At 52.0% G+C, this 230,686-nt stretch carries 225 protein-coding genes, 2 pseudogenes, 3 riboswitches and 2 other annotated features (1 of these 232 cut by a window edge); of the genes and pseudogenes, 50 read left to right on the forward strand and 177 right to left on the reverse strand.

Annotated features, from left to right (window positions below):
- Positions 1-140 precede the first annotated feature (140 nt).
- The 24 genes from cccA to EVJ26_RS02905 all read right to left on the reverse strand — a co-directional run bounded on the left by cccA (position 141) and on the right by EVJ26_RS02905 (position 21,835).
- Positions 141-479 (reverse strand): cytochrome c550, encoded by a 339-nt coding sequence (gene cccA, locus EVJ26_RS02790; protein ID WP_070327002.1) that lies wholly within the window; start codon positions 477-479, stop codon positions 141-143.
- A 132-nt stretch (positions 480-611) separates the two neighbouring features.
- The gene (rpoD, locus tag EVJ26_RS02795; RefSeq protein ID WP_016508087.1) at positions 612-1,706 is read right to left on the reverse strand and encodes an RNA polymerase sigma factor RpoD; all 1,095 of its coding nucleotides are present in this window, start codon (positions 1,704-1,706) and stop codon (positions 612-614) included.
- Positions 1,707-1,741: 35 nt separating this feature from the next.
- A complete protein-coding gene (gene dnaG, locus EVJ26_RS02800) occupies positions 1,742-3,559 on the reverse strand; it encodes a DNA primase (protein WP_236634022.1) in 1,818 nt (605 codons plus the stop codon).
- A 110-nt stretch (positions 3,560-3,669) separates the two neighbouring features.
- Positions 3,670-4,512 carry a pyruvate, water dikinase regulatory protein gene (locus tag EVJ26_RS02805; protein WP_131467930.1) on the reverse strand — a complete coding sequence of 281 codons (843 nt, stop codon included), beginning with the start codon at positions 4,510-4,512 and terminating at the stop codon, positions 3,670-3,672.
- Positions 4,499-5,128: a transcriptional regulator CcpN gene (gene ccpN, locus EVJ26_RS02810; protein ID WP_070327000.1), complete on the reverse strand. Its 630-nt coding sequence runs from the start codon at positions 5,126-5,128 to the stop codon at positions 4,499-4,501. Before ccpN ends, EVJ26_RS02805 begins: the two co-directional genes overlap by 14 nt.
- 21 nt (positions 5,129-5,149) lie before the next feature.
- Entirely contained in the window at positions 5,150-7,204 is a 2,055-nt protein-coding gene (glyS, locus tag EVJ26_RS02815; protein WP_131469706.1) for a glycine--tRNA ligase subunit beta, read from the reverse strand.
- On the reverse strand, positions 7,197-8,099 hold the full coding sequence (gene glyQ / locus EVJ26_RS02820; RefSeq protein WP_016508054.1) for a glycine--tRNA ligase subunit alpha: 903 nt from the start codon (positions 8,097-8,099) through the stop codon (positions 7,197-7,199). Before glyQ ends, glyS begins: the two co-directional genes overlap by 8 nt.
- 280 nt (positions 8,100-8,379) lie before the next feature.
- Positions 8,380-9,129 (reverse strand): DNA repair protein RecO, encoded by a 750-nt coding sequence (recO, locus tag EVJ26_RS02825; protein WP_131457993.1) that lies wholly within the window; start codon positions 9,127-9,129, stop codon positions 8,380-8,382.
- 3 nt (positions 9,130-9,132) lie between these two features.
- Positions 9,133-10,041, reverse strand: coding sequence for a GTPase Era (era, locus tag EVJ26_RS02830; protein ID WP_070326997.1), 909 nt, complete (start codon positions 10,039-10,041; stop codon positions 9,133-9,135).
- Between the two features lie 34 nt (positions 10,042-10,075).
- A complete protein-coding gene (locus tag EVJ26_RS02835; RefSeq protein WP_070326996.1) occupies positions 10,076-10,417 on the reverse strand; it encodes a diacylglycerol kinase family protein in 342 nt (113 codons plus the stop codon).
- Positions 10,414-10,890, reverse strand: a complete 477-nt coding sequence (ybeY, locus tag EVJ26_RS02840) for an rRNA maturation RNase YbeY (protein WP_131457992.1) — start codon at positions 10,888-10,890, stop codon at positions 10,414-10,416. Before ybeY ends, EVJ26_RS02835 begins: the two co-directional genes overlap by 4 nt.
- Positions 10,868-12,949, reverse strand: a complete 2,082-nt coding sequence (locus tag EVJ26_RS02845; RefSeq protein WP_236633362.1) for an HD family phosphohydrolase — start codon at positions 12,947-12,949, stop codon at positions 10,868-10,870. The genes ybeY and EVJ26_RS02845 overlap by 23 nt, the downstream gene beginning before the upstream one ends.
- 17 nt (positions 12,950-12,966) lie before the next feature.
- Entirely contained in the window at positions 12,967-13,929 is a 963-nt protein-coding gene (locus EVJ26_RS02850) for a PhoH family protein (protein WP_370276247.1), read from the reverse strand.
- 127 nt (positions 13,930-14,056) lie between these two features.
- On the reverse strand, positions 14,057-14,521 hold the full coding sequence (locus EVJ26_RS02855; RefSeq protein ID WP_131457991.1) for a hypothetical protein: 465 nt from the start codon (positions 14,519-14,521) through the stop codon (positions 14,057-14,059).
- Between the two features lie 5 nt (positions 14,522-14,526).
- On the reverse strand, positions 14,527-15,507 hold the full coding sequence (gene floA, locus EVJ26_RS02860) for a flotillin-like protein FloA (protein WP_016508066.1): 981 nt from the start codon (positions 15,505-15,507) through the stop codon (positions 14,527-14,529).
- Positions 15,504-16,016 (reverse strand): NfeD family protein, encoded by a 513-nt coding sequence (locus EVJ26_RS02865; protein ID WP_070326992.1) that lies wholly within the window; start codon positions 16,014-16,016, stop codon positions 15,504-15,506. Before EVJ26_RS02865 ends, floA begins: the two co-directional genes overlap by 4 nt.
- Positions 16,017-16,152: 136 nt before the next feature.
- The gene (locus EVJ26_RS02870; RefSeq protein ID WP_070326991.1) at positions 16,153-16,602 is read right to left on the reverse strand and encodes a GatB/YqeY domain-containing protein; all 450 of its coding nucleotides are present in this window, start codon (positions 16,600-16,602) and stop codon (positions 16,153-16,155) included.
- A gap of 33 nt (positions 16,603-16,635) precedes the next feature.
- Positions 16,636-16,830, reverse strand: a complete 195-nt coding sequence (gene rpsU, locus EVJ26_RS02875; protein ID WP_286203271.1) for a 30S ribosomal protein S21 — start codon at positions 16,828-16,830, stop codon at positions 16,636-16,638.
- Positions 16,831-16,909: 79 nt separating this feature from the next.
- On the reverse strand, positions 16,910-17,575 hold the full coding sequence (gene deoC / locus EVJ26_RS02880) for a deoxyribose-phosphate aldolase (RefSeq protein WP_070326989.1): 666 nt from the start codon (positions 17,573-17,575) through the stop codon (positions 16,910-16,912).
- Positions 17,576-17,652: 77 nt separating this feature from the next.
- Positions 17,653-18,516: an EamA family transporter RarD gene (gene rarD / locus EVJ26_RS02885; RefSeq protein ID WP_236634008.1), complete on the reverse strand. Its 864-nt coding sequence runs from the start codon at positions 18,514-18,516 to the stop codon at positions 17,653-17,655.
- Between the two features lie 147 nt (positions 18,517-18,663).
- Positions 18,664-19,821: a bifunctional cystathionine gamma-lyase/homocysteine desulfhydrase gene (locus EVJ26_RS02890; protein ID WP_070326988.1), complete on the reverse strand. Its 1,158-nt coding sequence runs from the start codon at positions 19,819-19,821 to the stop codon at positions 18,664-18,666.
- The gene (locus EVJ26_RS02895; protein ID WP_131469707.1) at positions 19,787-20,725 is read right to left on the reverse strand and encodes a PLP-dependent cysteine synthase family protein; all 939 of its coding nucleotides are present in this window, start codon (positions 20,723-20,725) and stop codon (positions 19,787-19,789) included. Before EVJ26_RS02895 ends, EVJ26_RS02890 begins: the two co-directional genes overlap by 35 nt.
- Before the next feature lies 1 nt (position 20,726).
- Positions 20,727-21,194, reverse strand: a complete 468-nt coding sequence (locus EVJ26_RS02900; protein WP_016508081.1) for an S-ribosylhomocysteine lyase — start codon at positions 21,192-21,194, stop codon at positions 20,727-20,729.
- A complete protein-coding gene (locus EVJ26_RS02905; RefSeq protein ID WP_131469708.1) occupies positions 21,191-21,835 on the reverse strand; it encodes a class I SAM-dependent methyltransferase in 645 nt (214 codons plus the stop codon). Before EVJ26_RS02905 ends, EVJ26_RS02900 begins: the two co-directional genes overlap by 4 nt.
- 338 nt (positions 21,836-22,173) lie before the next feature.
- Between EVJ26_RS02905 and EVJ26_RS02910 the strand changes: the two genes are divergently transcribed.
- Positions 22,174-25,842 carry a S8 family serine peptidase gene (locus tag EVJ26_RS02910; protein ID WP_131469709.1) on the forward strand — a complete coding sequence of 1,223 codons (3,669 nt, stop codon included), beginning with the start codon at positions 22,174-22,176 and terminating at the stop codon, positions 25,840-25,842.
- A gap of 99 nt (positions 25,843-25,941) precedes the next feature.
- Here EVJ26_RS02910 and EVJ26_RS02915 read toward each other — a convergent pair whose 3' ends face one another.
- The 6 genes from EVJ26_RS02915 to hrcA form a co-directional block, all read right to left on the reverse strand.
- Complete coding sequence (locus EVJ26_RS02915) at positions 25,942-26,688, reverse strand: 16S rRNA (uracil(1498)-N(3))-methyltransferase (RefSeq protein ID WP_131469710.1); 747 nt, start codon at positions 26,686-26,688, stop codon at positions 25,942-25,944.
- A 3-nt stretch (positions 26,689-26,691) separates the two neighbouring features.
- Positions 26,692-27,630: a 50S ribosomal protein L11 methyltransferase gene (gene prmA, locus EVJ26_RS02920; RefSeq protein WP_070326982.1), complete on the reverse strand. Its 939-nt coding sequence runs from the start codon at positions 27,628-27,630 to the stop codon at positions 26,692-26,694.
- An 18-nt stretch (positions 27,631-27,648) separates the two neighbouring features.
- Entirely contained in the window at positions 27,649-28,755 is a 1,107-nt protein-coding gene (gene dnaJ / locus EVJ26_RS02925; RefSeq protein WP_131439963.1) for a molecular chaperone DnaJ, read from the reverse strand.
- 109 nt (positions 28,756-28,864) lie between these two features.
- Positions 28,865-30,688 (reverse strand): molecular chaperone DnaK, encoded by a 1,824-nt coding sequence (gene dnaK / locus EVJ26_RS02930; protein WP_071397788.1) that lies wholly within the window; start codon positions 30,686-30,688, stop codon positions 28,865-28,867.
- Between the two features lie 29 nt (positions 30,689-30,717).
- Positions 30,718-31,293, reverse strand: coding sequence for a nucleotide exchange factor GrpE (gene grpE, locus EVJ26_RS02935; RefSeq protein ID WP_131463808.1), 576 nt, complete (start codon positions 31,291-31,293; stop codon positions 30,718-30,720).
- A gap of 17 nt (positions 31,294-31,310) precedes the next feature.
- Positions 31,311-32,333 carry a heat-inducible transcriptional repressor HrcA gene (hrcA, locus tag EVJ26_RS02940; protein ID WP_131457984.1) on the reverse strand — a complete coding sequence of 341 codons (1,023 nt, stop codon included), beginning with the start codon at positions 32,331-32,333 and terminating at the stop codon, positions 31,311-31,313.
- A 192-nt stretch (positions 32,334-32,525) separates the two neighbouring features.
- Between hrcA and EVJ26_RS02945 the strand changes: the two genes are divergently transcribed.
- Positions 32,526-33,131 carry a DUF1054 domain-containing protein gene (locus EVJ26_RS02945; RefSeq protein WP_131469711.1) on the forward strand — a complete coding sequence of 202 codons (606 nt, stop codon included), beginning with the start codon at positions 32,526-32,528 and terminating at the stop codon, positions 33,129-33,131.
- Between the two features lie 37 nt (positions 33,132-33,168).
- On the opposite strand, the gene hemW is transcribed toward EVJ26_RS02945, so the two are convergent.
- The 5 genes from hemW to lepA all read right to left on the reverse strand — a co-directional run bounded on the left by hemW (position 33,169) and on the right by lepA (position 39,735).
- Complete coding sequence (gene hemW, locus EVJ26_RS02950) at positions 33,169-34,323, reverse strand: radical SAM family heme chaperone HemW (protein WP_131469712.1); 1,155 nt, start codon at positions 34,321-34,323, stop codon at positions 33,169-33,171.
- 66 nt (positions 34,324-34,389) lie between these two features.
- The gene (locus EVJ26_RS02955; RefSeq protein ID WP_131469713.1) at positions 34,390-35,574 is read right to left on the reverse strand and encodes a DUF1015 domain-containing protein; all 1,185 of its coding nucleotides are present in this window, start codon (positions 35,572-35,574) and stop codon (positions 34,390-34,392) included.
- A gap of 12 nt (positions 35,575-35,586) precedes the next feature.
- A complete protein-coding gene (locus EVJ26_RS02960; protein WP_070326974.1) occupies positions 35,587-36,750 on the reverse strand; it encodes a phosphoglycerate dehydrogenase in 1,164 nt (387 codons plus the stop codon).
- Complete coding sequence (serC, locus tag EVJ26_RS02965; RefSeq protein ID WP_131469715.1) at positions 36,728-37,804, reverse strand: 3-phosphoserine/phosphohydroxythreonine transaminase; 1,077 nt, start codon at positions 37,802-37,804, stop codon at positions 36,728-36,730. The genes EVJ26_RS02960 and serC overlap by 23 nt, the downstream gene beginning before the upstream one ends.
- A 107-nt stretch (positions 37,805-37,911) precedes the next feature.
- The gene (lepA, locus tag EVJ26_RS02970; RefSeq protein ID WP_070326972.1) at positions 37,912-39,735 is read right to left on the reverse strand and encodes a translation elongation factor 4; all 1,824 of its coding nucleotides are present in this window, start codon (positions 39,733-39,735) and stop codon (positions 37,912-37,914) included.
- 219 nt (positions 39,736-39,954) lie between these two features.
- On the opposite strand from lepA, the gene rpsT reads away from it, so the two are divergent.
- Complete coding sequence (rpsT, locus tag EVJ26_RS02975; protein WP_034778152.1) at positions 39,955-40,215, forward strand: 30S ribosomal protein S20; 261 nt, start codon at positions 39,955-39,957, stop codon at positions 40,213-40,215.
- Positions 40,216-40,245: 30 nt separating this feature from the next.
- Here the strand turns inward: rpsT and EVJ26_RS02980 are convergent, their stop codons facing one another.
- Both EVJ26_RS02980 and holA read right to left on the reverse strand, forming a co-directional pair.
- Entirely contained in the window at positions 40,246-40,677 is a 432-nt protein-coding gene (locus EVJ26_RS02980) for a GNAT family N-acetyltransferase (RefSeq protein ID WP_131469717.1), read from the reverse strand.
- A 9-nt stretch (positions 40,678-40,686) separates the two neighbouring features.
- Positions 40,687-41,691 carry a DNA polymerase III subunit delta gene (gene holA, locus EVJ26_RS02985; protein WP_083273932.1) on the reverse strand — a complete coding sequence of 335 codons (1,005 nt, stop codon included), beginning with the start codon at positions 41,689-41,691 and terminating at the stop codon, positions 40,687-40,689.
- Positions 41,692-41,788: 97 nt separating this feature from the next.
- Here holA and EVJ26_RS02990 point away from each other — a divergent pair, with 97 nt between their 5' ends.
- Complete coding sequence (locus EVJ26_RS02990; RefSeq protein WP_070326969.1) at positions 41,789-41,953, forward strand: YqzM family protein; 165 nt, start codon at positions 41,789-41,791, stop codon at positions 41,951-41,953.
- A 53-nt stretch (positions 41,954-42,006) separates the two neighbouring features.
- On the opposite strand, the gene EVJ26_RS02995 is transcribed toward EVJ26_RS02990, so the two are convergent.
- From EVJ26_RS02995 to EVJ26_RS03025, 7 genes are all read right to left on the reverse strand, one after another.
- Positions 42,007-44,148 (reverse strand): DNA internalization-related competence protein ComEC/Rec2, encoded by a 2,142-nt coding sequence (locus EVJ26_RS02995; RefSeq protein WP_131469719.1) that lies wholly within the window; start codon positions 44,146-44,148, stop codon positions 42,007-42,009.
- Between the two features lies 1 nt (position 44,149).
- Entirely contained in the window at positions 44,150-44,701 is a 552-nt protein-coding gene (locus EVJ26_RS03000; RefSeq protein WP_131469721.1) for a helix-hairpin-helix domain-containing protein, read from the reverse strand.
- Positions 44,702-44,881: 180 nt separating this feature from the next.
- Positions 44,882-46,525 (reverse strand): methyl-accepting chemotaxis protein, encoded by a 1,644-nt coding sequence (locus EVJ26_RS03005; protein WP_131469723.1) that lies wholly within the window; start codon positions 46,523-46,525, stop codon positions 44,882-44,884.
- Positions 46,522-47,493, reverse strand: coding sequence for a BMP family lipoprotein (locus EVJ26_RS03010; protein ID WP_131469725.1), 972 nt, complete (start codon positions 47,491-47,493; stop codon positions 46,522-46,524). Before EVJ26_RS03010 ends, EVJ26_RS03005 begins: the two co-directional genes overlap by 4 nt.
- 156 nt (positions 47,494-47,649) lie before the next feature.
- Positions 47,650-49,170 carry a flotillin lipid rafts scaffold protein FloT gene (locus tag EVJ26_RS03015; protein ID WP_131469727.1) on the reverse strand — a complete coding sequence of 507 codons (1,521 nt, stop codon included), beginning with the start codon at positions 49,168-49,170 and terminating at the stop codon, positions 47,650-47,652.
- A gap of 3 nt (positions 49,171-49,173) precedes the next feature.
- Entirely contained in the window at positions 49,174-49,695 is a 522-nt protein-coding gene (locus tag EVJ26_RS03020; protein ID WP_131457976.1) for an NfeD family membrane protein, read from the reverse strand.
- Entirely contained in the window at positions 49,695-50,096 is a 402-nt protein-coding gene (locus EVJ26_RS03025; RefSeq protein WP_070326962.1) for a hypothetical protein, read from the reverse strand. Before EVJ26_RS03025 ends, EVJ26_RS03020 begins: the two co-directional genes overlap by 1 nt.
- A gap of 123 nt (positions 50,097-50,219) precedes the next feature.
- Between EVJ26_RS03025 and rnhC the strand changes: the two genes are divergently transcribed.
- The 3 genes from rnhC to EVJ26_RS03040 all read left to right on the forward strand — a co-directional run bounded on the left by rnhC (position 50,220) and on the right by EVJ26_RS03040 (position 53,382).
- The gene (gene rnhC, locus EVJ26_RS03030) at positions 50,220-51,131 is read left to right on the forward strand and encodes a ribonuclease HIII (protein WP_131457975.1); all 912 of its coding nucleotides are present in this window, start codon (positions 50,220-50,222) and stop codon (positions 51,129-51,131) included.
- A gap of 72 nt (positions 51,132-51,203) precedes the next feature.
- Positions 51,204-52,016 carry an alpha/beta fold hydrolase gene (locus EVJ26_RS03035; RefSeq protein WP_071397801.1) on the forward strand — a complete coding sequence of 271 codons (813 nt, stop codon included), beginning with the start codon at positions 51,204-51,206 and terminating at the stop codon, positions 52,014-52,016.
- Between the two features lie 343 nt (positions 52,017-52,359).
- Complete coding sequence (locus EVJ26_RS03040) at positions 52,360-53,382, forward strand: PTS sugar transporter subunit IIC (protein ID WP_131458000.1); 1,023 nt, start codon at positions 52,360-52,362, stop codon at positions 53,380-53,382.
- A gap of 47 nt (positions 53,383-53,429) precedes the next feature.
- Here EVJ26_RS03040 and pheT read toward each other — a convergent pair whose 3' ends face one another.
- The 9 genes from pheT to infC all read right to left on the reverse strand — a co-directional run bounded on the left by pheT (position 53,430) and on the right by infC (position 60,979).
- Complete coding sequence (gene pheT, locus EVJ26_RS03045; protein WP_131457974.1) at positions 53,430-55,805, reverse strand: phenylalanine--tRNA ligase subunit beta; 2,376 nt, start codon at positions 55,803-55,805, stop codon at positions 53,430-53,432.
- Between the two features lie 12 nt (positions 55,806-55,817).
- Entirely contained in the window at positions 55,818-56,840 is a 1,023-nt protein-coding gene (gene pheS, locus EVJ26_RS03050; protein ID WP_131457973.1) for a phenylalanine--tRNA ligase subunit alpha, read from the reverse strand.
- Between the two features lie 298 nt (positions 56,841-57,138).
- The gene (locus EVJ26_RS03055) at positions 57,139-57,885 is read right to left on the reverse strand and encodes a TrmH family RNA methyltransferase (RefSeq protein ID WP_131469729.1); all 747 of its coding nucleotides are present in this window, start codon (positions 57,883-57,885) and stop codon (positions 57,139-57,141) included.
- A gap of 1 nt (position 57,886) precedes the next feature.
- Complete coding sequence (locus EVJ26_RS03060) at positions 57,887-58,963, reverse strand: M42 family metallopeptidase (RefSeq protein ID WP_131457971.1); 1,077 nt, start codon at positions 58,961-58,963, stop codon at positions 57,887-57,889.
- A 25-nt stretch (positions 58,964-58,988) separates the two neighbouring features.
- The gene (locus EVJ26_RS03065; RefSeq protein WP_131457970.1) at positions 58,989-59,471 is read right to left on the reverse strand and encodes a dUTP diphosphatase; all 483 of its coding nucleotides are present in this window, start codon (positions 59,469-59,471) and stop codon (positions 58,989-58,991) included.
- A gap of 23 nt (positions 59,472-59,494) precedes the next feature.
- Positions 59,495-59,749, reverse strand: coding sequence for a hypothetical protein (locus EVJ26_RS03070; RefSeq protein ID WP_070326953.1), 255 nt, complete (start codon positions 59,747-59,749; stop codon positions 59,495-59,497).
- Between the two features lie 86 nt (positions 59,750-59,835).
- Positions 59,836-60,195, reverse strand: coding sequence for a 50S ribosomal protein L20 (rplT, locus tag EVJ26_RS03075; protein ID WP_016508086.1), 360 nt, complete (start codon positions 60,193-60,195; stop codon positions 59,836-59,838).
- A gap of 28 nt (positions 60,196-60,223) precedes the next feature.
- Positions 60,224-60,418, reverse strand: a complete 195-nt coding sequence (gene rpmI / locus EVJ26_RS03080) for a 50S ribosomal protein L35 (protein ID WP_016508031.1) — start codon at positions 60,416-60,418, stop codon at positions 60,224-60,226.
- A gap of 30 nt (positions 60,419-60,448) precedes the next feature.
- Positions 60,449-60,979 carry a translation initiation factor IF-3 gene (gene infC / locus EVJ26_RS03085; protein ID WP_131457969.1) on the reverse strand — a complete coding sequence of 177 codons (531 nt, stop codon included), beginning with the start codon at positions 60,977-60,979 and terminating at the stop codon, positions 60,449-60,451.
- A 348-nt stretch (positions 60,980-61,327) separates the two neighbouring features.
- On the opposite strand from infC, the gene EVJ26_RS03090 reads away from it, so the two are divergent.
- On the forward strand, positions 61,328-61,537 hold the full coding sequence (locus EVJ26_RS03090; protein WP_131457968.1) for a hypothetical protein: 210 nt from the start codon (positions 61,328-61,330) through the stop codon (positions 61,535-61,537).
- Between the two features lie 329 nt (positions 61,538-61,866).
- Here the strand turns inward: EVJ26_RS03090 and EVJ26_RS03095 are convergent, their stop codons facing one another.
- The 8 genes from EVJ26_RS03095 to EVJ26_RS03130 form a co-directional block, all read right to left on the reverse strand.
- Entirely contained in the window at positions 61,867-62,730 is an 864-nt protein-coding gene (locus tag EVJ26_RS03095) for a DUF1002 domain-containing protein (protein WP_131469860.1), read from the reverse strand.
- A gap of 112 nt (positions 62,731-62,842) precedes the next feature.
- Positions 62,843-64,780 carry a threonine--tRNA ligase gene (gene thrS / locus EVJ26_RS03100; protein WP_131457967.1) on the reverse strand — a complete coding sequence of 646 codons (1,938 nt, stop codon included), beginning with the start codon at positions 64,778-64,780 and terminating at the stop codon, positions 62,843-62,845.
- A 309-nt stretch (positions 64,781-65,089) separates the two neighbouring features.
- On the reverse strand, positions 65,090-66,004 hold the full coding sequence (gene dnaI, locus EVJ26_RS03105) for a primosomal protein DnaI (RefSeq protein WP_070326949.1): 915 nt from the start codon (positions 66,002-66,004) through the stop codon (positions 65,090-65,092).
- Positions 66,005-66,009: 5 nt separating this feature from the next.
- Positions 66,010-67,359, reverse strand: a complete 1,350-nt coding sequence (locus EVJ26_RS03110; protein WP_131468358.1) for a DnaD domain protein — start codon at positions 67,357-67,359, stop codon at positions 66,010-66,012.
- 42 nt (positions 67,360-67,401) lie between these two features.
- Positions 67,402-67,869: a transcriptional regulator NrdR gene (nrdR, locus tag EVJ26_RS03115; protein WP_131457965.1), complete on the reverse strand. Its 468-nt coding sequence runs from the start codon at positions 67,867-67,869 to the stop codon at positions 67,402-67,404.
- A 12-nt stretch (positions 67,870-67,881) separates the two neighbouring features.
- On the reverse strand, positions 67,882-68,253 hold the full coding sequence (locus EVJ26_RS03120; protein WP_131457964.1) for a hypothetical protein: 372 nt from the start codon (positions 68,251-68,253) through the stop codon (positions 67,882-67,884).
- Positions 68,254-68,364: 111 nt separating this feature from the next.
- Positions 68,365-68,751: an adenosylmethionine decarboxylase gene (speD, locus tag EVJ26_RS03125; RefSeq protein WP_114167243.1), complete on the reverse strand. Its 387-nt coding sequence runs from the start codon at positions 68,749-68,751 to the stop codon at positions 68,365-68,367.
- Positions 68,752-68,982: 231 nt separating this feature from the next.
- A complete protein-coding gene (locus EVJ26_RS03130; protein WP_131469731.1) occupies positions 68,983-70,014 on the reverse strand; it encodes a glyceraldehyde-3-phosphate dehydrogenase in 1,032 nt (343 codons plus the stop codon).
- 155 nt (positions 70,015-70,169) lie between these two features.
- On the opposite strand from EVJ26_RS03130, the gene EVJ26_RS03135 reads away from it, so the two are divergent.
- Positions 70,170-70,652 carry a site-2 protease family protein gene (locus EVJ26_RS03135; protein ID WP_131457961.1) on the forward strand — a complete coding sequence of 161 codons (483 nt, stop codon included), beginning with the start codon at positions 70,170-70,172 and terminating at the stop codon, positions 70,650-70,652.
- Positions 70,653-70,668: 16 nt separating this feature from the next.
- Here EVJ26_RS03135 and coaE read toward each other — a convergent pair whose 3' ends face one another.
- The 15 genes from coaE to dnaE form a co-directional block, all read right to left on the reverse strand.
- Positions 70,669-71,274 carry a dephospho-CoA kinase gene (gene coaE / locus EVJ26_RS03140; RefSeq protein WP_131457960.1) on the reverse strand — a complete coding sequence of 202 codons (606 nt, stop codon included), beginning with the start codon at positions 71,272-71,274 and terminating at the stop codon, positions 70,669-70,671.
- Positions 71,275-71,286: 12 nt separating this feature from the next.
- Positions 71,287-72,111: a DNA-formamidopyrimidine glycosylase gene (mutM, locus tag EVJ26_RS03145; protein WP_131469733.1), complete on the reverse strand. Its 825-nt coding sequence runs from the start codon at positions 72,109-72,111 to the stop codon at positions 71,287-71,289.
- A gap of 20 nt (positions 72,112-72,131) precedes the next feature.
- Complete coding sequence (gene polA / locus EVJ26_RS03150) at positions 72,132-74,729, reverse strand: DNA polymerase I (RefSeq protein WP_131469735.1); 2,598 nt, start codon at positions 74,727-74,729, stop codon at positions 72,132-72,134.
- A gap of 208 nt (positions 74,730-74,937) precedes the next feature.
- Positions 74,938-76,665 carry a two-component system histidine kinase PnpS gene (pnpS, locus tag EVJ26_RS03155; RefSeq protein WP_131469737.1) on the reverse strand — a complete coding sequence of 576 codons (1,728 nt, stop codon included), beginning with the start codon at positions 76,663-76,665 and terminating at the stop codon, positions 74,938-74,940.
- Positions 76,662-77,366, reverse strand: coding sequence for a response regulator transcription factor (locus tag EVJ26_RS03160; RefSeq protein WP_070326940.1), 705 nt, complete (start codon positions 77,364-77,366; stop codon positions 76,662-76,664). The genes pnpS and EVJ26_RS03160 overlap by 4 nt, the downstream gene beginning before the upstream one ends.
- Positions 77,367-77,562: 196 nt before the next feature.
- On the reverse strand, positions 77,563-78,498 hold the full coding sequence (gene mdh / locus EVJ26_RS03165) for a malate dehydrogenase (protein WP_070326939.1): 936 nt from the start codon (positions 78,496-78,498) through the stop codon (positions 77,563-77,565).
- Positions 78,499-78,537: 39 nt separating this feature from the next.
- Positions 78,538-79,809 carry an NADP-dependent isocitrate dehydrogenase gene (gene icd, locus EVJ26_RS03170; RefSeq protein ID WP_070326938.1) on the reverse strand — a complete coding sequence of 424 codons (1,272 nt, stop codon included), beginning with the start codon at positions 79,807-79,809 and terminating at the stop codon, positions 78,538-78,540.
- A 114-nt stretch (positions 79,810-79,923) separates the two neighbouring features.
- The gene (gene citZ / locus EVJ26_RS03175; protein WP_131469739.1) at positions 79,924-81,036 is read right to left on the reverse strand and encodes a citrate synthase; all 1,113 of its coding nucleotides are present in this window, start codon (positions 81,034-81,036) and stop codon (positions 79,924-79,926) included.
- Positions 81,037-81,220: 184 nt separating this feature from the next.
- Positions 81,221-81,685, reverse strand: coding sequence for a DUF441 domain-containing protein (locus EVJ26_RS03180; protein WP_131440022.1), 465 nt, complete (start codon positions 81,683-81,685; stop codon positions 81,221-81,223).
- 68 nt (positions 81,686-81,753) lie between these two features.
- Positions 81,754-83,496 (reverse strand): pyruvate kinase, encoded by a 1,743-nt coding sequence (gene pyk, locus EVJ26_RS03185; RefSeq protein WP_131456070.1) that lies wholly within the window; start codon positions 83,494-83,496, stop codon positions 81,754-81,756.
- Positions 83,497-83,591: 95 nt separating this feature from the next.
- The gene (pfkA, locus tag EVJ26_RS03190) at positions 83,592-84,560 is read right to left on the reverse strand and encodes a 6-phosphofructokinase (protein ID WP_131456068.1); all 969 of its coding nucleotides are present in this window, start codon (positions 84,558-84,560) and stop codon (positions 83,592-83,594) included.
- Between the two features lie 160 nt (positions 84,561-84,720).
- A complete protein-coding gene (accA, locus tag EVJ26_RS03195; protein ID WP_131456066.1) occupies positions 84,721-85,656 on the reverse strand; it encodes an acetyl-CoA carboxylase carboxyl transferase subunit alpha in 936 nt (311 codons plus the stop codon).
- Complete coding sequence (gene accD / locus EVJ26_RS03200; RefSeq protein WP_071397830.1) at positions 85,649-86,503, reverse strand: acetyl-CoA carboxylase, carboxyltransferase subunit beta; 855 nt, start codon at positions 86,501-86,503, stop codon at positions 85,649-85,651. The genes accA and accD overlap by 8 nt, the downstream gene beginning before the upstream one ends.
- Positions 86,504-86,517: 14 nt before the next feature.
- Entirely contained in the window at positions 86,518-87,072 is a 555-nt protein-coding gene (locus EVJ26_RS03205; RefSeq protein ID WP_131456064.1) for a FadR/GntR family transcriptional regulator, read from the reverse strand.
- Between the two features lie 74 nt (positions 87,073-87,146).
- Positions 87,147-90,314 carry a DNA polymerase III subunit alpha gene (gene dnaE / locus EVJ26_RS03210; RefSeq protein ID WP_131456062.1) on the reverse strand — a complete coding sequence of 1,056 codons (3,168 nt, stop codon included), beginning with the start codon at positions 90,312-90,314 and terminating at the stop codon, positions 87,147-87,149.
- Between the two features lie 103 nt (positions 90,315-90,417).
- Here dnaE and EVJ26_RS03215 point away from each other — a divergent pair, with 103 nt between their 5' ends.
- Entirely contained in the window at positions 90,418-90,609 is a 192-nt protein-coding gene (locus EVJ26_RS03215) for a YtzJ family protein (RefSeq protein WP_131456060.1), read from the forward strand.
- 16 nt (positions 90,610-90,625) lie between these two features.
- Here EVJ26_RS03215 and EVJ26_RS03220 read toward each other — a convergent pair whose 3' ends face one another.
- Complete coding sequence (locus EVJ26_RS03220; protein WP_070326931.1) at positions 90,626-91,591, reverse strand: DHH family phosphoesterase; 966 nt, start codon at positions 91,589-91,591, stop codon at positions 90,626-90,628.
- Positions 91,592-91,667: 76 nt separating this feature from the next.
- Here EVJ26_RS03220 and EVJ26_RS03225 point away from each other — a divergent pair, with 76 nt between their 5' ends.
- Positions 91,668-91,982 carry a YtpI family protein gene (locus EVJ26_RS03225; RefSeq protein ID WP_236633359.1) on the forward strand — a complete coding sequence of 105 codons (315 nt, stop codon included), beginning with the start codon at positions 91,668-91,670 and terminating at the stop codon, positions 91,980-91,982.
- A gap of 40 nt (positions 91,983-92,022) precedes the next feature.
- Here EVJ26_RS03225 and EVJ26_RS03230 read toward each other — a convergent pair whose 3' ends face one another.
- A complete protein-coding gene (locus EVJ26_RS03230) occupies positions 92,023-93,333 on the reverse strand; it encodes a DRTGG domain-containing protein (protein ID WP_131456058.1) in 1,311 nt (436 codons plus the stop codon).
- A gap of 161 nt (positions 93,334-93,494) precedes the next feature.
- On the opposite strand from EVJ26_RS03230, the gene EVJ26_RS03235 reads away from it, so the two are divergent.
- Positions 93,495-94,589: a M24 family metallopeptidase gene (locus tag EVJ26_RS03235; RefSeq protein ID WP_071397827.1), complete on the forward strand. Its 1,095-nt coding sequence runs from the start codon at positions 93,495-93,497 to the stop codon at positions 94,587-94,589.
- Positions 94,590-94,879: 290 nt separating this feature from the next.
- Here EVJ26_RS03235 and EVJ26_RS03240 read toward each other — a convergent pair whose 3' ends face one another.
- Together EVJ26_RS03240 and EVJ26_RS03245 are read right to left on the reverse strand one after the other, a co-directional pair.
- Positions 94,880-95,602 carry a metallophosphoesterase family protein gene (locus tag EVJ26_RS03240; RefSeq protein ID WP_131469741.1) on the reverse strand — a complete coding sequence of 241 codons (723 nt, stop codon included), beginning with the start codon at positions 95,600-95,602 and terminating at the stop codon, positions 94,880-94,882.
- Positions 95,603-95,614: 12 nt separating this feature from the next.
- A complete protein-coding gene (locus tag EVJ26_RS03245) occupies positions 95,615-96,340 on the reverse strand; it encodes an SDR family oxidoreductase (protein ID WP_131469742.1) in 726 nt (241 codons plus the stop codon).
- 183 nt (positions 96,341-96,523) lie between these two features.
- Here EVJ26_RS03245 and EVJ26_RS03250 point away from each other — a divergent pair, with 183 nt between their 5' ends.
- Positions 96,524-96,961, forward strand: a complete 438-nt coding sequence (locus EVJ26_RS03250; protein WP_016508455.1) for a universal stress protein — start codon at positions 96,524-96,526, stop codon at positions 96,959-96,961.
- Positions 96,962-97,010: 49 nt separating this feature from the next.
- Here EVJ26_RS03250 and EVJ26_RS03255 read toward each other — a convergent pair whose 3' ends face one another.
- The 4 genes from EVJ26_RS03255 to tpx all read right to left on the reverse strand — a co-directional run bounded on the left by EVJ26_RS03255 (position 97,011) and on the right by tpx (position 100,866).
- Positions 97,011-97,601, reverse strand: coding sequence for a 3D domain-containing protein (locus tag EVJ26_RS03255; protein ID WP_131456055.1), 591 nt, complete (start codon positions 97,599-97,601; stop codon positions 97,011-97,013).
- Between the two features lie 450 nt (positions 97,602-98,051).
- Positions 98,052-99,263 (reverse strand): acetate kinase, encoded by a 1,212-nt coding sequence (locus tag EVJ26_RS03260; protein ID WP_070329492.1) that lies wholly within the window; start codon positions 99,261-99,263, stop codon positions 98,052-98,054.
- Between the two features lie 126 nt (positions 99,264-99,389).
- The gene (locus EVJ26_RS03265) at positions 99,390-100,277 is read right to left on the reverse strand and encodes a class I SAM-dependent methyltransferase (protein WP_070329491.1); all 888 of its coding nucleotides are present in this window, start codon (positions 100,275-100,277) and stop codon (positions 99,390-99,392) included.
- A 100-nt stretch (positions 100,278-100,377) separates the two neighbouring features.
- Complete coding sequence (gene tpx, locus EVJ26_RS03270) at positions 100,378-100,866, reverse strand: thiol peroxidase (protein WP_071397833.1); 489 nt, start codon at positions 100,864-100,866, stop codon at positions 100,378-100,380.
- A gap of 163 nt (positions 100,867-101,029) precedes the next feature.
- Here tpx and EVJ26_RS03275 point away from each other — a divergent pair, with 163 nt between their 5' ends.
- Positions 101,030-101,839: an NAD kinase gene (locus EVJ26_RS03275; protein WP_070329489.1), complete on the forward strand. Its 810-nt coding sequence runs from the start codon at positions 101,030-101,032 to the stop codon at positions 101,837-101,839.
- Positions 101,840-101,882: 43 nt separating this feature from the next.
- On the opposite strand, the gene EVJ26_RS03280 is transcribed toward EVJ26_RS03275, so the two are convergent.
- Positions 101,883-103,454: an amidohydrolase gene (locus EVJ26_RS03280; RefSeq protein ID WP_131469744.1), complete on the reverse strand. Its 1,572-nt coding sequence runs from the start codon at positions 103,452-103,454 to the stop codon at positions 101,883-101,885.
- A 75-nt stretch (positions 103,455-103,529) separates the two neighbouring features.
- Positions 103,530-105,260: a septation ring formation regulator EzrA gene (gene ezrA, locus EVJ26_RS03285; RefSeq protein WP_131469746.1), complete on the reverse strand. Its 1,731-nt coding sequence runs from the start codon at positions 105,258-105,260 to the stop codon at positions 103,530-103,532.
- A 237-nt stretch (positions 105,261-105,497) separates the two neighbouring features.
- Here ezrA and EVJ26_RS03290 point away from each other — a divergent pair, with 237 nt between their 5' ends.
- Positions 105,498-105,980, forward strand: coding sequence for a GAF domain-containing protein (locus EVJ26_RS03290; protein ID WP_070329486.1), 483 nt, complete (start codon positions 105,498-105,500; stop codon positions 105,978-105,980).
- 222 nt (positions 105,981-106,202) lie between these two features.
- Positions 106,203-106,802, forward strand: a complete 600-nt coding sequence (rpsD, locus tag EVJ26_RS03295) for a 30S ribosomal protein S4 (protein ID WP_016508465.1) — start codon at positions 106,203-106,205, stop codon at positions 106,800-106,802.
- Positions 106,803-106,837: 35 nt separating this feature from the next.
- Here the strand turns inward: rpsD and EVJ26_RS03300 are convergent, their stop codons facing one another.
- A complete protein-coding gene (locus EVJ26_RS03300) occupies positions 106,838-107,461 on the reverse strand; it encodes a GTP pyrophosphokinase (RefSeq protein WP_070329485.1) in 624 nt (207 codons plus the stop codon).
- 107 nt (positions 107,462-107,568) lie between these two features.
- On the reverse strand, positions 107,569-108,816 hold the full coding sequence (gene tyrS, locus EVJ26_RS03305; RefSeq protein WP_131469748.1) for a tyrosine--tRNA ligase: 1,248 nt from the start codon (positions 108,814-108,816) through the stop codon (positions 107,569-107,571).
- 47 nt (positions 108,817-108,863) lie between these two features.
- Positions 108,864-109,058, reverse strand: a binding site (T-box leader).
- A 167-nt stretch (positions 109,059-109,225) separates the two neighbouring features.
- On the opposite strand from tyrS, the gene EVJ26_RS03310 reads away from it, so the two are divergent.
- The gene (locus tag EVJ26_RS03310) at positions 109,226-111,709 is read left to right on the forward strand and encodes a transglycosylase domain-containing protein (RefSeq protein ID WP_131469750.1); all 2,484 of its coding nucleotides are present in this window, start codon (positions 109,226-109,228) and stop codon (positions 111,707-111,709) included.
- Positions 111,710-111,758: 49 nt separating this feature from the next.
- Here the strand turns inward: EVJ26_RS03310 and acsA are convergent, their stop codons facing one another.
- Positions 111,759-113,465, reverse strand: coding sequence for an acetate--CoA ligase (gene acsA, locus EVJ26_RS03315; protein WP_131469862.1), 1,707 nt, complete (start codon positions 113,463-113,465; stop codon positions 111,759-111,761).
- A gap of 156 nt (positions 113,466-113,621) precedes the next feature.
- Between acsA and EVJ26_RS03320 the strand changes: the two genes are divergently transcribed.
- Genes EVJ26_RS03320 through EVJ26_RS03330 form a run of 3 tightly spaced genes read left to right on the forward strand, consistent with a single transcriptional unit; the run spans position 113,622 to position 116,061 of the window.
- On the forward strand, positions 113,622-114,251 hold the full coding sequence (locus EVJ26_RS03320) for a GNAT family N-acetyltransferase (RefSeq protein ID WP_071397839.1): 630 nt from the start codon (positions 113,622-113,624) through the stop codon (positions 114,249-114,251).
- Between the two features lie 11 nt (positions 114,252-114,262).
- Positions 114,263-114,895: an acetoin utilization AcuB family protein gene (locus EVJ26_RS03325; protein WP_016508472.1), complete on the forward strand. Its 633-nt coding sequence runs from the start codon at positions 114,263-114,265 to the stop codon at positions 114,893-114,895.
- Entirely contained in the window at positions 114,892-116,061 is a 1,170-nt protein-coding gene (locus EVJ26_RS03330; RefSeq protein WP_131456043.1) for an acetoin utilization protein AcuC, read from the forward strand. Before EVJ26_RS03325 ends, EVJ26_RS03330 begins: the two co-directional genes overlap by 4 nt.
- Before the next feature lie 49 nt (positions 116,062-116,110).
- Here the strand turns inward: EVJ26_RS03330 and ccpA are convergent, their stop codons facing one another.
- From ccpA to EVJ26_RS03350, 4 genes are all read right to left on the reverse strand, one after another.
- Positions 116,111-117,124: a catabolite control protein A gene (gene ccpA, locus EVJ26_RS03335; protein WP_131456040.1), complete on the reverse strand. Its 1,014-nt coding sequence runs from the start codon at positions 117,122-117,124 to the stop codon at positions 116,111-116,113.
- A gap of 126 nt (positions 117,125-117,250) precedes the next feature.
- On the reverse strand, positions 117,251-118,342 hold the full coding sequence (locus EVJ26_RS03340; protein ID WP_131456038.1) for a bifunctional 3-deoxy-7-phosphoheptulonate synthase/chorismate mutase: 1,092 nt from the start codon (positions 118,340-118,342) through the stop codon (positions 117,251-117,253).
- Between the two features lie 135 nt (positions 118,343-118,477).
- Positions 118,478-119,161, reverse strand: a complete 684-nt coding sequence (locus EVJ26_RS03345) for a YtxH domain-containing protein (RefSeq protein WP_131469752.1) — start codon at positions 119,159-119,161, stop codon at positions 118,478-118,480.
- Positions 119,162-119,182: 21 nt separating this feature from the next.
- The gene (locus EVJ26_RS03350) at positions 119,183-119,701 is read right to left on the reverse strand and encodes a DUF948 domain-containing protein (protein WP_070329435.1); all 519 of its coding nucleotides are present in this window, start codon (positions 119,699-119,701) and stop codon (positions 119,183-119,185) included.
- 172 nt (positions 119,702-119,873) lie between these two features.
- Between EVJ26_RS03350 and EVJ26_RS03355 the strand changes: the two genes are divergently transcribed.
- The gene (locus EVJ26_RS03355; protein ID WP_071397843.1) at positions 119,874-120,986 is read left to right on the forward strand and encodes an aminopeptidase; all 1,113 of its coding nucleotides are present in this window, start codon (positions 119,874-119,876) and stop codon (positions 120,984-120,986) included.
- A gap of 40 nt (positions 120,987-121,026) precedes the next feature.
- Here EVJ26_RS03355 and EVJ26_RS03360 read toward each other — a convergent pair whose 3' ends face one another.
- The 6 genes from EVJ26_RS03360 to EVJ26_RS03385 all read right to left on the reverse strand — a co-directional run bounded on the left by EVJ26_RS03360 (position 121,027) and on the right by EVJ26_RS03385 (position 125,695).
- Complete coding sequence (locus tag EVJ26_RS03360; protein ID WP_070329433.1) at positions 121,027-121,479, reverse strand: Dps family protein; 453 nt, start codon at positions 121,477-121,479, stop codon at positions 121,027-121,029.
- Between the two features lie 102 nt (positions 121,480-121,581).
- Positions 121,582-122,889, reverse strand: a complete 1,308-nt coding sequence (gene murC / locus EVJ26_RS03365; RefSeq protein ID WP_131468337.1) for a UDP-N-acetylmuramate--L-alanine ligase — start codon at positions 122,887-122,889, stop codon at positions 121,582-121,584.
- An 86-nt stretch (positions 122,890-122,975) separates the two neighbouring features.
- A complete protein-coding gene (locus EVJ26_RS03370; protein ID WP_131468335.1) occupies positions 122,976-123,860 on the reverse strand; it encodes a hypothetical protein in 885 nt (294 codons plus the stop codon).
- Positions 123,861-123,914: 54 nt separating this feature from the next.
- On the reverse strand, positions 123,915-124,535 hold the full coding sequence (ytpR, locus tag EVJ26_RS03375) for a YtpR family tRNA-binding protein (RefSeq protein ID WP_131469753.1): 621 nt from the start codon (positions 124,533-124,535) through the stop codon (positions 123,915-123,917).
- Positions 124,536-124,583: 48 nt separating this feature from the next.
- Positions 124,584-125,378: a DUF1444 family protein gene (locus EVJ26_RS03380; RefSeq protein WP_131456028.1), complete on the reverse strand. Its 795-nt coding sequence runs from the start codon at positions 125,376-125,378 to the stop codon at positions 124,584-124,586.
- A 5-nt stretch (positions 125,379-125,383) separates the two neighbouring features.
- Positions 125,384-125,695 (reverse strand): thioredoxin family protein, encoded by a 312-nt coding sequence (locus EVJ26_RS03385; protein WP_131456026.1) that lies wholly within the window; start codon positions 125,693-125,695, stop codon positions 125,384-125,386.
- 114 nt (positions 125,696-125,809) lie between these two features.
- Between EVJ26_RS03385 and EVJ26_RS03390 the strand changes: the two genes are divergently transcribed.
- Complete coding sequence (locus EVJ26_RS03390) at positions 125,810-126,142, forward strand: MLKL N-termimal domain-containing protein (RefSeq protein WP_016508496.1); 333 nt, start codon at positions 125,810-125,812, stop codon at positions 126,140-126,142.
- Between the two features lie 66 nt (positions 126,143-126,208).
- Here EVJ26_RS03390 and EVJ26_RS03395 read toward each other — a convergent pair whose 3' ends face one another.
- Both EVJ26_RS03395 and EVJ26_RS03400 read right to left on the reverse strand, forming a co-directional pair.
- Complete coding sequence (locus EVJ26_RS03395) at positions 126,209-127,225, reverse strand: PTS sugar transporter subunit IIC (protein ID WP_131456024.1); 1,017 nt, start codon at positions 127,223-127,225, stop codon at positions 126,209-126,211.
- Positions 127,226-127,353: 128 nt separating this feature from the next.
- Positions 127,354-128,427, reverse strand: coding sequence for a M42 family metallopeptidase (locus EVJ26_RS03400; protein ID WP_131456022.1), 1,074 nt, complete (start codon positions 128,425-128,427; stop codon positions 127,354-127,356).
- Positions 128,428-128,563: 136 nt separating this feature from the next.
- Between EVJ26_RS03400 and EVJ26_RS03405 the strand changes: the two genes are divergently transcribed.
- The 4 genes from EVJ26_RS03405 (at position 128,564) to dhaM (ending at position 130,919) form a co-directional block, all read left to right on the forward strand.
- Entirely contained in the window at positions 128,564-128,866 is a 303-nt protein-coding gene (locus EVJ26_RS03405) for a PepSY domain-containing protein (protein WP_131456020.1), read from the forward strand.
- Positions 128,867-128,970: 104 nt separating this feature from the next.
- Positions 128,971-129,948 carry a dihydroxyacetone kinase subunit DhaK gene (dhaK, locus tag EVJ26_RS03410; RefSeq protein WP_131456018.1) on the forward strand — a complete coding sequence of 326 codons (978 nt, stop codon included), beginning with the start codon at positions 128,971-128,973 and terminating at the stop codon, positions 129,946-129,948.
- Between the two features lie 19 nt (positions 129,949-129,967).
- Positions 129,968-130,558: a dihydroxyacetone kinase subunit DhaL gene (gene dhaL / locus EVJ26_RS03415; protein ID WP_131456017.1), complete on the forward strand. Its 591-nt coding sequence runs from the start codon at positions 129,968-129,970 to the stop codon at positions 130,556-130,558.
- A gap of 16 nt (positions 130,559-130,574) precedes the next feature.
- Positions 130,575-130,919: a dihydroxyacetone kinase phosphoryl donor subunit DhaM gene (gene dhaM / locus EVJ26_RS03420; protein ID WP_330849175.1), complete on the forward strand. Its 345-nt coding sequence runs from the start codon at positions 130,575-130,577 to the stop codon at positions 130,917-130,919.
- A gap of 143 nt (positions 130,920-131,062) precedes the next feature.
- Here dhaM and EVJ26_RS14375 read toward each other — a convergent pair whose 3' ends face one another.
- The 3 genes from EVJ26_RS14375 to trmB all read right to left on the reverse strand — a co-directional run bounded on the left by EVJ26_RS14375 (position 131,063) and on the right by trmB (position 132,772).
- Positions 131,063-131,485 carry a hypothetical protein gene (locus EVJ26_RS14375; RefSeq protein ID WP_161567599.1) on the reverse strand — a complete coding sequence of 141 codons (423 nt, stop codon included), beginning with the start codon at positions 131,483-131,485 and terminating at the stop codon, positions 131,063-131,065.
- A 24-nt stretch (positions 131,486-131,509) separates the two neighbouring features.
- The gene (locus tag EVJ26_RS03430) at positions 131,510-132,019 is read right to left on the reverse strand and encodes a hypothetical protein (RefSeq protein WP_236633357.1); all 510 of its coding nucleotides are present in this window, start codon (positions 132,017-132,019) and stop codon (positions 131,510-131,512) included.
- 105 nt (positions 132,020-132,124) lie between these two features.
- Positions 132,125-132,772: a tRNA (guanosine(46)-N7)-methyltransferase TrmB gene (gene trmB / locus EVJ26_RS03435; RefSeq protein ID WP_131456011.1), complete on the reverse strand. Its 648-nt coding sequence runs from the start codon at positions 132,770-132,772 to the stop codon at positions 132,125-132,127.
- 136 nt (positions 132,773-132,908) lie between these two features.
- Here trmB and cydS point away from each other — a divergent pair, with 136 nt between their 5' ends.
- Entirely contained in the window at positions 132,909-133,019 is a 111-nt protein-coding gene (gene cydS / locus EVJ26_RS14585; RefSeq protein WP_438802343.1) for a cytochrome bd oxidase small subunit CydS family protein, read from the forward strand.
- Between the two features lie 45 nt (positions 133,020-133,064).
- On the opposite strand, the gene EVJ26_RS03440 is transcribed toward cydS, so the two are convergent.
- The 6 genes from EVJ26_RS03440 to pepV are packed head-to-tail and all read right to left on the reverse strand — an operon-like array spanning position 133,065 to position 140,080.
- A complete protein-coding gene (locus EVJ26_RS03440) occupies positions 133,065-133,859 on the reverse strand; it encodes a phosphotransferase family protein (RefSeq protein WP_070329440.1) in 795 nt (264 codons plus the stop codon).
- Positions 133,860-133,909: 50 nt separating this feature from the next.
- Positions 133,910-136,075 (reverse strand): type I pullulanase, encoded by a 2,166-nt coding sequence (gene pulA, locus EVJ26_RS03445; protein WP_201738324.1) that lies wholly within the window; start codon positions 136,073-136,075, stop codon positions 133,910-133,912.
- Positions 136,076-136,092: 17 nt separating this feature from the next.
- Positions 136,093-136,932 (reverse strand): NERD domain-containing protein, encoded by an 840-nt coding sequence (locus EVJ26_RS03450; RefSeq protein WP_131456008.1) that lies wholly within the window; start codon positions 136,930-136,932, stop codon positions 136,093-136,095.
- Positions 136,902-137,477, reverse strand: coding sequence for an RNA 2',3'-cyclic phosphodiesterase (gene thpR / locus EVJ26_RS03455; RefSeq protein ID WP_131456006.1), 576 nt, complete (start codon positions 137,475-137,477; stop codon positions 136,902-136,904). Before thpR ends, EVJ26_RS03450 begins: the two co-directional genes overlap by 31 nt.
- A 6-nt stretch (positions 137,478-137,483) precedes the next feature.
- On the reverse strand, positions 137,484-138,635 hold the full coding sequence (locus EVJ26_RS03460; protein WP_236635488.1) for an MFS transporter: 1,152 nt from the start codon (positions 138,633-138,635) through the stop codon (positions 137,484-137,486).
- Between the two features lie 59 nt (positions 138,636-138,694).
- Complete coding sequence (gene pepV / locus EVJ26_RS03465) at positions 138,695-140,080, reverse strand: dipeptidase PepV (protein ID WP_131456004.1); 1,386 nt, start codon at positions 140,078-140,080, stop codon at positions 138,695-138,697.
- A 306-nt stretch (positions 140,081-140,386) separates the two neighbouring features.
- Here pepV and EVJ26_RS03470 point away from each other — a divergent pair, with 306 nt between their 5' ends.
- A complete protein-coding gene (locus tag EVJ26_RS03470; RefSeq protein ID WP_083274163.1) occupies positions 140,387-140,608 on the forward strand; it encodes a DeoR family transcriptional regulator in 222 nt (73 codons plus the stop codon).
- 100 nt (positions 140,609-140,708) lie between these two features.
- On the opposite strand, the gene EVJ26_RS03475 is transcribed toward EVJ26_RS03470, so the two are convergent.
- Positions 140,709-141,419, reverse strand: a complete 711-nt coding sequence (locus EVJ26_RS03475) for a pseudouridine synthase (RefSeq protein WP_070329415.1) — start codon at positions 141,417-141,419, stop codon at positions 140,709-140,711.
- Complete coding sequence (locus tag EVJ26_RS03480; protein WP_131456002.1) at positions 141,409-143,115, reverse strand: putative polysaccharide biosynthesis protein; 1,707 nt, start codon at positions 143,113-143,115, stop codon at positions 141,409-141,411. Before EVJ26_RS03480 ends, EVJ26_RS03475 begins: the two co-directional genes overlap by 11 nt.
- 140 nt (positions 143,116-143,255) lie before the next feature.
- On the opposite strand from EVJ26_RS03480, the gene EVJ26_RS03485 reads away from it, so the two are divergent.
- Positions 143,256-144,533: a BaiN/RdsA family NAD(P)/FAD-dependent oxidoreductase gene (locus EVJ26_RS03485; RefSeq protein WP_131456000.1), complete on the forward strand. Its 1,278-nt coding sequence runs from the start codon at positions 143,256-143,258 to the stop codon at positions 144,531-144,533.
- 316 nt (positions 144,534-144,849) lie between these two features.
- Here EVJ26_RS03485 and EVJ26_RS03490 read toward each other — a convergent pair whose 3' ends face one another.
- The 5 genes from EVJ26_RS03490 to EVJ26_RS03510 all read right to left on the reverse strand — a co-directional run bounded on the left by EVJ26_RS03490 (position 144,850) and on the right by EVJ26_RS03510 (position 151,357).
- Entirely contained in the window at positions 144,850-145,359 is a 510-nt protein-coding gene (locus EVJ26_RS03490; protein ID WP_131441468.1) for a pyrophosphohydrolase domain-containing protein, read from the reverse strand.
- Positions 145,360-145,373: 14 nt separating this feature from the next.
- Positions 145,374-146,441 (reverse strand): hypothetical protein, encoded by a 1,068-nt coding sequence (locus EVJ26_RS03495; RefSeq protein WP_131455998.1) that lies wholly within the window; start codon positions 146,439-146,441, stop codon positions 145,374-145,376.
- A 117-nt stretch (positions 146,442-146,558) separates the two neighbouring features.
- The gene (gene leuS, locus EVJ26_RS03500) at positions 146,559-148,961 is read right to left on the reverse strand and encodes a leucine--tRNA ligase (RefSeq protein ID WP_131469756.1); all 2,403 of its coding nucleotides are present in this window, start codon (positions 148,959-148,961) and stop codon (positions 146,559-146,561) included.
- 42 nt (positions 148,962-149,003) lie between these two features.
- Positions 149,004-149,221, reverse strand: a binding site (T-box leader).
- Positions 149,222-149,278: 57 nt separating this feature from the next.
- The gene (locus EVJ26_RS03505; protein ID WP_131469758.1) at positions 149,279-150,025 is read right to left on the reverse strand and encodes a bacteriorhodopsin-like; all 747 of its coding nucleotides are present in this window, start codon (positions 150,023-150,025) and stop codon (positions 149,279-149,281) included.
- Positions 150,026-150,175: 150 nt separating this feature from the next.
- Positions 150,176-151,357: an MDR family MFS transporter gene (locus EVJ26_RS03510; protein ID WP_131468316.1), complete on the reverse strand. Its 1,182-nt coding sequence runs from the start codon at positions 151,355-151,357 to the stop codon at positions 150,176-150,178.
- Positions 151,358-151,533: 176 nt separating this feature from the next.
- On the opposite strand from EVJ26_RS03510, the gene mnmL reads away from it, so the two are divergent.
- Positions 151,534-152,511 carry a tRNA modification radical SAM protein MnmL/YtqA gene (gene mnmL, locus EVJ26_RS03515; RefSeq protein WP_131455989.1) on the forward strand — a complete coding sequence of 326 codons (978 nt, stop codon included), beginning with the start codon at positions 151,534-151,536 and terminating at the stop codon, positions 152,509-152,511.
- A complete protein-coding gene (mnmM, locus tag EVJ26_RS03520; RefSeq protein ID WP_131455987.1) occupies positions 152,465-153,034 on the forward strand; it encodes a tRNA 5-(aminomethyl)-2-thiouridylate-methyltransferase MnmM in 570 nt (189 codons plus the stop codon). Before mnmL ends, mnmM begins: the two co-directional genes overlap by 47 nt.
- 31 nt (positions 153,035-153,065) lie before the next feature.
- Here mnmM and EVJ26_RS03525 read toward each other — a convergent pair whose 3' ends face one another.
- The gene (locus tag EVJ26_RS03525) at positions 153,066-153,782 is read right to left on the reverse strand and encodes an alpha/beta fold hydrolase (RefSeq protein WP_131469759.1); all 717 of its coding nucleotides are present in this window, start codon (positions 153,780-153,782) and stop codon (positions 153,066-153,068) included.
- An 89-nt stretch (positions 153,783-153,871) separates the two neighbouring features.
- Positions 153,872-154,342, reverse strand: coding sequence for a GNAT family N-acetyltransferase (locus EVJ26_RS03530; protein ID WP_071397869.1), 471 nt, complete (start codon positions 154,340-154,342; stop codon positions 153,872-153,874).
- Between the two features lie 164 nt (positions 154,343-154,506).
- Here EVJ26_RS03530 and EVJ26_RS03535 point away from each other — a divergent pair, with 164 nt between their 5' ends.
- Entirely contained in the window at positions 154,507-155,004 is a 498-nt protein-coding gene (locus EVJ26_RS03535) for a YtxH domain-containing protein (RefSeq protein WP_131455983.1), read from the forward strand.
- Positions 155,005-155,045: 41 nt separating this feature from the next.
- Here EVJ26_RS03535 and metK read toward each other — a convergent pair whose 3' ends face one another.
- A complete protein-coding gene (metK, locus tag EVJ26_RS03540; protein ID WP_131455981.1) occupies positions 155,046-156,254 on the reverse strand; it encodes a methionine adenosyltransferase in 1,209 nt (402 codons plus the stop codon).
- Positions 156,255-156,385: 131 nt separating this feature from the next.
- Positions 156,386-156,505: riboswitch (SAM riboswitch) on the reverse strand.
- A gap of 317 nt (positions 156,506-156,822) precedes the next feature.
- On the opposite strand from metK, the gene pckA reads away from it, so the two are divergent.
- Complete coding sequence (pckA, locus tag EVJ26_RS03545) at positions 156,823-158,394, forward strand: phosphoenolpyruvate carboxykinase (ATP) (RefSeq protein WP_131455979.1); 1,572 nt, start codon at positions 156,823-156,825, stop codon at positions 158,392-158,394.
- Positions 158,395-158,423: 29 nt separating this feature from the next.
- Here pckA and EVJ26_RS03550 read toward each other — a convergent pair whose 3' ends face one another.
- From EVJ26_RS03550 to EVJ26_RS03600, 12 genes are all read right to left on the reverse strand, one after another.
- Positions 158,424-159,185 carry an alpha/beta hydrolase family protein gene (locus EVJ26_RS03550; protein ID WP_131455977.1) on the reverse strand — a complete coding sequence of 254 codons (762 nt, stop codon included), beginning with the start codon at positions 159,183-159,185 and terminating at the stop codon, positions 158,424-158,426.
- Positions 159,166-159,639 (reverse strand): RNA deprotection pyrophosphohydrolase, encoded by a 474-nt coding sequence (gene ytkD, locus EVJ26_RS03555; protein ID WP_070328784.1) that lies wholly within the window; start codon positions 159,637-159,639, stop codon positions 159,166-159,168. The genes EVJ26_RS03550 and ytkD overlap by 20 nt, the downstream gene beginning before the upstream one ends.
- A 98-nt stretch (positions 159,640-159,737) precedes the next feature.
- On the reverse strand, positions 159,738-161,090 hold the full coding sequence (locus EVJ26_RS03560; protein ID WP_071397875.1) for a glucose-6-phosphate isomerase: 1,353 nt from the start codon (positions 161,088-161,090) through the stop codon (positions 159,738-159,740).
- Between the two features lie 106 nt (positions 161,091-161,196).
- On the reverse strand, positions 161,197-162,360 hold the full coding sequence (locus tag EVJ26_RS03565) for an iron-containing alcohol dehydrogenase (protein ID WP_131455975.1): 1,164 nt from the start codon (positions 162,358-162,360) through the stop codon (positions 161,197-161,199).
- Positions 162,361-162,428: 68 nt separating this feature from the next.
- Positions 162,429-163,427, reverse strand: coding sequence for a Gfo/Idh/MocA family protein (locus EVJ26_RS03570; protein WP_201738326.1), 999 nt, complete (start codon positions 163,425-163,427; stop codon positions 162,429-162,431).
- 97 nt (positions 163,428-163,524) lie between these two features.
- On the reverse strand, positions 163,525-163,917 hold the full coding sequence (gene yugI, locus EVJ26_RS03575) for a S1 domain-containing post-transcriptional regulator GSP13 (protein ID WP_016509788.1): 393 nt from the start codon (positions 163,915-163,917) through the stop codon (positions 163,525-163,527).
- Between the two features lie 219 nt (positions 163,918-164,136).
- Complete coding sequence (locus tag EVJ26_RS14545; protein WP_255417545.1) at positions 164,137-164,259, reverse strand: hypothetical protein; 123 nt, start codon at positions 164,257-164,259, stop codon at positions 164,137-164,139.
- A 178-nt stretch (positions 164,260-164,437) separates the two neighbouring features.
- A complete protein-coding gene (locus EVJ26_RS03580; RefSeq protein ID WP_131469761.1) occupies positions 164,438-165,625 on the reverse strand; it encodes an aminotransferase in 1,188 nt (395 codons plus the stop codon).
- Entirely contained in the window at positions 165,622-166,116 is a 495-nt protein-coding gene (locus EVJ26_RS03585; protein ID WP_131455968.1) for an Lrp/AsnC family transcriptional regulator, read from the reverse strand. The genes EVJ26_RS03580 and EVJ26_RS03585 overlap by 4 nt, the downstream gene beginning before the upstream one ends.
- A 1-nt stretch (position 166,117) precedes the next feature.
- Positions 166,118-166,921, reverse strand: coding sequence for a glycosyltransferase family 2 protein (locus EVJ26_RS03590; RefSeq protein WP_131455966.1), 804 nt, complete (start codon positions 166,919-166,921; stop codon positions 166,118-166,120).
- Positions 166,918-167,166 (reverse strand): NifU N-terminal domain-containing protein, encoded by a 249-nt coding sequence (locus EVJ26_RS03595; protein WP_070328777.1) that lies wholly within the window; start codon positions 167,164-167,166, stop codon positions 166,918-166,920. The genes EVJ26_RS03590 and EVJ26_RS03595 overlap by 4 nt, the downstream gene beginning before the upstream one ends.
- A gap of 12 nt (positions 167,167-167,178) precedes the next feature.
- Positions 167,179-167,412 carry a DUF1871 family protein gene (locus EVJ26_RS03600; RefSeq protein WP_131469763.1) on the reverse strand — a complete coding sequence of 78 codons (234 nt, stop codon included), beginning with the start codon at positions 167,410-167,412 and terminating at the stop codon, positions 167,179-167,181.
- Positions 167,413-167,921: 509 nt separating this feature from the next.
- Between EVJ26_RS03600 and EVJ26_RS03605 the strand changes: the two genes are divergently transcribed.
- The 3 genes from EVJ26_RS03605 to EVJ26_RS03615 are packed head-to-tail and all read left to right on the forward strand — an operon-like array spanning position 167,922 to position 171,723.
- A complete protein-coding gene (locus tag EVJ26_RS03605; RefSeq protein WP_255417720.1) occupies positions 167,922-170,189 on the forward strand; it encodes a ribonucleoside-diphosphate reductase subunit alpha in 2,268 nt (755 codons plus the stop codon).
- Between the two features lie 30 nt (positions 170,190-170,219).
- Positions 170,220-170,726 (forward strand): flavodoxin domain-containing protein, encoded by a 507-nt coding sequence (locus EVJ26_RS03610; protein WP_131468308.1) that lies wholly within the window; start codon positions 170,220-170,222, stop codon positions 170,724-170,726.
- Positions 170,683-171,723, forward strand: coding sequence for a ribonucleotide-diphosphate reductase subunit beta (locus EVJ26_RS03615; RefSeq protein ID WP_070328775.1), 1,041 nt, complete (start codon positions 170,683-170,685; stop codon positions 171,721-171,723). Before EVJ26_RS03610 ends, EVJ26_RS03615 begins: the two co-directional genes overlap by 44 nt.
- A 108-nt stretch (positions 171,724-171,831) precedes the next feature.
- On the opposite strand, the gene EVJ26_RS03620 is transcribed toward EVJ26_RS03615, so the two are convergent.
- Together EVJ26_RS03620 and EVJ26_RS03625 are read right to left on the reverse strand one after the other, a co-directional pair.
- On the reverse strand, positions 171,832-173,745 hold the full coding sequence (locus EVJ26_RS03620) for an N-acetylmuramoyl-L-alanine amidase (RefSeq protein WP_131468304.1): 1,914 nt from the start codon (positions 173,743-173,745) through the stop codon (positions 171,832-171,834).
- 128 nt (positions 173,746-173,873) lie between these two features.
- Positions 173,874-174,662 carry a MazG nucleotide pyrophosphohydrolase domain-containing protein gene (locus EVJ26_RS03625; protein ID WP_131469765.1) on the reverse strand — a complete coding sequence of 263 codons (789 nt, stop codon included), beginning with the start codon at positions 174,660-174,662 and terminating at the stop codon, positions 173,874-173,876.
- 85 nt (positions 174,663-174,747) lie between these two features.
- On the opposite strand from EVJ26_RS03625, the gene ytvI reads away from it, so the two are divergent.
- On the forward strand, positions 174,748-175,878 hold the full coding sequence (gene ytvI / locus EVJ26_RS03630; RefSeq protein WP_131469767.1) for a sporulation integral membrane protein YtvI: 1,131 nt from the start codon (positions 174,748-174,750) through the stop codon (positions 175,876-175,878).
- A gap of 5 nt (positions 175,879-175,883) precedes the next feature.
- Here ytvI and EVJ26_RS03635 read toward each other — a convergent pair whose 3' ends face one another.
- Genes EVJ26_RS03635 through EVJ26_RS03640 form a run of 3 tightly spaced genes read right to left on the reverse strand, consistent with a single transcriptional unit; the run spans position 175,884 to position 178,121 of the window.
- On the reverse strand, positions 175,884-176,543 hold the full coding sequence (locus EVJ26_RS03635; RefSeq protein ID WP_131455954.1) for a DUF429 domain-containing protein: 660 nt from the start codon (positions 176,541-176,543) through the stop codon (positions 175,884-175,886).
- Positions 176,524-176,682 carry a hypothetical protein gene (locus tag EVJ26_RS14380; RefSeq protein WP_161567373.1) on the reverse strand — a complete coding sequence of 53 codons (159 nt, stop codon included), beginning with the start codon at positions 176,680-176,682 and terminating at the stop codon, positions 176,524-176,526. Before EVJ26_RS14380 ends, EVJ26_RS03635 begins: the two co-directional genes overlap by 20 nt.
- A complete protein-coding gene (locus EVJ26_RS03640) occupies positions 176,679-178,121 on the reverse strand; it encodes a leucyl aminopeptidase (protein WP_131468298.1) in 1,443 nt (480 codons plus the stop codon). Before EVJ26_RS03640 ends, EVJ26_RS14380 begins: the two co-directional genes overlap by 4 nt.
- Before the next feature lie 332 nt (positions 178,122-178,453).
- Here EVJ26_RS03640 and ptsP point away from each other — a divergent pair, with 332 nt between their 5' ends.
- A complete protein-coding gene (gene ptsP / locus EVJ26_RS03645) occupies positions 178,454-180,172 on the forward strand; it encodes a phosphoenolpyruvate--protein phosphotransferase (RefSeq protein WP_131469769.1) in 1,719 nt (572 codons plus the stop codon).
- Between the two features lie 139 nt (positions 180,173-180,311).
- Here the strand turns inward: ptsP and ptsG (EVJ26_RS03650) are convergent.
- The 5 genes and pseudogenes from ptsG (EVJ26_RS03650) to EVJ26_RS03670 form a co-directional block, all read right to left on the reverse strand.
- A pseudogene (ptsG, locus tag EVJ26_RS03650) lies at positions 180,312-182,249 on the reverse strand (glucose-specific PTS transporter subunit IIBC); the annotation flags it as partial.
- Positions 182,250-182,382: 133 nt separating this feature from the next.
- Positions 182,383-183,882 (reverse strand): annotated as a pseudogene (gene ptsG, locus EVJ26_RS03655) (glucose-specific PTS transporter subunit IIBC); the annotation flags it as partial.
- Between the two features lie 216 nt (positions 183,883-184,098).
- Positions 184,099-184,947 carry a glucose PTS transporter transcription antiterminator GlcT gene (glcT, locus tag EVJ26_RS03660; RefSeq protein ID WP_070328766.1) on the reverse strand — a complete coding sequence of 283 codons (849 nt, stop codon included), beginning with the start codon at positions 184,945-184,947 and terminating at the stop codon, positions 184,099-184,101.
- Between the two features lie 107 nt (positions 184,948-185,054).
- Positions 185,055-185,372, reverse strand: coding sequence for a YuiB family protein (locus EVJ26_RS03665; RefSeq protein WP_070328765.1), 318 nt, complete (start codon positions 185,370-185,372; stop codon positions 185,055-185,057).
- Between the two features lie 129 nt (positions 185,373-185,501).
- Positions 185,502-186,713, reverse strand: coding sequence for an NAD(P)/FAD-dependent oxidoreductase (locus EVJ26_RS03670; protein WP_131455946.1), 1,212 nt, complete (start codon positions 186,711-186,713; stop codon positions 185,502-185,504).
- 268 nt (positions 186,714-186,981) lie between these two features.
- On the opposite strand from EVJ26_RS03670, the gene EVJ26_RS03675 reads away from it, so the two are divergent.
- On the forward strand, positions 186,982-187,959 hold the full coding sequence (locus EVJ26_RS03675; protein WP_131455945.1) for an NAD(P)/FAD-dependent oxidoreductase: 978 nt from the start codon (positions 186,982-186,984) through the stop codon (positions 187,957-187,959).
- 40 nt (positions 187,960-187,999) lie between these two features.
- On the opposite strand, the gene EVJ26_RS03680 is transcribed toward EVJ26_RS03675, so the two are convergent.
- Positions 188,000-188,854 (reverse strand): Rossmann-fold NAD(P)-binding domain-containing protein, encoded by an 855-nt coding sequence (locus EVJ26_RS03680; protein WP_236634015.1) that lies wholly within the window; start codon positions 188,852-188,854, stop codon positions 188,000-188,002.
- Positions 188,855-188,963: 109 nt separating this feature from the next.
- Positions 188,964-189,320: a HesB/IscA family protein gene (locus tag EVJ26_RS03685; protein ID WP_070328761.1), complete on the reverse strand. Its 357-nt coding sequence runs from the start codon at positions 189,318-189,320 to the stop codon at positions 188,964-188,966.
- Positions 189,321-189,417: 97 nt separating this feature from the next.
- Positions 189,418-189,559, forward strand: a riboswitch (FMN riboswitch).
- A 158-nt stretch (positions 189,560-189,717) separates the two neighbouring features.
- Here EVJ26_RS03685 and EVJ26_RS03690 point away from each other — a divergent pair.
- The gene (locus EVJ26_RS03690) at positions 189,718-190,305 is read left to right on the forward strand and encodes an ECF transporter S component (RefSeq protein ID WP_131455941.1); all 588 of its coding nucleotides are present in this window, start codon (positions 189,718-189,720) and stop codon (positions 190,303-190,305) included.
- A 110-nt stretch (positions 190,306-190,415) separates the two neighbouring features.
- On the opposite strand, the gene EVJ26_RS03695 is transcribed toward EVJ26_RS03690, so the two are convergent.
- Both EVJ26_RS03695 and EVJ26_RS03700 read right to left on the reverse strand, forming a co-directional pair.
- Positions 190,416-191,627 carry a NupC/NupG family nucleoside CNT transporter gene (locus tag EVJ26_RS03695; RefSeq protein ID WP_131455939.1) on the reverse strand — a complete coding sequence of 404 codons (1,212 nt, stop codon included), beginning with the start codon at positions 191,625-191,627 and terminating at the stop codon, positions 190,416-190,418.
- A 199-nt stretch (positions 191,628-191,826) separates the two neighbouring features.
- On the reverse strand, positions 191,827-192,063 hold the full coding sequence (locus EVJ26_RS03700; RefSeq protein WP_035386187.1) for a YuzB family protein: 237 nt from the start codon (positions 192,061-192,063) through the stop codon (positions 191,827-191,829).
- Positions 192,064-192,159: 96 nt separating this feature from the next.
- Here EVJ26_RS03700 and EVJ26_RS03705 point away from each other — a divergent pair, with 96 nt between their 5' ends.
- Positions 192,160-193,215, forward strand: a complete 1,056-nt coding sequence (locus EVJ26_RS03705) for an NAD(P)/FAD-dependent oxidoreductase (RefSeq protein WP_131455937.1) — start codon at positions 192,160-192,162, stop codon at positions 193,213-193,215.
- 249 nt (positions 193,216-193,464) lie between these two features.
- Positions 193,465-194,895 (forward strand): S8 family peptidase, encoded by a 1,431-nt coding sequence (locus EVJ26_RS03710; RefSeq protein WP_131455935.1) that lies wholly within the window; start codon positions 193,465-193,467, stop codon positions 194,893-194,895.
- 56 nt (positions 194,896-194,951) lie between these two features.
- On the opposite strand, the gene EVJ26_RS03715 is transcribed toward EVJ26_RS03710, so the two are convergent.
- Positions 194,952-195,239, reverse strand: coding sequence for a DUF1462 family protein (locus EVJ26_RS03715; RefSeq protein ID WP_131455933.1), 288 nt, complete (start codon positions 195,237-195,239; stop codon positions 194,952-194,954).
- 127 nt (positions 195,240-195,366) lie between these two features.
- Here EVJ26_RS03715 and EVJ26_RS03720 point away from each other — a divergent pair, with 127 nt between their 5' ends.
- Complete coding sequence (locus tag EVJ26_RS03720) at positions 195,367-195,594, forward strand: NifU family protein (RefSeq protein WP_012726833.1); 228 nt, start codon at positions 195,367-195,369, stop codon at positions 195,592-195,594.
- 33 nt (positions 195,595-195,627) lie between these two features.
- On the opposite strand, the gene EVJ26_RS03725 is transcribed toward EVJ26_RS03720, so the two are convergent.
- Positions 195,628-196,398, reverse strand: coding sequence for a TIGR01457 family HAD-type hydrolase (locus tag EVJ26_RS03725; RefSeq protein WP_070328756.1), 771 nt, complete (start codon positions 196,396-196,398; stop codon positions 195,628-195,630).
- Positions 196,399-196,402: 4 nt separating this feature from the next.
- The gene (locus EVJ26_RS03730; protein ID WP_070328796.1) at positions 196,403-196,846 is read right to left on the reverse strand and encodes a DUF86 domain-containing protein; all 444 of its coding nucleotides are present in this window, start codon (positions 196,844-196,846) and stop codon (positions 196,403-196,405) included.
- Between the two features lie 158 nt (positions 196,847-197,004).
- On the opposite strand from EVJ26_RS03730, the gene glpX reads away from it, so the two are divergent.
- Positions 197,005-197,985, forward strand: coding sequence for a class II fructose-bisphosphatase (glpX, locus tag EVJ26_RS03735; RefSeq protein WP_131455931.1), 981 nt, complete (start codon positions 197,005-197,007; stop codon positions 197,983-197,985).
- Positions 197,986-198,021: 36 nt separating this feature from the next.
- Here glpX and EVJ26_RS03740 read toward each other — a convergent pair whose 3' ends face one another.
- From EVJ26_RS03740 to EVJ26_RS03775, 8 genes are all read right to left on the reverse strand, one after another.
- A complete protein-coding gene (locus tag EVJ26_RS03740; RefSeq protein WP_131455929.1) occupies positions 198,022-198,699 on the reverse strand; it encodes a DUF975 family protein in 678 nt (225 codons plus the stop codon).
- Between the two features lie 101 nt (positions 198,700-198,800).
- Positions 198,801-199,106 (reverse strand): hypothetical protein, encoded by a 306-nt coding sequence (locus tag EVJ26_RS03745; protein WP_131455927.1) that lies wholly within the window; start codon positions 199,104-199,106, stop codon positions 198,801-198,803.
- A 156-nt stretch (positions 199,107-199,262) separates the two neighbouring features.
- Positions 199,263-199,643, reverse strand: a complete 381-nt coding sequence (locus tag EVJ26_RS03750) for a YutD family protein (RefSeq protein WP_035386184.1) — start codon at positions 199,641-199,643, stop codon at positions 199,263-199,265.
- Between the two features lie 47 nt (positions 199,644-199,690).
- On the reverse strand, positions 199,691-201,037 hold the full coding sequence (locus EVJ26_RS03755; protein WP_131468288.1) for a bifunctional metallophosphatase/5'-nucleotidase: 1,347 nt from the start codon (positions 201,035-201,037) through the stop codon (positions 199,691-199,693).
- 9 nt (positions 201,038-201,046) lie between these two features.
- The gene (locus tag EVJ26_RS03760) at positions 201,047-201,892 is read right to left on the reverse strand and encodes a DUF72 domain-containing protein (RefSeq protein ID WP_131469773.1); all 846 of its coding nucleotides are present in this window, start codon (positions 201,890-201,892) and stop codon (positions 201,047-201,049) included.
- A gap of 17 nt (positions 201,893-201,909) precedes the next feature.
- Positions 201,910-203,091 (reverse strand): MFS transporter, encoded by a 1,182-nt coding sequence (locus tag EVJ26_RS03765; protein ID WP_131455921.1) that lies wholly within the window; start codon positions 203,089-203,091, stop codon positions 201,910-201,912.
- Between the two features lie 110 nt (positions 203,092-203,201).
- The gene (gene brnQ / locus EVJ26_RS03770) at positions 203,202-204,521 is read right to left on the reverse strand and encodes a branched-chain amino acid transport system II carrier protein (RefSeq protein WP_131455919.1); all 1,320 of its coding nucleotides are present in this window, start codon (positions 204,519-204,521) and stop codon (positions 203,202-203,204) included.
- A gap of 246 nt (positions 204,522-204,767) precedes the next feature.
- Entirely contained in the window at positions 204,768-205,040 is a 273-nt protein-coding gene (locus tag EVJ26_RS03775) for an acylphosphatase (RefSeq protein WP_070328749.1), read from the reverse strand.
- 94 nt (positions 205,041-205,134) lie between these two features.
- Between EVJ26_RS03775 and EVJ26_RS03780 the strand changes: the two genes are divergently transcribed.
- The gene (locus tag EVJ26_RS03780) at positions 205,135-206,517 is read left to right on the forward strand and encodes an alanine/glycine:cation symporter family protein (protein WP_131469775.1); all 1,383 of its coding nucleotides are present in this window, start codon (positions 205,135-205,137) and stop codon (positions 206,515-206,517) included.
- Between the two features lie 35 nt (positions 206,518-206,552).
- Here the strand turns inward: EVJ26_RS03780 and EVJ26_RS03785 are convergent, their stop codons facing one another.
- The 14 genes from EVJ26_RS03785 to EVJ26_RS03845 form a co-directional block, all read right to left on the reverse strand.
- The gene (locus EVJ26_RS03785; protein ID WP_131468286.1) at positions 206,553-207,518 is read right to left on the reverse strand and encodes an L-lactate dehydrogenase; all 966 of its coding nucleotides are present in this window, start codon (positions 207,516-207,518) and stop codon (positions 206,553-206,555) included.
- A 108-nt stretch (positions 207,519-207,626) separates the two neighbouring features.
- The gene (locus EVJ26_RS03790; RefSeq protein ID WP_131469777.1) at positions 207,627-208,052 is read right to left on the reverse strand and encodes a DUF6678 family protein; all 426 of its coding nucleotides are present in this window, start codon (positions 208,050-208,052) and stop codon (positions 207,627-207,629) included.
- Positions 208,053-208,058: 6 nt separating this feature from the next.
- On the reverse strand, positions 208,059-208,211 hold the full coding sequence (locus tag EVJ26_RS14385) for a hypothetical protein (protein ID WP_161566946.1): 153 nt from the start codon (positions 208,209-208,211) through the stop codon (positions 208,059-208,061).
- A gap of 434 nt (positions 208,212-208,645) precedes the next feature.
- Positions 208,646-208,966 carry a YciI family protein gene (locus tag EVJ26_RS03795; protein ID WP_201738327.1) on the reverse strand — a complete coding sequence of 107 codons (321 nt, stop codon included), beginning with the start codon at positions 208,964-208,966 and terminating at the stop codon, positions 208,646-208,648.
- Between the two features lie 149 nt (positions 208,967-209,115).
- Positions 209,116-210,513 (reverse strand): Fe-S cluster assembly protein SufB, encoded by a 1,398-nt coding sequence (sufB, locus tag EVJ26_RS03800; protein WP_070328746.1) that lies wholly within the window; start codon positions 210,511-210,513, stop codon positions 209,116-209,118.
- Between the two features lie 19 nt (positions 210,514-210,532).
- On the reverse strand, positions 210,533-210,967 hold the full coding sequence (gene sufU, locus EVJ26_RS03805) for a Fe-S cluster assembly sulfur transfer protein SufU (RefSeq protein ID WP_070328745.1): 435 nt from the start codon (positions 210,965-210,967) through the stop codon (positions 210,533-210,535).
- Entirely contained in the window at positions 210,957-212,177 is a 1,221-nt protein-coding gene (locus EVJ26_RS03810; protein ID WP_070328744.1) for a cysteine desulfurase, read from the reverse strand. The genes sufU and EVJ26_RS03810 overlap by 11 nt, the downstream gene beginning before the upstream one ends.
- Before the next feature lies 1 nt (position 212,178).
- A complete protein-coding gene (gene sufD / locus EVJ26_RS03815; protein ID WP_131468281.1) occupies positions 212,179-213,447 on the reverse strand; it encodes a Fe-S cluster assembly protein SufD in 1,269 nt (422 codons plus the stop codon).
- A 12-nt stretch (positions 213,448-213,459) separates the two neighbouring features.
- Positions 213,460-214,221, reverse strand: a complete 762-nt coding sequence (gene sufC, locus EVJ26_RS03820) for a Fe-S cluster assembly ATPase SufC (RefSeq protein WP_131443294.1) — start codon at positions 214,219-214,221, stop codon at positions 213,460-213,462.
- A gap of 172 nt (positions 214,222-214,393) precedes the next feature.
- Positions 214,394-215,608, reverse strand: coding sequence for an MDR family MFS transporter (locus tag EVJ26_RS03825; RefSeq protein WP_131469779.1), 1,215 nt, complete (start codon positions 215,606-215,608; stop codon positions 214,394-214,396).
- A gap of 104 nt (positions 215,609-215,712) precedes the next feature.
- The gene (locus EVJ26_RS03830; protein WP_131469781.1) at positions 215,713-216,543 is read right to left on the reverse strand and encodes a MetQ/NlpA family ABC transporter substrate-binding protein; all 831 of its coding nucleotides are present in this window, start codon (positions 216,541-216,543) and stop codon (positions 215,713-215,715) included.
- A gap of 28 nt (positions 216,544-216,571) precedes the next feature.
- On the reverse strand, positions 216,572-217,234 hold the full coding sequence (locus EVJ26_RS03835; protein WP_131468275.1) for a methionine ABC transporter permease: 663 nt from the start codon (positions 217,232-217,234) through the stop codon (positions 216,572-216,574).
- A complete protein-coding gene (locus EVJ26_RS03840) occupies positions 217,224-218,252 on the reverse strand; it encodes a methionine ABC transporter ATP-binding protein (protein ID WP_131469783.1) in 1,029 nt (342 codons plus the stop codon). The genes EVJ26_RS03835 and EVJ26_RS03840 overlap by 11 nt, the downstream gene beginning before the upstream one ends.
- A 78-nt stretch (positions 218,253-218,330) precedes the next feature.
- A riboswitch (SAM riboswitch) is annotated at positions 218,331-218,436 on the reverse strand.
- Positions 218,437-218,888: 452 nt separating this feature from the next.
- Positions 218,889-219,146, reverse strand: a complete 258-nt coding sequence (locus EVJ26_RS03845) for a thioredoxin family protein (RefSeq protein WP_131468271.1) — start codon at positions 219,144-219,146, stop codon at positions 218,889-218,891.
- Positions 219,147-219,335: 189 nt separating this feature from the next.
- On the opposite strand from EVJ26_RS03845, the gene EVJ26_RS03850 reads away from it, so the two are divergent.
- A complete protein-coding gene (locus tag EVJ26_RS03850) occupies positions 219,336-220,391 on the forward strand; it encodes a PTS sugar transporter subunit IIC (protein WP_131469785.1) in 1,056 nt (351 codons plus the stop codon).
- Positions 220,392-220,435: 44 nt separating this feature from the next.
- Here the strand turns inward: EVJ26_RS03850 and gcvH are convergent, their stop codons facing one another.
- From gcvH to EVJ26_RS03865, 3 genes are read right to left on the reverse strand one after another with little or no spacing between them, the layout of a single operon-like run.
- Positions 220,436-220,819: a glycine cleavage system protein GcvH gene (gene gcvH, locus EVJ26_RS03855; protein WP_070328736.1), complete on the reverse strand. Its 384-nt coding sequence runs from the start codon at positions 220,817-220,819 to the stop codon at positions 220,436-220,438.
- 48 nt (positions 220,820-220,867) lie between these two features.
- A complete protein-coding gene (locus EVJ26_RS03860) occupies positions 220,868-221,221 on the reverse strand; it encodes an arsenate reductase family protein (protein WP_131469787.1) in 354 nt (117 codons plus the stop codon).
- 45 nt (positions 221,222-221,266) lie between these two features.
- On the reverse strand, positions 221,267-221,995 hold the full coding sequence (locus EVJ26_RS03865) for a hypothetical protein (RefSeq protein WP_236635489.1): 729 nt from the start codon (positions 221,993-221,995) through the stop codon (positions 221,267-221,269).
- Positions 221,996-222,248: 253 nt separating this feature from the next.
- On the opposite strand from EVJ26_RS03865, the gene tnpA reads away from it, so the two are divergent.
- Both tnpA and EVJ26_RS03875 read left to right on the forward strand, forming a co-directional pair.
- Positions 222,249-222,647 carry an IS200/IS605 family transposase gene (gene tnpA, locus EVJ26_RS03870; RefSeq protein WP_083274102.1) on the forward strand — a complete coding sequence of 133 codons (399 nt, stop codon included), beginning with the start codon at positions 222,249-222,251 and terminating at the stop codon, positions 222,645-222,647.
- A 4-nt stretch (positions 222,648-222,651) separates the two neighbouring features.
- Positions 222,652-223,728: an RNA-guided endonuclease InsQ/TnpB family protein gene (locus EVJ26_RS03875; RefSeq protein WP_131469791.1), complete on the forward strand. Its 1,077-nt coding sequence runs from the start codon at positions 222,652-222,654 to the stop codon at positions 223,726-223,728.
- Positions 223,729-223,874: 146 nt separating this feature from the next.
- Here the strand turns inward: EVJ26_RS03875 and EVJ26_RS03880 are convergent, their stop codons facing one another.
- The 3 genes from EVJ26_RS03880 to EVJ26_RS03890 are packed head-to-tail and all read right to left on the reverse strand — an operon-like array spanning position 223,875 to position 229,276.
- Positions 223,875-225,659 (reverse strand): acyl-CoA dehydrogenase family protein, encoded by a 1,785-nt coding sequence (locus EVJ26_RS03880; protein ID WP_071397928.1) that lies wholly within the window; start codon positions 225,657-225,659, stop codon positions 223,875-223,877.
- Positions 225,660-225,672: 13 nt separating this feature from the next.
- Positions 225,673-226,845 (reverse strand): acetyl-CoA C-acetyltransferase, encoded by a 1,173-nt coding sequence (locus tag EVJ26_RS03885; protein WP_016510281.1) that lies wholly within the window; start codon positions 226,843-226,845, stop codon positions 225,673-225,675.
- 19 nt (positions 226,846-226,864) lie between these two features.
- Positions 226,865-229,276, reverse strand: a complete 2,412-nt coding sequence (locus tag EVJ26_RS03890) for a 3-hydroxyacyl-CoA dehydrogenase/enoyl-CoA hydratase family protein (RefSeq protein WP_131469793.1) — start codon at positions 229,274-229,276, stop codon at positions 226,865-226,867.
- Between the two features lie 213 nt (positions 229,277-229,489).
- On the opposite strand from EVJ26_RS03890, the gene EVJ26_RS03895 reads away from it, so the two are divergent.
- Both EVJ26_RS03895 and EVJ26_RS03900 read left to right on the forward strand, forming a co-directional pair.
- Positions 229,490-230,392 (forward strand): SDR family oxidoreductase, encoded by a 903-nt coding sequence (locus tag EVJ26_RS03895; protein ID WP_131469795.1) that lies wholly within the window; start codon positions 229,490-229,492, stop codon positions 230,390-230,392.
- A gap of 225 nt (positions 230,393-230,617) precedes the next feature.
- On the forward strand, positions 230,618-230,686 hold the 5' end (the start) of the coding sequence (locus tag EVJ26_RS03900) for a hypothetical protein (RefSeq protein WP_131468261.1). Its footprint extends 252 nt past the window's final position; 69 of the gene's 321 nt are visible here — the first part of the coding sequence; it begins with the start codon at positions 230,618-230,620; its stop codon lies beyond the right edge, outside the window.

Here is a 230,686-nt window from a genome sequence, read left to right on the forward strand (position 1 = left end):
TACAATAGTGAACGCAAGCAATGGAACCTAAAAAAAATGACTCCGGAGCAATACCGGAGCCATCTGATCGCCGCATAAAAGACGACGCACTTTTTATTAAACTGTCCGAAAAACAGGGCTCAGTTCAGTACGCCTCACCCTTATTGTTCGATCAACCATGTCGCGAGCACGTCGGCTTCTTCGGCAGACGCGAGACCGGCCGGCATTGTACCTTGACCGTTGACGATGATGTTCGCGATTTCTTCAGCAGACAAACGTTCTCCGACTCCAGTCAACGCCGGACCGACGCCACCTTCAAGATTTCCGCCGTGGCAACCTGTGCAGCCTTTAGCAGCGTACAAGTCTTCCGGGTTCATCTCGGTGACGGCTGGACCTTCAGCGGCTTGTTGCGCTTGGTTTACGCCAAAATACGATAATGAGACCATAGCGATGATTGCGACGATCGCAATCGCTGCAAACGGTAACAATGGATTACGCATTGTATTTCCCCCTCATGTTCTTTCCAAATTTCTACCCATCACTATTTTACTCAAAAAACAATAAAGAAGGAAGGAAAATCACTCATTTTCCTTCCTTTCTTCTAAAACTTCACATTTTATTCAAAAACACGATTAATCGAGGAAGTCTTTCAAGCGTTTCGAGCGACTCGGGTGACGGAGCTTCCGTAATGCCTTCGCTTCGATTTGACGGATCCGCTCACGCGTGACCCCGAACACTTTACCGACTTCTTCGAGCGTGCGCGTCCGACCGTCATCAAGCCCGAAGCGGAGACGGAGTACGTTCTCTTCCCGGTCTGTCAACGTATCGAGCACGTCTTCGAGTTGTTCTTTGAGCAGCTCGTAGGCTGCTGCATCCTGAGGTGCCATCGCATCTTGATCTTCAATGAAGTCACCGAGGTGCGAATCGTCCTCTTCACCAATCGGTGTTTCAAGCGACACCGGTTCTTGCGCGATTTTTAAAATCTCACGAACTTTCTCAGGCGTCAATTCCATTTCCTTGGCAATCTCTTCAGGAGCCGGCTCACGCCCGAGGTCTTGCAACAATTGACGTTGAACACGGATCAATTTGTTGATCGTTTCGACCATATGGACCGGAATCCGGATCGTTCGGGCTTGGTCGGCGATGGCACGTGTGATCGCTTGACGAATCCACCACGTCGCATACGTCGAGAACTTGAACCCTTTCATGTAGTCGAACTTCTCGACTGCCTTGATCAGACCCATGTTTCCTTCTTGGATCAAGTCAAGGAACAACATACCGCGACCGACATAGCGTTTCGCGATCGAGACGACGAGACGAAGGTTGGCTTCAGCGAGACGTTTTTTCGCCTCGTCATCGCCTTGCTCGATTCGCTTCGCGAGTTCGGTCTCGTCTTTGGCACTCAACAAATCGACACGGCCGATTTCTTTCAAGTACATCCGGACCGGGTCGTTGATTTTAATTCCTGGCGGGACAGCCAGATCATTCAAGTCGACCTCTTCGTCTTCTTTTTTCGTAGGAGTCTCCTCGGCATCGGCCGCATCTTCTGTGACGCGGATGTCTTTGCCTTCTAAATCTTCAATGAAGTTATCGATAAAATCTGAATCGACCTCAAAATGGCTGAGGCGATCCTGGATCGCTTGCATCGATACGACACCCTTCTTTTTCCCCAACTTTTCAAGTTCGTCTATGGCGTTAAATAAATCCTCTTTTTTCTTCTCTGCCATCTAGCAGTTCAACTCCTTCCAAACTTCCTTCACGTTCATCGTTCACGTAAGCGGCGACTCCGGGTAATCAATTCTTGTAGCTTCGATGCCTGGTCTACTATACTTTCGGCATCCTGCCCGATTTCCCTTTTTGCTCGCTCGATTTGACGCTGTTCCTCATAACTGTTTATCACCTTAATGTATTCATCTAAAACCTCTTCAGTCAGATCATCAGGCGCTGACATGAGCCGAATCTCTGCATAGCGGTTGGCATAGTCAGGACGTTGGTCGCAGTGACGCTCCATAAAAGGCGGCATGACCTGCTCAAACTCTTCAAGCGTCATATCTTCTGAAACGATCTCATAAAACGCCGTCGCCAACATGCGATGAATCTCATCTTGGTAAGCTAGGCCGAGTCGGTCGCGGACGAAGCGAACCCGTTCCGGTCCGCTGAGCATCGCCCGTAACAGTAATTTTTCGGCCTTCACAAAACGTGGTTCATTCGCCTTACTCGATCGTTTACGGATTGGTTCTGGTTCACGAAGCGCTGGCGATGCCTGCACTTGGCTCGACACCGGTCGCGGCATTCGATTCGCTAGCGTTTCGACAGGAATGTCAAACTCGTTCGCCAATTTTTTTAAATATAAATCGCGGCGAATCGAGTTGTCCGTCTTGCTGATTTCCCCAAGCATCGCTTCAATAAACCGAATCCGTTCTCCTTCTCGATTCATATTTTTCCCGCGCCGAAGCGTCCGGTTCATGAAATCGAGGACGGATAAGCGTTCCGATTCGACAAAACGTTGCCATTGCTCCCGACCGTTCGTCCGAATATAATCATCCGGGTCCGTCTTCTCCGGTAGCATGAGCACTTGGACGTCGAGCGGATACGCCTCGAGCATGCGAACGACTTTGAGCGTCGCCTCTTGTCCGGCATGGTCTCCGTCGTAACAAATCACGACTTCATCGACCATCCGTGACAACGCCCGGGCATGCTGCGATGAAAATGCCGTCCCGAGTGAAGCGACGACCTCGGCCGTCCCGGCTTGGGCGACTTGGAGGACATCGACGTTCCCTTCGACGAGGAGCACCCGTTTTTGTTTCCGCATCGATGCACGTGCTTGTGAAAATCCAAATAACAGCTCACTCTTGTTAAAGAGTGGTGTCTCCGCCGTATTTACATACTTGGGCTGTCTGTCGTCAATCGCACGGCCGCTAAATCCGACGATTGTGCCGTCTCGATCCGCAATCGGAAAGACGACTCTTCCTTCGAACCGGTCAAAATATTCACCGGATCTAGATTTAGAAATAAGTCCTGCTTCGACCATGACTTCTAGGTCGAACCCTCTTCGCTCGAGTGAATCGACGGTGAAGCGGCGTTGATCAGGGGCGTATCCGATTTTGTACTGCCCGATCGTCGTCTCGGCCAAACCGCGTTCACGTAAATACGTCAAGCCGACTTCTCCGGCCTCGGTTTTCATCAATACCTCGTGATACAGGTCGGCGATGATCCGATGAGCATCACGCATTTGTTTACGAACGACTTGATCGCGTGTCAGCTCTTCGTCACCGGCCACCCCTTCTACAGCGATGTTTGCCCGTGTCGCTAAGCGCTCAATCGTTTCCGGGAAGGACAACCCTTCCGTTTCCATGACGAACGTAAAGACGTTCCCGCCAGCACCGCAACCGAAACAATGATACATGCCTTTTTCAGGCGATACGGAAAAAGAAGGACTATTTTCCGAGTGGAACGGACAAAGTCCGACAAGACGGTGGCCTTGTTTCTTCAATTCAACGCGTTCACTGATCAAGTCCACGATATCCGTGGCTTGTTTCACTTCCGCAATGACTTCATCCGGTATCCGTGGCAACTCCACCACTCCCTATCCAATCTCGCAACGAAACGGAACGCTCACCACGTTCCGTTTCACTATCGTGTCAATACTCTATTATACCGTTAACACGCGTCGATTACTAATGCGAGCGCTCAGTCATCTTTCGACTGTTCAAGCTGACGTAAAATGATCCCTGCCGTCTCTTCGACCGCCTTATTCGTCACATCGATGACCTCGCAGCCGATTCGTTCGTATATCCCTCGCGCGTACTCGAGTTCCCGATTGATTCGCTCGAGTTGAGCGTAATCCGCTTCCGGTTTTAAACCGAGCGATTTCAAACGCTCCATTCGAATCGAAATCAACTTGTCCGGCGAAATGATCAAACCGACACACTTATCCGGTGACAGCTCAAACAGTTCTTCGGGCGGACGCGACTCCGGCACGAGCGGGACGTTAGCGACTTTATAACGTTTTAGCGCCAAATATTGTGACAGCGGCGTCTTCGATGTGCGAGACACACCGACGAGGACGATATCAGCCTTTTTCAAGCCACGCGGATCGCGTCCGTCGTCATACTTGACGGCAAACTCCATCGCCTCGATTTTACGGAAGTAATCCTCGTCTAGACGATAGATCAGACCCGGTTTCTCACGCGGACTCTCCCCCAGTTTTCCCGATAAGATGTCGAGGAGATCACCGAGCAGGTCGATCGTTTTGACGTCATACGCTTTACCGAGTGACACGAGCAATGAGCGATGTTCTTCGTTAACGAGCGTGAAGGCGATCACCGCTCCTTGGGCTCTAGCCTGCGTGACGACATCATGAATCGTCTGTTCGTCTTCGACGAAAGGAATCCGGAGTGTCTCGATCGCATTCTCATGGAATTGGATGCTTGCCGCCCGGACGACGAGCTCACACGTTTCTCCGACAGAGTCACTCACGACAAATACGAGTTGTTTGTTTATCAAACCAATTTCCTCCTCAGAACGATTCATCGTTGGCAAGTGCAATCAACACCTTGGTCATGTTCGTCTTCGTCATTCGGCCGAGCACGATGAGCGAACCATCCTTCTCTTCGACGACAGGCATGGCGTCAATCTGTTTCTCAATCAACTTCATCCCGGCCCGAATGAGCGTCTCACCTTTTTCACAAACGGTAATATTCGGCATCCGTGTCATAATGACGTTGACAGGCAATTGGTCGAGGTCCTGATTGCCGATGGCCGCCCGCAGTAAATCTTTGCGGGACAACACCCCGACAAGTTCATTGTCTTTTCCGACGACGAACAACGACCCGACATCTTCTAAGAACAACGTGACGACCGCATCATACACGGTCATTTCATTGCTGACGACTTTCGCGGACGACATGAAATCACCAACGGTCAGCGAATCAAGTTTTTCGCGGAGCAGCGATGAATTTCGTTTGCCGACGAACGTGTAGCCGACGCGTGGTCTTGCTTCTAATATTCCAGTCATCGTCAAAATGGCAAGATCAGGGCGGAGCGTGGCACGGGTGAGCGATAACTCTTGAGCAATCTGCTCTCCCGTGATCGGTCCGTTCACTCTCACAATCTCAACAATCTTCTGTTGGCGTTCATTCAGCTGCATAGCCAACCCCCTCTAGTTTGATCAGAGTACGAGCGCGCTGAAGTCAGCAACACGCTCGATCGTCGTAGCGAGTCGCTTCATCTCACTGAGACGATTATGGCGAATCGTTTCTACGTCGCTCATGACCATCGTATTTTCAAAATAAGCACTTATCGGTTGTTCAAGCGCTCGAAGTGATGTGATGGCACGCATGTAGTCGCCCACTTCGACCGCTTCATGTGTCTCGGGCAACGTTGATTCGACCGCGGCGTGAAGGGCTTTCTCTTCAGCATTCTCAAACAGGGCCGGATCCACTAGTCCTGGTTCGCCTTTTTTAGCGATATTGACGACGCGCGTCAACTGCTCGATCAACTGTTTCGCCTCGTCTGACAGCATGTTTTGAACCGCCTCCGCGCGAGCGTCGAGCTGTTCGACAGTCAGACCAGTCGTGAGAACGGCGTCAATCACGTCGTATCGTACTTGTCTCTCTTGCAGACGATACTTCAAGCGGAGCATAAAGAAGTCATTAAGTTGCGCCTTGACTTGTTCTTTATCGGCATCATAAAGTCCTGCTTCCACCTGAGATTCGACAACTTGTGAAAGTAATTTGTCGACTGGTAGATCGACGTGCCAATCTCCAAGAATTTGAACGACTCCTTGCGCTTGGCGGCGAAGGGCGAACGGATCTTGTGAACCGCTTGGAATCATGCCGACCCCGAAGAACGCAGCAATCGAATCGAGTTTATCCGCGAGTGCGAGCGCGGCCCCCGTCGGCGTGGCCGGTGAAGCGTCTCCGGCGAAGCGTGGCATATAGTGCTCACGGATCGCGGCCGCAACTTCTTTGTCCTCACCTTGCTGGAGTGCATACTTTTCTCCCATCACGCCTTGAAGCTCGGTAAATTCGTAAACCATCTGGCTAACGAGGTCGAATTTATGGATTTCCCCAGCGCGTTCGACTTTCTGAGCATCGGCATTGAACAGTGGAGCGAGCGTGAGCGCGAGTTGTTGGACGCGGCGAACTTTCGCGCCTGTCGTCCCGAGCTTCTCATGAAAGACGATGCGATCGAGACGGTCGAGCTGGTCGTCGATTTTCGTCTTTTTATCTTCTTCATAGAAGAAGACGGCATCGGCGAGTCGTGCCCGGATGACTTTCTCGTTCCCTTTGGCAACGTTTTGCAGATGGTCTGCGTTACCGTTACGAACCGTCACAAAATAGTGTTGGAGCGTGTCACCGATATAGACTGGGAAATAGCGCTGATGCTCTTTCATCGTCGTGATCAACACTTCTTCAGGAAGGTCGAGGTAGCTCGCGTCAAACTCACCGAACAGAGCTGTCGGCCATTCGACGAGGTTCGTCACTTCTTCAAGCAACGACGCGTCAAGTGGCACCGTCCATCCTTGTTCATTCGCCAACTGTTCGATTTGACGTTCGATGCGTTCGCGACGGTCGTCGTAAGATGCGACGACAAACTCTTGTTCGAGCGTGGCCACATAGCGGTCAGGTGATGAGATTGTCACGTCGCCTTTACTTAAGAAGCGATGTCCGCGTGTCACGTTACCTGTTTGGACGCCCTCGATCTCGAAATCGATCTGTTCTGTCCCAAACATGGCGACTAACCAGCGGATCGGACGCATGTAGCGGAGGCTGCTCGTACCCCATTTCATATTTTTCGGGAACGTCATGCCGCGGACGACGTCTTCAAGGCCGCCAAGTAATGAAGCCGTCGGCTGACCTGACTCGTGACGATCTGCGAAGACGTATTCGACCCCTTTTTCTTCCGCGAAGTAAAGGTCGTCGACTGACAGTCCGCGTCCACGCGCAAATCCCGCTGCCGCTTTCGACCAGTTTCCGTCTGCATCTTGCGCAATCTTTTTAGCCGGTCCCCGGAGCGTCTCCGTCAAATCTTGTTGACTCTCCTCGACGTCACGAACGAGTACAGCGAGACGACGTGGTGTCGAATAGACCGTGACAGCTCCGAAGTCGACGCGGGCGTCCGACAAGAACGCCGCCACGCGCTCTCCTAACTGTTTCTCCGAGCGGAGCACGTATTGGGCTGGTAGTTCTTCAAGTCCAATTTCTAGTAAAAGGTCACGCATCCAAGGCACCTGCTTTCTCTTGATTAAGGAGTGGGAAGCCGAGGCGTTCCCGTTCTTCGATAAATTTGGCCGCACATGCCCGCGACATGTTGCGGACACGTTGGATGAAACCGGTCCGTTCCGTCACCGAGATCGCGCCTTTCGCGTCGAGCAGGTTGAACGTGTGCGAGCATTTTAAGATGTAATCGTACGCCGGGAAGACGAGGTTTTCCTCGAGCGCCCGCTTCGCTTCTTTCTCATACGTATCGAACAACGTGAACAACATATCGACGTCTGACAGCTCAAACGTGTACTTCGAGTGTTCAAACTCTGGCTGATAGAAAATATCGCCATACTTGAAACCGTCTGTCCAGACGAGGTCGAACACACTCTCAACTTCTTGAATATATGACGCGAGACGTTCGAGACCGTACGTGATCTCGACGGCGATCGGGTCGCACTCGATCCCGCCGACTTGTTGGAAGTATGTGAACTGGGTGATTTCCATCCCGTTCAACCATACTTCCCAACCGAGTCCGGCCGCACCGAACGTCGGGTTTTCCCAGTTGTCCTCGACGAAGCGAATGTCGTGTTCGAGCGGGTTGATACCGATCAACTCCAAACTCTCCAAATAGAGTTCTTGAATGTTGTTTGGGGACGGCTTCATGATGACTTGGAATTGGTGATGTTGATACAGACGGTTCGGGTTTTCCCCGTATCGACCGTCAGCCGGACGGCGTGACGGCTCCGTATAACAAACGTTCCACGGCTCTGGTCCGAGACTCCGTAAAAACGTCATCGGGTTCATCGTTCCGGCCCCTTTTTCTACGTCATACGCTTGCATCGTCAGGCAGTTTTTCGACGCCCAAAAATTTTGCAACGTGAGAATGATTTCTTGCACCGTTTTGTGCTTCATATGTGACACCTCCAAAAGTATTGAAACGACAAAAAACGCCCCTATGTGCCATGCACATAGGGACGGGATTACCCGCGGTTCCACCCTACTTGCCTCGGTATCGAGGCCACTCTTTGGATTGGGGCGCTCCGGAATCGCCATTCGCTCTCTTCATGGCGTTCGGCTCTCACCTTCCCGAACTCGCTTTACCCATGATTTAAGAACTACTCATTTTCCTTCACAGCGCACGCTATTTCATTTGTCTAATCGTAGATTATGGTATCGAACCTTGCATGAATTGTCAATCATCGTTCAAGTAAAGTCGCTGCATCTGATCGAGGACCCGTTTCGTCTTGAGGTTCAGTCCGCTGTAAGAGTCCATATAGGCGTCAAACAGTTGCCGTAACAGGAGACGTGTCTCCTTCGTCAACGGGACGTTACTAAACTCTGACAACTCATGCCGGCTCAACAAGTAAAGTAACTTTGCCAGCCGCTCACTCATCTGAATCGACCCTGCCTCTTGGTGGCGCGAACAGAGAAACCCGCCCGACGTCACGGAAAAGAACATCGGGTCGGTCACATCATTGCACCGCACACAACCGGTCAAGACCGGGGCGACGCCGAGCAGATACATAATTCTGAGTTCGAAATGATGGGTGATGATCTCAGGGTCCATTCCGGCGTTCAGCGCTTGGAGCGCGTCATTCAAAATTCGGTATAATGGCCGATTCGGGACTCGATCTTCGACAGTTTTATCGACGAGTTCGAGCAAGTACACGGCATACGCCATCCGCTCGACATCTTTACGGATTTCCGGGTATGACGTGATCACGTCAGACGACTTGAGTTGACCGAGACCGCGGCTCGCCGGGAAGATATAGACGGCTTCGACGAACGGTTGGCTCGCTGCGTGCAGCCGGCTCCCCGGCTTTTTCGCACCGCGTGCCATGACGGCGACTTTCCCGAGCTCTTCTGTGAAGAGGGTCACGACTTTGTTGGATTCACCGTAATTGACGGTCCGAATGACGATGCCCGTGACTTTTTGTAACATGGCTCAATACTCGTCGTCGCGGAACCCGAGGTCACGGAGTTGGCCCATCTTATTGCGCCAATCTTTTTGGACTTTCACCCATAAGTTTAAATACACTTTCGTACCGAGCAAGAGCTCGATGTCATGACGCGCTTCCGTCCCGACCTGACGGAGCATCGCACCTTTCTTGCCGATGACGATTCCTTTTTGCGAGTCACGCTCGACCATGATGACGGCTTCGACGTCGACCATGTCCGAGTTGTCTCGTTTCTTGATCGATTCGATGTTGACCGCGATCGAATGCGGAATCTCATCGCGCGTGTTATGGAGCACTTTCTCGCGAATCAGTTCCGAGATGATGAAGCGCTCCGGGTGATCCGTCACTTGATCAGCCGGATAGTACATCGGCCCTTCTGGTAGCAGCTTCTTGATCTCACCGATGAGCGGTTCGACGTTATTGCCTTGCAAGGCTGAAATCGGAACGTACGCCGCGAAATCAAGTTGATTCGTATACTGTTCGATGACAGCAGGGATCTCGTCCGGATGAATCAAATCGATTTTGTTCATCACAAGGATGATCGGTGTGTCGAGTCCTTTCAACTTCTCGATGATGAACTCGTCACCGGCACCACGCGGCTCTGTTACGTTGACCATGAACAAAATCGCGTCGACTTCGCGCAACGCGTTCGTCGCCACTTTCATCATGAAGTCGCCGAGACGGTGCTTCGGTTTATGGATCCCTGGCGTGTCGATGAAGATGATTTGCGTGTCGTCTGTCGTATAGACACCTTGGACCTTGTTACGTGTCGTCTGGGGTTTGTCTGACATGATGGCGATCTTTTGACCGATGACCCGGTTCAAGAACGTCGATTTCCCGACGTTCGGACGTCCGATAATTGAAACAAAACCTGATTTAAAACCTTCTTGATACATAGTGCACCTGCTTTCTAAATTTCCAATACATTGATTATAAAGCGAATAAATACGGTCCGAAAATGACGAGCGCTGTTACGGCTGCTCCGCCCGAAGCGACGAGGACCGAGCCCGCCGCGACGTCTTTCGCTTGTTTGGCGAGCGGCTCGATGTCTTTCGTCACGAGATCGACCGTCCGTTCGACGGCCGTGTTCATCAATTCGAGAGCGATGACAAGCACGACCCAACCGAACAAGATGAGGTTTTCAAGCGTTGTCGTCGGGAGCCACCAACAAAACAATCCGACGAGCAAGCTTGCAATGAGGTGAATCAGCATGTTCCGTTCGGTTCGCACTGCGTGCACGATCCCGTGCACCGCAAACCAGAACGGATTCACACCTCGCCTCGCTTCAACTCAAAGTGAGCGAGCACTTGCTCCTGACGCGCCGTCATCTCGGCTTCTTCTTCTGGCGTCATATGGTCGTAGCCGAGCAAATGGAGAAAGCCATGGATCGCCAAGAAGCCGAGTTCGCGTTCAAACGAATGACCGTAGTCCGCCGCTTGCTCGCGGCACCGCTCCACCGAGATGACGATGTCGCCCAATAGACGAGGTTCATCCTCATCGAGCATGAAGTCCATCTCTTCTTCTCCCATCTCGTCAAACGCAAAACTGATGACGTCCGTCGGCGCGTCTTTGCCGCGCCATTCCTGGTTGATGACTTGAATCTCGTCATTCGTTAAAAACGTGACTGACAGTTCACTCGGTTCTTCGACTTGTTCCGCCGAGGCCGCGTGAACTAAAATCGATTCGACTAACTCGAGCTGAGACTCGGTCAACAGCCCTTGTTCATCGTTCGAGATGATTTGCATGTAATTCGCCTTCTTTCTTTAGTTCTGGGTATTCGATCCGTTCATGGAACAAGCCGGTCAACGTCTCGCACGCACTCTCGCCGACACGCCACACTTCCTTCGTCGTCAAGTCACACTCTTCGAACTGACCGTCTTGGAGCTTGTCGCGAATGATCGAGCTGACGAGCTGGCGTATCCGCTCCGGTGTCGGCTGTTTTTGCGACCGGACCGCTGCTTCGATCGAATCGACGATCATGACGACCGCCGCCTCACGCGACTGCGGTTTCGGTCCCGGGTAACGGAAGCGTGACTCCGACACGTCTCGTGACTCTTTCGCTTTCACATAAAAGAACTTGAGCAGCGACGTCCCGTGATGTTGCTCGGCGATGTCGATAATCTCTTTCGGCAGTTTATAGCGCCGCAACAAATCAGAGCCGTCGTAAGGATGCGCCATAATGATGTCGGCCGACTCTTCCGGTGTGAGCCGGTCGTGCGGGTTCACGCCGTTTTGTTGATTCTCGATAAAGTGGAGCGGCCGTTCCGTCTTGCCGAGGTCGTGATAATAGCTCGCGACCCGGGCGAGCAGACCGTCGGCCCCGATCGCCTCACACGCCGACTCGGCGAGATTGGCGACCATCATGCTATGGTGATACGTACCCGGAGCCTCCATCAACAGTTTTCGCAGCAGCGGGTGCGTCGGGCTCATCAATTCGACTAAGCGTCCGGACGACAACACGCCGAACCAAGGCTCTAGAAACGGCAGGAAGCCGAACGTGAGAACGATCGACAACAAGGCGCTCGTGATCGCGAAACCGGATAAATAGGCGACCATCTCCCACGTCACTTGCGTGTTCCGCAAGAACAGGAGCGCGAGCACCATGATGATGTTGATGATTCCGAGCAAGACGCCTGAAAGGAACAAGCGTTTCCGTTGAATCTTCGGTTCGACCAAAAAGACAGCCAGGAAACTCCCGGTCGCAAAGTAAACGACCGTCATAAAGCTCGTATTTTGGCCAAAGCTCGCAACAATTGAACCAGCGATCATCGTGATGAGCGCCGAAGCCAACGCGACCCGTTCATCGACTAAGATACGGAGCAATAAGACGACGAACGCCGTCGGGGCGATGACGTACGCATACGTCGTGAACTCGATCCCGATATAACCGACGCCGAAGAAAATACCTAGTTGCAGCAATAGTAGGCCATAGACAGTAATCAAAATTTTAGGTCGGAGCAAAAGTTCTTGAATTTTTGAACGGATCAGCATGAATAAAAATCCGACCGTCAAGAGTCCGCTGAGCAAATAGGCACCGAACAAAGGCGCGAACGAACGGTTCGGGTCAATCGCACCGGTCAATTCGAGCTTCCGATAGATTTCACGGGTCACGACTTCCCCTTGGTTGACGAGGAGCTGTCCTTCTTGAATGATGACCGGTTCAACGGCGTCGATCGCTTCTTGTTCTTTCTGACGAGTCGCTTCCGAATCGAAAACATAGTTCGGGACGATCAGTTGGTCACTTAAACTCGTCGCGACCGCTCGGAATTCTAACGACAACGGTGATTGGTCGATGACCGTCGACGCCCGGTCTCTCGCCTCGGCAATCGACTCGGAACTCGTTTCGATCCGATTCGCCATGACTTCTTGAAGCGCCGTCACGGCGACGTCTTCGACGGTACGACGCGTGTTCACGGTCGCCTCCAGGAGTGAGTTCAACTCATCGTCTGCAAGGAGCCCGTTCACTTCTGTAGAGTTCAATCGATTTTTGATATCAGACAGTTCAGTGTCCTCATCCGTGTCTTCGAACGCCGCAAACAATTGCTCGATTTTGGCAATCTGTTGATCGGCGAATTCACGGCGTAATGAGAACTGACTCCCGACGGCGTTCGTCGCGTCTTGTCTCAGACGGTCCGACGCGACCCTGTCCTCGATCGTGATCGGGGAGCGGATATCTTGTGCGGCGATGCCAAGCGGCTCTACGCTGATGATTGATGGGCGCACCGTAAAGTAGAGGATCGCGCCAAGGATGAGAAAAAAGAGGACGGAGATTGTGGCGACCGTCCAATGACGTGCTTGCTGCATCAGTGCCCCCCCTTTCGTCATGTAATATCTGTACTGTAGGCGTTGATGATTTTTTTGACGAGTGGATGCCGCACGACGTCTGAGGCGCTAAAGTGTTCGAAGTGAATCCCGTCGACTCCTTCGAGGAGATGGAGCGCTTCTTGAAGCCCCGACGCTTTCCCTCTCGGTAAGTCGACTTGCGTCAAATCACCGGTGACGACCATCTTCGACCCGAACCCGAGCCGTGTCAAAAACATTTTCATCTGTTCTTTCGTCGTATTCTGCGCCTCATCCAAAATGACGAACGCATCTTCAAGCGTCCGTCCGCGCATGTAAGCGAGCGGGGCGACTTCGATCGTCCCTCGCTCGAGCAGACGGTTCGTGTGTTCGACACCATAGACGTCAAACAAGGCGTCATAGAGCGGTCGTAAGTAAGGGTCGACTTTCTCTTTTAAGTCACCCGGCAAGAAACCGAGGTTCTCACCCGCCTCGACGGCAGGACGCGTCAAAATGATCCGTTTCACTTGACCTTCCTTCAGCGCCCGCGCAGCCAGGACGACCGCCAAATACGTCTTCCCGGTCCCGGCCGGCCCGATCCCGAACACGAGGTCGCGTTTCTCGATGGCCCGGACGTAACGGCTCTGTCCGACCGTCTTCGCCCGGATCGGTTTTCCTTTGTTCGTCGTGAAGACGACGCGGCCATAATGTTCGAGCAGTTCTTCCCCTTTGCCGATCTTAATATGTTGGATGACACTGATCGCATCGCCCTCGTTCAACCGTGCACCTTGTTTAACGAGTTGTTGCAACGTCTTGATCACACTTTTCGTCAATTCGAGCGTCTCCGCGCTGTCGGCTTGGATGATCAGCTCTTCGCCACGAGGCGTAAGTGCGACGGCAAGCTCGGCCTCGATCGCACGGAACACCTCGTCTTTCGGTCCGAGGAGTGCCTGCGCTTCGCTCGCATGTTCCATGACGAACGGTATCTTATCTGTCGTAATCAATGGATGTTTCTCCCCCTCATCTATAGATTGTTCCTTCTTTACTTTAGCACTATCATGCCGTTCGTGAAAGAAAGACCGTTAGCTCGAGCCACAAAAAAAGCAGCGACATCGAGTCACTGCTAAAAAATTACCGACGGCGGCGTTTCGAGACCGGCGGCTGAAGAATCTCACTCCAGACGATGGCTTGACGCGCTTGCTTCATCGTAATGCGCGGTTGCGCTGTCTGTCGTGAATCGGTCGCTTCCGTTATCGGAGGGATTTTGACTGCCTGTTCGAACGCAGCGCTCACTTTCGGGAGCGACTCACGCGACTTTGGTGCGTGCCGATTCGGATCAAACTCGTGCCGGTCTGAATTTTCGACCGGAATCGCGACACGACGACGAACTTTTTGCGGTACTTTATTCTGTCGTTCGTCTCGCGGATCGTTGAGTGGTCCATCGACTTCTTTCATCATGTCGCCGACCGTATCCAAATACCGTTTCAGATCCGTGCTCGGTGGCTTTTCTCCTGTAGATGACGACTTCTCAAGTCGCTTCATGACCGCGGAAGCGACCCCGAAGGCGACTAATAGTAAGATCCATAATCCATCCATATCGATTACTCTCTATCAGATTCGACTGGGTGCCCGATCGCATTACGCATTTGCGTATCCGCTTGGACGTTCAAGTAGTTGACGTAATCCATGACCCCAAGCTTGCCGTTACGGAGCGCATCTGCCATCGCGAGCGGAACTTCCGCCTCGGCCGCGACTACTTTGGCGCGCATTTCTTCGACCGATGACTTCATCTCTTGCTCGCGGGCGATCGCCATCGCGCGACGTTCCTCAGCTTTCGCCTGCGCAATTTTCTTATCTGCCTCGGCTTGGTCGGTTTGGAGCACCGCGCCGATGTTTTTACCGATATCAATGTCGGCGATATCGATCGACAAGATTTCAAACGCCGTCCCTGAATCGAGACCTTTCGTCAATACGGTACGTGAAATCATGTCCGGGTTCTCAAGCACGTGTTTATGGTTATGTTGCGAACCGATCGTCGAGACGACCCCTTCACCGACACGGGCGATGATCGTTTCTTCACCGGCACCCCCGACGAGGCGGTCGATGTTGGCCCGGACCGTGATCCGCGCTTTCGCTTTCACTTCGATCCCATCCATCGCCACACCGGCGATGAACGGTGTCTCGATGACTTTCGGGTTAACCGACATCTGAACGGCTTCTAACACGTTCCGGCCAGCAAGGTCGATGGCGGCGGCACGTTCGAACGATAATTCGATATCGGCACGGTGCGCCGCGATCAAAGCGTTGACGACACGGTCGACGTTACCGCCGGCTAAAAAGTGACTCTCGAGCTGGTTCGTGTTCAAGCCGATGCCTGCTTTGACGGCTTTGATGAGCGGGTTGATGATTTTAGACGGGACGACGCGACGAAGTCGCATCCCGATCAATGTGAAGATGGAGACGTGGACGCCTGAAGCAAACGAGCTGATCCACAGGCCGACCGGTACAAACGTGAAGAACACGGCGAGCGCGATCAATCCCCCACCTGTGATGAGTAACGTGCTTAATAGTTCTGGTGTCATTCTGTTACATCCTCCTTCGGTTCTACAAAGCGTCGGACGACAACGCGTCCCGAGTCGACTTTATACACCTCAATTTTTGTTTGTTCATCGAGATAGCTACCTTCTGCCACGACGTCGATTCGTTCGCCTTCAATCTCAGCAGTACCTGCTGGACGAAGCGGCGTCAATGTGACGCCGACTTTCCCAAGCAACCTCTTACGGTCGTCATGAGACAAATACCCCTTATCAGTCGACGTCGAATCGGTCAAAATCAAGCCTTTGTACATGAGTGAGCGATTCGACTGCAGTCGACGGTACGCCCAAAAACCGAGTCCCGCAACAAGCGCCGTCGCTAAACCAAGTGACAGCCAAAGCTGCCCGATCGTGGCACCTGCCATAATCAAACTCGCCACGACGGCGCCTATCCCGAGGACCCCGAACAATCCAAAACCGGCAACGAACACTTCAATTCCAAGAAGGACAATCCCGACGAAAAACACCGTCAGAATCACTCCGAGACCAAATGTCATCGTATTGCTACCCCCTTCCAAATCCAAAGCTACCTCTTATCTCTAGTGTATACGAAACAAGATTGAATGTGGTTTCATAATACGCAAAAAAAGGCAGAAACTTTTGGATTTCTCCAAAGATCCCTGCCTTTTATCATTAATTCGTCAATTGTTGTTTGACAATTCGGTTCACAAGACCACCGTCAGCCTTGCCTTTAACTTGTGGCATGACGACGCCCATCACCTTACCCATATCGGACGGACCCGCAGCGTTCGTCTCGGCAATTGCTGCCTTGACGATTGCTGTGACTTCGTCTTCAGAGAGTTGCTTAGGCATGTAGACCTCTAGTACGACAATTTCATCAGCTACTTTAGAAGCAAGGTCTTCACGACCAGCGCTTTCGAATTCTCGGAGGGAGTCTCTGCGCTGTTTCATCTCTCGGTTGAGCACCGTGAGCTCCTCTTCCTCAGTAAGATCTTGTCGACCAAGTTTGATGGCCTCGTTCTGGAGCGACGCTTTGACCATCCGGATCGTCGTGAGACGATCTTTCTGTTTAGCGCGCATGGCTTGCTTCATGTCGTCCGTCAAGCGTTCTTGCAGACTCATGAGCCAACACCCTCTCTACAAAAGAAACTTCAATCAGAATTTCTTGTTCTTGCGAGCAGCTTCTGATTTCAATTTACGTTTTACGCTTGGCTTTTCGTAGTGACGACGTTTGCGAACTTCGGCAAGAGTGCCATCTTTCGCAACACCGCGTTTGAAACGACGAAGAGCGTCTTCAAGCGATTCGTTTTTACGGACACGAGTTTCCACTAGTTTTCCCTCCCTCCGAATTACACGACTAAGGAAACGTGTTTCACACGTCATACCACATTATAGTGAAATTAAGTCGTGTGGTCAACTACTACTTCAATTAATAATCGCTGTCCGAACGCCCGCCTGTGACGATGGCAATTCCAGCAGAAGCGCCAATGCGCGTTGCACCAGCATCGATCATCGCTTGTGCGCCTGCGAAATCACGGACGCCGCCTGATGCTTTGACGCCAAGATCCGGTCCGACCGTCTCACGCATGAGTCGGATGTCTTCGACGGTAGCGCCGCCAGTTGAGAATCCAGTCGACGTTTTCACGAAGTCTGCACCCGCTTTGACTGACAGCTCAGCCGCTTTTTTGATTTCTTCTTTAGTAAGCAGGCACGTTTCAAAGATGACTTTGACGAGCGTACCGTTTGCTGCTTCGACGACGGCACGGATGTCGCGTTCGACGAGGTCGAAATCGCCGTCTTTCATCGCACTGATGTTGATGACCATGTCGACTTCGTCTGCGCCGTTGGCAATCGCATCTTTCGTTTCGAACGCTTTCACTTCAGGTGTGTTCGCACCGAGCGGGAATCCGATGACCGTACAAACTTTGACGTCCTCATCTAATTTAAGTTGCTCGGCAGCGTAAGCGACCCATGTCGGGTTGACACAAACGCTCGCGAATTTGTACTCAAGTGCCTCTGCACATAGTTTTGTGACTTGATCTTTCGTTGTTTCTGCCTTCAAGGCCGTGTGGTCGATATAACGTGCTAATTCCATAATAAATTCCTCCTCTGACATATAGGTCTGACATCTAACATATTATCATGTTTTTGAGAAATGTAACAGCTTTCACTTCATGCAAGTTGACGGCGTTTTCGCGTTTGGACCCAGCTGTTCCAACTGAAGAAAAAGATGGCGATCCAGATGCATGTGAACGCGAAGATATGATACGTCGTGAACGGTTCATCGTACAAGATGACACCGATCGCCAGACTGAGCGTCGGGGCGATGAACTGTAAAAAACCGACGAGCGTGAACGGGATATGTTGCGCCCCGTAACCGAACAACAGGAGCGGCAACGCCGTCATGACGCCCGTGCCTAAGAGCGCGGCCCAAACAATCGGTTCGCCCGTCATCGTGAGCCCGCCGCGCGACGTTTCGAAGGCGAGGAAGATGACCGCGACCGGAACGACCGCGAGCGTCTCGATGCCTAGACTGACCGTCGACGCAAGCGGCCGCCGTTTTTTGACCATCCCGTAAAACCCGAACGTACTCGCCAATACGAAAGCAATCCACGGGAACGACCCATAACCGAACGTCAAGACGAGCACCCCGACCGTCGCGACACCGACCGCGAGCCATTGGACTCGGTTTAATGATTCCCGAAAAACGAGGACACCTAACACCATGCTGACGAGCGGATTGATGTAATATCCGAGCGATGCCTCGATGATATAGCCGTGATTGACCGCCCATATGTAGACAAACCAGTTCGCACTGACGATAAAGCCGTTCAACATAAAGGCGTTCCGCGTCGCCCGATGTCTGAGCGCATAATTGAATTCAGTCCACTGTTTCGTCCATTTCAAGACGAGTAAAATGAATAGAAACGACCAGACGATACGGTGGGCGAGGATTTGACTGCTCGGTATTTCCTGTAGAAACTTCCAATAGATCGGCAGGATGCCCCACATGACGTACGCACCGATTGTGGGCATGACTCCTTTATTCAATCCGTTCACCCGCTCTCCTAATCAATTATCGTCAGTTTAGTCGATGCGTTTCGGACATTCAAGCGATTTCTTCCACCCTTCCCACGACAAAAGAGGCGCGCTCTGAGAGCGCACCTCTTGTCACACGTTCGTTCAGCTCGTGATTGTCGTCAAGGCCGCAAGTGCTTGCTCCAAGTCTTCAATCAAATCGTTCACATCTTCAAGTCCGACAGAGATACGGACGAGCCCGTCCGTGATGCCGAGTTCTGCCCGACGTTCGGCCGGAATCGAGGCATGTGTCATCCGTGCCGGCACGCTGATCAGGCTCTCGACCGCACCGAGACTTTCAGCGAGCGTGAAGTAGTTCGTTTTCGCAACGACCGTCTCTGCCGCTTCGGCCGATCCGACGTCAAAAGCGATCATGCCGCCAAAGCCTCGGGCTTGTGACAGATGGACTTGTTTCGCCGTCTCGCCGGCAATGCTCGGGTGCAGCACCCGGCTGATCGCCTCGTGAGACGTCAAGAACTCGACGAGTGCGAGCGCGTTCGTCTCGATTTCTTCCATCCGGACCGCGAGCGTCTTGATGCCGCGCACGACGAGGAAGCTGTCTTGCGGCCCGAGCACGGCTCCGACCGAGTTTTGTAGGAACGCCAAACGTTCCCCAAGTTCTTCGGTCCGGGCGACGACGAGTCCGGCGACGACGTCACTATGCCCGCCTAAATATTTCGTGGCACTGTGCAAGACGTAGTCCGCACCGAACTCAATCGGATTTTGGAAATACGGTGTCATGAACGTATTGTCGACGACGAACAAGACGTCGGCCTCGGTCGCAATGTCACGCACACTTCGCATGTCCGTGACGTTCAAGAGCGGATTCGTCGGTGTCTCGACATAAATCATTTTCGTGTTCGGTTGGACGGCTTCGCGGACTGCCGCCGCGTCAGACGTATCGACAAAAGATGCTTCCAAGCCAAGTGATTGAAATACTCGATTGAATACACGGTACGTTCCCCCATATACGTCAGAACCGACGATGACGTGGTCCCCTGATTTCATTAACATGAGAATCGTTGAGATGGCGGCCATCCCTGAAGCGAACGCAAAACCACGCGCCCCGCCTTCGATGTCGGCGATCAGCGTCTCAAGCGCCGTCCGCGTCGGGTTAGCCGTCCGCGAATATTCATACCCGTCCCGCAAATTGCCGATTCCGTCTTGTTTATAAGTACTCGTTTGATAGATGGCTGGTGTCACGGCACCCGTCAACGGGTCCGTCGTCTTACCGCCGTGAATAAGCGCTGTTTTTGTACGCATGTTCTGCCTCCTTGACTATTCCTTGACTTAAATATCGTTCGACACTGTCCGGTAAAATCGTGACGATGACACCTTTGGTCATCCGGTTTGCTTCTTGCACACAAGCGGCGATGGCCGCACCGGACGAACTTCCGACGAGCAGTCCTTCTTGCTTCGCCAAATGGGCGACGTAATAAAACGCGTCATCATCAGAAATCGTATAGATCCCATCGACGAGTTCACGATCTAAAAATGGAGGCCACTTCTCGACACCGATTCCTTCTGTTTTATGGGGCCCTGGTTGCCCACCGTTTAGGATTGATCCTTCGGGCTCGACGACGACGTTGCGGGTGCCGTGATTTTTTAGAACCGCGGCCACCCCAGTGAACGTGCCACCCGAGCCCGCGCCGGCGATGAAGACGTCGATATTCGGTATATCTTGCAATAGCTCTTCGGCGAGTGAATCGACGTACGTATCCGGGTTATCCGGATTCGAGAACTGTTCAGGTAAATAGGCGTTATGTTCAAGCGCCAACTCTTTGGCCCGCTCGATCGCACCCTTCATCCCGAGCTCGGTTTCCGTGTTAATGACAGTCGCGCCGAGCAATGACATGAGCGCTTGCTTCTCTTGACTAAACTTTTCAGGCGTGACCGTCATCAAGTTCACCCCGTACCGCTGACAGGCGAGGGCGAGTCCGATACCAGTATTTCCGGCCGTCGGCTCAACGACCGTGCCACCTCGTTCGAGTTGGCCGCGTTCAAGCGCTTGTTCGATCAAATGAAGCCCGAGCCGGTCTTTCACACTCCCGCCTGGATTCATCATCTCGAGCTTGCCGTATATTTTAACGCCTTTCGGAACAGGCAACGTCCGTAACTCGAGCAGCGGCGTGTCCCCGATCAGTTCATAGACGTTGTTGACGAGCATATTACGCTTCGTCCTTAAAGATGATGTGCCACTCGTCACGTTTCGCGAGCATGTCGGCCGCTAATTTTTTTGCGCCCTCAAAGTCGTGGTGGTTGGCACTTCCGCATTGGATCGGGTTTTGCGCCGGCAACTCTTCCGCAGCGACCGCATCACGCAACGTCGCTTCGACGAGGCTGAGCATCGCTTCGTAGTCTCCATCGTTCAACATCGTCCAGTAAAAACCAGTCTGGCAACCCATCGGCGAGACGTCGACGATTTGCTCCGAGTGACTGCGGCTATTTTCAGCGATCAAGTGTTCGAGCGAGTGGACGGCCCGCATCGGCATGAGTCCCTCGTTCGGTTGGATGAAACGAATGTCGTATTTATAGATCGTATCGGCCGTCCCTTTTTTCACACCCGCTAAACGGACGTAAGGCGCTTGTACTTTAGTATGGTCCAAATTAAAACTTTCGACTTTATAACTTTTCATGATTGAGTTCCTCCAGATTGTTTCGTGGCCACGACGAGCCAGACGAATTTATTTTTTTGTGTCAGCGAGACCGTATAGCCGTTCGCTTCGAGCATTGCTTGGATCGTTTGCGTGTACGGATAAAACTCACGGTTCAAGTCTTCGATTAAATCGTCGTAACCGTTCCCGCTCGCCCAGTCGAGAATGTCTCGCTTCGCCTTTTGCGAGGCGAACATCGTGTCGAGTAAGACGAATCGCGGTGAATCGAGCTGCTCGACGTAACCTTGAATCGCTGTCCGTTTCTCTTCATCCGTCAGATGGTGAAATGCGTATGACGACACGATCGTATCTATCTGCTCTGTCGTCGGATAGTTTAAAAAGTCACCGTCGATAATATCAATCTCAAGTTTTTCGGCGGCGACAGCCCGCATCTCCGGTGACGGTTCGACCGCAACCAGCTCGTGACGTTCTAAAATCTTCATACTTAAGTTCCCGGTCCCGACTCCGAACTCCATGACCTTCCCTTCGAGATGATCCACGACCTCGCTCAACATCTCCTCATAACCTGCGAACACTTCTTTATATTGCTCGTCATGTCCGGCCACGGTCGTGTCGTATTGCGTTGCCCATTCCTTAAAAATGTCCATGAACTGTAATCCCATTGCTCCACCCCACCGCTTTATTCCGACTATGTCGATAAGTTTTATATGTTTTATCTATTCAGACCATACCAATTTTCAAAAAAAATCTCAAGCGAATTGTTCGGATCATTTTATTCGAGGGCATATCACGCCCCAATTTTGAAACTTGAGTTGAACGCGTGAATTTAGACCTAGCTGTTTTAGTAAAAGATAGGCCGAAAGTAATTGTCAGAATTTTTAAACTTGTTCAAATTCATTACCCTTTATTTCGGAAAAACCAAGGATTATCAGTTCGAATTAGGCTATCATTTTCCATAAATACATATACTTCTCAATTAAACGATTGGAGGATTTTCAAATTGCCAAAACTTAAATTTTATGTAAACGTCTCCCTGGCGACATGCCTGGCGTTGACACCTGGGCTGCTCGGACTCGGAACAGATCCGGTACTTGCCAAACGATCCGTTACGCCGAACGCTGAGATTGCCGACAAGCAAGAAAAATTGCGTGTCGTCGTCGAACTCGTCGGTGCACCTGCCATCGAACAAGCAAAAAAGAAAGGGAAAAAATTTAATGAATTGACGAAGGCCGAGAAAGACAATGCTCACGGGCTCGTCAAAGCCGAACAGAAAAAAGCGAAAGCCGCCATCTCAAAAAAAGGTGTGAAAGCAGAAACGATTGAAGAGTTCACGACCGTCTTCAACGGATTCAGTACGTTGCTCTCGTCTACAGACGTCCAGAAAGTTGAAGCGTTACCTGAAGTCGCTCACGTCCATATCGTCAATGAATACGAGCGTCCCGAGGTCAAACCGGATATGGTAACGAGTAACGGCATGGTCCAATCGCAACAGACATGGGGCGACTATGGGTATACCGGCGAAGGAACGATCGTCGCCGTCATCGATACGGGTGTCGATGCAGACCATCGCGACTTCCGCTTAACCGACGATACAAAAGCAGAGCTCACGCAAGGCGAGGTCGAGTCGGCAGTCAGTGAGTTCGGTTTGCCGGGAGCCTACATAAACGAGAAAGTTCCTTACGCTTATAACTATTACGACGAGAACGATGATATTCGCGATGATTCCCCTGGCGCCTCGATGCACGGGATGCACGTATCGGGTACGGTCGCGGCCAACGGGGATGAGGCGACTGGAGGTTTGAAAGGTGTCGCTCCAGAATCGCAAGTACTCGGTCTCAAAGTATTCAGCAACGACCCGAACTACGCCTCGACGTACGGCGATATCTATATTAAAGCGATCGACGATGCCATCAAACTCGGCGCCGACGTCATCAATATGAGTCTCGGATCGACGGCCGGTTTCGTCGATGCCGACTCACCCGAGCAACAAGCGGTACAGCGTGCTGTCGATAACGGTGTCTTCATGTCGATCTCAGCTGGTAACTCGGCGTACTTCGGAAACGGATACGACCTTCCTTATGCGAACAATCCGGATACCGGCGTCGTCGGCGCTCCGAGCGTGAGCTCGGCCTCGACTTCAGTCGCCTCACTCGAGAACGACCAAATCCAATTGGACGCTTTCTCGATTCAATCCGGTGACAAGACAGATAAAATCGGATGGAAGAAACAAGATGGCCCAGCTTTCACGAACGGGGACTATGAACTCGTCCATGTCGGTGACGGACAGCCTGGTCAATACGTCGGGAAAGACGTGAAAGGGAAGATCGTCTTCGCGGTGCGTGACGGCGCCTATTTCTACTCGAACATTCAAAAGACAGCCGAAGCGAACGGGGCTGCCGGTGTCATCGTCCGCGGTGCCGTCGGTCATGGTGATTACGTCAGTATGGCGCTAGCGAACCCACAAATCCCGATGGCGTCACTCAGCATTAAAGACGGAAATGAGCTTCAACAGCGACTCGTTGCCGGTGAACAAATGAACATTAAATTCGCAGGTGACCGCATTAGCGTCGCTAACCGTGCAGCCGGTTCACTGTCTAACTTTACTTCGTGGGGCGTGACGCCAAACCTCGATTTCAAACCTGAAATCTCGGCGCCAGGCGGACAAATCTTCTCGACGTTGAATGACGATCAATACGGATTGATGAGCGGAACGTCGATGGCTGCACCACACGTCGCAGGAGGCGCCGCCCTCGTGCTCGAACGTGTCGATCGCGAGTTCGCTTTAAGCGGTACGGCTCGGGTAACGATGGCGAAGAATTTGTTGATCAACACATCGAAAGCCGTGACTGATATCGGTCCATACAACCAACAGTTGAATCAGAACCTCCCATACACGCCGCGTCGGGGAGGAGCCGGTTTGATGCAATTGCACGCGGCCGTCTCAACGCCAGCCGTCGCCTATGAAAAGACAACAAAAGAAGCAAAAGTTGCCTTAAAAGAACTCAACCGAAGCAAGGCGACGTTCACGCTTGTTGTCGAGAACTTATCCGACAAAGTCGTGTCATACGATGTTTCGTCTTCACTTCAGACCGACCTCGCCATCGAACGGACGGCCGGGACGATTCAAAATGCGATGGAGGCCCAACCACTCCAAAACGCCAGCGTGACGATCAACGGGAAGAAAGCAAATACGGTCAAACTGAAAGCGAAGCAAACAGTCGAACTCAAAATCGCGCTCGACGTCTCGAAAGCGCAGGTTCTCAATCCAAAGACGCTGAGCGGTCTCGTCTCGGCCAAAGACGTATTTGAAAACGGCTATTTCGTCGACGGTTTCGTGCGCTTGACCGATGTGAACGGGGCAGAAGGCAATCCAGGACTTGTCGTACCGTTCGTCGGTTTCGAAGGCGACTGGGGCAAAGCACCAATCTTCGACGCTTCCATCTATGAATCAGGATCGTTCTATCAGACGGCTGGAATGGTCGATCAGACAGGGAATTATTTGGGCATGAACCTAGATGAGTCGTTCACGTCCGACGCAATCGCGTTCTCTCCTGACGGGGACAACGTAAAAGATGTGGCGACACCGGTCTTCTCGCTCCTTCGTAACGCCAAAGACGTCAAATATCGCATCGTCGACGAGTCAGGCGATGTCGTCCGCACGCTCCGGCAAGATGACGAGTTGCGTAAAAACTACTTCGATGGCGGACGCAATACACCTTACTACTTCTCAGCCGACTACAAATGGGACGGACAATTGAACGGTAACCCGGCCCCGGCCGGCAAGTACTTCTATGAGATCGAAGCGAGCATCGATTACATGAAAAAAGAGGCACAGACGCTCCGCTTCCCGGTTAAAGTCGACTATACAGATCCGACGTTCTCGGCGAAGTGGCAAGATGACAGTTTGTCCGTAAAAGCGAACGACGACTTCTCTGGTATCCATTCTGTCGAATACTTCTTGAACGGTAAGTCTGTCGCCAAACTTGCAAACGGGTCGGCCAGTCATGCCTTCACGTCGCCACTTAGTGAGACCGATGAAGTCAGCGTCCGCGTCACCGACCATGCCGGAAATAGCACGACCAAAACAGTCGCCTATTCGACGGATTCAGAAAAACCTGGCGTCTTCTTGGACGCGCCGCTCGCTTTGTCACCTTACGCGACGTCAATCGTCCCCATCAAAGGATCGATTCAAGACGCATCAAACATCAACTCATTCCAAGTCGATGGGATTGATGTCCCGCTCACATGGAATGAAACAACGAAACGGTATGACTTCAGTACGAATCGGACATTTATAGATGGCGTGCACAAACTCCGCTTCGTCGCTGAGGATGCGGCTGGAAACGTCGCCAACTTCCAACGGACGATTTTCGTCGATGCGACACCAGCCGTCATCGAGATTGGGAAACTACCGAAACAAATCGGGAAAAAACAAACTGCGGTCAACGTCAACGTGACTGTCAAAGATAATTTTGATGAAGTGAAGCTCCTCGTGAACGGTGATTTGAAATTCAGCCAGGCACTAAAAGCACCTTACGAGATGCGCGCTTTCTCAAGAACTGAAAAAGTCACGCTTCCTGTGACGTCAGGAGAGAATACGTTCACGTTCGAAGCGGTCGACCTCGCCGGTAACGTGACGACGAAGACGATCACGTTGTTCAAAAAATAATCGGTCATGAAGAAGAGCCCTCGCCTAGATGAGGGCTCTTGTCATGTGGTCATTAAACATAAAATCAGCTCCCGCAAACTGCGGGAGCTGATTTCGTGTTCAATTCAATTCAAGCGCATACGACAACGCCGCTAACGCGTAGAGCGGCGCCGTCTCGGTGCGCAAAATCCGGGGGCCGAACGCACACGGGCGCGCGCCTTGATTCGTCCAGGCGTCAATCTCCTGATCGTCAAATCCGCCTTCAGGACCGACGATCAGCAGGAGACGCTGTCCGCGTTCAAGCGCTTTGAAGACAGCCGCGAGTGCCGCTTGTTCCCCTTGCTTCGCCGACTCTTCATAAGCGATGACGACCGCATCGTAATTAGAAAAGTCGTCTATCAGGTCACGCGACGAGACGTACGCGCACGTCGGGACGACGGCCCGGTACGATTGTTCGGCCGCTTCTTGCATGATCTTCTGCAAGCGGTCGACTTTCTTCGGGGCTTTTTTAGCGTCCCATTTCGCGACCGATCGTTTCGACTCGAACAACTTCAAATGATGCAACCCGAGCTCGGTCGCTTTTTGAGCGACGAGCTCGACTTTATCACCTTTCGGCAGTGCGTAGGCGAGCGTCACATCAACGGGCAGTTCAGTCGTCGCCTGCCGCGCTTCGAGTACTTTTGCCGTCCCCGATTTTTTTTCGAGCGCAATCACCTCACAGACGTACTCGACACATGTACCGTCTAACAACACCATCTGATAACCCGGTCCCGCCCGCAACACCGTCCCGATATGATGGACGACGTCTTGCGGCAATGCGACCGTGTCTGTTTTAAACGCATCACGTTGTAAGAAATAGCGTTGCATGGCTTACCCCTTCTTCGCGATGATGGCGACCCAGTCTTCCATGACTCGCGTCTCTTCGATCGAGAATCCAGCCGCCTTGAGCGCTGCCGTCACTTCATCTCGTTTTTGGCCGATGATGCCCGACGTGATGAAATAGCCGCCTGGTTTGACGCGCACGTAAGCATCGTCAACGAACAGCATGATGACGTCAGCTAAAATGTTGGCGACGATCAAGTCATACTCACCGCTCATCCCTTTCAACAAATCACCCGTCTTGACGTCGACGACGTCCAGAACGCCGTTCGTCTCGACGTTTTGGCGGGCCGATTCGACCGCGACCGCATCCAAATCGAGCGCCTCGACTCGTTCCGCGCCAAGCTTCGCCGCCGCGATGGCAAGTACGCCTGAGCCCGTCCCGACATCGATCAAGCGGTCACCCGGTTGGATATAGTTCTCGATCGCTTGAATGCACAGCATCGTCGTCGGGTGCGTCCCGGTCCCGAACGCCATACCCGGGTCGAGCAAGATCACGTTCTCTTCCGGTTGTGGCACGTATTCTTCCCACAGCGGCACGATCGTGAGATGTTGCGAGATCTTGACCGGTTTATAGTACTGCTTCCACGAGTGGGCCCAGTCCTCCTCATCCATCTCGAGCGCCGTCACGGTACCAGCGCCGACTTCAAAGATATTGCGCAGCCGTTCAATTTCTTTTTTCAGTGTCGAGAGCGTGTCCGGTAGGTCGCCTGAGACAGGAACGTACGCTTTCACGTGGACACCCGACGTTGGATAAGTATCGCGGCCGGATTCGTCCCAAATCTCTCCGAAATGATCTTCTGCCATCATCCGGTCGTAGTCTTCGACGTCCTCGATGACGACACCTTGTGCCCCCACTTCATGTAGTAAATTTGATACGGCTTCGACTGCCTGCTGTGTCGTGTGGACACAAATTTCAGACCATTTCATCGCTTGTACACGCTCCTTTTACTGGCTAAAAAACTTTTTCATCTTTTGGAAGAGGCCGTGCTGTTCTTCCACGCCCGCTTCTCCGCTGATCTCTTCAAACTCGCGGAGCAATTCTTTTTGACGATCTGTCATGTTCGTCGGTGTCATGATGACGATATTGACGTACTGGTCGCCGTTGCCGCCGCCGCGAACGCTCGGCATCCCTTTTCCACGCAAACGGAATTTCGATCCGGTCTGTGTTCCGGCTGGCACTTTCAAGCTGACCTTGCCGTGCACGGTCGGAACTTCGAGTTCGGCGCCGAGTGCTGCTTGCGCGAACGTGACCGGCATCTCCATCGAGATGTGCTGGTCGACACGCTCGAAGATTTCGTGCGCCCGAACGCGGACGACGATGTAAAGATCGCCGGCCGGGCCACCGTTAGCGCCAGGACCACCTTTGCCGGACATGCGGATCTGTTGGCCGTTATCGATACCGGCAGGAATTTTGACTTCGACTTGCTGTGTCTTCTTGACGTGACCAGAGCCATGGCACGTCGTACATTTCTCTTTGATCGTCTTGCCTGTTCCATGACATTGGCTACACGTCCGCTGATTGACCATGCGACCGAGCACCGTGTTCTGTTCGACCGTTTCGACACCGCTACCGCCACAACGGCCGCACGTCTCTGGTTTCGTCCCCGGCTTGGCACCGCTACCCATACACGTGTCACATTCGACTTCGATCTCAAGGTCGATCGTTTCCGTCTTACCGGTCACGCTCTCCATGAAGTCGAGGTCGACGACGTATTGATAATCTTCTCCGCGTCGCGGTGCGTTCGGGTCTTGACGACGTCCGCCGCCGCCGAAGAACATGTCGAAGATGTCGCCGAATCCGCCTTGGAAGTCACCGCCGCCTCCGAACTGGCTCGCTCCTTCAAATCCGAAGCGGTCATATTGAGCCCGTTTCTGCTCGTCTGACAGCACTTCATACGCCTCACCGAGCTCTTTAAATTTATCGGCCGCATCCGGCTCTTGGTTGATGTCTGGATGATATTCCCGTGCCAATTTGCGATAGGCCCGTTTGATGTCTTGCGCCGAGGCCGATTTGTCTAGGCCAAGCACTTCATAATAATCTCGTTTCGCCACGTTACTCTCTCCTCTTTACTGTTTCAAGTTCGATTTTACCGATTCTACCTTAACATGGAAAGAGCCAAAGCAGAAACCTGCTTTGGCGCCATCCAATCTATCGGTTGCCTTATTTACGATCGTCGAGATCTTCAAACTCCGCGTCGACGACGTTATCGTCTTTCGCTTCTGTTTGTGTCTCAGCGCCTTCAGCACCTTGCTGTTCAGCCATGTTCGCATATACTTTTTGCGTCAATTCTTGTACGACTTCAGATAGCTCATCTTTCGCCGTACGGATTGCTTCGAGGTCTGTACCTTCAAGTGCTGATTTTGCTTTTTCTTTCGCTGCTTCGGCTTTGTCTTTATCTGTTGCGTCGACTTTATCTCCAAGGTCTTTGATCGCCTTGTCCGTCGCGAAGACGAGTTGGTCCGTTTCGTTACGGAGCTCTGCTTCTTCTTTACGCTGTTTGTCTGCTTCCGCGTTCGCTTCCGCTTCTTTCACCATGCGCTCGATTTCAGCCTCGTCGATACCTGAAGACGATTGGATCGTGATCGACTGCTCTTTGTTCGTACCGAGGTCTTTCGCCGATACGTGAACGATTCCGTTCGCATCGATGTCGAACTTGACTTCGACTTGTGGGACACCGCGTGGTGCCGGCGGGATGTCCGTCAATTGGAAACGACCGAGCGTCTTGTTGTCAGGCGCCATCGGGCGTTCCCCTTGCAAGACGTGGATGTCAACGGCTGGCTGGTTGTCTGCTGCTGTCGAGAAGACTTGTGATTTCGATGTCGGAATCGTCGTGTTGCGATCGATCAACTTCGTCATCACGCCACCCATCGTCTCGATACCGAGCGAAAGCGGAGTCACGTCGAGAAGGACGACGTCTTTCACGTCACCGGCAAGGACACCGCCTTGGATCGCTGCACCGAGGGCAACGACTTCGTCCGGGTTAACGCCTTTGAACGGCTCTTTCTTCGTGAAATCGTGAATCGCTTTTTGGACCGCAGGGATACGTGTCGAACCACCGACGAGAATGATCTTGTCGAGATCAGACGGCGTGAGGCCTGAGTCTTTCAACGCGCGGCGAGTCGGTTCCATCGTGCGCTCGACGAGGTCTGCTGTCAATTCATCGAATTTCGCACGTGTGAGTGTTGTTTCAAGGTGAAGCGGGCCAGCTGCTCCTGCTGTGATAAACGGGAGGCTGATGTGCGCGCTTGTCACGCCTGAAAGGTCTTTCTTCGCTTTCTCGGCCGCATCTTTCAAGCGTTGGAGCGCCATCTTGTCTTGCGCGAGGTCGATACCGTTCTCTTTTTTGAATTCAGACACGAGGTAATCGATGACTTTTTGGTCAAAGTCGTCTCCACCGAGTCGGTTGTCCCCTGCTGTCGCGACAACTTCAAACACGCCGTCTCCGAGCTCGAGAATCGAGACGTCGAACGTACCGCCACCGAGGTCATAGATCAAGATCGTGTGATCTTCACCTTTGTCGAGGCCGTAAGCGAGCGCCGCTGCTGTCGGCTCGTTGATGATCCGTTTGACATCGAGACCGGCAATTTTCCCGGCGTCTTTCGTCGCTTGACGCTCAGCGTCGTTAAAGTAGGCAGGAACTGTGATGACCGCTTCAGTTACGGACTCACCAAGGTAGTCTTCTGCATCTTTTTTAAGTTTTTGCAAAATGATGGCCGAAATTTCTTGTGGCGTGAATTTCTTACCGTCGACTTCGACCGTATGTGACGTTCCCATATGACGCTTGATCGATTGGATCGTGTTCGGGTTCGTGATCGCTTGACGCTTCGCGACTTCACCGACTTGACGCTCTTCCCCTTTGAATGCGACGACAGACGGTGTCGTACGGTTCCCTTCTGCGTTTGAGATGACGACCGCTTCGCCACCTTCCATAACTGCTACACAAGAGTTCGTTGTTCCTAAGTCAATTCCGATAATTTTAGCCATTGTCTATTCCTCCATCTAGTTAAGTAATTTTATTCCGAAACTTTTACCATGCTTGGACGAATGACGCGTCCGTGCAACGTGTACCCTTTTTGAAGCTCCATCGTTACAATCCCAGACTCGAACTCATCACTCGGTTCTTGCATGACCGCTTGATGATAATTCGGGTCGAACGGCTGACCGACTGCTTCGATCACTTCAACGTTCTCGGCGTTTAACACGTCGAGCAATTGACGGTGGATCATGTCGACACCCGCTTGAATCTGTTTAGCGTCATCCGATGACGCTTCGACTTGAAGCGCACGCTCAAAGTTATCGATGAGCGGAATCAGTTTCTCGATGACGGCTTGCGAAGCGAACTTGACGCGTTTCGCGTTCTCTTCGTTCGTTCGGCGACGGAAGTTGTCAAAATCAGCACGAATCCGAAGCTCGCTCGCTTTGAGCGCTTCGATTTCTTGTTGCAAATCTGGTCCCTCAGAACTTTCTTCCACTATTTCAGCATTTGAAACCTCGTCAGCGTCCGCAGTCTCTGACTGCAACGCGTCGAAATCTTTCTCTTCGAGCACTTCTTCTTCTTGGTCTGGCCCGTTTTGATTTTCAGTAGTCATATTGAGGCTCCTTTCGTTCACTCTTCTAGTTTCGTTCGCCTTAACGCTTCAATGATTTGTCCCATCATCCGCACCCCGTGCCGATAATCCATCCGGGTCGGACCGATCATCGCGATCGTCCCGAACGTCTTGCCGTCGAGCGTATAGTCCGAGGTGATGACGCTACAATTTTGAAGCGCAAGGATCCCATTCTCGCTCCCAATGCTCACATAAATCTCGCGATTTGGCAACGATTCGAGCCAGTCGGTCAACCGTTCTTGCTCGTCGATCCACTCTAGGAACGGACGTAACGTATCGAGCGTTTGAAACTCGGGTTGGTTGAAGATGTTTTTCTTCCCACCAAGATACAGCGAGGTCGGATGATGTACCCCGACGGTCGCTTGAATGAGTTGCATCATCGACTCATATTGTTGTTGATGAGCGAGGCGAAGGTTTGACACTTCTTCTCCGATACGGAACTTCAGTTGACCGAGCGGAGTTCCTTTTAGACGATCGTTTAAAAATCGGATTGTTTGTTCGACCAGATCCGGCGCCATCGGCGATTCGAACACGACCGTTCGATGTTCGACGTGCCCTTGATCCGTTACGATCAAGACGACACCGCGCCGTTCATCGAGCGGCATCAAATCGATCCGTGCCAGCCGGTTCATCTGACTGCTCGGGCCGAGCGCTACCGTCGTATAATTGGTCAAATCAGAGAGTAGGTCAGCGGCTTGACGAATGAGGACTTCTGACTCTTGGGCGGACGCTCGCAAGCGTTCCCCGAGCCGATATGTTTCCCGCTCGTCGATGAGTTTCGTCTCGACAAGGTGATCGACGTAATAACGATACCCGACTTCAGACGGGATTCGTCCTGCTGAAGTGTGCGGTTTTTCGATCAAGCCCATGTCTTCTAAATCCGCCATGTCGTTTCGAATCGTCGCCGAACTGAACGACAAGTCATCCCGTTTCGAAAGCGTCCGTGAACCGACGGGCTGGGCTGTCTGAATGTAATCATCAATGATTGCTCGTAAAATGAGCAATTGTCTCTCTGTCAGCACAACATCACTCCTCTCTGAAGGATTGGCCTCACTTTTATTAGCACTCATATTTACTGAGTGCTAATCACACTTCAAATATTATCATGTTCTCCTTATTTGTCAATTCAAATGCATCATTTTTTCCATCGATTGAAAGTCATTCGAAATGCATCTTCCGCGCACTTTCGGTATGATACGAATTGAGGTGATCATATGTTTACAACTAAACAATTTAACGTGTTTACGCAAGACGGGCTCGACGCCCGCATGTCAGGTATTCGCGCGGACATTCAACCGCTGTTCCATCGCATCTATGACGAGGTCGGTCCGCAGCTTGAAGCCGACGTCGGCATCCCGCTCTATCTCCACGTCGCCAAGCACGCCCGCCGGACGGTCAATCCGCCGAAAGATACGTGGATGGCGATCTGTCACGATAAACGTGGCTATAAGAAACATCCGCATTTCCAAGTCGGTCTGTTCGACGACCGTGTCTTCGTCTGGCTTGCCTTCATCTATGAGATGCCGAACAAAGAAGCAATCGGCAAACGACTCATGACAATCGACTTTAAACATAAATTTCCCGACTTCCATCTTGCCGGCGATCATATGAAAAAAGAGGCGTTCTTGATCGAAGAGACGTCCTCTGCGTCAATCGATGCTATCGTCGAGCGCTTCGCGACCGTCAAAAAAGCCGACTTCTTGATCGGTCGTCAACTTTCGGCCGATGCCTCGATCCTCCAAAACGAAGCGGCGTTCCTCGCCCTTGTCGAGGACACGTTCGGACGGCTCATGCCGATCTACCGCGAGCTCGTTCTCTAACTAAAACAGGCGAATCCGACATCGGATTCGCCTGTTTTTACGTTGTCACATCATTTAATCGTGCCTCACCGATGAATGCCGCGAACGCCTCGTTGGCGAGCGGGAGTCCCGACTCGGTCAACCGGACGTGCGTGTCCGTCGTTTCAATCAACTGTTTCGCTTTCAGTTCGGACAAGACGTGCCCGAACACCGACTCCATCGAGACACCGTACTTCGTTTCGAACGTCTCAAACGACACACCGCTGCGCATCCGGAGTCCGAGAAACAACTCTTCTTCCATCCGCTCGAACGTCTCGAGTGTCGTCGTACTTCGAACCGGTAAACCTTCCGCCTTGATATAGTGCGGGATCGGCGCGACGTTCGCCCGGCGCTCGCCGTTCAAGTAACTGTGAGCCCCGGCTCCGAAGCCGTAATACTCCTCGTTCCGCCAATACACTTGGTTGTGACGGCTCTCCCGTCCCTCGACACTGTAGTTCGAGATCTCGTACTGCTTGAGCCCACGGCGTTCGAGCGTCTCCATGACTTTCAAGTACATGGCGACTTCGATGTCCTCACCCGGCAGACGAAGCTTGCCTTTGCGGTCTTGGATCGCGAAGACGGTGTGCGGTTCGAGGATCAAGGAATAGGACGAGACGTGTTGGATCGGCAGTTTGAACGCCAAGTCGAGGTCCCGTTCGATCTGTTCGAGCGTCTGCTCCGGTAGTCCGAACATGAGGTCGATCGAGATGTTGTCGAACCGTTTCGCCGCCTCCGTCACCGTCGCGAACACGTCATCCGCCCGATGCGTCCGCCCGATCCGTTCAAGCCCGCCGTCGTCGAACGTCTGGACGCCGAAACTGACGCGGTTGACACCGCCTCGTTTCATCGTATCGAGCTTTTCGGCGCTCACAAAGTTCGGATTCGCCTCGACCGAGTATTCTATATTCTTTGTAGCGAGCGGGAGCAAGTGCCGCTCGACCATGCCCATGAGACGTTTCATCTGCACCTCATCGAGCGCGGTCGGCGTTCCTCCGCCGATAAAGATCGTCTCGATCTCATCTGTCGGATATTGTTCAAGCGATAGGACGATCTCTCGTTCTAACGCATCTAAATAGTCATCAACTGGTTGGTTCTTTAAGAACACCTTGTTGAAATCGCAGTAATAACAAATATGTTCACAAAATGGAATGTGAAGATATACGGCTTTAGCCATGGCGGCCACCCCTTTCTTCTCCTTCCATTTATAACGCTTTTTACGTCTTCACGCCACTGTCTGCATTCAATCGAAACGATGGATGAACAATCCGCTCTTCAGTTTCGGATCGAACCAGGTCGATTTCGGTGGCATCTGTCCGGATTCATCGGCGACCTGCATCAACTCTCCCATCGCCGTGGCGTGACATGTCAACACGACGACATCCGGTCGTTCGGCCAACCGTTCTAGTTGTTCGACGGCGTCTGAGCCGCCGACGAAGTCAATCCGTTTATCGGTCCGGACATCGTCCACCCGGAAGTACGGTTCGAGAATATCCCGTTGTAGCGTGGCGACGTCGAGAGCCGCGGTCGACTGTCGTTTCGTCAACTCATACTGTTTGCCGCGGTAAGACAATCCGAACGAACCGCGCGCTTGCGGAACGACGAGGCCGTCAGTCGACACCACTTCGTACGAGAACGAAATCCCGTCCAATAAAGCCGCGACTTCTTCAGGCGTAACATCGGTCAACAGGCGATGGTACGGCAAGATCGTCAACTCGTCGCTCGGGAAGAGCACACCTAAAAAGTGATCGCGCTCTAGTTTCGATTCACCTTCAGGCAGTTCTCGCGCCGCGACGACAGCCGCCGCTTTGGCCCGATGATGTCCGTCGGCGATATAGATGGACGGGATCGTCGCCCCGATCATAATGACACGCGCCTGGTCTTTCGACGGCACCGCATAGCCTTCGTGCAAGACACCTTGATTGTCCGTGAAGGAAAATAGAGGTCGTTCGTTCGTGGCGGCTTCAAGGATACGCCGTAACGCCTCGTCCGGCTCATGGCTCAGTAAAATCGGTCCGGTGTGCGCTTTCGTCGCCGCCACATGTTCGACGCGTTCCCGCTCTTTCACTTCTCGTGTATGTTCATGGATCTTGATTCGGCCCGCCTCATAATCCGCGACCGAAAACGTCGCTACGAGACCGGTTTGACGCCGCCCTTGATTCGTCAGCCGATACACGTAAAAGCCGTTTGCCTGTTCCGTCAGTTCAGTCGCGTACAACCGTTCCAACTCGGCCCTCGCACGTCGTCCCCACGCTTCGAGCGACAGGTCAGCGGCAAACAGTTCCGGCTTATCGACCGAGAGAAATGAGTTCGGACGTCGCTCGACGTCTCCTCGTGCCTGTTCGACGTTCACGACGTCGTACGGGTCAGCCGCCACAGCTTCAGGATAGGTCGGCATATACGGTTTAAACGGTTTAAATATGACCATATTGATCCCTCCTTAAAATTCACGGACGCGCATGACGCCCTCGATGTCGTACAAAGCATGCACGGACAGTTCTTCTTGTTTATGGTTATCGATGTCGATCATCGTATAGGCCACATCGTTCCGGCTACGATTCACCATGTTATCGATGTTGATCCCGTTCTCGGCGAGCCGGCTCGCAATTTGACCGACCATGTTCGGGACGTTCAAGTGCAGCACCGCCAAGCGTCGCTTGCCGACATAAGGAAGTTCAGTGTCCGGGAAGTTAGCGGAATTCCGGATGTTTCCGGTCTCTAAATACAGTTTCAGCGTATCGACGGCTTGAATCGCGCAATTCACTTCGGATTCTCGTGTCGAAGCCCCAAGATGCGGAAAAGCGACGACTTGAGGATGGCCGAGTAACGCCTGTTGCGGGAAGTCTGTAATGTACGTCGCCACTTTATCTTGTAACGCCTCGATCAAATCAGCGTCGTTCACGAGCTCGCCACGGGCGAAGTTCAATAACGTCACTCCTGGCTTCATCCGTTTGAACCAACTAGCGTCGATCAAGTTGCGTGTGTCGTCCGTCAGCGGCATATGAATCGAGAGCAAATCGACGTCTCTAAGCAAGTCGTCCAAGTGCTTGGCTCGTTTTACTTGCTTCGATACGTTCCACGCCCCATCGACCGATAAATGCGGGTCGTACCCGACGACGTCGACACCGAGCTGGAGCAGGTCGTTCGCGAGCGACGCCCCGATCGCACCGAGGCCGACGATGCCGACCTTCTTCCCTCGTAATTCAGAGCCGACGAAACGGCGCTTCTCGTCTTCCATCGCTCGCTCAAGTAACGCTTGGCTTGGGAACGTTTGCTCGTTGACCCAACGCGCGCCTTCAAGGATCGGCCGGACCGATAAAAGCATGCTCGCGAGTACGAGTTCTTTGACCGCGTTCGCGTTTGCCCCTGGTGTATGGAACACGACGACCCCTTGACGCGCCAAGCGCTCAAGCGGGATGTTGTTCACCCCAGCCCCGGCCCGGGCGATCGCGAGCAAGTACGGGGGAATCTCGGCGTCGTGTACGTCATGGCTCCGAATGACCCAGGCATCGGCCTGCTCCACTGCGTTGACGGCGTATTCTCTCGGCTCAAAACGCTCTAGCCCGGCTGATGCGATTTGATTATATGTTTTGATGTGGAACATCGTATCCCTCCTGTTCAAATGCTTGCATCACTTCGACTAGACGTACGACCCCTTCGAGCGGCATCGCATTGTAAAGACTGGCCCGCAGCCCTCCGACCGAGCGGTGGCCACCAAGTTCGATCAATCCACGTTCCTCGGCAAACTGTTGAAACGCTTGATCCGTCTCGTCCCGTCCCGTCGTGAACGGAATATTCGTCAATGAACGGATATCTCCTGTGACGAGCGACCGGAACAACGTTGAGCCGTCTAAATAAGCATACAATCGCGCGCTCTTCTCACGGTTGCGCCGTTCCATCTCGGCGACGCCACCCGTCCGTTCAACCCAGGCGAGAACCCGTTCGGCGACATACATGCTAAACGTCGCCGGTGTGTTCAAAACGGTGTCGGTGTGACGGGCGTAGTTCAAATAACTTGGCAAATCACGGTCGACAATCAAGTCGCGACGAATGATGACGACGCTTAACCCGGCCGGTCCGATATTTTTTTGGGCGCCTGCGTACAGCAGACCATAGCGGCTCACGTCGATCGATTCTGCCAAAATATTGGAGGACACGTCCGCGACGAGCGGGATGCCTGTATCCGGAAGCATCGTATAACGTGTCCCTTCGATTGTATTGTTCAGCGTCAAATGGAGATAATCGGCGGTCTCGCCATCCCCTTTATAGTCAGGCAGTTCCCGATAATTCGAACTCGCCGAACTGCCGACGACTGAGACGTCCCCATAGTGGCGGGCATCAGCGATCGCTTTTTTCGACCACGTGCCACTGTCGAGATAAGCGAAACGCCCTGTCGTACGCAAGTTCATCGGAATCATCGAGAACTGGAGCGTCGCCCCGCCTTGCAGCCAAAGGACGGCGTAATCGTCTGAGATGTCCATCAACCTCCGCAGCCTCGCTTCGAGCGCCTCGGTAATCGCAATGAAGCGCTCCGAACGGTGGCTCATCTCGACGATTGAGACACCCGTTTTTTGATAAGACAGAAACTCGTCTTGCACTTCTTGTAGTACCGATTTTGGCAAAACGCTCGGCCCTGCCGAAAAATTATAGACGGTCACCGCTACTCCTCCTCTATTTTTCTGTAAGTGGGTACTATTCCGTACCGGACGTCACGAATCCTGCCAAATGAAAAAAATCGCCCTTATCAACGGATAAGGGCGACTACTCATTCTTCGTCCATCGATAAGACGGACATGAACGCTTCTTGCGGCACTTCGACGGATCCAACCATCTTCATGCGCTTTTTACCTTCTTTTTGTTTCTCGAGAAGTTTACGTTTCCGCGAGATGTCGCCGCCGTAACATTTGGCAAGGACGTTTTTACGCAACGCCTTGATCGTCGACCGGGCGACAATTTTCGTACTGACCGCTGCTTGGATCGGCACTTCGAACTGCATCCGTGGGATGAGCGCCTTTAACTTTTCAACGATGACTTTCCCACGTTCGTAGGCAAAGTCGCGGTGAACGATAAAGCTGAGCGCATCGACGAGCTCGTTGTTGAGGAGAATATCCATCTTGACGAGGCGTGACGGACGATACCCGATCAAATCATAGTCAAGTGAGGCATAGCCTTTCGTACTTGATTTCAATTGATCAAAGAAGTCGTAGACGATTTCACTGAGCGGAATATCGTACGTGATTTTAACACGGGTCGTATCAATATATTCCATATCAATAAAACTGCCGCGTTTCTTCTGACAAAGTTCCATGATCGAGCCGACGTAATCGTTCGGTGTCATGATCGCCGCTTTGACGTATGGCTCTTCGATCAATTCAACTTTTTGTTGCTCAGGCATCTTCGACGGGTTATCGACGTGGATGACGTCTCCTGACGTCGTCGTGACGTGATAGATAACCGACGGTGCCGTCGTGATCAAGTCGATTCCAAACTCGCGCTCGATCCGCTCTTGAATGATTTCCATATGAAGCATACCGAGGAATCCGCTACGGAAACCAAATCCGAGCGCTTGTGACGTCTCGGGCTCGAACTCGAGTGCCGCATCAGACAACTGGAGCCGCTCAAGCGCTTCACGCAAATCATTATACTTGGCCGCATCAATCGGATAAAGACCGCAGTATACCATCGGGTTCATCTTACGGTAACCAGGAAGTTGCTCGGTCGATGGGTTTTTAGCGAGCGTAATCGTATCACCGACACGAACGTCGCCAACCGTTTTAATCGATGCCGAGAGCGTACCAACGTCTCCGACATTCAACTCTTTCACAGATAACGGTTTAGGTGTCGAGACACCGAGATCCGTCACTTCGAACGATTTACCGGTCGACATCATTTGGACTTTATCCCCGACTTTGACCGAACCGTTGACGACTCGTATCGAGGCGACGACGCCACGATACGCATCGTAGTACGAGTCGAAGATCAAAGCCTGAAGCGGTGCTGACGGATCTCCCGTCGGCGGCGGCACAAGCTCTACGATCTGTTCAAGAATTTCTTCAATCCCGATTCCTGCCTTGGCAGAAGCTGGCACCGCATCACTGGCGTCCAGTCCGATCACGTCCTCAATCTCTTGACGGACGCGTTCGACGTCAGCCGACGGTAAGTCGATCTTGTTGATGACCGGGATGATCTCGAGGTCGTTGTCGAGTGCGAGGTAGACGTTTGCGAGCGTCTGCGCCTCGATCCCTTGGGCGGCATCAACGACGAGGACCGCACCTTCACACGCCGCGAGTGAGCGCGAGACTTCATACGTGAAGTCGACGTGTCCAGGCGTGTCGATCAAATGAAGGATGTACTCAACTCCATCTTTTGCGGTATAGTTCAATTTAACAGCGTTCAATTTGATTGTGATGCCACGTTCCCGTTCGAGATCCATCGCGTCAAGCGTCTGTTCTTTCATTTCACGCGCCGTAAGCGCACCAGTTCTCTCGAGAATCCGATCAGCTAGCGTCGACTTACCATGATCGATGTGGGCGATGATGGAAAAGTTGCGAATCTTCTTCTGACGGTTCTCTAATTCTTGTTTATTCATATATGGGTTCACCTATCCTTCTCATGCATACCGTGTCATTATATCAAAATCCTAAGTTAATGTGTACGACCTACTACAACAATACCACATATAGTTTTCAGAATAATCATCAAGTGGTTGCTTTTCGAATAACCGTTTGCTACAATTGTGCTTGTTCTGTTGAATGATTACTTGAAGTAATGAGAACATACACTTTCTTGTTTCAGGAGGTGAAATAACATGGCAAATATCAAATCAGCAATCAAACGTGCAAAAACTTCTGAAAAACGTCGCGTCGCTAACTCGCAAGAGAAAGCAGCAATGCGTACAGCAGTAAAACGTGTCGATACTCTCGTCGTCGAAGGAAACAAAGAAGCAGCTCAAGAAGCTTTCGTCCTCGCTACGAAGAAAATCGACAAAGCTGCAGCAAAAGGTCTCATCCACCAAAACAAAGCAGGTCGTGACAAATCACGTCTCGCAGCTCGTATCGCAGCTCTCTAATTAGAGAACAAACGAAACAGCCGCCTCCGTTCAGGAGCCGGCTGTTTTTTTGTATAGCATGACGTAATGTGTCCCGATGCCTTCGATTTCGAACGGATCCCCGATGATGACGAGGCCGTTGCGTTCGTAAAACCGGACCGCGACTTCGCGAGCGTTACACCACCAAGAAGCGTTCAGTTCACGATGGACCGCCTGTAAGAAACGAGATCCGACGCCCGTCCCGGCGACGTCCGGATCGGTGGCCATGCCGCGCAGTTGAAACGAAACTCGTTCGCCAGACAGCTCACGGTCTTGTCGTATCACCGTCGCAATCGATAAGATATGCCCGTTTTCAGCCCAGGCGTAGTGACGGGTCGTCTCAGCGTCATCCCCGTCAAAATAACACGTCTCGACCGGGAGACCCGGCCTTAATACGAGGTGTCTGAGCGGGATCACTTCTTCAAGCAACACTTGCTGCAACATACAACCACCTCACAGTAATGTTAATTGACAGACGAGCGTGTCAAACACGATCTGTTTGTCGCCCCGTCCTGTCTTCATCGCTTCGTCCGCATCGGCGATGAGCGTGAGCGCCTTGGCGAGCTGCGCCTCTGAAAAGTTACGGCTCGCTTGCGTCGCCAGTTTCACCGTATAAGGGTGGGCGCCAATTTTTGAGGCGATTTGCTTCTCGCCGTACCCTTTCTCGGTCAACTGCTTGGCGAGGTACATATTTCGATATTGACGAGCGAGCAGTGCCAAGAGACCGATCAGTTCTTGGCCTTGTTTTTCTAAATCACGGACGAGGCGCAGCGCCAAATCGGCCCGTCGGCCCACCAAATACTCGGACAGTTGGAACACGTTGTCCTCTAGCGTCCGAGGCACGAGATCGTTGACGATTTCAAGCGGGATGTTGGCTCCGTCGCCAGCATAGAGCTGGAGCTTCTCCAGTTCCCGGACGAGCTTGCCCCAGTCGTCTTGACAAAGGAATAGCAAGCGTTCGACCGTCGTACGCTCCATCGACTGCCTGCGCCGGTTCAGCTCGTCATTGACGTAGCGCATGAGCTCGCTTTGGCTCGGCTTCTTCGCCTCGAGGACGATGGCTCGCTCTTTCAAGCGCTTGACGACTTTCTTCCGTTCATCGAGTTTTTCCGCTTCAACGATGAAGACGAGCACCGAGTAAGGCGCCGGCTGCAACACGTACTCGGTCAACCGCTCGAGATTTTGCTTTTGCTTTTCTTTGGCGCCGGTTAAAAATTGGGCCTGTTTGACGATGACGGTGCGGTAGTCACTAAAGAACGGTACCGTTTCAGCTTCGTCTAACGCCGTATCAAGTGACGTTTCATGTAAATCGAGCTGCATGACGTCAAATTTGTCGCCGGACGGACTGGCCGCCTTGACGATTTCTCGTTCCCACGTCTCGAGTAAGTACTTCTCTGTCCCATACAGGACGTATACGTTCGACAACTTGCCGTTGTGCAACCACGGTTCATTCAACACACACACCACTTTCACAATTTATTCTTATCTAAAACATAGATTATCCTTCGTTGATTCGCTATACTTAGGAAGGAAACATTTTAAGGAGGGACTCACTATGCATATTAACTCGGTTCGCCCGCAAAGCGAAAACCCGTTTGAGAACGACGTGCAGTGCAAACGTAACGATGCCATCGATTCAGCAATCGGCTTCATCGTCCCGTTCGGCTTTTTCGTCACAATTTTCGCAATCGGTGTTCTCATCAAATTCTTAAGTCTTTAAGTCGTAAAGCGATTGCCCCGGGGGAGCAATCGCTTTTTAGTTTATCATAGTTTTCATGGCCTGACTGCCCTTCTCACGCTCCCGAAACACCCTCCCCGCTCACAGACGACCATCCCGTCCTCATCCGTCCGCAGCAACCGCCTTCCCTGAATACGGGCGAGCGTGTCTGGGTGCGGATGACCGTATCGGTTGTTGGCGCCGACGCTGACGACCACAAATTCTGGATCCACTCGAGCGATCAAGTCAGCACCGGAAGACGTTTCGGCCCCGTGATGGCCTAGTTTGAACACATCGACGTCGACAGTCGGGATCAACCGCTCGTTCGCCTCCGGTAAGTCACCCGTCAATAAATAGGACAAGTTTCCGACTTTCATAAAAACCGACACTGAATTCGCATTCTCGTCCTCACCCGCATCAACCGGTGTGACGACCCACATCCATGGATAAGGCCGCTCTCCTGCTTCTAACAACCGCACGTTCACGTCATACGGTTCGAGCTCGTCAACTAACGCCCGCCGCTTCGTTTCATCGGCCACTTCCGCCGCAATCCACACTTCCTCGACCGGAATCAGATCAAGCACGCCCGTCAGCCCACCGATATGGTCATGGTCGGCATGCGTCAGCAAAATGAAATCAAGTCGGGTCTCGCCTCGTTTCCATATGTAAGGGACGACGACATCGGCACCCGGGTCGAACGTCGACCGTTTCTGCTCGTCCGGATGTTGAAACACGCCGCCGACATCGATGACACCGGTGATACCGGCTTGCTCAACGACGATGGCGTCCCCTTGCCCGACGTCTAAAAACGTTACCCGTGGCTCCTCCGACCATTCTAACCAGACGTGCAGCGCAAGCAGCGAAACTGCCGCAAAAATCCATCCGACCGAACGTCTCTTATCTAACAGAATCAATCCGATCCCGAGCAAAACGAACAAATAGACCGCATGCCAAAATGTGATGTCGTGCAACGGGACCCACGGACGATACGTATGATGCATCTGAAACATCCCGTTCAACCCGTCGAGAACCGGATAGAGCGACGGTTCGAACGACGGCATCACATAAGCGACGAGCGCGAGCGGAAGAATCGCCCAGGAAATCAACAATCCGGCAATCACGTTGTACACCGGAGCAAAGATTGAGATGACCGGCTGGACTTGCCATAAAAAAATCAAGCCGAACCATTGGGCGTAAAGCGCTACGCTGAACAGATTAGTCCACATCGACCGCGTCAAAAGCAAAAACAAGGTCATGCCGACGGTCAACTGAAATCCGAGATTCCATAGCAAGTACGGTTGAACGGCTAACAGGACGGCTGCACACCAACTGAGCATACGAACCGGGTCGCGAATCGTCTGACCGCATAGCGACAAGACGAGCACGACATCAGCGACAAGCACGGCTCGTGCCACCGGCGGCGAAAACCCGGTCAGCCAACCGAACGCGGTCACGCAGACGATCACGAGGCCAAGTTTCGTCTCCCGATGAAGCGGCAACGGACGAAACACCCATCTGAGCGCAAACACGAGCAAGGCGATGTGGGACCCGGAAATGACGAGCAAATGAAGCAGACCCGTCACGCGATAGGAGAACGATGTCTCCTCGTCGAGCAATCGGCTCTCACCAAACAGTAACGCCTCCATGTAAAGCGCCACGTCCGGACGGTGCGACGCTTCGATCCGTTCGAGCTGACGTTCTTTCCAGCGCAGCATGCGCCCATTTAATCCGTCACTCGGTCGACACCGCTCGACATGGACATCCTTCCCTTTAAAAGACAATCCAGCCCCGTGCGCCCATTTCGCCTCGTCAAAACCTCCCGTATTTCGAAGCGGTGAAAAAGGGACTGGTTCGAACGTGACGAGACACGTCTCACCCGGACGCCCGAGCTCGACGTCGCGCCCGATCAAGACCCCAGACATCCCGTTCGATTCACCATAGAGTCGAACCGAGTGACCGTTGTCGCGTCGGCTCTCGATGGCGAAGACTGAGTCCCCGGCTTCATGTACCTCTTGTACCGACGGAGTAGAACTTTGTAACAGGACTAGGAAAACGAGTGAGATCGCACCGACATGTGTGTAGATCGCTTGCCGACGCCACGTCAGGAACAAGGCTAGCCCGAACAAGAGCACGACACCAAAAGCCCCGGACTTCCAAGCAATGAATAGACCAATCGGGATCAATGGATAGATCGGCATATCACGGGACCAACAAATAGCCTTCCATGCTCTCGAGCGTTTTCTCACCGAACCCTTTGACGTTCCCGAGCTCGTCGTACGATTTAAATGGACCGTTTTCTTTCAAATAGTTCAAAATAGCGTCCGCTTTGGCCGGACCGATCCCGGGGACGGTCATCAACTCTTCTTTCGTCGCACTGTTGACGTGAATGCCGTTCGTCGTATCGGTTTCCGGGACTGCAACGGCCTCTCCTTGTTTCGGTACCGTGATTTTCGTGCCGTCTACGAGCAATTGGGCTAAATTCAGCTGTTCAGGGTCAGCTTCGTCCGTCAACACGGCGAGAGACAAGACGTCCCCGACTCTAGCCCCTTGCGGCATCGTATACGTGTCGGGCGCTTTGACCGCTCCCGTGACGTAGACGACAACTTCTGTCACCGGGACAGCCTCTGCTTTTTCCACCGTCGTAAACTCCTCGACCATCGTCGTTTCCGGCTCTTTCGAATAGAACATATAGCCGACACTGACAAACAAGATGACGAGCAACGCGACGACATACCGTTTCCACTTCTCCATATCGTTCCCCCCACATAAACGAATGTCTCTTCATTAGTATGCGAGAAATAGCCGGCTCACGCTCAAGTCCTAGTTGCTAGATGCGGTCGCAATGATTGAGCGGTCACCCACGGATCGATGACGTATCGGAACGCAAAAAAGAGACAAGCCGAAACTTGTCTCTTTGCTCTTCAACTTGTCTCATTGCTCTTCAAAATGTTGGACTTGGCTCGCCAGTGAGGCGGCTTGTCCTTCTAGCTCTTGCATCAGGGCAAAGATTTGATCAAAGCTTGCCTGTTGCTCTTTCATCGAGGCAGCGACTTCTTCGTTACCGGCTGCTAATTCTTCGGTCACACCACTCACTTCTTCGACGCGTTTCAACACGTTCGTGACTTCACGGCTCGAAGCGACCATTTCTTGTTCGATCGTGCCTACGAACGAGGCCACGTGATCGGTCCGATCATGGATGCGTGTGAACGCTTGCTTCGTCAGTCCGAATGCTTGAAGTTGCGCCGTTTGCTCGTGGCTCGACTCTTCGACCATCTCTGTCAAATTACCGACCTCGTCTCGAATCGTTTGGACGACCCCGAAGATCGAACGCGTCGCCACATTACTCTCCTCAGCCAATTTCTTCACTTCACTCGCGACGACAGCAAAACCTCGCCCGGCCTCACCGGCTCGTGCGGCTTCAATCGCGGCGTTCAAGGCAAGTAAATTCGTCTGGGCGGCAACGTCTTCCACGAGTTTTGCCATCTTCTCGATTTCTTCTGTTTTTCTCGCGAACTGGTCCATCCGTTCGACGAGCGATTGGTTGCGCTCGCCCGACCGACGTAAAATATGTTCTTGATCCGTCAACGTCTCGATTCCGGCCGCCACTTCACGCGTCATCTCGGTCGTCTCTTCAGTCGTTTGTTTCGTCTGGTTCAAGCTCGTCTCGAACGATGTCGCCATGATCCCGACCGACTCGAGCGTCTCTTGAAGTTCAGTCGCGATCGATTGGGCCCCGTTCGCCATCTCATCGACCGCGTTCGTGATGTTCGACGTCGTACTCACGACCGCTTCATTTTCAGCGGCGGCCGTCTCTGTCATCTCATTCACTTTGACCGACGTGACCCGAATCGAGCCAATCACGGTTTGAAGCGACGCCGTCATATCTCGCATGGCGCGTTCTAGTCGGCCGATCTCATCGCGTCGCGTTGAATCCGGCAACATGATCAAGTGCCCGGCCGCGATCGCCTCGGCTGCTTTTACGTTCCGTTCGAGCGGAAGTGTGATCGAGCGGGCGAAGAAGAAGTTGTACAGGCTTAACACCGTGACGACGAACACCGTCAACAAGATTGAGACGAGGAACAGGCGCTTCGTCTCGTCGGCAGCTTCTTTTTGCAACGCCTCGTAAAACGTTCCGTTTTTTAACAACAACGTGTTCACGTCGTTCAAAACCCCTTCTAGTTTCGCCGCTTGAATCCGGGCAGCAATGCCGCCTGCTTGAGCCGTTTCAATATTCGCTCCAATGCGCTCATATTTGGCTGTGGCTCGGTCAAGGTGCGTTGAAAACTCATCGATCAAATAGGTTTGATTCATCTCTTGGAACGTCTCCGTGTTCGTGGCACGAATCCGCTCGAGCTGTGTCAGCGTCGATTGACTCATCTGTTCACCGAGCGACGTCCAAAGGGATTGTTCTTGTAAAAGTGACGTCTCGAGTTGAGATAACTCGATCATCTGGGTGCCGTATTGCTCATTGTACGTCTGCAACCGGTTCAACGTCGTCAATACATAACTCATCATCAAGACGATGAGTAAGACCGTGAATACGGTCGAGAAGATAAAGCGTTTGCGTAAACTCATTGTAACGCCCCCTCCAGCAACCGTTTCTGAACTGCTTCAAACTGCTCTGTCTCTTCATCGGTCCATTGCACACGGCGCAGCGCTGCTAGCCCGATACCGCCCTCGTCGATCCCGAGTTCGATATGGTCGTTGATCGCTTCTGTTTCAAGGCTGTCCGCAATCTTGACGATGGCCAAGTCGACTTGCTTTAACATCGACGTGATGACCGCATCAGGTGCGATCATCGATTGATCGCTGTCGACGCCGATTGCCTTGATCCCGTTTCGTTCAGCCGTCTCGAGTACACCGACACCGGTCAGACCGGCCGCTGCGTAGAGTACGTCGGCCCCTGCGGCAATCTGTTTTTCCGCCAATTTCCGTCCGATCTCAGGCGAGGCGAAATCGTTCGCGTAGTCGACGATCATTTCGACGTCCTCGTTCACGCTTTTCGCCCCTAATTCGAACCCGGTTTCAAATTTCTGAATCAGCTCGTTGTCGATTCCTCCGATGAATCCGATTTTATCGGACTCCGTTTCAAGTCCCGCGACCGCACCGGCCAACGCGCTGCCTTCTGTCTCTTCGAACGTGACCGAGATGACGTTTGGTAACGTCGATACCGCGTCGACTAAGGCAAATTGTTGATTTGGGTGCTTCGAAGCCACCGTTTCTAGATCAGTTTGACTCGCGAAACCAAGACCGACGATCACATCATGTCCGTCTTCGACCAATTGCTCAAATCCTGCTTTGTATGTTTCAGTCTCGTCCAATTCTCGATAATCGACGAACCAATCTCCCGCCTCTCGCAACTGTCCCATGCCACGCATCGCAGCGTCACTGAACGATTGGTCCCCGAGACCAACGTCAGACAGGACGACACCCATCGATTGGCGGGGTTCGACCGTCTGTTCCGGTTGATCGATGACAGACTGACACCCGGATAGCCAAACGATACAAGTCGTCAGTGCGCCGATCATGATTGTTTTGTTCATAACATGTACTTCCTCTCTCTAATGGTCTGACATCTCATGTATCGTCTGATTTACGCCGGATTTGAAGTCAAACCTTTTAAAACTTAGGGTAATAATTTGAACGACGTCACGACAAACAAGGCTGCAGACGATTGCCTGCAGCCTTGTTGATTCAACTTATTCTTCCGACGCCGCGACGGTCGTTTCCGTCAACTTCCGTTCAGGTGTCGGTGAGGTCGGTACGTTTCCTTTCCCGGCAAAATTATCAAGTAAGTCTTTCATATCGATGCCAGACGACGCTTTGAGCGTCTGCTGCAGTGAAGCCATCAAATCAGTCGCGTAACCCGTGACTTTCCCGGCTCCCCCGTCTTTACCGCTCCCCGTATCGACGACCGTGATTTTGTCGATGTTACCGAGCGGTGCCGCAATTTGCTTCGCGTAGTCAGGAAGCATCTTGACGACCATGTCGAGAATGGCGGCTTGACCGTACTGTTCGAACGCCTCGGCAATCTTTTGTTTCGCTTCGGCTTCGGCGAGACCAGTAAGACGAATAATATCGGCCTCTGCTTCCCCTTTCGCCCGTTCAGCATCGGCTTCGGCGACACCAGCGAGACGGACGCGTTCAGCATCGGCTTTCGCCTCAGCCTCGATGCGGTACTTCCCGGCATCTGCTGCGGCGATTTGACGCGCTTTATCAGCTTCCGCAGCCTGTTCGATCGCATAGCGGTCGGCGTCGGCTTTTTTCTTCACTTCTGAATCATATTGCTTTTCACGACGCATGATTTCTTTCTCTTCGAGCTCGATTTGCTTTTGACGCTCGATGATCTGAACTTGCATCTGTTGCTCTGTGACTTCTTGTTTGGCCTTGGCTTCTTCAAGCTCGTACGATTGGTCAGCCCGTGCTTTAGCGACATCTTGCTCGCGGCGGTAGTCGGCGATGCGGAGTTGGTTCTCTTTTTCCGCTTCCGCGATTTCAGAGTTTCGTTCAAGCTCCGCTTTCCTCGCGTCCTTCATCGCTTCCGCTTGTTTGATGCGCGTTTCTTTATCCGCTTCGGCCGTGGCGATGTCGGCGTCACGTTTTACTTGGGCGATCCGTGGCTTCCCGAGCGACTCGAGGTATCCGTTCTTATCCCGCACGTCTTTAATCGTGAACGAGACGATGACGAGGCCCATCTTCGCTAAATCTTGCGAGGCGACACGTTGCACTTCTTGCGAGAACTTGTCGCGGTTTTTATAAATCTCTTCGACCGTCATCGAACCAAGGATCGAACGAAGGTGACCTTCGAGCACTTCTTTCGCCTCGTTCTCACGCTCGATTTTCGGTTTGCCGAGGAATTGTTCGGCCGCTGTCGCGATCTCACTGATCGAGCCACCGATTTTAATAATGGCCGTCCCGTCAGCCATGACCGGGACTCCTTGCTCGGTATACACTTCAGGCGTCGTTACTTCGAGCTTGCTCGAGAGCAAGCTGAGCGGTTCCGCTTGTTGGAATACTGGCAAGACGAACGCCCCGCCGCCGCGAATGATTTTGACGCGGTTACCGGAAGCGTCACTGTGGACGTTCTTTTTACCTAAGTAGCTCCCGGTGACGATGAGCGCCTCATCCGGTCCGACTGTACGATATTTCAAGACAAACACGAAGATCAAGGCGAGCAAAATCACCCCGACGATAATACTGACTAAAATGGTTGTGTCCATACATTATTGCTCCTTTCGAATAGTGGGTTCGTCATATTCCATGACGACCGCGATATTTCGTTGTACTTCGATGATGACGACTCGACGATCACTAGGAATCGCTTTCCCGTCAATACTTTGTGCCGTCTTCAAAATCGAACCGACGACCGACTCGACGAGCACTTCACCGTAACCGCCTTCAGGGACGGGGACGGTCAATCGCCCGACCAATCCGACGAGCGACTCATCAGTCATACCAATCGACTCTTCCGCATTTGACAGCGGTAGGAGGACGAACAAGTATAGTAACGTCGTGAGCGCGAATGAGCCGGCGAGCGCCACCGCGAGACCGATCATCGGCGACACATGGGCGAGCGCGTTCAAGATTAACCCGATACCTGCCCCGAGCGCCAGGAAAGAGAGGATGACGGCCGGATTGAACCAGCCTTCGAAGAAATCGAACGCGTCCGAGAACAGCATGTATAAAAATGTGCCGAGACCGGCAATGATGAGTACCCACCAGTACAGTTGTTCTAACGATTCCATTACCATCCCTCCTCGGTGCGGCGCTGTTGTTCATATGCGAGCACACGTCGCAAATGTTCGACTTCAAGCGCGAGCGCCTGTTCAATCGTATCCCATTCCGATAACGGCCGGGTCGGATACTGTACCGCCTTCCGCACGCGACCAAGCGTTCGTTCAAGGTTTAAACGATCATACCGGTCAACCTCTTCGAGCCGTTCCTGACGCAGTAGTTTTAAATAGTGATCGACTTCGCCCTGTAACGTAATAATCTGCTCTGTCGCCGCCTCCGACGACTCTTGCATCAGCAGGCGACGCACCCTGACTTGATGGGCAACCAGTTTGGCAATCCTGGCCTCGAGCTCGAGAATATGTTTATAGAGGAACTCTGCCTCATCTTGGTCCGTGTCATCGCGCCACCACATCTCCGTCTCACCTCACTTCTTTTCTACTCACTCATTCATACGTATCAATTGAATCATTGGTTTCAAAATGCGCGAAAAAAATGTAAGATAAATTTGCGAACGTTAAGAAAGGAAGTGCTCACTTTGGGCAATCAAGTCATCAAATTATCAACCGCGGCTCAAGAACAATTAATCCAGAGCTATCGCGCTCACGCGGTCAATCCGCCACCACACGCTCGCTTCAGTGCCAAGACGCCCCACTGTGTGGTCACCGTGTACAATTCGGGAAAAGTCATGTTTCAAGGTCGGGCTGCGGATGAAGAGGCGGCCAAATGGGGAGATTCCATCAAAAAGGAAACGTCCGTTCCAAAACATACGTTACCGGCCGGTTTTTCCGATTGGTCCGTCATCGGGAGCGATGAAGTCGGGAAAGGTGATTATTTCGGTCCGCTCGTCGTTGTTGCCGCCTACGTCCCGAAGGAAAAGATTGCCCTCGTCAAAGAACTCGGTGTCAAAGATTCTAAATTACTTACCGATAAAGATATTTTACGCATCGCTAAAGACTTGCACGTCACGATTCCCTACCAAAAAGCGACACTGCACAACCCGACGTACAATAAAATGCAACGGACGATGACGCAAGGGAAGATGACCGCAATCGCCCATAACGCGGCGTTATCGGCGCTCTTGAAAAAGTTAGACGAGACGCCAGAAGCGATTCTAATCGACCAGTTCGCCGAAAAAGCCGTCTACTACAAACATTTGAGTTCTGAGACCGATATCGTCAAAGACGATGTCTACTTCTCGACGAAAGCGGAAGGTCTCCACGTCGCCGTCGCCGCCGCCTCGATCCTCGCCCGCGCTTTTTTCTTGAAAGAGATGGACAAATTGAGCGCGACACTCGGTGTCACGTTACCGAAAGGGGCCGGAGCGAAAGTCGATCAAGTGGCCGCGACCTTGATCCTTCGCTACGGTCAAGAACGTTTGAACGATATCGCTAAAGTTCACTTCGCGAACACGAAAAAAGCGATGCGTTTGTGCGAGCAGAAACGATAGTTCTCACTTCAAAGATATGTTATATTTATTTTATGGTTCAATGAACTTAAAAACTTTTGGGGGATAGCGTTCATGTTGCATTATAAAACGTACACATTAAGCGACGACCATCCTTGGGTCATCTTCATACATGGCGCAGGCGGGAGTCTATCTCACTGGTATCGTCAAATTCGTCCATTTCGAAAGAAATATAACGTCTTGCTGCTCGACCTCCGCGGTCATGGCGGCTCATATAACGAAGAACAATCTTTGAATCAACCACTCAACGCCTACACACTCGATGTCGTCGTCGAAGACGTCGTCGAAGTGATGAACCATTTAAATATTGAAAAAGGCCATATGGTCGGGCTATCGCTCGGGACGATCGTCATCCAAGCGATGTTCGAGCATCACCCCGACCGCATCGCCTCTGTCGTCTTAGGTGGTGCGATCGTCAAGTTCAACGTCCGCTCGACATTGCTCATCCGGCTCGGCAGCCTCATGCAAAGCTTCGTGCCTTACATGTGGCTGTATCAACTATTCGCTTGGATCTTGTTGCCGAAGAAACGGCATAAAAAATCGCGGATGATGTTCGTGCGCGACGCGGCGAATTTGTGCCAACGCGAGTTCATCCGTTGGTTCAAGATGACGGAAAACATGAATCCGTTGCTGCGTCACTTCACTTCAATCCAAACATCCGTCCCCATCCTCTACATTATGGGCGACGAGGATTACATGTTCCTTGAGGCCGTCGAACGAACGGCGAAGCATCAACCGACGGCACACGTCCAAGTCGTCCACGATTCGGGGCATGTCGTCAACGTCGATCAACCCGATACGTTCAATTCCATTTCAATGGACTTCATCGATCAACAAGTCGGTTTACTGGCAGCCAGTACGTCTTAAGTCTATACCTTTCAACAGAGACTCACTTCCTTAACCGGAAGCGGGTCTCTGTTTTTGTCTGTGGAAAAAATATTTTCCGGAAAGTTTTCAGAAAATATTGATTATTGAAAAATATCGTGTTACTCTTAGACAAATCTTGAACAGAGGAGCTGGCGACGATGCGTACACCATTACATAACGGCCTACTGATTATTATTCGACTGAGGGACTGAAAAATCGACTCGCTGACCGAGACGAATTTTTGGGCCCTTGTTTCGATGGTTTCGGACGAGGCGCTCATGGTATGACCGACGCGCCTATCCAATCAGGATAGGTTTTTTTATTGGATCGATACACAGAGGAGATGATGGAAGTGAAACAGTACGCAATGGATCGGATGATTAAAATATCAGCAGGGATGGCTAGCGCCGTCTTGGTCACACTCGGGGTCGGACTCTTGATTGAAACGATCGGTAAGATGGCCGGAATCGAGACGCTCGTCTTGATCGGACAAGTCGCGAAGTCACTACTCGCCCCGGCGCTCGGTGCCGGAGTCGCCTATCAGCTCGGCGGCAACACCCTCATCTTATTCAGTTCGATGATTGCGGCGACCGTCGGGGGTGCGGCTCTTCAAGCGACGGAGAGCGGGCTTGTCCTCGTCCCCGGTCAACCGATCAGTGCCTTGATTGCCGCAGCGGCGGCCGTCTGGTTAGGCAAACGCGTCCTCGGTAAGACGAAGTTCGATATGATGGTCGTCCCGGTCACGGCCGTGCTCGGCGGAGGCATCGTCGGTGTCGGTGCCGCTGCCGTCACGACACCGCTCATCAACTCGATCAGCGCGAGCATCACTTCGTCGGTCAACACATCACCGATCGCAACGTCACTCGTCATCGCTCTCGTCTTCAGTGTCATGCTCATGTCACCTGCCTCATCAGCCGCGCTTGCGATCGCGCTTCAGCTCGACCCGGTCGCGAGTGCCGCCGCCTTGATCGGCTGTACCGCTCAATTCGTCGGCTTCACGCTCATGGCTTATCGCCAAACCGACCCAGGTGGCTTAGTCGCATCGTTTTTCGTCACACCGAAAGTCCAGTTCCCGAACGTCGTCAAAAATCCACGGGTCGTCATGCCACCGTTCATCGCCGCGATGATCAGCGCTCCGATCGCGACGCTTTGGTTCTCACTCGAGGTACCATATGAGATTGCCGGGCTCGGCTTGAACTCAATGATCGCCCCGCTCAATATCCTTGCCGCACAGGGCATGGAAGCGTTTCTCATCTTCGTCGGCACCGGCGTCATCCTACCGGCTGTCATCACATTCCTTCTTTATAAAGTGACTTGCCTCGTCGGTTGGACGAAGTTCGGTGACTTGGCGCTTGAAGTTCAATGAATTCTAAAAACAGCGATTCCCACAATAAAGGGAATCGCTGTTGTCTGTTAAGCGCGTACTTCTGCGCCATATTCGATTTTGACTGCTTCGATGATTGCATCATACGACGCTGTCACTTCCTCATCAAGAAGTGTACGCGTCGGATCTTGATATTTGAGCGAGAAGGCAATCGACTTCTCCGTTTCACCGACGTTATCGCCCGTGTAGACGTCGAACAGAGCGAGCTCGATCAAGAGCGGACCAGCCGCCTGTCTGATCGTCGCCTCGACTTGACCGGCCGGAATGTCACGCTTCAACACGAGCGCAAGATCTCGCGAAATCGATGGGGAACGTGGTACGTCTTGATAGACGAGCATCGCTTCAGACTTCAATGCGCCAAGGTCGAGCTCGAAGACGTACACTTCTTTCAAGCCGTATGCGTCTTTCGACACGGCCGGATGGACTTGTCCGACGTATCCGACGACGTTCCCTGCGATGAGAACGTTCGCCGTGCGGCCAGGGTGCATGTCTGAAATGACGGCCGCTTCATATGTCACGTCGATGCGTTGCGAGCGCATGAGTGTATCGACGATGCCTTTCGCGACGAAGTAGTCGACCGGGACGCGTGTTCCTTGCGAGCGGTGATCGTACCAAAGTCCTGTCACTACGCCCGCGACGCGTTCCGTTTCGCGTGGTAACGTCTCTCCGTGCTCTACGTACACACGTCCTGTCTCAAATAGACGGACGTTCGCTTGTTGACGCGCCGTGTTATAACGGGCCGCTTCAAGCAATCCCGGAACGAGTGACGTCCGTAGCACCGAACGCTCCTCGCTCATCGGCATGGCGAGTCGGACAGTCGTCGCTCCCTCGCCGTCGAACCGTGACGCATGAAGCTCGCTCGTGAGCGAGTAAGTGATCGCTTGTGACAAGCCCGTTCCTTGAAGGACGCGGCGCACTTGACGACGAAGTACGTTGTCTTTTGGCAGGTAGCCTTTCGACTGCGATGCTGGGAGCGTCGACGGAAGGCTGTCGTATCCGTATAGTCGCGCCACTTCTTCCGTAATATCAGCCGGCACTTCTAGGTCCGGTCGCCGCGACGGGACGTGAACCGTCAACGCTTCGTCTCCTGTCACGTCTAACCCGAGCCGCTTTAGAATCTGTTTGATCGTCGTCTGGTCGAGATCCATCCCGAGTCGATGGTTAATATAATCGATTGACACGTCAATCGTGCGGGCGTCGGACGCTTTGCTTCCAGCGATGACGGGTTCACTGATTGTCCCGCCGCTCACGTTGACGATCAGCGCAGCGGCACGGTCAAGCGCGAGGAGTAAACGTTCCGGATCGACTCCTTTTTCGAAACGGGCGCTTGAATCGGAACGAAGACCAAGCGTTCGGCTCGTCTTCCGGACCGAGGCCGGCGTGAAATAAGCCGACTCCAGGATGATGCTCGTCGTCGTCGCGTCGACTTCGGTATTCGCTCCGCCCATCACTCCAGCGATCGCGACCGGATGTTGTCCATCGGTAATGACCATCATCGATGAGTCGAGTGTGCGCGTCGCATCGTCAAGTGTGACGATTTCTTCTCCGTCCTGGGCTTGGCGAACCAAAATGGTACGGCCGAGCTTAGACGTGTCAAACGCATGGAGCGGTTGACCGAGTTCGAGCATGACGTAGTTCGTCACATCGACCACGTTATTGATCGGGCGCACACCTTCCGCGATCAAGACGTTTTTTAACCACTGTGGCGACTCGCCAATCGTTACCCCGTCGACGCGTCGCGTCGCGTAGTATGTGCAGTTGTCTGTCTCGAGTCGAACAGACACGTCGTTCGGTGTATCCGTTTCGACATCGGCTGCTGGCAACGTATACGGGCGTTCTAAAATCGCCGCGACTTCATGAATGATGCCGTATAGGCTAAGGCAGTCCGAACGGTTCGGCGTCAATCCGAGTTCAATCACTTCGTCATCGAGATCGAGCAAGCTGATGACGTCCGCTCCGACTTCAACTTCTTCCCGGAACGTATGGATGCCGTCCTGTTCGTCTTCGCGAATCTGTTTTTTCTCGAAACCGAGTTCTTCGAGCGAACAGATCATGCCTTGCGACTCGACGCCACGAAGTTTTGCTTTTTTGATTTTAAGGCCAGGTAGTCTTGCGCCGACTTTTGCGACGATGACATGTTGTCCGGCCGCGACGTTCGGTGCACCACAGACGATTTGGACAGGGCTGTCGTCACCGACGTCGACCGTCGTCACGCTCAACTTGTCCGCCTCTGGATGTTTCGCGCATGAGAGGACGTGTCCGACGACAAGACCTTTCAATCCTTCAGAGCGGTCTGTCACACTCTCGACTTCAATCCCGTTTTTCGTGATCAAATCGCCTAACGCTTGCCCGCTCAAGTCTGAGACGTCGATATATTGGTTCAACCATTTTTTCGATAATAACATGTATGATCCTCCTTAGAATTGCTCGATGAAACGTAAGTCGTTTGTATAGAAGTGACGAATATCATCGACACCGTGTTTGAGCATCGCCATCCGTTCGACACCGATCCCGAAAGCAAAGCCAGACATTTTCGTCGCGTCGTAGCCCGCCATCTCGAGGACGCGCGGATGGACCATCCCGCCTCCAAGAATTTCAATCCACCCTGTCCCTTTACAGACGTTACAGCCTTTGCCGCCACACTTGAAGCATGAGATATCGACTTCAACGGACGGCTCTGTGAACGGGAAGAAACTTGGACGAAGCCGGATTTCTCGTGTCTCACCGAACAGTTGCTTGACGAACACTTCAAGCGTGCCTTTCAAGTCGGCCATCGAGATATGCTCATCGACGACAAGTCCCTCGATTTGCATGAACTGGTGTGAATGGGTCGCATCATCTTCGTCGCGACGGTACACTTTGCCCGGACAAATGATGCGAATCGGTTTCCCGTCCGCATCGAGCATCGTCCGTGCTTGCACCGGCGACGTATGCGTCCGCAGCAGCGTCTCGTCCGTGATGTAGAACGAGTCCTGCATGTCACGTGCCGGATGATCTTTCGGCAAGTTCAGCATTTCAAAGTTGTACAGATCGGTTTCGACTTCCGGGCCTTCGGCAATCGTATACCCGAGACCGACGAACAAGTCTTCCATCTCGTCGACGATTTGTTGCAGCAAGTGGCTATGTCCCGGAAGTGCCGTTCGACCAGGGAGCGTGACGTCGATCGTCTCGGCTGCGAGTTTCGCTTCGAGCTCGACCGCCTTCACGTCCTCGATCCGTGCCTCTAACACCTCTTGAATCGTCGTTCGCACCGTGTTGGCGAGTTCACCGACGACCGGGCGCTCTTCGGCGGACAACTTGCCCATCCCGCGCAATACTTCGGTCATCGGGCCTTTTTTACCTAAATACTTAATCCGGACGTCATTCAACGTTTTTTGTGATGACGCCGTTTCAATTTCTTGAAGTGCCTCACGTTGTAATTGTTCTAACTGTTCTTTCATCAATGTTTCCTCCTCTACAAAAAAAGTCCCTTCAGTCGATGACTGAAGGGACGAATAAACGCGGTACCACCCTACTTGGCCGATCAGGCCCACTTGAGAGCATCGGTATCGGGATGCCAGTTCGGTGTTGTCTCCAACACGACTCCAGAGTGAATTCAGCGCCGACCTCGGCATCGGCTCTCAATCTAGGCCGATGCTCCCTGTGCTCGTTCGGGGGTTCGCGTACTATGCTCTTTCAACGTCTTACCTATATTGTTCGATGTTTCTAAATTATCACGATTCTCAAGCGGTGACAAGGTTATTGTAGCGCGATGCGATACATGAGAATGCCGGCGGCGACTGCCGCGTTCAATGACTCGGCTTCTCCGATTACAGGAATGTGGACACGTGTGTCACAAAGGGCGAGCACGTCGTCATGGACGCCTTGTGCTTCATTCCCGATGACAAGCGCGATTTGATCGTTGAACGCGACTTGGTCGTATGACTTCGCATTCGAGAGTGCCGTCCCATAGACGTGAAACCCTAAACTTTTCAGTTCCGGCAACGTGTCGAGCAAGTCGACCGATTGAATGTTCACATGGAACAACGATCCTTGCGTCGCCCGTACGACTTTGGCATTGAACGGGTCGACCGTACCTTTGCCGAGAAACACGGTATCAAATCCGGCTGCGTCTGCTGTCCGAATCATCGTCCCGAGGTTACCCGGATCTTGAATGCGGTCAAGGACGAGCACATGCTTCATCTTGCGTTCGACCGGCGTCATCTTGACGACAGCGAACACCCCTTGCGTCTTCTCTGTTTCTGATAACAGATCGGCGACATGGTCGGACAGTTCGAGCACCGGCATCTCATCTAGACGCCATGAACTTTTCGGACGATAGGATTCGCCCATAATCAATTGGACGAGTCGTCCGGCCCGGATCGCTTCGTCGACCAAGTGTTCACCTTCAACTAAAAATTGCCCAGACTCTTGTCTGCCTTTTTTCGTCATCAAGCGCTTCAAACGCTTAATCGTCTCGCTTTTCGTAGACGTGATTTTCGTCATATTATCCCTCTTTCAACCATTGAACCGTTTCGTTATCCAACCGCTTGGTGAGCGCCACGACTAAATCGATGGCCGCTTCATAATCGGCTTTATGGATGATTGACACGTTCGTATGCAAATAACGGACTGGAACCGTGAGCGCGACAGCCGGCATCCCGACTCCTGATAAATGGAACCGTCCGGCGTCGGTGCCGCCGCCCGGTGTCAAATCTAACTGATACTTAATGTCTTCTGCTTTCGCGACTTCGACGATCAAGTCGATGAGGCGCGGGTTCGTGACAGTCGTCGCATCAAAGAAGATGACTTGAACGCCTTCACCAAGTTTTGACAAACCTTCTGCCGGTGTCATACCTGGCGTATCACCTGGGATACCCGTATCCACGGCAATCGCGACGTCCGGTTTAATCAAGTTTGCCGCTGTGACGGCTCCACGCAATCCGACTTCCTCTTGAACCGTGGCCCCCGAGAAGACGGTTCCGGGCGCATCATTTTTCAGACGTTTGGCCGCTTCAATCGCGATCGCACATCCGATTCGGTTATCCCATGCCTTCGCCATCAAGAAGTCTTCATTTTTCATGACCGTGAACTCGCAATGCGGCACGACCGTGTCACCTGGACGGATTCCCCACTCGGCGACTTGTTCTTTTGACGTCGCTCCGATATCTAAGAACATGTCTTTGATCTCGACCGGTTTTTTACGAGCTTCGGCTGGAAGGACATGCGGTGGCTTCGCACCGATCACGCCTGGGATTTTCTCTCCAGAGCGTGTGACGACGTCCATGCGTTGAGCGAGCAATACTTGGTTCCACCAGCCACCGAGTGCTTGGAAGCGCAGGAAACCACTATCTTCGATGCGTGTGACCATAAAGCCGACTTCGTCCATATGACCGGCAATCATGACACGCGGTCCCTCACCGTTCCCTGTCACACGGCCGAACAGACTACCGAGACCATCCTGTTCGAACGCCTCGACGTGGGGCTCGAGATACTCGCGCATGAGTGAACGGACTTCCCCTTCGTTTCCCGGAACGCCAGTCGCATCCGTCAGTCGTTTTAGCATATGTAAAGTTTCATTCATCTCGTATCGCTCCCTTTCGACTCCATTAGTAGCCTTGATTTTGTCGCTCATGGTTGACTTCATTCTTCGATACATACGCCGTCAGAATCAATTTCTCGTTGAAACCTAGCGTATAGCCTAGTTCGAGATATGCCGCCATCAGCGTCTCGTACATCGCTTCTGTCTTCGACAAACCAAAATTCGTCACTTTTCGAAAGATATCTAAAAAAGCATCAGTCGCGTCAAGATACGAGCTTCCTGCCGGGAACGACTCCCGTTCGTATCCGAGGGCGAGTCCGAGTGACAGTAAGAAATGGATACCGTCAACGTACTCTTCTAAGATCACGTCTTGAGGCGACGGGCCTTTCGTTGACCAAAATTTAAAACTTCGGGTCTCATTGGCGAGTTCACCGAGTTCGACGAGTAAAGCGAGTAGCCGTTCATCGAATTGGTTGCCGGATAGTTGATGTTCTTGTTTGATCCGCTCATCTAATTCACGTTGCCGATCAAATAATGTTGTCCAGTTCACCGGTTGCTCCTCCTATTCTCCACTTAAAGCAGTACTAAAATCATTAAAGACCAGCCCACTGCTAAAATCAATACTTGTATTTGCATGCTTTTTGGGGCATGAACCGTCTTTTGGCGTGTCAAATGAAGTCCAAACAACGCTCCAATGGCTCCTCCGGCATAGGCGTATAGCACGTTGAACTTCCCTTCACCGTGCGTATACTGCTTCGCCTGAAAATACGTATAGACGTTTAAAGCGATGAGCGCCAACGCGACGATGGCCAAGATAGATTGATCCATAGCGTGTCCTCCTTATCTTCATCTTAAGAAATTTACGAGAAAAAAGAAAGCGCCGAGATAGAGTCTCGGCGCTTTCGATTGAACGATTACGCGTTCAATTTTGATTTAGCTGTGTTAGCGAGTGAAGCGAACGCTTGTGCATCCGATACTGCAAGCTCAGCAAGCATCTTACGGTTGATGTCGATCCCTGCAAGCTTGAGTCCGTGCATCATACGGCTGTATGAAAGACCGTTGATACGTGCTGCCGCGTTGATACGTGTGATCCAAATACGACGGAAATCACGTTTCTTTTGACGACGGTCACGGTATGCGTACATGAGTGACTTCATGACCTGTTGTTTTGCTACTTTAAATAGAATATGTTTCGAGCCATAATAACCTTTGGCAAGTTTGATTTGCTTTTTACGACGTTGACGAGTCGTATAACCGCCTTTTACGCGTGGCATATAGTTTCCCTCCTAAATTCCTTCTGTATTACTTCGCAATCATGTTGCGAATACGTTTGTAGTCTCCAGCTGATACGATAGCACCTTTACGGAGCTTACGTTTCGCTTTCGTCGATTTGTTACCGAACAAGTGACTTGTGAAAGCGTGTGAACGTTTGAGTTTACCTGATCCTGTACGTTTAAAACGTTTAGAAGCACCGCGGTGCGATTTCATTTTCGGCATGAGTATTTCCTCCCCACTATGACTCGATGATTAATCTTCTTTCTTCGGAGCCAGCACTAAGAACATGCTGCGTCCTTCCATCTTCGGCTTTTGTTCAACTATTGCCAAGTCGGCACATTCCGCCGCCAATTTTTCCATAACACGTCTGCCGATTTCCGAGTGTGTGATGGCACGTCCGCGGAAACGGATCGACGCCTTCACTTTGTTTCCATTTTCAAGGAACTTGCGAGCGTTACGCAATTTGGTTTGGAAATCGTTGTCCTCGATTGTAGGACTGAGACGTACTTCTTTCAATTGGATGACTTTTTGGTTTTTACGCGCTTCTTTCTCTTTTTTCTGGAGTTCGAAACGGTATTTACCGTAGTCCATAATTTTAGCGACCGGTGGGTTTGCTTTGTCAGCGACCAAGACGAGGTCAAGTTCAGCTTCTTCCGCCAAGCGTAATGCTTCACTACGCGATTGTACACCGAGTTGTGCACCGTCCGCTCCAATAAGACGAAGTTCACGGGCACGAATGTTTTCGTTGATAAAGAGCTCTTTGCTAATGGTTAGCACCTCCATCGTGCGATTGCACGAGTTTTAGATTTTTAAATAAGACAACATAGTAATAGTAACAAAAAAAGCGTCGGCAGTTTCCCGCCCACACATCATTGCGTACTCAGAACGGCAAGACACCGAAACTGAATTACGTACATGATGGACCTGACCGAACCGATTCGGACGAGGTGAGAAGCGGGCGCTTCTGCTTTGTTGTATTTACTCACTAAGTCATCTTAACACTAGCAGAAAAAGATGTCAAGAATTCGCGCATGAATAATTGATAGCTCGCACTTTTATGATAATAACAGTCATTCCGTCGTTTCGCAATACCTTTTCAAAGGGAATAAAATAAAAAAGGAGGCGATGAGGATGAACTGGAGAAAAGACGTGAAACAAGATCACGATTATCATGATCAAATCAAACATATCGTCCAAGAAACGATGCGTCACCATGAAGTGAACGACGCCAAACTTGAAGCTGTATTGACCGATCTGCTTGAAGAGATGAACCGCATCACGTTGAAGATCGTCGATGACCATGAGTCTGCTCGGGACTATATCCATAAACGTTGGTATTAAAAAGCAGAGCCTTCGCTCTCAGCTTGTTGACTAACATGATTGATATCGCTCGTCCTTCCGGCGCCCACGCTTTCCGCAGGCAATCCCGGAGCCGCATCGCGACTCACGTCGCTGCTGGGTCTCCGTCGGATTGCTTTCCTGCGGGAGTCGGGGCGTCGTCGGACGAGCAACGCAAACGGTCGCCATCTGGCGGCCGTTTACATAGCATTTCTTCAATTTTATGTCGGGCAGAGCGCCTCGAGGTCTTCGCACATAAAAAAAGACGAACCAGATTGCTTTTAGCGACCTGGTTCGTCAACAGCCTGAGAGCCTTCGCTCTGCTTTTTCGTTTAGTTCGTCAACGACTTGAAGAACTTACTGAGCGACTCAAACAGCCGCGCAAAGAAACCTTGCACTTCTTTCGTCTCTAGAAACGCCTGCACGTCTTGGCCCGTTCCTTTTAACCCATCACTGATCGCTGTCCAATCCAAGTTGGCTTGCTGCATGTTCTCGAACAACGTCGTCAGCTGGTTCAATTGCGTATCTGACAATTGAACGTTGTTTTGATTCAACACTTGAATGACGATATCACGAATTTCAATATTCGTCTCGGGCATTTGATTCGCGATTTCCGCTTTGATCTCATTCATCAGCCCGGCCACATCTTCTTGACCGACCGTCTTCCCGATTTCTGACGTGACCGCAAGTTCTTCTTGCGCGAGATTTTTACGTTCCTCGGTCAGTTGAATCCCGGTCTCGTCAGCCGTCTGGTCGTACGCCTTCATAATACCTGTCAACGCAGACGTCCCGGTCACACGGATCGGGGACGTGATGTAAATATCAGCGTCAGTGACCCCGGCCGTGACGAGCGCGTTCGCATACATATCTTCCGTCACCCACGTGACGTTCTCGGTTTGAATATCAAGACCTGTCCCCTCAGTCAGCTTGATGCGGGCCGATGAGTACATGCCGCCGCCACGTTGTGCCTGGGGTACGGCGTCACCTAAATACTTCTCTTCGTCAGCTGCAGTCGTGATAATCGGTTCGATTCCTGCCGGCGCTTCGACACGCTCGAGCACCCAGTCTCGCTGCTCTGCTGATAATGTCTCCCCGAGGGTGACGATTGTATCGTCGACGATCGCTTCGGCGTTTACTTTAGGAATCATGCTAGTCGAGACGACCGTCCCGATCGTCAGCGCGATAATTGGTTTCATATAATTCAAACTGAATCACTCCTTTCTTCTACCATACGTGTTCTTTCATACATTGCGCATCCGTCTCTGGACCGAAAAGAAGACCACCCTTCCGTTGAAGGATGGCCTGCCTTTACCGTGAACGATTCGCGATTTCTTCAGTGAGGGACGTCAAGAACTCATCAAGCGTTGCCGACACTTGTTCTTGTTGACCGTAGCGACGGATGTTGACCGAACGCTCATCACGTTCTTTATCACCGAGTACGAGCGTCATCGGAATCTTCTTCATCTGTGCTTCACGAATCTTATAGCCTAACTTCTCATCCCGAAGGTCTGTCTCGACACGGACACCACGTGATAACAGTTTTGCTTTCACTTCAGCCACATAAGCATCATGGACGTGAGACACCGGGATCAATTTGACTTGGACTGGCGCGAGCCATGTCGGGAAGGCACCTTTGTACTCTTCGATCAAGTAGGCGACGAACCGTTCCATCGTCGACACGACACCGCGGTGGAGGACGATTGGACGATGATCTTTGCCGTCAGGACCTGTATACGTCAAATCGAAACGCTCTGGAAGCAAGAAGTCGAGTTGGACTGTCGACAGCGTCTCTTCTTTCCCGAGCGCTGTCCGGACTTGGACATCGAGTTTCGGTCCGTAAAACGCCGCTTCGCCATCCGCTTCGAAGTATGGAAGGCCGAGTTCGTCCATCGTTTCTTTCAATTGACGCTGTGCCGATTCCCAGATCGCATCGTTGTCGAAGTATTTCTCTTTATCGGCCGGGTCGCGATAAGACAGGCGGAACCGATAATCTTTAATCCCGAAGTCGGCATACACTTCTTGGATCAAGTGAACGATATCTTTAAACTCTTGCTTCATCTGCTCCGGTGTCACGAACGTGTGTCCATCGTTCAATACCATGTAACGGACACGTTGTAGACCTGTCAAAGCACCTGACATCTCATAGCGGTGCATGCCGCCAAGTTCGGCGATACGGAGCGGCAACTCACGGTATGAGCGCGGCTCATGCTTATAGATCGTCATATGGTGCGGACAGTTCATCGGGCGCAAGACGAGCTCTTCGTTATCCATCTCCATTTTCGGGAACATGTCGTCTTGATAGTGATCCCAGTGACCTGACGTCTTGTACAAATCGACCGAACCGAGCACCGGCGTATAGACATGCTGATAGCCGAGTTCGAGCTCTTTGTCGACGATGTAACGCTCGACCGTGCGACGAATCGAGGCACCTTTCGGGAGCCACATCGGCAAGCCTTGGCCGACTTCTTGCGAGACGAAGAACAAATCAAGTTCTTTCCCGAGTTTACGATGGTCGCGTTCTTTCGCTTCTTCAAGCAGACGCAAATGCTCGGCGAGCTGTTCTTTCGTCGCCCACGCCGTACCGTAAATCCGTTGCAACATCTTGTTGTCAGAATCTCCGCGCCAGTAAGCACCGGCGACGCTCATCAATTTAAAGACTTTCAATTTCGACGTCGACGGGACGTGCGGTCCCCGGCAAAGGTCAAAAAAGTCACCTTGATGGTAAATTGTAAGTGTCTCACTTGCCGGGATATCTTCGATCAACTCGACTTTGAGCGGGTCGCCGAGCTGTTTGTAACGCTCGAGCGCTTCGTCGCGCGTGACGACTTCACGTGTGATGTCGAGGTTTTCGTCGACGATCCGTTTCATCATCTTCTCGATTTCCGGCAAATCTTCTTCATTGATACGACGGTCCATCTCGATATCGTAATAGAACCCGTTCTCAATCGTCGGTCCGATGCCGAAATGAATCGTCCCCTCTTCGCCGTACAACCGCTTGATCGCTTGAGCCATCAAGTGAGCAGATGAATGGCGCATCAAGTCGAGGCCTGCCTCCGAGTCCGGCATGACGAGCTCGATTTGACCGTCGCGCTCGATCGGACGACGATAATCGATCAGTTCGCCATCGATTTTTGCGGCGATGGCTTTCTTACGAAGTCCCGGGCTAATCGAACCGGCTACTTCTTCTGCTGTGATACCAGCTTCAAACGCTTTGACTGCCCCATCTGGAAATGTCAATTGAATCATGTGTCTACTTCCCCTCTCTATTTGAAAAAAAATAAAAAAAGCCCATCCCTATGAAAGGGACGAGCTTTGATTCTCGTGGTACCACCCTCGTTCCCAAGCTGTAAGCTTGGCTCGAACACACGATAACGAGTGTGAATCGCCGCACGATTGACCCGTGCGGTGCTCCGAGGGAGTAAGTCGATCGGCGTGTTTAGGAAGCTCTCACCATTCTTCCCTCGCTTTGAAACCCGTGACGATGTCTCGTATCCTCTTCTATGCATCAGTTATATGGTTATTAGTATAGTCAACTCGTTCGAGAAATACAATCCTTTACCGGCGACGATTTTCGCCTTTCAGTTCGATCTGTGTCGTTGTCGTCGAGATCCGTTGCATGAGCCGCTGCGCTTTCATCTTGTTTTGCGGCGAGCCGTCAATCGAGAAGTGCGTCTCGAGCTCTTCGCTACTGAAGTTTGAGCTGTAGAGCGTCGGCAGACGATGCATCATGCGGTACTGTAAAATGATCCCGAACAGTTCGTCTCGTACCCACGGGCTGATCGCCTCGGCGCCGATATCATCAATCAACAAAATCGGCACGTGCTGAAACGAGGTCAAAAATGAATCGAACGAATCGGTACGAATTTTACGTTTCGCTTCCGAGACGAATCCTGGAGCGTGGACTAAAATCGTCTCGATGTCGGCGACTTTGAGTTCGTTGGCGATTGCGGCGAGCAAGTACGTCTTCCCGACCCCGAAACTGCCGTACAAGTAAAGACCGTTCACTTTTTGACGCGTCTTCATCCCCGAGACGAATCGCATCGCCTCACGGAGTGCGATTTTTCGGGCATCGTCCGAATAATCAAACGATTGAAAGCTCGCTTCCCGCACTTCTTCCGGTAAAAATAAGCTCTTGAACTTTCGATCCATCTCTTTTTGACGTCTCGCCTGGCGGTGAGCGACCGTCTCTTCATAGCGGATCGCAATTTGACCGAGATCGACATAAAGGACCGGCTGATGCCCGGGGATGACGGCTTGTTCATCGACAAGTTTCTTCCCGTCCATCTGCTCGGCATATTCGCTCAGTTTCGTAAATCCGACTTCAATCGCCGTCTCGTCGAGTTCTGGATGCGCCTTTAAAAATGTAATGACACCAGGGTGCTCGAGAGTTCGTCTGCGAATCGACTCGTACGCTTCCCGCACTTCTTTACGATTCATCATCTGGGCGAGCGTCTGATTGATCCGTTCCATGTCGCTCATCCTTTCTCTTTCAGTTCATTCAACAATTTGACGAGTTCCGCGTCATCTGGCACTGATGATTCGAGCGCCTCTTTTCGCTTCTGATCGTAAGACCGTTGCTCTTTCGCATCGTCTTCGAGCCATTTCGGTAATTCAGTCTTGTCTTTCCGACGCGAGCCGACCGTCGTACGCTGGACGTTCTCACGTTTTTGTTGCTTCTTCTCAATCAACGCGTCTTGCGTCGCTTCACGTTCTAATGCGTCACTCGCGTGCAAATAGCCCGCCGTCTTCCAACTCGTGGCGATGCGCATCACGTAATTCTCGCTGAGCCGCGTCTGTTTCTTCACTTCGATACAATAATAGAACAGAGCGTTGATCACACCTGGTGCGAGACCGAGTGTATCGACCATCTCGATGATGAGCTGTTCGTCACTTTTCGAGAGTTGTGGCGTCTTCCGAAGCGTCGATACGTACTGATGCGGGTGCGCTTCCTCCATGACCGTTGTGTCATGCAAATCGCCGACCTCCGCCTGCTCCGTCTCGTCCGACTTCACTTTTCGATGTCGCGTCTGTTTTTTCTTCAATTGTAATACCATCTGCCGGCAACCATCACGCTTCTCTTGTTCGCTGAGCGGTAAGTATGCTTCGTGAACGAAATACTCTTTTAGCATCTCGGCCATCGTCTCTTCATCAATTTGCGACACGTACGCGAGTTTTGTGATCGTCTCGTCTAACTTCTTCGTGAAGAAGCCGATTGGGAAGTTTGCCAGTTTTTTGACGATATCCATATCGAACGTATAGTTGATCTCAATCTTGGCGCGGTCCGGCTTCTCATAATTTTTTTGCGTGAACGCCATATGGTTGACCCCTTTGACGTCGAACACTTCGTTAAAGTCTTTCGTCACTTCGACGATGCCTGCCGGTAACGGATCGATGGTGAACCGTCCTTGCAACTGCTTGAATCGGACCTCTCCTACTTTATAGAAGAGAAAACTCGATAACAGCCCATCGTTTAGGAACGTGTGGGGCGCAAGCGGGACTCTCAGTTGATAGACGTATTGGGTGAGTCGCGCGTCTTTCGTCTTGTACGTCCGAACGAGGCCGATTGCCTCGAGCCGGAATAGACTGTCCGACAGTTCGTTAATCGAATAATCGAGCATTTCACACAAGGCGCTATGTGACATGTAGTTCGACTTCATTTTGCCCGGCTTCAATTCACTCCAAAGCGTTTGATACAAGGCGAGCGCCTTCACGCCGATGACGGGTTGATATAAATGATAAAGTGACTGATAAGACTCGCGATCAATGAGCCCAGTGCTCATGATCAATAGCTCATCAGTCCCGTAAAGAATCCGTTCTTTTTCCATAACGTTTCTCCCCTGAAAAAAGACGACCAGAAGGCCGCCCCTTTAGTTGGTCGATTTTTCTTGCTTCATTAATTCCTCTAACTCTTTAAAGAACACAGAGATGTCTTTAAACTGTCGATAGACTGATGCGAAGCGGACGTACGCCACTTCGTCGACGCGGGCCAGTTCGTTCATGACGAGTTCGCCGACTTGTTCACTCGGGATCTCGGACTGGCCGAGCGCCCGTAACTGTTGTTCGACTTTCGTGACCACACCTTCGAGTTGCTCGAGTGTGACCGGTCGTTTCTCACAGGCGCGAATGATCCCGCGCAGAACTTTCTCTCGACTGAACTCTTCGCGGTTCCCGTCTTTTTTGACGATGATGAGCGGCGTTTGTTCAACCGTTTCAAACGTCGTGAAGCGATAGCCGCACTTTTCACATTCGCGACGGCGTCGAATCGAATAATAATCTTGGACTGGTCGGGAGTCGAGCACCCTCGTTCCGTTATGATCACATTTAGGACAACGCATGCTCAGCCCTCCTTATCGTTCGACAGATTGATTCCCGATGGCACGGAGTGGGAACTTATTTTGTAAAGCATCATAATACGAAGCGACAACTTGTTTCAGGTCAGGACCGAGCATTTGTTCACGATTCATCGTGAAATCGACGGCGGTCCGCCCTCCGTCCACTTGAACGACTGTGGCCAACGCGTCCCAACCGTCACCGTAAAAGGCGAGCTCGCCTCGCTCGGCGTCGATTCGGCGCACCGTCTGCCCTTCCGTTTTAATTCGTTCATCTAACCATGTCAGGACTGCGTTCGGCGACGTCGCGAAATAGCGCGTGCGCAACGCCTCATTTTTATGCGTATCATCCGTTTGGATATGTGTTTGAAACTTGTCTAGTAATCCCATTGTCCACCTCGGCACCTAATTTATATACGTTAAGCATATCAAAATTAACGACTTAACAAAACAATTAAAAAGGCTGACCGAAAATCGGCCAGCCCCAAAAGGTCAATCGGATTATTTGTTGATCGCCACTTGTGCTTCTGGAACACGAATCGGTCCCATACCGCGGTCAAGTTTGACGTCTTCGCGAACTTTCGCTTCCAAGCCTTCAGCAATGTATTGTGAAGCTGTCGCTGGATCGATCCGGTCCCCACATGTGAACACATCGACTGATGCGTAACCATGCTCTGGGAAACTGTGAATCGTTAAATGTGATTCTGAAATGATAACGACCCCACTCACACCATGCGGCGCGAATTTGTGGAAAGCGACTTCGCGGACTTCAGCGCCCGAGCGAAGTGCTGCATCGACGAACAAACGCTCGATGTAGTCGATATCGTTCAATTTGTCGGGATTGCACTCCCAAAGTTCTGTAATAATGTGACGTCCCATAGTATCCATATTAGTGGATCCCCCTTTACATCAATGGTCTCAAAGTAGTTGATGATCACTCACTTTGTGCCTGAATCGCCCACAACCACGGGGGCAAGTTAGTCCAAAGAGGTCCTAACCCTTTAAGTTGCGTTTGTCAGACCAATTGAAGTTCACGAGATTGAGTGTATCCTGTTTGGGACGTCGATACAAGCTATTTGTTTGAATTCGTTAAAATATTTTTGACGGAATATATTTTTCTCAAGCGTGCGTTTCTTGTTGGCCAATTTGCAGGTAGCTCGCCACCATATCCAAAAGATCGACGACGCGGCACGAATAGCCCCATTCGTTGTCATACCAAGCGAGCACTTTGACGTGGTTGCCGCCGAGCACCATCGTCGAATCCGCATCGATAATCGAGGAGCGTTCGTCTCCATTAAAGTCGATTGAGACGAGCGGTTCGTTCGAGACACCGAGAATCCCGGTCATTTCTCCGTAAGCGGCCCGTTCGAACGCTTCGTTCACTTCGGCGGCCGTGACATCACGACGTAGCTCGACGACGAGATCGACGAGCGAGACGTTTGGCGTCGGGACACGAAGCGCCATTCCGTTCAACTTGCCTTGCAGCTCGGGAAGCACAAGGCCGATCGCCTTGGCTGCCCCGGTCGACGTCGGTATAATCGAGCCACCACAAGCCCGGGCCCGGCGTAAATCTTTATGCGGATTGTCGATATTGTTCTGGTCGTTCGTGTAGGCGTGTACGGTCGTGACAAGTCCTGTCTCGATGCCGAACGTCGAATCGAGCACTTTGACGACAGGTCCGAGGCAGTTCGTCGTACAAGAGGCGTTTGAGATGATATGGTCTTGCTCCGGCATATACTCGCGATCATTGACCCCCATCACAATCGTCCGTAAGTCGCCTTTTCCCGGCGCCGTCAAAATGACTTTCTGCGCCCCGGCCGTCAAATGCTTGCGCGCCCCGACGTCCGAATTGAATTTCCCCGTCGCCTCAACGACGATCTCGACATCTAGTTCTTTCCATGGTAATCGTTCCGGATCACGCTCTGCGATTAACCGAATCTGTTTCCCGTCGACAACGAGCATATCCCCATGCGCCCGAACAGTGAGCTCAAACGGCCCATGGACCGTATCGTGCTTGATTAAGTGAGCAAGCGTCTCCGCCGGATAACTCGCATTGATCGCCACGACGTCGTGACGCCCTTCAATCATCAATTTACGAAACACCATTCTCCCGATTCGTCCAAACCCGTTGATTGCAACTTTCGTCCCCATTCCAGTTCCCCCTTTTTTCTGCGTTACGACACCATTATAACGGAAAAATGGAAGCGTTTTCACTATGTATCGTCACATTTTTATCACTTTTTTACAGTTTCGTTTTTGAAAAAGAGGGAAATTTGGTGTAGAGCTTTGGAAAGGAGCTACGTTATATGTTTGATTGGACAGACTTAGACCAATTTGTCATCTCGTTTTTTATCATCTTACCGATTGTGACAATTATCCATCAATTCGGTCATTTCTTTTTTGCGAAATTATTCGGGGGATCACTAGATATGGAGATCGGGACCGGGAAGAAACTATTCAAGGTCGGGCGCATGCAGTTTAACCGCGTCTACTTCTATGACGCCTGGTGCCAATTCTCAGACTTGAAATACAGTAATCGCTTGACGAGGAGTATCGTCTACGCGGGCGGATCGATCTTCAATCTATCGAGTATCTTGATTGTGAACGGGTTTATCCTGACACGGGAGATTGAACCGACCCTCTACACGTATCAGTTCGCCTATTTCTCGTTTTACTATGTGTTCTTCTCGCTCTATCCGATCTATTACTCGAACGGACATCCAAGCGACGGGCGCGCCATTTTCGACACATGGAAAAAAGGGGGACCGGACTCAGACCCGCTCAACTGAACAAAAAAAGAAGGCGTCAGTCGCCTTCTTTTTTCATGTCTTGAAATTGTTCGACGAGACGCGTCACTTGGGGCAACAAGTCCCCGAGCGCCCCGTTGTTGTTGATTAAAAAGTCAGCGTGATGCTTCTTTTCTTCAATCGGCATTTGCGAGTGGATCCTTGCGAGCGCTTCTTCTTTCGTCAAGCCGTTACGCTCCATGAGACGCATCAACTGCATCTCTTCCCGGCAATAGACGACGACCGTATAATCGACGAGGTCACGCATCGTCCCTTCGAACAAGAGCGGGATGTCAAAGATGACGACAGCTTCCCCTGCTGCCGCAAAGATCTGCATCTGCTCCTGCATCTCTTCCCGGATCGCCGGATGCATGAGCTGATTCAACAATTTCCGCTTCGCTTCATCATGGAAGATCTCTCGCCCGAGCGCCGGCCGGTTCAACTGCTCACCTTCAAAACAGCGCGGAAACGCTTCTCGGACAGCAGAGTAAGCTTTACCTTCAGGGTCGACGACGGTACGGGCAATCTTGTCGGCATCGATAATCGGGATCCCTTGTTGTCGGAATAGGCGGGACACCGTCGACTTCCCTGTCGCGATGCCGCCTGTCAAACCAATTTTCAACATTGTGTCCACCTCTTACTGTTGGCAGTGCGGACAGTAATGCGTCCCCCGTCCACCTAGTTTCATCTTTTCAATCGGCCGGCCGCAATTGTTACACGGTTCACCGGTCTGTCCGTAGACGTAGAGCGTCTCTTGAAACGTTCCGGCCGCCCCGTCCGGATTCGTATAGCTGCGGATCGTACTTCCGCCCCGCTCGATCGCTTCTAATAACACGGCGACCGCTTCTTGACGGACGGTCTCAACTTCAGTGAGTGAAAGCGAGGCTGCTGGCCGGGTCGGATGAATCCGTGCCCGGAACAACGTCTCGTCGACATAAATATTGCCGAGACCGACAAAAATCGATTGATCGAGCAACGCCGTCTTGATTGCTCTCACGTTCATGCGTTTCAGACGGGCGTGCAACGTTTCGGCCGTCACTTCAGGGTCGAACGGCTCGAGCGCGAGCAGCGACAGCGGCGGCGTCACGAACAACTCGTCGTTCGTCCGAAGTTCCATCGTGCCGAACTTCCTGACGTCGTTATAGTGCAGGCTCGTACCGTCGGTGAACGTGAAGACGACGTGCGTATGCTTGACCGGATCGACGACTTCGCTGTGCGGAAAGAATTTCCCTTCCATCCGTAAATGGGAGACGAGGTAGCCGTTCGTCAATTTAAATAAAATGAACTTGCCGCGCCGCTCGACGTCGACCATCGTCTCGCCGATCAACTGTTGTACCCACACGTCGGCCTCATGTCCACGAATGATTTTCGCGTCGCGTACATCGACGTCTTGAATCGTCTTTCCGGAGACGAACGGTCGCAGTCGGCGACAGACCGTCTCTACTTCTGGTAATTCTGGCATATCGATTTCCTTCCTTTACTTTATTTCGTGTCGAACCACGTCTCACCGAACGAGCCGTCCGCCCGAAGCGGGACGTCGAGTGTGATCGTATGTTCCATCGCCTGCTTCACAAGTTTTTCAAGCGCGGACGTCTCAGCAAGCGGTCCTTCAAAGATGAGTTCATCGTGAACTTGAAGCAATAGTTTCGATTGCAGGCCCGATGCTCGAAGGGCCGTATCGACGTCGATCATCGCTTTTTTAATGATGTCCGCCGCCGTCCCTTGAATCGGCGTGTTGATAGCCGTCCGTTCGGCAAAGCCGCGCAAGTTGAAGTTGCGGGAATGGATGTCCGGGATGTTACGGCGACGTTTGAGCATCGTCTCGACGTACCCATGTTCCCGCGCCCGCTCGATGGCGGCATCCATGAAGCGCTTCACGCCAGGGAACTGCTCGAAGTACGTGTCGATGAACGTCTGCGCTTCTTTCCGGCTGATCCCGAGGTTTTGCGACAATCCATAATCACTGATGCCATAGATGATCCCGAAGTTGACCGCCTTCGCTTGACGCCGCATGAGCGACGTCACTTCTTCTTTGGCGACACGGAACACGTTCGCCGCCGTCGACGTATGAATATCTTCGTCATTCAAAAATGCCTCGAGCATCTTCGCGTCTTGCGACATATGCGCCATGATCCGGAGCTCGATCTGCGAGTAGTCGACCGCATACAGCACCCAGCCCGGCTGACTTGCCGTAAACGCCTTACGGATTCGGCGTCCTTCCTCGAGTCGAATCGGGATGTTTTGCAAGTTCGGATTGACCGATGACAGTCGCCCTGTCTGTGTGAGCGTCTGCGTGTAGCGTGTATGAATCTTCCCGTCCGCTTTGATGACTTTTTGCAAGCCCTCGACGTACGTCGACTGCAGTTTTCCGAGCTCACGGTAATGCATGATATGTTCGACGATCGGATGGAGCGGCGCTAGCTTCTCTAACACGTCGGCTGCCGTCGAGTATCCGGTTTTCGTCTTCTTCACGGGTGGGAGTGCCAACTTCTCAAACAAGATGACGCCAAGCTGTTTCGGCGAATTGATATTGAACGACTCGCCGGCCAACGCGTGAATTTCTGTCTCGAGCTGATCGAGCCGGTCCCTGAGGTCGGTTTCCATCGCTTGAAGCGTCGCCACGTCGACGTGAATCCCGGCCCACTCCATTTCCGCGAGCACCGAGGCGAGCGGACGTTCTAAATCTTGATAAAGCGACGTCTGCTCGTTTTGGTCGATCTCCGGAATGACTTTCGCGAACAACGTGAAGATGGCCATCGCCTTCTCGCCGAGATGTTGGTCGAGCACCGCTTGTTCCGGCACGTGCAGTTTCGCCCCTTTCCCGTAGACGGCCTCGTCTTCAGGCAACGCGTAATCGAAGTGCGCGGCGATCGAATCGAGCGTCGTTCCGCCCGACAAGTTGAGCAAATAACCGGCGACGAGCAAGTCTTCGTAGCCGCGAAGTGTCAATTCGTTCCGTTTCAATTGAATGATCGTCTGTTTGGCATCCAAACAGATCGTTTTCCGGGTCTCGTCCGCCAGCCAAGCCTTCACGTCCGGTACGTCTAACAACGACATATCCCCGACGGTCACACCGACTTTCGATGCGATCGCCACACCGATGATGTCGTCTTCGAAATAGTCGTCCCGCAGCTGTTCGATAAACAGGACGGCTTCTGTCAAATCTTGCTGTTCGATGCCGACGTGCGTCACGTCTCGCGCTTCTGCCGCCTCTTCCGTCGTCGCATCGGTGTTCAGCTTGCCGACCAGTGATTTGAACTGAAGGCTCATGAACAACGGTTTGACTTTTGCCGCGTCATACGGATGGAACTGTAAGTCATCCACACTGACGTCGATCGGGACGTCCGTATGGATCGTCGCGAGTTGTTTTGACATCCGGGCTTCCTGCTCGTTCGCCTCGACTTTTTCTTTTTGCTTCCCTTTTAATTCATGTGTATGTTCATACAGCCCTTCGACCGAGCCGTAATTTGACAGCAACTTGAGCGCCGTCTTCTCGCCGACACCCGGAATTCCCGGTATGTTATCGGATTTATCGCCCATCAGCCCCTTGAGATCGATCATTTGGCGAGGTGCCAAGCCCTCGTAACGTTCGTGGAACGCCACCTCGTCCATCGTCTCGACGTCAGTGATGCCACGTTTCGTTAAGTAGACGGTGACCCGCTGATCGATCAGTTGAAGTAAATCTTTATCACCCGTGACGACCGTGACTTGTTCGAACGCCTCGTTTTTCGAAAGTGTCCCGATTATGTCATCAGCCTCATATTGATCGAGTTCGAGCACTTTGATCCCGAACGCCTCACACAGTTCACGAACGATCGGGAACTGTTCGCGGAGCTCACCCGGTGTTTTCTGCCGCCCACCTTTATAGTCCGCATATGTATCGTGGCGGAACGTCTTCTTCGACGCATCAAACGCGACCGCGAAATGCGTCGGTTGCTCGTCTTCCATCAACTTTAAAAGCATCATCGTGAATCCATACACCGCGTTCGTGTTTCGTCCCGATGCATCCGTCATCGGAGGCAACGCGAAAAACGCACGATACGTCAGTGAGTTTCCATCGAGGAGCAGTAATTTATTCATCGTCCAACCTCCATTCTCTTCTGTATCCATCATATCATACGGGCACATGCGTTCGAAAAAAAAGACCCTTTTCTAATTACTAGAAAAGGGTCAATCTTCTCGACCGAGTGGAGATGAGCACCGGCCGGGATACGAGATGATGAAGAGGTCTCATCAATAGAGTAACATCTGTTTGTAAAGGTCGTGTGAACGCGACATAAATTCCTTGTTAAGCGAGCGGGAATTCGATTGTGAACGTCGTCCCTTCATCTTCGACGCTGTCGACATGGATCGTCGCATGATGAAGATCGACGATGTGCTTGACGATGGCGAGGCCAAGGCCGGTCCCTCCAGAATTCCGGCTCCGGGCCTTGTCGACCCGGTAAAACCGTTCGAATATGCGGCTCACTTCTTTTGGAGCGATACCGATCCCGTCGTCTTTGACGCTCAAGCGCGCTGTCGTCTCCCGCTTCTCGACCGTAATCTCGACCCGGCTACCTTCAGGCGAATAGTTGATCGCGTTCGCAACGAGGTTCAAGATGACTTGCTTGATCCGGTTCAAGTCCGCTTGCAGGACGACGCTACCTTCGTGACGCGCTTCAAGATGGATTGATTTTTGCTCCGCCTTCTGGCTTAAGACGAGACACACTTCTTCGACGAGCTGATTGAGTTGGACAGGTGTGAACTCCAAATGGAAATTTTCCTGTTCGAGCCGCGACAGTTCGAGTAAGTCCTCGACGAGCATTTGCATGCGTGTCGCTTCTTTTTGGATGATATCCAAAAATTGATCGCGCAACTCGGGCACTTCTTTCGCCCCGTCGAGTAACGTCTCACTGAAGCCTCTGATCGAAGTGAGCGGCGTCTTCAATTCATGGCTCACGTTCGCGACGAAATCTTTCCGCATTTTCTCAAGCCGTTTCAGTTCGGAGATGTCGTTAAACAATAGCGTCGTCCCGCGCAGCATGCCGGTATCGCTAAAGATCGGGGCAGCTGACACCATATACGTCTTTTGGTTGAACCCGATTCGAATTGATAGCTGGCGACGGTGCGGCTCTTCTGTCAAATAGACGTCCTCGATCAACGTCTCGACGTCCGGACTCGGTAAAATGCCATGGTAAAACTGGCCGATCATCAAATCGTCGTATTGGAACATATCCCGGTACGACCGGTTGACGAGCGTGACGATACCGCGTTCATCGACGAGCAACAGACCGGCTCCCATATACTCGATCAGTGACTCGAGCCTTGCCCGCTGCACCGACTCCCCGAGCGAGATCGTCTCTAAGTTACGGGCGAGGACGTTGATCGACCCGGCCAGACTTCCCGTCTCTTCATCGTTGCGCAGTTCATACACACGGGCCCGGTAATTCCCGTCGGCGAGTTCGCGTAACACGATCGTCGCCTCATCGATTGGCCGGATGAACTGGTTCGTCAAATTGTGGAGGACGAATAGAATCAGGAAAAATGAGAAGAACAATGCGAGCGCGACCGTCAGCCAAATCCGGTTGTAGACACCCTCTAAGTCAGAAATATAACGGATAAAGCTAAGGTAGACCGTTTCACCAGTCGACAGTTCGATCGGTTTCGTAAACTGGATCAAATCGTCGCGTGTCGCGTTGCCGAACGCACCGTTAGCCGGAATCGCGTTGGCGTCAATCCGGTATTCGAACGCTCCGACGCGGAACGGCGTGCCGGCAATCACTTCCATCCGGCGGTTCAACAGCAAGATGTCGAAACTGCTCTCATCGTCGATTTGTCGAACGTAGTCACGAATCTGCTCAAGTTCACCCCCGTCCAAATACAAGGCGGCGAGTTGAGCGTCTTCTTTCAACCGGTCGCGCTCCGAGTCCAAATAGAAATCTTTGAACAGTTGACCGAGCACGATCCCGAGTGTCAGCAACACGCCCGTCACGAGCAGGATGAGTGTCGGCAAGAAACGCGAGCGATACGTCTTCATTCGGGCATCGGTTCTTCCATCTTATAACCGAGACCTCGGATCGTCTTGATGTACGTCGGTTTCTTCGTTACCGGCTCAATTTTCTCACGCAAATGACTAATATGGACGTCGACGATGCGCGTATCACCGACAAAATCATAGTTCCAAATGGCTGACAGCAGTTGATCACGCGTCAACACACGGCCTTTGTTTTTGGCGAGATAAGCCAGCAGTTCAAACTCTTTCGGCGTCAATTCGAGCCGTTCGCCTTTTTTGAAAACCTCATAGTTCGAAGCGATGATTTTGACGTCTCCGATCTCGATGACGTCGGCGTCGACCGTCGTCGTTTCCTGTGGACCTGACCGGCGCAAAATCGCTTTGACCCGGGCCACGACTTCGCGCGGGCTGAACGGTTTCGTTAAATAGTCGTCAGCACCAAGTTCGAGACCGAGCACTTTATCGAACTCGTCGTCTTTCGCCGTCAACATTAAGATCGGCGTGTTCACTTTTTGTTGGCGCAGCCGTTTACATACTTCAAGTCCGTCCATCTCCGGCAACATCAAGTCGAGGATGATCAACACCGCGTCTTGTTTCTCGGCTAATTCAAGCCCCGCTTTTCCATCATGGGCCGTCTCGACCTCAAATCCGGCTTGTTCTAAATTAAATTTTAATAACGTCGCAATCGATACTTCGTCATCGACAACAATTACTTTATCGGCCACACTAGTTCCTCCTCGAATCTATCGGTTCAGTCGTTTACACTACCTATTTTACAAATCAATCCCACTCGCGACCAACTTCAAAGCAATTCTTTACAAAAACAAAACAAATCCACTGTCTATCTCCAGTTTAGCACGCTTGAAAGAAAAACGAATCCAACAAAAAAAGTCTAGCCTGCGACGCAGACTAGACTTTCTTTCAAGTTAGGACGTTCAAGACGGAGCGGACCGAGTCAGCCGAGCGCTTGAGCGCGGCTTGTTCTTCATCCGTCAGGTCAAGTTCGAGCACACGCTCGATCCCGTTCGCACCGAGAACCGTCGGCACGCCAAGATAGAGGTCACGGAAGCCATACTCTCCATCAAGATACGTGATGGCCGGTAGAATGCGGCGTTGATCTTTTAAAATCGCTTCCACCATCTCGACGATGGCCGCGGCCGGCGCGTAGTATGCCGAACCGTTGCCAAGGAGTTGGACGATCTCACCGCCGCCTTTACGCGTTCTCGCGACGATCGCGTCGATGCGTTCACTCGGCAACAACTTCTCGAGCGGGATGCCTCCTGCGTACGAATAGCGGATGAGCGGCACCATGTCGTCGCCGTGACCGCCGAGGACGAACCCGGACACGTCTTTCACGGAGACGTTCAACTCCGAAGCGACGAACGTCCGGAACCGCGCCGTGTCGAGCACGCCGGACTGGCCGATGACGCGCTCTTTCGGGAAGCCCGACTCTTTGAACACCGTATACGTCATCGCATCGACCGGGTTCGTTAAGACGATCAAGATCGCGTCAGGTGAATACTTGACAATCTCTTTCGTGACCGACCGCATGACGCTAGCGTTCGTCGTGACGAGGTCGTCCCGGCTCATGCCCGGCTTGCGGGCGATACCGGCCGTGATGACGACGATGTCCGAATCAGCCGTGTCGGCGTAATCCGACGTCCCGGTGATCAACGAATCAAATCCTTGAATCGGCGCCGTTTCTTGCATATCGAGCGCTTTTCCTTTCGTCGGGTTCTCAAACTCTGGCATGTCGAGAAGGACGACGTCTCCTAACTCTTTTTGAGCCAAGTATAGTGCCGTCGTGGCCCCTGTGAATCCGCTACCGATAACAGAAATCTTGTTGCGACGAATCATTGTGCTCTCCCCCTTGGTTTAGTCCAAACTGAGTGCTACTTACATGTTTTTGATCAGTTCATCCGCAAACTCTGAACATTTCACTTCTGTCGCGCCATCCATGAGACGGGCAAAGTCGTATGTGACGACTTTCGATGCGATCGTATTCTCCATCGAACGAACGATGAGGTCAGCCGCTTCGTTCCAGTTCATGTGACGGAGCATCATCTCACCTGACAAGATGACAGATGACGGGTTGACTTTGTCAAGACCAGCATACTTCGGTGCCGTACCGTGTGTCGCTTCGAAGATGGCGTGTCCTGTCACGTAGTTGATGTTCGCCCCTGGTGCGATCCCGATTCCGCCGACTTGGGCAGCGAGCGCGTCCGAGATGTAGTCACCGTTCAAGTTCATCGTCGCGACGACGTCGAACTCACGCGGACGAGTCAAGATTTGTTGGAGGAAGATATCAGCGATTGAATCTTTCACGATGATCTTGCCTTCCGCTTCCGCTTTCGATTGCGCTTCGTTCGCAGCAGCTTCGCCTGACTCTTCTTTGATGCGGTCGTACTGGGCCCATGTGAACACTTTGTCGCCGTACTCTTCTTCTGCGAGTTCATACCCCCAGTTTTTGAAGGCGCCTTCTGTGAACTTCATGATGTTTCCTTTATGGACGAGCGTGAGCGATTTACGGTTGTTCGCAATCGCGTATTCGAGCGATGCCCGAACGAGACGTTTCGTTCCTTCTGACGAGATCGGCTTGATGCCGATACCCGATGTTTCTGGGAAACGGATCTTGTTGACGTTCATCTCTTCTTTCAAGAACGTGATCAACTTCTTCACTTCGTCGCTGCCTGAAGCGTATTCGATCCCTGCATAAATATCTTCTGTGTTCTCACGGAAAATGACCATGTCTGTGTCTTCAGGACGTTTGACCGGTGACGGGACGCCAGTGAAGTAACGGACAGGACGCAAGCACGTGTACAAGTCGAGTTCTTGACGGAGCGCCACGTTGAGTGAACGGATTCCACCGCCGACCGGTGTCGTGAGCGGTCCTTTGATGGCAATCAAATATTCACGGATTTCGTCGAGCGTCTCGTTAGGAAGCCACTCACCCGTTTGGTTGAACGCCTTCTCGCCAGCGAACACTTCTTTCCATTCGATCTTCTTCTCGCCGCCGTATGCTTTCTCGACAGCTGCATCAAAGACGCGAACTGCAGCGTTCCAGATGTCTGGGCCTGTTCCATCTCCGATGATGAATGGAATCGTTGGTACGTTTGGTACGTTGAGTGCACCGTTTTCTACTGTAATCTTTTGACCTTGTGTTGACATATGAATCCCCCTAAGTACATTTATGTAGGCCGACGCGAGCGCCGACCTACGTTATCTGTTAGTTTACCAAAGTTTATGTCTAAATTGTGACGTAATCTTCGAACGATGCGTCAATTAACGCTCGTTTACCGGTACGTATGAACGGTTCGTTTCGCCTACGTACTCGGCACGCGGACGAATGAGACGGTTGTCGGCGTATTGCTCGAGGATGTGTGCGATCCAGCCTGACATCCGCGAGACCGCGAAGATCGGCGTGAACAGCTCTTCGTCAAGACCGAGCGCATAGTACGTCGAAGCCGAGTAGAAGTCGACGTTCGGTTTGAGCCCTTTTTCAGTCTCGACGAGGTGGTCGATCTTCTCAGACATCTCGTACCAGTGTGGCTCATTGATTTGAGCCGTCAGTTGGCGACTCATCTCTTTCAAGTGTTTCGCACGCGGATCGCCGTCCTTATAAACACGGTGACCGAAGCCCATGATCTTCTCACGGCGTTCGAACTTGCCGCGCACGTAGTCTTCGACTTTGTCGACCGAACCGATTTCGTGAAGCATCTTCATGACCGCCTCGTTGGCGCCACCGTGAAGTGGACCTTTGAGTGCGCCCATCGCTGCCGTCACACCAGAATACATATCTGAGAGCGTCGCTACGCAGACACGGGCTGTGAACGTCGAAGCGTTCAACTCATGATCGGCGTGAAGAATGAGCGCCTTGTCGATTGAAGTCTCGGCGACTTCATTCGGCTCTTCCCCGTTCAACATGTATAAGAAATTGGCTGCATACGACAAGCCTTGCTTCGGCGCAATCGGTTGCTTGCCTTTCCGTAACCGCGCGAAAGCAGTCACGATCGTCGCGATTTGTGCTTGAAGCCGAATCGCTTTACGCATGTTTGCCTCTTCACTCATATCCTCAGCCTCTTCATCGTACAACGCGAGTTGAGAGAGTGCCGTGCGAATCGTGGCCATCGCGTTCGCAGACTTTGGTGCCCGCTCGAGTGTCGCGATGACATCTTCTGGCAACTTCGCTTCTTGAACGAGCGCTTCTGAGAGTTTCGTTAATTCATCTGCCTTCGGAAGGCGGTCGTTCCATAATAGAAAGACGACTTCTTCGAACGTGGCATGGTCTGCCAAGTCATCGATTGTGTATCCTCCATAAGTCAATTGTCCGTCAATGATCGAACTGACTTTTGAGGCTGCTGCCACAATTCCTTCTAACCCTTTAGTTGTTGACATTCATAACTCCCCCTCAGTCTTTGAAAGTAGTCGACCGCATCATACAGTCTGTTTGCAGGGAATAAGGGTGGGGGTTCGATAAATCTCCCCAGCACGTATCGAGTTCGCGCCACCCTGTCCTCCGTCTAGTATAAACAATTTACTGAAAAAAAGAAATGTAAGCGTATCCAGTCGTAAAAAAATGTCAAACCCACTTCTCGATAAGGTTATATCCCCCTAAAATGAGCGCGGCAATCCCGGCACCAATCAGTGGTCCGACCGGAACGCCTTTCATGAATCCGACCGCGAGAATGGTGCCTGCGAGCAAGGCCGTCGTCACGACCGGATCGACACGCATCAATTGCACGCCCTGGGCGGCGGCGAGGGCAACAAAGATACCGGACGAAAAGGCAATGATGCCGACCGGTCCTTTAATACTATTCCACAATTCTCTAAAACCTATGTCTCCGGTCGCGATTGGGACGAGGACGGCGATCGTGATGATCGTCACACCCCAATGAATCCCTTTTGCGGCGAGCGTCGGGAACAACTGGTCTCCGAAGCCGATCGCTTTAATGATTAAGAGTACGCTGCTTGCGATAATGATGGACTGATTATGAGCAATCACCCCGATCAAGACGAGTAATAGCAGAAATAAATAAGCACCCATGGTTCATCCCTCTTTCTGAATGGAAAAAGAACCGACCTCATGAGAAGGTCGGTTCGATTGTCATTCGATTACGCGTTATAAATTTTTCCAGTAAGCGGGTCGATCGAGATCATCTGTCCGTCACGGAACGTAGACGTTGCAGATTCAACACCGACGATAACCGGTTTACGGAGCGATGGTCCGACGATGCCGGCATGGCTCGTCAATCCGCCGTCTTCCGTGATGATGCCGGCTGCTTTTTCGATCGCTGGCATCATTTCTTTATCAGTGAACGGTGCGACGAGGATCATGCCGTCTTTTGCTTTCGCGTTCGCTTCGTCCGCATTGTTCGCAACGACGACTTCTCCGACGAGGCCGCGCTCACCGATGCCGCGTCCGTTTGCAAGAGCGTGTCCGACGATGTGAATTTTCATCATGTTCGTCGTACCAGAAGTCGCTGCCGGAATACCTGCTGAGATGACGACGAGGTCGCCGTCTGTGACGAGTCCAGCGTGACGAGCTGCTTCAGATGCTTGAACCAACATCTCATCCGTGTTGTTCGGCATTGTAGCAGCAACGATCGGGTATACGCCCCAAACGAGGTTCAACTGACGAGCGACGCGCTCTGATTCAGTCACCGCGATAATGTTTGCTTCCGGACGATATTTCGCTGTACGGGCAGCCGTGTAACCTGATTGTGTTGGCGTCAAGATCGCTTTCGCGTTCAAGTTGATTGCCGTATGGGCAACCGCTTGTGAGATCGCATCCGTTACCGTATGCTCACTGCGTTTTTGACGATCTTTGAGCAAGTTTTTGTAGTCAAGCATACGCTCTGTACGAACAGCGATCGCTGCTTGCATTTGAACTGACTCGATTGGGTAGTCCCCTGCAGCCGTCTCACCTGAGAGCATGACCGCATCCGTACCATCGAGGATGGCGTTGGCAACGTCAGACGCTTCCGCACGTGTCGGGCGCGGGTTGCGTTGCATCGAGTCAAGCATTTGTGTCGCTGTGATGACCGGCTTACCGAGGTCGTTACACTTCTTGATCAATTCTTTTTGTACCGGTGTGACTTCTTCAGTCGGGATCTCGATACCGAGGTCACCACGCGCAACCATCAAACCGTCAGAGATAGACAAGATCTCGTCGATGTTATCGACACCTTCTTGGTTTTCAATTTTCGGGTAAATCTTGATGTGCGACGCATCGTGCTTCTCGAGAAGTTGACGAATGGCGACGACGTCAGACGCACGACGTACGAATGAAGCCGCGATCACGTCGATATCTTGCGAGATACCGAACTCGATGTCCGCGATATCTTTGTCTGTTAAGGCAGGAAGGTTAACCTTGACGTTCGGCAAGTTGACACCTTTCTTCGTCTTGATGACGCCTTCGTTTTCAATGATGCAACGAAGATCGCGGTTCGGAAGTTTTTCGACGACACGGAGACCGATGAGTCCGTCATCGAGCATGATGCTAGAACCGACTTCGACGTCATCGAACAATCCTTCGTACGTGACCGAGAAACGGTCTTTCGTTCCGACGATTTCTTCTGTTGAGACGATTGTCACTTCTTTCCCTTTTTCAAGGAGTGCCTTTCCGTCTGCGAACGTATGCGTCCGAATTTCAGGACCTTTCGTATCGAGAAGGACTGTCACGATTTTGCCTGCGACGCGTGATGCTTCACGGATGTCGCGGATACGTGCTCCGTGCTCTTCGTAGTCACCGTGTGAGAAGTTAAGGCGAGCCACGTTCATTCCAGCTTCAATCATTTCCGGGAGAAGCTTCTCTGAAGCTGGTCCGATCGTACATACAATTTTCGTTCTACGCATAAATAAAAACCTCCTAGGGGATGTATTACATTTACACACAGAAAACGGGGGGTCGATTGACCTGATCCCGTCTCTGTGGAGTTCACTGTCACTCGTTAAATCGAAAGTTGGTTCGACAGGTCGATCAACTTCATGTCAAGCGTATGCTTGTTATGGTCGAGCGCCTCGTCGATATCGAGGTCCATCATTTTACCGCCACGGATTCCAACGACCCGTCCAGCTTTGCCTTCTAACAGGATTTCAACGGCGTAAGCGCCCATCCGGCTAGCAAGCACGCGGTCGGCGGCAGTTGGTGAACCACCACGTTGGATATGTCCAAGGATCGTGACACGTGTTTCCGAGTTTGTCTGCTCAGCAATGAGCTTACCAATCTCTTCGGCACTGCCAGCTCCTTCAGCAACGACGACAATCGAGTGTTTCTTGCCGCGGGCAACACCATGGTTGATCCGCTCCACAATCGCACTCAAGTCTTCAGGACGTTCTGGGACGAGGATCGACTCCGCTCCACCGGCAAGACCGGCGTAAAGAGCGATGTCACCCGCGTCGCGACCCATCACTTCAATGACATACGTACGTTCATGTGAAGAAGCCGTGTCACGAATCTTGTCGATCGCATCGAGCGCCGTGTTGAGCGCTGTGTCAAATCCGATCGTCGTGTCCGTTCCCGGAATATCGTTGTCGATCGTACCAGGTAGTCCGATTGTCGGGAAACCGAGATCCGTCAACTTCTGAGCTCCACGGTAAGAACCGTCTCCGCCTACGACAACGAGCGCATCGATGTTGTATTTCTTCAACTGTTTGACCGCTTTAGCCCGGCCTTCTTCAGTTCTAAACTCTGGGCAACGGGCAGAACGTAAGAACGTTCCTCCGCGTTGAATGATATCGCCGACTGAACCTAGGTTCAATTCAACGAGATCGCCTTCAATCAAACCTTGATAGCCGTTATACACGCCGTACACTTCTAGACCTTCAAAAATTGCTTTTCGGGTCACTGCACGGACTGCAGCGTTCATTCCGGGGGCGTCTCCCCCACTTGTCAATACCGCAATTCGTCTTAAATTCACGTCACTCACCTCTTATGTGTTTTAACGAAATCTGAAATAAAAATACCATGTCTGACCTTTGTTTTACAACACAAGTATGTGAAAAAAATGCATGGGGTACCGTCGGAAGCAGTCATTTCGTGAGTCGTTTAACGTGAGCCTCAAGCGGTTGTTACCGTTTTCACGAACCAAATGTGCCAATTTGATGATATTTGGCAGCGCGCCCTTGCAGCAACTCATCACGCGAGCGTTTCACCAACTCACTGACGTGTTGTATTAATACAGGCTTCAAGAGCGAAGACTGTAGTGACACATCGATGTGAGCTCCACCAAACACTTCCGTCACAATCTCATCGACAATCCCTAAATCGAGCAAATCTTGTGCTGTAATCTTCATCGTTTCAGCGGCCCGTTCCGCCAGCTTCGCATCTTTCCAAAGCAGTGCTGCCGCACCTTCTGGCGAGATGACCGAGTACGTGCTGTTCTCGAGCATGAGCAGCCGGTCGCATACACCGATGCCGAGCGCTCCTCCAGAACCGCCCTCGCCGATGACGACAGAAACAATCGGGACTTTTAACGTCGCCATCTCAAACAAGTTGCGTGCGATCGCCTCACTTTGTCCGCGTTCTTCGGCCGCCTTACCCGGGTAAGCACCTTTCGTGTCAATGAACGTGATGACCGGCCGGTTGAATTTCTCGGCCTGCTTCATGAACCGTAACGCTTTGCGATACCCTTCCGGATGAGGCATGCCAAAGTTTCGCAACATGTTCTCTTTCGTATTGCGGCCGCGTTGATGGCCGATGATTGTCACCGGGACACCGTCGAGCGTGGCAATCCCCGCGACGATCGCCGCATCATCATATCCGTGGCGGTCGCCATGCAGTTCAATAAAATCCGGGAACAGCTGATCGATATAGTCGAGCGTCGTCGGCCGTTTCGGGTTCCGTGCCAATTGCACGCGATCCCACGGTTTCATATTCCCATAATTGTCTTTTTCTAATCGGTGGAGCTTCGTCTCGAGATGGCGGATCTCCCGGGATAGGTCGATCCCTTTCGTTTCCGCCATCTCGCGCAACTTTACGAGTTGTTCGTTCAATTCTTTCGTTGAGTCAAACATGGTGTGCCCCCCCGTCATGTAAATCGATGATGTTCTTTAAGAACGAACGCATCTGTTCACGATGAACGACGGCATCGAGTTGACCAGCCTCTAGCAAGAACTCAGCAGTTTGGAAGTTGTCTGGTAATTTTTCACGAATCGTCTGTTCAATGATTCGCCGTCCGGCGAAGCCGATCAACGCACCCGGTTCGGCGACGTTCAAGTCACCGAGCATGGCAAAACTAGCCGAGACGCCCCCTGTCGTCGGATGGGTCAAGTAGGCGATATACAGCAATCCGGCCTCGTCATGTTGCTTGAGCGCGATGGACGTATTCGCCATCTGCATGAGGCTGACCATCCCTTCTTGCATGCGCGCACCGCCTGAAGCGGTGAACAACACGACAGGTAACCGTTCCGCGGTCGCAGTCCGAACGGCTGAAGCGATTGCTTCCCCGACATAAGCCCCCATCGACCCCATCCGGAAGCGCGCGTCCATGACACAGATGACGGCGTGACGGCCAGAGATCATTCCGCGGCCGCAGACAATCGCCTCTTCAATCCCAGTTCGTTCCCTGTCTTTTTTTAATTTTTCTTCATAATCTGGAAAATCGAGCGGATTTTCTTTCACGCGCGGTCCAGCAAATTTCACGAATGAGTTCTCATCAGTGAGCAATCGAATCCGCTCATCTGCACTGAGCGGGAAATGGTAGCCACAATCGCACACTTTATGGTGTTCGTTCAATTGTTTCGTATAATGCATATATTTACAGGATGGACATTTCGTCATCAATCCTTGTGGTGCGTCAATTTTCGGTTCTCGTTGACGCAACGGCATGTATCGTTTTGGTTTCTTGAAAAAAGCAGTCATCGCTTCCCCCTCGTTCATTCCGGCATCCTCACCTTGCGCCACATCTCCAATAATTGTGTTCGTTCTTCGATCGTATACAGTTCACCTGCGTCCGTCCCGTCATAAAATCGGTTCACTTCACTCCAAATTCGAATGAAGAGCTCATTGCCTAGGCCTAGAATCAGCTGTTGTCGGAACTCGCGGTCATTCGCTAAGTTCACTTCGAGCAGCTTGACCCGCTCCGGTGTCGGCTCGACTTCAGAGAACGCCAGGCGCTCAAGCAACCGCAACACGTCGACGATGTCGGACGCTTTCGTCTGTTTCGTGACGATAAACTCAGACAAGATCTCGATGTAGCGGTGCCGATCTTGCTCGCACAAAAACGTCCCGCCCCCGTGACGCGTCTCCACGATCCCAAGAAAGCTGAGGGCCCGAAGCGCCTCTCGGACCGAAGCGCGGCTGATTGAAAGCGTCTCGGCAAGTTCACGTTCGGATGGAAGACGGTCGCCCGGCGCGAGCGATGCCTGAACGATCAACGATCTAATTTTAGAAATGTTTTCGTGAAATGAGGATGCGTATTTTCCATGCATCTGACCGTTCAACTCCTTTTCGGATGGCATTTTCTTTAAAGTGGTCAGACCAATCAAACAGATTATACCACTTTTTATGACTTGGTACTAGTTCCCGTGCTGGACGTTTTTGAATCGACCCGCTTTAAGACGACGTCCGCTTCCCCGAACCGGTTCTTCAAAGCGGTCATGAAGGATTCCGTCGGATTGACCGAGTAAGCAGACGCCAGTTGCTTCACCTCTTTTGAGTCAGAGAAGCGACAAATTACCGGGACGTCCCCACTTGCTGTATGAAGGAGTTCTTCGAGCTCGGCGAACGATTCACGGCGAAGTCGGACGAACAACGCTTGACCGTTTAACGGCCGTACCCGCTCCACGACGAGTTGAATCCGCCCGTCCCGTTCGTTTGGATGAACCTCGAGCAATAGGACGTTCCCGACATAGAGCGAACGTGCGTAGTTTGCGAACACGCGCGGGAAGATGACGACCTCATCTTGCGAGACCCCATCATCGACCATGGCGACACCCATCTCCTCGTTTTTCTTCGTCTTAAACGTCCGGATCGCATCGACGTAAACGACGATAAACCCTCTGTCGCCGCGCAACACTTCCTCGATTGTGGCCGTGTCCACTTGAAGGGGTGCCACCGTCGTCAAAGGTGAGTGGACGATCCACGTCCCGAGCGCCTCGCGTTCTTCCTCCGACCAATTCGGTTCCGGCATCTCGGTCCGTTTCAAACCGAGGGCCGACAGTTCATCCGGGAGCAAATGTGTCCCCGTCTCTTCCCGCAAGCGTTCCACAGCCCGGAAAGCTTGGCTCCGCTCCCCGTGGTACATACGGTCTAACGCCCCGGAACCGAGCAGACGGCGCAATTTCAACTGATCTTTCGTTCCCCAGTCCATCAGCTCCACGAGTCGTTTCACATCGGTGAACTGATCGTGATGCTCAATCAATCGTTCCACGTCCCGCTTCGTCAATCCTTGAATCGCCTTGAGGCCCAGACGGACACCCGGACCTTCTAGAAACGCTCCCGCTTTCCCGTGCAAGACGTCAGGAGGATAGACGGGGATTTTCCCTTTCCGGAGCATGCGCACGAGTTGATTCGTCTTATCGTACGTCACGAGATAAAAAATGCGTTCAAAGTGCGCTTTCACATACGCCAATCGATAACTGATCAAACTATAGGCGACGGCGTGCGACCGGTTGAACCCGTAGCCCGCGAATTTTTCAATCCATGAGAATACTTGTCGCATCGAATCCATGTCGTGCTTCGCCGTCTTCTCCAAAAAACGGATTTTCTCGACCTCGATGGCGGCCATATCCTTTTTAGCGATGGCTCGACGAATCAAATCGGCCTCGGCGTATGAATATCCGGCGAGTTCGCGCAACAACTTCATGACTTGTTCTTGGTAGACGAGCACGCCTTTAGTCGTCTCCATCACTTCGCCAACGATCGGATGGACCGGCTTGTACGGCATCCCGTGCTTACGCTTGGCATACGTCTCGATGAACTGCATCGGTCCAGGGCGATAAAGCGACATCGTGACGACGATATCTTCAAACTCGGTCGGCTTCACTTGCCGCAGCGCCTGCTTCATCCCGTCCGACTCAAACTGAAAGACGCCGTCTGTATCGCCTCGTGCGAGAACGCGTAACGTCCGGTTGTCATCGAGCGGGATCGATTTTAGGGAGAATAGTGAATCGGTGTCACGAATCAACATCTCCATCTCGCGCAATCGTGTCAAGTTCCGGAGGCCGAGCAAATCGATTTTCAGCAGTCCGAGCGCCTCGAGATCCTTCATATTATATTGCGTCACTTGACCCCCGTCCGTCGGTTGAAGCGGCGTTACCGTGTCAAGCGGATCTCGGCTCAAGACGATCCCGGCCGCATGGATCGACGCTTGCCTCGGCAAACCTTCCAATTGAGACGCAATCGTCAACAAGTGCGACCGTTTTTGACTTCCGGCAAACCACTTCATTTTAGTCGGATTGTTCGTAATGCCCGCGATTCCGTCGTCCTTGACTTGTTTACTCGCAGCCTGGCCTTCTTCAAGCGTCATCCCGAGAGCACGCGCTACGTCACGCAGCGCCGCCTTCGCACCGAATGTGGCTAACGTACCGATTTGAGCGGCGTGATGCAGTCCATACTTATTAAGCACGTACTGGACGACCTCATCTCTCCGTTCGTCTTCGAAGTCCAAATCGATATCCGGCATGCTGATCCGTTCCGGGTTCAAGAAACGTTCGAACAGCAAATCGAAGCGAACAGGGTCGACTTCTGTGATATGGAGCGCGAAACTGACGAGCGACCCGGCCGCCGAACCACGACCTGGACCGACTTCGATGCCTTGCTCCCTGGCGAAGCGAACGATGTCCTCGACAATCAAGAAGTATGAGGCGAACCCCGTACCGGCGATGACGTCAAGCTCGTACCGGGCCCGATCGATATACGTGTCGTTGAGCAAATCGAGTGCTTTCAATCGCTCCGCGACGAGACGTTTGAGTCGCTCGACGGCATCAGGCAGTTCCGGGATCGCGGCAGTCGCGGCCGGAATCTGCGTTACTGACACAAGTTGATCGAATCGCGCGAGTTCCTCGAGCTCCATGGGTTCGAACCAATCGTTCATCTCGCTCGGCAGCCGCACATACTTACCTTTTTGATGAACGTCCTCTTGGGAGATGACCTCGCCTTCCCCGATTGCGACGATAGCACGATACGCTTCAAAATCTTCTGGTCGCATATAACACGTCTCTGGCGTCGGCACTAAACGAACACCGAGTTCTTCGCGCATCCCCCGAAGCTGTTTGACGATGAGCGTCTGTTCGGTCGTCTGCGGAGCCGGCAACCCGAGCCATAATCGTTCTTCTGCCACAAAGCCGAGGATACGGTTAAACAAACGACGTCGGTGGACCGGGTCACTCGTTTTCCAATTCTCAGGTAAGATGACGACCGATAAATCCGTCGGTTCGGTCAATCCGCCTGCCTCGACGATGCGATACAACTTTGCAATATCTAGGTCGGTCATCGCATACACGAGCACGGCCAACTCGAGCCCGTCGACATGAAGGCTCGTCCGTAGACCGATGACCGGCTTGACTGCATAGCGTTCGCATAGTCTCACAAATTGAGGAACGCCATAAAACGCGTCATCTGCGACCGCAACCGACTTACTCCCCCGCTCCGCCATCGAGGCGACATATTGCTCTAGGCGAATCGTGCTATGCATCAAGCTAAACGCTGATCTTACATTTAAATGGAGCACAAGCGCCCCCCTCTCTCTTTTTTCTTAATTGTCAAACTCATCTCGATGCTTCTCTGATACAATAATTATAGACAAAACGAATGATAAAAGGGGGTAAAAGCGTATGATTATTAATCGGGGTAAAATCGCGCGCGACAAGTTAGAACTTTTACAGAACGGACAGACCGTATTTGCCGACAGCCCTGAAATTATCGACCGGCTGCGCAAATACATTGCCGAGTACCAACTTGACGTCGTCGAAGACGTCACCGATCGCGGCACGTGGTTCATCCCACAAGACGACGATACAAAATGAAGAGAGCTGACCGCGGTCAGCTCTCTTCATTTTCAAATTCGAACGGTGCGGCCACTTCTTCTAGTGCGGCAATCACATCGTCCATTTCTTCCCACGTGTCAATTGTCGCACCGGCTGCCATCGGATGCCCGCCGCCACGGTAACGTTTGGCGACTTCATTGATGACCGGGCCTTTCGAGCGGATACGGACACGAATCTCATCTTTGTTCTCGACGAACATGACCCAACATTTCAACCCCTCCAGTCCAGAGAAGCTGTTGACGAGCAACGATGCCGCTTCCGGCGTCGCATGAAACGTCCGGAGCACGTCGGCGTCGATTTTGACATATCCGACGCCAGCCTCTGTCACTTGAACGTTTTGCAGGACGTAACCTTGCAGTTGGAGTGTCGCCAAGTTCGTCTTATACATTTGGCGGTACAAGCGGTTCGTGTCGATGCCGTAACTGATCAAGTCAGCAGCGATCTCAAACGTGTGCGGCGTCGCGTTCCGGAACTGGAAGCGTCCCGTATCACCGACGATACCCGCGAAAAGTAAGAACGCCGACTGCTCATCGATAGCCAAGCCCCATATCCGAGCGAGCTCGGCCACAATCTCCGACGTCGAACTGACCGTCGTATCGACGATCTGATGTGTCGCATACTCGTCTTCGTCAGGATGGTGGTCGATCTTGACGACGGTCTTCCCTTTCAAGGCGTATGGTCCATCGATTCGTTCGTGGTTCGCTGTATCAAGCACGAGGACGAGCGCCTCGTCATACATCTCCGGCTCCACGTGTTGCATCTTCCCTAAAAATTCGAGGTCGCGGGCGATCCCGCCGACGACGTAAACGTGTTTATCCGGGTAAGCCCGCTCGATGATTCGCTTTAAGCCGAGTTGACTTCCGAGCGCGTCTGGGTCGGGACGGACGTGTCGATGGATCATAATCGTGTCCGCCGCCTCGATTAACTTCAATATCGTTGTTGCTTCAGGCCAATGTGCCATGGTCGTTCCTCGCTTTCTTGATGTCCATTCTATGGTATGATGATAACAGATTATACGTTTGAAAGGGGTTTCTCACTTGAGTCAATTAATCATGATCGGACTCATCTTGTTCTCACTCGGTGCGTATTTGGTCTATAAACGTCGGGCCTTCTTGACGAAGACGCCGTACCGGAAAGCGTTGTTCAACACGCAAGCGCTCATCTGGCTCAGCTTGTTTTTGGCGCTGTTCGCCATCAACCAGATGCTCGGCGGCCTCGGCCTCAATTCGACCATCGGCTGGATCGTCAGCATCGTCATGCTCGTCCTCGGGCTTGGCAACGCAATCGTCGGGATCATTCGCTATCGCAAGATTTTCCCGAAGGCGTCTGAAGAACCAATCAACCAATCTTAATATGTAAAACGAGCTGATGACATCATCAGCTCGTTTTTCTTTACCGGTCGATCAGTTGCGCTGTGACGAGCGCTTTAGCGACGAGTTGTGTCCCTTGTGTCATCTCGACGTCGACTTTCCCGAACTTTCGTCCGAGGTCGAACACGTTCGCCGAGACGCGGATTTGGCTCTCGATTTGAATCGGTTTCATGAAGTAGACCGTGATATTCTCGACGACAAGGTCGCCTTTTTTCATATGCCGCAAACTCCGGGTCGCCCCTTCGACTAGAAGCGTCGTCAAGACTCCGGACGACGCCGTCCCCATGTGGCTCGTCATTTGAGGTGCCACTTCGACCGTGAACGCCGTCCCGTTCGAAGTCGGATCCTCTTTCAACTGATTGGTGATCATATTATCAAACGTCTCACCGACTTGTGGTTGCCGGTTCGCGAGCTGAAGCGCCTTTAGGACGTCTTGACGGCTGATGATGCCGAGCAGGCGACCGTAGTTGTCGACGACCGGCAACATCTCGATCCCTTCCCATACCATCTGGTGGGCTGCATTCGTGACACTTGTCTGCACACCGGCCGTGATCGGGCTTTTCGTCATCACTTTTTCGATTTCTGTATCGTGCGGCCGATCGATGAGATCTTTGGCGGTGATGACGCCGACGACTTTCATCTGGTCGTCGATGACCGGGTAACGGTTGTGCTTCGTCCGTTCATTGAGTTCGTGCCAACGTTTGACCGTATCGTCCACTTTTAAATAAAACGTATCGTGCAACGGAATGACGATATCCGAGACGAGCAGAATTTCCTTTTTGATCAGACGGTCATAGATGGCGCGGTTGATCATCGTCGCCACGGTAAAGCTGTCATATGAAGTCGAGATGACGGGCATGTTGTACTTATCCGCCATCCGTTTCACTTCGTCGGTCGCATCGAATCCACCGGTGATCAGTACGGCCCCGCCTGACTGCAAGACGAGTTCATGCGCTTTCTCCCGGTTCCCGATGATGACGAGCGAGTCGACGTCGATATATCGCATCATCGCTTCGAGCTTCATCGCCCCGATGACGAACTTAGACAGCGTTTTATGCAGGCCGTCGCGTCCGCCGAGCACTTGGCCATCAACGATGTTGACGACTTCGGCAAATGTCAGTTTTTCAATGTTCTCTTTATGTTTGCGCTTGATGCGGATCGTGCCGACCCGTTCGATCGTTGACACGAACCCCAAGTTCTCCGCTTCTTTGATGGCCCGATAAGCCGTCCCCTCTGATACCGCAAGTTCTTTGGCGATTTGGCGAACGGAGATTTTAGACCCGACATCGAGCGACTCGATATGTGCTATGATCTGTTCATGTTTTGTTGTCATGTCACGAGTCCCTTTCCTCAATACATTTTCTGTCACCCTCAGTATACTGTATCAGTGAACCTTGTTCAAACTGTACTACTGAAAATGCAACATTTCCTTTCCATTTTGGAAAACGCTATAATGAACGAGAAAGCCACTGAACAAGAAGGAAGGGAATCGAGTTGAATCAACGAACCAACCACATTGCACAATCTTTGGCCACGAAAGGGCTAGACGCCGCGTTTGTCACGTCAAAAGCGTCCGTCTTCTATTTTTCAGGAGTATACGCCGAGGCCCATGAACGTTTGATCGCTATCCTAGTACTGAAGAACGGGACAACGGCGCTCGTCTGTCCGGCCCTTGAAAAAGGAATCGTCGAAGCGAGCGACTGGAACGGTGAGATCGTGACGTACATGGACCACGAGAATCCGTGGGACAAGGTCGTCAAACTGTTTCTCGACCAACAAATCATTCCGGAACGAATCGGGATCGAAGGCGAGCATTTACCGTATAACCGCGTCGAACAACTTCGTGCCGGGTTTGCCGGACTTTCAATCATTGATTTGACGGAAGAATTACAAGCGCTCCGAATGATCAAGTCGACAGATGAGATCCGGGTCATGAAACGGGCGGCCGAACTTGCCGACATGGCAATCGAAGCCGGCATCCGCGCGTTGCGTGAAGGGGTGACCGAACTTGAAGTCATCGCCGAGATCGAATACGCCATGAAACGGCAAGGTGTCCGTGAGATGTCATTTGACACACTCGTCTTGTTCGGTGAAAATAGCGCCGATCCGCACGGTGTGCCTGGCAACAACCGACTTAAAAAAGGTGACTTCGCCTTATTCGATCTCGGTGTCGTCTGGCAAGGCTACTGTTCAGACATCACCCGTACCGTCGTCTACGGTGAGGCGAGCACGAAACAGCGGGAAATCTATGAGACCGTGCTCCGGGCCGAAGAAGCCGCCATCGAGATGGCGAACGTCGGGACGACGCTCGGCTCGATCGATATCGCCGCCCGCCAAGTCATCACGACGGCCGGATACGGGGAATACTTCACCCATCGCGTCGGCCACGGTATCGGGATCGAGGTTCACGAGTTCCCATCGATGGCAGCCAACAACGATATGACGGCCCAGGTCGGTATGACGTTCACGGTCGAGCCAGGCATTTATCTCCCCGGTGTCGGCGGCGTCCGGATCGAGGACGATATCGTCATGACGGAAAGCGGACCAATCTTGTTGACGAGCTTCCCGAAGACGTTACAAGAAATTTAAAAAAGGTTGACTAACACAGTCAAATTCGCTCGTCCTTCCGGCGCCAACGCTATCCGCAGGCAATCCCGGAGCCGCAGTACCATCGGACGAGCAAAGCAAACGGTCGCCCTCGGGCGGCCGTTTCACATTCTACCGCGGACGAGAACGACCGTTACATAGCATTTCTTCAATTTTATGTCGGGCAGAGCGCCTCAAGGTCTTCGGACATAATAAAAGACGAACGAGATCGCTTTTAGCGACCTCGTTCGTCAACAGCTTGAGGTTAAAGGCATACGCCTTCAACCTCTTTTTCAATAGAACAGGCGCCACATCACTTCGCGCTGCGGCACTTCGTCACGCTCCATCTTGTTCATGAAAGACGGTTTATCGTACAGGATCGTCTTAGCGAGGACACGCAGTCCCGCCTCATCCCACTGCAGCACTCCGTAGCGGGCCAAATCGTCTTTGGCGACGCCGAGCGCTCCCGGATTGAAATACCGTTTGCACTCATCTTGAAACGCGTGGACCGGGTGATGGTGACCGAAACAAACGACGTCCGCCGCGTAATCACCAAATAAGCGCTGCATGTTCGGAAGCGTCGCTTCGACGATGTCATGAAACGGCTCGTCGACGATCGATGCCTCACGTTTTTCAGTCGGGATGTGGTAATGAATGCCGTATATATGCTCCCTGCCTATCGTTTGCTCGATCGTACGAGGCAATTTCATAAGCGCATCGGCGTAGTCAGGGCGCAACGTTCGTGCGACCCATTCGTGATGTGGCCGCGTATGGGCATAACTTTCGGGATGCCCTGTTCCGGCGAGCAGTGAGAGGACGGCTTCATCGTGGTTTCCCGTGATCATCTTGACACCTCGGTCGAGGAGTCGCGCCATCACTTCGTTTGAATCTGGCCCCATCGCGATCATATCGCCGAGACTCCAGATGTCATCGATCCCTTGACCGTCCAACTCGTTCAAAACCGCGTCTAACGCTTGGACGTTCCCGTGAATGTCCGTCAAAATGGCCAACTTCATATGAAGCACTCCTTACTTTCGATATTGGTGGACGACGTTGACGCCTCCGGTCACATCGATGACCGCCCCGGTGACCATGTCCGAGTCCCGCGCGAGCAAGAACATGATCATTCGCGCGATGTCTTCGCCGGTCCCATGCCGACCGACCGGTGTTTGATCATCCGGTTCAGCGGATTCGATCCGCATCTCTTTCTGCGCACCGACGATGTTACCAGGATTGATCATGTTCGCCGTGATACCGTGCACCGCTTCCTCGAGCGCGACCGTCTTCGTCAAACTGACGAGACCGGTCTTCGCGGCAGCAAAGGCGGACCGATGCAACCAGCCCGGTGCCGTCGCACTCTCAGGGAAGCCATACGTGATGATACGACCGAATCGCTTCGCCCGCATATCCGGAATCGCCCGACGCATCAGCCAAAACGAGGCGGACAAGTTCCCGGTGATCACTTCGTCCCACTCCTCGTCCGTCAAATCAACGAGACATTTCCGTTCGAAAATATACGGACCCGCGTTCAAAATCAAAGCGTCCGGCTTACCGAACTTGCTCACCGCCTCGTCATAACCGGCCGTCACCGCTTCTCGGTCCGTCAACGGCGTCTCGATCATATGTAGCCGTTCATGCTCCCAATCAATCGGTTTTCGTTGAAGCACGCTGACATACCAGCCCTCCTCCAACAGTCGTTCCGTCACAACCCGGCCGATCCCTTTCGCACCAGCCGTGATGACTACGTGTTTCATCGTCATCCCTCCTCTGTATCATCTTACCCGTTCCATCTATCGATTTCCAAACTTCAACCTGTTCCGTAAGAAAGTTGTGAAAATTTCATCCATTCTCAAAAGAACCGAGCGTGAATTTCCAGTGAAGTGGTATACTATATATGTAAGCCGCACGTACATTTCAAGCGAAAGGTTGGGATTTACATGGCAATTGTCTACAAACATATCCTTTCTGCCGTCGACGGCTCGAAAGAGGCGGAACGTGCATTCGAAACAGCAATCGACGTCGCCCTTCGAAACGACGGAAAACTGTATATCGGTCACGTGATCGATACACGGACGTTCGCAACGGTCGAAGCATACGATCGGACGATTACCGAACGTGCAGAAACTTATGCGAAAGAACTGCTCGACGACTATGTCAATCGGGCCAAAGAACGTGGTGTCAAAGAAGTCGAAACGGTCATTGAATACGGTTCGCCTAAAGTGACGATTGCGAAAAAAATCGCACCGAATCACGAAATTGACCTTATCATCTGTGGAGCGACCGGCTTGAATGCGGTCGAACGCTTCTTTATCGGTAGCGTATCCGAGAGCATCGTCCGGTACTCGAAGTGCGACGTCCTGATCGTTCGTCAATAATTTCAATAAAAAAGAGTCATCGCGTTTGCGATGACTCTTTTTTATTGGCTTATAAGACTTTGACCGTGACCGTCTTGCGGCCAAAGTTGATGGCCGCACTTTGCGAGTACATGAGAATATCGATCTTATGTCCTTTGATGGCGCCGCCTGTGTCAGCCGCCGTGTACGTACCCATTAACTTCCCACCGACATACACTTGTACTTTAGAACCAAGCGGGATGACGCGCGGGTCGACAGCGACGACGTTATGTCTTTGTGTACGCACGTTCCATCCGAGTGCCGTCTTACCTGAACACCCTTTGCAGTATGGTGTGTAGGCAGAAGCGTTCATCGTATACGATTTCACGTTCGCTTTCGCAACCGGTTTAACGGTGCGTAAGTATTTGGTTGCGATCCAACCGGCCTTACCTTTATAGTTGACGCGAATCCAAGCCCCTTTTGTACCAGTGCGTTGGAGTTGTTGTCCTTTATTGATTTTTCCGAGTACCTTACCATTAATCGTAGCCGCTGAGCGAACGTTTAATCCATTCACTTGGCTTTTTACATAAATTTTAGAAGACGCCTCTACTGGTTGTTGCGGTAAAAGCATGGCGAATGTCATGACCGTCAGTAATAAGACCGTTCCAATTTTTTTTAACATGAGGTTCGTCCTTTCCCAGTCGGTTTGTTTTGTCGTTTTTCATAGTTGTCAGTTCTTGGTGATTGTTACGTTTAAACATAAACACGATGCGTCAAGACGAGTAATGTTTCGTCCAGATAACTATATGACGAAACAACCGGACGTGCGTTTACAACTAAAATTCATTTGAGTGACACTAAAATTACAGGAGTGTTACAAAAGCGGACTATTTTAACGAGAGATGACAACTTTACAGAGATACCACTTTTTACGTCATATTAAATTCCAATTTTTGGTTGCAATATGACTCAAACGTTACAAACGTATCGTTTTTTGACTCTTTTTATTACAGCGCGCGTCTCCCGGATAATCCTTTAGACACAATTTCCCCGGATGAACTATGACAAAAGAACTAAAAAAAGTCGCGCTGTTCGAATGAACAGCGCGACTAGAGAGGTTAAATTGTGTGGATTAAGCGTGTGTTTCTAAAAGGTTTGCGATCCGAACTGTATCGCGGGCGATGACCAATTCTTCATTCGTCGGAATGATGATGACTTTGACCGGCGAATGCGGATAGTTGATGAACAACTCTTTGCCGCGTGCTCCGTTGTTGAGTGATGGATCCCAGTAGACGCCCATGAATTCAAGCCCACGCAGGATACGCTCACGAATGACGTCAGAGTTTTCACCGACACCCGCCGTGAAGATGATGGCATCGACGCCGTTCATCTCAGCAGCGTACTGACCGATGTAACCGTGAATCCGGTTCGAGAAGATTTTAAGTGACACTTCAGCCCGGTGGTTACCTTCTGCTGCAGCTTGTTCGATGTCACGTAAGTCACTTGAAATACCCGAGAGACCGTAAACGCCTGATTCTTTGTTCATGACGTTCAATACGTCTTCAGCCGACTTGCCCGTTTTTTGCATAAGGAATGGGATGAGGGCCGGGTCGAGTGATCCCGAGCGCGTTCCCATCGTGATTCCTTCAAGCGGCGTGAAGCCCATCGTCGTATCGATCGAACGACCGCCGGCAACCGCCGCGATTGACGCCCCACTGCCGAGATGGCATGAGATCAAGCGCAAATCTTCGAGCGGACGACCGAGTAGCTCAGAAGCACGTTGCGTGACATATTTGTGGCTCGTCCCGTGGAAACCATATTTCCGTACGCCGTGTTCCGTGTAGTACTCGTACGGGAGGCTGTACAGGAAGTTTTCTTCCGGCATCGATTGGTGGAAAGCCGTATCAAAGACGGCGACTTGCGGCACGTTCGGCAAAATCGTTTGGAACGCACGAATCCCAGTCAAGTTAGGCGGGATGTGAAGCGGTCCGAGTTCGACGAACGATTCGATGTTCTTCATCACTTCCTCATCGATCACGACTGAATCCGCGTACAGTTCTTTCCCGTGAAGAACACGGTGCCCGACACCCGAAATTTCATCGAACGAAGCCATGATTCCAAGGTCAATCAATTTTTCGAGCGCAAGCTCGACCGCTTCTTTATGTGTGTGAAGCGGCGTGACGACGTTGAACTTTTGCCCTTCGCCGTATTTAATAGTAAAGATCGCATCGTCTTTTCCAACGCGCTCGACGAGACCAAGCGCGAGCATGTTCTCAGATGGCATCTCGAGAAGTTGGAACTTCAGTGACGAACTACCTGCGTTGACTGCCATAATTTTTGTCATGTCATACACCTCTTACCTTTCGATTTAAACACGTTTCTTTATCTGTTCTCTTTAAAACCGATAACTGTATCATAATGAAGATACTTGATATGGCATATGTTTTTCAAGTCTTTTGCCCAATAAATATTATGTTGTTTTAAACCATTCATCAATCTGTTTCACAATATTGGCAACAGCGCGCACATCAGTGAACGATGGCAACTCGACGAGGAGCGCTTGTTTCGGGCGTGTGACGCCCTCTCCTTGCTTCTGTAAGATGAGGATACTCTTCGCATACCGTTCATCTTTGAACATCGTCGTCGGCAGTTGGAGGACACCTTTCACGACCGCTTCTCGGTCCATCCACTGTTTTAATTTCCCTTCATCATCCTGTTCAAACAAATTGTTCGGGATGACGAAGACACCATGGCCTCCCGGCAACGTATGCCGCATCGCCTGCTCGATCATCAAGAAGTGAGAATAGGAATGACCTTCTTCTCGCTTCAACTCATAACCGCTCGCCACTTCATCGTTCGGATAATAACCGATCGGCAAATCGACGAGTGTGAGGTCACTCGGCTCGACGAACAGCGGTGCAAGTGCGTCTTGATGGAAGTAAGAAACCGGCTTTTTGAGCAAATTGCTGATCGCATATGACAAACGAAGCATCAATTCATCGACTTCGACGGCTTGTGCGGTCGCGTCTTTCACTTGCGATAAAATGGCGTGGACGAGAGTCCCGGTGCCGCTTCCGAGTTCAAGCACGTTCGCTCCGTCTTTGACGAGCTTCGTCGCCAAATATCCGATAAATAAGCTGACTGCGTCCGGTGTCGGTTGATGGTTCGGCGGAAGCGTTGTCGTCTCTTCAAGCACAAGCAGACTCACTGCCTTGCGCACGTCATCCGGTTTCTCCGATTCAACGTCGACTCGCTCAAACACTTCGATCAAAGCTTCGAGCGGCAATAAATCGAGGTCGCCCACCAATTTTTTCGTTTCTTTCTTCCAATCTCGGTACAATTGTTCAAATCGTTCCATAGTCGTTCATCTCCTCCATACAAAACCGGCTCTCGTTTCGAGAGCCGGTTGGTTAACTACAATATAGTGTAAGCTATTCGTCCACGTTTCGCCAAGTGAATCAGTTTGCCGCGTCGAACGCTTCAAGCGCCGCGTCAAAATCGACTTCGTCTGTCATCTCATCCATATACTGAACGTATTGGATAGTTCCTTCCGAGTCGATCACGAAGACTGACCGGGCTAGCAAACGAAGCTCTTCCATGAGCACGCCGTACGAATGCGCGAACGACTGGTCGCGGTGATCTGACAACATGATGACGTTATCGAGACCTGACGCCGCACACCAGCGTCGCTGGGCGAACGGTAAATCGTTCGAGACGGTCAATACCGTTCCACCGAGCGATGCCGCGTTTTCATTGAACGCACGAGTTTGCGTGTCGCATAGTCCTGTATCGATCGATGGGACGACACTAATCAATTTCTTCCCTGGGTAAGACGCGAGCGACACTTCTTCGAGTGCAGTCGTGAGGGCGGTGAAATCGGGTGCAGCATCTCCCACTTTCACTGGATTCCCTTGCAATGTGACTGTATTCCCTTTAAATGTTGGCATCAAATCATCCCCTTGTTCTGAATTTTACTTCTTCATCATATCGATGGTGCCGTCACGAAGACAAGCATCCTGCTTCAGACGGCCTGATTGTCATTTTCCCTATATCGGACGCCTAAAACAAGTTATAATGAGAAGGACACAATTGACAAAGGGGATGATTTAGATGAGAAACAACGTGTATCTGCACCATCGTAACGTCAACGAGTTCACGAAAGAGGTAAAGAAATTAAGAGAGATCGGGGAGAAACATGGTTTCAACATCATGGACCGCCCGGAAGATGCCAACATCATCGTCGCCATCGGGGGAGATGGCGCGTTTTTACAGGCCGTCCGTTACACCGGGTTCCGTCAAGACGCCATCTATGTCGGTTTCGGCCGCGGCCTCAACGAATTTTACTGTGACTTCGATATACATAAACTCGACGAAGTCGACCGTTTATTCTCGGATAACTCTGCCCGGATCGAAGCCGGTCTCGAAGTACGGAAATATCCGCTCTTATCCGCTTCGATCAACGAATCGTCGCCACTCCTCTGCCTGAACGAGGCATCGATCAAATCGAGTATCATCAAATCGCTCGCGATCGAAGTCTACATCGACGACCTCCACTTCGAGACGTTCCGCGGGGATGGAATGGTTGTATCGACACCGACGGGATCGACCGCCTACAATAAATCGTTGAATGGCGCGGTCGTCGACCCGCTCATCCCATGCATGCAAGTGAGTGAAATTGCTTCGGTGAACAACAACCGTTACCGCACGCTCGGCTCAGCGTTCATCGTCCACGCATCACGCAAGCTGTCGCTCCGCATCGTTGAAGACGGAAACGATTATCCGATTATCGGCATGGATAACGAAGCGCTTAGTCTGAAATATACAGACCGGATCGACATCGAATTGTCGGACAAGGTCGTCAAAACGGTCAAGTTGAAAACCAACTCGTTCTGGCACAAAGTGCAACGCTCTTTCTTCTAAACTGACAAAGGCTAGTCGTCCATCACGGACGACTAGCCTTTTCTCATGCTTTGATGACGTCCGCCTCGTAGACTGGCGAACCGTCGACGACGGTCATGACAAGTCGGTTGTTCAAAATATCTTGTCCGTTCAAGTCAAAGAAATCCTCTTCCCAAACGGTGAACGTCGCGTTATAGCTTTGAATCAACAGGCCGTCACGGCCATGTGTTCCGGTCGCGACACGCGGTGAATAGGTGAAACTCCGTAGCGCCTCGTACATCGACAGACGTTCCGGTGGATTCAGTGCACCCGACGCTTCAAACGATTGCCGTGTCACAGCGGCATAGAGCCCCTTTCTGACGTCGACAGAAGAGATCGGGGCATCACTACCCCCGAGTACGAGCGCACCCGTATCGAGCATCGATTTAAACCGATACGCGTCGTCGACCCGCTCGTTCCCTAGGCGGTCGAACAACAAGTCCATATCATCCGACAAAAAGACCGGTTGCGCGTCGATGAGGACCGGCAACGCACTGATCCGCTTCAACAGCGAATCGTTCAATAGCGAAGCGTGGATGATGCGATCGCGCGTCCCTCGTTTCGCCGGATACTTCTCGAGCAGCGTGATGAACTGCTCAGCCGCCGCATCTCCGATGACATGAGCCGCAACGTTCATCCCGTATGAGCGCGCTTTTTTGACGAGCGCCTCGAGGTGGTCCGGGCGGTGGACTTCGATCCCGCGCTGCCCGACTTCATCTGCATACGGCTCGGACAAGAGCGCCGTCCGGCCGCCGAACGAACCGTCGACGAAAATCTTCATCGCCCCGAAGTCGAAGCGCAGGCGCTTCGCAAGCGCATCTTTTTGCAGCAATTGATCAACGACTTGTTCATGGACGAGCAGATGGGCATGGAACGGAAGTTCTTGAAGCACATCTTCATATGCTTGAATCGTCTCGAGCGGGTCTCCGTGGTAGAACAAGTCTTCCGTGTGGGCTCCGACGATCCCATGGGCGAACAACGAGTCGACGGCCCGACGGATCGAGGCGACGTTCTTCTCACGATTTCCGCCGAGCTCTTTATGGAGCAGATCGAGCGCCGCATCGTACAACACGCCGTTCAATTTCCCGTCGTCATCACGTCCGAGCTTCCCGCCTTCAATGACGGTGTGATGAATGAGGCCTAAGCGCTCGAGGCCTTTCGAGTTGACGACGGCGACGTGGCGACAGACGCGCTTCAAGACGACCGGGCGATCCGGAATGACGGCATCAATCATCTCACGTGTCGGCATCTGTCCGAGCAGACGATCGTTAAAGCCTTCAGCGACGATCCAGTCGTCCCCTCCCGACTTCGCTTTCATCGCTTCGAGCAAGGCGTTTAAATCCGTCGTCTCGGTCGCGTCGATGCGGTCGAGCGCCTCGCCATATCCGATCAAGTGAATGTGCGAGTCCGTAAACGCCGGATACACGCTCTTCCCTTCGAGGTTCACAATCTGTTTGATCCGGCCCGCGTATGTACGGCGAAGATGACCTTCCTCCCCGAGTTTCAACACGCGTCCGTGCTCGACATACATCGCCCGTGCCATTTCATGTTCTTTGTTCAGCGTATAGATCTTTCCGTTTACCCAAAGCGTTCCCATCACAAAATTCCTCCTCGATTCAAAAAAGATTGACGTCTACGTTAATTCCCGTTTACGTCAATCTTCATGCATAGATTATTTTCGAAGCATATCTTGTTGTTCTAAACCTTTTTCAACACGTTGACGGATCTCGCGAGCCGCTCCTTCGTCGAAGCGCCCGAGCACACGTTCACCGATTTCGACGGCCGTACCGTACTCGCCGTGTAAAAACTTGTTCTCAGCGAGCGTCAAGGCGACATGCACCTCGTTATCACGACGACGGTACCGATTCGCATACTGGAGCAACTGTTCCGCATACGTCACTTGCCGGAGCAGTGCTTTGACGCGGTCACGGAAGTTATCCATCGTTTCCTCGACATCGTGACTGAGGCCGACGATATACGTCATGTTGAACGGTGCCTTCTCGAACTGTTCATCTAGCGACTGCACCCCTTTTTGAAGTTGTCGCATGTCACTCGTCAAATCAGTCGGAACAACCGGCATCGCGCTCTTCGCCAAGAGGCGACGGTGAGCGGACAATTCCTTCTTCCATGACTCGAGTTTATTTCGAACTTCGAGCTCTTCTTTACGAAGCGAGTTCGTATTTTCGATAAACCGTTCATGCATCGCACCGAACTGGTCGAGTGACCGTTTCGCATCTTGCACTTTTGATTTGATCAGACTGAACGGAATCACCTGAGCGACGAGTGCTTGTTCGATATCGAGGACGTTCGCAGCGAGCACCGCACGTTCCCGGTCCAATTGTTCGAACTCCTCACCGACCCGGGCATTGATCTCATAGTTGCTGACAAGCCGCGACATCTCTTGGTGAAGGCGCGTCATCAATTCGTTCGTCTGCCGTTCGCGTTCTTTGACCCCAGCAAACTCTTTTTTTACGTACTGCCTTGCATCGACCTCGGAGCTGAACGCCTCGAACAATTGATCGATATCCGAACTGAGTTGCTGCATGTCCGTTTCAAAGTGTTCAAAATCAAGCTGTTCGATCCGAGTCATGAGCGCGAGACGGCGGTCTTCTGCCTGCTCGATTTCTTCGACTAAACCGAGCGTCTCGAGGGCGTAGCCATCCATCTGCATTTCTTTATGACCCGCACGCAGTTGATTCAGTTGGTGCTTTAAGTCAAATTGAACCGTCCGGACAAACTGGGGAATCACTTGAACGAGTTCACGGATCTTCGTCACCTTTTCAGACAGGACTTGGCCGGCCATGAACGCCTCTGAGACTTGTCCTTCTTGCTTGAGCGTCATCATCTCGGTCCGTTTCGCTTCCGCAACAGCGATTTCGGTTTCGACGAGATCGTACGTCGGGCCAAAAGCGCTATTTTGAGAAATGAGCGTCTTGCGGAACTGATACAGTTCTTTCTCGTCTTTTTTGACGATATCTAGCAGGGAGGCATGATGGTCGTTAAACTCCGCCATCTCATCGAGCATCGCGTGAACCATCGATTCGAGTTCTTCGATCACCTGTTCGGTCGCAGCCAAGTCTGATTTGACTTTAAGGAAACGATATTTGTCGAGGTCTTCCTCTGAACGATATAGCGCCTCATCGATTTGACCCGTGTGGACGCTGACGAGTTCATCCCACGACTGGTGCCAGCGTTCGAATTTTTCTTTCGTTTCGCCTTCCATCGGCCACTGTTTGAACTTTTGAAGCTCGGCCGGGACACTCGCACTCAGGATGCCTTGTTTTCGCATATCCAAATCATCAATTTTCTGGTAAAAACTTCGTCTAGCTAGCATACTACCTAACATTGCTCCTAGAGCGATGACAATAATTCCAATTAAAATTCCGTATATTCCGTAATCCATCTCTGTAACAACCTCCAAGCCGCTTTCGTGGACTTATGTATCTTTAAGAAGAAAATGAAGTATTTTATAAGTATAGATATTAATAATCATATTATAGAAACAATGTTTTGCATAGGTTTTCCAACGGTTTAGGGAGAGAATGTTATTTTCCGCGAAATTCTTTTTGGGAGACAAAATAAAAAAATGCGTGTACCATGATGCTAATCTGAAATACATCTTGATATAGGAGGGAAACAAATGTTCCAAACTACTACTTACTCTGGCGACCTGGCCGCCGGCTATGACTTACTTAACAAACAACTCGCTGCCCTGCTCGAAGGAGAGACGAACCAAGTCGCTAACCTTTCGAACGCGAGCGCTCTGCTCAACCAGTTTCTTGACCGCATCAACTGGGTCGGCTTCTATTTGACTGACGGTGACGACAGCCTCATTCTCGGACCGTTCCAAGGTCTTCCTGCTTGCGTCCATATCGCCTTCGGCAAAGGCGTCTGCGGCACCGCCGCCTCGACACAAGAGACACAGTTGATCGCCGACGTCCACCAATTCCCAGGCCATATCGCCTGTGATGCGGCCTCGAACTCTGAAATCGTCGTCCCGCTCATCCGTGACGGCAAAACGATCGGCGTCCTCGATATCGACAGTCCCGAGTTCGATCGCTTCTCAGAAGTCGATCGCCAAGGCTTAGAGCAATTTTGCCAGACATTACTTCGCTTCATCTGATTGACAAGCTGCCCGATCCATCGTATACTGATTTTTGTGCATGAAATGACGATAGCAGTCCTAGACAGACGTATCCACCTTTCGGGCCTCGACTGAGTCGGAGGAGCATCTTGTAGCTTCGCTATCAAGTGAAGGTGCTTGAACCTAGAAAGGGGCGTCACCCGTCTTTGACACCGTTGTTCTTTTGTGCAAAATACATGAACAACAAGGAGGAGTCCAATCATGGCTCGTTACACAGGTCCAGCTTGGAAACTCTCGCGTCGCTTAGGCATCTCGCTTAGCGAAACGGGTAAAGAATTAGCAAAACGTCCTTACGCACCAGGCCAACACGGCAATGGTCGTCGTAAAATCTCTGAATACGGTCTTCAGCTTCAAGCGAAGCAAGCACTCCGTCACATGTACGGAATCAACGAGAAGCAATTCCGTCGCATCTTCAACGATGCTGGGAAAATGCAAGGTATCCACGGTGAGAACTTCATGTTCTTGCTCGAGTCACGCCTTGACAACCTCGTTTACCGTATGGGCCTCGCTCGCACACGTCGTGGAGCACGCCAACTCGTCAACCACGGTCACATCCAAGTTGACGGTTCACGTGTAGACATCGCGTCTTACCGTGTGAAACCAGGTCAAGTCATCTCGGTTCGCGAAAAATCGAAAACTTTCAAAGCGATTGCTGAAGCTCTTGAAGTAGCACCAGCTACAAAAGAATTCATCACGTTCGACGCTGAGAAACTCGAAGGTACGTACGTACGTATCCCTGAGCGCGCTGAATTGAACGACCAAATCAAAGAGCAACTCATCGTTGAGTACTACTCACGTTAATGCTTTTATCCCCTTCTCTCGAGAAGGGGATTTTTTTATATCAAGATCTGTTCGCGAATCCGGCCCATCTGCGTATCGAGCGCATCCGCCATTCGGGCCGCCTCGATGAGCTCTTGCCGTGACGTCTCGGGGATTTGATGCTGATATTTATATTGAAGCTTATGTTCGGTCGCCGCCCAAAAGTCCATCGCGAGCGTCCGAATTTGAATCTCGGCCGGCACCCAGATGACACGTTCCGCCAAGTACACTTTCGTCCGCACAATCAGATGGAGACTGCGGTAACCGCTCGGCTTCGGATGTTCGATATAGTCTTTGATGACGTCGATCTGTAAGTCGTCCCGCTTTTTCAGGTGATCGAGAATCGCGTAGATGTCATCGCGGAAACTCGTGACGATCCGTACACCGGCGACGTCATAAATATTGTCCCATAACGCTTCCACTTCGAGTGGGAGCTGTTTTTGATTCATCTTCCGAATGATCGACGGCAACGTCTTCATCCGCGTCTTCACGTGCTCGATCGGCGAATAGCCAAGTCGGGTCTGCCAATCGAGGTCGATGATGCCAAGGTCGCTCTCAAGCTCCGTGATCGCCATCTCGTAATAACGGAACCGTTCCCGCCACTGATGAAACTGTTCGCCAAAAAACTCTTCGATATCCATTAGATGTCCTCCTCGGTCTCTATATTTGAAATGGTATCAGACCACACCTGATTTGACACAACAAAAAAAGTCCATGTCCGCAAACTTTGCGGACATGGACGGATCGGTTAGACGTGACGAATCACGAAGTATTTCTTTTTGCCTCGGCGGATGATTGTGAAGTCCCCGAGCGTGTCTTCACGCGTGACGAGCTTGTCGAGCGCTTGCTCGCGTTCGCCGTTCAAGTAGATCGCCCCGTTTTGGACGTCTTCGCGCGCTTGGCGTTTTGATGGAGCGATTTTCGCCTCGACGAGAAGATCGACGAGATTGCGTTCGCCGTCGAGTTCGAACTGCGGCATCCCTTTGAACGCGGCATCCATATCCTCGGGCTTGAGTGTCTTCAAATCGCCGCTGAAGAACGCTGTCGTGATGCGTTCCGCTTGATCGAGACCCGCCTCACCGTGGACGAGCTTCGTCATTTCCTCGGCGAGACGGCGCTGTGCTGCACGTTTTTCAGGTGCTGCCGTCATTTCCACTTCGAGCGCGTCGATCTCTTCATGCGTCATGAACGTGAAGTACTTGATGAACTTGATGACGTCGGCATCGTCGACGTTGATCCAAAACTGGTAAAACTCGTACGGTGTCGTCTTGTCCGCGTCGAGCCATACCGCACCACCGGCCGTCTTCCCAAACTTCTGTCCGTCCGACTTCGTGACGAGCGGCACAGTCAGACCGAACGCCTTCTCCGAATGGCCGAAGCGACGGATCAATTCAAGCCCAGCCGTGATGTTGCCCCACTGATCGCTGCCGCCGACTTGGAGACGGCAATTCTCTGTCTCGTACAACTTCAAGAAATCAAACGATTGGAGCAACATGTATGAGAACTCCGTGTACGAAATCCCGTTTTCCATGCGCGAATCGACCGAGTCTTTCGCGAGCATGTAGCTGATCGGAAAATGCTTGCCGATGTCACGTAAGAAATCGATGATCGACAACTCTTCTGTCCATTCATAGTTGTTGCGGATCGTGATCGGGTTCTCCCCTTCGAGCGGGAGGAAGCGGCTCAACTGATCTTTGATCCGGTCCGAAAACTCTTTGACCGTATCGAGCGTATTGAGCGAGCGTTCGTCCGACCGTCCTGACGGGTCGCCAATCATCCCGGTCGCGCCACCGACGAGCGCGATGACGTGGTGTCCCGCCTCTTGGAAACGCTTCAACGTCAAAATCGGTAGCAAATGTCCGATATGGAGCGAGTCCGCCGTCGGGTCGAACCCTGTGTATAGTGTCGTCGGTTTGCTCAGTTGCTCTTTCAATCCTGCCTCATCCGTCATTTGGTTGACGAGCCCTCGAAATTCTAAATCTTTTAATAGTTCCATGTTTTCCACTCCTTCAATTGACATAAAAAAACGTCCCTTCTCAAATGAGAAGGGACGGAGATTCCGCGGTACCACCCTAATTGCCACAGCTGTGGCCACTTAAAACGAGAGATAACGGTCCCAACCCGGCTTGCGCACGCTCCAAAAGTGTAATTCATCGTTGACATTGGCTAGTTCACAGCACCCACTAGCTTTCTGGACAAGCGGTCAACCGACTACTTCGTTTTTTTCATCGCGTCTACTATTATTGACTATGCTATTCATTTTATAAGTTCCGTTTCCTCGTTGTCAACTGCAAGATTGAAACTTGCATTAGTCTGCTCATTCACGATAAGGTGGGCAAGGACTTGTGCTATAATCGTATATAATACTGTCTAAAATAGTTTTACACCATATTAAGGAGGCTGTCATGCTGCAGAAGATTCGAGACATATGGAACACACCAAAGTCGTTGAAAGCCCGCCGTTATGCCACTGTATTTTATGATGTGTCGTGGAACGTTTTGCTCCTCACCATCATCTCTGTCGTCCTCATCGGTTTCTTAGGCGCCGGGATCGGGGCCGGGTATTTCGCATCACTCGTTAAAGATATGCCGGCTCCAGCCTATAAAACGATGACGTCACAAATCAATACGTACTCATCGACGTCCGATATTTATTTTGGAAGCGGTGAACGGATTGGGAACTATACGACCGATGAAGTTCGGGTACCGATCACGGTCGATAAAGTTTCACCTTTCGTCGTCGATGCCTTACTCGCCACCGAAGACGTCGAGTTTTATGAACACGACGGCGTCGTCCCGAAAGCGACGCTTCGGGCCATCCTGCAAGAAGCGACCGGTTCGGAAGAACGGACAGGTGGTTCGACACTAACCCAACAGCTCATTAAAAACCAAATGCTGACGAACGAGGTCTCATTCGAACGGAAAGCAAAAGAAATTCTGCTTGCCCTCCGTTTAGAGAAAGCGATGGACAAAGACGAGATTTTGAACGCCTACTTGAACGTCGTCTCGTTCGGCCGTAACTCGATGGGACGCAACATCTCAGGCATCGAGGCCGCCTCGCGCGGTGTCTTCAACACGTCGGCCGAGAAGCTGACGTTGCCGCAAGCCGCGTTCTTGTCCGGCATCCCGAAAAACCCGTTCCTTTACACCCCTTACTATCAAGGCGGGGTCATTAAAGAAGATGTATCACCGGCGATCAACCGGATGAAGACGGTATTGAACCGGATGTACGTCGCCGGCAAGATTACAAAAGCAGACTATGACGCCGCATATAATTACGACATCACGCAAGACTTCATGAAGACACAGTCGAAGCCGCGAGACCGGTATCCGTATGTAGTTGATGAAGCGGAACTTCAAGCGCGCCTAATTATCACCGACTACTTGCTCGCACAAGATGGCATCACGTTGTCAGAATTAAATGCTGATGATCAAGCCTCGATTAAGACGACATATGCCAAACGGGCGCATAATATGCTACGTCAAGGTGGCTTCAAGATTCATTTGACGCTCGATAAGCAAGTCCATGAAGCGATGCAGCAACCGGCCAAAAACGCAGGTAATTTCGGGCCGAATCAGTATGTAAAAGAAGAAAATCGCACGGTTCCTGAACAAACGTCGTCAGTTATGATTGAAAACAAGACGGGTCGCGTACTCGGATTTGTCGGCGGTCGCTATGTGAACGGTGAAACGGATGATTTGAACCGGGCATTTTGGATGGAACGTCAAATCGGATCGACAGCGAAGCCGATTTTAGTTTACGCCAATGCGATTGAATCCGGAATGGTCACACCGGCCACAACAGTCATCGACGAAGAATATTTCTATAAATTCACCGGTCCAGGACAACCTCCGAAACAAGTGCAAAACGAAGGAAAAACGTACCGTGGCCCTGTCACGGTTCGAGATGCACTTAAGCTATCTTTAAACGTCCCGGCAGTTAAGATTTACGAAGAGCGCAACCAAAAACCAACCGATACACAAAAACTAATCGACATGGGGATTCCAGTTTCTGATGGCAACCGCATTGCATCTGCCATGGCATTAGGTACTGGTGAAGTGAGACCTGTTGACCTCGCTTCAACATACGCCATGCTTGCCAATTATGGGGAGCACGTTGAACCTTACTTCATCGAACGAATCGAATATCAAGGCGAAACTATTTTTGAAGCTAAATCGAAAAAGACACGCATCTATAACGATCGCACTTCATTCTTGATTGTTGACATGCTTCGTGACGTTTACACGTCAGGTACGGCAACTTACGCCAAATCTTTGATGAACGTCCCTGGCGACTGGATGGGTAAAACAGGTACAACAAACAATCATCGTGATTCTTATCTTGTTGGATCAAACCCTGAAGTCACCCTCGCCGTTTGGTCCGGCTATGATTCTCAGCGAGCTGAAATGGTGAGTGATAATACGTCAGGTCAATACTATCAACGTACACAACGAATTTGGTCACAAACTATTAACCGTGTTTATGCTGACAACCCAGAAGCAATCAACGTAAACGCACGATTCAGCCAACCGTCTAGTGTCAAACCGGACGACTTCAAAGACTCTGGAACGTTCTCTGAGAAGAAAAAACTTGAAGAGAAGAAAGAAGAGGAAGCGAAGAAGAAAGCTGAAGAAGCAAAACAAAAAGCCGAAGAAGCCAAAGAAGAGGCTGAACAGGCGCAACAAGATGCCGAGGCACAGCGTGATGCTGATGCAAAAGCAAAAGCTGAAGCTGAAGCTAAGAAAAAAGCTGAGGCCGCAAAGAAAGCCGAAGACGAAGCGAAGAAAAAAGCTGATGCTGCTAAGAAAGCCAAAGCTGAAGCCAAGAAGAAAGCTGAAGATGAAGCGAAAGCAAAAGAAGAAGCCGAGAAAGAGGCGGACGCTTCATAACGCAAGCCAAACGAAAGGTCGACACATCGCGTGTCGACCTTTTTTATGCTCAATCTTCCATCGTCGATAAGTCTCCGGCCTCAAGGTTCAACTCCCATGCTTTGAGGACGCGACGCATAATTTTTCCGCTCCGCGTTTTCGGCAATTTGTCTTTGAACTCGATCTCACGCGGTGCCGCATGGGCCGCCAAACCTTCTTTGACGAATTTTTGGATTTCTGCTTTCAATTCGTCCGATGGCTCATAGCCTTTTCTGAGCGCGATGAACGCTTTGATGATCTCACCGCGGATCGGATCCGGTTTCCCGATGACTCCGGCTTCGGCGACAGCCGGATGCTCGACGAGGCGGCTCTCGACTTCGAACGGTCCGACCCGCTCTCCTGCCGTCATGATGACGTCATCCACTCGGCCTTGGAACCAGAAATAACCGTCCTCGTCCATATAGGCCGAATCACCAGATACGTACCAGTCACCCCAGAAGTAGCTCTCGTACTTCGCATCATTTTTCCAAATTTTACGCATCATCGACGGCCAAGGCGTCTTCAATGCCAAGTTGCCCATCCGATGCGGTGGTAGCGGTTGGCCACGGTCGTCTAAGATCGCCGCCTCACAGCCAGGAATCGCTTTCCCCATCGATCCCGGTTTAATGTCCATCGTCGGATAGTTACAGATCATCATCGCTCCTGTCTCCGTCATCCACCACGTGTCATGAATGCGTAGCCCGAACGATTCGTTGCCCCAGCGAATGACTTCCGGGTTGAGCGGTTCGCCGACCGATAGAATGTGGCGCAGTGATGACAAGTCGTACTTCTCGAACGCTTCCTCCCCCGCGCCCATCAACATCCGGAACGCTGTCGGCGCGCTGTACCAGACGGTGACGCCGAACCGCTCGATGACCGAGTACCAAAACTCAGGGTTGAACCGTCCGCCGACGATCACGTTCGTCGCCCCGTTCAAGAACGGCGCAAAAATTCCGTAACTCGTACCCGTCACCCAGCCCGGGTCGGCGGTGCACCAGTAAATATCGTCCGGTTGCAAATCGAGCACCCATTTCCCGGTCATCAAGTGCTGGATCATGGCGTTATGGACATGCAAGACGCCTTTCGGTTTCCCGGTCGAGCCCGACGTATAATGCAAGATCATGCCGTCTTCTCGGTCGACCCATGTAATATCGAGATCGGTCGATGCATCGTTCGCCAGTTTCCGGTAATCGATGATTTCCCCTGACTCGTCGACGTCGTCGCCAACAAGCAAAATCGTCTCAAGATGTGGCAATTGATCGACGGGTATACGCGGCAACAGCGCCTCTGTCGTCACGATGACTTTCGCTTCCGCGTCGAGCAACCGGTCGTGTACCGCCTGTTCCATGAACGCCTCAAATAGCGGTCCGACAATCGCACCGAGCTTTAACGCACCGAGTAAAATAAAATAAAGTTCTGGACTCCGCGGCATGAAGACAAAGACACGATCGCCTTTCTCCACCCCAACCGATTTCAGAACATTTCCAGCGCGATTACTTTCCTGTTTCATCTGCGCGTAAGTATACCGCTCTTCCCGATCCCCATCGAAATAGAGCAGTGCCAGTTTGTCCGCCAGCTCCCCTTCAGCGTGACGATCAATCGCCTCGTACGCCATGTTGACATTTCCAGTCAGGTTCCAAGACAATAATCCTTCTGCTTGCGTCCACTCGAACGACTGACAAGCCTCTTCATACGACGCTAATTGATGCTCCCCTGATAACGCTTTCAAGTTTTCCATCGTCAAAGATTCGCCTCCCCCTATAATGAATGGTGTAACCACTTTCAGTATAGTGTTAATATTATGACAAATCAATGAATTTCCAAAAACTCCAAAACAGTGTGAACGTTGTGCAATGAAAGCGCTATAATAGAACGTGAAGAAGGTGGTGACTCCATGGAAAAACAATATCATTCAAAAGTGTGGGAAACCTCACTCGGAGCCGTAATCATCGATGGACCAATCGAGAGCGACGTGCTCGCAACGTATCGGCTTGATGAAGGCTTGACCGCGTTTCGAGAGCCAGAAGACCAACATAAGGCGCTCGTTGAAATTGCCGGGTTGAAAGAAGGACGGATCATCGTGGCGCGCGTTGACGACCTCGTCATCGGTTACGTCACGTATTTGTATCCAGACCCGTATGAACGTTGGAGTGAGGGGAATGATCCATATATTCTCGAGCTCGGCGCCATCGAGGTGAGTCCACGCTTCCGGGGACAACGGATCGGTAAACAGCTACTCGAAGTGTCGATGCTAGATCCCCATATGGATGATTTTTTAATCTTGACGACGGAATACTATTGGCACTGGGATCTAAAAGGAAGCGGTCTGTCGATTTGGGACTACCGCAAAGTGATGGAGAAAATGATGAACCACGGCGGTCTTGTCTTCTATCCGACGGACGATCCGGAAATCGCGTCCCACCCGGCCAACTGTCTGATGGCCCGCATCGGAAAAAACGTGCGGCAAGAATCGATCGATCACTTCGATTCACTCCGGCTTCGACGCCGGTTCATGTATGACTGAGGAGGGTTACGATGCTGATTGAGCAAATGATGAATCGCCACGTCGTGACGATTCAACCGACCAATACGATTGCGCACGCGGCAAAACTCATGCGCGACCATAAAGTACGCCACTTGATCGTCACCAATCCGGCCCGGCAAGTTGTCGGGATTATCGGTCAGTTCGAGATGAGCGGTGCCACAAGTGTATTTCATCCAGAGAGTGAGCGTGCCGACTTTAAAAACCCCGTCTCGAGCATTATGCGTCAAGACGTGACGACGGCCCACCCGTACGATTTTTTTGAAGACGCGGCCGCCCTGTTCTATGAATATCGTTTGACGTGCCTGCCGATCGTCGAGCAAGGGAAACTTGTCGGTGTGTTGACCGAAACCGATTTACTTCGTTATTTCGTCCAATTGACGGGCGCACTCGAACCGAGCTCACAAATCGAGATCCTTGTCGAGAATACGACCGGTGCACTTGAAAAAGTGACGCGGCTCTTAGCAAAAACGAACGTGAATATCATCAACGTCTTCGTCCATCCGACACCCGATCCATATAAGCGAATCATCTCATTCCGTGTTCAAACGATGAACCCGCTGCGCATCATCGATCGATTAAAGCGAGAAGGTTTTGACGTACTGGGTCCGGAGATGTTCCAATGAGACCCGCCTACATATTCGGGGAGAATGAGAACTCGTACCGCTTCCACGCGGATCATCCGTTCAATCCGATCCGTTTAGAGCTGACGACATCTCTTCTGGTCGATTCCGGAAAACTGTCAGCCTCTGAGTGGATCGCCTCACCGATCGCTTCAGTCGAGTCGCTCGCGCTTGTCCATGACGTTGACTACATCGAGGCCGTCCAAGCAGCTGCCGCGGGTAAACTGTCAGGGCTGAAAGCAAATAAATTCGGACTCGGGACGGAAGATACGCCCATCTTCCCAGCTATTCACGAAGGAGCTGCCCGGCTCGTCGGCGGAACGATGCATGCGCTTGAACTCGTCGCGAGCGGACAAGTCGAACGCGCTTTTCACGTCGGTGGCGGGCTCCATCACGGGATGAGACGAAAAGCGTCCGGCTTTTGCGTCTATAACGACGCCGCCGTCGCCATCGCTCACGTCCGCAAGCAATATGGGACACGGGTCCTCTACGTCGATACAGACGCTCACCACGGAGACGGTGTCCAATGGCTGTTCTATGATGACGAGGATGTGATGACGCTATCGATCCACGAGACCGGCCGCTACCTCTTCCCAGGCACAGGGGCGGTCACAGAGCGCGGCAACGGGAACGGCTACGGCTATAGTTGGAACGTCCCGATTGATGCTTTCACCCAAGACGAATCGTTCCTGCGCTGTTACGAGACCGTGCTCCGGGAAGCGTGTGAGTGGTTCAAACCAGATATCATCTTGACGCAGAACGGGGCTGATGCGCACGCGTTCGACCCGTTGACGCATCTCGCCTCGACGATTCATACGTTCGAACAAATCCCTCAAATCGCCTCTCGCCTCGCCGACGAGTACACGGAAGGACGACTCGTCGCCTTAGGCGGCGGCGGGTACGACTGGTTCCGAGCTGTCCCGCGCGCCTGGTCGCAAGTGTGGGCCGGATTGACACGCGAAGCTCCGTACGCAGGCGACATCCCGTCCGCCTGGATTGAACGGTGGCAAAACGAGTCAGACCAGCCGTTGCCGACGACATGGGATGACCATGCGTACACGTTCGACCATATTCCGCGACGGCAACAAATCGAAGAGAAGAACTGGGAAGTGACGAAACGCGCATTTTGGCCGTTCATCTCAAACGACCGCAAGTCACTTTACTTATGAAAAACCCGATGTAAGTTGGCAATTGCCAACTCACATCGGGTTTTTTGATTCAGTCTTTTCGTAACGAGTCACGACGCTCGATCCGGTGCGGCAAGACGACGTTTTTCTCTTCGATTTCTTCAGCATTCAAGATTTTCGTCAATAATCGCATAGCGACAGCGCCGATGTCATACATCGGTTGAACGACCGTCGTCAACTTCGGACGAATCATCGTGGCGAGACGCGTGTTATCGTGACCGACGACTTCAAAATCGTTCGGCACAGAATACCCTGCATCTTGGATCGCATGGATGACGCCGAGTGCCATCTCGTCCGTACCGGCGAAGATTGCTTTCGGGCAGTCATCGCGTCCGAGCATCTTTTGCATCGCTTCGAGGCCAGACGCATACGTATAGTTCCCAAGAATGACATCGTTCTCACGGAACGGAAGTCCCGCATCCTCAAGGGCACGGCGGTAGCCAGAGAACTTCTTCTCGCCATTGATTTGTTGCTCGAGCGGCCCCGTGATGAAGCCGACTTGTTTATGGCCGTGGCCAATCAACATTTTGGTTGCGTCATAGGCAGCCTGCTCATAGTCGATATTGACCGCTGGGAGGTCATACCCTTGGTTCAACGTCGCTGCAAGAACGATTGGGACCGGTGATTTTTTGAACTCATCAACGAGGTCTTCGTGAAGACGGCCGCCCATGAAGATGATCCCATCGACTTGTTTACCGAGTAACGTGTTCAACAAATGAATTTCCTTGTCGCGGTTCGAGTCCGAGTTGCCGAGGATGATGTTGTATTTATACATCGTCGCTACGTCCTCGATTCCGCGTGCTAAATCAGCAAAGAAGATGTTTGAGATGTCTGGCACGATGACGCCGACTGTCGTCGTCTTTTTACTCGCAAGACCACGTGCGACGGCGTTCGGACGATAGCCGAGTCGATCGATTGCGTCCTGTACTTTTTTACGGGTTGTCGGCTTCACGTTCGGGTTTCCGTTGACGACACGTGAGACGGTCGCCATCGACACCCCGGCTTCGCGCGCGACGTCATAGATTGTGATATTGTTACTATTCATTAAAACTCCTCCTACAAGCAATGATTTTCAAACGATTTTCAAAAAACGTATCAAAAAAGGAAGACAGGTATCTGTCATCATTTTACCCTGTCTTCACGCTATATAAAACGTTTCCAATTGGAAAGCTTATTTTTTCACCAAATCAAGTTGAGGGAACTGAGCTGTGAGTCCATCGATGAACTGATCAAATTGATTGAAATCAAGCTGCTGCTGGGCATCAGACAAGGCGATTGCCGGATTCGGATGCACTTCGACCATGACGCCGTCGGCACCGACCGCGAGCGCCGCTTTCGCTGCCGGAAGCAACAAATCGCGTCGTCCCGTTGAATGGGTGACATCGACCATGACCGGTAAATGTGTCTCTTGTTTTAAAATCGGAACGGCCGTGATGTCGAGCGTGTTACGTGTCGCCCGCTCATACGTCCGGATGCCGCGTTCGCACAAAATGACTTGGCTATTGCCGCTCGCCATGATGTATTCCGCCGCATAAATGAATTCTTCGATCGTCGCCGCAAGACCCCGCTTCAGTAGAACTGGTTTTGACGTCTTTCCGACTTCTTTCAACAAATCGAAGTTTTGCATGTTGCGCGCCCCGACTTGAATGATATCGACGTAAGGCAGCGCTGACTCGACCGCACCCGGTGTCATGATCTCTGAGATGACACGCAAGTCGTGGCGATCGGCCGCTTGTTTCAACAGTTTGAGGCCTTCAAATCCGAGACCTTGAAAGTCGTACGGTGAAGTCCGCGGCTTATAGGCGCCGCCGCGCATGATTTTCACGCCGGACAACGCTAACTTCTCAGCCACTGCATTCACTTGCTCGAACGATTCGACCGCACATGGACCGGCAATCAATTGCGGCCGACCGTTACCGATGACTACATCTTTCAATGTGACGATCGTATCTTCTGCTTGACGCTTGCGCGACACGAGCAACGTTTTATCTCGATCTTCTCCTTGCAACTCGGCAGACGCTTTAAACATTTCTTTGAACAAATGCTGAAGGCGTGACGTCTCGAAAGGACCGGGATTCGAGGCGGCGATGAAATCTAACATTTCTCGTTCTCGAATCGGGTCATACCGCTCCACACCTTGAAGACGTTTCACTTTTCCAATTTCGACCGCGAGCGTTCCACGACGACTAATCAAGTCGAGCATCTCCCGGTTCAATTCATCCATTTCACGACGTAATCGATTCAATTGATCTTGTGGACTCATAATTTCCCTCTCATTCCTAAGCCGTTCTTTCCAGAAACTTAATTATAGCGAACTTTATTCGCTTTGTCATAGACAAATGGGCTATGACACAAAATCCACAAAAAAAGTGTCCGGATTGTCCGGACACTTGAAGCATTATTTATTGCCGTTCTTCAAGTCGTTCTTCAATTCTTTCAGTTCTTGTTTTGATTCATCGTCGAGCAAGTCTTTGACAGGCGCTTCGAAATCCGACTCATAGTTCGCCGACTCGTCGCGACTATTCTTCGGCTCTTGCTTGCTCGCATTCGACTTATTCGTGTTCGACTTGTTTGCTTTCGAGTTTGATTCGCCTTTTGATTGGGTCGATTCTGGCTTAGCGTCTGTGTCAGCTTGTTCTGTTGCTTCGCTTGACGTTTCTTCTGCTGCTTGATCGAGCTGTTCTTTCACTTCGGCTTCCGCTTCCGCGACGAGCTGATCCGCTTTTTCCATCGCTTCTTCGATAGAGAGTTCATCTTCATCGACTTGCTGTTTCAGTTCAGCAGCCTCGCGTGCCTTATCTTTGACGAGATTGAGGACCGGAGCAGCCTTGTCGCTCGCTACTTTGATCCATTCTCCGACGACCGGCTCAGCTTTTTCACGTACTTCTTTTGATTTGACGGTCAAACGTTCACGTGAAGTCGATGTTTTCTCATCGAGATAAGTGCGTACTTCGCGTCCACTTTTTGGCGAGGTGAGCAAGGCAACGGCTGCACCGATGATACCGCCGAGGACGACGCCGGCTAGGAATCCGCCGCTTGATTGCTGATCTTGATTCGTTTGGTCTTTTTTAACGTATGTCATAATATATCCTCCTTGGGCTTGTTATGATTTGATTGTATCGTCTGTCGCGATTAATCCTGGTGAGACCGATGGCGTGTCTTGCTTACGCTCCCGGCGGCCACGACGGCGTGACGGGCGCTCTTCTGAAGAAGTTTCTGTTTTGTTTTTCTTGAATAGCTCTACCGCGACCGAGCCCCAACGTACGGCTTGGGCAATCTGGTCTTTATTTTCGTCTGCTGCCACGTGAACCGATGAAGAAACTGTTCGTACCGACTCGGTCACTTCATTTAGCGATGTGCCGAGCTCGTCGAGGGCATGTGCCACCGGTGCGAGCAACTCTGTCTTCTCTTCTACGTTATCTACGAGACGGTTCGTCTTATGTAAGAGCGCCGTCACTTCCATTGTAATGCCATCTAACTGACGTTCTAAATTTTCTGTCGTATTCGCGACGCTGCCGAGTGTGCGATTGACGTTCGACAAGACGCGAGCCAAGAAAAATACAAGTACGACAAATGCAAGTGCTGCGATGAGCCCTGCAATGCCTCCTAAGGTGATTTCCATTCGTCCATTCCTCCTGTTCGATTATGTGGTGGTTTCATTATAGCACCATTATGACTGAAAAGATTTGTCACTACCGTTTTCGCCATCCGGTCTGATTATTCCTTTACCCGTTTTTATGTTTTCGATTACACTAAAATAGAAATAAATTAAAAAAAGTTTAAGGGGTGTTTGTATGAGAGATCCAAGAATCACACAATTGGCAGACGGGTTGATCAATTATTCAACCGAATTAAAGCCAGGCGAACGCGTTCTCATCGAGAATTTCGGCGTCGAGGAGTCGCTCGTCGAGGCACTTGTCGAAAAAGCGTACGAAGCTGGGGGGCATCCGTTCGTCTTGTTGAAAGAAAGCCGTATCTTGCGGAAGTTATACACGCAAGCAAGCAAGGAACAACTCGAATTGATGGCCGACATCGAACGCAAGCAAATGCAAGCGATGGACGCCTATATCGGTCTCCGTGCGGGTGATAACATTAACGAGCTGTCGGACGTTCCCGCCGAGCAACAAAAGCTTGTCGGCGCCACAATCGGTAAAATGCATACGGAAGATCGCGTCAAAGGGACGAAATGGGTCGTCTTGCGTTATCCATCACCGTCGATGGCCCAACTCGCCGGAAAATCGACGGAGGCGTTCGAAGACTTCTATTTCAACGTCTGCACACTCGATTACGGCAAGATGGACCGGGCTATGGACGCACTCGTCACGCTCATGGACCAAACCGACCGTGTCACGATCAAAGGACCAGGCACGGAGCTCACGTTCTCGATCAAAGACATCCCAGCCATCAAGTGCTCGGGTCAAATGAACATCCCGGACGGAGAAGTGTTCACCGCGCCGGTCAAAGATTCGATCAATGGCGTCATCACGTACAACACGCCATCGCCGTACCACGGTTTTACGTTCGAGAACGTGACGCTGACATTTAAAGACGGAAAGATCGTCGAAGCGACGGCGAACGATACCGAGCGCATCAATGAAGTGTTCGATACGGACGAAGGAGCTCGTTACGTCGGTGAATTCGCGATCGGCGTGAACCCTTACATCCAACATCCGATGAAAGATATTTTATTCGACGAGAAAATCGATGGCAGTTTCCACTTCACCCCGGGACAAGCGTATGACGATGCCTATAACGGCAACAACTCTTCCATCCATTGGGACCTCGTCAATATCCAACGCCCTGACTATGGCGGCGGCGAGATTTGGTTTGACGACGTCTTGATCCGGAAAGACGGCCGTTTCGTCGTCGACACGTTACAACCGTTGAATCCAGAAAACTTAAAATGAACGAAAAAAGGTGCGCCTCCAAATTTGGCGCACCTTTTCATTATAGTTTCGTCTTTCTGCCGAGAGCGGCAGACATCATCCAAATTTCTTTTTCGAGGCGTTCGATGTGGGAAACGAACGTATCTTCGATCGCTTCGTCCCCGTCCTCAAAGTTTTCCATCGCATCTTGCATTTCTTGACGGATTTGTTTGAAATCAGTGATCACGTCTTTGATCATCTGTTCTGTATCGGCGTGACGATCACCTTCTTGTAGTGTCGAGTGCTCTAAATACTCTTTCATCGTCGCATACGGTTCCCCGTCATTCATGAGTAAACGCTCGGCGACATCGTCATACAGCTCAGCGACCAAGTTGTAAAGCTCCTCTAATTTTTCATGGTATGTGAAGAAGTGAGGTCCGCTAATATACCAGTGGTAGTTATGAAGTTTGACGAATAGTAGGCCGTAGTTGGCCACCTCTTTGTTCAACGTATTCAATGAGCCTTGGCTTGCCATTCTTAACATCTCCTTTTTTGTGTTCAGTCGATAATACTATTTCCTTCTTTATTCGAGTTTAAACACAAAAAAAGCGAATGGCCCGGGCCATCCGCTCACAACTTACGCTTCGAGTTTGACGAAGTTCTCATACTCGCGTTGATACGTCTGAATATCTCCTGCTCCCATGAACAACAAGACCGCATCACGATGTTGACGGAGAACGCCGACATCGGTACGTTTCAAAACGTTGGCACCGTCGATCCGCGACTGAAGGTCTTCAATCGTGACCGTTCCTTCTTGTTCTCGGGCTGAGCCAAAGATATCGCACAAATAAACGGCGTCTGCTTCGGCGAGTGATGACGCGAAGTCATCCATAAACGACTTGAGACGCGTGTACGTATGCGGTTGGAAAATCGCGACGACTTCCCGTCCGGCGTACTTTTTACGTGCCGCTTCAACAGTCGCACTGATTTCGCGCGGGTGATGCGCGTAATCATCGATCAGGACTTGCCCATCGAGCGTCGATTCACTGAAACGGCGTTTAACGCCGTTGAACGTCTCGAGGCGCTCTTTCACAAGATCTTTCGATAAGTTCTCGTAGTCGCACGTCGCGATGACGGCAAGGGCGTTCAAGACGCTGTGGTTACCATATCCCGGAATGCGGAACGTCCCATAGAAATCGTCACGCAAATAGACGTCAAACGTCGTCCCGTTATCCGTCGAGTTCACGTTTTCGGAACGGAAATCGTTATGGGCACCAAACCCGTAATAGACGATCGGCACGTTCGCTTGAATCTGTTGAAGATTCTCATCGTCACCACAAGCGATAATACCTTTTTCCACTTGTTTCGCCATTTCTTGGAACGCATCAATGACATCGTCTAAGCCAGAGAAATAATCTGAATGATCAAAATCGACATTCGTCATAATCGCATAGTCTGGGCGATAGTAAAGGAAGTGACGCTTATACTCACACGCTTCAAACACGAAGTTTTTCGAGTCTTCCACGCCTTCGCCCGTACCGTCTCCGATCAAGAACGATGTCGGCTCAATCCCACGCATGACATGAGCGAGCAGACCAGTAGTAGACGTCTTTCCATGCGATCCTGTGATGGCGACACTTGTATAATGATCCGCTAGTTCACCGAGGAACTCGTAATATTTATAAATCGTCAAACCGAGCTCACGCGCGCGTAAGATTTCAGGATGATCGTCAGTGAACGCATTTCCTTGAACGACGATTTGACCTTCAGTAATATTTTCAGGATCAAACGGAAGAATTTCGATACCTTTCCGTTTCAATGCTTCTTCTGTAAAAAATGTTTTGTCAACGTCCGAACCTCGGACTTCATTGTTCATATCATTTAAAATTTGAGCTAAAGGACTCATGCCCGTTCCTTTAATTCCGACGAAGTGATAACGGTTCATCTGTAAATAGCCCCCCTAATTCATTGCGGTTTGCAGAAAAAGCGACAAACCTTTGTCATTATAGCAAAACTCATGGAGTCGTGCTATTACAGATTATTGTTTTTTTGAGCAAGGCGTCGGCTGCGATACATCGCCATCCGGTCTTGCGGAGTCATCATGACGTTTAATGGGGGGCTATCCGCTTTGTAAGACACGTTGACAGCAGGTGTCAACTCGGCTTCGTCAAGAGCGTGAAAGGGCTCGTCGGTATCGGTCTGTAATGTTTTTGCAACATCCTCGACGACAGGAGCTACTTCTTCGACCGATGTCACTTCGATTGAAACGTCCGCTGAAGCTGCCTCTTCTTTTTCTTCACGGACGACGATCTTTGACGTTTTCAAATGGGTCGAACCCATGAACACAGAGGCAAAACCGTCTTCTAAAATAGATACGTCTCCGAGTAACGGTTTCAGATCACTCGACGAGTCCGATGCGTTGTCGGCCTCCGACACAGAAGACTCATCATCGATCACGTCAGATGTTTCCGGGGAAATAGTCGTCTCTTCTGGCTCAGAAGGCTCGGTAACAGTCTGATGTTCTGCCGAGACCGTTTCCTCTACCACGAATGGTGACTCCATCGACTCGTTCACTTCCACGACAACCTCGTCTGGAACGAAAGATTCTGTAACTTGCACAGGTTCCTCTACGACTATTTCCTCGTTAGCAGGCACTGGGGTCGATGGTTCTGAATCAATATCAGGCTCGCTTTGATTGATAGACAGATCGTCTCTCGTCTCGGGCGAATGCTCGGTCGGTAAGTTGATCTTTGGTTTCGGTCGCGCATATCCATAAATCGGAGATGGGACGTCAGACGGAATAAACTCGCCCGTTGGTTCAGGTTTTGGTGCAGGCGCACTCTTCTTCCCTTCTTGGGATAGTTCGCGCCGAATTCGCTCTGCTTGCTGTTTTAATGAACGTTCATATGCATCCATACTTGATTCCTCGCTTTTTCGCTCAATCCTCATTTAGCAAAAAATCGGTCGAGTTTAGCGACCGATTTCAAATGCTTTCCCTACTTCATATTCGTCATCTAACACTAAAATTCCTTTTTCTTGCGGCGCATCAGGAAGGTTCAACTCGCGGGCTGAACAAATCATCCCGTGCGAGCTCTCGCCACGGAGTTTAGACGACCGGATAATGAGACCAGACGGCATGACCGCTCCTGGTTTCGCGACGACGACCTTTTGCCCGGCCGCAACGTTCGGTGCTCCACAAACGATTTGAACCGTACCTTGATCGATTTCGACTTGGCAAATCGATAATTTATCCGCATCGGGATGTTTCTCAGCCGATTCGACATAACCGACAACGAACGTCGGCGTGAAGTTAACGCCCGATAAATCCACTTCGATATTTTGCTTGCGTAAAATGACACCGAGCGTCTCAATCAATTCTGCCGTCAAGTCGACCGGCCCGTGCCAGTCACTGACATTGAAATAATTACTCGCATTGAACACGTTGTAGCCGTTCACTGATCCGTCCGCCGCTTTAACGATGGCGACATCGTCTTTTCGTTCGACGACTTGATGATGGCGATCACCTTCTTTTAACAACACCATGAGAACATCGCCAATTCCTTCGCGGTTATAAAAAGCATTAATTTGCATACATAAATACGCCCCTTCTTTCAAACTAGACACAAATAGTTTAGCAGATTATGCGTCCGTTGGTGGGTTCTTTTTTCCAACAATAAAAATTGGTTCGAGAACGCCGTCCTCATAATGAAACGCAAGAGCTGTCACCGGGATGCGTCCGTTCGTAAAAAAGTCGAACATGAGCTGTTGCATCGCGTCGTATCCTTGATCGTTTCGGATATCGGCAATGATCATCACATCTTGATGCGGGACCCCGACTAACATGTCCCCTTCGATTCGTCGATCCATGACCCGTAAAAATTCGTCATTGAGGATACGGGACGCCTCGTATCCGTCGCGGGCAGACAGGAAATAGAATTTGTTGCCGGCGACATCGTCTTCTTTTAAGTCGGTCGGTAACTTTTTCACGTTATCCCGCGCCACTTGATCGACTCGCTCTTTCGTCATCGTCGCATTCAAATGCCGCTCTTCAATCAAACGATACCCGTGGCCAAGGTCGAGGGCATAGTAGATGGCCGTCTCCGCCGTATGCGGTGTCGTGAGGAGCGCTTGTCCGGTTTTTGTTTCTGTCGAGAACGAACCGGCCCGAATGACCGGGAAAATTTGGGCTTCGTTGCCGACTAATTCAATCTCTTGGTCGGCTGTAAGGGCCGTCTTTATATAGTCGACGACTTCTTCAACCGCAACATTGCCGCGAACTTTTGCTTTGGCAACAAGTGGGGCCAGTCGAATGTTGACGCCGAACCGGTCAGCTGCCCGTTCGATTCGTAACACTTCATTTTCTCTGTCATAAGACGTCCGATACCCGTCAGTGAATTGACGTTCGATCGCTCGCCGCAGTTCATTCCGTTCCATCTAGATCACCCTAACTCGCTAAGAAATGCTTCGACTTGCTCCGGCGTTTTACGTTCGCGTCCGACATAGCGGTCCACTTCTTGTCCACTGTTGAAGGCGACAAAACTCGGAATTCCGAAAATATCGAGTTCTTGTGCGAGCTCCATCCAGTCGTCACGGTCGACGTAATAGAACGTCCACTCGTTGAACTTTGATTCTAGTTCGGGCATGAACGGATCGAGGAAGCGGCAATCGCCACACCATGTCGCCGAGAACATAAACACAGTCTTTCCTTGCTTCGCTTCCGTATATTCAGTCATCGTTGTCAGTCGTTTCATCTTCATCACTCCTGTTCTATTTTCCTCGTTAATGATAGCATAAGTCCGTTCTCACAATCCGCTCTCGTGTTTTGCTATAATCAAGGGCGAAGACTATTTGAAAAAGGTGACGATATGACAAAATGGACGCGTGAACAATTAAATCCGGATATGAAACACCCACTCGAACAGCTCGTCGGCGCCGTCGGAATGCTCTCCATTCTCCGCTACGGGTACTTGTTCATCGATACAGATAAGACACGAAGTCAGATTCTCGTTTGGCTCATCGTTGGATTCGCCATCATTTACATCGTAGAACGTGGGTTGAAACGCCTCGTCCGCTACTTGCCGATTGTCAGGAAACGTTTTTTACTTCCCATCTACGCGTTGATACTCACGCTGTTCTTCGTCAGCTTTAGAATCCCGCGCGAAACCGTCGAGACCGTCCGTAACTTCTTCGGCTGGTGATCTGCTCGGCGTCATATGAATAAGCGTCTCGCAACTTGGCGAGACGCTTATTTTTTGTGTGTCGGTTCAATATTCGATTTTCATATCATTCGGCTGAATCCGGTTCATCCGGGTCAATACTTGATATACCGCATAGCTGAGTATGGCCGGACCGACTATCAAGAAACCGAAGACGACGATCAACGTATGCCAACTGAAGCCCATCGTTTCGAGCATGACGATCGGACCGACGAGCCCGCTCGTCCCCATCCCGGCCCCTGCCGCGACACTCTCTAATTCAAACAGCAAGATGGCGATCGGGGCGAGCACCGCACCGGCAACCGTCGGGGGCAGTAGGATCCATGGATTTTTGACGATATTCCCGACTTGAAGCATCGATGTGCCGATCCCTTGGGCAACCGCTCCACCGATACCGTTGTCCCGGTAACTCGTGACCGCGAACCCGACCATTTGGGCCGCACAACCGACCGTCGCCGCACCGGCGGCGATTCCGCTAAGCCCGAGCATGAGCGCGATGGCCGCGCTTGAAATCGGGGCCGTCAACGCGAGACCCATGAGCGTCGCGACGATGACGCCCATAATGAGCGGTTGTTGTTCAGTCCCCCACTCGATCCACGTGCCGAGTTGGGTCATGAACAGACCGACATATTTCCCGATATACGTCGCACTCAAGTAACCAATCGCGATCGTCGTGAATGGCGTCACTAAAATATCAAGCTTCGTTGACTTCGAGACGAGCTTGGCCAGTTCGACCGAAAGAAGCGTCGCGACATAACTACCCGCCGGCCCGAACTCATAGCCGAACGTCCCGACGACGAGCGCTGAAAACAAGATGAGCGGCGGAGCCTGGAGCGCATAGGCGATCGCAATCCCGATGGCCGGTCCCGTCAAACTGATGGCGACGTCTCCGATTTGTTGGAGTGTATCGCCGAGACCGCTAACGCTCGTACCGAGCAGTTGTCCGCCAATCGTCTTCATGATCAACCCGATAATGAGTGTACTGAATAATCCGAGTGCCATATAGCTGAGCGCCGTCACAAAGTAGAGTGACGGGCTGAGCGTGATCCCTTTCTTCTTGAGCATGGGATTCACCCCTCTTTCTATTGTCTTGTCAGCCGTAAAGTTTATGTCTTCACACTTTTCTCAGTATAATCTTTTTCCGGTAAATATCAACAGGAAAAAACGCCACTCGGTTAAAGTGGCGTCGTTCATTAACGGGATGCGCGGAGCGTTTCCATCGTCGAACGGTCTAACCGTTTGACGAGCGCTTTTAGAAGCGCTTTGGCCGCATCGTAGTCATCCGTGTGCAAAATCGAGGCGTGCGTATGAATGTAACGGGCTGCGACGCCGATGACGGCGGTCGGCACACCTTGCCCACTCATATGAATACGACCTGCGTCCGTCCCACCTGGTGACACGAAGTATTGTGTCTTAATGTTTTCATCTGACGCTGTATCGAGCAAGAAGTCACGCATTTCCGGAGACATGACCATGACGCGGTCAAGGATCCGGATGAGCGCGCCTTCGCCGAGCTGACCGAATTCCGTCTTATTGCCGGAAGCATCATTGGCTGGCGACGCATCGAGCACGAGCGCGACGTCCGGCTGAATCATCTCGGCAGCCGTCTGGGCTCCGCGCAGGCCGACTTCTTCTTGGACAGTCGCACCCGAGAACAAAATGTTCGGATGATCTGCTTTGGTCGTCTCTTCGAGCAACTCGACGGCGAGACCGACGCCGTAGCGGTTGTCCCATGCTTTGGCCATAATTTTTTTCGGATGGTGGAGCGGAGTGAATTCACTCGTCGGCACGGCAGGAAGTCCTGGCCGGACGCCCCATGACTCCGCCTCTTCTTTTGAGTCGGCTCCGATATCGATGAACATCTGCTTGATTTCCATCGGCTTGTTCTGCGCCTCAGGCCCAAGTAAATGCGGAGGCGTCGAGGCGACAACACCCGGGATTTTCCCGTTCGATGTTACGATGTCGAACCGTTGTGCCATCAGTACTTGGCTCCACCAGCCGCCGAGCGGTTGTATGTACAGCATGCCGTTCTCTGTGATCCGTGTGACCATGAACGCGACTTCATCCATATGACCGGCGACCATGATGCGTGGTCCCGACTCGTCCCCGACTCGTTTCCCGAAGATTGAACCGATTCCGTCCATCATCACATCATCGACGTGCGGAGTGATCCGGTCACGGACAAATTGACGAACTTCTGATTCGAAGCCGGGCGCTCCTGGCAATTCCGTCAACGTCTTAAATAATTCTCTCGTTTTTTGTTCCATTTTATTTCATCCTTTCACTCGTTCTGGTCTCATTATATACAGAATATTTCGATGGAAGCGAATGCTTTTCATTCCAATGGGGTACAGGTTTTGGTACGATGTACATGATAGCCATAGTTCAAGGGGAGGTAGTCATATGAAGAAAAGGTATTGGTTAGTTGGAATCGGGGTTGCCGTCGTTGCCGCACTTATGACGAAAAAAGTGTTAGATGAACGAAGCTTATCGGCTGAAGATGCGCTCGAGTACACGAAACGGGCGTTTTCAGCGAAAGGTCACGTCCAAGGCGCATGGATCTCGGCATCACCGGAGATCTATACTTATGACGGTCGTGAGTATGATGTTTACAAAGGCGGGATTTCGGTCCTCGAGAGCGACGAAGAAACGACGTACCAATTCACGGTCGATTCAGAGACTGGCGCTTTACTTGAATATGTATGAGACAAGGTCGGCGAAACAATTCGCCGACCTTTTTTGTTTAGTCCGTTCGAAAGAGTGGAAAATTGAAAATGGTAGTTTTCAAACTTAAAAAGGAGTGATCCCACGTGAAAAAACTGATTGGTGAAGCAAGTGAACTTGTGTCGCAAATGGTCGAAGGGATGGTACACGCCCATCCTGAACTGTACGGTCGCGTCGAAGGGGTAAACGTCATCTGCAGAGCGGACGGCGCCAAATCCGGAAAAGTCGGACTCGTCTCAGGTGGCGGAAGCGGGCATGAACCTGCACACGCCGGTTACGTTGGCGATGGGATGCTCGACGCCGCTGTTTGTGGTGAAGTGTTCACGTCCCCGACCCCAGACATGGTACTCGAAGGCATCAAAGCGGCGGACGGCGGCAACGGTGTGTTGCTCGTTGTCAAAAACTATTCCGGTGATGTCATGAACTTCGAACTGGCCGGCGAACTTGCCGACGCCGAAGGGATCAAAGTCGATCACGTCGTCGTCGCTGATGACGTCGCGATTTCAAATAAAGAAGACCGCCGTGGCGTAGCAGGCACGGTGTTCGTGCATAAGATTGCCGGAGCCGCAGCAGCGAGCGGGAAGTCATTGGAAGAAGTGAAAGCGCTCGCTAAAAAAGTCGCAGCTCACGTCCGCTCGATGGGAATGGCGGTCGAGCCGTGCTACATGCCAGTGAGCGGTAAACCTGGCTTTGACTTGAACGAGGAAGAGATGGAAATCGGGATCGGGATTCACGGCGAGCGCGGTGTCGAACGGAAACCGACGACCGACGTCGATTCGATTGTCGACGACCTGCTCGAACATCTGACAAAAGAAGTCGAGCCTGGAGAAGTCGCCGTCATGGTCAACGGTATGGGGGGGACACCGCTCTCTGAGCTTTACGTGACGTACCACTTCGTTGCCAAAAAATTAGAAGCGGCTGGTTACACGTTAAAACGTAAATACGTTGGTAACTATATGACATCTCTCGAGATGCATGGTTTCTCCATCACCCTGTTACCGCTCGACGATGAATTGACAAGCTATCTTGACGCGCCATCAGCGGCGCTCGGTTTCAAAATCTAACAAACGAGGTGTTTAATCGATGTTGACGATTGAAGGGTTCAAACAAGCGCTCCGACATGCCCAATCTGAGATTGAAGCGAATAAAGATACACTGACAGACCTAGACCGGGCGATCGGGGACGGTGACCACGGTATCAATATGTCACGTGGCTTTGATGCGGTCGTTGCGATCCTCGACGATGAGTACGCTTCTCTCGGTGAGTTGAGTAAAAAAGTCGGGATGACGCTCATGTCAAAAGTCGGCGGTGCGGCCGGCCCACTCTATGGCTCGGCATTCGTCAAGGCAGCACCGAAATTTGGTGACGCGACCGAGGCCGACTTCGCGCTCGTGAAAGAAGCGCTAGAGGAAGGGACGGCTGCGATCAAAGCCCGAGGCAAGTCCACCGCCGGGCAAAAGACGATGGTCGACGTCTGGGAGCCATTTTTAGACGGTTTGAGCGAGTCAGATAACTTTACCTCAAAGTTGGATCATCTCGTCAATGAGACGGAAAGGATGGTGGCGACGAAAGGCCGCGCCTCGTACTTCGGAGAGAACTCTCGCGGTACAATTGACCCTGGCGCGTTGTCCAGTTCAATCGTCTTGAAAGCGATTATGAAGGAGGTCGGTTAACATCGTAGAGCTCATCATCGTTTCGCATAGCGCTAAAATTGGTGAAGGGATTCAAGATTTGATGAAAGAGATGGCTCCAGCCGTTCCGATTCATCTTGCGAGCGGACTAGAAGACGGCAGTATTGGAACCGATGTGACCCGTATCCTCGAGGCCATCGAAACCGTCGACAAAGAGGCACTCATCCTGTCCGATATCGGATCGGCGACGATGAACGCTGAGCTTGCTATCGATATGTATGAAGGCGATAAGAAAATCAAGTTCTATGACGGCCCGATCGTCGAGAGCGCGTTCGTCGCAGCCGTCTCTTCAGGAAACGGCATGGGTCTTGATCAAATTATGGAACAGTTGAAAATGGCGTAAAAAAAGAGCCAATTCGCGAAAAGCGAATTGGTTCGTCTTTTTTTATGTTCGATGACCTTGAGGCGCTCTACCCGGCACAAGATTGAAAAAATGGTATGTATACGGTCTCTCCAGGCCAGTGAACTGGCCAGCTTCTTCATGTTTTATGCGGTGGCTGCCATAAGGTTGGCGCGATGGACGATGGAGAAGTCGACATGGCGGTCAATCTTACGGACGAGGTGGTTTTTCGGGACCAACTGGTCTAACGAGGCGTCGGTGCGGATCGGTTCATGATGATTCCCTTCCTGTTCGGAGGCGGTGACGGTCCATACATACCGTTTTCCGTTTTCATCGGTTCTAAGAACATATCCAGGGCTTTTTTCTTCGGCCATCGAGGCCTCAGAAAAAGACAAACGGCCGCCAGATGGCGACCGTTTGCGTTGCTCGTCCGACGGCGCCCCGACTCCTGCAGGAAAGCAATCCAACGGAGACCCAGCAGCGACGCGAGTCGCGATGCGGCTCCGGGATTGCCTGCGGAAAGCGTGGGCGCCGGAAGGACGAGCGATTCTATTGATGTTAGTCAACAAGCTGAAGAGCCTCTCGGCTCTTTTTTAACGTGGATTATCGTTTTTCTCATAAATCGGATTCATGTAATCTGTTGTCGAGTAGAAGCGTGGTACGACGAAGAAAAGAATGAGCGCCGGAACCGCGATTAAGAGCAACATGATCAGGACCGGCAACCAGTAGATGATCTGTTGACCGAGCATGTCGATGTTCGCGTCCGAAAACTCGGTCGCGCCTTCGACTTCGACAAGGTCAGCCGTCGTCAGAATCTTGTTGTCCGTCGCATCGTAATAATGGAACTCCGTCTTACGTGTGATGAAGATGCCGTCACGTACCGTATCGAGTTCGACGACCGCTGCGATGACTTCGTTGCCGTTCGAGTGCGTGAGCGTCTCTTCTTTGACGATCTTAGCCGTTCCTTCTTTATAGTCGTAATGCGTCGCTTTCAAATCCTCTTCGAGTGCGTCTAAGAACGCCTCGTTTGCCGAGGTATTGAGTGGTGCGATTGTTAGAATGAAGATTACTGCAAGCAGGCTTGCCCATGCTTTTTTCAACATCCCCATATTCCCCCTTCTCTAATTCCAATTTAGCGTCATTCCTATTGTACCAAGAAGAAAGAAAAAAGTGTGAAGAAAATGCTATCAAAATAAGAAAAAAGCGTGTCAAGTTTTCGGTCGGAACGCTGCTTCCATCCGGTAGATTGGCTGACCCATGGCGCTGAAGCGCTCTTCGTACTCGGTACGAACGTTGTCACCCGGTTCATTCACGTGCAAATCGAGTGAAATATCCGTGAAGTACATGCCGTATTGGCTCATGCTCTCGAGCGAATATTCGAACAGCCCCCGGTTGTCCGTCTTAAAGTGGATTTCGCCCCCACGAGGCAGAATCGCTTCGTATGTGGCCAAAAACGTCTTATACGTCAAGCGGCGCTTCGCATGTCTCGTCTTTGGCCAAGGGTCCGAGAAGTTCAAGTAAACGCGGTCGACTTCCCCTGCTTCGAAGTAATCGACGAGTTGCTTCGCATCGACGGTCAAGACGCGTACGTTTGGCATCGGCGTTTCGACGAGTTTTTGGACGATCGAGACGGCAACGCTCTCGAATAGCTCGATGGCGATGAAGTTGGCGTCCGGGAACTGTTGGGCCATCCCAAGAACGAATTGCCCTTTCCCAGAACCGACCTCGATAAAGAGTGGATTGTCGTTACCGAATTCGGTTTTCCAACCTCCTTTCAACTGTTCGGGATTCGTGATAAATACATGTTCTTGGGCCTGCATGTAATCTTTAGCCCAAGGTTTATGGCGTAAGCGCATTGAAATCCTACCTTTCGTTCATGAAATGTTCAAGTTTCTGCTGACTGAGCCGCTTCACGCGAGCAGTCCCCTTGCGATTATACACGAAATCATTGTTTAATGAACATGAATCATCCCTCACAAGGAGGTTAAATCAATGAGCACGTTAGATCAATTCTTAATCTTTTATGCGGCCCCGCTCACGTTTTTCGGCGCCGTCATCGCTACGTTCGTCTGGGCGTACTTTATGAAACCTGAAGATGTCTGATGTATATCGAAAGGGATGACTCACATTCGTGAGCCATCCCTTTTTTCATTGCGTCCGTTCATCCGCTTCGTCGAGAAGCTCACGAAGCACGGTCAAACCTTCAGCTCTTGCCATGGCGCTCTGTTCACCATAGATGGTCAACACCGTCTGGGCAATCGCGTACCAGTGCATCCGGTAATGCAGATCGGCGGTCAGCGTGATCCCGTAATGACTGAACCACTCTTCCCAATCGACTTCATCGACATAGCTATAGACGACCATCGCCAAATCAAACGCGCGATCCGCGATAATGGCGTCGTCCCAATCGGTCAAATAAAGAAGTCCCGACTCATCCTCAATCCAATTATTGTGATTGAGGTCAGAGTGACAAACGACCAGTTCGCGCTCGTCATCGGGCAGCCGATGGTCTGATAACCAACGGACCGCCTCATCGATCGTCTCATCTGCCTCATCCTGCTCATAGGCGGCACATTGCCGGTACAACAGTTCTGAAGTGACCGGTGTATGGTTTAACTGCTGTAACATGAATAATAGCTCTTTCGAATGATGGATCTTTCCGAGTTGTGCCGCCACTTCGGAACGCTCCATGTCGGCAGGCGATAACTCACGACCTTCGATGAACTGTTGGGCACTGAGAACGTCTCCGTTGAACATCCGCTTCGTCCACAATAGTTTCGGGACGATGCCTTCGGCGGATAGAATCGCTAAAAATGGAGACGAATTCCGTTTAACAAAGATTTTTTGTTGGTGCGTCGTCGCTACGTACGCTTCACCCGTAATCCCGCCTGCGGAAGCCACTGTCCACTCTTCACCGAGGGCACCGATTATATCTGAATACATGTTCATCACGCTCAAATCTCATTGGAAGTTAAAAAGATACAATCACAATATTAACACGCGATAATCGTCATTGACAACGACTCGACTTGAATCTGACTCGGGTTTCGAACAATCGGCGTCAAACTCGCCTTATCCCCTTGCACATATACGTTCCAGTCGCCTTCGGCTTGGAACGTCACTTGCTCGAACGTCCCGTTCAAATACACACGCACTCGCTGCCAAGCATCGTAAGAATGGCTCGCTGTCAGTTCGTAAGCGATCACGCCAGGCGGCGACGGGAGAAACTTGAACTGCTCGACTACTTTTTGACGGGTATCATATCGGAAACACGTGTGGCGCCGGCGTAACTTGAGCAGCGTTTTCACATACTCCACTTCTGTCGCCCGACTGTCACGAAGGTCCCAATCAAAATGATTGATTCGGTCAGGGGCGTTATAGCTGTTCTCTACGCCTTGTTTCGTCCGACCGAACTCTTGTCCGGCGTGAAGGAACGGAACGCCTTGTGACGTGATGACGATCGCTGTGGCCAGCCGTTGCATCCGTAACCTCGTCGTCTCATCCGTATCCTCACAAGCGAGCAGCAATTTATCAAACGTCGTATAGTTATCATGCGCTTCCACATAATTGATCGTATATTGCGGACTCGGGAACCGACCGACGGTGACGTTCGGAATCTGAACGGCACCGGTGATGCATTCACGAAGTTCCCACTCCCGCCATTCGTTCCCGGATACGAAGCCGCGCTCGCGCTCGTTGAACGATGAACCTTTCAGCGCATCTCGCATCATGTCGTTAAAATGACCAATTCGTGGCATATGCGCCGCATTATGGGAAGACGCCTTCAAGGACGGGCCGAGCGGTGTCGCCAAATCCCAACCTTCTCCATAAATCAAGATCGATCGGTCGACTTTATCAAGCGACATTCGAACTTGGTTCATCGTTTCCACATCATGGATTCCCATCAAATCGAATCGAAAACCGTCAACTTGATACGTCGTCGCAAAATAAGTGATGCAATCGACAATCATGCGACGCATCATATACCGTTCAGACGCTGTATCATTCCCGACACCGGTACCGTTTGCGACCGTTCCGTCGTGCTCATACCGGAAATAATAATACGGCACGAGCGCTTCGAGCGATGACTGTTCACGAATAAACACATGGTTCATGACGACATCGACGACGACGCGCATCCCGGTTTTGTGTAACTCATTCACCATTCGGGCATATTCGAGCACTCTTGTTGTCGGGGTGCTTGGATTTGAAGCGTAGCTCCCTTCTAAAGCGAACCAATGAATCGGGTCGTACCCCCAGTTATAAGGCATGCGTGTCAACTCGTCGACACTGCCGAAGTCATGGACCGGGAGCAATTGCAAATGTGTGACGCCTAACTCTTTCAAGTAATCGAGACCGGCACTCTTGTTACCGGTCGTCCGAATCCCGGTTTCGACGATGCTGCCATACAATCCGTTTAGACGGCTCGTCGAAGCGGGGTGGCTGGTGAAGTCGCGGATATGAAGTTCATAGATGACGGCGTCAGTCGCTTTTCGGAGCGGCGGCCGTAACACCGGTTCAACGTGTTTCGTAATCTCGGCTTCGACATCGACCAATACGCCAAATTCGCCATTCAGGCTGACGGCTTTCGCGTAAGGGTCGACGATATCGTTCGTTTCGACCGGTGTTTTGACGTGAAGACGATACAGCAACCCTTCGTAACCTTTCGGCACCTCGGCATGCCAGACGCCGCGGGTACCGCGCATCATCCGAAATCGCTCGATTTCCCGATGCGTGTCTTCATCATGCACCGTCACCCAAATCGAGAAAGCGACAGGCGACCAGACGAATACGTCAATCACATTTATGCCAAAGAGGAGTCCGAGCGGTCCATCGTAGGCGTATCTGCGTTCAAACTCATTCGTCTGGACAATTTCTCTCGGGACGACCACGATCGTTTTATGTCCAGGATGAAATACGGTATAAACCGATTCCAGCGTTACCGGGCGTGCGAGACGAATATCCCGTTCAATCGTCCCGGTCTCAGTTGATCGTTCTTCGAGCACCACGTAAGTGACAGGGCGCCCGTTTTGTTCGATTTGTACTGGAATAGACTCATATTCGGCGATGACTTCGAGTCGAATCGTCTCAAATGAGAGGAGCGTTGCCCGCTCGATCGTCACATGCGTTGTCGCCTGTTGGTCAGGTGTGTGATACATACTCGTTCCATCCTCTCCTACTGATCCAAAAATTGTCGAAACGGCATCTGAGCTGTCGTATCTAGAAGTTTCGCCACATCTCGAATTTGTTGGGCTTTCACGATGGGTGCCCTCGCATTGACTTGTTTCATCCATTGGTCGTAATCAGACCTTGAAACAAACTGGGTCGCGCGTGTCTCTGGCACATGATCGAAATAGCCGTTCGGAGCCAACGCCACTTTTTGGATGACCCCATCATAGGACGGAAGAAACTGTCTTACCATCTCTTCGGTGCGTGTCAATGCGATGAGCGGATTGACTACACGTTTATTTTCCCCTTTGAGCGGTTGATGAATCCAAGTCTTCTGTTTCGATACGTGATAGATGCTGCGGTCTCCTTCAAGCCATTCAACGAGATAAATATGCGACGGTCCAACGATGATATGGCTTAGTTCAACCATGGCCCCGTTCCACTCGACGACAGGACGATACATGAAAAAGTGATGCTCGTTCCATTCTGTGAGCATATGCCGATAACTATAGTCCCGCAAAAAAGCTAATAGTGGCACATCTGCTTCTGTTGCCCCTTCGCACGCAAATTGAAGCTTTTGGATGCGGCGCCGGTTTGTGAGCAGCGTTTGAAATTGCTTTTCCGTCAACGGGTTCGCTTCGAGCTCGATGCGCTCTGTACGACGCCAAAATTTCCACCACGGGTTTTCAAACTCCATGATTTCCGGCGGAGTTAGCCGATTCAAGTCGTGGAGCCTGCGCATTCGCGCCGTATCGGATTCGATATACTCTTGAAAACGATTGAATTGATCGAGCATGTTCCGTTCATATTTAGAAATTACGTCAAAAATTTTAATCGGGATCGCCATGTGTCCTCCTCTGAATGCGCTAGCGGAAATACTTCAACTGCTTCATAGGCAGGAGTCTGTGTCGGATTAATTCGATAGAGCACTACTTCTGTGATTGCTTCTTCCACGTCAAACGCAGGTGCGATATAAGGAATCCGCTCGCCGGTATCCCACTTCTTTGCAAGGGTGACGTGTGCTGCGAACGGTTTCCGATCGATGGCTGAAATCTCTTCTGTCAATTTTCGCCGAAGTGCACTGACGAATGTCGAAAGCGCTACAGACGGATTCGGGATGATTGTCAGCACGCGCGGACGATCGGGTCTCCCAAAATGATCAATCTGCTGAAAACGTAACGTGAACGGCGCCGTTTCGTGCGCCACGTCTCGAGTGATCTCTTTGACTGCCTCTACTTGGTCATCGTCTAACGCCCCTAAAAATTGAAGCGTCAAATGAAATTCCTCTGGCCGATAAACGCGGCGATAGGAATAGAACGGCAAGATGTCCCGTTGGATTTGTTCAAACTGTCGCGCTTCAATCGGGAGCGCTATAAAATAATGTGTCGACATCGCTCGTCATCCTTTCTCGCGGAACCGTCTCAGTCCCAAGAATAAAATCGCGCCGATGACACTGACTGCTGTGTACATCCAAAATACACCGATAATGCTGTCTACTTCAATGATTATCCCGCTCAACTGATTGAACGCGGCCGTCGCCAAGCCCGATGTGACAGCCATATAGACGCCAATCGCTGTCGAGGTGACGTTTAAGCTGACGAGACTTCGGACAAACTGAAGTGCAACCGGAATGAGCAACCCGACGACGAGTCCTTGAACGATGGCAAGCAACCAAACGACCCACAACGACGGTTCGAGTGCGAGCCAACCGTTCCGAAGCGCTGAAATCATAGCTGCCCCCGCGAGTACGTTGACGGTGCCGAGACGTGCGACAACTTGATGCGCCACTTTCATAAACGGGATTTCACAGAGCACCGCTACTAAAAACAACGTCCCGACGAGCGTCGTCGAGCCGCCGATGCTCGTCACATAAATGCCAAAGTAGTAGTTGTTTGCATAAATCGGACCGAAGACGAGCATGCCGCCGACTAAAAACGCCACGAACGGTGCATTCCAAATGGCTGACCAAGCGAACGGGGCGACTGTCGCCGTATGGGTTACACCCGTATCCGCAATTTGCTTCAAGGCGACGGTTCCGACGACGAGTACGATCGCACTAAGCAGAAACGTACTCGATAACCCCCATGACGTATCCGCAATCCGGCCGATCATGAAGACCGCGATGGCAAACCCGGCCGAGCCGAACAAACGGATGGCTCCGTAATCGATTTTAGCACGGGACGTGTAATCGAGCGTCATCATATCGACGAGCGGAATGTGGGCACATTGAAATATCGACCAGGCTACCATTAACAGAATGATCCAGACGTACGACGTCGCAAATAAAAATGTGATCGAGATCGCCGCAGCCGCAATCATTGCTAACATTAACCAGGCGCGGGTTCGGCCCGTGCGGTCGGCAAGCATGCCCCAGAGTGGTTGTACACCGATCGATAAAATAGGCAAGATGGCGACGATCGTCCCGACCTCACTCGGTGACAAATCAAAACGTGCTTGTGAGAAGAACAAGGCCATGTATGGGATGAGGGCGCCTTGTGCGAAAAAGATGGCGACATAAATCGATTGAAACGATTTTTTTTGCTGGTTCACGATCAACTTCCTTCCTAACAGACAGAGAGCCGACCGATGCAGTCAGCTCTCAAAGGTTATTATTTAGCGAGCTCGTAAATCGCTTCCGCATAGATTGCGGCAGCACGTAATAAATCTTCAACTTCCATATACTCGTCGACCTGATGGGCGACATCTTTCGCTCCCGGGAACAACGCACCGAACGCGACGCCGGCCTCGAGCGAGCGGGCATACGTACCGCCTCCGATTGCCATCAAGTGCGCTGATTCACCAGTCTGGCGCTCATAGACGCCTGCTAGTGTTGTCACGAGCGGATGGTCTTCCGAAACATGGTGTGGTGGCATATGGTGTCTTGTCGTCAATTCGAAACCGAATGACAACGCGATTTCTTTCAAGTTTTGTAGACGTTCCGTGAACTTCGCCGTATACGGATAACGGATGTTAACCGTCGCCATCCGCTCCGTGTCGTTGTAGCGGAAAACGCCACCGTTGATCGTCAAATCCCCGGTCTCATCACTCGCTTCAATACCGAGCGAGATGCCGCGTGAGTCCGCAAAGACGTGACGGACGAACTCGATGTAGCGCTCACCTTGAATATCGAGCGCGAGCGTGAGCAGGAAGCCTGCGAGCACGTAGGCCGCGTTCACCCCGTTGTCTGGTTCCATCGCATGGGCCGCGACGCCTTTTATTGTGAACGTGTACATCCCTTCTTCAAAAACACACGTCCCGTCCGCTTCATACTTCTCGAGATACGCCTCGAATTGCTCTTCGAGCACTTCATTCGTTTTCAACACCGCTGTCGCAACGTCTGGCACCATGTTCGGGCGTTCCCCGCTGATGAACGAGACGAGGTGATGTTTTGTTCCCGTGACGCGCTGGATTGGAAGTTGCTTGAGCACGCCATCGTATAGACCTTTCTCGGCGTTGATGATCGGGAAATCGGCGTCAGGCGCAAACCCATACGTCGGCATCTCTTCTTGTTTGAAGTACTCACGGACGCAACGCCACTCGCTCTCTTCGTCACAGCCCGCAATGAGCCGGACCCGTTTCGATAGCGGCAAGCCGAGTTCTTTGACGATCCGCAATCCGTAATAGGCAGCCATCGTCGGCCCTTTATCGTCATTGCTGCCGCGTGCAAAAATTTTGCCGTCGGTGATCGTCGGATTGAACGCCCCATATGTCCACCCGTCCCCGGCCGGTACGACATCGAGATGGCACAAGATGCCGACGAGTTCTTCACCTTCGCCGTATTCTAAATGTCCTGCATATCCGGCGACATCCTTTGTGATAAAGCCGTCACGTTGACCTAGCTCGAGCATATAGTCGAGCGCTTGACGGACTTCTGGGCCGAACGGCTCGTTCGGTCCTGTTTTCGATTCGTCTAACACGCTCGGGATTGTAAGTAATCCTTTAAGATCGTTTAAAAACGCTTCTTTTCGTAAGTCGACTTCTTGTCTCCAGTTCATGTCAATCTCCCCTTTGCGAATGTTCTCTCCCTTATTAGTATATCCAAATGTCAGAAAGACGAACATTTATTTCGAAAATATTTTTTTGTTCGTCTTTCGGTTCTATAATCGATTATTTACAGTTCATTCATTCGATATTTACGTTCATAACATGTTCTTTACATTGAAATCGTTCGTGCTTTCCCCTTGCTTTTCTGTATAGGAGCGTTATACTTAAGATGTAATTTTAGAAAATAACAATTTCATATTTCATTTGTCGTCCGTAGGTTTCGTCTTTCATCATTCTACGCATTGGGGGGTCATCCAATGAAAGGTTCAACAGATCGCATGCTAACCCGTATTAAGTCGATTTATTTATTTATCAACGAAAGGGATTGCGTTACCACTTCAGAACTAGTAGAAGAGTTCGGCATCACATCACGCACCGTCCAGCGTGATTTGAACGTACTTGAATACAACAATCTTGTAGAAAGTCCGAGCCGCGGCACGTGGACATCATCGAAACGTTCACTGAAGACGGCAAATTGAATATAATTACGAGGGGTTCCGTTCACGGATCCTCTTTTTTTTGCATAAAAAGTGAGACCGGATGCCTTTCCGACATCCGGTCTCACTGTTCACTCCTGATTCATGACAAAAACTGTTCGACTTCTGCTTCGGTCAGTTCACGGTATTCACCAGGCTGTAACGATTCATCGAGTTCGAGCGGTCCAATTTGGACTCGTTCGAGCCGTTCGACGTGCTTGCCGACCGCAGCGATCATCCGCTTGACTTGATGATACTTCCCTTCCGACAACGTCAGGCGGACGACAGATGTTTGGCCCGTCTGACTGAGCACTTCAAGACGCGCCGGTTTCGTCGTGTACCCGTCCTCGAGAGCGACTCCTTCCGCGAAAGTGCGGATGTCCTCGACCGTCATCTCACCGTCGACTTCGGCGATATACACCTTGTCGACGTGTTTACGCGGTGACATGAGGGCGTGGTTGAACGCGCCATCGTTCGTGATGAGCAGTAGGCCCGTCGTGTCTTTGTCGAGACGCCCGACAGGAAACAGCTCGTAATGGGCGTAAGCCGGGTCAATCAATTCGATGACCGTCGACTCAACTTTGTCCTCGGTCGCACTGATGACACCAGCCGGCTTATTCATCATCAAGTAGACGAACGGACGGTACTCGACCGGCTCACCGAGCACGGTGACCGTCTCACTGTCCGTGTCGACGTGACGTTTCGCATCTTTCACAGGTTGGTCATCGATTCGAACCGCTCCCTGTTTTAATAACAGTTTCACGTCTTTACGTGAACCATAGCCCATATTGGCTAACAACTTATCAATTCGCATTATTTTTCCTCCGATATTGGAATCGTTTTCCTAACAGTTTCCCGGCCAAGTGGCTTCTCCATCCGAGATAGCCATACACGACGAGCCCGATCCCGAAGCCGACGACGGTCGCGACGATGTCATTGCTCCAACTCGGTTCGTCATTTAGTGTGACGAACAACGACCCATACACCGCAACGAACATCGCCGCGCCCATCGCAAACATGAGGATCGTGCGACGTAACAGTTGTTTATATGGGAACTGAAGTGCCCGTTGAATCTTCCACACCATGAGGATGATCGCCACGATGTATCCGGCAATCGTCGCATACCCGGCGCCGATGCCACCGAGCGCGTACACGAACGGGACGTTCAAGACGACTTTCGCTAGTAACCCCATCGCTGTCGCGAAAATCGTGAAGTATTGTTTATTGATCCCTTGCAAAATTGCCGCAGCGACCGAGTAATAGGCGAGGAAGAATGCACTCGGTGCGTAATGGAGCAAGTAGACCCACCCTTCCCGGTCTCCCGGGAAGAGCGTCCCAAACAACGGCTCTGAGAGCGCGACGAGTCCGATGACGGCTGGAATCGTCACGAAGAACGACACTTGGAAAATATGATTGACTTGATTGCGTACTTTATCCATGTCCCCGTGTGTGAACGACCGGGTGACGAGCGGAATCGTCGCCATCGACACACTGGCCGCGATCGATACCGGGATCAAAACGATCTTGTGGGCGTTACCGGTCAAAAAACCGAACGCCGACGTCGCCTCAGCTACCGATTTCCCGGCGTTGAGCAGCGTGTTGACCATCGTCAACTGATCGACGAACTGGTAGAGCGGTGTCGACAAGCCGACCATGACGATCGGAATCGAATAGCTGAGCAATTCGAGCAAGAGCGATTTCATCGAGCGGACCGGCGTCCCTTCAGGGTTGTCGGTCTGTCGATGAATGTCTTTTCGTCTGCGCCAGTACATCGCGAGGACGACGATGCTTCCGATCGCACCGATGAACGCGCTGAACGTCGCGATCGTCACGGCGAGCACTTTCAATCCGTTCAGTTCCGTCGTCTCGACCGCCGCCGTCCCGCCGAGCGTGTCAGCGAGCGGACGGACGAACTCCGAGTCTGAGAAGACGAACAAGACGAGCATCGTTCCGCTGAGCAAGAACATGATGCGTACGATCTGTTCGATGACTTGTGAGATGGCTGTCGGGGCCATGTCTTGATGTCCCTGGAAATAACCACGGACCATACTCATCGCCGGGATGAGCAAGAGCGCAAAACTGACGCTTCGAGTGACGAGCGTGAGCGAGTCGATGTACTGTTGATTGTTTTCCGAATTGCGGACCATGAGCTCCGACAACCACGGAGCGGCAAAGAAGAGTAAGAAAAAGGCGACGACACCGGTCACGAGCATCAGCTTCATCCCTTGCCGGAACAGCCGTTGACTCGTCCCATACTCGCCGAGCGCGTTATACTTGGCGATGAATTTTGAGACGGCAACCGGGATCCCTGCCGTCGAGATGGCGATCATGAGCGCATAATACGTATATGCCGCTTGGTATAACGTAACACCGGCAATCCCGACCATCGCTTGGAACGGGAACGTGTACAGCAGTCCGAGCGCTCGGGAAATCAAGTTCCCGGCTGATAAGAGCAGCGTTCCTTTGACGAAGGATTCTCGTCCTGAATCTTGTTTGACGCTTGATGACATGAGATACCTCCATCTATTCATACAACGTTTGAAATGTCCTAGTTTTACAAAACGACCGTTTCTCATTATACTCTTACTGTTGCGGATAATAAAGTTACGATAATTTTACGTGTCGATTTGAAACAGAAACGAGGGATACTATGATGAAAGATGTCATCGTCATCGGAGGAGGCCCAAGCGGCCTGATGGCGACCTACGCCGCCGCGAAAGCCGGAGCGAACACGCTCTTGATCGATAAGGGCTCTAAGCTCGGACGCAAGCTCGCTATTTCAGGCGGCGGGCGTTGTAACGTCACGAACCGGAAACCGGTCGACGAGTTGATTCAGTTCATTCCTGGGAACGGCCGCTTTTTATATAGCGCCCTCGCCCAGTTCGATAACCAGTCCATCATCGATTTGTTCACGGGTTTCGGCATCCCGTTGAAAGAAGAAGACAACGGCCGGATGTTCCCGGTGACGGATAAAGCTCAGGACGTCGTCAACACGCTCCTCCGAGCGATCGATTCGCTCGGGGTCGAGAGTCGGAAGAACGCGAAAGTGAAAACGCTCCATTTTAATGAAGCAAATGAGTTCGAGGCGGTCGAGCTAGAAGACGGGGAACGAATCGAGGCCAAAGCCTGCGTCATCGCCGTCGGCGGACAATCCGTCCCCCACACTGGTTCGACCGGCGACGGGTACCCGTGGGCCGAGAAAGCGGGGCACACGATCACAGAACTATTCCCGACCGAGGTACCGATCCTCTTGAACGATTCGTTCATCGGGACGAAACAGTTGCAAGGGCTGTCGCTTCGTGATGTCGCCCTCACCGTGCACGGTAAAAAAGGCAAGCCGATCAAGACGCACCGCGGCGACATGATCTTCACCCACTTCGGTATCTCGGGTCCGATCGCACTTAGATGCAGTCAATATACGATCAAAGAACGCAAGCGCAGCAAAGAACGGGTCGTCGCACTGTCACTCGACTTATTCCCAGACATGGCGCGCGACGAGCTCGTTCAATCGCTATGGGATCAAGTGCAAGCCCAGCCGAAACGTGCCGTCAAAAACGTCTGGAAAGGGTTCATCCCGGAACGGATGCTCGACCTCCTCTTGGCTGAACTCGCTTTCGGCGAAGAAGACGCGAGCCAGTTGAAACGACAATCGGTCATCGATTTCGCGACGCGTCTCAAGACGTTCGAACTGCACGCGACCGGTACGCTCGACTTCGATAAGGCATTCGTCACGGGCGGTGGCGTCTCGGTCAAAGAGATCGCCCCGCAGACGATGATGTCAAAGAAAGCAGACGGTTTGTTCTTCGCCGGCGAGGTGCTCGATATTCATGGATACACGGGCGGCTATAACATTACGGCCGCTTTCACGACCGGCCACTGCGCCGGGTCACATGCGGCGGAATTCTCCACACTCGAGCCTACAACGTAAAGAGAGCGTGGACTAACAGGAGTGATATCGCTCGTCCTATCGGCGCCCACGCTTTCCGCAGGCAATCCCGGAGCCGCATCGCGACTAACGTCGCTGCTGGGTCTCCGTCGGATTGCTTTCCTGCAGGAGTCGGGGCGCCGGCGCCGTCTGACGAGCAACGTAAACGGTCGACATCGGGCTACTGCGGACTCGACTTCAATTTTATGTTAGGCAGAGCGCCTCAAGGCCCTCGAACATAAAAAAAGATGAACCAGATCGCTTTTTACGATTTGGTTCATCAACAAACTGAGAGCGTGGTCCTAGTGACCACGCTCTCTTATTTTTCTGCCATTTGGCGACGGACCTCAGCCTCGAGTTCCGGCTCAGGTGGCATCCACCCTTCAGGCTTCATGACTTTATTGTCTGACGCGCGCAGGATCGGCAATCCGTCCGGGCCGAGTTTCGCCATGTTGGCACGCTGGACGATTTCAAACAGCGGCACCGGGTCGAGCCCGAGCTCGACGAAACTCCCCATCACGAAATAGAGTGCGTCCGTGAGCGCGTCCCCTTGACCGACGAGCCGGTCGACGTCGTTCGTCGGCGGCGCTTCTTGGAGCGATTTGTGCACGGCTTTCTCAAACCCTTGTTGGAACGTCGCGACGGCTTGCAAAAACTCGTCTTCCGTCCGGGCTGACTGGTGCAAAAATTCGACGACCGCTTCTTCTGCCGTCCAGACCGACCGTTTCACGGCCCGGTCAAGTTCGAGCGGGCTCGGCACGCTTGCTTCCGGGTGACCGAACGTTTCGTGAAACTGACGTACTTCTTCATAAAAATAACGTTTACTCATTTGATCCGCTCCTATCAGTCGACCGAGACGAACGCGTCAAGATCGAACACGTCTGGTCGTACGATTGCAAAAATTTCATTGTCTTGCAGGAACATGCCGGTCGAACCGTAGACGCGAGGCGTCACCATTTGACCGTTCATCGTCCCTTCGCCTGGGTTGACCGTGTATAACACGAGTTCCTCCGAATCGAGGACGTAAATCCGTCCTTGCCGTTCGACAAGACCGACCCCACGGAACTTCTCAAACTTCTGTTGAATCGAGGCGCTCATCCCTTCCGTCGTGAGCGGCTTGCGTGATTCAATCGTCCACTCCGTCAACGGTTCGACGTCTTCTGTTTCTTCCGTTCCTTCCGATTGAAGTGCCTCGTTTTCCGGAGAGACAGCATCCGTCTCGATCGTTTCTTCAGCCGATTGGGTTGGTTCATCCGTTGCTGGTTCGGCTTCCTCCGGCGTTTCCGCCTTCATAATCCGTTCTTGAACGTAGATGAGTTCGATATCCGGTGTCGCTGCCGTGCGGTTCATGATGATGAGCCGTTCCGTCTCTTTGTCGTACCCGAGCCCGAACAGCCGATCGGTTGAGACAAGCCCGGCGATTGCTTTTCGTTCGCGCTCCATCCAACGTCCTTCTTCTCGCGCGATCGTCACGATGACACCGGTCGATGTAACGGCATAAATTTTATCTTCTGCAATCATACGCATCCCGATAAAGTCACCGAGCGGGAACGATTGATTCTCGGTCTCGAGCTTGAGCGAAGCGTTCACTCGATTCGCGTTTCCGCTCACTTCAAAGAAGTCGTGGTCTTTCGTCAAGACCAAATAAGCCCCGATTGTGTCGCTATAGTAAACCTCGTCGATATTCTGTATTTGTTCGAGCGCATCGGTCGTATCGATGTCTTCTTCGTCTGGCGAGGCCTCGACCGGAGGCATCGACGTCGCTTGATGACTCGTTTGAATCTCAATCTTTTCAAATGTCGCAGCGATTTGGCTTTGAATGTCTTCGTCTGAAAAAACGAACACGTAACAAAGAATCACGCCGACCACGACCGCAAACAATGTCGTGTACAGTACGTAAGATCGTTTCATGGACGCTTAGTCCCCTTTATATTCAGTGTCGCCCTTTAGTGTAACAAAACCGCCTCAAAAAGAAAACGGCATCCCCAAAAAGAAAGGAACGTGTGACAATGTCACACATTCCTTAACTTATCCTACGACGATGTTGACGAGTTTACCTGGGACGACGATCACTTTACGGACCGTTTTTCCTTCAGTGAACTCTTGTACACGCTCGTTCGCGAGTGCCTCCGCCCCAAGCGCTTCTTTCGAAGCGTCGCGCGTCACGTGCATCTTCGCCCGGAGCTTACCGTTCACTTGGATGACGACCTCGATCGTATCGCTGACGAGTTTCGACTCATCGAACGTCGGCCACGCCGCATACGTCAATTCTTCTTCCATCCCGAGACGCTCCCACAACTCTTCAGCCAAGTGTGGTGCGACCGGAGCGAGCATCTTGATGAAGTTGACCATTTCTTGCTTCGGTAACGTGTCTTGTTTGTACGCTTCGTTGATGAAGACCATGAGTTGCGAGATCGCCGTATTGAAGCGAAGCGCCTCGTAATCTTCCGTCACTTTTTTCACTGTCTGATGGTACGTGCGCTCAAAGTCGGCCGTCGCAGCGACGTCTTCGAGTTTCGCTTGTTCGAACAAACGCCAGACACGGTCGAGGAAGCGACGTGCCCCGTCAAGGCCGTTTGTCGACCAAGCGATGGCCGCGTCAAGCGGTCCCATGAACATCTCATAGAGACGAAGCGTGTCGGCACCGTGTGATTTGACGATATCGTCCGGGTTGACGACGTTGCCTTTTGATTTCGACATCTTCTCGTTGTTCTCACCGAGAATCATACCTTGGTTGTAGAGCTTTTGGAACGGCTCGTTCGTCGGGACGATCCCGATGTCGTAGAGCACTTTGTGCCAGAAACGCGCGTATAGCAAGTGCAGGACCGCGTGCTCCGTCCCCCCCACGTACAAGTCGACCGGGAGCCAGCGCTTCAACTTCTCAGGATCGGCGATCATGTCTTCGTTATGCGGATCGATGTAGCGGATGTAGTACCAGCAGCTGCCGGCCCATTGCGGCATCGTGTTCGTCTCACGACGACCCTTTTCACCCGTCACCGGGTCTGTGTACGTCAACCACTCGTCGGCGTTCGCGAGCGGCGACTCACCTGTGCCTGATGGCTTGATCTCATCGATGATCGGAAGTTCGAGCGGAAGCTCTTCGATCGATACCGTCTTGAGCGTCCCGTCTTCCATATGAACGATCGGGATCGGCTCGCCCCAATAGCGTTGACGGCTGAACAACCAGTCGCGGAGACGATACGTCGTCTTCGCCCGGCCCGTACCGGCAAGTTCGAGTTCTTCGATGATTTTGGCGATGGCATCGACTTTATTGAGACCGTCGAGCGCTCCTGAGTTCACATGTTCGCCGTCTTCCGTGTAAGCCGCCTCATCCAAGTTACCGCCTTTGACGACTTCGCGGATTGGGAGGTCAAACGTTTTCGCGAACTCATAGTCCCGCTCATCGTGGCCCGGTACGGCCATGACCGCACCCGTACCGTACGTCGACAAGACATAGTCAGCGATCCAGATCGGAAGTTTTTCCCCGTTGACCGGATTGACCGCGTATGCGCCCGTGAAGACACCCGTCTTCTCTTTAGCGAGGTCAGTCCGTTCAAGATCGGTCTTCTTCGAGACTTCTTCCGCGTACGCTTCGACCGCGTCGAGTTGTTCCGGCGTCGCGATTGCTTTGACGAACGGGTGCTCCGGTGCGAGTGTGACGTACGTCGCTCCGTAAAGTGTATCAGGCCGCGTCGTGAATACAGTCACGACTTTATCGTGCCCGTCGACTTTAAAGTCGACTTCGGCGCCGACCGATTTACCGATCCAGTTGCGTTGCATCTCTTTGACGCTCTCCGGCCAGTCGAGTGTTTCTAAATCATCAAGCAACCGCTCCGCGTAATGCGTGATGCGGAGCACCCACTGTTTCATCGGGACGCGGTAGACCGGATGGTTCCCACGTTCCGACAATCCGTCGATGACTTCCTCGTTAGCGAGTACCGTACCGAGGGCCGGACACCAGTTGACCGCCACTTCGTCGACGTAGGCGAGGCCACGCTCATAGAGCTGCGTGAAAATCCATTGCGTCCACTTGTAGTATTTCGGGTCGGTCGTGCTGATCTCACGGTCCCAGTCGTACGAGAAGCCGAGGTCTTTCAACTGACGGCGGAACGTCCCGATGTTACGCTCCGTGAACTCGCGCGGGTCGTTTCCTGTATCGAGGGCGTACTGTTCAGCCGGAAGACCGAACGCGTCCCAACCGATCGGGTGAAGGACGTTATAGCCTTGCATCCGTTTCATGCGGGCGATGATATCTGTCGCCGTATAACCTTCCGGGTGACCGACGTGAAGTCCGGCTCCTGACGGGTATGGGAACATGTCGAGGACGTAGAAACAATCCTTGTCCGGGTCTTCCGTCGTCCGGAATGAATCTTTCTCTTCCCAACGCTTTTGCCATTTCGGCTCGATGTCTTGATGTTTAAAATAGCTCAAATTTCTTCCTCCTCTGCATAATAAAAAGCCCTCCGCCCCGGTAAATGGGACGAAAGGCTTGAAAGCTCTCCGCGGTACCACCCATGTTGCATGTCTGCCACTTGAGACGCCGGTAACGAGGCGTAACTTCGGTTCACCTTACTTTTCGTTCAGGCGAACAGCTCCAAGGCGAGTTCTCGCGGTCCATATACCGGTTCACACCAACCACCGGCTCTCTACAATATCGACGCTACGATACTACTCCTTATCAACGCAATTTTCATCTCACCTCTTCATTTTAGCGCAAGATAAAAAACCACGTCAATGTGAACTTACAATCACGTTTTAATTTGTTTGAGCGTCGAGATCGTTTTCACCGCGAAGAAAGCGATCAATCCGAACCCGACCTTGTTGACCAAGTCGGCGACGTTGTAGATTAGCTCACGCACTAGCTGAACCTCTACCCCGGTCGCGAACAGCGTGACCGCGTAACCGATCGGGTAAATCGCCCAACCGATCAAGATGAACAAGCGCATGTTGAGTAGCGCTTTCCGAATCGGGGCCGGCGACGATTCAGCCGCTTTCGTAACGTTCGTGAACAGCAAGTAGATGATATAGATCCAGGCCAAACAACCGACTAGATAGCCCCACAATCCAAGTTGCGTGAAGCCACCGTTCAAGTTGATCGACGATTCACCGAGATATCCCGAAACAATCATAATAATGTCGGCGACGATCAATTTCGTCAGCAGTCCAGACTTCATCTTCCCTTTCAAACTGAGTAGCAGCGGGAACTTCACGAGCAAGAGCGGTGTCGTCACGAGCCAATCGATATAACGAATCTCGGTTGGGAAACCTGTGATCTCAGACAACAGTCCCATATCCCCGACAGAGTCCTTCATGAAATAGTAATGGATGGCAGCGACAAACGTGACCAAGGCAGCGACCGTGGCGACAGAACGATATTCTGGGTCAAGGCTGTTTCGCTCCACTAGAAAATAGAGCGTCGCGGCGGCCATTCCGACAAACCCGACCCAAAACATGTATTGGGTCGCGAGCACGAGTAAATTGACTTCTTCGTTCATGGTGTACATCTCCTCATCGGCTAGAAACAGGAAACGACGGAACGACGGAACGATTATGTGAAAGGATCCTCTGACTATATTTTACATGAATTTTACATGAGATTGCAATACCTCATGCGAATTGGATACGCGGTTGATGTGACATCCAGATCAAGTTTGACGATTCAGCGAACTGATTTTCATAAAGAAGAACAGCGCCGTGACAATGAGTAGAAGCAGCAATCCAAATACAGCGTTCATCCCGAGTAAATCGAACGTGAGTCCTGAGAGCGTCGGTCCAATCATCCGCCCGACCGACGCGGCGATGTTGACGAGACCTTGGAACTGTCCGGCTTTACCCGGAGGTGCAAGTTTTGCGGCAATCGTTGGGACAGCCGGCCAGATGAACATCTCACCGATCGTCATGACGATCATCGCGACCATGAACATCGTAAATCCTCCCGCGAACGGGACGATGATGAAAGCAGCTAGGAAAATGATGGCACCGACGACGAGTTGGCGCTTCAAATCGTCTTCAAAGTAGCGCAGCGCCCGGTTGAGAAGCGGTTGGGCGAACACGATCAACGCCCCGTTGACCGTCCACAGCAATGAATATTGGCTGATCGTCACACCGAGGTCTTTCGAATGGACGGCGATCGTCCCTTGCCACTGGACGTAGACGAACCAGAGTGCGGCATAACCGATGGCGACAAACCACATCGATTTCATCGTCGCGCCAGAGAGCGTCGTCGCCGCGGCTTCGAGCTGAGACTGGACGATTGGGCGACCCGGGTTTTTTAAGTAACGCAGGCCGAACAACAGCACAACGACGAAAAGGACCGACAAGAAGAAGTTCGCATAGAAGATCCACTCGATGTTGATTCGCGCGATTTGACCGCTCATCGCCGTCCCGAGGGCGACCCCGACGTTTTGGGCGACGTAGATCGCATTGAACGAGCGCCGGCCACCTTCAGGCCAGATCAAACCGGCAAACGCGTACACGGTCGGAAAGACGAGTCCTCCCGAGAACCCGATCAAACCGAGCCATGCCAAATACCCGAAGAACGTGGCATGAAACAATAAGAAGCCGAGCGAGCTCGCGAGCAACAGCCCGACCGAGATGACGAGCGTCCGCTTCCCGCCGATGCGGTCGAACAACGTCCCGCCGATATAGTTACCCGCGATGGCGAGCGCTGAGTTGACGAGCAGCGCAATACCTGCGAGCGTCATCGACTCGCCTAAATATCCATTAATATAGAGTGTGTTAAATGGCCATAAAAAAGACGCCGCCGTTGTATTGAGCGCCATCGCAATGACTAGAATCCATACCGAAATCGGCATTTTATTGTTCATACCCGTTACTCCTTTCATTCCTTTAAACGATAAAAAATCCGGCACGAAGGCCGAATCTGTGATGAGTCCTTCTCCAAGCTAACGGAACGCTACATAACTGTCAAGAAAAATTACTTATTATGAAGTAAAGCAAGCCCCACCTTGTGATAGCATGAGCAAGGAAGGAGAGGATAGCATTGAATAACCCGTTTGGCCAAGCTAGATTTCACAAATTAAATGAAGCGTATCGTCGCGAATTCGGCGAGAAAGTGTTCAAAGTCCCGCTCGATGGCGGTTTCACTTGTCCGAACCGCGACGGCCTCGTCTCAAAAGGCGGCTGCACATTCTGTTCGGATGACGGCAGCGGCGATTTTGCCGGCAACGCCTGTGATCCGATCCCGGTCCAGTTCGCCGAAGGCACGGCCCGTCTGCATCGGAAATGGAAGCATGCGTTGTATATCGCCTACTTCCAAGCGTTCAGCAACACGTACGCACCCGTAGAGCGCTTGCGCGAACTGTTCGAACCGGCACTCGTAGAAGAAGGCGTCGTCGGTCTGTCGATCGCGACACGACCCGACTGTCTGCCAGACGACGTCGTCGACTATCTCGCTGAGTTGAACGAGCGGACGTCACTCACGGTCGAACTCGGCCTGCAGACAATCCATGATTCAACCGCGAAAAAGATCAACCGGGGCCACGACTATAAGACGTTCCTCGACGGTCTCGCGAAACTGCGGAGCCGGAACATTTCCGTCTGCGTCCATATCATCAACGGTCTTCCTGGCGAAACGCCAGACATGATGCTCGACACGGCCCGAGAAGTTGCTAAAATGGACATACAAGGAATCAAGATCCATTTGCTCCACGTCTTAAAACAGACGCCGCTCGCCAGACAATACGAGTTAGGGCTGCTCGAACTCATGGACGAGACGACATACGTCTCGCTCGTCTGCGATCAGCTCGAGTACTTACCGCCTGAGATCGTGATTCATCGATTGACGGGCGACGGTCCACCCGACTTATTGATCGGACCGACGTGGAGCCGGCACAAAATGGCCGTCTTGAACGCCATCAACGCCGAGTTGGAACGTCGTGATTCCTTCCAAGGAAAAAAGAAGGATGAGATCTATGGGATTAATGAGAGTTTTACCGTTCGCGAAGCATCTATTAAGTGAACACGTTACAGACGGTGCCGTCGCCGTCGATATGACGGCCGGCAACGGACACGATACATTGTTTCTAGCAGAACGAGTCGGCAGCGGTCACGTTTACGCGTTTGACGTCCAAGAGGCGGCAGTCAAGGCGACGACAGACCGCATCACCGCCGCCGATCTGCTTGATCGTGTCTCGGTCGTCCACGACAGCCACGACACGGTCAAGGCGGTCGTCGCGGATGAAACCCGTCCGATCACGGCGGCCGTCTTCAATCTCGGCTACTTGCCTGGGAGCGACAAGTCGATCACAACGACCGGCAACACGACGATCGACGCCCTCGAGCAATTGCTCGACGTGATGGCCGTCGGCGGTGTCATCGTCGTCGTCATCTATCACGGCCATGAGAGCGGGAAAGTCGAGCGGGACGAGGTGCTCGCGTACGCCGAGGCACTCGACCAAAAACGAGCCGGCGTCCTCCGTTACGGCTTCGTCAATCAAATCAATCATCCCCCATTCATCGTGGCGATCGAAAAACGGGCATGAAAACAGGCGACTCGCGTGAGTCGCCTTTTGTCTATTCCCGAATCAATTCATAAAACGTGATGAGCGTCTCCGCGAACTTCGTGTTCAGCCGTTCATAGCCAAAGTGTGGGAACCCTTCGAGCCGACGGATGTAGACTTGATCGCCGCCAATTTTGCGGCAGACGTTCAACGTCAGCCTCACGTCGGCGAAACGATCGTCCGGCGCGTAGAAGCAAGCGAGCGGTAAGCGAGGTAAATGTTTCTTCTCCTCTTGATGCTCGACGATCTCTTCTTCGATTTCGCGGTACTGCGCGTATGTGATCTCGCCGAAACGAGACGACTCTTCCCCGCCGCCGGTGAACGTCATCATACTGAGCGGCAAATCGGGGCGGAACCGGTCGACCGCACTGGCGACGACTTGCTTGAGCCCGCCGATTTGGCGGGACGAATGCCAATCAAAGAGCGGGGAGATGTATGTCAAACTCCCGAGCGGCACGTCGTACTCTTGCAGGAGGCGGTTCGTCAAGAGCGCCCCGAGACTGAAGGCGATGACGTGAATCGGTAGTTTGGACTGACTCGCTTCCCGTAGCGTGTTCTTGATCAGCTGTTTATGGTCTTCTGCCATCAGTCCGACCGTCTGTCCGGTCACGACAAGCACCTCATAGTCGACACTGAGTCGCTGCAAAAATGCTTCGCTGAGCCGGGACGTGAACTGCAACGGGTAAACGATCACGATAACTCCTTTTCGTGATTCTTCTTCATATGTCATGCTGTCACCTCATTATTAGTATGTCTCATCAATTCTAACAAAAAACATCAGCCGCTGACTGATGTTTGAAAGAAAATCCGTCTGGAGTCTTAGCGTGGGTCGTAGCGCAAATGGATAAGCTCCATCGGTTGATCATACACTTCTTCTTGAATTCGGTTCAGTTCGGTGAACGCTTGATGGCTTAAGAACGCGATCGCCTGCTCGTTCGAACTCTCGACATACAGCTCGATCGGCTGCGCCTTCCGCTCTTGGAGATGTGTCAGCAGTTCTGCCCCAAGTCCTTGGCGATGGTGAGCCGGATGAAGATAGAGACGAAGCACTTCCCAAGTATCACCGCGGTCGATCGCATGGTAAAACCCGATGACGTCTCCTTCGGCCTCACCGACGATGAACAACTGTTCTTTCGCTTCTTCACTCGAACCGATGGCCCGGACGATCTCTTCTTGTTGATAGGCGCGCTCCATCACCTTAGACCGAACGTCATCTGTCACACTGATGGTCGCAAGTGCGATATCTCGAATCGTGGCGGCATCTTCTGGTACGGCTTCCCGCATCTTCATAACAGCTTCCCCCTTTTGGCCAATCTAGTACTATCATTCCCCATCACGTAAAAAATATCCTGCCCTTCTATTACTTTTTCGTGTCGAAATAAAGCAGAACGTTATTTTCTATTTTAACTAGGGTATATGAGTACCAATGCCAACTTACAAAGGAGTGTTTAGACATGGAACCAACATTACAAAACGATCCACACGCAGATAACGCCAACAACCCGAATCGCCAATTCGACCAAACCAACTCGGGTGGTCCTAGAATCAACGTCGTGACCGGGATGCTTCTCGGTGCGCTCGTCGGCGGTCTGATCGCCCTACTTAGCTCGTCGAACCGTGAGACGACGAAACAGTCGCTCACGAATGCGAAGTCGTCTGTCGGCGGTCTCGTCGACACGATCAAAGAAGATCCGGCCGGTAAAGCGTCTCAAGTCATCGAGCAAGTGAAATCGGCGTCAGGTATGATTCAAGAAGTGTCGACCGATGTGCAAAACGTCTATGAAAAAGTTGTCGGTGAAGTCGACACGGTCAAAGAAGACGTGAACAAAGTCGTCGAGACGGCCCAGGAAACAAAATCAGATTTGCAAGATATTGGTGAGAAAGTCGTCGAGGCGAAAGATACAGCACTCGGCAACGAGAACGCAACAAACGAAAATAAACCACAAGCATAATAAAAAAACGACCTTTCTCGCGAAAGGTCGTTTTTTTATGCTTATGCGAAACGTTTTGCGCCTTCTTCAAGCAATGCCGCTTTGTCCGTCTGCTCCCATGGGAGTTCAACGTCTGTGCGACCAAAGTGTCCGTAAGCTGCTGTCTGTCTGTAGATCGGGCGACGAAGGTCGAGCATCTTAATGATGCCGGCCGGACGAAGGTCGAAGTTCTCACGAATGAGTTCAACGAGTTCAGTCTCGCTCAATTTACCAGTGCCGAACGTGTCCACCGCGATTGAAACCGGGTGTGCGACACCGATCGCGTATGCAAGTTGAACTTCCGCTTTGTCAGCAAGTCCAGCTGCAACGAGGTTTTTCGCCACGTAGCGGGCCGCGTATGCTGCCGAACGGTCAACTTTGGTAGGATCTTTACCTGAGAACGCACCACCGCCGTGGCGAGCATATCCACCGTATGTGTCGACGATGATTTTACGTCCTGTAAGACCTGCATCACCTTGTGGTCCACCGATGACAAAACGGCCAGTCGGGTTGATGAAGTACTTTGTCTCGGCATCGATGAGTTCAGCCGGGATGACTGCTGCGATCACGTGTTCTTTAAGGTCCGCTTGGATTTGCTCGAGCGTGATGTCTTCTGCGTGTTGCGTCGAGATGACGATCGTATCGATACGGACCGGGTTGTTGTCTTGGTCGTATTCAACAGTTACTTGCGTCTTACCGTCTGGACGAAGGTAAGTGAGCGTTCCGTTTTTGCGGACTTCTGCCAAGCGACGTGACAATTTGTGAGCGAGTGAGATTGGGAGCGGCATGAGTTCAGGTGTCTCGTTCGTTGCATAACCGAACATGAGGCCTTGGTCACCGGCACCAATCGCATCGATTTCTTCGTCAGTCATTTGACCTTCACGAGCTTCGAGCGCTTGGTCGACACCGAGTGCGATGTCTGCTGACTGCTCGTCGATTGCTGTGAGTACAGCACAAGTCTCAGCGTCAAAACCATATTTGGCGCGCGTGTAGCCGATCTCACGAACAGTTTCACGTACAACTTTCGGGATATCCACGTAAGTCGATGTCGTGATTTCACCAGCTACGAGCACGAGACCTGTCGTGACAGACGTCTCAGCCGCAACGCGGGCGTTTGGATCTTCAGCCAAAATTGCATCCAAAATCGCATCTGAGATTTGGTCACAAATTTTATCCGGATGTCCTTCAGTGACGGACTCCGAAGTGAAAAGTCGACGGTTCAAGTTTGACATTTCGAAAAACCTCCTATTAATAAGGGTGATGTGTGGACGGTACTCGTTCCCCTTACGCGTTGCTTTGGGACGGTAATGAAAAAAACCTTTCGCCACGTTCAATGGGAAAGGTTGAATCGTTCTTCCTTACCCTCTTATCGTTCGAAGCTGTCGCTTCGCTTCAGGATAGCACCTTTTCCGAAAAAGACTACAGGATCGGACGGTTGCTGGGCTTCGTAGGGCCTTGTTCCCTCCACCGCTCAGAATAAGAGTATCCGTTACGAACACCATCATATAAATGCCATACCGTTCTGTCAAGCGTATCTGCTTAATTTGTAAATTTCTTCGTAATCACGGAAATCATTTATGTTTGTGAAATATCAAACATTTTTTTGACGGTTTCCGTTTTTTCACTCCCCGCTTATACAGAATATGTTAGAATGTCTTTGTAAGAAAGCGCTTACTTTAAAGGGTAAAGAAATGCTTGTTTTCGATTAGTGTGTCACATATAATGAAAATGTCATACTAATTAAACGCGGAAGTATGCGGATTTCATCCACATCTATTTAGGGGAAAGGTGGGATTCAGGATGGCGACTACGCTCCTGAAAATCGAAGAATTAATTAAGGGTGCCGATGTATTACGGAACTTAACGGTTCCAGAACTGGTGGAAGAAGCCATTCGTAACGGTGAAGGCGTACTGACGAAAGACGGGGCTTTATCGGTCAGTACAGGGAAATTCACAGGACGGTCACCGAAAGACAAATTCGTCGTCCAAGATGAAGTCAGCAACTCGTTAGTGGACTGGGGGCCGATCAATCAGCCGATCGCAGAAGAAAAGTTCACCGCTCTTCTCGACAAAGTCCTCACCCATCTCGAGACGAAACAGAAGCTGTATTATCTCGAAGCTTCGGCTGGAGCTGACGAGCACTACACGCTACCTGTACGCGCCATCACCGAGTACGCGTGGCACAGCTTGTTCGCGAAGCAGTTGTTCTTGCGAGAGTGGCCGACGAGAGCTGCGTTTGACCCGTTCACGGTCATTTATGCACCGAGCTACAAGGCCGACCCAACAGTTGACGGGACGAACTCAGAAACATTTATCCTCGTCTCGTTCGCCAAACGTACCATTCTGATCGGGGGAACAGAATACGGCGGCGAAATTAAAAAATCGATTTTCTCGGTCATGAACTTCCTATTACCTGAACAGCACGTCTTGTCGATGCATTGCTCGGCCAACGTCTCGGACGCCGGGGAGACGGCGCTCTTCTTCGGACTATCGGGCACGGGAAAGACGACGCTATCGGCCGATATGGAACGGCATCTCATCGGTGACGATGAGCACGGTTGGTCACCAGACGGCATCTTCAACATCGAAGGCGGTTGCTACGCCAAGACGATCAACTTGTCGCGTGAGAACGAACCTCAAATTTATGACGCCATCCGTTTCGGATCGTTGATCGAAAACGTCATCTTGAACGAAGACCGCTCACCCGACTACAAAAACATCTCGCTCACCGAAAATACGCGAGCAGCTTATCCGATTCAATACATCGATAACGCGATGCTCCCTTCACGGGCCGGTCACCCGAACACGATCGTCTTCTTGACGGCCGATGCTTACGGGGTGCTCCCGCCGATCAGCAAGTTGACGAAAGAGCAGGCGATGTATCACTTCCTATCTGGCTACACATCAAAACTAGCCGGGACGGAGCGCGGCGTGACCGAGCCACAAGCAACGTTCTCGACTTGCTTCGGCTCACCGTTCTTGCCGCTCGCCCCGGAACGATACGCCGACATGCTCGGCAAGTTGATCGAACAGCATAACGTCGACGTCTACCTCGTCAACACGGGTTGGACCGGCGGGGCTTACGGTGAAGGGTCGCGTATGAAGCTCAGCTACACACGGACCATGGTGAACGCCGCGATCAACGGTCAATTGCGTGACGTCGACACTGTGAAGCACGACATCTTCAACGTCGACATCCCAGTCCATATCGACGGCGTCCCACAAGACGTGCTCAACCCACGTGACACTTGGAAAGATACGGCTCATTACGATGTCGAAGCGCGAGCGCTCGCCTTGAAGTTCCAACAAAACTTTAAACGATTCACGAAAGCGAGTGAGAAGGTCATCGCGGCCGGCCCAATCGTCTTCTAACTCAAAATGACTAGTACCCCGCTCGGGTACTAGTCATTTTTTCTTGCAATCGCCAACATCCAATCCATCGCTCGGTCCGTCGTCTTCCATTTTTCCCAGAACGGGAGCTGATGGGCGAACGGCAAGATCCAAAGCTCTGCTTGCGAACCAATCTTGTCGGCGAGGGCGGTCGCATGACGAAGCCGGACTTGCTCGTCGTCCGTCCCATGAATGAGTAGCGTCGGCGCCTGCCAGTCTTTGAAGAGCGGAGACCGTTCGACATACGCCTCATGGACCGCCGCCGGGTCTCCCCCGGTCATCCGGCGCAACATCTTCCGCATCGAACGCTGTTCTTCATACGTCCATTCCAAATTCGTCACACCCGCCCACGACGTGACCGACGTGACGGGACGTTTTGATGCGAGCGACAACGCCATCATGCCGCCCCGGGAAAAGCCGAGGGCGTGGATCGTCTCGTGCGTCCGGCTAACGCGGTCATACAGAGACACGACGTCCTCTAAGTCGGCGCCTCCGAAATCCTCTTTTCCGGTTCCCCCGTGGTTCCCGCGATAGACCGGCGCCACGACATGGAACCCTTTCGCCGCGAATTGCATTAGCCGAGGCAACCGGACGTCGCCGATCCTCCCGGTGCCGCCTCGTAAATAAAACAGCACCTGGCCGTTCGGGCGTTTTGGCGTGATCGTGTAGGCGACGATTTCTTCCCCGTCACTCGTCTCGTACCAACCTCGATGAACGGGGTATCCCGCATAAGGAGGCAGGACGTCGACTCGATCAAACCAACTTTTTGTCATGGAGTACTTTCATCGTTTCGGGCAACACTTTATCTTTCATCATGAAACTGTAGCGGCCGTTACGGAGCAGGTTCGTCGGTAACGTGTCCAACAAGACGGCCCCGTCGGTCTCATCGACGGCCGGATGATCCTCGAACCGTTCGATTTCCGCAAAATAAATATTTTTGATGACGGTGTCACCACGCCCGAGCACCCGGTACTGCCCTAAATAATGGAGCGTCTTGACGACACCTCCCGTCTCCTCGTACACTTCCCGAATCGCCGCGTCGTCCTCGTGTTCTCCGGGTTCGACTTTCCCTCCCGGAAATTCGAGTCCGCGCTGCTTATGCTTCGTGAGCACCCATTTGTCCGCATAGCGGGCGACGACCCAGACGTGAAGCGGCGTATCCGAAAATGGATAGTGCTCGAAGCTCAACTCGACTTTATTGTGATAGTAGTCCGTGAATGTCAACATAGTCCATCCCTTTCTTTCCCGTGTCTACTCTCACTTTACCTTGTCTCACCCTAGTTTCAAACAAAAAAATAGGCCCGCCGAGGCGGACCTACAATAAATCATTGGTTTAAGCGCTTTTCAAGCTCAGCTTTTTGTTCCTCGTAACCTGGTTTTCCAAGCAACGCGAACATGTTCGCTTTATATGCTTCAACACCTGGCTGGTTGAACGGGTTGACTCCGAGAATGTAGCCGCTCATCGCGCACGCCTTCTCGAAGAAGTAGAACAAGTAGCCGAGATGATATGGCGTCATCTCTGGCAATTCGACGACGAGGTTCGGCACGTTTCCGTCCGTGTGGGCGAGGAGCGTTCCTTCTGCCGCCTTGTCGTTGACGAATTGGATCGTCTCACCGGCAAGGAAGTTCAAGCCGTCGAGGTCTTGTGCGTCTTCAGGGACGTTCAACGCGTGACGGACGTTCGTGACACGGATGACCGTCTCGAACAAGTCGCGGCGACCTTCTTGGATGTATTGTCCCATCGAGTGGAGGTCAGTCGAGAAGTCAACTGCCGCCGGGAAGATCCCTTTGTTGTCTTTGCCTTCCGACTCGCCGTAAAGCTGTTTCCACCACTCTGATACATAGTGGAGTGCCGGTTCGTAGTTGACGAGAAGTTCGATTGATTTACCTTTCGCATACATGGCGTTACGGACGACCGCGTACTGGTACGCCTCGTTCTCTGAAAGTTCAGGTGAACTGTAGGCATTTTCCGCGTCACGCGCACCTTCCATGAGGGCATCGATATCGATGCCTGCCGCCGCGATTGGAAGCAAACCGACTGGTGTGAGGACAGAGAACCGTCCACCGACATCGTCCGGAATGACGAACGTCTCGTAACCTTCTGCATCAGCGAGCGTCTTCAAAGCGCCACGGGCACGGTCTGTCGTCGCATAAATGCGCTCGCGTGCGCCGTCTTGGCCGTACTTCTCTTCCATGAACTGCTTGAGGACACGGAAAGCAATTGCCGGCTCTGTCGTCGTTCCCGATTTTGAGATGACGTTGACTGAGACTTCTTTGCCTTCGAGTACTTGAAGCAACTCCGTCATGTACGTTGACGAGATGTTGTGGCCCGCGAAGAAGACTTGCGGGGCGTTACGCTCCTCTTTTGACAACACGTTGAAGAATGAATGTTGCAGCATCTCGATGGCTGCACGAGCGCCGAGATACGACCCACCGATTCCGACGACGACGAGGACGTCTGAGTTGTCGCGGATTCGTTCAGCGGCCGCTTTGATACGTGCGAACTCATCCGTATCAAAATTCGTTGGAAGGTCGACCCAGCCTAGAAAATCGCTGCCGGCACCGCTCCGGTCGTGGATGACCGAATGGAGTGCTTTCACCGTTTCTTGCATTTGATCGACTTCGTGTTCCCCGACGAAAGACAGGGCGTTAGAATAATCGAAACGTACTGTTGACATGGCATTTCCTCCTTTAAATCGCTCATCTAAGAGCCATACATGACCCATCATAAACGGAAACGACGGATTCGTTCAATCATTATTGCAAAATAGGCATCAAATCGCCTTATTTGCTCAGCTCGAGAATCGTAGCCACGTCTTCGCGTTCGAGTGTACGGAAACGTCCGAACGCTCCACGTTTCATCGCTGAATCAAGGATCGCCTCGAACGTCGATTCGTCGATCTCATAGTCGCGGAGCGAACTTGGCGCACCAAGTTGGTCGAAGAAGGCACGGACCGCTGTGATCGTGCGTTTCGCCGTCTCGACGTCGGTCGCACCCGGTTCGACGTCGAATACTTCTGTCCCGAGTCGTGCGAACCGTGCCGCGTTGTCTTCTTCAAGGACGTGCTCCATCCAGCGTGGGAAGAGGATGGCGAGGCCGCCGGCGTGCGGGATGTCATGGACAGCCGAAACGGCGTGCTCGATGTTGTGCGACGCCCAGTCGCCAGAAGCGCCCATCTGCAAGACCCCGTTCAAGGCGATCGTGCCTGCGAACAAGATGATGGCACGTAAGTCGACGTTCTCTAAGTCATCGACGAGCTTCGGTGCCGACTCGATGACCGCTTTCAAGACGCCTTCGGTCATCCGCTCTTGGACCGGAGCGTGGTTCGGGTGGAAGTACTGCTCGAAACAATGGCTCATCATGTCGACGATGCCATAGATCGTTTGGTCTTTCGGCACCGACACAGTATAGCGCGGGTCGAGGATCGAGAACGTCGGATAGACGAGCGGGTGGCCCCAACCATATTTCTCTTGCGTCTCCCAGTTCGTGATGACCGAACCGGAGTTCATCTCAGAACCTGTCGCCGCGAGCGTGAGCACCGTCCCGAACGGTACCGCTTCAGTCGGGATATGGTCACGGAGGACGATGTCCCATGCGTCGCCGTCATACGGGATCGCTGCCGAGATCAATTTCGTGCAATCGATGACTGAACCGCCGCCGACCGCGAGCAAGGCGTCGATGCCTTCTTCGCGCGCTTTCGTGACCGCGCGTCTCACCGTTTCAATCCGCGGGTTCGGTTCGACACCTGAGAAGTCGACGAACTCGATGTCCGCTTTGTTTAATTCAGCAACGACTTCCTCATACGTCCCGTTCTTCTTGATGCTCCCGCCTCCATAGACGAGCATCACTTTCTTCGCGTCAAGCGCTTTGAGCTCCCCTGTGAGCTTCTCGATCTGATGCGTCCCGAAGATCAATTTCGTTGGGTTTTTGTATTCAAAGTTGTGCATAAGTCATCCTCCTTCAAAAATATGTAACACCTACACTATATACCCTGTTTTTCTGGATTGAAAAGTGATTAGCCCTGACTGTATATGCGGTCGATGATTTGATGAAGCAGGACCGCCTGTTCGGCCTGCTCGTATGACGGCTCATGCCGACACGCCTCAAGGAAGGAGCGAATCTGTGTCGCGTACGGGTCTTGTAACGTCAAATGAGCCGGCGTCTTGTCAAACAGAGCGCCATGTTCTTCCGTGTGGATCGTGAGCGGGAACAACGATGCCCCGCCGATTGTCCCTCTCAGTTCCACGTTCATCGTATCCTTCGGCCCGATGTTCGCCATGAAGCTCGCATCTAAAAAGAGAGAGGCCCCGTTCTCGAACGTGATCATCGCCCGGGCCGTGTCTTCAACCGAGAAGTTGTCGGCGTCCCAGTCCCCCATCAGCCCGACACCCGGACGCGTCCCAAGATACTGTCCGACATGACCGATCACGTCGACCGGTTTCGGATAATCCATCAAATAGAGGGCGAGGTCGAGCATATGGACGCCGATATCAAGCAGCGCCCCGCCTCCTTGGAGCTCCTTGTCCGTGAACACGCCCCAACCTGGGATGCCACGGCGCCTTAGGGCGAGCGCGGTCGCCGCATAGATGTGACCGAGTTCATTTGAGTCAATCAAGCGTTTCAGCAGTTGCGTGTCCGTCCGATGCCGGAAATGGAAGCCGTAGTGGAGCGTCCGGCCGGCCCGTTTGGCCGCTTGTAACATCTCGTCCGCCTCACGCTCCGAAATGGCCGGCGGTTTCTCGCAAAGGACGTGACAACCGGCATCGAGCGCCTGGATGACATGGTCTTTATGCAGGGCGTTCGGTGTGCAGACGCTGACCGCATCAAGTTGCTCGCTATCGAGCATGTCTGCTACCGTGTCATAAACCCGTTCAACCCCGAACTGACGGGCAACCGCCTCCCCGCGCTCCCGTGTCCGGTTCATGACCGCGACGACGTCCGCCCCGGCCGCGATGTAATGCGGGATGTGTGCGTTTGTGGCGATGCCCCCTGTCCCGATGATTCCAATCTTCATGTAGACCACTCCTTTCTCTAATCTCTTTCGGGAACGTCTATTCAATTTCCTGTACAAAAAAAAGGCGACCTATTTGGAATAGGCCGCCTTTCATCACTTACTTTTTGAAGTTCGTGTTTTTGATCCAGTCTTCGAGCTTGTCCTTGAGGACTGTGAAGCCTGGCGCTTCTTCTTGCTTGAAGTTTGAAGCTTCGTTGCGGCGTGGTGCGCCACGACGAGCTGGCTTAGCCGACTTCTCGCGTTTTGGTGCTTCTTGTGTCGCTTTCATTGAAAGCTTGATTTTCTTAGATGCTTCATCAACATCAAGAATTTTCACTTCAACTTCTTGGCCGACTTGAACGTACTCGTTCACGTCTTTCACGTAGTCATGTGAGATTTCAGAGATGTGGACAAGACCTTGTGTCTCGTCGTCGAGTGCGACGAACGCACCGAAAGGTTGAATTCCTGTTACTTTACCTTTTAAAACTTGATCTTTTTCGTATTTTGCCATTACAAACACTCCTATGCTAAATTCATCAACTTACTATAACATACTTTTTTCGATAAAGTGTAGAAAATAGTAAAAAAGATTATTTAGGATTATTTTGACGTTTCAAAGTCGCACCTCAGGGTAAATACAAATCAAGCAAGACTTCAAGTATTCCCCCCTGATTCCGCTAGGCTAACGCCTAGCCCTTTTTTTGTTTTAAGATGTCGCAAACGTCCGCTGCTAGCCGATGTCATAGACATCCCCACTAGCCATCTCGTCCAAACTCATCGCGAATCGACCGACCGATATCCCCAAGTCCGTCGCGGTCGGTTCGTACGAATGTTCAAGGTTCGGGTGCCTCACTCATTTACCTTCTAATCCGCCCTCAATCTCGACCCCATAATCTATATTCACACGCCACTTTCGTTTATCTTCCCATTTTATGTTACATCGTTCAACCCATTTTAGAATAATCGGTCGATATTCGGTCGTGGCGAGGCGCGATCACCGTTAACCTTATCGTCAAAACGTCAACAGACCCTCATCGCTGAGAGTCTGTCGTTGATGTTGCCAGTTCAAACTGTTTCATGAACCGATCGATACGGCGGATCGCTTCTTGAAGCTGCTCGATCGACGTCGCATAACTCGCACGGACAAAGCCTTCCCCGCTCGCTCCGAACGCATTGCCCGGAACGACCGCCACTCGCTCTTCAAGCAGCAACCGTTCGGCGAACTCTTCGCTCGAAAGCCCGGTATGGCGGATGGATGGGAATGCATAGAACGCACCACCCGGGACGTGGGTCGGGAGACCTGCGTCGTTTAACGCCTGGATAAAATAGTTACGACGCTGGCGATAACTCTTCACCATCTTCGGGACGTGTTGGTCACGGCTGCGCAACGCCTCTAGCCCTCCAAATTGGACGAGCGTCGGCGCACACATCATGCCGTACTGATGCACTTTAAGCATTTCCCGGGTCACGACTTCCGGTGCACACGTGAAGCCGAGGCGCCATCCGGTCATCGCGAACGCTTTTGAGAAACCGTTGATGACGATCGTCCGCTCGCGCATGTCGTGGAGCGTCGCAAAGCTCGTGAACGGGGCATCGTAAGACAGCTCTGCGTAGATCTCATCGCTCAAAACCCACAAATCATGTTTCGTAGCGAGTTCCGCGATTTCGGCAAGTTCGTCGCCCGTCATCGTCGCGCCGGTCGGGTTCGACGGGAAGCAGAGCAAAATCGCTTTTGTCCGTTCCGTGATCGCTGCTGCGACGTCGTCCCGATTCAAGCGGAACCCGGATTCCGGACGACAAGCGACCGGGACGACGGTCCCACCGGCTAATTCAATGAGCGGCCCGTAGGAGACGAAAGCTGGCTCGACGACGAGAACCTCGTCACCTGGGTTCAATAAAGCACGGAAGGCGATATCGAGCGCCTGAGACGCCCCTGTCGTGACGATCAGTTCGGTCGCCGGGTCATACGTGACGTCAAAACGGTCGGTCATGTAACGAGCAATCGCTTCACGCAGCTCGAGTAGGCCCGCGTTGGCACTATAAGCCGTATAGCCTTGCTCGAGTGCCGCGTAGCTCGCTTCGCGGACGTTCCATGGCGTGATGAAGTCCGGCTCTCCCACCCCAAGAGAGACGACATTTTCCATCGTCTGTGCCAAATCGAAGAAACGGCGAATGCCAGACGGCTTCATCGAGACGACTTGATTCGATAGCGACTTCATGGCGTGATGTTCAACCGTTTGTCTTCGACTTGCGGGGTGAACAAAATACCGTCATGCTTGTACGTCTTCAACTTGAAGTGGGTCGTCGTCGACACGACCGAGTCAAGCGGTGACAGTTTATCCGAGACGAACGACGCCACGTCTTGGAGCGAACTCGCCCGGATGACGACTTGCAGGTCGTACGCGCCCGACATCAAATAGAGAGCCGTCACTTCCGGGAAGCGGTAAATCCGCTCGGCTACCTCGTCAAACCCGCGACCTCGCTTCGGTGTGACTTTGACGTCGATGAACGCCGTGACATCGTGACGGTTGATCTTCTGCCAGTTGATCATCGCCCGGAAACCGAGCAAGATGCCGTCCGCTTTGAACTTCTCGAGCATCGTTTCGACGGTCGCCTCATCGGTCGCGAGCAAGTCCGCGAGCAACTTCGTCTCGAGGTATCCTTTTTCTTCAAGCAATTCCAAAAGTTCTAACTCTTTTGTTGTGTACATATTAGTTGTCTCCTTCCGTTCTACCGGGAAACGTCCCTGCGAACGACCTTTCTGTCTGTCTCACGTAGTCCCGCCGTTCGGACTGGACGATGTGAAAATTCTTCATCTCCATATTCACCAAGCCGTGTTTTTGACAAAACCGCTCAAAGTACCGTCGACGCGTCTCATCTTGTTTCGCCGATAAGTTGTCGGTTCCGTTAAAAGCGTAGAGCACCGTCGCCCGGGCTGGATGAACGACCGTCCCGTGCTCGATCACACGTAAAATAAAGTCCCAGTCCCAATAGTTATAAACCGTCTCATCGAACATGCCGATGACGTCGTGAAGCCGCTTGCGGTAGAGCGTGCCGGACGGGATGAACGTCGAGTCTTGCCGAATCCGGTCCAAGTCGAGCTCGTAGGCGAACGCCTCCCACTCCGTGACGACCCGCCGCCCGTCTTGCCATGTGAACCGAAACAGTTCCGCATCGGTGAAAACGAGGTCTGCCGTCGTCAAATCATCGAGTGCTCGTTCGATATGGGTCGGCATGAGTAAATCATCGTCATCTAATAAAAGAATGTATTCGCCTCTCGCCTCCATCACGCCTCGGTTTCGCGCTTTGACGTGATGATTTTCTTCAAGTTCGATCAACCGAACCGACAATCGATTCAAAAAAGGCGCCAAAAGATGTTGCTTTGGCGGCCCATCATTATTTACTACAAGCACTTCGAACTGTTGAAACGTCTGTACCGTCAAACTCTCGAGTAGTTCCGTCAGTTCCGCCTCGCGTGCGTAGGCCGGAATGACGATCGAAACGAGCGGGTTCATCCGCGGTAAGCAGTTTCGACGTGCGGTAAGATCGCTTCCCAGCTGACGCCGTTCTCTTTTGATACTGTGACAAAATCGCCGTAAGCGAAGACGCTCTCGACACCTTCGATCGTGACGAGTTTCGCGAGAAGCGGTTGCTCTGTTGATTCGCCGGCTTTCACGCTTTGGCTCTTAGCTCCGAAGACGTTTTCAGGAAGCGTGATTTTCATTGCATTTGGATTAGGTGTTGGATCGATTCGTAACATGTTGGTTCCCCCTTATAATTGACAAGCTTCTGAAGATGTAAGTAATTGTCTGGCCATGGCGCGCGTGTCGTCCTCAGACGGGCACTCTCCAAACGAATCCGTTAGAATGCGACGGATCCTTTCATTCAACTCCGCTTCCGAGTCGATCTGCACGAGCGCCACTGTGATGTCATCGAACTCTGGCCCGTAAGACCCAAGCCCGTAACCGAGCGGGTCCCATGCTAATAATAAATCTTCTGAACGCATTTTTAAAACCCTTCTTTTTAGCCTTGATAGTATATCGTACTTCCTCAATCTACCGCACTTTTGACGATGGCGCTAGCCTTACCTCGGATTTCCCGCTTTTTCAAATCGAGACAACACTATATCTAGTATTGGTTCCTGGTCATAACTTTTTTACTGATTCATGAAATCAAAGACGTTCTCCTCTCTTTTCGTATTGACAAACCAGATTGAACGCTTACAAAAAAAGTGGACAGCTTTGACCTCGGGAGTTGGTAAATCTTTTTTTCGTCTCATATCACGTCTCAAAACGGTTGAGAGAGCCGTTTTAGAGTAAAAGTAATTCGCATCGTCACAGTTTTATAAATTTCAATGATTGCAAAACTAAATATGGGTGATTTATGATTAAAAAGAGAATAAAACGTCAATATATAGTTAACGGATATTTATCACGTTCTATCCCCATTGACGTTGAATCGGACAAGTTCCGCTATACCTTTATAATTTCTACACCCGAAGAAGGAGTGATCGTTTTGACATCCCCTATCCACCACGAGACGATGTTGCCGGCAACACCAACCCTTGCCGACGTAGCGACATTGATCCAATCCTTAACACAACGTTACCCGCAGCTCAGCGTCGCACGCTACGAGGAACGTTTGATTCGAGCACTCGATTCAAAATCACTGACACAAGATGTAGTATATGACTTGATGACGATGCACGCCCTCGATATGTTGAAGGCTGAAGAGCCGGACTGGACGTTCGTCGCGACCGAGATGTACTTAAACCGTCTCTACCTTGAAGCAGCACGCAACCGCGGGTATGACGCTTCGATGCGTTACGGCTCACTCTATTCGATGATCGAGACGCTGACGAACAAAGGCATCTTCACGTCGGCGTTAATTGACACATACTCTAAAGAAGATATCGCTTATTTAGAGACGTTGATCGACCCGTCACGCGATCGTCTCTTCACTTACATCGGCCTACGGACGTTGGCGGACCGTTACCTCGGACGCGATCACGTCAAAAACTTATATGAGCTCCCACAAGAGCGGTTTATGGTCATCGCCATGACGCTCATGCAAAACGAGGCCGCGTCTAAGCGGGTCCAACTTGCCGAAGAAGCCTACTGGGCGCTATCGAACCTGTACATGACCGTCGCCACGCCGACGCTCTCGAACGCTGGTAAATCGTACGGGCAGCTTAGCTCTTGCTTCATCGATACGGTCGACGATTCACTCCGCGGTATTTACGACTCGAACACGGACGTGGCCACACTTTCAAAAGGCGGCGGTGGCATCGGGGTGTACCTCGGCAAAATCCGTTCACGCGGAAGTGACATTAAAGGATTCAAAGGTGTCTCGAGCGGCGCGTTGCCTTGGATGAAGCAGTTGAACAACACGGCCGTCTCGGTCGACCAGCTCGGCATGCGTCAAGGCTCGATCGCCGTCTACTTGGACATCTGGCACAAGGATATCTTTGAATTCCTCGATGCCAAGTTGAACAACGGCGATGAGCGCCTCCGCACTCATGACTTGTTCACCGGCGTCTGTTTACCGGACTTGTTCATGCGTACCGTCGAAGCGCGTGGCGATTGGCATTTGTTCGACCCGCATGAGATTCGCACGGTCATGGGCTTCAGCCTTGAAGACTTCTACGACGAGACGGACAACGGCGGTTCGTTCACCGAGAAATATACAGCTTGTGTCAATAATCCGGAGCTCACGCGTGTAACTGTGCCGGCCATCGACCTCGTCAAACGCTACATGCGCTCACAGCTCGAGACGGGCACACCGTACATGTTCTTCCGGGATGCGGTCAACCGCGCCAACCCGAACAAACATGCAGGTATGATTTACAGCTCCAACCTCTGTTCAGAAATCGCTCAGAACATGTCGGCGACGACAATCGACGAAGAGTATACGCAAGACGGGAAAATCGTCATCACGAAGACGCCGGGCGACTTTGTCGTCTGTAACTTGAGCTCGATCGCACTCGCGCGCGCCGTCAAATCCGACGTGCTCGAGCGCCTCATCCCGATTCAAATGCGAATGCTCGATAACGTCATCGACCTGAACACGATCGAAGTGCCACAAGCGATGATCACGAACCAAAAATATCGTTCTGTCGGTCTCGGCACGTTCGGGTGGCACCATTTGCTCGCCCTCGAAGGCATCCGCTGGGAATCGGTCGACGCCGTCCAGTACGCTGAGAAACTTTACGAAAAAATCGCCTATCTCACGATTCACGCTTCGATGGAACTCGCGAAAGAAAAAGGCGCGTTCGGCGTGTTCGAAGGTTCGGAATGGCACACGGGCGAATACTTCAGTCGCCGCAACTACCGGTCGCACGACGAGCTCGACTGGGACGGCCTCGCGGCCGAGGTTCACCAAAACGGTGTCCGCAACGCCTACATGATGGCCGTCGCACCGAACTCGTCGACAGCGATCATCGCCGGTAGCACCGCTTCGATCGACCCGATTTATAAGAAAGTATATTCGGAAGAAAAGAAAAATTATAAGATCCCAGTGACCGTCCCTGACCTCAACTCGGAGACGAACTGGTTCTACAAATCAGCGTTTGAAGTCGACCAACTTTGGAGCATCCGTCAAAACGCGGCCCGCCAACGCCACATCGACCAAGCGATCAGTTTCAACTTATACGTCAAGAACGACGTGAAGGCGACTGAAATGCTGGGGATGCACCTCGAGGCATGGTCGCTCGGTATGAAATCGATCTATTACACGCGTTCAACGACCGTCGAAGTCGATGAATGCGAATCGTGTTCGTCGTAACATCTGTTTAACGAAAGGTGGGACCTAACCATGAACGTCGCAATCGTCTATAGTTCAATGAGCGGGAATACAGAAGAGGTCGCCGAGTTGATTCAGGCGACCCACGTCAATCGGGGTGACCGTGCCGTCTTGTACGAAGCGGACCGCATCGGCCATCGCGAGGCCGGGGCGCTCGCCACGTACGACCTCGTCTATTTCGGGTCGTACACGTGGGCCGATGGCGTCTTGCCAGACGAGATGAAAGATACGTTCCGGCTTCTCTTGAAAGAGCAGTCGGTACCGATTCGTCAAGCCGCCGTCTTCGGGACGGGTGACAAGATGTTCGTTCATTTCTGCCGCGCTGTCGACGAGATGGCGTACCACCTTTCGAAATTTGGAATCCCCCTTGCCGGTGAACTGTTGAAAATCGAACAGTCGCCGCGCAACCAACCGTACAACGTCCGTGCTTGGACCGAGCGGTTGGCACGAAACGCCGAAGAAGGAGTTCACGTCTATGACCATTCAAAAGATCAAACTACTGTCGCCCAAACATCCTAACCGGGCGACAGCCATTATCGGTGGCGAGACGAGTTCGATCGTCAACTGGAACGATATCGCCTATCCGCAATTTTATACGATTTATAAACAGTTACTGTCTAACTTTTGGATCCCAGATGAGATCTCGATGTCAAAAGACATGCAACAATGGCCGCAACTGACCGAGCGTGAACAAGACGCGTTCAAGCGGATCATCGGCTTGTTGTCGATTCTCGACTCGGTGCAGACGCGCTACATTCTCGAGTCGGCGATGTTCTCTTCCGACTCGTCGGTCCACTCGGTGCTCGCCATCATCGCCCAGCAAGAAGTCGTCCATAATCAATCGTACAGCTACGTGTTATCGAGTCTCGTTCCGCTCAGCGAGCAGAACCGCATCTTCGATATCGCCAAAGATGACGAGATGGTCATGAAACGCAATCAGTTCATCTTAGACTTGTATGAAGATTTCCGGGCCGTGCCGAACGCGGAGAACTTCGCGAAGTCTCTCGTCGCCTCGGTCATCCTTGAAGGCATCAACTTCTATTCCGGATTCGCCTACTTCTATAACCTCGCCCGTCATCAGAAGATGGTCGGGACGTCGACGATGATCAGCTATATCCAACGGGACGAGATGCAACATTCGCATTTCGTCAGCCAGCTGCTTCGCGCCGTCTTGACCGAGAACCCGGAAATCGACGCCGACGGAAGCTTCAGCCAGTTCGTCTACGACACGATGGGACAAGCGGTCGACCTCGAGATCGAGTGGTGCGAATACGTACTCCGTGACCTCGATGGCCTCGACGTCAGCGAGATGCGTGATTACATCAAATATCTTGCCAACAAACGCCTGCGCGTCATCGGATTGAACGATTTGTATGAAGGCTTCAACGAGGACGTCATGCCGTGGATCCGTGCCTATTCGGACGACTCGCTCAACGCGACGAAATCCGATTTCTTCGAACAAAAATCACGCTCATACGCGAAAGTGACCGACGCCAACGGCTTCGACGACTTATAAGCCAAGCCCTCGCCCATTCGGACGAGGGCTTGATTACTACATAAAAGGAAGGCCCCGGCTCAAAATGAGCCGGGGCCTTCTGTATACTCCTGCGCGAGCAGGTTGGAATTAATGGTATGCTCTCACGTATTGGGCAATACCTTCAGCAACACCGATTGCCATGCGCTGGCGTGATGCTTCACTACGAAGGTGGACAATATCTTGCGGAGACGAGATGAACCCGAGTTCAACGAGTGCTGACGGCATCGTGTTATACGTGATGACGTAGTAGTTCGCCGTCTTGACACCGCGGTTTCTCATCCCTGACATTTCACTCATCAAATTCGATTGGATGTTCGTTGCGAGCACCCGACTCTTGGCACTATGGGCCGATGAGGTCGAGTAGAACGTTTCGACTCCGTTTGCCGCGGATGACGTCGCCGCGTTCGTATGCAGGCTGACGAAGAGATCGCCACGTAAGTTTCTAGCCGCTTGGACACGTTGATTGAGCGTCAAGTAAACGTCTGTCGAACGTGTCAACCGGACTTCGTAACCATACTTCGAACGAAGATACGCTTCCGTACGTTTCGTCACGTCGAGTACGACCGTTTTCTCATAAAGCGAACTTCTTACTGCACCCGGATCGGTTCCACCGTGTCCGGCATCGAGAATGATGACAGCACCGCTCAATACATTCGGTTTCGTCGCCATCGTGAAGGCCGCTGAGATGAACCCATCGCGTCCGTTGTACTTGATCTTATAGAAGCCGTTCGCTGAACCGTAGTGATCGACTTGCGTGCCGTGCGTAAGTTTCCCGAGTACCGTCGAGCTGGTCGAAGCCGTCGCTCGGACGTTCAAGGCGTCACCCGGCGTGTTCGTGAACACTTTACCTTGTGGCGCTGCGGCAGGTGCTGATGGTGCCGCACCGGCAGTCAACCATGAAGTCGCTGTGTAATATGTCTTCGCCCCGACAAATACGGTCGACCAGCTTGAGTTATATGGGCTGTATGTCACTGCCGAATACTGCGGCAAGACGAGCAACACCGATGAACCCTGGTGCGTTTTACCGAACAAGTTAATGTTGCGGTTGGCATACCCTTGAATCTTCGTCTCTACTGGCTTTGTCGTCGTCGGTGGTTGGACCGGGGCAACGCCTGGCGTGATCCATGCCGTCGGCGTGTAGTACGTGTCGTTGCCGATATAGACGGTCGACCAGCTCGAGTTGTACTTGCTCGATGCGACTACCGTGTTCAACGGAAGTACTTTAACGACTTTCGATGCTTGGTTGCGCGTATCGAACAATTTTAATTCCCGGTTCGCGTAGCCAGTCTCTGTCGTCGTCGCCGGCTTCAGTGTCCCGGCTGTAATTCCTCGAGTCGGTGTGTAGTAGGTCTTTGTGCCTTCATAAATAACCGACCAGCTCGAGTTGTGGATGCTGAACGTGACAGCGCGCTTGGCCGAGATTGTTTTCGCGACCGGTGATGTTTGTAGCGTGCGATTGAACAGCTGAATGTCGCGATTCGTGTAGCCCGATTGCTTTTTAGGCGCTGAAACGACTAACTTTGGCGCAAGGTAAGCTTTCGCCGCGTAGTACGTCTTTCCATTCAAGAACACTTTGGCCCATGATGAGTTATGGACGGCATAGTTCACTTCAGTGCCTTTTTTAAGCGTCGTAACGATTTTTGCATCACGGTGTGACGTCACTCGAATGTTCAAGTTTTCTGTCGTGACGCCTGTCGATGATGCTGCTTGCGTCTTGATCGTCGTCGGTGACGAGACGATCCGTTTAATATACGGGGCCGAAGCATAGTAAGTGCGACTATTTAAATACACTTTATGCCATGATTGGTTATAAGTCCCATACTTTACTTTCGTGCCTTTCGGTAACGTCGTGATGACGGCTCCCGTCGTGCTTGGTTTCGATCGAACGTTTAAATTGACAGTCGTTTCGCCATCTAATGTCGATGCCTCAACCGCAGGGATTTGAGCACCGAACAACAACAGCGATAAGATGAGAGCAACTTTCAATAGCTTCATTTTCATCCAAAATATTCCTTTCTTCTCGCGCTAATTTCTACTAACAACACCTTCATAGTAGCATAACGCTTTTTAAAAAAAAGTAAGTATTTGAAAAAAAGATGAATATTTTTGATAAAAAGGGGAATACTTTTCTACCAGTTTTTACGAATAATAATAAATTTGTCTATTCCATGCCATTCTTCGTCGATTATGAACGATTCCGGCACCTTCCAGTCTTGCTCGAGAGAGGACGTCATGATGAACGGCTCGTCCGGTTGACGAACGACGAACCCATCCAGCCCTTCGACATGGGCAATCTTTAAAAATCGTTCCATGTTATATTCTCGTTCTCTATATCGGCTCGCTTCCTCCGAAGGTTTAGCCTCAATTCCTCCCCAATATCGACCAGGTTTAAAACGCGTGTACAATCGCACCGACGATTCGGTGATCGGATCAGGCGTATGATCGAACCGCCCGAAATCGCGCGCGGATTTCTCATCGATCAGCGAACCGATTTCCGCATACAAATCAAGCTCAATCTCGCGTGCGATATCGAACACCGCTGCTTGGACGCTCTCGATTCGATACTGTAACGAACCCGGTGTCGATGATGCTTTCAATTTTTTATCCCCTTCGTAGGCGTTCAAGGTCCGGGCAACCTCCCCCGCTTCCCGAACGAGCGAATAGTAAGCGCGATGAACGAGGCGCTCGCCTCGTCCGTTCGATTGATCGTCAAGTTCGATCGCATACTGATTGGCGAGACAAGTTGAAATGACGAATACGTCTAACAGCTCTTCCACGAGCGCTGCTTCGTCCTGGTCATGCAAGGCACCACCCACTTCCCCCACTTCTTCTAATAACCTTGCCAAGCCTGATAACGGCCGCCAATATCCTCCTAAGTGGATAATCATCCGATCGATTTTCTGTTGAATCTCCTTCATATTTACTCACCTATCCATCCTCTTCATTTACCAGTTGCGTGGTATACTATGCTCAATCCAATTGTTAGGAAAGGGGCAACGCCTCATGTCTCCTGTAAGACTTTGGCAATTACTTCGGTTTCTCCTTGTCGGCATCGGACTCGTGCTCGTTATTTGGGGACTGAGCGTCCTCTTTACGTACACGTATCCTTTCGTGTTCGCTTTCTTGTTATCCTTGTTGACAGTCCCCCTCGTCAACTTGTTCGAGCGTGAAACGAAGATCCCGCGTGCCCTTGGCACCCTCGTTTCACTGCTAATCGTCATGAGTCTTGTCAGCAGCGTCATCGCCATCGTCGTCACCCAATTGATCCGTTACTTGACGATTGCGGCCGAAAAACTTCCAGACCAGATCGAGACGTTCACTGCCTACGTGCAGCGTATGTTCAATCAAAAAATCGCCCCGTTCGTCAACGACGCCTACGACAGCATCCAGCGGTTAAACCCTGGTCAAACGACATCGCTCGAAGGTGGCATCACTGAAATCGGCGTCCAACTCGGTGCCGCGATCGGCGTCCTGTCACGAGGTGTCGCCGGGCTCCTGCAAGACATCCTGAGCGCACTCCCGCTCGTCCTGCTCTTGTTCGTCGTCATCGTCCTAGCCTGGTTCTTCATCACGAAAGACTGGCCGTCTTACATGCGTTCGATCGAACGGTTGAATAAACGAAAAGGCTTTAAAGAGTTCGAACTCGTCATGCTCAATTTACGTTCGGCTTTGTTCGGCTATGTCCGGGCCCAATTGACCCTCATTTCCATCACGTTCGGAATCGTCTTGGTCGGGATGTTCATTCTACGTGTCGACAACCCGTTCTCATTCGCCTTGTTAGCCGCCTTCTTTGATCTGTTGCCTTACCTCGGTGTCGGGACACTCTTAGTGCCATGGGCAGCCTACGCGGCCATCTCAGGCGACTGGTTCAGCGCGATCGGGCTTCTCGTGCTCTATATCCTCGTCATCGTCCAACGTAACTTGGCCGAGCCGAAGATCGTCGGCTCTCATATCGGCCTCGATCCGCTCGCGGCTTTGATCTCGATCTTTGTCGGTCTGCAACTGTTCGGTGTCCTCGGTTTCATTTTAGGACCAGTCCTCGCGGTATTGCTGAAAGCACTCTACAACGCCCAAGTATTTCATTACATATGGAAGTTCGTCCTCGGACCGATCCAGACACCAAAAGAGCGATGACGCGGTCATCGCTCTTTTGTCTTCGGTACCGCTACGAACGGTAATCCCTCTGTTTGATGCGGATGCGTCTCTAAGCCTGTCGTCCCGGCCTCATAGGCGGCGACGGCAAGGATACATGCGTCGATGATATCGTCGACTTTGACGTTCGACATCTTCCACTTCCACGGCGAACTTTTCGAATAGCGCCGCAACAGCTCGATCCGTTCGGCCTCGCCGGCCTCAGTCTTTTTGCTGAAATCGGCCTCGTGTCCGGTCATGACGGCGAAACAGACTTCCGGATGCGACTCATACACGTCTTCAGCCGTAATCGTTTGAAACTCACGAATACGCGGCACGAGGTTCCATGCTTGCTTGCTGATTCCTTTTCCAATCAGTTCGCGGCTTCTCACATTGGCGGCTTCATACGTCTGTTCCATCACGACGTCTTGAATCGGCGGCGTGAAGATCGACGACTTCCGTTGCTTCAACTGGGCCCGCATCCACGCATCGCACGTCCGGTCCGGGTTTGAGATCGTCCCGAGATCGTTCGGCATGTCGACGAAGTGGATTGCCCCGTCAATCAATAAATCTTCCAACTGTTCTGAGATGGTCAAGCACAGCGAGATGCTATCGTACGTGATACGTACCCAGCCTCCGCGTGCCCCATCAATTCCTACTCCGACCACGGCGTCCCTCCTGAATCAAAAACAAAACTCCGAGCACCGCACTAAAGACGGATACCCCCAACAACAACTGGCTCGGCCAAGCCGCATAGCCGAGACCTGCGACGATGGCCAAACCGATCAACATCAATCCGAATTTCAACGCTTCCATCCTTCGAGCATTGACGCAAGTGTACGTACCATGACACCGGTCGGGCCTTTTGGACCGAGATCACTCGCCGCAGAACGCTCGCTCGTTCCCGCGATATCGAGGTGGAGCCACGGCGTGTCACCGACAAACTCGCCGACGAACGCGCCACCGAAAATCATATGACCGTAACGGCCCGGTGAGTTGTTCAAGTCAGCGACTTCAGATTTCCGAACTTGCTTGATGAACACATCAAAGTAAGGCATTTGCCAAACGAGCTCATTCGTTGCTCGGCTCGCCGTCTCTAGTGCCTCATAGAGCGAGTCGTCGTTCGTCAGGCAACCCGTCACCTCAGTACCGAGCGCGACGAGTACACCGCCTGTCAGCGTCGCTACGTCGATGATGGCTTTCGGCTCATACGTCTTCGCGAACGTCACCGCATCGGCAAGAACGAGTCGTCCTTCCGCATCGGTATTGAGCACTTCGATCGTTTTCCCGTTCATCGCCGTAATGACGTCGTCCGGTTTGAACGCGTCTCCTGAAATCATGTTGTCCGTTGCCGGAATGACGCCGAGCACGTTGACAGCCGGTTTCGTCGTCGCGAGCGTCTCAAACAGACCGAGCACGGTGGCCGCACCACCCATATCGCCTTTCATCCCGACGATCCCGTCTTTCGGCTTGATCGAGTAACCGCCCGTGTCGAACGTGACACCTTTTCCGACGACGGCAATCGGCGCATCGTCACCGGCACCGTTGTACTCGAGCACGATCAACTTCGGCGGAATTGTCGAACCTTGATTGACGGCGAGCAGCGCCCCCATACCGAGCGCCTCCATCTCTTCTTTTTCAATGATTCGATGGCTGAAACCATGACGTTCGGCCAGGTCGACGGCGTAGTCAGCTAGCGCCACTGCGTCCAAAATGTTAGCCGGCATCATCGTCAACGTCCGAGCGACGTTGGCCCCACGCCCGTATGCGGCACCCGCTTCGACGTCCGCTTCGTTCGCGTCTCCTAAAAGGGTGATCGTCACGTCCGGTGCCGCCGATTTTGGCGCCGACTTGTATGTAGGATGCTCATACGTCGCCATCTCATACGCTTCGGCGAACAAGCTCGCCGTTCCTGTTTCAAACGTGTCGAGCGCGACCGCGACGTCCGTGAAGGCGCGGGCTTTGATTTCTTTCGCGACTTTCCCGAACCAATTCCGTAAGTTTTCGACGGACGAATCGTTGCGTTGTCCTAAACCCACGAACAGCACGCGTTTGATATTCCCCTCAAACGTCGGCACGATCGACACTTCCCCTGTCTTCGTCGAGATGTCAGCTGACTGGATGAGCGATTTGACGCGCCCGTTGAACAACGTGTCGAGCCCTGCTTCGACGGCGTCGGCCGCCCCGATTCCGACAACGACTGTGTCGTGTGAACCGGTCCAGTCTAATTCAGCGAATTGATACATATTTGCCACTTCCCTTCTTTATATAGGGTAAGCATAACGAACTTCATCGAAATAATGAAATAGTATGCGCAATCGTCGCTAATTCTTCAAATTCAAAAGCTATCTCCTCGTTGTGACGATGATTTATTTTATGATAGGATAGGAAAGTACGCAATCAGGCATCCCTCGTGCTCGAGGCGAGGCCATTTTGTTCGGTCGAGGCTTCCCCTAGTAGTAGACCGTTGCTACTTTAATCTTCCGGGTTTTCGTTAGTTCCTTTTTCATTTCGGGTAAGAACTAACGAGGTAACCGTTGGAAAGAACACTATATCTTTGAAGAGAGGGATTACGCTTATGTCACACATTAAAGGTATTGGCGCATCTGCAGGAATCGCAGTTGCGAAAGCATTCGTCATGGAGACACCTTCATTTGACATCCCGACGAACAAAATCGAGGACGTAACCGCTGAGAAGGCGCGTTTCCAAGCAGCCATCGATCAGTCGAAAACAGAACTCGAAGAAATCCGCCAGATCACACTGCGTGAACTCGGAGAAGACAAGGCTGAGATTTTCTCGGCTCACTTGCTCATCGTGGAAGACCCAGAAATCGTCTCGCAAGTGAACGAAAAAATTGAAAGCGAACACATGAACGCTGCGAAAGCGCTCGATGAAGTCGCTCAAACGATGATCATGATCTTTGAATCGATGGACAACGAGTACATGCGCGAGCGCGCGGCTGATGTCCGCGACGTCACAAAACGCGTCATGGCCCACATCCTCGGCGTCACGTTCATGACACCTGCTTCAATTTCAGAGGAAGTCATCATCATCGCTGAAGATTTGACACCGTCTGATACAGCTCAGCTCAACCGCAAATACGTCAAAGGGTTCGCGACAAACATTGGCGGTCGTACGTCACACTCGGCCATCATGTCGCGCTCACTTGAAATCCCGGCAGTCGTCGGAACAAAAGTCGCACTCGAAGAAATCAAGAACGGCGACCTCGTCGTCATCGACGGGACAGAAGGAGACGTTTTCGTCAATCCGTCTGAAGAACTAGTCAATGAATACGTCGCAAAACGTGCGTCATTCGAAGCGTACAAAGAAGAATTGAAGCAACTCGTCAACGAAGAGTCTGTCACTGCAGACGGTCATAAAGTGAAACTCGCGGCGAACATCGGGACACCGAACGACCTTGAAGGCGTTCTTAAAAACGGTTCTGATGCGATCGGTCTTTACCGGACAGAATTCCTTTACATGGATTCAGAAACGTTCCCGACTGAAGAAGAGCAGTATACTGCATACAAAACAGTAATCGAAGGTATGGAAGGCAAACAAGTCGTCATCCGTACGCTCGACATTGGTGGAGATAAAGAATTATCTTACCTCGACCTTCCGAAAGAGATGAACCCGTTCCTCGGCTATCGCGCCATCCGCCTTTGCCTTGAAGAAACGGACTTGTTCCGCACACAACTTCGCGCCCTTCTCCGCGCCTCGGCTCACGGTGACCTCGCTATCATGTTCCCAATGATCGCGACACTTGAAGAGTTCCGCGCGGCGAAAGCCCTTCTTCTCGAAGAAGAAGCGAAGTTGAAAGCAGAAGGCATCGCTGTCGGTAACTACGAGACAGGGATGATGGTCGAAATTCCTTCGACAGCTGTCATGGCGAAACAATTTGCGAAAGAAGTCGACTTCTTCTCTGTCGGCACGAACGACTTGATTCAATACACGATGGCAGCTGACCGCATGAACGAGAAAGTCTCGTACTTGTACCAGCCGTTCAACCCGGCCATCTTGAACCTTCTCCAAAACGTCATCACAGAAGCACACAAAGCAGGCAAATGGGTCGGCATGTGTGGCGAAATGGCTGGAGAAGAGCTCGCGATTCCAATCCTGCTCGGACTTGGCCTCGACGAGTTCTCGATGTCGGCTTCAAGCGTCCTTCGCGCACGTAGCCTCGTCAAACGTCTTACGAAAGCTGAAACAGAAGCGATCGTCAACGACGTCCTCAACATGGATACAGCCGAAGAAGTCGTCAACTTCATCAGCCAAAAATTCGATATTAAAGCATAATCAAAAGTGGCTCTCGCAAAATTGCGAGAGCCACTTTTTTTTGCGCTTATTCCGCGCCTTTGTCATCCGTTCTAAAATCGAGCGCTTCCCCGGCGACGACCGTCTCTCCGAACGGTACGACGACGACTTTGCCGTCCCCGTTCGTCCAAATGATCGGCGTGATAAGCGACGGGACTTTGTCACGGATCAAGTCGAGGTCGACATCGAGCAGAATATCTCCCGCTTCGACGCGGTCGCCTTCTTTCACTTTGGCGACGAACCCTTCCCCTTTCAGATTGACCGTATCAAGACCGACGTGGATGAGAATCTCGCGTCCGTCGTCCGCGAGCAGCCCAATCGCGTGTTTCGTCGGGAAGAACGTCGTGATCTGACCAGTGACTGGTGCCACGACTTGGCCGGAACTCGGCTCGATCGCGAACCCTTCACCCATCATTCGGCCCGAGAAGACTTGGTCCGGTACATCGTCAAGCGACAAGATGACACCGGACATCGGTGCGAGGAAGCGATGGTCGGCATGCTCGGCCGCTTCCGGCGTGATGACCGCTTTTTCTTTCGGTTTGTACTCGCCACCTTCGATGATGGCGGCAATTTGCGACTTGAGTGTATCGGATTTTGGTCCGAAGATAGCTTGGATGTTATCACCGACTTCAAGCACACCGGCGGCACCCAGATCTTTCAGCAAGTCTTTATCGACTTGTTTGACATCGTTCACGGTGACACGGAGTCGTGTGATACAAGCATCAAGATGCTTGATATTCTCAGGACCGCCGAGACCGACGAGCACTTCGTACGGAAGGTCATCGCCGACGACCGTTCGGGCGCCACGTCCTTCAGCGACGACGTCACGACCTGGAATCTTCAAATCGAACTTCGTGATCGCGAAACGGAATCCAAAGTAATAGATGACCGCGAAGACGAGACCGACTGGAATGACGAGCCACCAAGCCGTCCGGTTCGGTAATACCCCGAACAACATGTAGTCGATGAGTCCGCCCGAGAACGTCATCCCGATTTTTACGTTTAGCAAATGCATCGTCATAAACGAGAGTCCAGCGAACACGGCATGAATACCGAAGAGAAGTGGTGCGACGAAGACGAACGAGAACTCGACCGGTTCTGTGATCCCCGTCAAAAATGAAGTGAGGGCTGCTGAGAAGTAAAGTCCTTCTACGTCTTTACGACGCTCTTTCGGAACGGTGTGGAACATGGCGAGACAGGCGGCAGGCAATCCGAACATCATGAACGGGAACTTCCCGGTCATGTACGTCCCGGCTGTGAAATCGACGCCGTCACGAAGTTGGGCGAAGAAGATCCGTTGGTCCCCTTGGACGAGATCCCCCGCTTGGTTCGTATATTCCCCGAACTGGAACCAAAACGGTGAGTACCAAATATGGTGCAGACCGAACGGGATCAACGAGCGTTCGACCAATCCGAAAACGAAGGCGGAAACCGCCACGTTCGCCTCAATGATCGTGCTCGAGAACGTATTGATGGCAGTACCGATCGGCGGCCAGACATAGGCCAGCGCAATCCCGATCACCAAACTGAACGCGGCGGTCGCAATCGGAACGAAACGTTTACCGGCAAAGAATCCTAAGAAGTCCGGCAACTTGATGTTAAAGTACTTGTTATACGCGAACGCGGCAATTAAACCGGCGATGATACCCCCGAATACCCCCATTTGGAGCGTCGGGATGCCAAGTACCGATGCATAGGCAGGATCCCCCTGGACAATTTCTGCAGTAATCCCGTTCCACGTACTAATAACTTTGTTCATGATCAAATAACCAACGATAGCTGCTAACCCGGCAACACCGTCTCCGTTGGCCAGCCCAATGGCGACCCCGACGGCGAACAACAGACCTAAATTGGCAAACACGATATCCCCGGCATCGGTCATGACTTGCCAAACGAGGACGAGTGCATCATTTGCCAAGAAAGGTAACAGCGAAACGAGATCAGGATTTTGGAACGCAGTACCAAAGGCGAGTAATAGACCGGCTGCCGGCAAAATCGCAACCGGAAGCATGAGCGCTTTCCCGATCCGCTGCAATACACCAAACACTTTCTTCCACATCATGGTTCCTCCTTTTGTCAGAATACTTACTTTTCCCCATCTGATACCAGGCTGAAACCGTTTCCCCACACAAAAAAAGCCAACCCTTAACGGATTGGCTTAATACTTAGTTTGCTTTCTTTTCGTTACCTGAAGCGATGACCGCTTGCATCTCTGATTTCAATGCATCCGAACGCGGTCCAAAGATGGCTTGAATGTTGTTACCGACTTCGAGGACACCAGCTGCCCCGAGACGTTTCAACTCTTCTTTGTTCACTTGGCTCTTATCTTTAACTTCGACGCGAAGACGTGTGATACATGCGTCTAAGTGTTTGATGTTTTGTGAACCACCGAAACCAACGAGGATATCTTGTGCAAGTTCCGAACCAGTAGCAGTTGATTGCTCAACAACTTCATCTTCACGGCCCGGTGTTTTAAGGTTGAACTTACGGATAACGAAACGGAATCCGAAGTAGTAGATGACTGCGAACGCAAGTCCGACTGGAATGACGAGCCACCAGTCTGTACGGTTAGGAAGAACACCGAAGAGAAGGTAGTCGATCAAACCGCCTGAGAACGTCATCCCGATTTTGACGTTCAAAATGTGCATGACCATGAATGAAAGACCAGCGAAGACTGCGTGTACTGCGAAGAGCAATGGAGCGACGAACAAGAATGAGAACTCGATCGGCTCAGTGATACCTGTCAAGAACGATGTGAGTGCTGCCGAAGCCAAGAGACCACCGACGACCGCTTTACGTTCAGGACGTGCTTCATGGTACATCGCAAGTGCTGCTGCAGGAAGACCGAACATCATGAACGGGTATTTACCAGTCATGAACGTACCGGCTGTAAGCTCGGCACCGTCACGGATTTGAGCGAAGAAGATCGCTTGGTCACCGCGGACAATCGTACCAGCTGCATCCGTGTATGATCCGAATTCGAACCAGAACGGTGAGTAGAAGATATGGTGCAAACCGAACGGGATCAATGAACGTTCGATTAAACCGAAGACGAACGCCGCTAACGTGCGGTTTTCAGTCAACATGAAGTTCGAGAACGTGTTCAATCCGTGCTGAACCGGTGGCCAGATGAGAAGCATGACGAAACCAGCGACGACAGCCAATACAGCTGTGACGATCGGGACGAAGCGCTTACCAGCGAAGAAGCCAAGGAATTGCGGCAATTCGATATTGAAGTACTTATTGTATGCCCAGGCCGCTATCAGACCGACGATGATACCACCGAAGACACCTGTTTGAAGTGTTGGGATACCAAGGACTGACGCGTAAGATGGGTCACCTTGTGCGATGATCTCAGGTGTGAGTTCGAGCCAAACACCCATGACTTTGTTCATGATGAGGAACCCGACGATGGCTGCGAGTCCGGCAACGCCGTCCCCTGCTAAACCGATCGCGACACCGACTGCGAATAAGAGTGCTAAGTTCGAGAAGATAATTCCGCCTGCTTGCTCCATGAGCTGAGCAAACTTGACAACGCCTGCGTTCGTCAACCAACCAGCGCGTGACGTAAGGGCTGGGTTTTGCATCGCGTTACCGAATGCGAGAAGAAGACCGGCTGCCGGCAAGATCGCAACAGGAAGCATAAGCGCTTTACCGACTTTTTGAAGAACACCAAAAATCTGCTTAAACATGATAAATCCTCCTTTTGTAATTGTTTGTGTTGAAACCGAACGTAGATGTCAGACAACCGACGTATCTAAACGTTTTCATAATGAACGTTTATAAAAACAGAAACAGGCATGAATAAGGTACAGAACGTAGACTTCTCCTAAATAGAGAAATCGTAGCCGTTCCACTCCTTACTCATGCCTGATCGAATCAGTAACACGTAAGATACGTGGTATCAGTTATCTACTTGTAGTCAGTCGCTGGAGATGCATCGTCAAATATGTCGCTTCACCTCGTGGGACAGGACGCTTTAATTCGCGTTCCATGATGCCCATCAGCTCCCAAGCAGTACTATAGCATAGCGGATATTCTTCACGCAACACCTTTTCTATTTTTTGTGGGGCCTCGACCGTCTCACCTGTCGCAACCCGCTCAACGGCGTACCTTAAGTGCCGAAGTAAGCGCTTATAATCGAGCGAAGTCCGGTCCATTTTGACGTTCAAACGACTCTCAATCGTCTGAACGATCTGTCCGATGATTTGATTATGACGATTGACTTCGAGGACGTTTTTAAACGTCGTCGCCGAATGGATATGAAGGGCGATAAATCCGACTTCGGCATCAGGAAGCAACACGTCGAGGCGCTCGTGGATCATGTCGACGATCCGTTCGGCGAGCGCGTACTCGTTCGGATAGAGCGATTCGGTCTCGAGCAAGAACGGATTCGTCACTTCCATCCCTTGCTCGATTCGTTTCATAGTAAAGAACAAGTGATCGGTCAGGCCGATGTGGATATGTTGGTCAACTTTTTTTCCCGTGCTGCTCTCGATAAAGCCGACGATGTCTTGCATGAAGGCGATGAAGTCTTCATCGACGTGCTTCACGAGCTCGCGGTATTGAGATTGCTCTTCTTTGTCCGTCAATTGATACACTTTCTCCGGGACGCTGGCCGGGTCGACAAGATCGCCCGCTTTCTTGCCGAAGCCAATCCCCTTCCCAAGCAGAATGACTTCCGGATCCGTATCATGTTGACAGATGACAACGCTATTATTCAACACTTTTTTGATCGTATACATCGGTAATGTCATTCGTATCGCATCCCTTACTAATTTAAATCGTTATCTTATCTAGTATATCGGTTCAGCTTCTAAAAAAGTAGGCAGAAACCAAAAAAAGACGAACATTTCTGTCGTCTTTAAAACATCGAGTAACCGCTCTTACGCAAGTACCGGATGGTGACCCCTGCCAAAATGGCACCGAGCAATCCGAATCCGAGCATAAAAATGTCGAGAAACTGCAGACCGAGCAGACGCTCATAGACGTTCGCGAGCGCGGTCGATGTTTCCGTGACGTAGCTTGACAGCTTGACGTTGTCGATCATCATGATGACGAAAATCGGATAGATGAACACGAGCGTCCACGTCTTTTTGAGCAGCATATTCAAGATGAACCCGATGCTGAAGAAGATGACTAAATATAAAATCGCGCCGATGACGGCTTGGATGATATGCATGTGATTGCCCCCTTTTCCCGTTGTCTATTATACCGAAAAGAAATCCGCTTGGTCAAAGAAGTTCACTGAATCGTTGACATGAAAAAACAGCCCGTTCAAATGAACAGGCTGCTCGTTGGCTCAACCGAATCAGAATTTACCTTTTTTAAGGACGAGACCGTATTTTTTGAGCTCGATAAAGTGTTTGTTGTCGATGACTTTCTTCATGAATGAAGCGTTACGACCGAAGATCTTTTTGCCCATGACGATTCCGATTCCATCGTTATGGCCAAGTGACGCGACCGTCCCTTTGCTCTCATACGTGAACTTCGAAGTCGACTTGCCGTTGATGAGCGCAGCGATATTTTTCGCCACGTTGTGCGCTTGCTGTGTCGCAATTTGCGCCGTCGGCGGGTACGGACGGTTTGATACCGGATCCATGACCGCTGAGCAGTCACCGATGATGAAGACGTTATCGTGGCCAGGGGCACGGTTGTCTGCCTCGACCATGACGCGGTTACGGACCGCTTCGAAGCCAGACTTCTCTACGGTCGGACTGCCGCTGACGCCGCCTGTCCACAGGATCGTGTTCGCTGCGATCGTCTCTGTCGTCTCACCTTGGAGTGGACCGAACGTGACGACACCTGGCTCTACAGCTTTGATGCCGTTGCCGAGTTTCATCTCGACGCCGTTACGCTCGAGCCATTTTTGCGCATACGTCGTGAGTTCCGGGTCGAACCCTGGAAGAACCGTTGGCGCTGCCTCGATGTTGACGATGCGGACCGCTTCACGGGGAACATCGTACTGTTTGCAAAGTTCAGGGACACGGTTGACGAGCTCACCGAGGAACTCGATACCTGTGAATCCGGCACCACCGACGACGATCGTGACGAATGCACGGTCAGATGATCCGCTTGTCTTGTATTGTGCGAACGAGTACTCGATATGTTCTTTAATTTTACGAACGCTGTTGAGCGAGTTGATCGTCATCGCGTTCTCTTTAAGGCCCGGGATACCAAACGTTTCCGGTACGCCACCGAGGGCGAAGACGACGTAATCGTACTCGACAGTCGATCCGTCTTCGAGCATCACTTGTTTGGCTGTAGTATCGACGCGATCGACGATCCCTTTGACAAGTTTAACGCGTGATGCATTGACGACATCGTTAATGTAGACACGAGCTTGCTCAGGCTTCATCGTTCCGGCCGCCGGCTCATGAAGCCAAGTCGTTTGGTAATGGTAATCGTGTTTGTTGATCAACGTGATGTTTGCATCTCCAGCTGAGAGCGTCTTTTGCAGGTTTACTGCCGTGATGAGTCCACCGAAACCTGCGCCGAGGATAACAATGTTAGGTCGTTTCATGTTCATTTCCACCTTATTTTAAAAGTTTTGTTTTCCTGAACAACTATGTTGTGTGTTTTTTCACATAGATGTTCACAATAAAGCCTAATTCTTGTTCAACCAATGTTCACAATTGCTTCCCGTTCATTGTACGACGTTTAATCTGTTTTCTCAATGAAAAAGCTTATCTTCTTGAATTTTTTTCGAAAGTATTGCATCTTTGTACTGAATGGATTTAGTTCACGTTAGACCATATAATAGAAGTACACGCTTCATGAGGAGGAATTCGATGAAATCGACGAAAGATGTAGTCATTATCGGTGGCGGTCCGATCGGACTGTTCACCGCATTTTATGCAGGTATGCGCCAACTCGATGCGACGTTGATCGAAAGCTTGCCGCAACTAGGCGGGCAATTATCGACGCTCTATCCAGAGAAATATATTTATGACATCGCCGGCTTCCCGAAAGTGAAGGCCCAAGACTTGGTCGACCAACTGAAAGCGCAAGCCGATCAGTTCGAACAAGATTATCGCCTTGGCGAGACGGTCGAAACGGTCGAGCGACTCGAAGACGGTACGTTCCACATCTCGACGAACAAGGACGAGTACCATACGAAAGCGATCATCATCACAGCCGGCAACGGCGCGTTCGCCGCACGTCCGCTCGGACTGGACGGTTGTGAAGATTATGCGAACCTTCATTACTTCGTCGACAGCATGGAGAAATTCCGCGACCGTCGCGTCATGATCGCCGGCGGCGGCGACTCGGCCGTCGACTGGGCACTCATGCTCGAAGGTATCGCCAAAGAAGTCCATATCGTCCACCGTCGTGACCGCTTCCGGGCTCACGAGCATACGGTCGAACAAATGAAGGCCTCGACGATCAACGTCTGGACGCCTTATAATATCGAATCACTCTCAGGCGCGACGCATATCGAGTCGGTCGAACTGACGGACAAAGATGGCGAATCGAAGTTCGTCGACATCGACGACTTGATTTGTAACTACGGGTTCGTCTCATCGCTCGGCCCGATCAAAAACTGGGGCATGGAGTTTGAGAAAAACACGATCCGTGTCGACTCACGGATGGAGACGACAGTCGCCGGCATCTTCGCTTGCGGTGACATCGCCACGTACGAAGGCAAAGTGAAATTGATCGCGACCGGCTTCGGTGAAGCACCGATCGCCATCAACCAAGTGAAGCAGCTCGTCGACCCGACAGCGCGTCACCCACAACATTCAACCTCGGTATTTGCCGGGAAATAAAGACTGGCCTCTCATCTGCGAACGATGAGAGGCCGTTTTTTCATTTGCGGATCGTTTGAATGATGACACGGTCAATCCAATCATCGAGTTGCGTGAACACGAAGCCAGCTTTTTTCGCCTCGGCGTTCGACATGTAGTAGTCGACGTCCGTATCGTACGGGGACGACGCCCCATCCTTAATGATTTGGACCGGTTTACCGATATGCTGTCCAATTCGTTCCATGAGCGCACCTAGCGAGATGAGGCCGTCGCTCGCGGCGTTGAACGGCCCCCTCACGTCGGCACGGCCGACCCATTCCAAGAAAGCTGCCGCCTCGAAACTCGAGATGAATCCCATCAACGCCTCCGGGTGATGTAATACGATCGGTTCTTCGTTCCGAACCGCGTCGACATAAAATTTTAACCGGTCGGTGTAATCATCCGGCCCTAGGACGATCGGCAACCGCACCGTCGTGACCGGGAATGAGGCCCGATGGAAGAAGTACGATTCGGCCTCTCGTTTCCCTTGTCCGTAATCGTGTTCCGCGTCGAGGTGATATTCATGATGGAGCGGATTGAAGTCGCTCTCTTTTAAAGCTGCCTCTGGCGCATATACGGACATCGTCGACGTGAGCACATATTTCCCGACCCGGTCCATGAAGGCGTCTGTCGCGATCTTCGCCTGATACGGATTGAAACAAATATTGTCGTAGACGAGGTCATACTCGTTGCGTGCGAGGTCTTTCATCGTCGCGACCGACTGACGGTCGCCTTTAATGGAGCGGATGCCTTCCGCTTCCGGCACTTGCAGCTGACCGCGTGTGACGATCGTCACGTCGTCCCCCGCTTCAGCGAGACGGAGCGCGAGCCGTTTCCCAAAGTAACGTGAGCCACCGAAAATCAACACTTTCCTCATCGTACCTACCCCCTTCTCATCCTTCTCCATCCAATATTCCCGTTCATTTCCTCTCATTAACATGCTCACCAAAAAAGGTTGCCGAACATGTCGGCAACCCGTCTATCGTTTAGCAATCCCCGGGCGTGCCGGCGTTCGCCGCCGTCCGAAAACTCGAGCCGCAACCGCACGTCGCGATCGCGTTCGGATTTTTGATCGTGAAGCCCCCGCCAAGCATCGACTGCTTGTAGTCGATCTCGAGCCCGTCGACGACACCGTGGTCAGCTTCGGCGACGATGACGCGGACACCGTAATGGTCGAACTGGACATCCTTGTCCGTCTTGTCTTCATCGAACCCCATCCCATAGGATAGGCCGGTACACCCACCGCCTTGGACTTTGATCCGTAAGAACTGATTTTCAGGGCGTTCGGTCTGTTTCATCATATCGATGACTTGTAGTGCGGCTGGCTCTGTCAAATGAATCATCTGAACTCCTCCTCATTTATCTTCACTTCAAGTCAACTGACTTGTGATTTTGTGAAATATCTTGTATAACTAAACTGTAACAAAAAAAATTAAATCGTTCCATCTTCGGGGCAGGGTGAAATTCCCGACCGGCGGTATTGAAGACAAGTTCTTCTCAGCCCGTGAGCGAGCAAGGCGTTGCTTGCTGATTTCGTGAGATTCGAAAGCCGACAGTAAAGTCTGGATGGGAGAAGATGGCGGCATCCGACCGATATTTGGATGTTTTCTTTGGCGTGGCTTAAACGTTGACGAGAACATCTGTTTCGTATGCGCGTAAACTCTCCCGATTGTTCACACAATCGGGTTTTTCTATGCGACGGGTGCCATTCATCAAGGAGCGACAAAAGGAGAGATTTTGATGAAAACAACGCGCAACAAACGATTGACAACACTGGTGACGCTATCGATGCTCGGGGCGATTTCATTCGTCCTCATGCTCTTTAACTTCCCGCTACCCTTCCTGCCACCATTCCTAAAAGTGGACTTCAGTGACATCCCAGCGCTCGTCGCCGGTATCGTCTTCTCGCCACTCGCAGGTGTCGTGGTCGTCGCTCTCAAAAACGTCCTCTACTATGTCTTTAACGGTGGCGGCGTCCCGGTCGGTGAAGTCGCGAACTTCTTTGCAGGTGTCGCATTCATATATCCGGTCGCTTGGTTCTACCATAAACGTAAAACGAATAAAGCGCTCGCTTCAGGCCTCGTGGCAGGTACGATCACGATGGCGCTCAGCTTGGCGATTTTGAACTACCTACTCATTTTACCAGCTTACGCGTTCTTCTTCGGAATGGCCGAGATGGCCGATCCGGCAGTCAAAACGAACCTCGTCTTGTACGGCATCTTACCGTTCAACTTGATTAAGGCATTATTGATCACCGCCTTGTTCGTCCCGCTCTTCCTGAAGTTGAAGCCGTGGATCGAACGTCAACACATGCAACTGCAAGCTTAACGCCCAATCACCCAAGGGAGACATCCCTTGGGTGATTTTTTGTAGTCACTATATGGCAACCATGAACAAGAGCGCCCACCGGAGTGAGCGCTCTTGTTTGTGAATAACGATTAGAGAAGAAGACCAGCGAGAGTCGCTGACATCAAGTTCGCAAGCGTACCTGCGAGAATCGCGAGGACACCCATACGTGCGATGTCGTTACGACGGTTCGGAGCCATACCACCAAGACCACCGAGAAGGATGGCAAGTGATGAGATGTTGGCGAATCCACAGAGTGCGAACGCGATCATCGCTTCTGTACGAGCTGACAAATCACCTGAACCGATGATCGGTGCGAACTCAGAGAAGGCAACGAATTCGTTCAAGACGAGTTTTTGTCCAAGGAAGCTACCGAATTGTACGGCATCTGCCCATGGTACACCGATGACGAACGCGAGCGGTGCAAACACGTAACCAAGGATCAATTGAAGTGAGAGGCCTTCTAGACCGAACCAACCACCGATTCCACCGAGAAGCAAGTTGACGAGTGCGATCAATGAAACGAAGGCAAGAAGCATCGCACCGACGTTCAATGCGAGGAACAAACCGTCTGACGCACCGCGAGCGGCCGCATCGACGAAGTTTGCTGCTTTGTTCTCTTCATCTTCAGCAATTTCGATATCATCATCCGGAGTTTCTGTTTCCGGAACGATGATTTTCGCAAACATCAAACCAGCAGGCGCTGCCATGAAGCTCGCTGCGAGCAAGTACTCGAGCGGAACACCGAGTGCGGCGTATCCAGCAAGTACCGAACCGGCAACCGATGCGAGACCACCGACCATGACGGCAAACAATTCTGATTGTGTCATTGATGGGAGGTAAGGCTTGATGACGAGCGGTGCTTCCGTCTGACCGACGAAGATGTTCGCCGTCGCTGAGAGCGATTCTTTACGTGACGTACCGAGTGCTTTTGCAAGTGCCGTACCGAGGATTCGGATGACCCACTGCATGACACCGATGTAGTAAAGAAAGGCAATTAACGAAGACATAAAGATGATGATCGGTAAGACCTGGAACGCGAAGACGAAGTTGTCTCCCCCGACAGCCGAACCGAAGACAAAGCCGATCCCGGCGTTCGCCGTGTTCAAGACGTTTTGGACGCCTCCTGAGATAAACTCTAACGCCGCGCGTCCTGCCGATGTGAAAAGGACGAGGAATGCGAATGTAAACTGGACCGCGAAGGCGGCAAGAACAGTACGCCATTTGATGGCTTTACGGTTGGTCGAGAAGATGTAAGCGATTCCAATTAATGCCAAAATACCAACCACGCTCATGATGTTCATTGGTGTTGTGCTCCTTTCATATTGAAAAACCGACGATTGTGTTATACCCGAATCGAGATGTGCCCTACCGTTTGAAACGCTTTCTTTTTCTGTTGTTAAACGTCAGACAACCTACATTCGAACCTCTTAGAATATAACAGACCGTTTTTAAAAAAGCAACGGGTCAAAAAGAAAAAAGTTTGAGATTTCTCAAACTTTTTTACCAGGCCATCTCTTCGATTTTTTCATACACGTTCGTGACAAGTTGCTCCGGCGTCTCCCCGATCACGACTTCTCCGTCGACGAGACAGAACAAGTCGAGCGAGCAGACCCCACAGTAGCCGGTACAGCCATATTCGACGACGTCTAGGTCAGGATCGGACTCTAGTTTTGCCCGGGCGATCTGTGAACCCATCGCTAAGTTCGAGGCACAAAACTCGATGATCGGATTCATCATTTTTTTCACCGTCTTTCTTCCCCTATTGCGGGAAAATGGTTCTTCTACGAGGTATTATATCATGGTACAGTTAGAGAGTAACAAAGGGGGATTTTTATGCGCAAATTAGTCGTCTTAGGAGGCGGTTACGGGGGTATGCGTGTAATCGAACGCGTCCTCGGCCATCAGCTGAAGGACGTATCGATCACATTAATCGACCGTCTACCTTATCACGGATTAAAAACAGAGTATTATGCACTAGCCGCCGGAACGGTATCCGATCGTGACATCCGTGTCGATTTCCCGGAAGAAGTCGACTACATATACGGGCAAGTCACGGACATCGATACGACCGACAAGATGGTGTTGCTCGCAAGCGGGGAAAAAGTGCCGTACGACGACCTCGTCATCGGCTTAGGCTGCGAGGACAAATACCATAACGTGCCCGGCGCCGCCGAGTTCACGTACAGTATCCAAACGTTAGAAGAGTCACGCAAGACGCAACAAGCGATCAACGGCTTGTCGCCCGGTTCGATCGTCTCGATCGTCGGGGCCGGCCTATCCGGTGTCGAGCTCGCGAGCGAACTCCGGGAGAGCCGTCCCGATCTGACCGTCCGACTGTTCGACCGTGGCCCTTCCGTCCTGTCCTTTTTATCGAGCCGTGTCTCGATGTACGTTCAATCGTGGTTTGAAGAGCACGGTGTCGAAGTCATCAACAATGCCAACATCGTCCGGGTCGACCCAGACGGTCTGTGGAACCATGAACAACACTTTGCCGCCGACTTGACGGTTTGGACGGCTGGGATCCAACCGGTCGCCGTCGTCCGGAACCAAGGCTGGGAGCTCGATGGGGGCGGCCGCGTGAAACTGACACCGCATCACTACGTTCCCGATTTGCCTGACGTCTTCGTCGTCGGTGACAACGCCAGCCTCCCGTACGCACCTTCAGGTCAACTCGCCGAGGCACAAGCCGAACAGATCGTCCAAGTGCTGCTCTGCAAGTGGAAAGGCGTCGCTTATCCTGAGTTGCCGGATATTAAACTCCGAGGCACGCTCGGATCGCTCGGGAAGAAGGCCGGCTTCGGCGTCTTCATGGGGAAACAGTCGCTGACCGGGAAAGTGGCCCGACTTCTCAAGTCCGGTATCCTGTGGAAACATAAAGTCATCAAATAATACGACCGAATCGCGAAATGGCTGCCTTGCCATCTCGCGATTTTTTTATGTGGTGACAGCCGCTTACCCGTTCATACTTCTTTGCCTTGCGCCAAAAGTCTTGTATCCCTGTCCCTGATATACCTGTCTAAATTTTCAGATTATTGATTCGATTGACATATTCTACCCGATGGAAAAACTTGTTACTCTATGAGCACGGCAGTTCGACATTATGTCATCTCGCCTACATAATCCAAAGGGGGAAATCCATTGAAGAAAATCTGTAGCACCGTCCTCGCCTCGCTTCTCGTCTTGTCAACCGTCCCACAAGCAGTAGATGCCAGTCCTGACAAGGAAAAAGAACGTGTCATCGTCGTGTTCAAACAGTCGGCGAAGAAAATCCCGCTCTCGATTGAAGGCATGGAAGTCAAACAGCAATACGCCAACATCCCGGCTGCTGCCATCGAAGTGCCGAAAGCAGCGCTGAACGGATTGAAAAACAATCCGAACGTCGCCCACATCGAAGTCGATCAGACGGTACAAATTGAGAATCAAACCCAAGACTGGGGAATTCCAAAACTGAAAGCACCATCGGCTTGGCAGAACGGCTTCACCGGAAAAGGTATTAAAGTCTCCGTCGTCGATACGGGAATCTCAGCGCATCCTGACTTGACGATTGCAGGTGGAGCGTCATTTAGCAGTGTGACGAGTTCATACGCCGATGACAACGGACACGGCACGCACGTCGCCGGGATCATCGCGGCACGTGACAACGGCATCGGAACGGTCGGGATCGCCCACGAGGCAAGTATTTACGCCGTCAAAGCGCTCGAGGCGAACGGCAGCGGTAGCCTGTCGAGCATCATCGCCGGTATCGACTGGTCGATTTCGAATCAAATGGATATCATCAACTTGAGCCTCGGAACGACGAGTCCTTCGACGACTCTCCAACAAGTCGTCGACCGGGCGAACAATTCAGGCATTCTCGTCGTCGCAGCGGCTGGTAACAACGGCCGAGCCGACGGCAGCGGCGACCTCGTCAACTACCCGGCGCGCTACAGCTCGGCCATCGCGGTCGCGGCGACGGACATCAACAACAATCGCGCTTCGTTCTCCGCTACGGGCAGTACAGTTGAAGTCGCGGCTCCAGGTGTGAACATCAATTCGACAATCGTCGGCAGCGGCTACGGTCAAATGAGCGGGACGTCGATGGCGACACCATACGTCGCCGGGAACTTGGCGCTCATGAAACAAGCGTACCCGACGCTCTCATCTTCACAGCTCCGGACGCGCCTGTCACAAGATGCAATCGACCTCGGCACGGCAGGTCGCGATACACTATTCGGCAACGGACTCGTTCAAGCGCCAACGTCAGGCAGCACGTCACAACCGGTTCAAGCGCTCGCGGCTACGGTCACGACATCAAAAGCGATATACTACGCCGGTGAAGTTGTATCGATCTCATCGACGGTACGTGACGCGAACGGTCAAGCGATCGCGAACGCGGACGTTCGTGTGACAGTAACACAACCTTACGGCACGACGCTCTCAGGAACGGGTAAAACCAACTCAAGCGGAGCAATCACGTTCACGCTCTCGACCGGTTCTTCTTCACAACGAGGGACGTACCAAGTGAAAGCGGATGCGACGCTCTCAGGATACACGGCAAGTTCAGCGACGACGTCGTTCCAACTTCGCTAAATCGACAAGAAGGTTGAACGAATGTGTATTCGCTCAACCTTCTTTTATGATGTCGTTCACTTCTGGTCAATCGCCGTATACACTTTACGTAACTGGACGACACCTTCGTCGACGACTTCCCCGTTCAAGAGGACGAGCGGGTAAAACCATTCGTCTTGCTTGATCGCCTCGGCGATGTCATCGTCCGCTTGCTCGAAGTCGATGTATTCGAACTCGAACTTGCGCTCCGGATATTTCCGGGCGAGCGCACTTTGTAACCATTCATATGTCTCGACCGAGCTCGGTGCCCCGACACAGCTCGCACACTGTACTTCTGCCCCGTATACCGTGATTTTCATCGTCATTCCCCCTATCCATTTCTATTATACAAAAATCACGCAGCGCCCCTGTCACAAAACGCTCAGCGTTAAAGATTGAGAAACAATCTCAAACTTGCTAGAATGGAATAGAACCAGAAAGGGGTTAGATACCATGGAAATGTTTGATCAAGTCCAAGAAGTACTCGATAAATTACGCCCGTTCTTGCTTCGCGACGGCGGTGACGTCGAACTCGTTGATGTAGAAGAAGGCATCGTCAAACTTCGTTTGATGGGTGCATGCGGCAGCTGCCCGTCTTCAACAATCACTTTGAAAGCCGGAATTGAGCGCGCGCTCATTGAAGAAGTACCTGGCATCGTCGAAGTCGAACAAGTATTCTAAACAAAAAGGGAGACAAACGTCATCCCTTTTTTTTCATGCATGTGTCCATTCGTCCAAGCTCTCGACCATATAGGTCGGGAGCTTTTCTTGTTCTTGAATGAACGCAGGCCCGTGAACGCCTGAATTGACATGCAGCGTCCGCAGCCCTCCGTTGATCCCGAACAAGATGTCCGTATGGTAGTTGTCCCCGACCATGACGACCTCGTCTTTCGTCAGACCGATCATCTCGAGGGCGATGTCGATCATGACCGGCTCCGGTTTGCCGATGAAGAACGGGTCTTTCTCCGTCGTCACTGTGAGCACGGACGTGAGCGCCCCGTTGCCCGGTAAAAAGCCGCGCTCGGTCGGGATGGCGATATCCCCGTTCGTCGAGATGAAACGGGCGCCGGACCGAATCGCGAGCGCACCTTTCGCCAATTTCTCATACGTGATGTGGCGATCGAGCCCGATGACGACGTAGTCGGCTTTCGGTTCGTCTGTCACATGGAAGCCACGCTCTTCAAGCGCGATCCGGAGACCGTCTTCCCCAATCATATAAACGGTCGCCCCTGGTGTCATCTTCTCGATATAACGGGCCGTTGCCATCGCACTCGTCAAGACGTGCTCGGGTGTCACGTGGACACCCATCGACACGAGTTTGTCCGCGACTTGTTTCGGCGTCATCGAAGCGTTGTTCGTGACGAACAAGTATGGGAAGCCCGTCGCCTCGAGCCGGTTCACGAAGTCGACCGCTGCTTTGATCGGCTCGGTGCCCGCATAGATCGTTCCGTCTAAATCAAATAAGTATCCTTTAATTAAATTCATCTAATCACTCGCTTTCCGGTAGAAATGCTGATACTGGTCCAAGTTCCACTTCTAAATAGCGGCGGACTTGCTCGGGAAATGCTGCGAACGTCTCCTTTTGACGCTCCGTCCAGGCATCAAAGCGAGCCGAATCCGACGTGACGAACTCCCGGACGTAATAGGCACGCATCATGACGAGCTCTTTCGCCGCTTGAGCCGTCTGGGCGTCGAGCACGCGCTCGTCCAATAAAATGTCGACGATATCTTCATAACTCCCCGGATCGCGCATAATGAAGCCGTCGATCATCGAGTTGCCGACATCGATGACGCCTTCCATCAAATGCACGGCCAAACGCTCTTTCGCAAGTTCAAGTGTGAACGCGTCCCCTTCAAGCTGATCGATCCGATGCAACATCGTTTCCATATGGGCCAGTGTCTCATTGATTTTTTCTCTATTTACAAAATACATCGTCATCCCCCCTGCCCCTTATCATAATCTTTTTTCCGACTCGAGAAAAGAACCTCCCCTATTTACATCATTTATTCGATTGTGATACACTAATCCACGGATTAACACTTTAATTAGTATGTCACATTAAATAGAAATCACGTGGAGGGTTCAACACTATGGAACGAGAATTAGCGTTAGAGATCGTACGAGCAACCGAGGCAGCGGCACTGGCATCATCAAAATGGATTGGTCGCGGCCAAAAGAACGAGGCCGATGACGCGGCGACGTCAGCGATGCGCGAAGTGCTCGGCACGGTCAATATGGATGCGACTGTCGTGATTGGCGAAGGCGAATTAGATGAGGCTCCGATGCTTTACATCGGCGAACGCCTCGGTACGACGTTTGGGCCGGAAGTCGATATCGCGGTCGATCCGCTCGAAGGGACATCGATTGTCGCCAAAGGACTCAGCGACGCCATGGTCGTCATCGCAGTCGCCGATAAAGGCGCTCTCCTCCACGCACCTGATATGTATATGGATAAACTTGTTGTCGGACCGAACCTGAAAGGGAAAGTCTCGCTCGACGAACCGCTCGAGTCGATCATCGAGAAAGCCGCGCTCTATAACGGCAAACGGATCGAAGAAGTGACCGTCATCATGCAAGACCGTGACCGCCACGAACATCTCCGTCAAGCGGCGATGCGTATGGGCGCACGCGTCAAACTGTTCGATGACGGCGATGTCTCGGCCGGAATCGCCGCAGCCATCAAATCGAACCCGATCGACATCTTCATCTCGACAGGCGGCGCACCAGAAGGCGTCATCACGGCAGCAGCCGTCAAGGCGCTCGGCGGCGATATGCAAGCCCGCCTTCATCCGATGAACGAAGAAGAGACGGCCCGCGTCATCTCGATGGGCATCGAGGACCCACTCCAACTCCTCACGATCGACGATCTCGTCAAGAGTGACGATTGCATCTTTGCCGCGACCGGTGTCACGACGGGTGAACTGCTCGACGGCGTCAAGTTCTTGACGGACGATATCGTCGAGACGACGTCGCTCGTCATGCGTTCGAAGACGAAGACGATCCGCAAAGTCGTCGCTGAACACACGTTGTCGTTGAAGCCGTACCTGAACAAACAACAAGTCGAAGCATGACAAAACCTCCGCTCAAAATTTGAGCGGAGGTTTTTTTTAGAATCCTTGTTCCATATCAGGCGTACCGACGTGGTTCGTGCGTGGCTGATCTGCTCCTCGAAGCGAGTCATAGAACGCAGCGTACGTCGTCGTGAAGTACGGATACACGTACAAGAAGCCGATTCCGAGCGTGAACACACCGACGAAGAACCAACCGATGAAGGAGAGAACGAGCTTGAACGCGTCCATCTTGTGACCGTCCATCATCCGGCGTGACTCGGTGATCGCCTCGAGAGCCGACAGTTCCGGCTGATCACGTAAAATATAGTTCGTTAGCGAGTACGAGAACGCTTTGACGATTCCTGGGATCACGAGTAACAATGCCCATAAGAAGATGAACAACCCTACGAAAAACGGAGCGAGCACGTGTTTCACATAGCCGGTTTGGAACGGTTCAAATAATTTCGAGACGGCCGGCTTGTCGCCGCGTGACACGGAGAGGACGAGCCATGACCATCCGATCGTGAGCGGTGCGATCAACAACGTCAGAAGGAACGATAAGAATGATAACGTCATCTCGGTCGACGTCAATGGCTCCATTGACTCTGCGTCAATCGTCGGTGCGAACGTTTGGGGAATCCCGTTCAATACAACGAACAAAATCAAAATCCCAGCGAGCAGCCAGCGATTACCTGTCAACATTTTTTGTGCGTGTTGTTTCCATTGTGCTGTCATAGTATCCATCCTTTGTTTGTGTTCTTTCCTTAGTGTACGTCATTGGCCGGCAGAAGGTTTCAAAAAACACGAAAACAGGGAAAGGTTTCTCCTTTTCCCTGTTAATATAAGATATTGCCCATAAAAAACTGTGACATCGATAGAATAAATAAGAGCACACCTGTAGCGACAACAGTCAGTGAGATCGCTTTAAATAACCGGCTTTTTAGAAATGCATTCCGATACTCGAACCGGCGAACGAGCAAGACATGGACCAACTCAAACAAAAGGACCGCGGCTGTGAAATAGAATGTCATGATACTACCTAACCCGAAGAACAGCATCGCCAGTAAGCCCAATCCTAAGTTATGGATTCGGTTATGGACGTCATCGCGATCGCTGACGGTCGTCGTTTGTACGTGTTGCATCCTTCCACCTCACTTCCAAAACCCGAACAGAAAAAGTTATCTTATATATAAATTATCACAATTTTCTTATCCCTAAACCTGTCACACCGTCTTTTCACCTAAACGAAACATTCAGGAAATATATGTAACAAAAAAAGCGCCGATGTCATCAGCGCGTCATGAACCGGTCGAAGTTTCAGCTTCTTCCGCTTTATTGAATTTTCGTTTTAGTTTGAGCGGTTGTTTCGTTCCGCCGAACACAGGACCGTCTTCACTTTCATCAATCTCTGTCTCTTTCTTCAGGACGAAGAACGGACAACCAAAGTTACAATACTCATACACATAGTCCATCACGTGATCGATTCGATTATCGTACGTGGCAAACTTCGACTTCACTTCATAAAATCCTTTGAGACGAAGTTGACCATGTCCCCAATCGCCGACGATGTAATCATATTTATCGAGCACATCACTATAACGAGCGATGAATGCCTCTTCGTCAAACCCGTCGCGTTTCTCTTCGATGACGGTATATCCATGGTGATTCACTCTAATCATTTTCACACCTCCACTTTCCTATCATATCACGCCAATCAATAATTCCCCTATCGTTTTCGGATCACATCATGACGCGCCATGATCGTTTCACGCAGCACGTCACGCAGAAGTTCCGGCATGTAGTAACGCTTCGGCTGGTCCGCCAAATACGGCAGGAGCGGACCGAACGTGAACATGTCGACCGTGGCGACACGATACGTCTGTTCAAGACCGATCTCGTTGCCGCGAAGCAAGTAGCGGCCTTGTTTCACTTCAAGACCGTGGATGATCGGTTGTCCGAGCACCGTTCCGCGAAATCCGAGCCCACGCACGTGCATCGTCGTGAACGGCTCATCATGAACATCGCTCAAGAACCGAAGCAACGTTGCACCGTCGAGTGTCAACAGGCATGGATTGATCGGGTGCGGACAGATGCGATGGAGCATATTGAGCGTGACTTGTCCGGGTGCCAACCCTTCAAGCAGGATGCCTGATGGAAGGATGCTTACTTCGGCATCACACCAGTCCATTAATCCGTCCGCTAATAATTCCGCAATCGGAGATGGTCCGAACCAATCGCTCACATAGCCTGGCGTGGCGGCAATCGTCACGTCAAGCAAACTCTCAGCTTGTTCATACTCGAACCGCAACGCCCGTAGCGTGTCGTCGTCCTGAACGTGATCTGTCAAGTCATGGAGACACGCCTTCTTCTCTACGACTTGGCCGTCCCGAAGCGATAACTCGACTTCTCCGACGTATTGCCCGTACTTCCCGGCCTGGGCGATCAATACCCCGTTTTTCATGACGCCGTCGTCTAACACGTGGTGCGTATGCGCCCCAAGGATGACATCGATGGCTGGGAACGCTTCAGCGAGTCGCTCGTCGGCGTAGAAACCGAGGTGACTGAGCGCGATGATGACGTCACATCCTTTGAGTTCCTCGAGTGCCCGAGCAGTCGCCGTCAGCGGTGACTCAATTTGCCAACCGAGTTCAGGATACAGCTCTTCATACGGTGCGGTCACGCCGAACAGACCGACACGCACACCGGACCGCTCGAGGACGAGCGTCTCCGTCGCCCAGTCCGGTCGCGTCCCGTCCGCGTGATAGACGTTCGCGAGCAAGACAGGGAACGTCGCATCCTCATAGAGCGAATCGAGCCAGTCGTGCGGGAACGTGATGCCTTCGTTGTTGCCGATCGTCACGGCCGTCGGATTGAGCCGATTGAGCAAGCGGACGTTCACTTGCCCTTTCGTCACTTCCGTCGCCGGGTGTGTTCGATCGGCATGATCGCCGAGGTCGAAGACGAGCGTGTCCTCGTGTCGGCGTTCGTTCAAAAAGGAGACAAGTTGAGGCCAGTTATGAAATTTTGAATGCAAGTCATTGTAATGAAAGATTTTAATCGTACGCACGGCCATCCCCTCTTCCTAAAACAGGCTGATTTGGCTCGGGGCGAGCTCATACTCGGCACCGAGAATCTCAATCAAACGTTTCGCGTTCGGTGCCGCATCCCCGGCTGAGTTGTTGTTGAAATAGACGTAGACCGACTTGGCATCTCGTTCGAGCGCCCGGCACGCCGTTGCAAGTTCTTGCAGTTCATCCTCATTGTATCGATACAAGCAGCGGACGTGACGCCACTCTTGGCTCGTCATCCCGGGTTTGCGGAGCCACCCGGCCGTATTGCGGCCGTGCAGACGGACGACTGCGACTTCCGGGTTCGTGACGACCGGGACGAACGGGATGCTGCTCTCTTTCGTCTGCGGTTCGTCGCACACCGTGTTGATGAAGCGTTGCTCGGTCAAGAACGCGAGCGTCCGGTCGCGAAATGCTTCCGAGAACCACGTCGGGTTCCGAAACTCGACGGCGATGTCATAGTCGATCAGTTCCGCTCGAATCGTCCGCAAATAGTCGAGATGAGGCTTCGAGACGTCGAACCACGGCGGGAGTTGGACGAGAACGGCCCGCAGTTTCCCCGCCTGTTTGAGTGGCTCGACCGATGTCCGGTAGCGCTCGAACAGTTCGGCGAGCGGCAGCTTCGGTTCACGGTCGTGCCCGCTCATTTCCCTGGAAACTTTGACGACGAACTGAAAGCCGTCCGGCGTCTCACGATTCCATTTCTCATAGTTTTTCACAGGTTGGATCGCATAGAACGACGAGTCGACCTCCACCGTCGGAAAGTGGCCGGCGTATGTCGACAGTTTGTGCTTCCGCTCTTCCGGCGTCGTATAGAGCAGGTCGTGGTCTCCCCAACCGGTCACACCGACATAAATCATCGTGTTTCCTCCTCACATTATTGTTCGAACGATGTCTCCGCGTTTCGCTTTGACCAATTGAGTGTCCCGCTAAACGTCACGAGCAACAAGGCAAGTCCCATGATGAACGGATAGCGCATGTCGATATCGAAGGCGATCCCGGCAAGCGTCGGCCCGACGATATTGCCGATACTCATATAGGCGTTGTTCATCCCCATCGCGAAGCCTTGTTCTTTATCCGCCATTTTCGACACGAGCGTATTCAACACCGGACGAAGAATCGAGGTCGACAAGAAGATGATGAGCGTGATCGCGAAGAAGATCGCATACGATCCCGCGAACAGCGAGAACAAGAAGCCGAGTGCCGCGAGCATAATAAAGATGAGCACGACTTTGATCTCACCGAAGAGCGAGACGAGTCGGTCGACGGCAAACAGCTGAACGATGACACTGACGATTCCCGTACCTGTGATCATGACGGCAATTTCTTGCGGCGTCGCACTGAACGTCTCACTGACGAACAGTCCAAGCACCGACTCGTATGCCATGAGCCCAAACGCCATGACCAAGTTGATGACGAGCACGAAGAAGTACGGCTTTCGAGTCGACGACAAGAGTTGCCGTGGCAGCGATTCGGTCTCGTTCGTCCGGACGTAAGCTTCCCGATCCGGTTCTTTCAATAGAATGATCGATGAGATGACGGCGACCAATGAGACGATCGCCGACAAAAGCAGCGGTGCCTTCAGCCCGAACTCGGCCACGAAGCCCCCGATCCCTGGTCCGATGACGATCCCGAGCGACATTGCCGCGGAAATATAGCTATTTCCTTTCGCCCGTTGTTTGAGCGTCGTAATGTCGGCCACGTAAGCAAAGATGGCTGGAATGAGCAATGCGGCCCCGACTCCGCCGATGGCGCGCGAGATCAGTAAGACCGTCAAATTGTCGGATAAGTAAAAGACTGCCATCGAGATGGTGAACCCGATGAGCCCTGAAATGATCATCAGTCGGCGACCGTAGACGTCCGCCCATTTCCCCGCGATCGGTGACATGAGCAACTGCGCCCCGGCAAAGACCGAAATCATCAGTCCGGCGGCGGTACCGCCTTCGCCAATCATTTTTAAATAGTCGGGAATGATTGGAATGATAATCCCGAATCCTGCTACGGCGATGAACATGTTCAGCATGAGAATCGCCAATTGTTTCTTTTGTTTTGTCGTCAACGCACGTCACTTCCTTTTCATCTATTCATTTTACTTGTTGATGAATGGAATGAGCAAACGATAAGACAGCAAAACACCCATCCTGGACCAGAGGATGGGTGTCGTTGTGATTATGAGATGCGTGACTCAGCGAGTGACCCGCTCGACCGCTGTTTCGGTAAGAACAGTGTGACGACATAAACGATCAACGTAGGAACTGCCCAGGCGAGCCCGATCTCAGCCATCGGTAAGTTCGTGATCCATGCAGTCACGGCTGTTGGAGCCAAGCCTTGTGCCGTCTCGAACAACGAGAACACGAGCGCCGTGTAAACGGTCGCCTTCATCGCGACGTGCGGGTTACGTTGAATCCGTTCCGTGACCGAAACGAGCACGAGTGCGATCATGACCGGATACAAGAGCGTGAGCAACGGTATCGCGATTTCAATCAACGTACCGAGACCGACGAGTGAGATCAAGTAACCGAATAACGTTGTCCCGATGACGACTTGGTAGTACTTGAGCGACTCGAACGTGTTACTCATGAACCGTGAGAACTCGGTGATGAGTCCGACCGCTGTCGTCAAACAAGCAAGGAAGACCGCTGCCCCGAGTGCGAGCATGCCGACTTGACCGAACGATGTACCGGCAAACGTTTGAAGGAGGCTTGCTCCGTCAGTAGTTCCCGTGACACCCGTCATGTTCGCTCCGATCGATGCGAGCGAGATGTAGACGAGCATCAAACACGTGACGGCAAGCAATCCCGATGTCCGGAGAAGCGATGACGCTTCTTTTTGATCCGACATCCCGTTCGCTTTAAGCGTGACGAGAACGATTGCACCAAAGACGAGTGCCCCGAATACGTCCATCGTCAAGTAACCTTGTTTAAAGCCTTCACCGAGTGCCCCGAGCCACGTCTCATACCCTGCTGCTGGCGCGGCCGGTGAGCCGAGCGGAGCCACAAGGTTTGTGATCCCGATACCAGCGAGCAAGACGAGGAGGATCGGTGTGATGATCCGTCCGATGATCTCGATCAATTTTTGAGCGCGGAGCGTCAAAAGGAACGTCAAGCCGAAAAAGACAGTTGAACTGATGGCGAGTGTGAACGTTGACGGCGCACCGAGGAACGGCACGACTCCCATCTCATACGTGACCGCTGCCGTCCGAGGAATCCCGAAGAACGGTCCGATTGCCACGTACATTAATCCCGTCAAAAGAAGAGCAAGACGCTTCGGAATGTACCTTGCGATTTGATCAGACCCTCCACCGACCCGCGCGACTGCGAACAAGGCGAGTAAAGGAAGTCCGACGCCGGTAATGACGAATCCGACTAGGGCTGGGAACAGGTTCTCACCTGCCAACGCTCCTAGCATCGGTGGGAACAGCAAGTTCCCGGCTCCGAAGAATAATGCGAAAATCGTAAACGCTAACGGGAATAATGTTGATTTTTTCATACAACTACCTCCACATACATTGTAGTACCTTCCGTATTGAACAAATTCCGACTAAATGACTAAATTTTCTGACAATAAAGCGCTTGGTCTATTCCATTATACACACTATCCTTTTTTTGACCACCCTATCTTTAAAAAAGATGTTTATTTTTCTGAGAAGTAGATTTCCATATAAAAAAAGCTCCCTCTTTTTACAGCAGGAGCCTACTTGTCAACCGAATTCATGTCATCTTTTCAAAAAAATAGTCAATAGCGGATATCGAATTTACGGTATGATGCTTCCGCGATATCCGTTTCTTCGATCTGTTCGACGCCGACGAACCGATTGCCGTCATAGAGCGCTCGTTTGAACGATGCATAGTCGGCCTCGTCCCCTTCGACATGGAGCTCGACCGTACCATCGCTCAAATTTCGGACCCATCCCTTTAGATTCGATTCGATTGCGGTCGCTTGACAAAAATAGCGAAAGCCGACCCCTTGGACGCGTCCTGAGACGATCAATTGTTTAGCCAGTTTCATGCGTATTCTCCTCCTTCATATGAAATAACAGGTTTAGCGAGACGCTGCTTAGGTAACACTATATAAATAAAATAACTGGATTAGGAGTGGTGATGTGGAACAGATTGTGAATATCGTGACGTCGTTTTCGAATTGGCTATGGGGAGTCCCAATCATCTCCCTGCTCGTGTTATCAGGTCTTTACTTGACCATCAAATTAGGATTCTTCCAATTCCGATACCCGCTCTACATAGTTCAACAAACGTTAGGAAGCGTCTTTAAAAAACCGAAAGGCGAAGGCGACATCAGTCCTCGCCAGGCGTTGACGTCGGCGTTATCGTCGACGATCGGTGCCGCCAACATCATCGGTGTCCCGGCCGCGATCATGTTCGGGGGACCGGGCGCCATCTTCTGGATGTGGGTCATCGCCGTCGTCGGGATGGCCATCAAGTTCACAGAAAGTGTCCTCGCCGTGCGTTACCGCGAGAAAAATGAAGCCGGGGAATTTGTCGGCGGTCCGGTCTACTACATGGCAAAAGGGCTGAAGTGGAAATGGCTCGCCTCATGGTTCGCGTTCGCCCTCATGATCGAGCTCATCCCGAGCATCATGGTCCAAGGCAACGCCGTCAGCTCGGCCGTCCGTGAGACGTTCAACGGCGATACGCTCGTCACCGGCTTCATCGTCGCCGGCCTCGTCGCGCTCGTCGTCTTTGGAGGCATGAAACGGATCGCTAAAGTGACGGAGATCATCGTCCCGGCGATGGCACTCGTGTACGTCGGGGCCGGGTTCATCATCGTCTTGATGAACTTCTCGCAAATCCCTGACGTTCTCGGTCTCATCTTCTCGTACGCGTTCCAACCGATGGCCGCGCTCGGCGGATTTGCCGGAGCCGCCATCGCCGAGACGATCCGTTGGGGCTTCGCCCGCGGACTCTACTCGAACGAGGCCGGTCTCGGGACGGCACCGATCGCGCACGCGGCCGCCCAGACCGACCACCCGGTCCGCCAAGGTTTCTGGGCCGTCATCGGGATCGTCATCGACACGCTCATCATCTGTAGCACGACCGCGTTCGTCGTCTTGTCGTCTGGCGTTTGGACGCGTGAAGGCGCGATGAGCGACCCAGCCGCCCTCACAACAATCGCTTTCCGTGAATACTTCGGGTATACGGGTAGCTTGCTCGTGACGATCTCACTCATCTTCTTCGTCTTGTCGACGATCATCGTCATCATCTTTTATGGCTCACGCCAAGCCGAGTACTTGTTCGGTTTGACGGCCGGCAAAGTGATGAAAGTCGTCTATATCGCCTCGATCGTCATCGGTTCGATCGGTGGCGCCCAGATGATTTGGAACTTCCTTGACTTCATGCTCGCGATGATCCTCATCCCGAACATGATCGCCGTGCTGATGCTAAGCGGTGAAGTAAAACGACTGACGACTGAATTCTTCTCGTCTGAAAAATATTACAAGAAAGACGTCGCCGAGAAAAAGGCGTCGTAATAACGAACCCGGCTGCATTGGCAGCCGGGTTTTTGTTATGAACTTGTCTCGATCTTATCAATCGCTTGGCGAATCCGTCCGACCGAGGCGTCGAACTGTTGTTGCTCTTCAGCCGTCAAGTCGATCTCGATGATTTGACTGATACCGCTCCGGTCGATCAAGGCAGGTACCCCGATATGGAGGTCGGAGGCGCCGTATTCCCCGTCGAGGTGGGCGCCGATCGTCACGACCGTGTTCTCGTTCCGGACGATGGCCCGGACGATGCGCAGCAAGCCGAGGCCGATCGCGTAATAGGCCGCACTCTTATAGCCGATGATTTGGTTCGCGGCATCGCGCACTTCTTGATAGATCGCGTCTAAATCCTCTTGGTGATATGATTCATTGTCTGCGAGCAGTTGCTTCATGGATTTCCCGTAAATCCGGGCGTTGTCCCAGGCGACGAAACCACCGGCACCATGTTCGCCCATATAATAGACGTGACAGTTGCGCGACGACAAGTCGAAGTACTCGCCGAGCTTAAAACGCAGACGTGCCGTATCGAGCACCGTCCCTGAGCCGATGACGCGGTGTTTCGGCAAGCCCGACGCTTTCCAGGCGACGTGGGCCATCACGTTGACCGGGTTCGTCGCAACGACGATGATCCCGTCAAAGCCGCTCGCCATGATTTGTTCTGTCACGTCACGGACGACGATAGCGTTTTGCCCCGCGAGGTCCATCTGTGTCTGCCCAAGCTTTTGAGCGGCGCCTGCTGTGATGATGACGATGTCGGCATCACGACAATCCGTGTAATCCCCTGCCCAAATCCGGACCGGGCTCGGTGCGAACGAGATGCCGTGGTTCAAGTCCATCGCCTCCCCTTCCGCTTTCGCGTGGTTCGAGTCGATCAAGACGAGCTCTTCACAGAGTGCCGCCATCGATAGTTGGTAGGCAAAACTGATGCCGACCCAGCCGGCACCGACGACGGCGATGCGGGTAATGTCTTTTGGATCAATTGTTTCCATTCAATCATTCCTCCCTAAAAACAGTCTCTCTTTTAGCATACCCGACTCTTAGCTGTTTCACGACAATAACTAAACAATCAGTATATACGAAATAAATACAGAATTACGCTATGCATCAAGTTTCGGTTCAAATATTCCCGTATCTCGAACATAGCCAAAAATTTGAATCATTTCATTGTCCTGTATGAACGGGATTCGTTCTTTCGTTAAAATAGATATAAGTTCATCGGTCATATCACATACGTCTGGTTCGACGATAGCTCCCTTATAGACCAACACCTTTGGTCGCAATCGAATCCATTCGATTGAAGAGGTAGGATAAGGAAATCCATCATCCCAATCACCTGATTCATAAGCCGTCTTCGATAAAAACTCAGGATCAGGTGTGTCCTCTAATACATATTTGGTTTGATAAGGAGGTTCAAATAGGAATGTATTTGCTACCGCTCGCCTCAGTTCCCCCCACTTTGTCTTGTTCATCACCGATGTCAATTGCCGCTCTTCTATTTCTTGTAACTCTTTTTGTCGGTCCATCGCTGTTCATCCTTTCTCACATGCGAGTTCTAAGCGCTTGATTGCCCGCAACACATCTTCACGGTTGTGCTTTTGCTTCATCCACTTGGGCAAGCGACTCTCAATACTGCGGTTCGCGCCGTCGCTTGTCCGAACACTCGCTTCCACGTACTGTCTCATATACGCGAGGTGCTCCTGATTATAAGCCCATAGGACATGACCACAACAACCAGTTTGCAGATAGAGCGGCAATCTGAAATGTACATCGAAAGCTCCGCCGATGTATTTCGTACCGCTCTGCTTCATTTGTAGATAACCGCACTGAAAACAGCTCAAGCGTACCTCATTAGCCTTCTCCATAACGTCCGCTCGTCCCCCACAACGTGGACAAATCACGACCATCTGACCCATGAATGTCTCAAGTTCTCTGCTCTCTAGTGAAAATCGATTTGTCACGTCATCGCCTCCTCATTTCATTATACAAAAAACCAGCGAAACTAAGCTCGCTGGTCAAGGTAGTGGACTATTAAATCAATTGTTACATCTCAAACTTGACGAGACCGTTCACTCTCTTTCCCAATAATAGTGAACCGGCCGAATTTCAATCCTCCAGCCTAACGATTCCGCTTCGGGCACTTGGGTCGTCGGATGGAAGCGATTCTGACCGCGTCCTCTATGTCCGCCGCTTCAATCAAAAAAGTACTTCCTACTACTTCCTTTGACCCCAAGACTGGTCCATCCGTTATCTTGATCTGATCAGCATGACGCTTGACTTCTTTCATACTCGCTTCAAGCCCAATATCTAATACAACCTGCTCACTTGCATAAAACTGATGTAAGTATGGTTCACAAGTAGCCATGATTCGGTCTATTTCATGGTCCGTCTTTTCATTCATTTTTTCAGCATTGAAATAGCCTGTTACCAAAAACATCATGTTCGCTTCTCCTCTCGGGTCGAGTATATGTTTCACTACTTTATTCCCTAGTTCAGGTCGAAATAGCTCCTATGAAACGAGAGGGGTTCAATCCAAAAAAGACGGTTGACATGATTTCATGTCAACCGTCTTTATCTACATATTCAGGATTATCCGATCGATCCTTCCATCTCAAACTTGATGAGACGGTTCATTTCGACGGCGTATTCCATTGGCAATTCTTTCGTGAACGGCTCGATGAAGCCCATGACGATCATCTCGGTCGCTTCTTCTTCCGAGATCCCACGGCTCATGAGGTAGAAGAGTTGCTCTTCTGACACTTTCGAGACTTTCGCTTCGTGCTCGAGCGAGACTTGGTCGTTCAAGATCTCGTTGTACGGGATCGTGTCCGACGTCGACTCGTTGTCCATGATAAGCGTGTCACATTCGATGTTCGAACGGGCACCTTTCGCCTTACGGCCGAAGTGGACGATTCCGCGATACGAGACTTTTCCGCCTTGTTTCGAAATCGACTTCGAGACGATCGACGACGACGTGTTCGGTGCGAGGTGAATCATCTTCGCCCCAGCGTCTTGGTGCTGCCCTTTACCGCCGAGTGCGATCGAGAGCGTCATTCCACGTGAGCCTTCACCTTTTAAGATGACGGCTGGGTACTTCATCGTGAGTTTCGATCCGATGTTGCCATCGATCCACTCCATCGACGCGCCCGCTTCACAGACGGCACGCTTCGTGACCAAGTTATAGACGTTATTCGCCCAGTTTTGGATCGTCGTATAGCGGCAGTATGCGTCTTTGTTGACGAAGATCTCGACGACGGCTGAGTGAAGCGAGTTCGTCGTGTAGACCGGTGCCGTACATCCTTCGACGTAATGGACAGAAGCGCCCTCGTCGACGATGATGAGCGTCCGCTCGAATTGACCCATGTTTTCCGAGTTGATCCGGAAGTAGGCTTGGAGCGGTTGCTCGAGTTTCACGCCTTTTGGCACATAGATGAACGAGCCACCTGACCAGACGGCCGAGTTGAGTGCCGAGAACTTGTTGTCCGTCGGCGGGATCAATTTCCCGAAATACTCACGGAACAAGTCTTCGTTTTCTTTCAAAGCAGTGTCCGTATCTTTGAAGATGACACCTCTTTCTTCGAAGTCTTCTTGCATACTATGGTAGACGACCTCTGACTCGTACTGAGCCGAGACACCTGCCAAGTATTTTTGTTCCGCTTCGGGGATTCCGAGCTTATCAAACGTCCGTTTGATTTCTTCAGGAACCTCGTCCCACGAGTGCTCCGTCTTCTCAGACGGTTTGACGTAGTACGTGATCTCATCAAAATCAAGTGACGTGAGATCGCCGCCCCATGTCGGCATCGGCATCTTCCGGAACTGTTCGAGTGATTTTAAACGGAACTCGAGCATCCATGCCGGTTCTTCTTTCATGTTCGAGATCGTTTCAACGATTTCTTTCGTCAAGCCGCGGCCTGAACGGAAAATCGAGATGTCTCGGTCATGGAAGCCATATTTATAATCGCCAACGTCTGGCATGTTTTTCGCCATATCGGTCTCCTCCTTCTACTTACGCTTCCTCGTCGACTCCCTTTTCAAGTGCTTTCCACGCGAGCGTGGCGCACTTGATGCGAGCCGGAAACTTTGAGACACCAGACAACGCTTCGATGTCGCCTAGGTCGAACGTGTCTGTATCGTAGTCTTTCCCTTGGACCATCTGTGAAAAGATGTTGGCCAGTTGGAGCGCTTCGTCTACAGACTTACCTTTTACGATTTGGGTCATCATCGATGCCGAGGCGAGACTGATCGAACAGCCTTCCCCTTCGAACTTGGCATCTTTCACGATTCCGTCTTCGACTTGAAGTTGGAGTCGGAGTGAATCCCCGCACGTCGGGTTGTTCAAATCGATCGTCACGCCATCTTCGATGACGCCACGGTTTCTTGGGTTTTTATAATGATCCATGATGACTTGTCGGTACAACATGTCGAGATTGTTAAAACTCATAATTGAAATACTCCTTCGTTTGACGTAACCCTTCGATGAAGCGATCGACTTCATCTCGTGTGTTATACAAGTAGAAGCTCGCTCGGGCAGTCGATGATTGCTTCAGGAGGCGCATGAGCGGTTGGGCACAGTGATGACCGGCCCGTACCGCGACCCCTTGCATATCTAAGACGGTCGCAAGGTCGTGGGCGTGGACGTCGTTCAAGTTGAACGTGACGAGCCCGACGCGCTCCTCAGGACCAAAGATTTCGATCCCTTCGATCGTACGCATCTGTTCGATGGCGTACGTCACGAGCGCCCGTTCGTGTGCCTCGACATTCTCGAGACCAAGGTCTTCTAAAAAGTCGATGGCGGCAGCCAAACCGACGGCACCGGCGATGATCGGTGTTCCCGCTTCAAAGCGGTACGGGATGTCTTTCCACGTCGACTCATACAAGTCGACGTAATCGATCATCTCGCCGCCGAACTCGACCGGCTCCATGTTTTTAAGCAGCTGTTTCTTCCCGTACAAGACACCGATCCCGGTCGGACCGAGCATCTTATGGCCAGAGAAGGCAAGGAAGTCACAATCGAGCGCTTGGACGTCAAGCTTCCGGTGCGGTACGCTTTGCGCCGCATCGACGACCATGACCGCACCTTTTTCGTGGGCGAGTTTCGCCACTTCCGCGATTGGGTTGATCGTGCCGAGCACGTTCGAGACGTGGCTCATGGCGACGATCTTCGTCCGGTCCGACAACACTTCCCGCACCGCGTCGAGTGTGATCCGGCCGTCTGGCGTCATTTCGACGTAACGGAGTTTCGCACCTGTGCGCTTGGCGAGCTGTTGCCACGGAATCAAGTTCGCGTGGTGCTCCATCGGTGTGAGAACGATCTCATCTCCCGCGCTGACGTTGGCGTCCCCGTAACTTGAAGCGACAAGGTTAATCGCCGTCGTCGTCCCCCGAGTGAAGATGATCTCTTCCGGTACTGAGGCGTTGATGAATGAACGGACACGCTCCCGTGCCCCTTCATACGCATCCGTCGCGTGCGTGCCGAGCGTATGGACGCCACGGTGCACGTTCGAGTGGATACGGCGATAGTAATCCTCGATCGCCTCGATGACAGCAAGCGGTTTTTGGGAGCTCGCCGCACTGTCGAGATAGACGAGCGGATGGCCGTTGATTTCCTGATCTAAAATCGGGAACTGTTTACGAATCGAGGCATCAATCATCTTAACGCACTTTCCCTTCGATGACTTCACGGAGACGGTCTTTGACCGACTCGATCGCGAGTTGCTCGACGACCGGGTTCAAGAATCCGTGAATGATTAAACGTTCAGCTTCTTTACGCGACAGACCGCGGCTCATCAAGTAGTACAACTGAATGTCGTCGACGCGTCCGACTGAAGCGGCATGGCCGGCCATAACGTCATCCTCATCGATGAGGAGGATCGGGTTGGCGTCGCCCCGTGCTTTTTCAGACAACATGAGGACGCGTTCCGTTTGGACACCGTTCGACTTCGAGGCACCGTGATGAATCATCGATGTCCCGCTGAAGATCGCCGTTGCCGAGTCTTTTTGAACACCGTGGATCAAGATGAATCCTTCCGACGACTTCCCAAAGTGGTCGGTCCGGATGTTGAAGTTTTGTTTCTGTGCGCCACGACCGATCGTGACCGCTTTCGTGTTCGAGTACGTGTTGTCTCCGACGAGATGCGTCTTCGTCTCGACGAGCGAGTTGCCGTCGTTCATATGTCCGAGTGCCCAATCAAGATGAGCGTTCTCGTAGACGACACCGCGGCGGTTCATGAACGTGAGTGCTGACTCAGCGAGCTGGTCGACCCCACCGAATACGACTTTCGCGTTCGCTCCGACGAACACTTCCGTCACGGCGTTGACCGTGTGCGGCTCATTCGTGTTCGACAAGAAACTTTCGACATACGTCACTTCACTGCCTTCGTCGGCGACGACGATCGTATGGTGGTACAACGAACCGTTCGCTTGTTCCATCGTGAAGATGGCTTGGAGCGGGTCTTTCAATTGCATGTTTTTCGGGACGTACAAGAAAGCCCCACCGTTCGTGAGCGCTGCGTTCAAGGCAGACAAGCGATCTTCGTCAACCCGAACGCCTTCTGTCATGAAGTATTTCTCGACGAGGTCCGGATGTTGTTCCATCGCTTGTTGGATTCCCATGAACAAGACGCCTTCCGGCATCGTAAGTTCGTTATAGACGACATGACCGTTGCGTTCAACGAGCACGTTTGTCCGGTGGTCTCCGAGCAATGCTTCGATTTCAGGCGTCAACCCGTCAAGCTTCGCGAGTTCGACGTCTCCGCTTGTGAAATCCCATTTATCAATCTTGATCTTTTCAACTTTAGGCAAGGCGAGAGTCGGCGCAAGTTCTGCTGCTTCTTTACGTCGGTTGACCATCCATGCTGGTCCACCGAGCGCCTCTGCACGTGCCGCTACTGCTTGTGCATCTAATTCAAATTGTACGGTCATCGTACAGCCCCCTTACGCTTCTGTGTCTACTGTCATCCCAAGATCTTGCTTCACCCAGTCGTAACCTTCTGCTTCGAGTCGTTGTGCGAGCTCTTTGCCACCCGACATGACGATTTTCCCGTCGATCATGATGTGGACGAAGTCTGGCTCGATATAGTTGAGGAGACGCTGATAGTGCGTGATGATCAAGCAACCGAACTCTTCAGTGCGCATTTCGTTGACGCCTTTGGCGACGACTTTGAGCGCATCGATATCAAGACCTGAATCGATCTCGTCAAGAATCGCGATGTTCGGTTTGATCATCATCATTTGAAGGATCTCGTTACGTTTTTTCTCTCCGCCCGAGAAGCCTTCGTTCAAATAGCGGTGTGCCATTTCTGAAGGGATCTCAAGAACGCCCATCTTCGAATCGAGTTCGCGGATGAATTTCATAAGTGAGATCTCTTCGCCTTCTTCACGGCGCGAGTTGATCGCTGAACGCAAGAAGTCGGCGTTCGTGACACCGCTGATTTCAGCCGGATATTGCATCGCGAGGAACATGCCTGCTTGCGCACGTTCATTTACTTCCATCTCGAGGACGTCTTCTCCGTTCAAGTCGACGCTTCCTCCTGTCACTTCGTACAATGGATGACCCATGAGGGCAGATGCGAGTGTTGATTTACCAGTCCCGTTAGGACCCATGATGGCGTGAATTTCGCCACCTTTAATTTCAAGATTAAGACCTTTGACGATCTCTTTTCCTTCGATTGAGACGCGGAGGTCATCAATTTTCATGTGTGGTACGTTAGACATTCGGATACCCCTTCCGTTTTCTCGCCATTTGTGGCGTAGATTAGATATATTCTAATCTTAATCTAGGCAATTTTTTATTTCAAGCGACTCACCTTATATTTCATTCTCAATAGAACATAAATGTTGAGAATGAGAACATCGGGAAATCAAGATATTATCCAACATTTTCCTCGACTTGAGCCGAATTCGCTTGTTTTTCCCGTAGCGCGCCGGTGAAGAAAAAGGCGCCACACGCGGTCAGAACGGCTAGGCTCCCAAATACAGGGAGCGACGCGTTGTCGAAGCCGTCGAGCAGCAGTCCGCCGATGACCGGCCCGATCGATTGACCGAGTGCCGTCAACCCCATCGCCCCGAAATACGTGCCACGCAAATGTTCCGGTGCCAACTCGTCCGTCAACACGTCCGTCATCGTGAACATGAGCACTTCCCCGACCGTGAAGATGACCATCGCGACGAACAATACCCACACCTCGGCAGCGAAGCCGATTAACAACAGCCCAATCGAGAGCGTCGCGATCCCAAAGAACAGCGACTTGATCGGTGAGACGCGAATGCCGAACCGCATGATCGGATACTGCACGATGAGCACGGTGATCGCGTTGACCGTCAACAGATAAGCGAACAGGCGCGACCCGTCACTGAATCCGTCGTGAAACGCGATGAACTGCGGCAACGTCGAATTGAATTGACTGTAGCCGATGATGGCGAAGATCATGCCGATGATGACGAAGCGGAACGTCTTGTCTTCTTTTAACACACGGAACGTCTCCGTCAGGCGCGGCCGGACTTTGACGCCGTCCCCTTCTTCAAACGGATATTTCCGGAACAACGTCGAGATGACGAGGCCGTAAAGGACATAGACGGCGGTCACGACGAAGAACGCGCTCTTCGCTCCCGTAAGTGATAAGACGACCGCAAGGAGCGGTCCGATCGCCGCAGCGATGTTGATCATGAAGTAGCGCACGTTATAGACGATGACACGCTGGTCAGGTTGCGTCGTGTCGCTGATCAAGGCCCGAGACGCCGGTTCAAGGAATGAACGTGAAACCCCCATCAATACCGAAAATATGTAAAACCAAATCAACTCGGTTGCGAGCGCGAAGCCGGTGAACGTCAAAGCGTTCAAGCCGATACCGATCAACATCAGCTGTTTGCGCCCGTAGCGGTCAGACAGCGTCCCCCCGAAAAAGCTCATAAATAGACCGGATAATGCCGACGTCGCGAACACTGTCCCGATCACGCTCGCCGAGAAACCGAGCGTCGCGAGATAAATCGCAAAAAACGGCATGACAAAAAACGTCGACAGCCGTGCAAAAAATGTACCGAACAAGACGCCAAGCGTCAGCGGATGAATGTGTCGTATGCTCACCCGGATCCCCCCTTTTTCTACATATAAATAGTTTACTTCTATTATTGAAGCAAAACCACTGCAAACAAAAAAGGCCCGGGATGTCCCAAGCCTAAAATCAATCATTATTTAACCGGTACGACCGCACCTTTGTACTCATCTAAGATCCACTGTTGTGTCTCTTCTGATGTCAATACTTCAAGGAGTGCCTTGACGCGCTCATCGTCCTCGTCGCCTTCACGCGTGACGATCAAGTTGACGTACGGTGAGTCTTCGCCTTCAAGAGCAATTGCGTCTTCGAGCGGGTTGAGGCCGGCATCAATCGCGTAGTTCGTGTTGATGAGGACGGCATCGCCTTCACCGTTGTTGAACGCTTGCGGGAGAAGTGCCGCTTCGACGTCCGTCTTGAACTTCAAGTTTTTCGGGTTGTCGACGATGTCAGCGACTGTCGCGTCTGTCGTCTTGCCGTCAGCGAGCGTGAGCAAGCCTTCTGTTTGAAGCATCGTCAAGATTCGTCCGTGGTCAGCGACCGACGAGCTCATGATGATTTCAGCGCCGTCCGGAAGCTCATCGAGTGATTTGTAGTCTTGTGAGTAGACACCGATCGGCTCGATGTGGACGCCGCCGGCTGAAGCGAATTTATAGTCTTTGTTCTCAGCCATTTGTGACTCGAGGTACGGCTCGTGTTGGAAGTAGTTCGCGTCGAGCTCGCCATTCGCGAGCGTTTTGTTCGGGAGCACGTAGTCTTGGAACTTCTTGATTTCAAGCGTGTAGCCTTTTTCTTCATATTCGTCTTGGACGTGCTCTAAAATCTCGGCGTGTGGTACGTTCGACGCGCCGATGATGAGCGTTTTATCGTCGCCCGAGCCTGATTCTGAGTCCCCGCCGCCACATGCCGCGAGAATTGTGAGTGCTGAAGCTGCTGTCAATCCGAGTACTGTTTTCCATGATTTCATTATGATACCCTCCAAATTTTCTATTTGATCAAGCGGAACGCTTGTCGATTTTTGAGACGAGTCGATCGCCGATGAACTGAACGACGAAGACGATGACTAAGATCAATACGGTCGCGACGAACGTGACGTCGCTTTGTGAACGCTGGAACCCTTCGAGGAACGCCAAGTTCCCGAGGCCACCGCCCCCGACGACTCCGGCCATGGCCGTGTAACCGACGATGGCGACGATCGTCACCGTGATGCCTGACACGATGGCCGGGAGTGCTTCCGGGAACAACACTTTATAGACGATCTGCCATTTCGTCGCGCCCATCGACTCGGCCGCCTCGATGACGCCGCGGTCGACTTCACGAAGCGCGAGCTCGACCATGCGCGCATAGAACGGGGCCGCCCCAATGATGAGCGCCGGGAGCGCCGCCGTCGAGCCGAGCATCGTCCCGACGATGAGGAGTGTGAACGGGATGAGCAAGATGATCAAAATGATGAACGGGATCGAGCGGAACACGTTGACGACCGCGCTGATGATCGTGTAAATCGGACGATTCTTCGTCATGAGTGGTTCGTTCGTGACATATAAGAGCATGCCGAGGGCGAGACCGATGACGAATGTCGCGGCTCCCGCGACGAGCGTCATATAGAGCGTCTCCCACGTCTGTTCGAACATGACTTGCCAGTCTACATTAGGAAACATCGTTTTCTACCTCCACTCCCACTGCCTGCGACCGGATTGAGGCGATGGCCCGCTCGACTTCAGCCGGCTCTCCGATCAATTGGATGAATAGCGTCCCGAGCGCACCGACTTGCGACTGCGTCACGTTACCGCCGATGATGTTGAAGCCGATGTCGTGCTGTTTCAACACTTCCGATAAAATCGGCTGTTCGGCCGTCTCGTTCAAGAACTTGAGCTTGACGATTTGGCCGCTCGGATAACGTGCTTTCAAATGCTCGAACGTGAGCGACATGTCGTCGACGGCACCGATCTGTTTGACGAACTCTTTCGTGATCGGCTGTTCCGGATGTTGGAACACGTCCGCGACTTGGCCGGTCTCGACGACCTTCCCTGCCTCCATGACGGCGACGCGATGACAGATTTTTTGGATGACGTGCATCTCATGGGTGATGAGGACGATCGTCAGTCCGAGTTTCTTATTGATGCTGACGAGCAGTTCGAGGATCGAATCGGTCGTCTTCGGGTCGAGTGCGCTCGTCGCTTCATCGCAGAGGAGCACTTCTGGATTTGTAGCGAGCGCGCGGGCAATCCCGACTCGCTGTTTTTGACCGCCCGATAGTTGCGACGGATAGCTGTCTTCACGTCCGGCGAGACCGACGAGATCGACGAGCTCTTGGACGCGGCGTTTACGTTCACTGGCCGGTACCCCGATCAGTTCGAGCGGGAAGCTGATGTTCTCAGCGACCGTGCGCGACCATAACAAGTTGAAGTGTTGGAACACCATCGAGACGTTTTTGCGCACCCCGCGCAGTTCTTTCGGAGTGAGCTTCGTCAGCTCGCTCCCGGCGACGACGATTTCACCGCTTGACGGTGCCTCGAGCCGGTTGAGCAGACGAATGAGCGTCGACTTCCCCGCCCCTGAATATCCGATTATTCCAAAAATTTCGCCGCTCTCGATTGTGAGCGACACATCATCGACCGCCTGGACCCGACCGTTCTTCGTGTCGAACCATTTGGCCACGTTACGTAATTGAATCAATACCTTTCCCTCCTGACAACAAAAAAAGTACACACGTTTGAGCAAACGTGCGTACTTTATCGGTACGGACAACGATTGCTCTCATCTTCCAAGGTTCTCACCTTGCTGGAATTAGCACCATTTCGGATTGCTCCGCGGTTGCTGGGCGTCATAGGGCCAGTCCCTCAGCCTCTCTTGATAAGAGTGTTGTTTATTCGATTAGCTTTATAATAGCGACACATTATTTTCATGTCAAACTATTTTGTGCGAAAAATCAAAAAAAGGTGCCATCCGAGGATGACACAGAACGTAGCACCTTGAGTCACGGAAGGACAACCCATAGATGAAACTCTTTTGCCCGATCAGAGTGTTCATCCTTATATGGGGGATTCAAGCCATCCATCACTCGGCCTTAGAACGTACCGTGCGGTTACGCGGTCGGTGTCCCTGCGCTTGATTTTTTTGGGGGACAATCTAAGGGAAGGTCCACCTAAAAGTCGCGTAAAGTGATGCACCGGCTGTTCTAAAACGTCTTGATGGCTGGAAAATCTCGTCCTATATTGTGTTCAAGTAAGATGTTGTAATGAATATACCATTCGTGAACTTTCTGTGTCAACTGATTATTTAAAATTTTCTGATTATTCTAATCATCCTATCTCATTTAACGAAAGATAGGACGTGCTGCACGTTTTGAAACGCATATAATCGGTCTTCGACTTGGCCGTCTTTAAGCTTTAACAGCGCCGGTACGCTCATCACTTGATACGCTTCTAACTCTTGCGGGATAAAGTTGGCGTCCTGCTTGTCGATCGCGAGTGTCGGGTCGACCGCTTCGACGACCGCGAGCATCCGCTCGGCCACAGCGCATGTTCCACACATCGGGGCGTATATATATAACAATCCGTCTGAAATCATTTTCTCTCACCTCTTCTATAAGTATATGAATGTGAGTCGATCTGTTCAAAAGTTGTGCTCAACTGGAAAAATCTGAATAGTTCAACATTTCTTGTTGACGCTCGCCCAAAAGAGGCATAGTATGGTCATTAACTTTATCGCTTTCGTACATAACAGCAAACACGTAGAAAAGGACAGGTGAATCCACCCATGACGGAACAAACGAAACTGACAGGCAAACAATTTTTGATGAACGTATTGAACGGACTCAGCCTCGCCATTTTAATCGCCCTCATCCCGAGCGCGCTCCTCGGCGAGCTCACGAAAGCAATCCTTCCTTATATTCCGTCGCTACAGTTCATCTTAGATGCGACGACGATCGCGATGCGCCTCTTACCCGTCATCATCGGTGTAGCCGTTGCCATGCAGTTCGGACGTTCTGCGCTCGAGGCCGGCACGATCGGCATTGCGACCCAGGTCGGGAGCGGCGCCATCCGCATCGAGGCAGGTGCGTTCCTCATGGCCGGAATCGGTGACGTCATCACGGCCGGCGTGACGGCCGCACTTGCGACATATATGGTCATGCAGTTGTCACCACGATTAAAGACGTACACCGTGCTCGTCTTACCGATGACGGTCATCGTCATCGCCGGCGGGATCGGCATGTTCTTACTCACGTACATCTCCCAGATCACGACGTACATCGGCACCATCATCATGACGATGACTGAACTCCAGCCGATTATGATGGGCATGTTGATCGCGATGGCGTTCTCGCTCATCATCGTCTCTCCGATCTCGACGGTCGGGATCGCGACGGCGATCAGCCTGTCCGGTGTTGCCGCCGGGGCCGCCAACCTCGGTGTCGTCGCGGCCGGCTTCGGTCTCGCCATCGCCGGGTGGCAGATGAATGCCACCGGGACATCAATCGCTCACTTCCTCGGCTCACCGAAAATTCAAATGGCAAATTTCGTCCGCCGTCCGATCATGATGCTGCCTGTGCTCGCGAACGCGGCCATTCTCGGGGCGCTCGCCGGTATCCTCCGTATCGAGGGGACACCGATCAGCGCCGGTTTCGGCGTCTCCGGGCTCATCGGACCTGTCAACGCCCTGCACTTGATGCCAGGCGGATTCGCCCTATGGAACGTCATGCTCGTCATCGTCTTGTTCGGCCTCATTCCGGTGACGCTCGGGATTGTCTTCTATCGCCTGTTCAACCGGACATCACTCATCCAGCCTGAACATTACCGCCTCGACTTCGACTAAATCAAAAAATCCCGGCTTCTCATAAAGAGAAACCGGGATTTTTGTTAGCCTTGAATCATCGCTTCATATTCTTCGGCTGACATGAGTTTGTCGACGTCCGTTGAATCGTTCAACTCGACTTCGATCATCCATGCGCCTTCGAACGGTGCTTCGTTGACGAGTTCCGGAGAATCCGCGAGTGATTCATTCACTGCCGTGATCTTCCCAGAGATCGGTGCGTACAGTTCAGACACCGTCTTGACCGATTCGACCGAACCGAACGGCTCGTCGAGCAAAATCGTGCCGCCGACTTCAGGAAGTTCCACAAACACGATGTCCCCTAGTTCGCTTTGTGCGAAATCCGTGATCCCGATGCGGGCAACGCTTCCGTTCACTTCAACCCATTCGTGTTCTTTTGAATAACGTAGATTTGCAGGTACTTTGCTCATCTTGACTTCCCCCTCAAATAAATTAGACTCACATGTGTATTATAGCACTTAGCCCCAAACGTCTGTAAATGACTTTTCTGAAAAACCGACCGTCGATTTTTGACCGTCAGTGACGATTGGACGCTTTAAAAGCATACCATTGCTGACTAAAAGCTCGATTTGTTCGTCTTCTGACAAATTCGGGAGCTTATCTTTAATGCCTTCATTACGATACACTTGCCCGCTCGTATTGAAAAACTTTTTGAGCGGCAGCCCTGACTGTTGCCAGATCGACGCGAGTTCATCTTTTGACGGTGTCGCCTCGACGATATGAACGTATGTATACGCGACTTCGTTCTCCTTCAACCATTTCTCTGCCTTCTTACACGTACTGCATGGCGGATAGCCATATAGTGTCACCATATTTATCACCTCTTGTTTTACTGTAGCATACTCCATTCCCGCAAATCACGCTTCGAGCAAGCGTGCGATTTCTCGCTTCAGCGTTGCGTTGACCGGGTGACGCGCTTCGATATAGCTCAGCATCGCCGCGGCCGCTTCGACCGACTTGCCGTAACCTGGCAGCCACTCGTCGAGCCCGGCGACGAGCTCCGGGTGCCGTATCTCGACCCGGCGCGTCGGATTGAACGGGTCGCCCGTCTCTCCATGTGCTTTCAACACGTTGTTGACGGCCGCGACTTGGATGAGTTCGAAGCCGGCGAGCTTCTCTCCGCGTCGTTCACGGAGCAGACCGACGTACAGGTTCGTCAGCGCCTCTTCGTAGCAGTGCGCGGCGTCGGGAGCCTGTGTGACGAGTTTCGGCGTCGCGAACGATTCGAGCGCTTCCTCCCGCTTCCAGACGATCCGTCCCGGAGTGTAGGCGATGTGTGGCATCTCAGGCAAATCGAAGACGGCGAACTCGGCGTAAATACCGTCCGCATACATGACTTTATGGCCGTCTTTCGTGTTTTGGAACTGGTACGCCAGCGGTTCAACCTCGAGCCAGTCCAAATTGTCGATGAAGCGGGCTTTTCGCCCGTCTTCGACGATCAAAAAGAAATCGAGGTCGGAGTAATCGTCGAGCCGCTCGGTCTCGAGGCCAACCGAACCGAGGGCGAGCAACATCAGCGCCCCTTCTTTTGTCGCGACTGATTCCCCAATCCTCTCCATCCGTTCCAACAGCTGATCACGTCTCATGAACATTCCTCCTTTTCCTCATTGTACGTTCTCATCAAGCGAAAAAGAAAGGGCTGACCGCGTCCGGCCACCCCTCCCTGTTCGAGAAATTTTTATTACAGAATTTGCGAACGAGAAAGCCCACTCCTTTAGTGGTGGGATGAACGTGAGCTTGATTTCGGAGTCCCGTTAGTCGGAATTTCAGAAATCAACAAGCAGAATCTTATCCCGATAAAATGTATCACTCTAATAAATCTAATGATACAATGGACGTATGAACAACTACAGAAGAACCAAAACCACCGTATCGATGATCCATTATCATTTCGTGTTCTGCCCGAGGTATCGCCGAAAACTATTTGATGACGATACGTTCGAGCAACGATTCAAAGAGATCGTCCGTGATGTCTGCGAAGAGCTCGACATTCGACTCATCGCCATCGCGTGTGATCGGGACCACACACATCTATTCTTGTCGGCGTTGCCATCCCTCAGCCCGTCTGACATCATGGCGCGCATCAAAGGCGTCTCGTCGAAGCGACTACGAGAGGAATTTCCCCATCTCACACATCTCACAAGCCTTTGGACGAGATCCTTCTTCGTCTCGACGGCCGGAAATGTTTCCAGCGAGACCATCAAGCGTTATGTCGAGGAACAAAAGACAAGGAGGTGACACCGTGTCGCAGACATTGACGGTGAACATCAAACTTCATCCGACAAAAGAGCAACAATCGATCTTAGAGCGGATGATGCGCACCTACATCGGCACGACGAACCAGCTCGTCTCGGACATGGTGCAGGCTCGAGAAAACTTAAAGCTGACGAGCAAAAACGTGAGTTCCGATCTGCCGAGCGCCGTCAAGAATCAGGCCATCCAGGATGCGAAGAGCATGTTCAAAAAGGCGAAGAAGAAGGGCTTCCAGGTCGTCCCTGTCCTCAAGAAGCCGTACTGCACCTGGAACAACCAAAACTACTCGTTCGACTTCGAGTCGATCTCCTTCCCGGTCATGATCGACGGAAAGGTCAAGAAGACGGCGATCCGCGCCGAGATGGTCGACCCGGACAACCGGAACGCCACGCTCCTCGCCAACAAGCTCGGGACGCTCCGCATCATCAAGAAGTCGAACAAGTGGATCGCCCAGATCGCCGTCACGATCCCCACGACGGAGAAGGGGGGCACCAACGTGCTCGGGGTCGACCTCGGCCTGAAAGTCCCCGCCGTCGCATCGACAGATCGTGACAAGGCGCGGTTCTTCGGGAACGGGCGTGAGAACAAGTATATGAAGCGCAAGTTTCGTGCGAAACGGAAAGAGCTCGGTCAACAGAAGAAACTGGATGCGATCAAGAAGCTGAACAACAAAGAACAGCGCTGGATGAAAGACAAAGATCACAAGGTGAGCCGTGAGATCGTCGACTTCGCGAAAGAGAACAAGATTTCTGTCATCCACCTCGAAAGATTGGCGAACATCCGACAGACGGCAAGAACAAGCCGTAAACACAACAAGAACCTGCACACCTGGTCGTTCTATCGCTTGGCACTATTCATCACGTACAAGGCAAAGCTCGAAGGCATCAAGGTCGAATCTGTCAATCCGGCCTACACCTCCCAGACATGCCCTTCTTGTGGAGCAAAAAATAAAGCGAAAGACCGAACATATTCCTGTCCGTGCGGATTCAAAAAACACAGAGATCTAGTCGGTGCGATGAATATCCGATACGCACCTGTGGTCGATGGTAACAGTCGACCAGCCTGAGAACCTATACGGTCTGTCTCAGGAGGGGTGATGGCACACCCTCATCTGAAGGCTTGAACAAAACAGAAATGGACTGCGTTCGCACAAGCACTTCAGAATCCCACTCATACCGAAGGGGTGAGCTTGCGGCTTTAGCCGTGGGAGTGTCAAACGATGAACTTGTTCGCTTTGATGAGACTCGCTGCGACTTCGCGCTTCGTACCGATGACGTTGATTGGCTGATAGCGGCTGAACTTCTTCATCGCCGAGAGCAACATCCGTTGCTCGTCGCCTGACGCTGCCGCGTACAACACTTCTTTCGCCATGAGCTCGACTTGCTTGAACACTTGCTCGGCGAAGATTTCCGTGTAACGTACTTTTTGTTGGTTCTTATCGATACCAGTCCGCGCAATCGCTTTATCCGTCCGCGCAATCGCCGCTTCGAGCGCATAGATGGCGCTGATGATGTCGGCGATCTTGGCGAGGATTTCTTGCTCGTTTTGGAGGTTCTGCTGATATTTCTGGACGGCTGTCCCGGCGATCATCAAGTTGATCTTCTTCATGTTCGATAGAAGCATCTTCTCGCGCGCGAGCGGTGAACCGTCGAGCTCTTGCGGCATGTAGCTCATGAGCTCTTTTTGGAGCTTCTGTGCTTCGGCGAGGAGCGGCAAGTCGCCTTTCATCGCTTTCTTGAGGAGCGTGCTCGGGACGATCAAGCGGTTGATCTCGTTCGTTCCTTCGAAGATCCGGTTGATCCGTGAGTCACGGTACAAGTTTTCGACCTCGTACTCGGTCATGAAGCCGTAGCCGCCGTGAATTTGAACGGCTTCGTCGACGACGTAGTCGAACGTCTCAGACGCAAACACTTTGTTGAGCGAGCATTCGATCGCATACTCCGCGATCGATTGGGCGACTTTCGAGCCGTCGCGCATGTTCTCGTCACCAAGCGCATCGAGGCTGTCTTGGAACAAGCCGCCTGTGCGGTAGACCGAGCTCTCCATCGCGTAAATGTTCGCCGCCATCGTCGCTAATTTTTCTTGGATGAGCGGGAACTGGCTGATCGGCGTCTTGAACTGCTTGCGCTCGTTCGCGTATTGGACCGAGAGATCGAATGCACGTTTTGATGAACCGACCGCTCCGACCGCGAGTTTGTAACGACCGACGTTCAAGATGTTGAAGGCGATGACGTGCCCTTTACCGACTTCACCTAACAGGTTATCGACCGGGACTTCGACGTCTTGTAAAATGAGCGTCCGCGTCGACGAGCCCTTAATCCCCATCTTCTGTTCTTCGGCACCTGTCGAGACGCCGTTGTAGTCGCGTTCGACGATGAAGGCGCTGAACTTGTCGCCGTCAATTTTCGCGTAGACGACGAACACGTTAGCGAAGCCTGCGTTCGTGATCCATTGTTTCTCACCGTTCAAGACGTAGTGCGTCCCGGCCTCGTTCAAGACAGCCGTCGACTTCGCGCCGAGCGCGTCCGACCCTGAGCCTGGCTCTGTGAGCGCGTACGCTGCGATCCATTCGCCCGTTGCGAGCTTCGGCAAGTACTTATGCTTTTGCTCTTCTGTTCCGAAGAAGACGATCGGAAGCGTCCCGATCCCGACGTGAGCGCCGTAACTGAGGGCAAACGAACGGGCTTTGGCGAACCGTTCCGTGATGATCGATGACGAGATCTTGTCGAGCTGATAACCGCCGTACTCTTCAGGTACATCGGCACCGAGCAGACCGAGTTCGCCCGCTTCTTTCAACAGTTCGACCGAGAGATCGAACTCATGTTTTTCGATGCGTCCAAGTACCGGCATGACACGGTCGTCGACGAAACTCGACGTCGTGTCCCCGATCATCTTATGCTCGTCTGAAAAGTCTTCCGGTGTGAAGAGACGATCCGCGTCGAGTGCGTCAATGACAAAGCTACCGCCTTTAATCAATTCGTGTTCTGTACGTTCCATAGTCATTTCCCCCTTATAGTAATTCGAAGACGCCAGCAGCGCCCATTCCGCCACCGATGCACATCGTGACAACCCCATATTTCTCATTGCGTCGTTTCATTTCATGCAGAATCGATACCGCTAGTTTCGCGCCCGTACAACCGAGTGGATGGCCAAGGGCGATCGCGCCGCCGTTGACGTTCACTTTGGACGGGTCGATGCCGAGTTCGCGGATGACGCCGAGTGATTGGCTCGCGAACGCCTCGTTCAACTCGAACAATCCGACTTCTTCAAGCTTCACACCAGCCATCTCTAACGCTTTCGGGATGGCGACGACCGGTCCGATCCCCATCACTTCCGGGCGGACCCCGCCGACTGCGAACGAGAGGAACTTCGCCATCGGCTTCAAGCCTTGGCGTTCCGCCTCTTCCCGCTCCATGACAAGTACGGCTGCAGCGCCGTCTGATACTTGTGACGCGTTACCGGCTGTGACCGACCCTTTGATTTTGAAAGCTGGACGCAATTTGCCGAGTGCTTCGACCGTCGAGTTGGCCCGGACGCCTTCGTCGTGCTTGACGACGAATTCACGCTCCGCGACTTTCCCATCTTCACCGAGGACGTGCTCGATGACCGTCACCGGCACGATCTCTTCTTCGAACTTGCCGCCCGCGATCGCAGCCGCCGCTTTTTGATGGCTGTCGATGGCGAACAGGTCCTGGTCAACTCGTGAGATGTTATACTCGGCCGCTACGCGCTCAGCCGTGTGTCCCATGCTCATGTAATACTCAGGCGCCGTCTCCATGATCGTCGGGTTAGGACGGATGACGTGTCCGCCCATCGGGACGAGGCTCATCGATTCCATTCCGCCGGCAATGATCGCCGTCGCTTGACCGATCATGATCTTCGCTGCCGCGTCCGCGATCGCTTGAAGGCCTGACGAGCAGTAACGGTTGATCGTGACGGCGGGCACTTCGTGTGATAGTCCACCGCGTACGGCCGCATAGCGGGCGATGTTCATCCCTTGCTCCGCTTCCGGCATGGCGCATCCCATGATGACGTCGTCAATCGGTCCCGTGTATCCCGACCGCTCGAGCGTCGCTTTGATGGCGTGACCTGCGAGCTCGTCCGAACGAACGTTTCGGAACGACCCGCGTTTTGCTTTTCCGACCGGTGTTCGTGCACCGGCCACGATGACTGCTTCTCTCATCTGTTAAGTCCCCCTTTTGTCAGTTCCGAAGTGGTTTGCCTTTGACGAGCATATGTTGCATCCGTTGCTGCGATTTCGGTTCTCCGATGAGGCTCAAGAACGCCTCACGCTCGATATCGAGGAAGTATTGCTCGTCGACCATCGTGCCGTATGCCAAATCGCCGCCGCTGATGACGTGGGCAAGTTTTTTGGCGATCTTCAAGTCGTGCTCTGAAATATAACCACCGTAGAACATCTCGTACGCTGCGAGTTCGAGCGTCGCTTTCCCGGTTCGACCGACGACCGGCAACTTCTCGCGCATCGGCGCGACGTATCCGTCCGTAAGTCCAAGGACGGTTTGTTTCGCGTCGAACGTCAAGTGGTCACGGTTCATCGAGATGCCGTCGACCGGACGATGATAGCCGAGCGCTTTCGCGTCGTACGCCGACTTCGATACTTTCGCCATCGCGATGTTCTCGAACGTCTGCTGTGCCGCCTTCTCGATGTTTTGCATCGATTTCGGCGTCTGTTCAAGTAGACGACGGTACGTGTTGACGTTGCCGCCGCCGCCAGGGATGAGACCGACACCGACTTCGACGAGTCCCATGTATGTCTCGAGCGCCGCTTGCATGCGTGCTGCCGGCAAACTGATCTCCGTGCCGCCTCCGAGTGTCATGCCGTAAGGTGCGACGACGACCGGGCGACCTGCGTAACGGATTTTTTGAACGACTTGTTGGAACTTGTTGATGATCCAGTCGAGCTCATACCAGTTCTCGTCTTCCGCTTCCATGAGCATCATCGCGAGGTTGGCGCCGACGCAGAAGTTTTTACCGTCGTTGGCGAGGACGAGTCCTTTGAAGTCTTGCTCGACGAGGTCGATCGATTGCTCGATCATCTGCATGATGTCGACCCCGATCGCGTTGTTCGGTGACGTGAACTCGAGGGCGACGACGTCGTCACCGATGTCGATGAGGCGAGCCCCGCCGTTCTCGAAGATGATCCCGTTCGACTTGGCGAGCGGTGCAAGTTTCAATTCTTTCGGGTTGACGGTCTTCTCGACGTACGTCTGCGACGCTTGATCGTAATACTGGTCCCCTTTATAGAAGGAAGTGTGTCCGGCAGCGAGCATCTCATCGATCCACGCCGGGACGGCATATCCTTCCGCTTTCATGCGTGTGACTGATTTTTCGACACCGAGTGCGTCCCATGTCTCGAACGGTCCGAACTTCCAACCGAAGCCCCACTTCATCGCGTCATCGATGGCGACGATCGAGTCACTGATCTCACCCGTCAAGCGTGCCGAGTAGACGAGTGTTTTCGCTGTTACCGGCCATAGCAACTGTCCGACGCGTCCCTTGTTCAAGATCGCGCCTTTCAGTTTCGCTTTCGAGCCTGGGAGCGACTTGATTTGGTCGAGCTCAGGTCCTGTAATCGCTTTCAATTGTTCGTACTCAAACGTGCTCAAGTTGAGTTCCTGGATGACTTTCCCGTCTTTCTTATAGAACCCTTGACCAGACTTTTGTCCGACCCAGCCTTTTTCGACGAGCGTCTTCATTTCAGCAGGGACATCGAACGTATCTTTCTCCTCGCCCGCTTCGAGCGCCTCATAGACGTTACCGGCGACGTGGACGAACGTGTCGATGCCGACGACGTCGAGCGTACGGAACGTCGCTGATTTCGGACGGCCGATGAGCGGTCCTGTGATCGAGTCCATCTCGCCGATCGTCGCGTTTTGTTTCAACATCTCCTCGAACGTGACGAGCAGGCCGTACGTGCCGATGCGGTTACCGATGAAGTTTGGCGTGTCTTTCGCCTCGACGACGCCTTTACCGAGACGGTCCTCAGCAAAGCGGGCCATGAAATCGATGACCGGGCGCGCCGTTTTCTCCGTCGGGATGAGTTCGAGCAGCTTCAAGTAGCGCGGCGGGTTGAAGAAGTGCGTTCCGAGGAAGCGTGACTTCAATCCTTCCGGCAAGACGCTCGCCATCGCTTCGATCGAGATCCCAGACGTGTTCGAGCTGAGAATCGCGTCTTCACGGATGAACGGTGCGATTTTGTCGAACAGTTGCTGTTTCACGTCGAGCCGTTCGACGATGACTTCGATGACCCAGTCGGCTTCTTTCAATCGCTCGAGGTCATCTTCTAAGTTCCCGACCTCGATGAAGTTCAAGTGTTCTGCCGTCGCGAGTGGCGCCGGATTTTGTTTCAACAACTTATGACGGTTCTCGGACGCGATGCGATTCCGCACTTCCGGTGACTCGAGCGTGAGCCCTTTCGCTTCTTCTTGCGCCGTCAATTCACGTGGTACGATGTCGAGCATGAGCGAACGAACCCCCGCGTTCGCCAAATGGGCCGCAATCCCCGCCCCCATTACTCCTGAACCGATGACGACCGCAAAACGGATATTGCTCGTCAAACGGAGGTCGGCTGATTGTTCGATGTGACTCGTCATATTGTTCCCCCCTAAATGAGAATGAATAGTGATTCATTTCACGCGTAAAAAAAATCGCAATCACCATCGTGTTTACTCTTCTATCATAAATGAACGACAATTCATTCGCAAGCGTTCATTTTTCAAATTCATTCCATTTTTCTGATTTACGATTATTTTTTGATATGTGTGGTATAGACACATTGAGTCAATTTTGAAAGGGGACGAAACAATATGAGTGATAATCGTTTAAATACAATCGGCAGCCGCAAGGATTTTGAAACGTTCAAGAAGGACGGACAAGCGCAGGCCCATCAACCGGGAATCGATTCGAAGATGGAGCCGTTCCCGATCTATGAGCGTGAAGGCTATAAAGGAAGCGACAAGTTAAAAGACAAAGTCGCCATCATCACGGGCGGTGACTCGGGGATCGGGAAATCGGTCGCCATCTTCTTCGCCCACGAAGGCGCAAACTCGGTCATCGTCTATAAAGACCAAAACGAGCTCGAGGACGCTGAAGCGACGAAGGAACGGATCGAAGAACTCGGTCAAGCGTGCCTGTTGCTGCAAGGTGATCTCGGTGATTCGGCGTTCTGCCAAGACGTCGTCAAGCAGACGCTCGAGACGTTCGGCCACTTGGACATTCTCGTCAACAACGCCGCCGAGCAGCATCCGCAAGAGTCGCTCCTCGACATCTCGGACGACCAGCTCGAGCGGACGTTCCGGACGAACATCTTCAGCATGTTCTATTTGACGAAAGCGGCGCTCCCGTACTTGAACGAAGGCGCGAGCATCATCAACACGACGTCGATCACGGCGTATGAAGGCAACGACCAGTTGATCGACTATGCGTCGACGAAAGGCGCGATCACATCGTTCACGCGTTCGCTCGCCAAAAACTTGGCCGAGAAGAAAATCCGTGTCAACGGCGTCGCCCCTGGCCCGATTTGGACACCGCTCATCCCGGCTACGTTCTCGGCTGAGAAAGTCGCCACGTTCGGTGACTCTTCTGAGATGAAGCGTGTGGGTCAACCGGCAGAGCTCGCCCCGGCTTACGTCTATCTCGCAAGCGATGACTCGACGTACGTCAGTGGGCAGGTCATGCACGTCAACGGCGGTACCGTCATTAACGGATAAGTGTTTCGGAAGGCTCAGTTCACAGCTGAGTCTTTTTTGTGTGCGTGTCATACTTTGCGCGCGTTTCTTGCGTCCTTTCGTCGGATTGCTTTGCATGAGTCTGGACGCCAAGGACGCATTTCCCTCTCCATGAAAAGATTCTGAATATCGATGGCATCGAACAAGTATACTAATGATAAACAAGTTTGGATGGAAGTCACTCGAAATCCTAAGGAGAATCAATTCATGGATAATGATATGCCGTTTTTTAAAGGACGTATTACTTCTCTCCTTGTAGCCTTTCTCTGTCTCAGT

Source organism: Exiguobacterium sp. SH3S1 (genome assembly GCF_004337105.1).
GTDB classification, from domain to species: domain Bacteria; phylum Bacillota; class Bacilli; order Exiguobacteriales; family Exiguobacteriaceae; genus Exiguobacterium; species Exiguobacterium aurantiacum_A.

Coding starts and splice junctions, on each gene's coding strand:
- cccA (WP_070327002.1), bottom strand. CDS start 479: ATGCGTAATCCATTGTTACCGTTTGCAGCGATTGCGATCGTCGCAATC.
- rpoD (WP_016508087.1), bottom strand. CDS start 1,706: ATGGCAGAGAAGAAAAAAGAGGATTTATTTAACGCCATAGACGAACTT.
- EVJ26_RS02805 (WP_131467930.1), bottom strand. CDS start 4,512: ATGAATCGTTCTGAGGAGGAAATTGGTTTGATAAACAAACAACTCGTA.
- ccpN (WP_070327000.1), bottom strand. CDS start 5,128: ATGCAGCTGAATGAACGCCAACAGAAGATTGTTGAGATTGTGAGAGTG.
- glyS (WP_131469706.1), bottom strand. CDS start 7,204: ATGCGTGACCTTTTACTAGAAATTGGACTTGAAGAACTACCAGCCCAA.
- glyQ (WP_016508054.1), bottom strand. CDS start 8,099: ATGAAGCACAAAACGGTGCAAGAAATCATTCTCACGTTGCAAAATTTT.
- recO (WP_131457993.1), bottom strand. CDS start 9,129: ATGTTACAAAAAGTCACGGGCATCGTCATTCGGACCGTCAATTACGGT.
- era (WP_070326997.1), bottom strand. CDS start 10,041: ATGTATCAAGAAGGTTTTAAATCAGGTTTTGTTTCAATTATCGGACGT.
- ybeY (WP_131457992.1), bottom strand. CDS start 10,890: ATGCAAATCATCTCGAACGATGAACAAGGGCTGTTGACCGAGTCTCAG.
- EVJ26_RS02845 (WP_236633362.1), bottom strand. CDS start 12,949: ATGCAGCAAGCACGTCATTGGACGGTCGCCACAATCTCCGTCCTCTTT.
- EVJ26_RS02855 (WP_131457991.1), bottom strand. CDS start 14,521: ATGGATGGATTATGGATCTTACTATTAGTCGCCTTCGGGGTCGCTTCC.
- floA (WP_016508066.1), bottom strand. CDS start 15,507: ATGACACCAGAACTATTAAGCACGTTACTCATCACAGGTGGGGGATTG.
- EVJ26_RS02865 (WP_070326992.1), bottom strand. CDS start 16,016: ATGACATTTGGTCTCGGAGTGATTCTGACGGTGTTTTTCGTCGGGATT.
- EVJ26_RS02870 (WP_070326991.1), bottom strand. CDS start 16,602: ATGAGTCTGCAAGAACGCTTGACGGACGACATGAAGCAAGCCATGCGC.
- deoC (WP_070326989.1), bottom strand. CDS start 17,575: ATGGAATTAGCACGTTATATCGACCACACGGCCTTGAAGGCAGAAACA.
- rarD (WP_236634008.1), bottom strand. CDS start 18,516: ATGCCCACAATCGGTGCGTACGTCATGTGGGGCATCCTGCCGATCTAT.
- EVJ26_RS02890 (WP_070326988.1), bottom strand. CDS start 19,821: ATGCGTACAAAAACAGCGCTTATTCACGGCGGTAAGACGACGGACCCG.
- EVJ26_RS02895 (WP_131469707.1), bottom strand. CDS start 20,725: ATGCTCGTCAACAACGTCTATGAACTGATCGGGGACACGCCGCTGCTC.
- EVJ26_RS02900 (WP_016508081.1), bottom strand. CDS start 21,194: ATGAAAAGTTATAAAGTCGAAAGTTTTAATTTGGACCATACTAAAGTA.
- EVJ26_RS02905 (WP_131469708.1), bottom strand. CDS start 21,835: ATGGGATTACAGTTCATGGACATTTTTAAGGAATGGGCAACGCAATAC.
- EVJ26_RS02915 (WP_131469710.1), bottom strand. CDS start 26,688: ATGCAACGCTATTTCTTACAACGTGATGCGTTTAAAACAGACACGGTC.
- prmA (WP_070326982.1), bottom strand. CDS start 27,630: ATGAAATGGTCTGAAATTTGTGTCCACACGACACAGCAGGCAGTCGAA.
- dnaK (WP_071397788.1), bottom strand. CDS start 30,688: ATGGCTAAAATTATCGGAATTGACTTAGGAACAACGAACTCTTGTGTA.
- grpE (WP_131463808.1), bottom strand. CDS start 31,293: ATGACTACTGAAAATCAAAACGGGCCAGACCAAGAAGAAGAAGTGCTC.
- EVJ26_RS02945 (WP_131469711.1), top strand. CDS start 32,526: ATGTTTACAACTAAACAATTTAACGTGTTTACGCAAGACGGGCTCGAC.
- hemW (WP_131469712.1), bottom strand. CDS start 34,323: ATGGCTAAAGCCGTATATCTTCACATTCCATTTTGTGAACATATTTGT.
- EVJ26_RS02955 (WP_131469713.1), bottom strand. CDS start 35,574: ATGGTCATATTTAAACCGTTTAAACCGTATATGCCGACCTATCCTGAA.
- EVJ26_RS02960 (WP_070326974.1), bottom strand. CDS start 36,750: ATGTTCCACATCAAAACATATAATCAAATCGCATCAGCCGGGCTAGAG.
- lepA (WP_070326972.1), bottom strand. CDS start 39,735: ATGAATAAACAAGAATTAGAGAACCGTCAGAAGAAGATTCGCAACTTT.
- rpsT (WP_034778152.1), top strand. CDS start 39,955: ATGGCAAATATCAAATCAGCAATCAAACGTGCAAAAACTTCTGAAAAA.
- EVJ26_RS02980 (WP_131469717.1), bottom strand. CDS start 40,677: ATGTTGCAGCAAGTGTTGCTTGAAGAAGTGATCCCGCTCAGACACCTC.
- EVJ26_RS02990 (WP_070326969.1), top strand. CDS start 41,789: ATGCATATTAACTCGGTTCGCCCGCAAAGCGAAAACCCGTTTGAGAAC.
- EVJ26_RS02995 (WP_131469719.1), bottom strand. CDS start 44,148: ATGCCGATCTATCCATTGATCCCGATTGGTCTATTCATTGCTTGGAAG.
- EVJ26_RS03000 (WP_131469721.1), bottom strand. CDS start 44,701: ATGGAGAAGTGGAAACGGTATGTCGTCGCGTTGCTCGTCATCTTGTTT.
- EVJ26_RS03005 (WP_131469723.1), bottom strand. CDS start 46,525: ATGAGTTTACGCAAACGCTTTATCTTCTCGACCGTATTCACGGTCTTA.
- EVJ26_RS03010 (WP_131469725.1), bottom strand. CDS start 47,493: ATGAACAAAACAATCATGATCGGCGCACTGACGACTTGTATCGTTTGG.
- EVJ26_RS03015 (WP_131469727.1), bottom strand. CDS start 49,170: ATGGACACAACCATTTTAGTCAGTATTATCGTCGGGGTGATTTTGCTC.
- EVJ26_RS03020 (WP_131457976.1), bottom strand. CDS start 49,695: ATGGAATCGTTAGAACAACTGTACTGGTGGGTACTCATCATTGCCGGT.
- EVJ26_RS03025 (WP_070326962.1), bottom strand. CDS start 50,096: ATGTGGTGGCGCGATGACACGGACCAAGATGAGGCAGAGTTCCTCTAT.
- EVJ26_RS03035 (WP_071397801.1), top strand. CDS start 51,204: ATGTTGCATTATAAAACGTACACATTAAGCGACGACCATCCTTGGGTC.
- EVJ26_RS03040 (WP_131458000.1), top strand. CDS start 52,360: ATGATGGAAGTGAAACAGTACGCAATGGATCGGATGATTAAAATATCA.
- pheT (WP_131457974.1), bottom strand. CDS start 55,805: ATGTTATTATCGAAAAAATGGTTGAACCAATATATCGACGTCTCAGAC.
- pheS (WP_131457973.1), bottom strand. CDS start 56,840: ATGAAAGAACAGTTAGAACAATTACAACGTGAGGCACTTCAAGAAATT.
- EVJ26_RS03055 (WP_131469729.1), bottom strand. CDS start 57,885: ATGACGAAAATCACGTCTACGAAAAGCGAGACGATTAAGCGTTTGAAG.
- EVJ26_RS03060 (WP_131457971.1), bottom strand. CDS start 58,963: ATGAATGAAACTTTACATATGCTAAAACGACTGACGGATGCGACTGGC.
- EVJ26_RS03070 (WP_070326953.1), bottom strand. CDS start 59,749: ATGGATCAATCTATCTTGGCCATCGTCGCGTTGGCGCTCATCGCTTTA.
- rplT (WP_016508086.1), bottom strand. CDS start 60,195: ATGCCACGCGTAAAAGGCGGTTATACGACTCGTCAACGTCGTAAAAAG.
- rpmI (WP_016508031.1), bottom strand. CDS start 60,418: ATGCCGAAAATGAAATCGCACCGCGGTGCTTCTAAACGTTTTAAACGT.
- infC (WP_131457969.1), bottom strand. CDS start 60,979: ATGGAGGTGCTAACCATTAGCAAAGAGCTCTTTATCAACGAAAACATT.
- EVJ26_RS03090 (WP_131457968.1), top strand. CDS start 61,328: ATGAACTGGAGAAAAGACGTGAAACAAGATCACGATTATCATGATCAA.
- EVJ26_RS03095 (WP_131469860.1), bottom strand. CDS start 62,730: ATGAAACCAATTATCGCGCTGACGATCGGGACGGTCGTCTCGACTAGC.
- thrS (WP_131457967.1), bottom strand. CDS start 64,780: ATGATTCAATTGACATTTCCAGATGGGGCAGTCAAAGCGTTTGAAGCT.
- dnaI (WP_070326949.1), bottom strand. CDS start 66,004: ATGGAACGGATCAATCAGACGCTCGCCCAGATGATGAATCGTAAAGAA.
- EVJ26_RS03110 (WP_131468358.1), bottom strand. CDS start 67,359: ATGGAAAAAGAACGGATTCTTTACGGGACTGATGAGCTATTGATCATG.
- nrdR (WP_131457965.1), bottom strand. CDS start 67,869: ATGCGTTGTCCTAAATGTGATCATAACGGAACGAGGGTGCTCGACTCC.
- EVJ26_RS03120 (WP_131457964.1), bottom strand. CDS start 68,253: ATGGGATTACTAGACAAGTTTCAAACACATATCCAAACGGATGATACG.
- speD (WP_114167243.1), bottom strand. CDS start 68,751: ATGGATACTATGGGACGTCACATTATTACAGAACTTTGGGAGTGCAAT.
- EVJ26_RS03130 (WP_131469731.1), bottom strand. CDS start 70,014: ATGGGGACGAAAGTTGCAATCAACGGGTTTGGACGAATCGGGAGAATG.
- EVJ26_RS03135 (WP_131457961.1), top strand. CDS start 70,170: ATGTTTGATTGGACAGACTTAGACCAATTTGTCATCTCGTTTTTTATC.
- coaE (WP_131457960.1), bottom strand. CDS start 71,274: ATGTTGAAAATTGGTTTGACAGGCGGCATCGCGACAGGGAAGTCGACG.
- mutM (WP_131469733.1), bottom strand. CDS start 72,111: ATGCCAGAATTACCAGAAGTAGAGACGGTCTGTCGCCGACTGCGACCG.
- polA (WP_131469735.1), bottom strand. CDS start 74,729: ATGAATAAATTACTGCTCCTCGATGGAAACTCACTGACGTATCGTGCG.
- pnpS (WP_131469737.1), bottom strand. CDS start 76,665: ATGAAGACGTATCGCTCGCGTTTCTTGCCGACACTCATCCTGCTCGTG.
- mdh (WP_070326939.1), bottom strand. CDS start 78,498: ATGATTCGTCGCAACAAGATTTCTGTTATCGGTAGCGGATTCACAGGG.
- icd (WP_070326938.1), bottom strand. CDS start 79,809: ATGTCAACACAAGGTCAAAAGATTACAGTAGAAAACGGTGCACTCAAC.
- citZ (WP_131469739.1), bottom strand. CDS start 81,036: ATGTCAACAACTAAAGGGTTAGAAGGAATTGTGGCAGCAGCCTCAAAA.
- EVJ26_RS03180 (WP_131440022.1), bottom strand. CDS start 81,685: ATGGGTGCTTATTTATTTCTGCTATTACTCGTCTTGATCGGGGTGATT.
- pyk (WP_131456070.1), bottom strand. CDS start 83,496: ATGCGTAGAACGAAAATTGTATGTACGATCGGACCAGCTTCAGAGAAG.
- accA (WP_131456066.1), bottom strand. CDS start 85,656: ATGTTTGACTCAACGAAAGAATTGAACGAACAACTCGTAAAGTTGCGC.
- accD (WP_071397830.1), bottom strand. CDS start 86,503: ATGACTGCTTTTTTCAAGAAACCAAAACGATACATGCCGTTGCGTCAA.
- EVJ26_RS03205 (WP_131456064.1), bottom strand. CDS start 87,072: ATGCATGGAAAATACGCATCCTCATTTCACGAAAACATTTCTAAAATT.
- EVJ26_RS03215 (WP_131456060.1), top strand. CDS start 90,418: ATGATTATTAATCGGGGTAAAATCGCGCGCGACAAGTTAGAACTTTTA.
- EVJ26_RS03220 (WP_070326931.1), bottom strand. CDS start 91,591: ATGGCACATTGGCCTGAAGCAACAACGATATTGAAGTTAATCGAGGCG.
- EVJ26_RS03230 (WP_131456058.1), bottom strand. CDS start 93,333: ATGACAACAAAACATGAACAGATCATAGCACATATCGAGTCGCTCGAT.
- EVJ26_RS03240 (WP_131469741.1), bottom strand. CDS start 95,602: ATGAAGTTGGCCATTTTGACGGACATTCACGGGAACGTCCAAGCGTTA.
- EVJ26_RS03245 (WP_131469742.1), bottom strand. CDS start 96,340: ATGAAACACGTAGTCATCACGGCTGGTGCGAAAGGGATCGGCCGGGTT.
- EVJ26_RS03250 (WP_016508455.1), top strand. CDS start 96,524: ATGGCAATTGTCTACAAACATATCCTTTCTGCCGTCGACGGCTCGAAA.
- EVJ26_RS03255 (WP_131456055.1), bottom strand. CDS start 97,601: ATGTTAAAAAAAATTGGAACGGTCTTATTACTGACGGTCATGACATTC.
- EVJ26_RS03260 (WP_070329492.1), bottom strand. CDS start 99,263: ATGACAAAAATTATGGCAGTCAACGCAGGTAGTTCGTCACTGAAGTTC.
- EVJ26_RS03265 (WP_070329491.1), bottom strand. CDS start 100,277: ATGGAACGATTTGAACAATTGTACCGAGATTGGAAGAAAGAAACGAAA.
- tpx (WP_071397833.1), bottom strand. CDS start 100,866: ATGCCAACATTTAAAGGGAATACAGTCACATTGCAAGGGAATCCAGTG.
- EVJ26_RS03275 (WP_070329489.1), top strand. CDS start 101,030: ATGAGAAACAACGTGTATCTGCACCATCGTAACGTCAACGAGTTCACG.
- EVJ26_RS03280 (WP_131469744.1), bottom strand. CDS start 103,454: ATGGGAACGCTTTGGGTAAACGGAAAGATCTATACGCTGAACAAAGAA.
- ezrA (WP_131469746.1), bottom strand. CDS start 105,260: ATGGATTACGGAATATACGGAATTTTAATTGGAATTATTGTCATCGCT.
- EVJ26_RS03290 (WP_070329486.1), top strand. CDS start 105,498: ATGTTCCAAACTACTACTTACTCTGGCGACCTGGCCGCCGGCTATGAC.
- rpsD (WP_016508465.1), top strand. CDS start 106,203: ATGGCTCGTTACACAGGTCCAGCTTGGAAACTCTCGCGTCGCTTAGGC.
- EVJ26_RS03300 (WP_070329485.1), bottom strand. CDS start 107,461: ATGGATATCGAAGAGTTTTTTGGCGAACAGTTTCATCAGTGGCGGGAA.
- tyrS (WP_131469748.1), bottom strand. CDS start 108,816: ATGGAACTATTAAAAGATTTAGAATTTCGAGGGCTCGTCAACCAAATG.
- EVJ26_RS03310 (WP_131469750.1), top strand. CDS start 109,226: ATGCTGCAGAAGATTCGAGACATATGGAACACACCAAAGTCGTTGAAA.
- acsA (WP_131469862.1), bottom strand. CDS start 113,465: ATGGAAAACTTGAAAGCGTTATCAGGGGAGCATCAATTAGCGTCGTAT.
- EVJ26_RS03320 (WP_071397839.1), top strand. CDS start 113,622: ATGGAAAAACAATATCATTCAAAAGTGTGGGAAACCTCACTCGGAGCC.
- EVJ26_RS03325 (WP_016508472.1), top strand. CDS start 114,263: ATGCTGATTGAGCAAATGATGAATCGCCACGTCGTGACGATTCAACCG.
- EVJ26_RS03330 (WP_131456043.1), top strand. CDS start 114,892: ATGAGACCCGCCTACATATTCGGGGAGAATGAGAACTCGTACCGCTTC.
- ccpA (WP_131456040.1), bottom strand. CDS start 117,124: ATGAATAGTAACAATATCACAATCTATGACGTCGCGCGCGAAGCCGGG.
- EVJ26_RS03340 (WP_131456038.1), bottom strand. CDS start 118,342: ATGAGTCCACAAGATCAATTGAATCGATTACGTCGTGAAATGGATGAA.
- EVJ26_RS03345 (WP_131469752.1), bottom strand. CDS start 119,161: ATGACATACGTTAAAAAAGACCAAACGAATCAAGATCAGCAATCAAGC.
- EVJ26_RS03350 (WP_070329435.1), bottom strand. CDS start 119,701: ATGGAAATCACCTTAGGAGGCATTGCAGGGCTCATCGCAGCACTTGCA.
- EVJ26_RS03355 (WP_071397843.1), top strand. CDS start 119,874: ATGAGAGATCCAAGAATCACACAATTGGCAGACGGGTTGATCAATTAT.
- EVJ26_RS03360 (WP_070329433.1), bottom strand. CDS start 121,479: ATGGCAAGCCAAGGCTCATTGAATACGTTGAACAAAGAGGTGGCCAAC.
- murC (WP_131468337.1), bottom strand. CDS start 122,889: ATGAACCGTTATCACTTCGTCGGAATTAAAGGAACGGGCATGAGTCCT.
- EVJ26_RS03370 (WP_131468335.1), bottom strand. CDS start 123,860: ATGGATGCATATGAACGTTCATTAAAACAGCAAGCAGAGCGAATTCGG.
- ytpR (WP_131469753.1), bottom strand. CDS start 124,535: ATGCAAATTAATGCTTTTTATAACCGCGAAGGAATTGGCGATGTTCTC.
- EVJ26_RS03380 (WP_131456028.1), bottom strand. CDS start 125,378: ATGGAACGGAATGAACTGCGGCGAGCGATCGAACGTCAATTCACTGAC.
- EVJ26_RS03385 (WP_131456026.1), bottom strand. CDS start 125,695: ATGAAACGACTGACAACGATGACTGAATATACGGAAGCGAAGCAAGGA.
- EVJ26_RS03390 (WP_016508496.1), top strand. CDS start 125,810: ATGACAAAATGGACGCGTGAACAATTAAATCCGGATATGAAACACCCA.
- EVJ26_RS03395 (WP_131456024.1), bottom strand. CDS start 127,225: ATGCTCAAGAAGAAAGGGATCACGCTCAGCCCGTCACTCTACTTTGTG.
- EVJ26_RS03400 (WP_131456022.1), bottom strand. CDS start 128,427: ATGGAACAAAAAACGAGAGAATTATTTAAGACGTTGACGGAATTGCCA.
- EVJ26_RS03405 (WP_131456020.1), top strand. CDS start 128,564: ATGAAGAAAAGGTATTGGTTAGTTGGAATCGGGGTTGCCGTCGTTGCC.
- dhaL (WP_131456017.1), top strand. CDS start 129,968: ATGTTGACGATTGAAGGGTTCAAACAAGCGCTCCGACATGCCCAATCT.
- EVJ26_RS03430 (WP_236633357.1), bottom strand. CDS start 132,019: ATGTTGAAAAAAGCATGGGCAAGCCTGCTTGCAGTAATCTTCATTCTA.
- trmB (WP_131456011.1), bottom strand. CDS start 132,772: ATGCGCTTACGCCATAAACCTTGGGCTAAAGATTACATGCAGGCCCAA.
- cydS (WP_438802343.1), top strand. CDS start 132,909: ATGAGCACGTTAGATCAATTCTTAATCTTTTATGCGGCCCCGCTCACG.
- EVJ26_RS03440 (WP_070329440.1), bottom strand. CDS start 133,859: ATGTATTCAGATATAATCGGTGCCCTCGGTGAAGAGTGGACAGTGGCT.
- pulA (WP_201738324.1), bottom strand. CDS start 136,075: ATGTATCACACACCTGACCAACAGGCGACAACGCATGTGACGATCGAG.
- EVJ26_RS03450 (WP_131456008.1), bottom strand. CDS start 136,932: ATGGCGATCCCGATTAAAATTTTTGACGTAATTTCTAAATATGAACGG.
- thpR (WP_131456006.1), bottom strand. CDS start 137,477: ATGTCGACACATTATTTTATAGCGCTCCCGATTGAAGCGCGACAGTTT.
- pepV (WP_131456004.1), bottom strand. CDS start 140,080: ATGAACTGGAGACAAGAAGTCGACTTACGAAAAGAAGCGTTTTTAAAC.
- EVJ26_RS03470 (WP_083274163.1), top strand. CDS start 140,387: ATGAAAGGTTCAACAGATCGCATGCTAACCCGTATTAAGTCGATTTAT.
- EVJ26_RS03475 (WP_070329415.1), bottom strand. CDS start 141,419: ATGCGAATTGATAAGTTGTTAGCCAATATGGGCTATGGTTCACGTAAA.
- EVJ26_RS03480 (WP_131456002.1), bottom strand. CDS start 143,115: ATGTCATCAAGCGTCAAACAAGATTCAGGACGAGAATCCTTCGTCAAA.
- EVJ26_RS03485 (WP_131456000.1), top strand. CDS start 143,256: ATGATGAAAGATGTCATCGTCATCGGAGGAGGCCCAAGCGGCCTGATG.
- EVJ26_RS03490 (WP_131441468.1), bottom strand. CDS start 145,359: ATGAGTAAACGTTATTTTTATGAAGAAGTACGTCAGTTTCACGAAACG.
- EVJ26_RS03495 (WP_131455998.1), bottom strand. CDS start 146,441: ATGAAACGATCTTACGTACTGTACACGACATTGTTTGCGGTCGTGGTC.
- EVJ26_RS03505 (WP_131469758.1), bottom strand. CDS start 150,025: ATGAACGAAGAAGTCAATTTACTCGTGCTCGCGACCCAATACATGTTT.
- EVJ26_RS03510 (WP_131468316.1), bottom strand. CDS start 151,357: ATGAACAATAAAATGCCGATTTCGGTATGGATTCTAGTCATTGCGATG.
- mnmM (WP_131455987.1), top strand. CDS start 152,465: ATGGGATTAATGAGAGTTTTACCGTTCGCGAAGCATCTATTAAGTGAA.
- EVJ26_RS03525 (WP_131469759.1), bottom strand. CDS start 153,782: ATGACATATGAAGAAGAATCACGAAAAGGAGTTATCGTGATCGTTTAC.
- EVJ26_RS03530 (WP_071397869.1), bottom strand. CDS start 154,342: ATGAAGATGCGGGAAGCCGTACCAGAAGATGCCGCCACGATTCGAGAT.
- EVJ26_RS03535 (WP_131455983.1), top strand. CDS start 154,507: ATGGAACCAACATTACAAAACGATCCACACGCAGATAACGCCAACAAC.
- metK (WP_131455981.1), bottom strand. CDS start 156,254: ATGTCAAACTTGAACCGTCGACTTTTCACTTCGGAGTCCGTCACTGAA.
- pckA (WP_131455979.1), top strand. CDS start 156,823: ATGGCGACTACGCTCCTGAAAATCGAAGAATTAATTAAGGGTGCCGAT.
- EVJ26_RS03550 (WP_131455977.1), bottom strand. CDS start 159,185: ATGACAAAAAGTTGGTTTGATCGAGTCGACGTCCTGCCTCCTTATGCG.
- ytkD (WP_070328784.1), bottom strand. CDS start 159,639: ATGTTGACATTCACGGACTACTATCACAATAAAGTCGAGTTGAGCTTC.
- EVJ26_RS03560 (WP_071397875.1), bottom strand. CDS start 161,090: ATGTCAACAGTACGTTTCGATTATTCTAACGCCCTGTCTTTCGTCGGG.
- EVJ26_RS03565 (WP_131455975.1), bottom strand. CDS start 162,360: ATGCACAACTTTGAATACAAAAACCCAACGAAATTGATCTTCGGGACG.
- EVJ26_RS03570 (WP_201738326.1), bottom strand. CDS start 163,427: ATGAAGATTGGAATCATCGGGACAGGGGGCATCGCCACAAACGCACAC.
- yugI (WP_016509788.1), bottom strand. CDS start 163,917: ATGGCAAAATACGAAAAAGATCAAGTTTTAAAAGGTAAAGTAACAGGA.
- EVJ26_RS03580 (WP_131469761.1), bottom strand. CDS start 165,625: ATGAAGTCGCTATCGAATCAAGTCGTCTCGATGAAGCCGTCTGGCATT.
- EVJ26_RS03585 (WP_131455968.1), bottom strand. CDS start 166,116: ATGTACACAACAAAAGAGTTAGAACTTTTGGAATTGCTTGAAGAAAAA.
- EVJ26_RS03590 (WP_131455966.1), bottom strand. CDS start 166,921: ATGAACCCGCTCGTTTCGATCGTCATTCCGGCCTACGCACGCGAGGCG.
- EVJ26_RS03595 (WP_070328777.1), bottom strand. CDS start 167,166: ATGTTACGAATCGATCCAACACCTAATCCAAATGCAATGAAAATCACG.
- EVJ26_RS03600 (WP_131469763.1), bottom strand. CDS start 167,412: ATGCGTTCAGAAGATTTATTATTAGCATGGGACCCGCTCGGTTACGGG.
- EVJ26_RS03610 (WP_131468308.1), top strand. CDS start 170,220: ATGAACGTCGCAATCGTCTATAGTTCAATGAGCGGGAATACAGAAGAG.
- EVJ26_RS03615 (WP_070328775.1), top strand. CDS start 170,683: ATGACCATTCAAAAGATCAAACTACTGTCGCCCAAACATCCTAACCGG.
- EVJ26_RS03620 (WP_131468304.1), bottom strand. CDS start 173,745: ATGAAAATGAAGCTATTGAAAGTTGCTCTCATCTTATCGCTGTTGTTG.
- EVJ26_RS03625 (WP_131469765.1), bottom strand. CDS start 174,662: ATGAAGGAGATTCAACAGAAAATCGATCGGATGATTATCCACTTAGGA.
- ytvI (WP_131469767.1), top strand. CDS start 174,748: ATGTCTCCTGTAAGACTTTGGCAATTACTTCGGTTTCTCCTTGTCGGC.
- EVJ26_RS03640 (WP_131468298.1), bottom strand. CDS start 178,121: ATGTATCAATTCGCTGAATTAGACTGGACCGGTTCACACGACACAGTC.
- ptsP (WP_131469769.1), top strand. CDS start 178,454: ATGTCACACATTAAAGGTATTGGCGCATCTGCAGGAATCGCAGTTGCG.
- glcT (WP_070328766.1), bottom strand. CDS start 184,947: ATGACATTACCGATGTATACGATCAAAAAAGTGTTGAATAATAGCGTT.
- EVJ26_RS03665 (WP_070328765.1), bottom strand. CDS start 185,372: ATGCATATCATCCAAGCCGTCATCGGCGCGATTTTATATTTAGTCATC.
- EVJ26_RS03670 (WP_131455946.1), bottom strand. CDS start 186,713: ATGAAACGACCTAACATTGTTATCCTCGGCGCAGGTTTCGGTGGACTC.
- EVJ26_RS03675 (WP_131455945.1), top strand. CDS start 186,982: ATGAAATCGACGAAAGATGTAGTCATTATCGGTGGCGGTCCGATCGGA.
- EVJ26_RS03680 (WP_236634015.1), bottom strand. CDS start 188,854: ATGAGGAAAGTGTTGATTTTCGGTGGCTCACGTTACTTTGGGAAACGG.
- EVJ26_RS03685 (WP_070328761.1), bottom strand. CDS start 189,320: ATGATTCATTTGACAGAGCCAGCCGCACTACAAGTCATCGATATGATG.
- EVJ26_RS03690 (WP_131455941.1), top strand. CDS start 189,718: ATGAAAACAACGCGCAACAAACGATTGACAACACTGGTGACGCTATCG.
- EVJ26_RS03695 (WP_131455939.1), bottom strand. CDS start 191,627: ATGAACATCATGAGCGTGGTTGGTATTTTGGCATTAATTGGAATCGCT.
- EVJ26_RS03700 (WP_035386187.1), bottom strand. CDS start 192,063: ATGATGAATCCGATCATCGAGTTTTGTGCCTCGAACTTAGCGATGGGT.
- EVJ26_RS03705 (WP_131455937.1), top strand. CDS start 192,160: ATGCGCAAATTAGTCGTCTTAGGAGGCGGTTACGGGGGTATGCGTGTA.
- EVJ26_RS03715 (WP_131455933.1), bottom strand. CDS start 195,239: ATGACGATGAAAATCACGGTATACGGGGCAGAAGTACAGTGTGCGAGC.
- EVJ26_RS03720 (WP_012726833.1), top strand. CDS start 195,367: ATGGAAATGTTTGATCAAGTCCAAGAAGTACTCGATAAATTACGCCCG.
- EVJ26_RS03725 (WP_070328756.1), bottom strand. CDS start 196,398: ATGAATTTAATTAAAGGATACTTATTTGATTTAGACGGAACGATCTAT.
- EVJ26_RS03730 (WP_070328796.1), bottom strand. CDS start 196,846: ATGTATTTTGTAAATAGAGAAAAAATCAATGAGACACTGGCCCATATG.
- glpX (WP_131455931.1), top strand. CDS start 197,005: ATGGAACGAGAATTAGCGTTAGAGATCGTACGAGCAACCGAGGCAGCG.
- EVJ26_RS03740 (WP_131455929.1), bottom strand. CDS start 198,699: ATGACAGCACAATGGAAACAACACGCACAAAAAATGTTGACAGGTAAT.
- EVJ26_RS03745 (WP_131455927.1), bottom strand. CDS start 199,106: ATGCAACACGTACAAACGACGACCGTCAGCGATCGCGATGACGTCCAT.
- EVJ26_RS03750 (WP_035386184.1), bottom strand. CDS start 199,643: ATGATTAGAGTGAATCACCATGGATATACCGTCATCGAAGAGAAACGC.
- EVJ26_RS03755 (WP_131468288.1), bottom strand. CDS start 201,037: ATGGCCGTGCGTACGATTAAAATCTTTCATTACAATGACTTGCATTCA.
- EVJ26_RS03760 (WP_131469773.1), bottom strand. CDS start 201,892: ATGATTTATGTCGGTGTGACCGGTTGGGGAGACCACGACCTGCTCTAT.
- brnQ (WP_131455919.1), bottom strand. CDS start 204,521: ATGAAAAAATCAACATTATTCCCGTTAGCGTTTACGATTTTCGCATTA.
- EVJ26_RS03775 (WP_070328749.1), bottom strand. CDS start 205,040: ATGAAACTGGCTAAACAATTGATCGTCTCAGGACGCGTCCAAGGGGTC.
- EVJ26_RS03785 (WP_131468286.1), bottom strand. CDS start 207,518: ATGGAAACAATTGATCCAAAAGACATTACCCGCATCGCCGTCGTCGGT.
- EVJ26_RS03790 (WP_131469777.1), bottom strand. CDS start 208,052: ATGGACCGACAAAAAGAGTTACAAGAAATAGAAGAGCGGCAATTGACA.
- EVJ26_RS14385 (WP_161566946.1), bottom strand. CDS start 208,211: ATGAGACAGTACGTGGAAGCGAGTGTTCGGACAAGCGACGGCGCGAAC.
- EVJ26_RS03795 (WP_201738327.1), bottom strand. CDS start 208,966: ATGATGTTTTTGGTAACAGGCTATTTCAATGCTGAAAAAATGAATGAA.
- sufB (WP_070328746.1), bottom strand. CDS start 210,513: ATGGCGAAAAACATGCCAGACGTTGGCGATTATAAATATGGCTTCCAT.
- sufU (WP_070328745.1), bottom strand. CDS start 210,967: ATGAGTTTTAACAATCTCGACATGTTGTACCGACAAGTCATCATGGAT.
- EVJ26_RS03810 (WP_070328744.1), bottom strand. CDS start 212,177: ATGATTGATGCCTCGATTCGTAAACAGTTCCCGATTTTAGATCAGGAA.
- sufD (WP_131468281.1), bottom strand. CDS start 213,447: ATGACCGTACAATTTGAATTAGATGCACAAGCAGTAGCGGCACGTGCA.
- sufC (WP_131443294.1), bottom strand. CDS start 214,221: ATGAAAATTGATGACCTCCGCGTCTCAATCGAAGGAAAAGAGATCGTC.
- EVJ26_RS03830 (WP_131469781.1), bottom strand. CDS start 216,543: ATGAAATCATGGAAAACAGTACTCGGATTGACAGCAGCTTCAGCACTC.
- EVJ26_RS03835 (WP_131468275.1), bottom strand. CDS start 217,234: ATGTTTCCTAATGTAGACTGGCAAGTCATGTTCGAACAGACGTGGGAG.
- EVJ26_RS03845 (WP_131468271.1), bottom strand. CDS start 219,146: ATGATTTCAGACGGATTGTTATATATATACGCCCCGATGTGTGGAACA.
- EVJ26_RS03850 (WP_131469785.1), top strand. CDS start 219,336: ATGACGGAACAAACGAAACTGACAGGCAAACAATTTTTGATGAACGTA.
- gcvH (WP_070328736.1), bottom strand. CDS start 220,819: ATGAGCAAAGTACCTGCAAATCTACGTTATTCAAAAGAACACGAATGG.
- EVJ26_RS03860 (WP_131469787.1), bottom strand. CDS start 221,221: ATGGTGACACTATATGGCTATCCGCCATGCAGTACGTGTAAGAAGGCA.
- EVJ26_RS03865 (WP_236635489.1), bottom strand. CDS start 221,995: ATGAGACGTGATCAGCTGTTGGAACGGATGGAGAGGATTGGGGAATCA.
- tnpA (WP_083274102.1), top strand. CDS start 222,249: ATGAACAACTACAGAAGAACCAAAACCACCGTATCGATGATCCATTAT.
- EVJ26_RS03880 (WP_071397928.1), bottom strand. CDS start 225,659: ATGGAACGTACAGAACACGAATTGATTAAAGGCGGTAGCTTTGTCATT.
- EVJ26_RS03885 (WP_016510281.1), bottom strand. CDS start 226,845: ATGAGAGAAGCAGTCATCGTGGCCGGTGCACGAACACCGGTCGGAAAA.
- EVJ26_RS03890 (WP_131469793.1), bottom strand. CDS start 229,276: ATGACGAGTCACATCGAACAATCAGCCGACCTCCGTTTGACGAGCAAT.
- EVJ26_RS03895 (WP_131469795.1), top strand. CDS start 229,490: ATGAGTGATAATCGTTTAAATACAATCGGCAGCCGCAAGGATTTTGAA.